The organism is Ruegeria sp. BG8 (assembly GCF_056538325.1).
Map to the genome: position 1 here is coordinate 171973 of NZ_JBQFSZ010000003.1, position 223196 is coordinate 395168.

The window sequence follows — 223196 nt, forward strand, 5'->3', positions numbered from 1 at the left end:
CGGCGCTATCTCGGGTCGTGCCCTTTATGATGGCGCCATTGACCTTGCCGAAGCTTTGGAAGCAATCAAGCGCCCCTGATACCGGGGCGCTTCGTCTGGGAGGTTACTTCATCTTCCAGCGATTTTTCAGAGGCTTGCCATCTTTGTACAATTCGAACTCTTTTTCGCCGGTCTGTACAACCGCCAGCAGCCTGACCCACTGCCCCAGTCTTCGCACCATTGATCGCCTTCGACATACCATTTGGCGTCATATTTTGACCCCCCATAGTTGCCGGCAATTTTTCCCTTTTTGCGTCCGGTGCTGTACGCCTGCGCCCAAGGGGTTTTACCATCGGTATTCGAGATACCCGAAAGGGTTGATCCCGGGAACGTGGCCAAAAGCTCTTTCTGCGTCATGAAATCTTGCGCCTGCGCATCAGAGCTAAATGTCAGCACCAAAGCTAAAGCTGCGGAAACAGATAGGAAACTAGGGCGTATAGTCATAAAAAATCCTCCCAATAGATGTTAGAAATGCCGCAAGTCTAACACATGCAGGCTTATACCCAAAACCTGCGGAGGACTTAGCGCGCCAGCCTAAGGAAGAACCGGCGCGCCACAAGGATTACTGAGCGGCGGCAGCGGTCAGTTTCGCCAATGCGCCGCGCATCTTTTCGATAACCGGTGCTTTTTCGACCTCGTCAAAGTCATCCATGGTTTCTTTTGGGTCTTCATAGATCAACCAGACCTGACCATCGGCATCCTCATAGGCTTGCACCTTGAGCGGCAGGAACAAGCCTGCTCGCGGGTCTATCTGCATGGCAGGCGTGCCAAGCTTTGGGTTGCCAAAGATCAGCACCTGGTTGGGCGGAATCGGTGTACCCACCTTTTCAGCGCCTGCCGCATGATCGATGCGTGCAAAGACGGTTGCTCCGGCATTGCCGACCGCGGCCTCCAGCGCATCCAGCACCTCAGGCACTGATTTTTCAGTTTTTACTTTGATGATGTCGTCGGCCATGGCGGACAGGGTGCCTCCCAGAGTTAGGATTGAAGCAAGCAAAAGATGTCGCATATCATTATTCCTTTTCATGAATTTCACCCTTAATTTCCATAGCTTCACGTGACATCACAATCACAAGTCTGGCATCGGCGGGGCGTTGCCGGTAAAGGTGCGCTGAACAAAGGACTTCTTATGCTGAAAACGCGCATTATCCCCTGTCTGGACGTCGCTGATGGCCGCGTCGTCAAAGGTGTGAATTTCGTTGGCCTGCGCGATGCAGGCGACCCGGTGGAATCAGCCAAGGCCTATGACGCGGCTGGCGCGGACGAAATCTGTTTTCTGGACATCCATGCCACCCATGAAAACCGTGGGACGATGTTTGACGTGGTCCAACGCACGGCTGAGCAATGCTTTGTTCCTTTGACCGTCGGTGGTGGCGTGCGCACCAAAGACGACGTACGCGCCCTGTTGTTGGCGGGGGCGGATAAGGTCAGTTTCAATTCTGCCGCAGTAGCCAACCCCGACGTCATCGCAGAAGCCGCTGACCAATTCGGCAGTCAATGCATCGTATGTGCCATTGACGCAAAAACAGTCAGTCCCGGCAAGTGGGAGATCTTTACCCACGGAGGGCGCAAACCAACCGGAATTGACGCGGTAGAGTTTGCGAAGACCGTGGTCGCAAAAGGCGCAGGTGAAATCCTGCTGACGTCAATGGATCGAGACGGCACAAAGGCCGGGTTCAACCTGCCACTGACTCGCGCAATCTCGGACGCGGTTGCCGTGCCGGTCATTGCATCAGGTGGCGTTGGCAATCTGGACCATCTTGTCGAAGGGGTAACCGAGGGCGGCGCAAGCGCTGTGCTTGCCGCTTCGATCTTCCATTTTGGTGAGTACACGATCCGCGAAGCCAAGGAACACATGGCTGCCGCGGGCATCCCGATGAGGCTGACATGAGCATTTTGCACGAACTGGCCGCAACAATCGAAGGGCGCAAAGGGGCCGATCCCGACAGCAGTTGGACAGCAAAGCTGCTGGCGAAAGGTCCAGAGAAATGCGCCGAGAAATTCGGTGAAGAAGCCATCGAAGCCATCATCGAGGCCGCGAAAGGCGATCAGGCAAAGCTAACATCCGAGGCGGCCGACGTGCTCTACCATCTGCTTGTGATGCTGGCCGCACGGAACGTTACGCTAGACGAAGTGCTGGATGAGTTGGCCCGTCGACAAGGGATCAGTGGGATCGACGAAAAAGCCGCGCGTCCAAAGGCGTGACGGCATGCACTTCCTCGCCTAGTCTGACCAGGTTAGATGGACGATCCAAAGGCTGTGACATGATCAGAGCATTACTGCTTGGGCTGGCATTGATCGCTTTGTGCGCGTGCGCCGCCGCGCCGTCCTCAAACGGGGATGAGGTTCAGCGACTAGAGGCCGAGATCCTCAGCCTCGGCCCGGGCGTTGATCCTACTGAAGCCCGTCGTGCAGCCCAAATTGCCTACGCCTATACCGCGCAATTGGTTGAGGAATATGAAATCACGGATCCTCCACTGATACACAATGCGAAGGTCAACAAAGGCCTGCGCCCACGTGGGCTGTGTTGGCATTGGGCCGAAGATATTGAGCGACGTTTGGATCAGGAAAACTTCGAGACATTGGACCTGCACCGCGCAATCGCGAATGCCGACAACCCATTTCGCATCGACCACAGCACCGCTCTTATCAGCCGCAAAGGCGATACAATGTACGACGGAATTGTACTCGACCCCTGGCGATACGGTGGGGTTCTGTACTGGGCCCCGCTGGCTGAGGACACACGTTACGAATGGGTTCCCCGAGAAATCGTTTTGGAAAAACGACGGCTGGAACAGTATGGCGAACTTAAGCCTTACGTCGCAAACTAAGCCTACAGTTTGGACGAAATTACACCGGTCGCAAAACCACCCATACGCAATTCACCGAACAGGCGCTGATATTCGATCTTTGGACAGCGGTTCATAACCACATCCACGCCACGTGCGCTGGCAGCGGCTGCGGCCTCTTGATGTTCAACCCCGATCTGCATCCAAATCGTGCGCAACTGGGGCAACTCGGCCAACGCCTCGTCTACGATAGGCGGCACCGTTTCAGAGCGGCGGAAGATATCAACCATGTCGACAGGCTCGGAAATCTCGGACAGCGACGCGCGCACCTGTTCACCAAATAACTCTTTGCCCGCGTGACCCGGATTTATCGGAATGACCTTGTAGCCCTTTAACGACAGGTAGCGCGCCACGTAATAGCTAGGGCGGACTGGGTTCATCGAAACGCCCACGACGGCCACAGTTTTCGTGCGTCGCAGGATGTCTTTCAAAAATGCATCAGTGTAGTCGGCCATGTCGCCACCCTATGCGCAGGACGCAAAAGAAAAAAGCGCCCAGGTAAAAACCCGGGCGCAAGGTGTTGGAACGAGGGACAGTGAAATGACCCGCGGCAGTTCCGTTCCGCGGTCACTGTGACATTTAAGCACGAGATCAGAGAAAAAAAGAGGGGGTGCGCGTTTTTGTGATGACAGATCACGAAAAGCGGAAAACGGCCTATTTTTCGTAGAGCACGACGGGCCAATTGGCCTCGGCCATGCGGATGTATCCGGCCGTATCGCGCTGCCATCTTTTTTCGATTTCCGGTGAATGCGTCAGGTACAAACGCCCATCGATGACCTGCCACAGATTCGGATCAGTACTGACCAGCTTGCCTTGCGCCATGGCAAAGGCGCAGTACCCACCGAATTGCGGAGCGTATGCACGGGGGTTCATTTCGAACGCATCCCGGTTTTCAGCCGAAGCAAAGTGCCACTCTGCCCCTTTCCAAACAACGGAATACTCTGGAAGTCCACGAACAGGCGTACCGCTGTTGAAATAAGAAACCGCATCGTAACCCGCCATAGCTGCGCCATCCGTCTTGTAAAAGACAGGCAAGTCCTGCGCGAACGCAGCAGGAGCAAGTACAGCGGCGGTCAGTGCGCCAAGAAGAAAGCGTCGGTTCATCATCATCGCATCGTGTTTAAGAAATCAGCCTAACAAGATGCAATTTATTTACACATCTGAAACTCGCATTAACGCGGATGTGATCGCTCGTGCGTGAATAAAGCAGCGTTAGTCGAAAATATCTTCGATCGCATCCCAAGCTTCATCCAGGACACGCGAGAACATACCCTTTTTCTTCTTTTTGTTTTTGTACCCTTTCGAGGGTTTGAATGATTCACGCTTGGGTTTGGAATCGTTCAGTTTCCGCTTGGGCACCATCTTTAGATCATGCAGAGGTGCTCCGCAGCTGGAGCAGCTGAGTTCATGTCGCTGTTTTCCTTTCAGAACCAGCGCAGCTCGGGTACCGCAATAGCAGCACGTGGCGATTTTCGAAGGCGTGGAAATGGCGCTCTCCTGTTTATCTGTGTCGTGAAGCATATAATGCGATTGCGGCAGCATTTGAGACGTTCAGCGATCCAAATCCGCCCGATGCGTCGATTTTCACCAATTGATCGACTGTCTCTTTGGTTTTTTGCCGCAAACCAGGGCCCTCGGCCCCCAATACCAACGCAACAGGATGATCCAGCTTGCCATCCAGAGCTGTTTCAATTGTCTGTTCCGCCTCGCCATCCAGCCCCAAAACCAGAAAGCCCATATCCTGCAGCGCGACAATCGCGTCCGCCAAGTTTCTGACGCGCAGGTAAGGCTGACGTTCCAGTGCGCCACTGGCCGTCTTGGCCAACGCCCCGGTTTCCGGTGCCGAATGATGCCGGGTTCCAATAACTGCACTGGCCCCCAAAACCTCGGCCGAGCGTAGAATCGCACCCACGTTATGCGGATCGGTAACCCTGTCCAGTAGAATGACCCGAGGATGCGCACGGCCGATACAGTTCTCGGCCAGCCCTCCCCAATCCAAAGGTTTGACTTCCAGTGCGGCCCCCTGATGAACCGAGCCCGGATCAATCGGGGCCGTGAATTTGCGCGGGTCCACCATCTCGGGACTGATTGCCGCGAATTCAATGGCTTCGGCAAGTTTGTCTTGCGCGTTTCGCGTCACAATAAGGCGCAGTTTCTTGCGGTTTGGGTTCATCAGCGCATCGCGCACGGCATGCAATCCAAACAACCAAACAGTTTCAGCCGAGGCCGCCTTGCGTGCCTGTTCCTTTTCAACGACCCACTTGGGTTTCTTCATTTCTTGGGCCTCCGGGCCGGGAATTCGGTTTCCTGCGTCAAAGCGGTATTTTCCTGTTGACGCTCCTTTAAGGCGCTAGTAATCACGCCTCCACGTCAGGTGCAACGCCTGACAGTGGGCGACAGGCCGCAAGGTGTGGCAGGGGACTGTAACTCCCTCGCGGAGACGCACGCCTGGTTCGATTCCAGGGTCGCCCACCACTTTTACAAGCTTCCCAGAGATTTGGACTAAAGCTCGGGCCTTGAATGCTATGGTGGTTCCCTACAGCAAGGGCCCTTAGTCAATCTGCGTTGTCCTCTTACAAAACACTAGCTTCGAAACGAGCTTTCCGAATCTAAGGAGCGGCCAAGGAGTGTCCCCGCAGACCGTTCTAAGGATGGGTTCGGGTTAGCTGCAGAGAGAACGCCTTGTCTTTGGACCACCGCGGCTAATTGTCGACTCGTATTGGCTAAAGCCTTCATTGACGTGCGTGCTCGACACTCGAAAAGAAAGACAGAGCGCCACTAAGCGAAGGAGGTGTTCCCGACCCAAAGGTCTGGAACACCCACTCATCTGCCGACACTCAAGCCGCCGCAGAGCTTTGCGCCGTGACGCGCTCGAACCACTCGATTACGGCATCCAGCTCGGGCACTACCTCTTCTGCGGCGCCGTCTGTGAAGGCTTGGAACTTCTCTATGTTCAAGCCGTTTACTCCGACCAGAACCGGTATGTCCTGCGCCAGCGCCTCGGCGATCACGGGGCGGAAGCCACGCCCATCGGCCTCATGTTTGCCAAACTTATTGACGATCAAAAGCTGCGGTGCATCCTCCAGCGAAGCGGTCACATGTCCCACGGCTTGTTCCAAAGCGGCCGGGTCCAGCCGACAGCCGCGGGACTGGGTTCCAAGAGACTGAGAAATACGTATGGTATCGCCCTCGGGCAGAACGCGGACATCCATGTCGCATTTGCTGCTGTCAGCGCATTCAGTGTTCGTCTGCACCACACCGGCCAATCGCGCGCCGGATTTCAGAAGATGTTCGGCAGCAGCGCTGAGTAGACGATCCGTCGCTCCGCGGTCGGTGGTGGTGACATAGGCCAGGTGCATTCAGAGACCCTCGTAATGTTAGTGTGACAAACCAGATAGCACGCATGCCCCCAATCGGCCACTCCTGCACGGTAAAACACGTGCGGCAGACCAATCAAAGCTGCGTGCAAGACGAACAAAACGGTGAATACCAAGCTGAAGCCGAGGCCTTCCCAGGCGCGAGAGCGACGGAAAGGATGCGCCTGTTCGGGAGCGCCTGGACAATAGGGATTGAGTCGCAAACACCGGCCCTGATCGTCTCGGAACGTGGTGCAATCAGCTTAGGTCACAAGGACGATGTCGTATTCGGCCACGTCACGAGGCGGGGCGGCACAACCGCCCCTACCCCTGATTATAGCCCCAAAGCTTTGCGGCGTTCTTCGGCAAAGCCCTGAACCATTCGGTCTGCGATTAGCGCCAGTATCGCCATCGCGGCACCGGCGGAAATTCCAAGCCCGACATCCGCCTGACCTAACGCGAGATAAATCGACTGGCCCAGACCGGTCGTCCCGATCAGCGCCGCGATCACAAGCATCGCAAAGGCGTAAAGGATGGTCTGGTTCAACCCCAGCAAGATGGTCGGCGCGGCATAGGGCGCGCGCACGTCCCGCATGATTTGCCATTCGGTCGCGCCACTGGAAATAGCGGCCTCCATCATTTCTTCTGGTGTGTTTACCAGCCCGTGACGAGTGTACCGGATCATCGGCACAACCGCGTAGGCACAGATTGCAAGAAAGGCCGAGAATTCGCCGATCTGAAACACCATCAAAACCGGGATCAGAAAGACGAACAGCGGTATCGTCTGCAGCATATCGCAAATCGGTCGAACGACACTCCACACTGGCGACCAGACTGCACTGGCCAAACCGATCAAGCCGCCGACAATGGCACAGGCGAACACCGCAGCACCGCTGAGGTAGAGCGACAACAGCGCCCTCTCCCACAGGCCCGAAACAAGAATGGTGCAGAGCAGCCCAACGGACAAAGCAGCAAGACGCCACCCTCCGGCAACATAGCTGAGGGCAGCGGTAGCGGTCAGGACGAAAGGCCACGGAAGGTTGGAAATGCCAGTTTCCAACATGCCGATCAGGATTAACACAACCAACCCGCCGGTCAGGTGCCCGCGCCATGCCATCAGACCAGCAATAACAGCTCCGGCTGCGAACAGGCCGTAGCTCATTCCTGCTGTCCATTGGAAACCCCAGGTGAACGGCAGAACGGCCTGATCCAGCCCAATACGCAGCGGCAAAAGCACGTAGAAAAGCGCATTGTTCTTGAACGCATCTAACCAAGAACCGTTAGCTTGTGTGAAAGCCGTCAAGCCGCTGTCTATGGCTTCGGCCATCGGGTCGAGCACGGTCAGTTCCGAGGGGTTCGGCAACCAAGCCCAAAAGGCGGCAGTGAACAACACAGCAAAGCCCAACATGGCCCACACAACGCGTCGATCATGGCGTTTGCGCTCGGTCGCAAGGGTTCCGCTCATACGGTCTATGACGACCGCAAACACAACAATGACCAACCCAGCCATCAGGGATTCACCAAACTGCGCCTTGCGCATGGTGAGCAGAACTTCCCACCCGATATCGTTAAAACCACCGATGACAGCGGCGATGATAACCATCGACAGAGCGGCCATAAGGCACTGGTTCACACCGATCATGATCTGTGTCGCGGCCGCGGGGATTTCCACCTGAAACAATTGCTGAAACCGAGTGCCGCCGGACATGATCGCGGCCTCTTTGATCTCGGGCTCAACCCGCTCGAGCCCAAGCATCACGTTGCGAGCCATTGGCGGGGCAGCATAGATGGCCGAGGCGATCAGACCTACCACCGGACCAAAGCCAAACAACAACAGCAGTGGTGTCAGATAGGCGAAAGTTGGCACTGTCTGCATGACGTCCAACACCGCCTGAACGAACGACTTCACCCGAGGGATTTCATTGGCGAGGATGCCGATCGCCCCGCCGACCACCAGCGCCACGGGGACCGAAACGGCCACAAGCGCCAGCGTATTCATGCTTTCGGCCCAATACCCTGAGGCCAGTACAAAGCTCAGGCCCAAGAAACCCAACGCCGCCATCGGCAGACCACCAAGGTACCAGCCCAGCGCGGTCACCAATCCAATCAGGATTGGCCATGGTGTGTTCGCCAAAACGAAATTGGCTGCGTCCATCGGATAAGCCATCAGATCGGAAAACAGCCGCATGACCGGTTTGATGCCGTTCAGAAACCAATCCAGGAACACCCCAACCCATTGGGTTGCTGGTAATTCCCATGCAGTCGGCCATTTGACCAACCAAGGCGCGATACCCTCCAGCACCAAGCAAACTGCACCGACAACAACCGTGATCAACGCGGCCTTTGCGCCAACAGTTAAACGCACCTGTTGTGCGGGAATATCGGTAAGCGCAGTCATGTCTCGTCTACCTGCAACGCGGCGGCCAAGTCTGACGGATGAACGGTGCCAACGATATTGCCCGCCTCATCGCGCACCGGCACGGGCTCATAAAGCTCCATGCAATGCGCCAAGGCGGCGTCCAGCGTCATCGAGGTCGTCAGACCCGGATCGTCCGGGCCGCGCTCGGCCTCGTCGCGCATGACCGAAGCAACCTTGGCATGCTGACCCTTGGCCACGTCTTTCGAAAACTCTCGCACGTAATCATCCACGGGGCGCAGCACGATGTCCGTGGGCGTGCCGATTTGAACGATCTTGCCATCACGCATGATCGCGATTCGGTCAGCCAGCTTCAACGCTTCCTGAATGTCGTGCGTTATGAATACGATGGATTTCTTGAGCGTCGCCTGAATACGCAGAAATTCGTCCTGTAGCTGGCGGCGGATGAGTGGATCTAGCGCCGAGAACGGCTCGTCCAGAAACCAGATATCCGGGTTCACAGCCAAGGACCGTGCAATCCCGACACGCTGCCTTTGACCACCTGACAACTGGCGGGGAAAACTATCCTCGCGGCCTTCCAGGCCCACCAGTGAAATGACCTCTTGCGCACGTGCCAAGCGCTCGGTCTTGCCGACGCCTTGCACGCGCAGCGGATAAGCCACGTTTTCCGCCACGGTCATGTGGGGAAACAGACCGAAATGCTGGAACACCATGCCCAGCTTTTTCCGGCGCAGGTCCGTCAAAACCTTTTTTGACGCACCCATTACGTTTTCACCGTCGACGCGAATTTCACCGCCCGTCCCAGGCAAAAGCTGAGATATGCATCGTATCAAGGTGGACTTGCCCGAACCGGACAACCCCATAATGACGAACAGCTCGCCTTCTTTGACTTCGAAATTGGCATCCTGCACGGCGGGGATAAACCCGTTTTCCCGCAGATCAGCAGCTGCTTTGTCCGCATCATTCCCTGACCGAGACAGCGCGTCGGTCAGGGCCTTTTCAGCACCGGGGCCAAAGACCTGCCAGAGGTTCTGGCAGGCAATGGCTGGCGTTTTAGCGTCAGTCACTTAGGCAGGCTCACTGGGTTGCAGCGTCAACAACCGGGCGCCACTTACCTTCGTTTTCGGCCATCCATGCCGCGACGACCTCTTCGACTTTACCACCGTCAACGTCGATGGCCCCCATCATTGGCTGCTGATCCTCGACCGCCAATTGGTAGTTGCTGAGGATTTCAAAGGCCGCCGGCCATTTGTCTTCCATACCGCTCCAGCTGGCTTTGAAGATGCGCGAAGGTGAGAAATCGCAGTCATTCACCGCGTTGGGGTTCGGGCCCCACGCCGGATCGTTGAAGCACGCCTCTTCGCCGACTGGCAGGTCAACGAACTGCACGTCATAGGCCGACATGGCCCAATGTGGCTGCCAGAAGGTGATCAGCAACGGCGACTTGCGCTCGGTCGACGCGCGGAGTTCGGCGATCAATGCGCCCTCAGATCCTGCAGGAACCGCTTTGAACGGAAGTTCCAGACCGGTCATACGATCGGCACCCGGAGTACCCCAATCGGCGGGATAATCTACCAGACGTCCACCCGGCAGTGTTTCTGCCGTGGCAAAGACCTGCGCGCATTCTTTCAGGGCTTCCCATGCAGGCAGGCCCGGGCACAGTTCAGCCACATGGGCCGGGTATGCAATGCCTTCCTTGGCGTCCAGACCCAGATCTCCGATCTCAACGACCGTGCCCTCTTCGACTTTCTTTGCGTACTCGTCTGACACGTTCGACGACCAGATTTCCAACGTCGCATCAATGTCACCGTCGGCCAACGCCTGGAACTGGTTCATCATGCCTGCGGTCACATACTCCACGTTGTATCCCGCGGCTTTCAGCATTTCGCCTGCGACATGCGTCGTTACGTGCTGACCGGTCCATTCGTTGACGGCCAGTTTGATCGGCTCATCCACTGCACCCATGTCAGCAGCGTAGGCGGAACCAGCAACTGTCATTGCCAAAAGGCTTACACTCAGTTTTTTCATCGACATTCTCCCTGTCTTCTTTGTTATTGGCGCCTCGGCATCGCGAAGCGTTTGTCTCACGACAATACCATGTCGCAACATGCACAAAATAGGCTGAAAAAGGAAAGCGGTCTGTGTGATCCAAAGCGGATTAATTCGCCCGCACACGCCCCGTTTGTCCCTATCCGCCTTTATGCGCAGATCCCCTTGACCTTTCTTGTCTTCACATTGTTTTGGGTCAGGTTATTGATTGACGAGTCAATCACAAACCCGAATTGCCTGTTTTGTCGAGTATTTTTTTCGAAGTGGCACAGATTTTTTCTTGAACTCGCAAACGCGGACATCACGCAGAGCCCTTGCCACCAGCACATCGAAAAGCAACGTTAGGCGCGAAGGAGCCCGCACATGCATCATTTTGACGAGATTTTCGCAATTTCCGCCAAACGTCACGGTGGACCAGATGCGCTGGAGGAAAAACTCAGCAAGCCCAAGTCCATCAAAGAGTTGGAGGAAATGCCCGAAGACCGTTGGCTGTCCGTGCTGACAAAGTGCATTTTCCAGGCTGGCTTCAACTGGCGGGTCATCGAAAACAAATGGGATGGATTCGAGACCGCCTTTGACGGCTTTGATGTTGGGCGATGCGCTTTTATGGACGATGAAAAGTTCGACTCGCTTTTGCAGGACACCCGCATCGTTCGAAACGGCACAAAAATCGCGACTGTACGCGATAACGCTGCCTTCCTTCTGGAACTGCGCGAGGAAGGTGGGGCAGGAAAAGTTCTGGGCGGTTGGCCATCCAGCGATTACATCGGCCTCTTGGCGATGTTGGGTAAGCGCGGCTCGCGTCTGGGCGGTGCATCTGCGCAATATGCTATGCGTTTTGCAGGTCGGGACAGCTTTATTCTATCGCAGGATGTGACGGCGCGTCTGGTCGCTGAAGGTGTGATCGACAAAGCGGCAACTTCCAAGAAAGCGATGACCGCAGTCCAATCCGCTTTTAACACTTGGATGGACCAATCCGGGCGGTCCCTGACTGAAATCAGTCGCGTTTTGGCGATGAGTGTCTGAAAACGGGTTGCAGAGGCGGAAACACGCATTAGGCTTTGATCATGTTGCGACTGTTTTTGATGGCGTGTCTTGTCTTTCTTTTCGCATGCGGTCGCCCGTTGACCGAGCAAGAGATTGCGTTTGCCAGTGCCATTCAAGGTGACACTCTGGACGTCAGCAATGTTCGCCTTGTCGAAGGCGCGCCTGTTGCGCCGATCACCTTTTATCGTCAGAATCGTCCGCGCCTTGCATGCCGCGAGCGTATTCTGCCCCCACCAAAAGAAGGACCGGTCACTGCCAAACCAGCGGCGGTCGCATTGTTCAACAAGGTCTATTTCACAAAGGACTGGTACCTTGAGGACTATATGTCCGACTTCCCCGAGGAAATGAACCTGATTGCAGCTATGCTGCTTGCGCATGAGTTGACCCATGTCTGGCAATGGCAAAATCGCAAGACGACGGGATACCACCCGCTGCGGGCCGCGGCTGAACATGGCGGCAGCAAGGACCCTTACCTTTTTGATTTAAGCACTTCGCCGGACTTTCTCTCTTACGGGTTCGAGCAACAGGGCGCGATCGTCGAAGAATATGTGTGCTGCCGGGCGCTGGACCCTGCTGCTCCCAGGACACAGCGCCTGCACGACATGCTGGGCGCGCATTTCGACCTTTCGCCACTGCCCGGTGAGCGCCGGGAACGGGCAGTGGTCATCCCATGGGCTGATGCCGAGATTGACGGGATTTGTAGTTAGTCCTCAGCGGTTTTGCAGCGTTTCAAGATACGCAACAAGATCAACGATAGGCTGGCTGGTCAGGATCGGCTGCCCCTCGGGCGTTTTCATCGAGGTATCCTGTCCGTCGAAGTAAGGTCCGTAGACAGGCATCGGGCTGCCATGACTTACCAGCGGGTCACGACCATCTATTCGCGCGACCACGCGCGCGGTCGGAAAAACCCCTTCTTCATTTGCAAGCTGTGTCAGATCCGATGGCTGAACAACAAGCACTCCGGCCATTGGTCCGCCACCCTTTGCATCAAGCCCATGACATGTCGCACAGTAGTGCTGAAATAACTCCGCCCCCATTTGCACGTCCTGCGCGGCAGCCTGGCTAGCCAAGCTCATCATCCCTATCGAAACTGCGCCAATTATCGGCCTGATCATCGCATCCTCCTGTCAAGATTGACGTTTGCAGGCTTGCCCGATGACGCCCTTGGCGCAATGATCCAGATCAACGAAGCGGGAGGATACGGGCAATGACACATTATGCAGCCATCATGCTGGCCGCCGGGATCGGTGTTCCCATACTTGCTGCTCTGAATGCCGCATTGGGTAAGCTCATTGGTTCTCCGACCACGGCTGCGGTGGTTTTGTTTGCGATCGCTTTCGCGTCCTCGGCTGCCGTGATGGTGCTTTTTCCGGGCCTGACCGCCTTGTCCAAAGTGACCGAGGTGCCCAAACACCTTTTACTCGGGGGCGTTCTGATCGCTTTCTATGTTTTATCGATCACACATGTTGCCCCGCATTTCGGTGTCGGGAATGCCGTGTTCTTTGTCCTGATCGGACAGTTAATTAGCGCGGCGGCCATTGACCATTTCGGCCTGTTTGGCGCTCAGGTCACGCCGCTGACATGGTTACGCGCAAGTGGTATCGCGGTGATGGCCGCCGGCGTCGCTATTACGCAACTGGCCTGAGGATCCCGCCTTCCAGTCGCAACTTTCGGTCCATGCGCGCCGCCAGATCCATGTTGTGCGTGGCGATAAGCGCCGATAGCCCCTCGTCCCGAACCAAGGCCATCAAGGCGTCAAACACCTGATCCGATGTTTCGGGATCCAGATTGCCCGTCGGTTCATCAGCCAACAGAATGCGCGGCGCATTGGCCAGGGCCCGGCAAAACGCAACCCGCTGCTGTTCACCACCGGACAACGCTGCCGGGCGGTGCGCCGCTCGCTCGGCGACGCCAACACGGTCCAACAGGGTCATTGCCCTCTCAACCGCTGCGTTCTCGGACACACCGTTCGCAAGTTGCGGCAAGGTGATGTTTTCCAGCGCGGTGAATTCCGGCAGCAAGTGATGGAACTGGTAGACAAAGCCCACATCCTGCCGTCGCAATGTGGTTCGCGTCCGGTCCCCTTTGCCAGATACGTTTTGCCCCGCAATTTCGACCACACCGGCATCCGGGGTGTCCAACAGGCCCGCAATATGCAGCAAGGTTGACTTTCCGGCACCCGAAGGCGCAACCAGAGCCACCGCCTCGCCTGAGCGCAGTTCAAGATCGACACCGCGCAGCACCTGTACCTCACCCGGCGTGCCTTTGAGATAGCTTTTGGTCAGGCCCGCAAGCCGCATGGTTACATCACTCATAGCGCAGCGCCTCAACCGGGTTCAGCCGCGCCGCGCGACGGGCCGGAAAATAGGTGACGAAGAAAGACAAACCCAACGACAGCCCGACGGCCTTGAGGACATCCGTCAGATGCAGCTCGGCCGGCAACGCATAGATGCCGCGAATAGACGGATCCCAAACACCTCCGCCCATCACGAAATTCACAAAGGAAAAGATCGGGTCGATATACAACGCAAAAAGACAACCCAACACGACGCCCATCGCAGTTCCTATGATGCCAGTAAACGCGCCGCATATGAAAAACACCCGCAGAACCGACCCCTCGCTTAAGCCAATCGTTCGCAGAATTCCGATGTCGCGCCCCTTGTTCTTTACCAGCATGATCAGGCCGGACACGATGTTCATCGCGGCAATCAGAACAAGGATAGACAGGATGATGAACATCACATTGTCCTCAACCTCAAGCGCGCGCAGGAACCCGCCCGACGCATCCTGCCACGTCCAAATCTGACTGCGCTCACCTGCGGCCTCGAGGATAGGGATCAGGATCGGCGTCAGATCCTCGGGTTGATCAACCATCACCTCAATCTCGTCCGCAACGCCTTCGCGGTTGAAAAAGCTTTGTGCCCGCTCAAAGGGCATGTAGACGCGGGTTCGGTCAATGTCATACCGCCCTGCGGAAAAGATATAGACGACGCGGTAGGCGTTCACGCGCGGGGATGTCCCAAGCGGTGTCTTAACACCGTTGGGCGAGGTTAGCTTGACTGTATCCCCAACCGTCGCCCCGATACTACGGGCAACACCGGAGCCAATGGCGATCGCGTCCTCTTCGTTCAGGAAAAAGGCCAGATCGCCTACGGCCTGCTCGCTGCCTGCAATGCCCGGTAGATCCAGAAGATCGTCGGGTTCAATCCCAAAAACCTCAACACCATTGCTGCGATCGCCATTGGTGATCAGAACCTGCCCTTTCACCAAAGGTGCCGCGCGTTGCACACCGGGAACCTGCGCAATGCGCTCGGCCATTTCAGTATAGTCATCAATGGTGCGGTCTACGCGACCCTGCGCATCAAACTCACCCGCCGAATAAACCGTGACATGCGCGTTTGCCCCTAGGATGGTCCCGACAAACTCGGCCCGAAACCCCGAGCGCACGGCCAGCGTTGCGATCAGGGCAAATACGGCAAGCGTAATCCCGATCAGAGAAATCCACGTCATCACACTGACACCGCCTTCGGCGCGACGGGCGCGCAGATACCGCCAGGCGATTTTCCATTCGAAGGGTGCGAAAGGCGGGGGTGTCGTGGCCATGCCTGCTCCGGTTTTTTGTTGGCGCGACCCTCACGACATTTCGCCGGATGGTCAAGCCGCTTGTCAAACTGATAGGATGGCGTTCCGCAAAACCGTGCTCTTTGATCTGAAATTCGGCGGGGCCTAGCTTCCCAGTGGTGGACGAATCACCAGCACGAGCAATTAGCGGCCACTCGGGCTATGAGTGACTTTAAATCTCAATAATATACCAGAGGTTGTGATTGCGTTCACAGACATGCGCCTACTGTTTCAACACTGTAGTCAATGTGAGCATGGCGAGTCCGACTGAATTCAAAATGCAACATATGTAACGCAACTTTATTTCGCTTTTTGCTTATTTTTGGAAACTTTGTCACCCTGATCGTGGGGGATTAAATGGTTAGAGCGGGAGTCGCTCATGAGTGTTCGAATTGAAACTAAAGACACGGGTGCAATTTCAACCCGGCAAGCCTCTACAGAACTGGATTGTGAGACAGCAGCTTTGCTGCGGGCGGCCATTCGTCCGTTATTTGCAAGCGCAGCCAGTTGGAACAACCTGACAGCCATCCTGGAAGACAAAGGTTATCACCTGGCGTTCCGACAAGGGCGGCTTTGCGTGACGGACATGTCGACCGGTGAACGCATCTGCGGGCTAAGGTTTCTGGGGCTTGAATTCAGAGATCTGGTAAAGCGCATGGGTCGTCCGATCGTCGTCGCCCGAGACAGCGAGACAGGTGATCTTCTGTCTGCCCGACCAACGGTTAGCGGCGCTTAGAAACGACGCCAGAACTGCACGGATCGTCGCGTCGTTTTCCAAAGGCTGTGGCGCGCCGCAGCTTTTATGCCGTGGCATGACCCCATTTTCAGCAAGCGTTCCAGAACCAGCGCTGCAGGCATATGCCCACGGTGGTAGAACCGGACGAAATCGTCCTGTGTCAGATTCCGGGCGGCGTTGAAACCTGCATAGTATTTCAACCAAACACGCGCGTAATCCTGCGCGGTTATGTCGTCATTATCGCTGGCACCGCGCCCCCAAAACATCGAAATCGGGTCATCCGTACGCTCACCCTCATACCCTTCGGTGATGAGCCGGAGCATCAGGTCATAGTCTGCGGCGACGCGAAACTGTGTATCGTGCCCCCCTAACGCATCGAAGACATCGTGCCGCAGCAATACCGAATTGTGACAAAACGGCATGCGTTGCAGGATAGCTGTCAGCGACATGCGTTTTTCGCGGCTTTCCGTACCATCCTTGAACCGGCGCAATGTCGACCCAAAAAGGAAATCGGGTCGTGTCGCGGTTAGCCTGTCTGCCAGTCCATTGAGGATATCATCAGAAGCCAGTGAATCGTCTGAGTTCAGAAACAACAGATACTGACCGCCTGACGATGCCGCCCCCTTGTTCATCGCGTCATAGAGGTTCGTGTCGGGTTCACTAATTACGCGAGTTCGCGGGGCGTCGGCGGTCACCTCGTGCAAAAAGTCCAGAGTGCCGTCCGTCGAGGCCCCATCTTGTATAATGTGCTCAGCGCGATCACAGCCTTGGCGTGCCATACACGCGACCACCTCGCGAAAGCTGTCCTGCCGTCCTTGGGACAGCAGGTTATGTGTCGCCGTAATAACCGAGATCAGCGGCGTGTCAGTGTCAGCCGATCTGCTCATAGATCTCGGCGATCTTCGTCACGGCGGCCTCGGGGCTCAACTCTTCGCTTTCGCCGGTGCGGCGGCAGGTCAGTTCGACCACACCGTTCTTCAGGCCGCGCGGGCCAACAGTGATGCGCCACGGCAGACCGATCAGGTCCATGGTCGCGAATTTGCCCCCGGCCCGTTCGTTGCGGTCATCATAAAGCGGTTCCAGCCCCAAGGCAGTCAGCGCGCCATAAAGCTTGTCACAGGCTGCGTCCGCCTCTTCATCACCTTGCTTGAGGTTGACGATCCCGCAGTGGAACGGCGTCACGCCCTCGGGCCAGATGATGCCCTTGTCATCGTGGCTGGCCTCAATGATCGCGCCGATCAGGCGGCTGACGCCGATCCCGTGGCTGCCCATGTGAACAGGCGTCGGTTTGCCATCGGGGCCTTGAACGGTTGCGCCCATCGCCTCGGAATACTTGGTGCCAAAGTAGAAGATTTGCCCCACTTCGATCCCGCGCGCCACCCGGCGACGGTCTTCGGGCACCTGATTGAACAGCGCCTCGTCATGGGTTTCATCCGTGCGCGCGTATTTTGAGGTGAACTCCTCCAGAATGGCCTGACATTGTGCGCGGTCATCATAGTCGATCTGACGATCGCCAAAGGTCAGATCGGTGACGGCGCTGTCATAGAAGACTTCAGATTCACCGGTTTCGGCCAAGACCAGAAACTCATGCGTGTCGTCGCCACCGATGGGGCCGGAATCGGCGCGCATCGGGATAGCCTGCAGGCCCATACGTTCGTAAGTGCGCAGGTAGCTGACCAGATGGCGGTTATAGGCGTGCAGCGCGTCCTCTTTGGTCAGGTCGAAATTGTAGCCGTCCTTCATGTAGAATTCACGCCCCCGCATCACGCCGAAACGCGGGCGGATTTCATCGCGGAATTTCCACTGGATTTGGTAAAGGGTCAGCGGCAGATCTTTATAGCTGTTCACATGGCCGCGGAAGATATCCGTCACCAGTTCCTCGGCTGTGGGCGTATACAGCATGTCCCGCCCGTGACGGTCCTGCATCCGCAGCATTTCCTGACCGTAATCGTCATAGCGCCCGGATTCGCGCCACAGGTCCGCCGATTGCAGGATCGGCATCTGAATGGCGATGTGACCGGCCCGCGCCTGTTCTTCATGCACGATGTTTTCCAGCTTGCGCAGCACTTTGAACCCCAGCGGCAGCCAGGAATAAATCCCGGCGGATGCTTGCTTGATCATCCCCGCGCGCAGCATCAGCCGGTGGCTGACGATCTGAGCCTCGGAGGGGTTTTCCTTGAGAACGGGCAGAAAGTAACGGCTGAGGCGCATATTGTAACCTTAAAGGTGAAAGTTCACTCGAAAGGTGATTATGCCAAAGCCCCGCCGGGGGCAATCGGGCATTGGCGTTTTTGCGACCTCGGGTCAGTCGGATTTTTGATTGACCCGCCGATCAGGGTTTTCAAATGTGACAGAAATGTAAAACCCAAGAGGCACCGATGCAGACCATTCAGGAACCCGCCCGCCAGATTCCCGTCATCCATCAGACAGACGTTCTGGTCGTCGGCTCTGGCCCCGCCGGGCTGGCCGCCGCGTTGGCAGCCGCGCGTGCCGGGGCCGAGGTGTCGCTGGTCGACCGGTTCGGCTGCATGGGCGGCAACATCACCGCCGTCGGGGTTGAAGGCTTCGCTTGGTATCGCCACGAACAAACGGTCGAGGCCGGCGGGATCGGCATGGAGTTCGAAACCCGCGCCAAGGACATGGGCGCAGCCGTGCCGGAAAGCCAGTCGCTGAGTTATGAGTTGGACAGCGAGGGGTTCAAACTGGTGGCCGACAAGCTGGTGCAAGAGGCGGGCGTGCATCCGATGCTGCACCGTCAGTTCGTGGCCCCCATTATGGACGGCGACCGGATCACCGGCATCATCACCGAATCCAAAGCCGGGCGCGAGGCGATTTTGGCCCGCGTGGTGATCGACGCCACCGGCGACGCCGACGTGGCCCATCGCGCGGGCGCCCCCACTCACAAGACCGCGCGCGAGGATATGATGGCCGCCTCGGTCATGTTCCATTTGGCCGGTGTCGACAAGCGCGCCTTCATGGAGGGCGTCAAGGCCGATCCGCAGACCTACAAGGACTGGGGCGGCGGCGGTGAATGGAACATCGAGACCTCGGGCAAAGAGGACGACATGTTCTCGCCATTTGTGCACAAACCGTTCCAGCAGGCGATTGATGCGGGCCTGATCCCGGCGCATCTGAACACCATCGCGGGCACCTGGGGCGCGATGCACGACACGGGTGAGCTGACCTATATGAACCTCATCCATCTGGCCGAAATCGACGGCACTGACCCTGACAGCCTGACAAAGGGCGAGATCGAGGGCCGCCGTCAGTCGATGCTGGCCATCGAGGCGTTGCGCCGCTTCATGCCCGGTTGCGAAAACGCGCGGCTACGGAATTTCGGTATGACCATCGGCATTCGCGACACCCGCAAGATCGACGCGGTGTACAACATGACCGAAGACGACGCCCGCCATCAGGGCCGGTTCGAGGATACGATCGGCATCTACCCCGAATTCATAGACGGCTATGGCATTCTGATCCTGCCCACGACCGGGCGGTATATGCAAATCCCCTATCGCTCGATGCTGCCCAAGGGGATCAAGGGGTTGCTGGTTGCGGGCCGCTCGCACGGGTCCGACAAGGTGGCCCATGCGGCCACGCGCAACATGGCCTGCTGCGCAGTCATGGGTCAGGGCGCAGGCATCGCCGCCGCGCTGTCGCTGAAAAGCAACCAAGAGGTGCATGAGTTGAACCTCGCACCCGTTCACAAGGAATTGGATCGGCAGGGTGTGAGGATTCACTGATGCAGCAAATCCCTAGTATAGACGTCTCGCCGCTGTGTGATCGCGATCATCCCGACTATGACCTGACCGTCCGGCACGTCATGGACGCCTGCACTGGGATCGGGTTTCTGTCGATCACAGGAACGGGCATTCCGCCGGAAACGGTCGATCAGGTGCGCAGCTGTGTACGGGCAATCTTTGACATCGAAGAAAGCGCCAAATGGGATCAGGCCATTACCCGCGAGAACTATCGCGGGTTCATTCCCATGGGATTCTTCACGCCCAATGACGGCTCGGGCAAGGCCGACAAATACGAGGGCTACAAGCTGCATCGCGAAACCGCGCCTGACGCCTCCATCCGCGCAGACTGCCCGCTTTACGGTCCGAATATCTGGCCGCGCGAGGTGCCCGAGGCAGCGCAGACGATCCTTGCCTATTGGGCGCAACTGGATCGGGTGGCCGATCTGCTGCTGGGCGCGCTTGAGGTCGGCCTCAACCTGGCCCCGAAAACGCTGCGCGATGCCTTCCGTGATCCGATGACCAACATGACCCTGCTGCATTATCCGCCGCAGGCCCCGGATGAGGGCGGCTATGGCATCCATCCGCACAAAGATACCGACGCGCTGACCATCATCGCGCCCGATCCCGTCGGTGGGCTTGAGGTTCAGACCCGCGATGGCGGTTGGATCACCCCGGATTGCCCACTAGGCGGATTCGTCGTCAATATCGGCGACATGCTGGAGCTGTGGTCAGGCGGTCGCCTGAAATCCACCCCGCACCGGGTGGTCAACCGCTCGGGCCGCGAGCGGTACTCGTTCCCCTATTTCGCCGTTCCGCGCCATGACGTCGTGGTCGCGCCTTTGCTGGACCTCCTGCCCGGCTTTGACCGCCCGCCCGTGCATTGCGGCCACTGGTCCGCCGAGATTTGGCGCACCAACTGGCCGGACGAGCACGCCGACGCAGCCACCCCGGAACTGGGAACGCTGAGCGATTAAGACCCGGCAATTCCCCTGACCATGAACCGCTTGCATCATAAGGCCGCATGCGCCAAGAACATGTGCAAGTACCGATCAAATGGGGACAGGCATGGCTTTGCCGGTGAAGGATCAACTCAGATACTGGGGCATCGCCGCGGCGATATTTGTGCTGTTGCTATGGGCACTTGGCGATGTTTTGCTCCCGTTTGTGATCGGCGGCGCAATCGCCTATTTCCTTGATCCAATCGCAGATCGCCTCGAAAACCTTGGCCTGTCACGTATGGCAGCGACGGGAATAATTACCGTGGTCGGCGTGCTGGGTTTTGTCCTGATGATTCTGATGGTGGTTCCGGCCCTGATCACACAGTTGGTCGATCTGGTCGATTTCATGCCTAGCCTTATTAAGCAACTGCGCGGGTTCATCGAACAGCAATTCCCATCTCTGTTGGATCGCGAATCCAGTTCGCACCAGTTTCTTGTGTCACTGGGCGAGACCCTGCAATCCAAAACAGGGGATGTCCTACAATCCGTTGCGGCGTCGTTGGGATCGGCTATCAATGTTGTAGTCCTGATGGTCATCGTGCCTGTCGTCGCCGTCTACCTGTTGCTTGACTGGGACCGCATGATCGCCCGCATTGGTGAGCTGCTGCCACGGGATCACGCCCCAACGATCAAGCGTCTGGCCGGTGAGATAGACGCAGTTCTGGCCTCGTTCGTGCGCGGTATGGGGACTGTGTGCCTCATCCTTGGAACCTACTATGCCGTGGCGTTGATGGTGGTGGGCCTGCAGTTCGGGTTGATCGTTGGCTTCATCGCAGGTCTTGTGACCTTTATCCCCTATCTGGGGGCTTTGATCGGCGGCACGCTGGCTATCGGTTTGGCGCTATTTCAGTTCTGGGGTGACTGGGCGCATGTCGGGCTGGTCGCGGGTATCTTTGCCCTGGGCCAAGTGACCGAAGGCAACTTCCTGACCCCCAAACTGGTTGGCAACTCGGTCGGCCTGCATCCGGTTTGGCTGCTGCTTGCCCTGTCCGTTTTTGGGGCGCTGTTTGGTTTCGTCGGGATGCTGATCGCCGTTCCGGTTGCCGCTGCACTGGGCGTTCTGGCACGGTTTGCGACGTCCATCTATCTGGACAGTCGGCTTTATACCGGCCTTGAAGGTGTGCAGCAGGACGACGACTAAATGGCACTTCAGCTCAGCTTTGATCTTCCGGCGAAAACTGCGCTGGGGCGCGAAGATTTTTTCGTGTCTCCCGCGAACGCTCTGGCCGTGGCGATGATCTCGGCCACCTCTTGGCCGGGGAACAAACTGGTTCTCAGCGGCCCTGCGGGGTCAGGTAAAACGCATCTGGCGCATGTTTGGGCGGCAGAAACAGGCGGGCGCATCATTCGGGCGGCAGAGCTGAAACACGATGACGTCCCGGCCTTGTCGCAGACACACGTCGCCGTTGAAGACGTGCCGATGATAGCGAACGACATCGAGCAACAGACCACCCTGTTCCACCTGCACAATCTGGTACTGGCCGAAGGCAATTCCCTGTTGATGACCGGGCGCTTGGCACCGAAATTTTGGGACCTGCCCTTGCCCGACCTTCAGAGCCGGATCGAGGGCGCGCACCATGTGGCGCTGGACCCGCCGGATGACGCGCTGCTGGGCGCTGTTTTGGCCAAGCTTTTCGTGGATCGTCAACTGTACCCGGGCCCGGACGTCATTGCCTATCTGGTCAAACACATGGACCGTCGCTTTGAAACGGCTGCGTCCGTTGTGGCGCAGCTGGACCAGCTCGCACTGTCGGAAAAACGTGACATCACCCGTGCGCTGGCCGTGCGGGTCCTGAACTCGGCACTGAACGAGACCCAATCAGGGAATTGACCCAACCTCAGCGATTTCGCATTCTGCCCTCGGAATATCTGGAAAAGACATGGATCAGACCGTCGACATCGACATCCCCGATTGGGGACCCTTCGGAAAGCCCTTGTTCGACAACCCCGAAGTGCGCGCCCTGTCGCGCGTTGGCGTTGTTGATGTCGGATCAAACTCGGTTCGGATGGTGATCTTTGACGGGGCAGCGCGATCCCCGGCTTATTTCTACAACGAAAAAGTCATGTGCGAGTTGGGTGCCGGCCTTTCTGAAACCAGACGGCTGAACCCACGCGGTCGCTTGCGCGCGCTGGCGGCACTGCGCCGTTTCGCTCAGTTGGCTGACGATCTTGGGCTGCCCGGCCTGCATGTCGTGGCAACGGCCGCGGTGCGTGAGGCCGAAGACGGCCCCGATTTCTGTGACGAGGTGCTTACCGAAACCGGCTTGACGGTCTCGGTCATCGATGGCGGAGAAGAAGCCCGACTATCTGCGCAGGGGGTCTTGCTGGGCTGGCCCGGTGCCTATGGTCTGATTTGCGATATTGGTGGTTCGTCGATGGAATTGGCCGAGATCGGCGGGGGCGAGGTTGGACGACGCCTGACTTCGGCCTTGGGCCCTCTCAAACTGCGCGACATCAAAGGCGGTCGCCGTGCGCGGAAGGCTCATATCAAAGCCACAATGGAAGACCTGCGCGACCAGTTGGGGCCGCAAAGGGATCGTTTGTTCCTTGTCGGCGGCAGCTGGCGCGCGTTTGCGCGTCTGGACATGCTGCGCAGGGGATATCCGCTGAACGTGCTGCATGAATACCGCATGACGACCAAGCAGGTGCATCAAACCATCAAGTTCATCGAAAAAGGCGACCCCGAAAAGCTGCGCAGTCAGGCCGGTGTTTCCGGATCGCGTATGGCGCTGATCCCTCATGCCATGGACGTGCTGGCCCGGTTGGTCCGCACGTTCAAGCCCAAAGACATCGCGATCTCAAGCTATGGCATTCGCGAAGGCCTGCTATACGAGCAAATGCCGCAAGCCTTGCGCGACCGGGATCCATTGATCGAAGCCAGCCGGTTTTCCGAGGCCAAGGACGCCAGACTGCCTGGCTTTGGCAAACATCTGTTCGAATTCGTGATGCCGTTGTTTAAATCCGCTCCGCCTGCCCGCGTGCGATTGATCAAGGCCGCCTGCTTATTGCACGACGTCAGTTGGCGCGCGCATCCCGATTACCGCGCCGAGACTTGTTTTGATTACGTCACCCGCGCCAATCTTGGTGGTTTAAAACATTCCGAGCGGGTATTTATCGGGCTGGCTTTGCAGCATCGCTATCGCAACAAACGCGAAGACAATCGCTTTGCTCCGCTATACGAACTGCTGGACGAGAAAGACCAAAAGCAGGCCGAGATTCTGGGCAAAGCGATGCGGTTTGGCGCCATGCTTTGGATGCAGCGCGACGCAAAAATGGGCAGCTTGCGCTACTTTCCCAAAAAGCATCAGTTGGAACTGATCCTGCCCCAATCAGCGAGCCTTCTTTTCAGCGAAGTGGCCGAAGCGCGGCTGAACTCGTTGGCAGGCGCTTTGAAATCGGACACGCGTGTCATCTCGAAGGGATGAACTCAGATATCGGTTAACCCTTCCGGAACCTCTTCCGGCAATTTGGGCTTGGGTTCCGGGTTCTCAGGCTTCTTTCGAATGATGATGTCGCCATTCGGCAGGATTTCGGGGGCCTCATAGGCACTCCAATCCTGAACTTCTTCAACCAACTCGGCCAAAGCTGGTCCCATTTCTTCGAAAAACGACATCATCGCCGGGCCGAACTCATCCGCCAACCCAAGCAAATCACCCAAAGCAGGCTCCATCTCTTGGCGGAGCCCTTCGAAAAACAGCTCAAACCCCTGCTCCATCAGAGATGGGGGCGTTTCCTCCTCTGCCTTTGCTGGCAGAGCCGCGGTCGCTGCGAAAGCACAGATCAAAAGGACTTGTTTCATAAAACTGAATATAAGCCGCGCGCGCTTCCGATGAAAGGTCACAGGTCGATATCCAACGTAACCGGGAAATGATCCGAGGCTGTCAGAAGGGCCTGATGCACCTCTTTTTGTTGAAAACAAGCCGGATCGTGAAACGGATGCCAAATCCGCCATTGCGGCTGATTTTCGCGCAAATTTTCAGTTACCATGATGTAATCCAGCAAGGCTTCGAGATGTCCGCCTTCCTTGGGTCGCGCAAATCGGGCCGTCGAAGGGGCCTTGCTGCTGTTTTCGCCATATGCCGTCACGGCATGTGGATCAAACAACCCGGCCTGCAGTAATATTTCGACGGACGAACGGCCAAACAGGTTTTCAAACTCATCCAGACCCGGCCCGTCATTCAGGTCACCCAGCAAAACAACCTGATCTCCGTCTGCAATGTGTGTTTTGACGCGACGTGCAAGCCAGATCGCTTGCGCAAGCTGCTTGCGGCGGTTGGCAATTGAGATGCGAATTGCTTCGTCCCGGCTTTCCGCACCATGCGGGGCTTTGGACTTGAGGTGCGCGCCAATCAAACGAAACTCGGCCCCGTTTCGTGTTTTGACGGCCAACTCCATCGGGGGTTTCGAGAACACTACGCGATCCTCAGTCGCATCGATATCCAGATCAATCCGGAACGTACCATCAAACCGTGGTGCGTGGGCGCTTTCGGTATCCCGGCCTTTTGGATCATGCCGTACTGACAAAACTTGCGGGTCGTAAATCAACGCCAGTTCCTGGTGCGTGTCGTTTGCAAAGCCCATAACCGCATGGCTGGTGCGCAGATCGAAGGTTTCAACAAAACGTTGCAAAGCACGGATGGTGTTCTGGGATTTGCCGGTATTTGGGGCCTCGACGATCAACATTGCATCTGCGTCAACAACCGAAAGCACTTTGGCGATCGCTTCGGCCTGCTGCGCCTTGGTCACGTCATGCCGTCCGGACCAGCTATCGTCAAAAATCAGATTGTCCTTGCGGTCAAAGAGATTGGCAAACCATTCGATATTGTAGGTCGCCAGCCGCACCGTCCTTAGACCTGTGCGCCGTTTATTTCATCCCACGCGCGATTTATGTCGATCATTTTTTTCTCGGCCAATCGGATTGCTTCTTCGGGCACGCCACGCGCCATCATCGCATCCGGGTGGGTTTCACGAACAAGTTGGCGCCATACCTTGCGGATGTCTGGCAAGGGCATGTCCCGCGGGACCCCCAAAACGGTATAGGGATCATTTGGGGCATCTGGTACGAACCGCGCGCGCAACGCCAGAAACTGAGCTTCGGTTTGGCCGAAAATCCGGCTTACCTCTTCCAAAAACTCGTTTTCGTTGGGGTGATAAAACCCATCGGCCATTGCGATGTGAAAAAGACCCTCCATAAGATCGCAAAGGGTTGTGCTGTCTTCGGCAAACATGCGCGCAATCTTGCGGGCGTATTCCTGGTATCCGGCGACATCGGTGCGAGCCATGTCAAAAACCCGCGCAGCACCTGCTTCGTCTTCCCGCGCGATCTGAAATACATCCCGAAATGCGGTCACTTCGTCCCGGGTGACCTGACCGTCGGCCTTTGCCATCTTTGCGCCCAGCGCAACAACGGCAATCGCGAACGCGACCGAGCGTTCCGGCGGGGTGCGCAGTTTTTCAAAAACAGCTGTCAGGCTTTCGCCTTGGGCCAGCGCACTCAGCGCGTCTGATATTCGGGTCCAGATCGACATATCAGCACCTTAGCGCCCTATATTGCCCATGTCAGGTCCAACCAATCAGTCAACGGGTAGAATTTTCTGCATCAGCACAAGATCCAGCCTTTGACCCCACTTGAAACCCACTTCGGGCATGCATCCGACTTGTTCAAAACCAAGCGCCAGATGAAAATCGACAGCGCCAGGGTTCGCAGACGAAATCCCGGCGACCAAGACATGAATACCCTCGGCCCGCGCGGCATCCTCCAGAGCCGCCATCAAAGCCCGACCCGTTCCTTTGCGATGCACCTCAGGCGACAACTGGATCGAATGCTCGCGGCATTGCGCGTAGCCCGGACCCGAACGGAACGGTCCGTATGTCGCAAAGCCTGCTACGAGATTGTCCTGTTCCGCTACAATAAACGCGGGACCGCGTGTTTTGATATCATGGGCGATATCTTCAACGCTCCGTTCAACTGTCGTGAACGTGCCAAGAGTATCACGGATAAAGGCGTTTGTTATTGCTGCGATTTCGATGGCATCAGCAACACGCGCCGGACGGATGTTCATTCCAACACGCGTGGGCCATGTGGTGTTTCAAACTCGGCCCGCAGTGCCGCCGGACCGGTATCAAAGACCACCAGATCCAGATCACCTAGCAACTGTGCCAGTTGCAACGCCTCGGGGTGGAAAACCACCAAACGGCTCAGACGACACCCGCTGTCCTGAAGCATCCTTGCCGGGTGCAGATCACCATGCCATTGAATCAAAGCGGGAAACAGGTTGTCGAACGGCAAACGCCCATTCGGGGGAACCGCCATCTGCCACCGCAATGCCCCACGCGCAAGGTCTATCGGCTGCCCCACCCCATCGGGAAAAACGGACAGAGAGTCCTGGATATCGGGAACGCTGCAAATCCAGTTGCTTAACCGTGGTGGCCCCTCGAACCGATCAAGGTCGAACCATCGGGTTTTTTCCGGATTGGGGGCCTGCGGGTCAATGGCAATGGCCTCCAGGTACAGGCCATCCCGTAATCCCAGCAGGCGATTATAAGTGCCGAACTTTTCGTGCTTGCCCCCATCTTGCAACCGAACGCCCAAGGCCTGTTCGATATGAGCTGCCGCGTCCTCAAGGGTTTCGCCTGCGACGGCCAAGTGATCCAGCAACATGTGCGCTCTCCAACGAATTGCGACCAGACCTTTGCTGGTCTGGTCGCATGTTTTCGCCAAAGGCACCGGATAACAAGTGCTTTTCGCCAGAAAGTCGGGTCAGCCGTTTGCTTCGCCAATCAGTCTCAGAATATCCTGCGCGGCTTCGGGGATGTTCGTGCCCGGCCCAAAGATGGCTTTGACGCCGTGGTCATACAGGAACTGGTAGTCCTGTTGGGGGATCACACCACCGCAGATGACGATGATATCCTCGGCCCCGGCTTTCTTGAGCTCTTCCACCAACTGCGGAGCAAGCGTCTTGTGACCAGCCGCCTGGGAAGAGATACCGACCACATGCACGTCATTGTCCACAGCATCCTGCGCAGCCTCAGCAGGGGTCTGGAACAATGGGCCTACATCCACGTCAAAGCCGATATCGGCAAAGGCCGTGGCAATCACTTTGGCACCCCGGTCGTGACCGTCCTGCCCCATCTTGACCACCAGCAGACGCGGGCGGCGGCCCTCGGCTTCGGCGAAGTCTTCGATGGATTTCTGGATTGCGGCGAAGCCTTCGTCGCCTTCATAGGCCGCGCCATAGACACCGGCCAGCGTCTTTACTTCGGCGCGGTGACGGCCGAATTCTTTCTCCATAGCCATGCTGATCTCTCCTACGGATGCACGGGCGCGGGCGGCCTCAACGGCGGCGGCCAGCAGGTTTCCGCCCTCTTGGACGGTCTTGGTCAGCGCGTCCAGCGCCTTTTGACACGCGGCATCGTCACGGGTTGAGCGGATACGCTCCAACCGCGCGACCTGTGCTTCGCGCACCGCCACGTTGTCGACGTCCAGAATGTCGATCGGGTCTTCCTGTTCCTTGCGGTACTTGTTGACGCCGACGATCACTTCGTCGCCCCGGTCGATCATGGCCTGACGGCGCGCGGCGCTTTCTTCGATGCGTAGCTTGGGCATGCCCGAGGCCACTGCCTTGGTCATGCCACCCATTTCCTCGACCTCTTCCATCAGGGCCCAGGCTTTTTCGACCAGCTCGTTGGTCAAGCTTTCGATGTAGTAAGAGCCTGCCAGCGGATCGACCACATCGGTTACGCCAGTCTCTTCCTGCAGCACCAGCTGCGTGTTCCGCGCGATGCGGGCCGAGAAATCGGTGGGCAGCGCGATCGCCTCATCCAACGCGTTGGTGTGCAGCGACTGGGTGCCGCCCAGAACCGCGCTCATCGCCTCATAGGCGGTGCGGATCACGTTGTTATAAGGGTCTTGTTCCTGCAGGCTTACGCCCGAGGTCTGGCAGTGCGTCCGCAGCATCTTAGACCGCTCAGATTTAGCGCCAAAATCGGTCATTACGCGGTGCCACAACGTACGAGCAGCGCGCAGCTTGGCGATCTCCATGAAGAAGTTCATACCGATGGCAAAGAAGAAGGACAGACGGCCTGCGAACTTGTCCACGTCCATCCCGGCCTGCGTCGCAGCGCGCACATATTCACGGCCATCGGCCAGCGTATAGGCCAGCTCCTGCACCAGGTTCGCCCCGGCCTCTTGCATGTGATAGCCCGAGATCGAGATCGAGTTGAACTTGGGCATCTCATTCGAAGTGTATTCGATGATGTCGGCAATGATCTTCATCGACGGTTCAGGCGGGTAGATATAGGTGTTACGCACCATGAACTCTTTCAGAATGTCGTTCTGAATGGTACCGGACAGGACGGATTTGTCATGCCCCTGCTCTTCACCCGCTACGATGAAATTCGCCAGGATCGGGATCACCGCGCCGTTCATTGTCATCGAGACCGAGACCTTATCCAACGGGATGCCGTCGAACAGGATTTTCATATCCTCTACACTGTCGATGGCCACACCGGCCTTGCCCACGTCACCCACGACGCGTGGGTGGTCGCTGTCGTAGCCCCGGTGCGTGGCGAGATCGAAGGCCACTGACACGCCCTGCTGACCGGCCGCCAGATTGCGACGATAAAAGGCGTTCGATTCCTCGGCGGTCGAAAAACCCGCATATTGCCGGATCGTCCAGGGACGGCCCGCATACATGGTGGCCTTTACACCGCGTGTGAACGGTCCGAAGCCGGGCATCGAACCCATATGCGGCAGGCTTGCGGTGTCCTCTGCTGTATAGAGCGGTTTGACGTCGATGCCTTCCAGCGTCTCTTTGGTCAGATCGTCCAACGGCCTTCCGCGCAGCTCTTTTTCCGCCAGCGCCTGCCAGTCCTTCGTGTTGGTCATTTCGATTTCCTCTCGTCAATTCGGATCGCGACCGGTGCTGACCGTCGCGTTAAGTTGATGCGCTGAGCCCACCCAACAGGGCCAAAGCGCGAAATTTTGAGCATTCCGGGCAATTCGCCGGTCGCATTCGTTTGAACAGGGGCTATATTCGATTGAACAGGAGGCCCCATGACACGCACGCTTGCCTTTGTTTTTTCGGCACTATTCCCGTTGGCCGTTTTGGCTGCTGACGGGTCCGCACCTGCGGATGATGAATTCGTACGTCCCGTTGGCGACAGCGAGCTGGACGAATTCCTATGGGTCAACCGGCCCATAATCGTCTTTGCGGATACGCCAGCGGATCCGCGGTTCCAGCAGCAGATCGATATGCTGACGGAAGGCGAAGACGCCATGCGCGACCGCGACGTCGTTGTGCTGACGGATACTGATCCATCGGCCCGATCCCCGATCCGGGCGCAGTTGCGCCCGCGCGGGTTCCAGATGGTTTTCGTCGACAAGGATGGTGTCGTGAAACTGCGCAAGCCCAGCCCTTGGAGCGTGCGCGAGATTGGACGTTCGATCGACAAGACCCCCCTGCGCGAACGCGAAATTCGCGAACGGCGCGAGGGCGGGTAACCGCCCCGGCCATACCCGCTGCCCCCGACCGAAGCCGAGAGCGCCAAGTGATATGACCACCGAGCGGTCATGATCATTCAAATTCCATGATCACGTCATCAACCGCCAGGCTGTCGCCAGCGCCGGCATTGATCTTGGACACCTTGCCCTTCTTTTCGGCGCGCAGGATGTTTTCCATCTTCATCGCCTCAATGGTGCAAAGCGCCTGACCTTCCTGCACTTCTTGCCCGACTTCGACGTCGATCTTCACGACCAGACCGGGCATTGGGCACAGCAGCATCTTGGACGTATCAGGCGGCAGCTTTTCAGGCATCAACCGGGCCAGTTCGGCCTGGCGTGGCGTGCGCACATGTACCTTCAGGTCCGCCCCCCGATTGCGGATGCGGAACCCGCCGGACACTTTGCCAACTTTCAGCACAAGCGGGCTGCCATCGACATCAAGAACCGCCAATTGATCACCAGGCGTCCACTCAGAGGTGACGCGCATCGCGGTATCGTCTGAGAATGTCACTGTTGACCCATCACGGTCCGCATCAATCGCAACGGCGAATTCCTGCCCTTGCAGCGTCACAACCCAGTCTGAACCCACTTTGCGTTCGTGATTATCCATCCGGCCAGACACGCGCGTGCGGCGAATTTCAGCCACACGATGCATGGCCGCGCAAGAGGCCGCGATCCGGCGCAGGTCCGCCTCAGGCAATTCGACCCCTTCAAAACCGTCAGGGTATTCCTCGGCAATAAAGGCGGTGGTCATGTCGCCGCTGATAAATTTCGGATGATCCATCACCGCAGACAGGAAAGGCAGGTTGTGCCCGATGCCCTCGACCTCAAAGCTGTCCAGCGCCACGCGCATCGCTTCGATCGCCTGATCACGCGTCGGAGCCCAAGTACACAGCTTGGCGATCATCGGGTCGTAATACATGCTGATCTCGCCACCTTCATAGACGCCGGTATCATTACGGACCGCTGTCTCGCCTGTGGGTGCATCCCCCTGCCACTTACCGTTCACCAGCATTGGCCCCGCAGCCGTTTCCGCCGGAGGACGGTAACGTGTCAAGCGGCCAATCGACGGCAGAAATCCACGATACGGGTCTTCGGCATAAAGGCGGTTTTCAATCGCCCAGCCGGTCAGTGTTACATCATCCTGCGTGATCGTCAGTTTCTCACCCGCGGCCACGCGGATCATCTGTTCCACAAGATCCACGCCGGTGATCAACTCGGTTACAGGGTGTTCCACCTGCAGGCGTGTATTCATCTCAAGGAAGTAAAAGTTCTTTTCCCCATCAACGATGAATTCAACGGTCCCGGCGCTGGCATAGTTCACGGCCTTGGCCAAAGCGACGGCCTGTTCGCCCATTGCTTTGCGTGTCTCGGGGTCAAGGAAAGGCGACGGAGCTTCTTCCACGACCTTCTGGTTCCGGCGCTGGATCGAACATTCCCGCTCGCCCAGATAGATGCCATTCCCGTGGCTGTCGCACAGAACCTGAATTTCGATGTGACGCGGTTGGGTCACGAATTTCTCGATGAAGATCCGGTCATCCCCGAACGAGTTCGCAGCCTCATTCTTGGATGACTGAAAGCCTTCACGCGCTTCGTCGTCATTCCATGCGATCCGCATACCCTTGCCGCCGCCCCCGGCGCTGGCTTTGATCATGACGGGATAGCCGATATCATTCGAGATCTTCACGGCCTCGTCCGCATCCTCGATCAGACCCATGTATCCAGGCACGGTCGAAACCCCCGCATCCTGCGCGATCTTCTTCGAGGTGATCTTGTCACCCATGCTTTCAATCGCGCCGACCGGCGGGCCAACAAAGGCGACGCCTTCGGCATCCAGGGCTTCGGCAAATTTCGAGTTTTCAGACAGGAAGCCATAGCCAGGGTGCACGGCCTGCGCGCCGCTTTGGCGAATGGCGTCCATTACCTTGTCGATCACGATATAGGATTGGTTGGCAGGCGGCGGGCCGATATGCACCGCTTCATCCGCCATCGACACATGCAATGCGTTCTTGTCGGCGTCCGAGTAAATGGCAACAGTGCCGATACCCATTTTTCGGGCCGTTTTGATAACGCGGCAGGCGATCTCACCCCGGTTGGCGATCAGGATCTTGCTAAACATGGAACGTCCTTTGTCTTGGTGTTCTGGAAACGCAAAACGCCGCCGCGGGGCGATGACCCCACGACGGCGTTTTGCGCGATGACGGTCGGAGCGACAAACGCTCCGGGTATCTTGTTACCTACAGTTGTTCTGCGTCTTGCAATACAGGACGTTGCCCGCTGCACCGACGACGGCGCCAAACAACGGGTCGGCACTGACGACCGCAGCGCCGACTGCACCGGCCCCACCGCCAAGCAGCGCCTGTTCGCCTGTCGTATCACCGCACGCGGCAAGGCCCGCACAGGTCGCCATTGCAAGAACGAGTTTCGAGAATCGCATGTTTTCTGCCCCTTCAGGTTTTTTGATGCATTCGGGGGCAAATGCCGATTTTCGCGGCTGCTATTCAATAACAAGCGGCTAATATTGCTGTTTTGCGCAGTTTTATGCCGCTTTACCCTCGCCTTTAGGGCAAAGAAAAGCGCGGGCAGGGTTTTGTGAGAAACACAAACCTGCCCGCGTAAGGAAGGGGTACGGAATAGTAGGTGCATGTGCGACGCAGGCAAAGTAGAGCCGCACGGCCCATTCAACATGCACGGAGTGGTTGCAACTTCAAAACGGGATTCTGGCCTACGAATTATTCCGGCTGGATTCTGCCCATTCAGCGCAAGGTCGCGCAAATATGCGCCGATGCGGATCCGTGCATATTCACGTACCAACCCCTCAGAATCTGTCACGTTGTCGTTACAAACCTCGCGACCATTCACGGATGTTGCAGGTGCGGCATCACGTTTTGCACACGCGATATCGAATGGAAAAAACACTGAGTTCATAAGGTTAACCGATCGGTTCACCTTCGTGTGATTTCGCGGCGATTTTTTCGCAATTTTTCTTGAGCGATCGACGTCCCAAAGTCCCAATTTCGTGATTTCCCACAAAACCTCGTGCGTGGAAGTTTGCGCGTGCACACTCGCACACAAGGAAACATCCAAATGATTACAATGAGAAAAACGGCATCTCTGCTCGCTGCCACTGCGCTTAGTGTGACAGGCACGCTTGCTTATGCCCAGGATGCAGACACACAGTCCGAGCTGGAGAACCTGCGTCTCCGGATCGAAGCTCTGGAGTCTCAGGGACCAGGTTCCACCCCCGGCGAGTTCAGGATCGGCAACACGACCCTGGACGTCTACGGCTATATCAAAGCTGACTTTTTCTATGACTTTGACTTCGAGCAAGGCGACACCGCCTTCGTGAACGTTGTTGGTGAGCCTGATAATGCCACCAGCGGTACTTTCGGTACGACCGTTCGTCAGTCGCGGATCGGCTTGCTGACCAATACGCCCAGCGCCATCGGCGATCTTGGCGCACAATTGGAAGTCGACCTGTTCGCCAGCAACGGCACTGCCGAACTGCGTCTGCGTCACGCGAACATCCGGATCGGCGATCAGTGGCTGATCGGTCAGTTCTGGACGAACTTCCAGCCGCTGGACACTTACCCGACCTCGGTCGAATTTAACGGTCCGGTTGGTATCGCCTTCGCCCGTGTTCCGCAGGTCCGTTACACCAACGCGTTCTCGCCGAATGCTGAATTCGCTGTATCGATCGAACAAAACGTCAGCGCTTCGAACTCGGACGATCCGGTTCTGACCGCGTCTGCTGAATACAACGACGGCAAGTACGTTGCCCGCGGCGCTGTTCTCTACGGTAAAGCGGAAGACGGTGGTGTTGAGGTTGACCAGACCGGTCTGACCCTGTCCGGCTCGGCGCGTCTGTGGGAAGGTGGCCTGTTCCAGGTTAACTACGTTACCGGTGAGGCCCTTGGCCCCTGGCTGATTGGTGTCGGCGACGCGATTGTTGGCGGCGAAGCCAACGACGTTGACGGTTTCACCGTTGAATTGCGTCAGGATATCGGACCCAAGTGGAACGTCGGTATCGCCTACGGTTACGAAGACTACGACCTGCCGACCTCGACCGGCACGCTGGCCTTCACCGAGCTTGAGACGATCCACGTCAACGCGTTCTACCAGGCAACCGAAACGCTGACGCTCAGCGCCGAATACATCTACGGCGAGCGGAACGACGTGATCTCGGGGCAAGACTTCGACGCAAGCCGTGTTCAGCTTGCGGCTCAGTTGAACTTCTGATCGCATATCACGACCCTGTCCCCCACGGGGCAGGGCTTTACTTGGGCTGAACCCAAAACTGCGATATGCAATCGCCCTATCCACGTTCAGCGTACACCATCGAAGATGTCAGGGAATGACGCCTTCGCGACATCCAAATCAATCACCAGCAACGCATCGTAACTTGCCGGATCAAACGGATCCTCGGCAGCAACGACCTCGCGTCCGAACAGCCAGCTCAGACGACCCGCGTCGAGATTTCCGCGCTCAAAGGGCTGATCCCCAAAATGGTTCCACAGCGCCTCCATGAAGGCGGTGTCTGCACGACGGTCGGCAGGTTTGCGATCACGAAAACGCTCTCGGGTGGTCAGCGGTGTAACCCCCTTGGGATTTGCCCGGCGGATGGTAAACTGAAAGTCTGTACCGGCCAGACGGCCCGGAAAACCACGATGCTTTAACATGGCAATCCCTCGCCCGTGTCGACGCATCCCGAGTAAAACAAATCACATCCGATGAAGGATGAGGTCATATCGCGTACCTCCAAAGCCGCATTTCTGAACTGAAACGCTCTGCCTGTCTGAAAACCGGGTTTCATTGTCAGAGCCCCTCCCAGATACACTGCGATTGTTCCAACCGGTAGGCTTCGAAGAACTGTGTTGCGTCGGGTGCGGATCGCCCGAATTCTATCGGACGATCAGACAGCGATATGACAACCCTGGCAGGGTTCAGCTCGTATTCCGCGACATACGCAACGGCCAAGGTTTGACACAGGTGCTCCATGTCTATCGAGGCGACATCGTACCCGATGCGTCCGACGTCAGATCCGATCTTTGGCGCGATGAAACGAAAACGCACCCATAGCTCACCCGGGTTATTGTCCAGCAAGACATCCGTGAGATGAACGGGCTGACCAGAGGGGACAGGCAATAGGTTTTCAGCCTGGGGAAAAGCAGCAGTGGACAGCGCCAGCAGCGACAGAATAAAGGCGCAATCCCGGACCCACCTAGGGTGAGCTCCTCTCTCCGGGATTGCGCGCGCTTGGCTTTTGGCCCGCGCTTTTCTATCTCTGATAAGAGCACTCATTTACCAGCTTTACCCTCAAAGTCAAATTTGCCCTGGGAAAAAAACCAACCTATTCGCCGTTGCAGGGCGAGCTTTGAAAACCCAGCCCTGCCCGCGCGTTAGAGCGGAATGTTGTCGTGCTTTTTCCACGGGTTTTTCAGCTGCTTGTTCCGCAAGCTGGCGAATGCCCTCGACACGCGCCGACGCGTCGACTGCGGCATGATCACCTCGTCGATGAACCCGCGCTCGGCGGCGACAAAGGGGTTGGCAAAACGGTCTTCGTAGTCCTGCGTATGTTGGGCAATCTTTTCTGCGTCGCCAAGATCTGCGCGGTGGATGATCTCGGTCGCACCTTTTGCGCCCATAACGGCGATCTCAGCCGTTGGCCACGCATAGTTGAAGTCGCCCCGCAAATGCTTTGACGCCATAACGTCATAGGCACCACCATACGCTTTACGGGTAATAACGGTGACTTTTGGAACCGTCGCTTCGCCGTATGCAAACAGCAGCTTGGCGCCGTGTTTGATAACACCGCCATATTCCTGCGACGTCCCCGGCAAAAAGCCCGGCACATCGACCAGCGTCAGGATCGGGATTTCAAAACAGTCGCAAAAGCGCACGAACCGCGCAGCTTTGCGTGAGCTGTCAATGTCCAGACACCCAGCCAGAACCATCGGCTGGTTGGCGACGATACCCACCGTCTGCCCCTCAAGCCGGACAAAACCGGTGATGATGTTTTTGGCGTAGTCTTCCTGGATCTCGTAAAAATCGCCCTCGTCCGCGATCTTCGTGATCAGCTCTTTCATATCATAGGGGGTATTCGGATTGTCGGGGATCAGCGTGTCCAGCGAGGTTTCGACACGGTCGGGTTCATCGAAGAACGGGCGCACGGGCGGCTTTTCACGGTTGTTCAGCGGCAGGAAATCCACGAGGCGGCGGACCTCGGCCAGCGCCTCAACGTCATTTTCAAAGGCGCCATCTGCAACCGACGATTTCTTGGTATGAGTTGATGCACCCCCCAGTTCTTCGGCGGTTACAACCTCGTTGGTGACAGTCTTCACCACGTCGGGTCCGGTTACGAACATGTATGAGGTGTCTTTGACCATGAAGATAAAGTCTGTCATTGCCGGGCTATACACAGCCCCACCAGCGCACGGCCCCATAATCACACTGATCTGTGGCACCACACCCGAAGCCATGATATTGCGCTGGAAAACTTCGGCATACCCGGCCAGAGATGCGACGCCTTCCTGAATGCGCGCGCCGCCCGAGTCGTTGATTCCAATCACAGGCGCGCCGTTCTGAATTGCCATATCCATGATCTTACAGATTTTCTGCGCATGCGTTTCGGACAGTGATCCACCAAAAACCGTAAAGTCCTGACTGAACACATAGACCATCCGACCATTGATCGTACCCCAACCGGTGACAACACCGTCGCCAGCAGGCTTCTGATTTTCCATACCAAAATCAGTGCAGCGATGGCTGACAAACATGTCGAACTCTTCAAAGCTGTCTTCGTCCAACAACAGCTCAATCCGCTCGCGGGCTGTCAGCTTACCGCGCCCATGCTGTGCGTCGATCCGCTTTTGTCCACCACCCAAACGGGCGTTATTGCGGCGTCCTTCAAGCTCGGTCAGGATGTCTTTCATGGCGATGATCCCCTATTGAATTTTGCGGGACCCTATACGCATATGGCTCAACGCCAAAGCAACTTTCGGCAAATTTGCAAATCTTTGGCAACATTTGTTTGGAAAACTGTAAATTTGCTAAGTATCGATTTTTGCCATCCATATGGATGGCAATTGCTGGAACGACGCTTATACATGTGAACCATGCAGTTCAGTTCCTCTTCGGCGCATCGTACGCCTCCCAAAATTGGCACCCTTGTTTTGCTGTCGGGGCTCTCTGCGCTCAGCCTGAACCTGTTCCTACCCAGCCTGCCCAACATGACTTTGTACTTCGAGGTCGAATACAAGGTTATGCAACTTTCTGTCGCTTTGTACCTGCTGGTTAGCGCCATTCTACAGATTTTAATCGGACCACTCGCCGACAACATGGGCCGCAGGCCAGTGCTGCTGTGGGGGCTTACGCTGTTCCTGATAGCAACGATCGGCTGCATCTATGCGCCCAACGCCGAAGCGTTTCTTCTTTTCAGGATGTGTCAGGCTTGCGTCGTGACAGGGATGGTCCTTAGCCGGGCCGCCGTGCGCGACCTGTTCGATCAGGACCAGGCGGCCTCGATGATCGGCTATGTCACGATGGGCATGGCAGTCGTCCCCATGATCGGCCCTGCCATTGGCGGCATTCTCGAGGAAAGCTTCGGCTGGAAAGCGAATTTCTGGCTGCCTTTTGCCTTGGGTGTGCTGACTTTAGCCCTGACCTACTCGGACTTTGGTGAGACATCATCCAAAAGCGGCAAAACTCTGCTTCAACAGTTCCGCGAGTACCCTGAGCTGCTTAGCTCTCCGCGCTTTTGGGGATACTCGCTGTCTTCAGCGCTTTCTTCTGGTGCCTTCTTTGCATATTTGGGTGGCGCACCCTTCATCGGCACAGAGCTTTTCGGCCTGAGCGCTGCAGAGGTTGGAATTTATTTCGGCGCCCCCGCCGTCGGCTATTTCCTTGGTAACTTCATCAGTGGTCGGTACTCGGTCCGCTTCGGCGTCAACCGCATGGTGTTTTGGGGCTGCGTGATGAACGCAACAGGTGTCCTGCTGTCCTCACTGTTTTTCCTGACAGGCTTCGGGACTGCCTTAAGCTTTTTTGGGTTCATGACCTTCGTCGGAATTGGCAACGGCATGACCATTCCAAACGCGACCTCTGGGGCCCTGTCTGTCCGTCCGCACCTGGCCGCAACCGCTTCCGGTTTGAGCGGAGCGATAATGTTGGGCGGCGGCGCGGGGCTCAGCGCGCTGGCTGGCAACCTGCTGACACACGACACCGGGGCAATGCCGCTATTATGGCTCATGCTGACGACCGCCCTGCTTGCGATCCTCGCCATCACCTCGGTGATCCGCCGCGAAAGACAATTGGGCCTGTAAGACTCTTGCGTCAGGCGGTTTGCAAAGCTAGCTTGCCCCACCCGAATAATTGCAAAGGCCCGACATGGCGACCCAAAAGCTCTATGCTGGCGCGAAACTGCGTGAAATGCGGACACGGCTGACGCTGACCCAGAAAGAATTCGCTGCAAAGTTAGGGGTTTCCCTGCCCTACCTTAACCAGATGGAGAATAACAACCGTCCGATTTCAACAACGGTTGTCTTGGCCCTGGCGCAAGAATTCGGCATGGACGTGACCGAGCTTAGTACCGGTGACAGCGAACGCCTTGTGTCCGATATGCGCGAGGCATTTGCCGATCCGATTTTCGACGACGCAATTCCCCCGCTGGCCGATCTGCGCCTGACAGCCTCGAACGCACCCGCACTGGCGCGGGCATTCATCGCTTTGCACAGAACCTATCGCCAAACCCATGAACGGCTTGCCTCCTTGGACGAAGCGCTGGGGCGCGAAGACGCCCAGATACAAGCCAGCCCGTGGGAAGAGGTGCGGGACTTCTTCCACTACTGCGACAACTACATTGACGCCGTCGATCGCGCCGCAGAACGTTTTGCAAACCGCGCGCAGGAAAAAGGCGGTATCCGGGCCGCGGCGATCGACAACTTGGGAGAACAGGACATCCGGGTTCAACTGGCCGACATTGCCGAAACCCGGAAGTATGATGATGAAAGCAAAACGCTGCTGCTATCCTCGCGCAGCGCACCGCCAACACAGGTGTTCCAACTGCTGCTGCAAGTCGCCCTTCTCAATCAGGACAAGCTGCTTGAGGCGACACTGGATTTCGCGAAATTCCAAACCGAAGAGGCCCGGGCAATCGCCAAGATCGGATTGGCTAATTATTTCGCCGGCGCATCCCTGATGCCGTATGGTGCGTTTCTCGCAGCAGCGCAGGACTGCCGCCATGATCTTGAGCTGCTCAGCAACCGTTTCGGTGCCTCGATCGAGCAGGTCGCGCACCGCTTATCCACCCTTCAACGCCCGGGCGCCAAGGGTATACCGTTCTTTTTTGTACGAGTGGATCAGGCAGGCACCATCACAAAACGCCACTCGGCAACGCGACTTCAATTTGCCCGTTTCGGTGGCGCTTGCCCCTTGTGGAACGTGCACCGCGCCTTCGAAACGCCGGGTCACTTTCTGAGGCAGTTGGCAGAAACGCCTGACGGTGTGCAATACATCTCTCTTGCACGGGATGTTTCGAAATCAGGTGGGTCCTTCGGCGCGCCAGTACGCCGCTATGCCATAGCCCTGGGATGCGAAGTCCGTCACGCCGAGGCGCTTGTCTACGCCGACAACCTCGACATCAACAACGCCAGCGCCTACGAACCCATCGGAATTTCTTGCCGAATTTGCGAACGGCAAAATTGCCACCAACGCTCTGTCCCGCCTTTAGAAAGACGCCTGGCCATCGACGCCCATATCCGCGGGACCCTGCCCTACGAAGTGACCTGATCTTCGCCTGGCTAAAAAATATCCCGGGGGAGTCGCGGCTTGCCGCGACGGGGGCAGAGCCCCCGCCTGTAACTTACGCTTTGGACAAAATCGACCAGATCTGATCCTTGAGCGCCGCACGCTTCTTACGCAGATCAACCTCGGCCAACTCCTCCATCGGCTCGACATTGGTTTCGGCGCGGTGCACGACGCGGTTGATCTCGTGATACTCATCCGCCAGACGCGCAAAATGCGCGTCCGATTGCTTGAGCTGGCTCATCAGTTCAACCTTGTCCGGGAATTCTTCGGCCAGTTCATGCGGGGTGTGGGACATTCCTGTTCGCTCCTTAAATTGGTCGTTACGATTCAGGTCTAAAGATGTTTCGCACACCCCGCTTTGACGCGGATCAAATTAACGCTGTGCCGTCGCCCATTGCGGATGCACCCAGGGCTGATCATTCGCTTTTGGCAACGGGTCTTTGCCCAACACGCTATCGGACACCTTCTCGCCCACCATGATCGACGGCGCGTTGAGGTTGCCATTGGTGATCTGTGGAAAAACCGAACTGTCTGCAACGCGCAGGCCTGTCACTCCGATCACCCGACCTTCGGGGTCAACCACAGCATTTTGGTCATCCGCCCGGCCCATTCGGCAGGTTCCGCAAGGGTGATAAGCGCTCTCGGCATGTTCGGCGACAAAGGCATCCAGTTCTTCATCTGTCTGCACATCAGCGCCGGGCTGGATTTCTTTCCCTGCAAAGGGTTTGAACGCGTCCTGGCCAAAGATTTCGCGCGTCAGGCGAATGCAAGTGCGGAAGTCTTCCCAGTCTTCCTCGTGGCTCATGTAGTTGAACCGGATCACGGGCGCATCTTCGGGTCGGGCCGACCGCAAGGTCACCGCTCCACGCGACGGGGACCGCATCGGCCCCACATGCGCCTGAAACCCGTGCCCTTCGGGCGCAACCTGCCCATCATAGCGTACCGCGATCGGAAGGAAGTGGTACTGAATGTCCGGATATTCCACTCCGGGCTTCGATCGGATGAAAGCCGCGCTTTCGAACTGGTTCGAAGTCCCAAGCCCGGTCTTGGTGAACAGCCACTGCGCACCGATCAACCCTTTGCTGATCAGGTTCCAGTGTTTGTACAGTGTGATCGGCTGCAAGGACGCCTGCTGGATGTACAGTTCAAGGTGATCCTGCAGGTTTGCGCCCACTCCCGGTCGGTCCGCGACCACATCTATTCCGTGCTCGGCCAGATGAGCGGCTGGACCAATTCCGGACAGCATCAATAACTTGGGAGAGTTGATGGACGAAGCTGCAAGAATAACCTCGCGGCGAGCACGGATGACTTCCGTGGTTCCGCCCCGGATAAGCTCAACGCCCCTTGCGTGACCGTCTTCCATCACAACGCGTGTCGCGAGGCCGCGCACCAATTCGCAGTTTTCACGCTTGAGCGCGGGTCGCAGATACGCGTTTGCCGCCGACCAGCGCCGCCCTTGCCAGACGGTCTGCTCCATCGGCCCAAAGCCTTCCTGCTTTTCGCCGTTGTAGTCGCCCGTGACTTCGTATCCCGCCTGCCGGCCCGCATCGACAAAGGCCTGAAACAGAGGGTTCGTACGCGGCCCGCGCGAGACATGCAGCGGCCCATCTGTTCCACGCCATGTGGCATCTCCACCGTGGCCGCCGTCGTGCCATGTCTCCATCCGCTTATAGTAGGGCAGAACATCGGCATACGACCAACCGTCGGCCCCCATCTCGGCCCAGGTGTCAAAGTCACGCGCGTGACCCCGCACATAGACCATCCCATTGATCGAAGACGAACCGCCAATCACTTTGCCCCGCGGGCAAGCCAGACGGCGGTTGTTCATATGCGGCTCGGGTTCGGATTGGTAACCCCAGTCGTATCGCGCCATGTTCATCGGATAACTCAGCGCGGCGGGCATCTGGATAAAGGGGCCAGCATCCGTGCCACCATGTTCAATCACCAGAACCGAGGCCCCTGCCTCGCTAAGTCTGTATGCCATCGCGCAGCCTGCGGAACCTGCGCCGACGATGACGAAATCTGCTTCCATTTAAGGCACTCCATTGCCCATGGCCCCGGCTTTCCGCTGAAAGACACAAATGAGACCGAAGGGGTATTGCTAATTCTTGAGTTACTCTCCGCGTGGAAAGCGCTGGCTTTCCTCGACGATGTTCAGGTCCATGTGGTTGCGCATGTACCGTTCAGACGCTTTTTGCAGCGGCTGATAATCCCACGGGTAATACCCGCCCTGCCGCAAAGCTTCGTAGACGACCCAACGACGGGCCTGACTGGCCCGCACATCCGCGTCGAAGGCATCCAGATCCCAACGCGCCTCAGACTTGGCACGCAGGGTTTGCAAGGTCCCCGCGTGTTCCGGCCGCCCGGCGAGATTGGTCAATTCATGTGGATCGGCCTCCAGATCGAAGAGCTGATCCGGGTCCAGCGCACAGCGGTTGTATTTCCACTTGCCATAACGCAAAGAAACCAACGGCGCATAGGACGCCTCGGCCGCGTATTCCATCGCGACTGGCGCGGTCCGTTCTGTACCATTTGCCAAAGGCACAAGGTCTTGGCCATCGGTCCATGGCGCAATCTCGGCCATGTCGACGCCCGCCAAAGCCCCTAGCGTTGGCGTCACATCGACAGTCGAAACCGGGGTATCTATGCGCCCCGCCGGAAGATCAGGTGACGAAATCATCAGCGGCACCCGCGACGAGCCTTCGAAGAAGGTCATCTTGAACCACAGACCACGTTCACCCAGCATGTCGCCGTGATCCGAGACAAACAGGATAGTCGCCTCTTGGCGGGTTGTCTCAAGCACTTCGAGAATTTCGCCTATCTTGTCGTCCAGATACGAGATATTCGCAAAATAGGCGCGGCGCGACCGTCGAATGTCATCTTCCGAGATGTCAAAGCTACGCCAGTCGTTTGCGTCGAAAATACGTTGTGAGTGAGGGTCCTGATTGTCGTACCCGATGTCTGAAACGGCAGGCAGCAGATGTTCGCAATCTTCGTAGAGGTCCCAGTACTTCCGCCGCGCGACATACGGGTCGTGTGGGTGGGTGAAACTGACCGTCACGCACCAGGGGCGCTCGTCCTTGCCGCGGGCCAGATCATAAAGTTTGGCTTTGGCGTTATAGGCAACTTCGTCGTCATACTCCATCTGGTTAGAGATTTCGGCGATCCCCGCACCTGTGACAGAGCCCATATTGTGATACCACCAGTCAATCCGCTCACCGGGCTTACGATAGTCCGGTGTCCAGCCGAAATCGGCTGGATAGATATCGGTGGTCAGGCGGTCCTCGAACCCATGTAACTGATCCGGGCCCACAAAGTGCATTTTGCCAGACAGGCATGTGTAATAGCCCGCGCGCCGCAGATGATGCGCGTATGTCGGGATATCACTGCGAAACTCAGCGGCGTTGTCGTAGACGCCTGTGCGCGACGGCAGTTGACCGGACATAAAGCTGGCACGCCCCGGTGCACAAAGGGGTGATGCCGTATAGGCATGGGCGAAACGCGTCGAACGCGCGGCTAACTTCTTGAGGTTCGGCGCATGAAGCCAATCCGCGGGACCGTCCGGAAAGAGGGTCCCGTTGAGTTGATCCACCATCAGGATCAAAATATTGGGTTGTGTCATTTTTCTGCCTCGAGGAACGTACCAAGCACCCGCATCGCGTGGTTAACAGCCAGCTGCGGCTCTTCCGGGGCGCTGAGGGCGGCGCGGATATACAAACCGTCAATCAGGGCGACCATATCCTCGGCCGCTTCTACGGGGTCCGACAGCAACGGGCGCAAAGCGTGGATGAGGTTCGACCTAATACGCGCCTGATAAACCTGCCAAAGACGCAGCGCCTCTTCATTCGTTTGCGCCAATACGTAGAAAGTCATCCATGAAGAAATGACGTCTGGCGTAAAACAGGATGGCGCGAAACAGGACCGTATGATGGCCTGTGCCCGCTCGTCCGGCGCAGCGGACCGGAGTGCAAGCCGAACTTCGTCACTGAAATCCGAAAGGATACGTCGCATCGCCGCCAGAAAAATCTGGTCCTTACCGCCAAAGTAGTGATGCGCCAGCGCGCTGGACATGCCAGCACGTTTGGCTATCTGACTTACAGTCACGTCAAGGGATTTTTTCGACCCGAGTTCGGCAATCGTCGCCTTGACAATCGCATCCCGGCGGATCGGCTCCATTCCCAGTTTTGGCATTCTTGCACCCTCACCCGCGGTTTACGAAAAAACGCTAGGAGGTTTTTATTGATCCGTCAATCAACAACGAATTTCACAACAGACAAAGGTTCAAAGTTTGGGTGCGATACTGGGCGTGGTCAGGCTGCTTCGGTTCAGCACGGCCTCGCGCCATGCGATAAAGCTGACCGCAGACAGAATCAGGGTACCGCCTGCGACCACCCAGATGTCGACGCTTTCATGAAAGACCAAAGCGCCCATCAACGTGGCCCAAATCAGCTGCAAGAAGGTCACGGGCTGCGTCACAGCCACCGGAGCAGCCTGCAGGGCAAGCGTCATGAAGTAGTGGCCCAACGTCGCAAAGCTTGCCACCAGAAACAGAACGCCCAGCTCATAGAGGCTTGGAGATGTCCAGACAGCGACTGCGAACGGAACAAGGGCGATAGTTACCCAAATCGACATGTGCGCCACCACAACTGATGGCGGCAGATCTCGGACCAGCATCTTGGCCAGCAGATACGAGGCCCCTAGCATCAGGGATGTCACCAGCATGCTCAGGTGACCCATCGAGACTTCGCGAAATCCGGGGCGCAGAATGATCGCGACCCCGATCAACGCCACGCCAATGGCCGCAATACGCCGGAACGCCAGCTTTTCACCCAGAAACAGTACGGCCCCGAGCGTAACATACACGGGGGTCATGTAGTTCATGGCCGTCACCTCGGCCAACGGGATTTGGGTCATCGAGAAAAACCACATCATCACGGCGACGGCGTGAACAATGCCCCGCACCCCGAACAGCGCCAGGTGATGACGGGTCATATGAGTTGCAAGGATCAGTTTTAATGCGGGCAGCAGAAAAACCAAACCGAAGACGAACCGCAAAAACGCAGCTTGAATGGGGTTCATGCTTGACCCCAATGACTTGACCAGCGCCGTCATCACCACAAAGGAAATCCCAGCGGAGAACATCCAGAACATCCCCGCGATGGGGCGAGAAGAAGCGGCTAAACTTGTCATGTTAACGGTTCAACACCGAATGTCAGTCGGGGACAACCCCTCACATCATCACAAGCTTTGCTGCGATAGCCAGCATCACAAATCCAATCAGTACATCCAGTACCTGCCACGCACGCGGCCTTGCAAATACTGGTGACAGCACCCCGGCGCCGTATCCCAGCGAAAAAAAGAAAACAAAGCTGGCTGTCATCGCTCCTAAAGCAAAGAACAACCGGTCTTCGTATTGGGCAGATATAGACCCGATCAGAACCACCGTATCCAAATAAACGTGCGGGTTCAGCCATGTAAAAGCCAACGCGGTCAGCAATACGGACTTCAGACTGGCGCCCTTGCTTTCACCGACCTCCAAGGCCGATCCACCGCGCCAGGCGGATTGAAGGCTTCGGATGCCATACCACGTCAGAAAAAGAGCCCCGCCATACCGCATAACGATTTCGAACCACGGCAAAGCTTTCGCCAGAGTACCAAATCCCGCCACGCCCGCAGCAATCAGGATCGCGTCAGATACAGCACATGTCAGGCAAAGGGGAAATACGTGCTCGCGCCGCAAACCCTGCCTCAGGACAAAGGCGTTCTGGGCCCCAATCGCAAGGATCAGGCTAAAACCCAACGCAAAACCAGCGAAAAGCGACGCAGACATGAAACCTCCTACAGTTGGACGCGTTGACTACGACCATCGGGCACCGCTATCAAATTAAAGATCTTCACTCTGAATTAGTTTCCCTAATGCTGCTGGATCCCAACCATCTATCTGCGCTCACCGCAATTCTACGACACGGCAGCTTTGAGACTGCCGCGATTGATCTATCGGTGACGCCTTCTGCAATTTCCCAACGGATCAAAGCCTTAGAGGACCGTGTTGGAGCGACTTTGATCAATCGTGGCGTACCGTGCACTGCCACCCCGATGGGCCTTCGTATTGCGCAACATGCGGAGGATATCGGCCTGCTCGAAGCCAAACTGGCGCGCGAGTTGACGCTTGACCGCAAATCTGGCCCGGCCCGCATTCGGATCGCGGTTCCTGCGGACAGCCTCGCGACCTGGTTCATTAATGCCATGGCGCAAGTAGATGATATGCTGTTTGATCTTGTCATCGACGATCAGGACTATTCCGCCGATTGGCTGCGCCGAGGAGAAGTCAGCGCCGCCGTGACCGTAGGGGGCCAAACAGTCTCGGGATGTGACGCGATTGCGTTGGGCGCGTTCAGGTATCTGGCGACCGCAAGCCCGGAGTTCATGCAAAAATGGTTCAAGGACGGCGTCAACGAAAACAGTCTTAGCAATGCCCCCTGCTTAACCTTCAACCGTAAGGACGGCCTGCAAAAGGCTTGGATTACACAACAAACGGGGCGCAAGCTTTCGCCACCTTCGCACTTCCTTGCGTCGTCACATGGCTTTGTCGATGCTGCAGAGGTTGGCTTGGGATGGGGAATGAATCCCGAACAATTGGTGGATGCGGCCGTAGCCGAAGGAAGGCTGTCCGTGTTAGTGCCCGATGCCCCCTACGATGTGCCGTTGACATGGCAGGTCAGCCGCATATTGGCGCCCGCCCTTGGTTCACTGACAAAAGCTGTAAAAGACAGCGCGAAACAGTCCTTGCGGGCTTGCGACGGTTAGGTTTGAACCGTCTTGGCAGATTGGGGCACGACAACGCGATAGCAGGTAATCGCGGCGTAAAAGCTGACAAGAACGATGAAGACGATCGCCCAGGCGACCTCTTGCGTATGCGCGATAGCGGCAAGCATCACTGAAAGAACAACACCGGTGACACGGCAGATACTTTTGACTGCCGCTGCACCCTTTACGCGCTGATCCTTGGGCGCGACGTCAAGGAAATACAATCTGCGCGCGCTGTTAATGCCGGTCACCGCCACGGTTACCACAAACAGGGCAATAGCGTGCAAGTGAACGTCATGATCCAAGTGCAGAAAATGAAATGTCAAAAGCGTTGTACCCGTCACTGCGGCCATCAAGGTCCCCGTCACCATCACAGCGCGATGGGACTTCATGTTGACCAACTGCCATAACGGCGCTGAGACAAGATACCCCGACGCAGAGGACACGATCATCGCCGTCAGACCCTTGGCGGAAGAATGATGCGCCTCGGCCGCGATCAGGGCAAAGAACGGAACCGACAGTGACACGACAACCAAAGGAAACCGCATCACCATGTAGTGACGGAACCAAGCCTGTTTGAACATCGATGTTATATCGGTGAAATTTTCCTTGAACTTTCGTTTCTTAGCAGACGTTCCTATCGCATCTGAGGCTTCGTCACGCGTAATTTCAGACATCGCCAAAATTGACAGGCCAGACAGAATGAAAAACGTCACCGAAACGCCAATCACCGCCGAGTGACGAGAGAATGGCGGGTTCTCTTTGGTGATTTCATGCACCAAAAGAGCCAAGCCAATTGCCCCTAATCCACCGACACCCAGTTGCAGGTAACGCATGATCATCCGTGACTTGGATTGGACATGATCCCCCAAGAGGTCTGTGTACAGAAGCTCTTGCACTTCTTCGATCAAACCAATCGCAAAGAACATCGCCACAAAAGCCACTGCAATCAAAGGAACAATACCTGTTGTTCCCATGGCTAATGCCACCAACAGACACATCCCGATGGCGATCTCGGTCAGCGCAATACCGCGTTTCTTTCGTTTTTGCGCTGAAAGCGGGCGCGCCAGAAAAACATCGGAAATCATGCTGCCGGCCATACGCACCGATACCAGCGCCCCGGCAACAAACATCGGCAATTCAAGGGAAACGGCAAGAAATGGCAGAACGATCGACGGGCTTCCAAGTGTCCAAGCAACCTGAGACAAGATACCCTGCCCGGCCAAAACAGGAAAATTCCGTTTTTCAGAAGCTTCTGCAGCGTTCTTCAGGCCCTGTTTCTGATCAAGTTCCGTCACAGATCGCTAAACCTCCGGAATGATCTGGGCATTGCCAAGACCTTAACGAGTCAGGATTGAGCGGCCAAGTGCCAGTGATCCCGAACGGTCTGAACCTGTTGCTGTCGCAGCCTTGAATGTCTGCACGGCGGACAAAAAAACCCGGCCAATAGGCCGGGTTTTGCAATTGCGCTATTGGCTCAGTTTAAAGCTGCGCCATAACCTCATCGGATGCTTCGAAATTAGTTGTAACGCGCTGAACGTCATCGTCGTCTTCCAGAGCATCCACCAGCTTCATCAGCTTTTGCATATCTTCCAGTCCCAATTCGGTCGTGGTCGTGGGTTTCCAGACCAGTTTGGTCGACTCGGTTTCACCCAGCGCTGCTTCCAGTGCGTTTGAAACGTCGTTCAGGTCAGTATCCGCACACCAGATGATATGGCCATCTTCCGAGCTTTCGACATCTTCTGCGCCGGCCTCGATAGCCGCTTCAAAGATGGTATCAGCATCGCCTGCCGAAGCGGGATAAACCACCTCGCCCTTGCGATCGAACATGAACCCGACCGAGCCGGTTTCACCCAAATTGCCGCCATTCTTGGAAAAGGTCGACCGCACGGTCGAGGCCGTCCGGTTGCGGTTGTCGGTCATCGTCTCAACGATCACGGCCACACCATTGGGGCCGTAGCCCTCGTACCGGATTTCTTCGTATTCGTCGCCTTCACCTGCAACCGACTTCTTGATCGCGCGATCAATCACATCTTTGGGAACCGAGTTCGACTTGGCTTCTTTTACGGCCAGACGCAGGCGCGGGTTCTTGTCGGGATCGGGGTCGCCCATCTTGGCAGCGACTGTGATCTCTTTCGACAGTTTGGAAAACAATTTGGACCGCGCGGCGTCCTGACGTCCCTTGCGGTGCTGGATATTGGCCCATTTGGAGTGGCCTGCCATGGTGCGTCCTCGTCATCGTGATTGCGTGTTCGGCGCTCATATAGACGTTTGCAGGGGGCATGATCAAGAGAGCCGCTTGCCCGAAAGCCGTTCGCAGGTATGGTGGCGGCATGACGACCGATCAAATCATTCTTTTTGTCCTTTTCGCTACAGTCTTTGGAATGCTTCTTTGGGGCCGTTTCAGATACGACCTTGTCGCGTTTTCCGCCCTGCTGATCGGGGTCGTTCTGGGAGTGGTGCCAGTTGACGATGCCTTTGCGGGTTTCGGTCATCCAGCAACGATCATCGTCGCATTGGTACTGGTCGTATCCGCGGGTCTGGTCCGTTCCGGCGCGGTGTTTCTGATCACACGCTCGCTTGTGGATGCGTCCCGCGGACTTGGCGCCCATATCGCGCTGATGGGTGGGATCGGTGCGGTTCTGTCTGCTTTCATGAACAACGTTGCAGCGCTGGCGCTGCTCATGCCTGTGGACATACAGACCGCGCGCAAAGCGGGTCGGTCGGTGGGGCTGAGCCTGATGCCGCTAAGCTTTGCCACCATTCTTGGCGGGATGGTGACGCTGATCGGGACGCCGCCCAATATCATCATCGCCTCGATCCGGGCAGAAACACTGGGTGAACCGTTTCGCATGTTCGATTTTGCCCCCGTTGGCGGGGTTGCCGCGCTTGCCGGTCTGGCTTTTGTCGCACTGGTCGGGTGGCGTTTGATCCCCAACCGTGGACCCCAGACCGAAACGTCTGAGGCGTTGGCGGCATACATAGCGGAACTCACGATACCACCCGAATCCGCGCAGATCGGAAAACGGGTGGGCGAGCTGTACGAAGACGCCGAAAAATCCGACGTCGCCATCATCGGCCTGATCCGGGACGGGAAGCGGCGTTATGGCAGATCTGCCCATGCCACGCTGAAACAAGGAGACGCCCTGGTTCTTGAAGCCCGCCCCGAAGCGCTGGATGAATTCCGCGCCGCACTGAACCTGGATTTTTCGGACACCCGGCGTCAGGAACTGCTGACTGCCGAGGGCGACGGGCTTGAAGTGATCGAGGTGGTCGCCACGGAAAACGCGCGCATTACCGGGCGCACAGCTCAGGGTTTGGGCCTTGCGTGGCGGCAAAGCACGGTTCTAATGGGCATCTCTCGTCAGGGCCGCAGCATCACCGAGCAGGTTCGTAAGACCGAGGTTGAAGCCGGTGATATTCTTCTACTGCTGTGCCCGCGCGACCGAAGCGTCGATGTGACCGAATGGTTGGGATGCCTTCCCCTCGCGCAGCGGGGGCTTAACGTTACGGCGAATGACAAGGCCGGATTGGCCATTGGTCTGTTCGCCGCTGCCGTACTCGCCGCCAGTATCGGGCTGATATACCTGCCCATCGCGCTGGGATTGGTCGTGGTCGCCTATGTGCTGACCAAGATCATGCCGATCACCGATATCTACAACCATATTGAGTGGCCTGTGGTGGTTCTGCTCGGATCGATGATCCCATTGGGGAGCGCGCTGGAAAACTCTGGTGGGACCGAGCTGATTGCGAACGGCCTGATCCACCTCACGAACGGAATGCCCGCCTGGGCCATTCTCACGGTCTTGATGGTGGTGACCATGACGTTGTCGGATGTGCTGAACAACACGGCGACCGCGATTGTGGCGGCACCCGTTGGGATACAGATGGCGCGCAGTCTGGACGTTTCGCCAGATCCTTTCCTCATGACCGTTGCCGTTGCCGCCTCGGCCGCTTTTCTGACCCCGATAGGGCACAAGAATAATACACTGGTTCTTGGACCCGGCGGCTATCGGTTCGGCGATTACTGGCGCATGGGATTGCCGCTTGAAATCCTGATCGTCGCGGTCTCGGTCCCTGCCATTCTTGTGTTCTGGCCGCTGTGATGTGAAAACCCATCTCATGAAACGATTTCTGATTTTGCAACTACGCCCCGAGACCGACGCCTCGGATGCCGAATACGCATCAATCCTGCACAAAACCGGCCTGACACCCGACCGAACGCTCCGTATCCGGCTGGACTGCGAAGAGCTGCCGGATGGCCTGGATGTCAGGGACTACGCCGGAGTGATCGTTGGTGGCGGTCCGGGCTGTGTCAGCGATGACCCTGCTACCAAATCGGCCATAGATACCCGGGTCGAGGCAGCAATCATGGGCCTGATGCCCCAGATCACAGCCCACGATCACCCATTCATGGGCTGCTGCTACGGATTGGGTATTCTGGCGGCACATCTGGGCGGCAACGTCAGCAAGGAACGGTACAGCGAACCGGTTGGACCATCGACCTGCCACCTGACCGACGCGGGGCGACAAGACCCCCTGACCGCAGGCTTGGAACCAGCGTTCGACGCCTTGGTCGGCCACAAAGAGGCCGTTCAGGCGCTGCCCGAGGGCTGTACCCACCTGTTGTCATCAGACCCCTGCCCGTTTCAGATGGTCCGGTGGGGTCAGAATGTTTACGCCACGCAATTCCATCCCGAAGCCGATGCGCGCGACTTTGAAGAGCGTATCAATATCTATAAACACCACGGCTATTTCCCGCCCGAGGACGCCCAAAGGCTGATCGACATCTGTCATGCCGCGAATGTCACGCAACCCGCCATAATCCTTCGCCGATTTGCAGAACGTTACGCGTGACCCAACGGCGCTGTTGCCTGATCGGTCGCCCCTCGCTTAGGTTGGCTTCAACGACTTTGGGAGGAGTTGTTCTTGGATTTTCTCATAAATGTCGGCCTGCCCCTGTCGCTAGCCATCATCATGCTGTCTTTGGGTGTCGGGCTTGAGGCTGCCGACTTTCGCCGTGTCCTCAGCCGAAAGTACCCTTTTGCCATTGGTGCGATCAGTCAGGTTTTACTGATCCCCCTGGCCGCGTTCACGACGGTTAAACTGTTTGGCCTGCCCCCCGAGATCGCCGTCGGCGTCATGCTGCTGAGCTTTTGTCCCGGAGGTGTCACAAGCAATATCCTTGCCAAATTCGCTAAGGGCGACGTCGCTCTGTCTGTCAGCCTGACCGCCGTGATCAGCTTGCTGTCTATCGTTACTGTGCCCATCCTCGCCGCGTGGTCCATTGCTCACTTTATGGGAGAAACCGCACCCAAAGTGTCGATCGGCTCACTGGCCACGGCTCTGTTTCTCATCACCACCCTACCTGTTGCCATAGGGGTCAGCCTGCGCCATTTCGCACGTGACTTTGCCCTTAGGATAGATGCGCCTTTATCCAAACTGGCGGCGATCCTATTTGTGCTTATCGTGCTGGCCGCGTTGGCTGGAAACTGGCAGTTCTTCATTCAGAACCTCAGCTCCATCGGCACGGCCTTGGTGCTGCTGAACATCGCGCTTTTGCTGATAGGTCTGGGCCTTTCACGCTTTGCCAATCTGTCATGGAACGAAGCTAAGACCGTCTCGATTGAAACAGGTATCCAGAACTCGGCACTTGGTATTACGCTGGCCGCGTTGATTACGGGCACGACCACCGGGTTCAGCCCATTGGCGGTGCCCGCAGCGGTGTACGGGATCACGATGTATGTGGTTGCCACGCCGTTTATCCTTTGGTTCCGCAGCCGCTGAAAGGACCCTTGATGACCAAGAACACAGCAGATGCAATCGTTGTCGGGGCCGGACTGGCGGGTCTGGCCGCGGCCGCCGAACTGGGTGATCGCGGTAAGAAAGTGATCGTGCTGGATCAGGAACCGCAGCACTTTCTGGGTGGTCAGGCGTTCTGGAGCCTTGGCGGCTTGTTCATGGTCGACACACCCGAACAACGCCGAATGGGTATTCGCGACAGCCACGAACTGGCGCTGCGTGATTGGATGGGCAGCGCGCAATTTGACCGGGATGAGGACACATGGCCGCGCAAATGGGCCGAAGCCTATGTCGAGTTCGCTGCAGGAGAAATGCGCCCGTGGCTGCACGAAATGGGCCTGCGCTGGTTCCCAATCGTCGGTTGGGCCGAGCGTGGCGGATCTTACGCCGATGGCCACGGCAACTCAGTCCCACGGTTTCATATCACATGGGGCACCGGCCCCGGTGTTCTGGAACATTTCATTCGCCGCGTCCGTGAACACATATCGTCCGGCTTGATTGAGATAAAGTTCCGCCATCAGGTCAGCCACATCATCATGCAGAATGGCTGCGCCAAAGGTGTTTCCGGCGAGGTTCTGGCTGACGACACTGCAGCGCACGGTGCCAAGACCAACCGCGATGAGGTGGGCGAGTTTGAAGTCTACGCCCCGTCGGTCATTGTGACCTCGGGGGGGATTGGCGGTAATTTCGAAATGGTGCGAAAGAACTGGCCGCGTGATCGTCTGGGTGAACCGCCCAAGGACATGGTCGCAGGTGTACCCTTTCATGTGGATGGCCGCATGATTGCGATCAGCGAAAAGGCGGGCGGGCATGTGATCAACGGCGACCGGATGTGGCACTACACCGAAGGTGTCAGAAACTGGAACCCGATCTGGCCATCGCATGGCATCCGCGTTTTACCCGGGCCAAGCTCGATGTGGTTTGATGCGCGCGGCAATCGCCTAAAGCCGCCATGCCTGCCCGGCTTTGATACACTGGGAACCTTGCGGGAAATCCTGAAGACCGGACATGAATACAGTTGGTTCGTGCTGACCCAAAAGGTGATCAAAAAGGAATTCGCCCTGTCGGGTTCCGAACAAAACCCCGATATGACCGAAGGCGGCTGGCGCGAAGTCTTGCTGCAACGGATATTGACCGGCTCTAAGGCCACAGCACCGGTTGAAGCCTTCAAAGAGCATGGCGAAGATTTCATTGTCGCCAATACCTTAACCGAGCTGGTCAGTGGCATGAACCAGCTTGGCGGTGGGCTAATTGACGAAGCACATCTGCGCGCCCAGATCGAGGCACGGGATTCTCAGGTCGACAATCCCTTTACAAAAGATGCCCAGATGGCTGCCATTCTGGCCGCTCGAAACTACCGAGGGGACAGGCTGATCCGTACGGCAAAGCCGCACAAGTTCCTCGATCGCGCCAATGGTCCTCTGATCGCGGTCAAGCTGCATGTGCTGACCCGAAAAACACTTGGCGGTCTGCAAACCAATCTGGACAGCCAGATGATTGGCGCCGAGGGCACAGTTGTTCCGGGCCTGTTCGCCGCCGGTGAGGTCGCGGGCTTCGGCGGCGGTGGATATCATGGATACAATGCGCTGGAAGGCACATTTCTAGGCGGCTGCATCTTTTCCGGGCGCAATGCCGGTCGATCTCGGGCCGTTGCCTGATTACTGCGCGCGAATAAACTTTAGAACCGGCTCGCCTGCGGCATCAAGCATCACAAGGCTGTCGCCGGCAACCGCATAGCTGGCGACCTTTTGCAAGGCGGCAAAGAACTGATCCTCAACCTCTTCCAGCTCGGGCGGGCACGCCATGAGTGTGGCGGCCATGTTGTCGGGAAACTCAAGTTTTCCATTGTCCACCTTGGCCTGACCGGAAAAACGATTGCAACCGCCGGACCCACCGAATGCTCCGCCTTGTTCAAAGGATATCTGGGGTGGGCGTTTCGAGTTCAGCACCTCTGAATTGATACCGATAGCCGTCCATGTCGTGTTTTCCAGCGACGGGGTATCTTGGCTGCCGCCCACCTGTACCAAAACCAAGTCTGTCGAATTGCCAGCCCCGTTGGTCAGAACCGGGTGGACGGTGTCAGTGGTAAAGAGCAACTGATTACCGCGATAGATCGCACCTCGAACGGCATAAGTCAGCCCGTCCCGGATCAGGGCATCATCATAGGTCAACTCAAATTCGGCCGGTACACTATTCAACGCGTAGCGTTTGGCCGACAATGTGATTGCTGGCGCATCTGCCAGGGAAATATCCTGCAGCTCAACCAAAAGCGTTGCATCCGGTGGCACCGCAATGCGTTCGCGGTAGGTAGCCGTGCCCGAGACGGAACCCGCATGACTTTCCGTGCCAATCAATGCCATCAGAACGGCACCCAATACGATCGCTTGTCCAAGTTTGGGAAAAGGCATGTTCCCGTCCTTTCGCATATGTCTTTGGTCAAAAGATTGTTATTGGATCATCGTTTACAAGACCGCAGGTCAGGGATGAGCGATTACGCGCCGCTCTTACAGCGGCCAGATCAGCGGGATCAACAGCGACGCCAGCAAGCCGACAGTCAAGTTTAACGGCACCCCGACCTTGAGAAAATCGGTAAAACGATACCCGCCCGGACCATACACCATCATGTTCGTCTGGTACCCGATCGGTGTTGCAAATGACGCCGATGCGGCAACCATCACCGCCACGACCAATGCACGCGGATCAATACCCACCGCTTGCGCAAGGCCGATGGCAATTGGTGTCACGACAACGGCAACAGCGTTGTTGGAAACCAGTTCAGTCAAGACGGATGTCAGCAGATAGACCGCCCACACGATGAGGAAAGGCGGCAGCATTCCAAGCGCCGGTGCGACGGCCTCAACGATCAATGAAACGGCACCGGACTTATCCAGAGCGGCCCCAATAGCCAGCATCGCAAAGATCAGCGCAAGCAATCGGCCTTCGACAAACGAAAACGCCTCGTCAGCGTCAATGCATCGGGTGATCAGAACCACCGCAACCGCAATGATGGACAGCAGCAGGATAGGTGCGACGCCCAGCGCGGCCAAAGCAACAATACCCACCAATGACCCAATGGCGATCGGAGCATGGCTGCGGCGAAACGCGCGGGCCGACGGCTGCGTGACATCCACCATCTCCATATCAGCGGCCAAGCGCTGAATATCGCCCGGCGCGCCCTCTAGCAGCAGCGTATCCCCTACGCGAACGACCAGTTCATCCAATTGCCGCCCGATATTCTGGTTTCTGCGGTGTACCGCCAAAACGTACACACCGTACCGACGGCGCAGGCGCATTGCGCCCAGTGTTCGGCCAACCATGCGGCATCCCGGCGTAATCAGAACCTCAACCGTCTTGGTTTCGACGGCCGATACCTGATCGACGCGTTTCAATTCCTTGTTGCTTTGCAAGCTAAGCAATTCGGTCATCTCGGTCCGCAAAACGACCCGATCCCCCAGTCGCAGTTCAACACCTTTGAGGTTGCGCCGCAGTGATTCATCGCCCCGGATCACGTCGATCAACCGCACGCCCGGGCGTTTGAACAACTGCACACCCGTGACCTCACGCCCTATCAGGTTGCTTTCCGGAGGGATAACGGCCTCGGTAAAGAACTTCATCTTGGATCGATCAGACAGCAGGGATGCCATGCTATCTCGCTCGGGCAACAGACGCGGCGCGATAAAGCGCAGGTAGAACATCCCGTAGATGACCAGCGCGATGCCCAGCGGAGTCACTTCGAAAATCGTGAACGGTTTCATCCCCTGCGCCCGGGCCACACCATCGACCAGCAGGTTCGTCGATGTTCCGATCAACGTAAGCGTGCCCCCCAGAATGGCTGCATAGCTAAGCGGGATCAGCAGTTTTGAGGCTGGTACGTTCAGGGTACGCGCAATCTGAACAAAGACCGGGATCATGACCACGACCACAGGAGTATTGGATACGACCGCCGAGGCCAACAACACGAACCCCATCAGCAATCCGATCGCAACGCGTGGGTTCACCTGAGCCTGCTTTTGCGCTGTCGCCGTAAACGAGTCCAGCGCACCCGTTCGCACAAGCGCCCCCATAATGATGAACATCGCCGCGATCGTCCAAGGCGCGGGGTTTGATAAAACCGCAAGCGCGCTTTGATAGGGTAAAATGCCTGTCACCAACATGACGGCCACGCCACCAATGGCGACAACCTCGGTCGGGTAGACCTCGCGCAGGAACATGATGAACATGCCTGCGACGACCATCAGCGCCAGTATCGCGCTGCCCGTTTCTGTCAGTTGAAGGAATTGCATTCTTGGTATTCTGTCCGAACCCTGGCTTGGCAAACGCGCCCGTCACGCAGTTTCACGCATTGCGCAGGCCAGAGCAAGCCTTACTGCGGTCCTGACTGCAGCAGACGCCCACCAATGCGTACCATTTGCACAGATTTTGCCTGCCCGTTCTGGTCGTCGGTTTCGACGAACACCCCGCTTAGGGTGGCTTCGCCATTAGCGGGGGTGAATCGAGACTTTGGCATTCCAGTGATAAACCGGCGCATCGGCTCGACCTTATCCATCCCAATGACCGAGTCATAATCGCCGCACATTCCGGCGTCCGTCAGGTAAGCCGTTCCACCCGGCAGGATTTGCGCGTCAGCCGTTGGCACATGGGTATGCGTCCCCACAACCAGACTTGCGCGTTTGTCGCAATAATGGCCCATAGCCATCTTTTCCGACGTCGCCTCGCAATGCATATCGACAATGATCGCCTGCGCCTGGCCACCACGGGGATGCGATTTCAGGATAGGCTCGATAGCAGAGAACGGGTCGTCAAAGGGTCGTTTCATAAAGACCTGTCCCAACACCTGCACCACCAGCACTTTGCGACCACCGGGCGCGGTGTATAGACGGTGCCCCCGCCCCGGCGCACCCTTGGCAAAATTCACCGGCCGCACGATGCGCGGCTCAGATTCGATGAATTGCAGCATATCCTTCTGATCAAACGCATGATCGCCAAGGGTCAGACAATCCGCCCCTGCATCCAGCAACAGCTTTGCATGATCTTCCGACAGGCCCATCCCGTTCGAGGCATTCTCACCATTGATCACGACGAAATCCAACCGCCACTCATCCCGAAGGCGTGGCAGATGCTGTTGAACGGCCGCGCGTCCGCTGCGGCCCATGACGTCACCTAGAAACAGTATCCTCATACAAACCGTCCTAAGTGTGGCAATAGGTAAGCACAAGTGGTTAAACTGACACCATAAAGTGCAAAACCGCATTGGACAGGAGAAGTTTATGACCCGTTTCTTTATTCCCGCCCTTCTTTTGACTCCTCTGGCGGCCTGTGATCCAGCCCCGGATCAATCCGCCGAGCTGGCTAACCCTGCCGCTACGTTCTGCATCGAAAGCGGGGGAACCTACGAAATAACGGATGGGGCTGACGGGCAAACAGGCGCCTGCACCCTGCCCGATGGGCGCGAAGTGGACGCGTGGGAGTACTTCCGGGAAAATCACACCGGCTAAGCAGGTTCAGAAGGTCAGCACCCGACTTTCCGTGATGACAATGTCCAAGGGTTGATCGGTTGGCTCAAGCGGCAGTTCTTCTGCCTCTTGCGCGTCAAACGCGAACCCGATTGCCAAGGTCGGGCGTTTTGCGCGCAAGCCCTCAAGCGTACGGTCATAAAAGCCGCCGCCATAGCCCAGCCGCCCCCCATGCGCATCGAATGCAACCAGCGGTACGATCAGGATTTCAGGGTCAAAATAGTCGTCGACCTCGGGCACTTTTGCCCCGAATGGCCCGTCTTTCAGCGCCCCTTCGGGCGTCCAGCGCGAAAATCTCAACGGTTGCCCGGCGGCTTGTATGACCGGCACGCCCACCGCGCCATAAGCCGAAGCCTCGGCCATGGCCGGTAGCGGGTCAATTTCTGTGCGGATGGGCATATAGCCCGACAACGGCACCCCGCGATGACCAGCAAGAACTTCGGACAGACGCCCTGCAGCCCCCGGCGGGCGCGCGTTGAACGCATCCTTGCGTCGCGCAAACGCCTCTTTTCGGGCGGCGGCTTTGATTTCGGTCAGGTCGATCACAGTAACACCACGCTGGCGAGCCCAAGAAAGATGAAGAACCCCATGACATCCGTTGTTGTCGTCACGAAAGTTCCCGAAGCCAGCGCAGGGTCTACACCCAAGCGGTCCAGCACGACCGGTACTACCGTACCTGCAAAGCCGGCGATCACCATATTCACGACCAAGGCCGACCCGATCACGACACCCAATAGGGGCGAGTCGAACCACATCATCCCCACCGTCCCCAGCACGACTGCAAAACACAGGCCATTCAATACCCCGACCAAAAGCTCTCGCCGGATAACACGCATCACGTTCGACCCAGTCAGGTCGCGCGTCGCCAGGGCACGCACTGCCACCGTCAGCGACTGCGTGCCTGCATTCCCGCCCATTGAGGCCACGATTGGCATCAGAATGGCCAGCGCTACCAGCTGATCAATCGCCGCTTCGAACTGAGAAATCACAAGTGACGCACAAATCGCCGTGCACAAATTGACTGCAAGCCACGGCAATCGCCGTCTGCTGGTTGCAGCCACCGAATCCGAGATTGAGCTTTCGTCGCTAACCCCGGCAAGGCGCAGGATATCTTCCTCATGCTCTTCATCCAGAACCACCATGGCATCGTCGATCGTAATGACGCCGACCAAACGCCCGTCTTCGTCAACGACTGGGGCGGAGATCAGGTGGTATTGGTTAAAGGCGTAAGCCACGTCCTCTTCATCCTGATCGACCGGGATGGTGTGAAATTCATCCTCGGCAATGTCATGCAGGGGGATTTCACGCCGCGTCGCCATCAGTTTGCCCAAAGTGACCTGCGCCCTTGGTTTCAGACGCGGGTCCACCAGCACAACATGGTAAAACTGCTCTGGCAGGTCGTCATTGGCCCGCATAAAGTCGATGGCCTGCCCCACGGTCCAGTGTTCAGGGGCCATGACCACTTCGCGTTGCATAAGGCGCCCGGCCGAGTTTTCGGGGTATGACAGCGCCTGCTCTGCCGCGATCCGTTCAGAGTCTTCCAGTACATCCAGAATAGCCTCTTGCTGAGGCTCTTCCAGATCTTCCAGCAGGTCGACGACGTCATCGCTTTCCATGTCGCGTACGGCTTCTGCCAGAACGTCAGGGCGAAGAACGTTGATAACCTCTTCCCGGACGGCTTCGTCCAGTTCGGACAGGATATCGCCGTCAAATTCCTTATCGTACAGCCGGATCAGGCGCGCGCGATCATAAGGGTTTATCTGCTCAAGAAGGTCCGCGATATCAGCCGCATGAAGCGGCTCCATCAACTCAACCAGCTTTTCGCGATCATCTACATCAACGGCATAGAGAATGGCCGCTACGGTCTTGCGGTCCAACGCATAAACGTCGTCGTCGCTGGTTGCCTCGTTTACGGGTTCATCAAAACCTGTCGTCATTTCTGCCCCCGTACGTATCGGTCATTGACCCCTAATTAGAAGAAGCAGCTACAGGAAAACAATGACAATGCGCCGATTTACCGACAACTTTCCCACCCTTATGCTGTTTCGCAGTCCCATACAGGCGGAGATGAATGAAAATGGCGCAAAAAACGCTGCTGAAAGGGCGCGTCCTGAGTTTTACCGGCTCACCATTCGAAGGTGAGCCCACCGACGCCGTCAAAATCAGCGAAGCGGTCTTGATAGAAAACGGGCGCATTTCAGCGGTTGCCGATGCGAACACTCTGCAGGTGGCTAACCCAGACGCCCGAGTGATCGACCATCGTGACCAAATTATTATGGCCGGGTTCGTGGATGCCCATGTGCATTACCCACAGACCGCCATGATCGCCAGTTGGGGCAAACGCCTGATTGACTGGCTGAACACCTATACTTTTCCCGAAGAGATGAAGTTTGGCGATCCGGCATATGCGGCTGAGATCGCCAACCGCTATCTGGACCTGACTGCCGCGCATGGGACAACAACAATGTGCAGTTTCTGCACAATCCACCCTGAAAGCGTAGACGCCTTTTTTACCGCGGCTCAGAAACGGAACCAACGCGTGGTCGCGGGTAAAACCTGTATGGACCGCAACGCCCCCGAAGGCCTTCGCGATACGCCCAAAACTGCCTATGACCAGTCTGAAGCCTTATTGGAAAAATGGCATGGTGTGGATCGGTTGACATACGCCATCACACCGCGATTTTCGCCGACTTCGACGCCCGAGCAACTGGAAGCGATGGGCGCTCTTTGGGCCGAGCATCCGCATTGCCTGATGCAAACGCATCTGAGCGAGCAGACCGACGAAATCGCCTGGGTCCGCGAGCTATTCCCCGAGGCACGCGATTACCTGGACACTTACGAAAAATTCGGCCTGCTGGGGTCGCACGGCGTTTACGGTCACGTTATTCACCTGGAAGCCCGCGAGCGTGACCGTTTGCGCGAAATGGATGCTGCGCTGATCCACTGCCCGACATCGAATACGTTCATCGGTTCGGGCCTGTTTGACATGACCGGACTGATGCGAGATGGCCACCGGGTTGGGCTGGCCACTGACACAGGTGGCGGCTCCAGCTTTTCTATGCTGCACACGATGGCATCGGCTTATGAGATCGGTCAGCTCCGCGGGGCGCCCTTACACGCAGCGCAACTGCTTTGGCTGGGAACGGTTGGCTCTGCACGGTCGCTGCGACTGGATGATCAGATCGGCAATGTGGCGCCGGGGATGGAGGCGGATCTTGTCGTGCTCAACCTCGCATCGACCCCCGCCATTGCCCAACGTGAGGCCTGTGCAAATGATCTGTGGGAAGCCATCTTCCCCACCATCATGATGGGCGACGACCGGGCGATCGCAGAGGTTTGGATCGCCGGTCAGCGGGCAAACGTTTAAGACCGCAAGGCCTGCGCCAGTCGGTTCTGCCGTTCGATCACGCGGGGCAGATCCAGAGTTGTGATTTGCCCGTCCCGTACGATCTGACGGCCTTCGACAAACAAGTGTTTCACTGTCATCGGACCAGCGAGCAGCAAGGCCGCGGGATCCCAACTGCCTGCACTTTCGATGCAACGCGTGTCCCAGATTGCGATATCCGCGCGTTTCCCGGGTGCCAGACGGCCACAATCAGGGCGGTTCAGTACATCCGCCCCACCCCGCGTTGCTATCTCAAGCGCTTCGCGCGATGACATGGCGTCCGCTCCGTTGGCTACGCGTTGCAACAACATGGACTGACGCGCCTCGAGGATCAGGCTGCCGTTGTCGTTGCTGGCCGAACCGTCTGCACCGATCCCAACCCGCACACCCTGATCCCGCATCGCCCGTACCGGAGCAATTCCCGACCCCAGACGACAATTCGAGCATGGGCAATGCGCCACCCCGGTTTTCGTTCGGGCGAACATGTCGATTTCGGAACTGTCCAGCTTAACACAATGGGCATGCCAGACATCTGAGCCGGTCCAACCCAGCTCTTCCGCATATTGCCCGGGGCGACATCCGAACTGGGCTTGGGAATAGGCAATATCCTCTTCGTTTTCAGCGAGATGGGTGTGCAGCATTACCCGTTTGTCGCGCGCCAGAACCGCAGTATCCCGCATCAGGTCGCGGCTTACGGAAAACGGCGAACAAGGTGCCAACCCCACCCGACACATCGCACCGTCAGACGGATCATGGAACGCATCAACAACGCGTATCATATCTTCCAAGATCGCAGCTTCGGCTTCTACCAGCGTGTCGGGCGGTAGCCCTCCGTCGCTTTCCCCGATGCTCATGGCACCACGCGTGGGATGAAATCGCATCCCGATATCAGCCGCAGCGGCAATCGTGTCGTCCAGACGAGCGCCATTTGGGTACAGGTACAGATGATCTGAACTCAGCGTACAGCCCGATAACGCCAGCTCGGCCAGCCCAATTTGGGCCGAGACATACATTTCTTCGGGGCCAAAACGGGACCAGATCGGGTAAAGCGTTTTGAGCCATCCGAACAGCAATGCATCCTGCCCGCCCGGAACCGCGCGTGTCAGGGTTTGATACAAATGGTGGTGCGTGTTCACGAGACCGGGGGTGATGACACAGCCCGCTGCATCGTGAATTTCGGCGTCCACTGACAGGTCATGGCCGATCTGCTCGATCTGGCCCCCTCGAATCCAGATATCAGCACCCGCCAATTCCCGACGATCATCGTCCATCGTCAGGACAGTATCGGCGTTTTTTATCAGGATATCTTGCATCTCGCCCTCCTTGCACAGACCCGTTTCATGCATGGAGCGCGGTAGCTGGCGGAAAACGGGCTCAAGAACCAGCCGGGGTAAACCTAGCCGACCGGCAAACACCCGACAACAGGATTCAGTAGTTTCGCAGGATATCCAATGCGGCTGCGTGCAGGTCGGCGTTTGCCGCGGCAAGTGCGCGCCCACCATTATGTGCAGGCCCGCCTTGCCAATCCGTGACCACGCCACCTGCCGCTTCGATCACGGCAATGGGCGCCTGAATATCGTAGGCGTTCAAGCCGGACTCGATCACTAGATCGACCTGCCCAGCGGCCAACAACGCATAGGCATAACAATCCATTCCGTATCGCGTCAGGCGCGTTTGGCGGGACACTGCCTCAAACCCGGCGCGGTCGTCAGGGGTTCCCACCTCGGGGAAAGTGGTGAACAGAATCGATTCGCTCAGGGATGTGGTCGCGCGCGTCCTAAGCGTCGTCTTTCCTGTCGGGCCCGTTACCTCAGATATGTCGGCGGAGCCTATGAAACGCTCACCGATGTAAGGCTGGTCAATGACCCCCATCACCGGTCCGTCGGATGTGCTGAGCGCGATCAACACGCCCCAAGTCGGCGTTCCACTAATAAAGCCTCGGGTGCCGTCAATCGGATCAAGAACCCAGGTACGACCGCTGCGCCCTTCGACCGAGCCGAACTCTTCTCCCAGAATACCGTCGTCTGGCCGGTGCTCGGCCAACACAGCACGCATTGCCTTTTCGGCCGCGCGATCAGCGACGGTCACAGGGTCAAACCCCTCTGACAGTTTGTTCGTCGTTTCCAAATTGGACTGTCTGAAAAATGGCAAAATGGCCTGACGCGCCGCGTCGGCCATTTCTTCGGCTACATTCCGGTCACTGAGCGTAGTCTTTTGCATGCGCTACCCGTGGGGTTCGCAGGCTTCAGAGTCAACCCGCTAAATCAGGCAACGTCGCTCAGAACACGCGCCAGTTCAAACAGGCGGCGGCGTTGGTTTTCGGGAATCGCGTAGTAGGACCGAACAAGGTCCAAGGCTTCTTTGTCCCCCATAAGATCGGCGGGAACAGACTTTTTGCCTGCGCTTTCTTTTTCGGCCTCTTCCAGACCCTCAAAGAAAAAGCTGACGGGTACATCCAAAGCTTCGGCGATATCCCACAGTCGAGACGCGCTGATACGGTTGGCACCGGTTTCATATTTTTGGATTTGTTGAAACTTAATACCAACCTGCTGCGCCAACTGCTGCTGGGTCATCCCAATCAGCCAGCGGCGATGCCGTACGCGTTTGCCCACGTGGACATCGACGTGATGGGTCATCGGTATTCTCCTCTACTACACACAACGACAAGGGCGCACGGCGCGAATCACGACCGCATCACGAGCGAACAGCCTTTAAACACTCCCGAATTCGGAACATGCCCCCAAATCAGCACCATAGCGCAATATTGCTCTTTTTTGTTAATTTTTCAAGCGGGTTGAATCAGCCTGCCAAAACATTGGCTTTAAGTTGTGTTTCCGATCACAACACTACTTAAGCATATTATTATGTTTTAACGCATTCGGGCCCACTGTTTCTTGTGCTGCCGGGTAAACAATTGACAATCTGCGGTCAACGCGAACCTATGCTTCCAACCAAGGAGCAACAGTATGCAGGCCTTTCGACTAGAAGCGACAGGAACACCTCCCAGACTGTGCCAGATAGCGGTTCCTGAGCCGGGTTCCGGTCAGGTGCGGGTCGCGATCAAGGCTTGCGGTTTGAATTTTGCCGACCTGCTTATGCAGAAAGGCACCTATCAGGATACACCCACTACGCCCTTTACGCAGGGCATGGAGATTGCCGGGGTCGTGGATAAGGTCGGTATCGATGTCTCGGGCCTGAAAGCAGGTGATCGCGTCGCTGTTTATTCCGGCCAAGGTGGGTTGGCCGAGTACGGTGTCTTTGATGCAGATCGCACCATCGCCATACCCGATTCGATGAGTTTCGAAGACGCCGCGGCAATACAGATCGCATACGGCACCAGCCACATTGCCCTTGATCACCGCGCGCGTCTGCAATCGGGTGAAACCCTCTTGGTAACCGGTGCTGCAGGTGGCGTGGGTCTGACCGCCGTCGAAATTGGTAAATTGATGGGGGCCACAGTCATCGCGCAGGCGCGCGGGGCGGAAAAACTGAAAGTGGCGCAGCAGGCAGGTGCGGATCACCTGATCGATGCCAGCGAAGACCTGCGAAGCCGCGTTAAGGAACTCGGCGGCGCAGATGTGGTCTATGACGCAATCGGCGGAGATATTTTCAAAGCCGCCTTTCGCGCGACCAATCCCGAAGGCCGCCTATTGCCAATTGGATTTGCAGGCGGCGACGTTCCGCAAATCCCTGCCAACCATCTGCTGGTCAAAAACCTGACCGTAATCGGTTTATACATTGGCGGGTATCTGACCTTCCGGCCTCAGATCGTAAGAAAGAGCTTTGAAACCCTGTTCAAGTGGCACGGCGAAGGCCGCATCAAACCTCATATCAGCAACGTGCTGCCATTGGCCGAAGCGGAGAAAGGTCTGCAAATGCTCAGAGATCGAACAGCGACCGGGAAGGTCGTCATTTCAATCTGAGCAGATTTACCCGACAACCGCTTTTAACTGAGTGCCACCCAACATACGGAAGTTCTGCCGCACCAGCGCTGCCAGAGCGTCGACAACATCGTCACGCCCCGACTCACCGCCGTACAAATTAATCATATGCGCGGGCAGTTCAGGCAGCGTACCCCCATCGTCAATCTGCTCCAGATGGGCCGCTTCGGTGCCATCCAGCACCGCGTGCACCGCGAGATCAGCGCTGACGGTCGCCTCGATCGTGCGATCATTCTCAGTTTCGACCGACAACTCCCACGGGATTTCAGCTTCGTCCAACGCCGCAATAACCTGAGGCCGGAATAGACATCTTCGTCCCAAAGCCAAAGGAATCGGACGTTTGCGCCAAGCTGTCCCACCAGGGGCACCGATCCAGCGCAGCGGCAATTCAGCAATCGTTTCGGCCCCTTCGCCGACGGTCGCTTCGGTCGTGAGTATCAGATCGCATTCGCCACGCTTGAACATTTCCTTCAATTGCAACGAGTAAGAAGACACAAGTTGCACACGCACCCGCGGGAATTCGACATTGAAACGCTGCAATACACGTGGAATGGCCGGGTAGACGATGTCATGAGGGACACCCAGAACAACCTCGCCTTCAAAGGCTTGATCCGTGAGTTTTGAGATAATCTCGTCGTTCAAAGCGATCATACGTCTGGCATATGCCAAAAGCTGCTCGCCCGAGGCGGTCAAGGCAATTGTCCTGCCGCTACGATCCAGCAGTTCCAGCCCCAACAGCTCCTCCAATCGCTTCAGCTGCATCGAAACGGCCGATTGCGTTAGATGCAAAAATCCGGCTGCGCGTGTCACGCCGCCATGATCTGCTACCGCCACGAAAGAGCGCAAAGTCGTAATGTCGAGATTTCGCATCTTCACGATTCCTTATGCATCACTTCAAAAACATTCATTTTCAAAATGTGTCATAGCAGTCCATATAAATCAAGGAAGTTGATGAGATGGAGCTAAATCATCTCTTTTTCACGAAAGGACATAAATTATGACCCAAATAGCAATAACATCTTCCCGCAAGCTGCGCCGCAGATTTTCAATAAGCACCGTCTGGCAGGTGTTATCGTTGCGGCGTCAACGCCGCAGTTTGGTCCGCTTGGATGATCGCGCTTTGCAGGATATCGGTGTAACGCGCGCTGAGGCCGAGGCTGAAGCCGCACGATCCGTCTGGGATGCGCCGGAATTCTGGCAAAAATGAATCTAACCTGCATCTTTTTTCAATGAATGGCGGCCCATACCCCAAGGTCGCCATTTTTGTTGCGTGTTTTAGCCAGTTTCCGACGTTAAACCCTTGAAACGCAGCCCGCACTTGCCGATATTTGCGGGGAACGTGCACTGATTTCAGGGCGCGAGAAAAACATGCGAAGGGAGACCCTTTAATGGCACAATTTGACACGATCCGGACGGCGGCCGGCGCGCGCGCTGCCCAGATTGACGAGGGCCTGCGCGCCCACATGAACAAAGTTTACGGCACGATGTCCGTCGGCATGCTGATTACATTTGCAGCGGCCTGGGCGATTTCGGGCCTTGCAACGACGACGGACCCATCCGCCGCAGCCGCACAGCTGAGCGCGGATAAATATCTGACGTCCTTTGGGTACACGTTGTTTGCGTCACCCCTGAAATGGGTCATAATGTTCGCCCCCCTCGCCTTTGTTTTTGGCTTTGGCGCTGCGATCAACCGTCTTTCCGCCGCTGGCGCGCAAACGGTCTTCTACCTGTTTGCTGCAGTTATGGGCGTGTCGATTAGCTGGATTTTCCTGGTCTTCACCGGCCAGTCGATCATTCAGGTATTCCTGATCACAGCCATCGCATTCGCCGGTCTGTCGCTTTACGGCTACACCACCAAAAAGGACCTGTCCGCGATGGGCACTTTCCTTATCATGGGTGTGATTGGCCTGATCGTGGCTTCGATCGTCAACATCTTCATTGCGTCTTCGGCCGTGGCATTTGCAATCTCCGTAATCGGCGTGCTGATCTTTGCTGGTCTGACCGCGTATGACACGCAGAACATCAAAACCACCTACCTCCAGATGGCCCACTCGGGCGATCAGGAATGGCTGGGTAAAGCGGCGATCATGGGTGCTCTGAGCCTGTATCTGGACTTTATCAACATGTTCATGTTCCTGCTGCAACTGTTCGGCAACCGGGAATAAGACCGGTTTCATACAGCTGAAAAGGCGGGTCCATGTGACCCGCCTTTTCTTTTTAGGCACTCATCGTGGTCAACAAAACCTGGGCACAAAAAAAATCCCCGCCTTTCCGGCGGGGATTTTTCTAACTTCAGTAAAGCTGCGCTTAGCTACAGTTCAGTGGAACCGCAAAACCCGAGCTACGCTGGGATGACCCTTTGCGGAACACATCTCCTGCAGGCAGGCATCCTGTGAACTGCTCAGTATTGGCGCCAAAGGCGGAACCGATGCTGTTGTCTACCTTTGTGCTGTTGTTTTCGGTGCGCAGAACGCCATACAGCGTGCCGTTTACACTGACAGTGCTCAGGTACATGTTCATATCCGACCCGGTCAGAACCACCGAGTTCAAATCGTTGCGCCCGCCATTGTCGATTGCAGCCCGCGCAAGCTTCTCGGGATCAGTCTCGGCGCTTGTCACTGGGATGGCTGGTAGTACGGCCAGCTCAGCCGGTACATTTGTCGCGTCCGGAAGGAAGGCGACGGCACCCGGAACATCTGAAATAGTCCGAGGCTCACCATCGATGCCTGTAAACCCGACACCTTGGCGATTCAGTGGATCTTCACAAGCCGCAAGGGCCAGAACGGTAGCTGTGGATAACAAGATTTTTTTCATGACGGCCAACATTTTGGAACGGTTAGCTGAAGCGTAGATGCAAGGTGGTTTAAAAAGCAACCCGCTGTCGAAACGAATAGGCTGAAGGCTGATGCGTCGTTGCAACGGCCCGATTTGCAGACGGGCCGTTTTGCTGACCGAAATCATCGCCAAAGGTACTAAAATTCCATGCAAAAAGGGCCCCGAAAACACGAGACCCTTTCCAAATTTCCAGTCGGATGGCAGATTACTTAATCTTGCCTTCTTTGTACTCGACATGCTTCCGAGCGACCGGGTCGTATTTACGAACGGTCATTTTCTCGGTCATGGTCCGCGCGTTTTTCTTGGTCACGTAGAAGTGGCCCGTGCCCGCGGTCGAGTTCAGACGGATCTTGATTGTCGTCGGCTTCGCCATGGTTATCTCCTGCGTCCGGAAAGGCAGGGGCCTTTCGGTTGAATTCCTATGAGCGTGCGCTTTTACCCGGTCGCGCAGCCGAGTCAACCGGAATCGGCGTATATCGCACACAATTCCACGACACCGGCTTTCAGAATAACCCGGTCAATTTGGAGACTTCACGGTTCCGTGATATGGTCTGCGGACTGGACAAGAGAAAGAAGCCCCAAACGGGCCCTACATACGAGGCTTATTTCGCAGGCAAAACACGTGAGCGGCGCGATTTTATCGTACCATTTGTTTTGGGGGCTATCATGACCGAATGGGAAATTCAGGCCGAAGAACTGGCGAACTGCAACTGCAACTTTGGGTGTCCGTGCCAGTTCAGCGTATTACCGACGCATGGCAACTGCGAAGCCGTCGTTGTTTATGACATTCAAAGCGGACATTACGGAGATACCGACCTTGCCGGTGTGAAAGCGGCGGGCGTGTACTATTGGCCCGGCCCGATTCACGAAGGCAATGGCCAAATGCAGTTGATCATAGATGCGTCAGCGTCAGCCGATCAAAGGGCCGCCCTTCAGGCAATCATGACGGGCGAAGACACCGATGAAATGGCGACCTTCTGGTTCGTCTACAGCGCGATGGCACCGACCAAGCACGAGACGCTGTTCCTGCCCATTGACCTGAATTGGTCACGTGAGGACAGGACGGGGTTCGCAAAAATCAATGGCGTTTTCGACCTTGAGGTTCAACCCATCCCCCACATCGTATCCGGGCAACCGCACCGGGCTTCGATTCAGCTACCGAACGGGTTCGAGTACCGTCACGCTGAAGCGGCATCCGGTACCACCAGAACGACCGGTGGCGAAATCAGCCTGAGTTTCGACGCAACCCACGCGCATCTCGCACATCTCAACATCTCTGGTCATGGTGTTTTGGGCGCATAGCCCGGTGCAATCATGAGTTTTAGCACAGACCCTTTCCCAATGGGGGCCGTTGACCGTCTGCTTCGGCGTGACGGGCGTATTGTCCTGTTTTGCGTCTTCCTGATTGTGATCGGGGCTGCGTGGTACACGATCGCGGGCGTGGGCATGAATATGTCCGCGCTCGACATGACCCGGATGGCCAGACCGGTCGGGGAACCCATGCAGATGCCGGGCGGTGTCGAATGGACCGCGTCCTATGTCGTTCTGATTTTCCTGATGTGGTGGGTGATGATGATCGCCATGATGACGCCGAGCGCGGCACCGACGGTTCTTTTGTATTCCGCGCTAAAGCGCATTGGGCCCGACAAGGCGGTGGCCGCACAGCTCAGCCTGTTGTTTTTGTGCGGTTACCTTGTGACGTGGGCGGCGTTCAGTGCGCTTGCCACCGGGGCGCAGTGGGGTTTGGAATGGGTCGGCCTGTCGGACGGGCCGATGATGACGATCCGGTCCAAGGCATTTGCCGGCTCGGTTCTGTTGATGGCTGGTCTGTACCAATTATCCAGCTTGAAATCAGCGTGCCTTCGCCACTGCCGGAGCCCGGCCCAGTTTTTGGCCGATCACAACAGGCCTGGCAAATATGGGGCGTTCCGCACTGGCGCGTTGCATGGCGCGTATTGCCTGGGGTGCTGCTGGGCATTGATGCTGTTGCTGTTCGTCGGCGGCGTGATGAACCTGTACTGGATTGTCGGCATTGCGGTTTACGTCGCCTTGGAAAAGCTATTGCCGCGCGCGGTCTGGATTGCACCGCTGACCGGCATCGCATTGATCGGTTTTGGCGTTTGGCTGATTGCAGCCCCTTGGATGGTCGCTGGCTAAGGCGATCCTTGGATCTCAAGCAGCGGCCGCATAGAGGTTCAGATTTTCTTTTAACCAAAGGAGGGTCCCATGCCCATTTTCATAACCTATGCGTCTTATTCACAGGACGGTGTCAAAGGTATGCTCAAGAAACCTTCGGACCGGACAGCGCCGGTAAAGGCCCTATTGAAAAAGGTGGGAGGGAAGCTGTTGGCCTTTTACCTGACCACGGGCGAAAACGACGTCGTCGTCATCAGTGAAGCTCCGGATGGCACTGACGCTGTGGCCGTCGGCATGGCGGTTGCGGCCTCGGGCGCAGTTACACGGATCGAGACTGTGCGCGCGTGGACCGCGAAGGACTTTGTCGCCATCACCAAAAAGGCCGCGAAGCTGAGCGGCGCCTACACGCCGCCCGGAAAATAACTTGGAGTACACGCGCGGAGGGCCTGTAAGCCGGATCTTGTTCCGGGGTTGCCCCCTTCGATGACCATTCCTCTAGGCCGTGCATTGCTGCGCGGCTCAAGCTGCCAACCCGGTCCCTCTGGGCCAAGACAGGCTTAGCGGCGGTATCGGCTGACGCCGACCTGCCCGCGCGGGGACCCTATTTGGCATTGCTCCCGGTGGGGCTTGCCGTGCCGCCACTGTTGCCAGCGGCGCGGTGGGCTCTTACCCCACCGTTTCACCCTTACCTTTGACCGAAATCTCAGGCGGTCTGATTTCTGTGGCGCTTTCCGTCGGGTTGCCCCGCCCGGGCGTTACCCGGCACCGTTGTCTTGTGGAGTCCGGACTTTCCTCTCGGGCCATGGCCCCAGCGGCCATCCGGCCCTCCGCGCGTGGCGTGGTTAGGCTGTGCGTCCTGCGGCGTCAAGTCTGGATTGCGATTGAAAGGGGCCAGCCCCTTCTTGGCCTTCGGCCAATTCAACCCCGGGATATTTTTGGCCAGATGAAGTACGGATCAGCCGCGCGCAGTGGCTGGCTGAAGCACCTCCAAGTCGGCGCTCGTCAGCGGGCCGGTCGCCCATGGACGATATCTGAGCCGCACTGTGGACAGAAGCGTTTGATCATCCGTTTGCGCCGTGAACCCTGCAGCGTGCGCAAGTGTTTGGAATGTTTGCGTATCCGCGGTTTGCGATCCCGCATCAGTTCCACGGCTGGCAGCTAGGTATTGGGCTTCGAGGCGCTGCCAGTCAAACCGGGGGCCTGGGTCAATTTTGCGGCCCGGGGCCATGTCGGAATGGCCGATGACGCCCTTTGGTTCAATCTCCCATCGCTGCATCAGCGCGGAAAGTAAGTTTTCCAACGCGGCCATCTGGGGTTCGGAAAACGGGTGTGTACCGGCATTGTCCAGCTCGACCCCAATCGAACGAGAATTTATGTCGCTTTGTCCGCACCACTCCCCTGCTCCGGCGTGCCAGGCGCGATCATCTTCGCGCACCAATTGCCACAACGTTCCGTCACGCCCGATCAGGAAATGCGCCGACACCTCGAAGGCGGGATCGCAAAGCCGATCAAGTGCAGCGCGCGCACTGTCCATCGCGGTATAGTGCAGAACGATCAGAGACGGTTTTAATCCGCCCCGTCGCTCACCAAAGTTTGGAGATGGATGCCAAATTGGCTGTATATCAGTTGTTGACGGCACTGCGGAACGGGCTTGGGTCCCAGCTGCAGGCATAGCCGTCCCCATCAGGATCCAGACCCTTGCGATCCCTTTGCGGACCACCGTTGGAAAGGAACTCGATCTGCGCCTGATCGGCCGAAGGGAAACGCGCGCAGTTGCGCTGTGCTTTGGCCTGCAGGTTGAAACCCGCGCGGCTGTAAAGTTGCGTTCCCACCGGGTTGGACGTGCTGAGCGCGTACTGAACGATGTTCGGCTGGCCATCTGAACCCCGCTGAGGGACTGCCGTTGGCGCAACGACTTCGTAGGTCTGACGGTTTTGTTCGATCAGCGCCGCATCTGTTTCGATGGTGCGTCGGTCGGATACGGCTGCGAAATCCTGTTCATCCGAAATGGAGCTGTTGCTGGGGATCGGCGCAGCGGTCGTCGCGGGCGCGCCAATTGGCTCTTGTACCGGAACGCTGGAACTTGACGTACCCGCCAAAGCGGCTGCGGTTGCAGAGGCCAGATCGGCGTTGTCGCCCGTTGGGGGAAGCGCCGCACCCGGCGCACCCAATTGCTGTTCGGACACGTCTACTGGGCCAAGCAGCGGATTTCCTGTAAGTCCCTGACCGGACAATTCCGCCTCGCGCTGCGCCTGATAGGACGGTGTATTAAAACCCGTACCCTGAATAGGCGCCACCGTGTTGCAGGCGGCCATAAACCCGATTGCGGGGATTACAAGCGTAAAGCGCATCCAGCTGCTCCGTCAGTTGTTGTCTTGCCTACCGTGAGGCTTACCACCATTTCCCCGGCTTGGCCACAAATCCGGCGGCGTTTTCCAACGCGTAAGCTGTGTTGAGCAGATCGCCCTCTTCCCAAGGGCGGCCAATCAACTGCAGGCCCAATGGCAAGCCCTGTGCATCAAGCCCTGCCGGCACCGAGATGCCCGGCAAACCGGCGAGGTTCACCGTTACAGTGAAGACGTCGTTCAGGTACATTTGCACCGGGTCGGCCTCGGTCATTTCACCCAGACCGAAGGACGCAGACGGCGTCGCCGGGGTCAGAATCGCGTCTACACCTGCCGCAAAGACATCCTCGAAGTCCTTCTTGATCAGGGTACGGACTTTACGCGCGCGGTTATAATAGGCGTCGTAGAAACCCGCAGACAGCACATAAGTGCCGATCATGACACGCCGCTGGACTTCATGGCCGAAGCCTTCGGCGCGGGTTTTCTCATACATCTCGGTGATGCCATCGCCCTGCGCCAGTTGTGCGCGGCGGCCGTAACGAACACCGTCATAGCGGGCTAGGTTCGAGGATGCCTCGGCCGGGGCAATCACGTAATAGGCCGGCAGCGCGTATTTGGTGTGCGGCAGGGAAATGTCGACGATTTCGGCACCTGCGTCTTTCAGCATATCCGCGCCGTCAGCCCAAAGCTTTTCGATTTCGGCGGGCATGCCATCCATACGGTATTCCTTCGGGATACCGATCTTTTTACCCTTGATGTCGCCGGTCAGCATCGCCTCGAAGTTGGGCACCGCCAGTTCCGTGCTGGTCGAATCCTTGGGGTCATGACCACACATGGTTTCCAGCATGATCGCCGCGTCGCGCACGTTCTTGGTCATCGGACCGGCCTGATCCAGCGAGGACGCAAAGGCCACAATGCCCCAGCGCGAGCAGCGACCGTATGTAGGCTTAATGCCAGTAATGCCCACAAAGGCGGCAGGCTGGCGGATCGAACCGCCGGTATCGGTGCCGGTTGCGGCCAGACACAGGTCAGCCGCCACAGCCGAGGCCGACCCGCCCGACGAACCACCCGGTGTCAGTTGCGCATCGTCATTGCCACGCCGCCACGGGCTGACAGCGTTGCCGTAAGTCGAGGTTTCGTTGGACGACCCCATGGCGAATTCGTCCATGTTCAGCTTGCCCAGCATCACCGCACCCGCATCAGCCAATTGCTGCGAGACGGTGGATTCGTATTCAGGTTTGAAACCTTCCAGAATCTTGGATGCAGCCTGCGAGGGCACACCCTTGGTGCAAAACAGATCCTTGATGCCAATCGGCAGGCCGCACATGGAAGGCGCGTCGCCCTCTTTGATCCGCTCATCCGCTGCCTTGGCGCGTTCCAGCGCGATCTCGGGCGTTTTGTGGACAAAAGCGTTCAGCGCGTCGGCCTCATCAATTGCCTTGAGGCAGGACTCGGTCAGCTCGACCGAGGTCACATCACCCTTGCGCAGCGCATCGCGGGCCTCGGCCAGCCCCAGTTTGTTCAGATCGCTCATGTCTTACTCCACCACTTTGGGGACTGCGAAAAAGCCTTCGCGGGCGTCGGGGGCGTTGGCCAGAACCTTGTCCTGCTGGTTTCCGTCGGTGACCACATCCTCACGACGTTTCAGGTGCATCGGCTCGACCGAGACCATCGGCTCGACGCCTTCGACATCCACTTCGTTCAGTTGTTCGATGAACCCAAGGATGGTGTTGAACTCGGACGCCAGCGCGGGCAGCGCGTCATCCTCGACCTTGATCCGGGCCAGTTTGGCCACCTTGGCGGCGGTGCTTTGGTCAATCGACATCGGAAAACCTCATATACGTTATGGGGCATTTACCCGTCTGGGCACCGGGTCGCAAGAGCGCCGACCGGTTGTTGAACAAGCCTGCCCATTAGCCCCGCTTCGTCGCCATTCAAAAATGCATAGGGCATATGCAAAAAAGTAAACTAATTAGTTCATTTTTGATATTGAAAAATTAAACTGAACAGTTCATTTCATGATACACGGCACAGCCTTAAACCGGAGAAAACCAATGAAAACGTTCATGACAGCCTTTGTTTTGGCCACAACAGTTCTTGCAGCTCAGGCGCAGGCCTTTGGCCCAACCATGGACAACCTGATCCCCGACATGACTTTCCCTGAACCCGCCCCCGAGCCGGTTTCTCAAGACAAAGCGAAGTTGGGCAATTAACGATCCACTTCGTCCGGGTCGGGTCCCCCCCTCACCCGACCCGGAAATTGTGCAATTGCTTGCTGCGCTTAGCATTCCGACTCGTTACCATGGCATTCAGGAAGCATTCCGCCACACCAGTTACCAGACGGAGCAGAGAATGAGCGCGCGCAAGCAAGCAGTATTAAACGCGATAGATGCGGCCAACGCCGAAGATCCAACCTTGGAAGATGGCCAACCCGCCGCGCTGCTTTACGGTCAGCGCATGACCGCCGAGCTTGAGCGGCTGTTTCCCGACGCATCAGACCCGCTGCAAATTGCGGCGCGCGGTCAGCATGTGGAACGCTGGAAGCTGGCACGCGATGAATACCCCGAAGGCCGCGCCGGTTATCTTGCCTGGCGCAAAGCGCAGGGTGTGCACCATGCCGAGACTGTCGCGGGCTTTATGGAACTTGCGGAATATGGGGCCGAAGACGTCGAGGCCGTCGGGCGGATGCTGCGCAAACAAGGTATCAAACGCGATGATGAGGTGCAGGCGCTGGAAGATGTCATCTGCTTTGTGTTTCTCAAATGGTATTTCGCACCATTCGCCGCCAAGCACTCGCCCGAGAAAATCCAGAGCATTGTCGAAAAAACCGCGCGCAAGATGTCAGCCGAGGGTCGCGCGCGGGTATTGAAAGAGTTCGACCTGCCGGAAGACCTTGCAAGCGCGTTTCAGGCCTGAGACCTGAGCGCCATGTGCCGTCGGTAAACCTCGATCATCCAACCCAGCATCACTGCGTTCAGGATGTGCCACATGAAGTGCGTTCCAATTGGAAAATGACCGCATGTCGGGGCATCCAAAGCGCGAAACGTGATCGAGGCGATCAGAATCACGGCACCTATGGCCAGCCCTCTGGCCGTGTCGGGCACCCGGCGTCGCAACAAAAACGCATAAATCAGGATCAGTAGCGGCACCGGCGCATAAGCAGCAGATCCCCCAAGCCCCGGCACAAACTGAAAAACCGGTATCGTGGCGGCGGCGTAAGGCATGAACAATACTGTTCCGACCCCGGCCATAATGGGTTTCATACCCCAAACATCACGATTTATCGCAAAGATATAGACCAGAATATACATCAGTATCGGGACAACATCTGCCATCGCCGACCACACTTGGGCATGGGTGTGGAACAAGAAGCTACCAATGCCAATAGCAGCAAGGATCGCAACCAAGGCATGCGCTAATGGCATCCCCTGCCCGCGCACACGCCGCCACATGATCAACGCAGCAATCAGAAACGCTACGTTTGTCACGGCGTTTATCGGCTCGGCCCAATAGGCGGGCGATAAACGCTCGCAATAGCCATCAATTTCCCGAAACCAATCCATGAACTTTTACATAAGCGATGCTAGGGTAAAGCCAACAGACCGGTGAGGAGGAATTTTCATGAAAATCATATGGCTGGGCCACGGCAGCTTTCGCGTCGAAACCGAAGGTCAGGTTCTGCTGATCGACCCTTGGCTAACGGGAAACCCGGTGCTGCCCGAAGATCAGCATGACGCTGCGCTGGACGGTGCGACACATATCCTTCTTACGCATACGCATTTCGACCATGTGGCCGACGTTGTTTCACTTGCCAAACATCTGAAAATCCCTGTGGTCGGCCAGTATGACCTGATGGGTTACTGGAGCGAATCTGAGGGATTGGAGACTGTCGGTTTCAACAAGGGCGGCACGGTGAACCTGAACGGTGTCAAAGTGTCGATGGTGCCGGCCTCGCACAGTTCGACCTTTTCCACCCCCGACGGCCTGCGCACGGGCGGAAGCGAGGTCGGGTTCATGATCGCTGGCGACGGGCACATGCTGTATGTTTCAGGCGACACGGACATTATGGCGGATATGGACTGGATGGGGGATTACTATAAACCCGACATCGGCATCCTGTCGGCCGGTGGCCATTTCACAATGGATATGAAGGGCGCGGCATACGCGGCCAAGCGGTATTTCAATTTCAAAACCGTTATCCCCTGCCACTACAAGACATTCCCGATCCTCGAACAATCCGCCCAGGCTCTGATCGACGCACTGCCCGGGGTGGAGGTGATCGAACCGCAGGTGATGCAGGCGATCAAACTATAGGAAGCGGATGAGCAACGGGATCGTTCCATCACCCGAATTGGTCGCCGTTGTTCGGCGGTGGAACGATGCCGTGCGCTTCAAGGACCGTGCGGCTCTGGTCAATATGCTGTCCGCATCCGAGCATCTGCGCTATCAGGGATCGGCGGAAAACGAAGAGTGGTCCGGGCAGGTTTTCCGGCGAGGCTTTGCGGAACATACCAAAGAAATTCCCGACTATGATTGGGACGAACACTCGCTGGAGGCGTTCGAATGCGGCAACGTAGGCTGGGCCCACTGCACAGCCACCTTGCGCTTTGCGTCGAACGGGAATTCAGCGTTTCATCGGTTTACCTTTGTTCTGAATCTTGAGGATGGGATTTGGAAATTCGTGCAGATGCACGTATCCAACCCGACTTCGAACATGGAAAAAATCGGTGTCGAGCATACCGCGCTAAACGCCCTGATCGACGCTGCGCGACAGGAATTCCAACAAGATCAGGAAGAGGGCACCGCTTCGGTGATGTTCACCGACATTGCGGAATCCTCGGCGATCACCCGGCAAATAGGAGATCGCAAATGGATCGAGGTCATTTCCCAACATTTCGATTTGGCTACACATCTAATCACCAACCATCGCGGGCGGCTGGTCAAATCTCTAGGCGACGGCACGATGTCGATTTTTTCTGCGCCGCAAGATGCGCTGCGAGCCGCGATCGCACTGCAAAGCAAAAACGCCGAAACCAGTTCAGGGATTCCGTTGGGACTCAGGGTTGGCATTCATACCGGCGACGTCATTCAGCGGGACGAGGACTTTTTCGGGTCGGTCGTCAACAAAGCAGCCCGCGTCACAGATATCAGTGGGCCGAATGAAATCCACGTCACTGACGTTACCCGCCTGCTTGTGGGAGCTGAAGAAGGGTTGCGTTTCAGTTCCCCATCATCCGTCTCGCTGAAAGGGTTTGGAGGGCACCAGACCGTTTATCGTTTGGATTGGGTCGGGACCTAATCCACGAACGCATTCAAGTCCCGTTCCTTTTTTCCGCAAAGAACGCGCGCAGCAGGGCCTCACATTCCTTGGCGGCTATGCCGTCGAACACCTCAGGTTTATGGTGGGACTGGGGGTGCGAAAACACCCGCGCACCATGGGCAACACCGCCGGATTTCGGGTCAGCCGCACCATAGTAAACGCGCCGTATTCGCGCAGCCGACAAGGCAGCCGCGCACATCGCGCACGGCTCGAGCGTGACGTACAGATCATGGTTCGGCAGGCGTTCTGACCCCGCTTCGGCGCATGCTGCGCGCAGGGCCAGAATTTCGGCATGCGCGGTGGGGTCGTTCAATTCGCGCGTGCGGTTACCGTCGGCTGCGACGACTCGACCATCCGCCACGATGACGGCCCCGACTGGCACCTCGCCGCGATCCGCTGCTTCGCGCGCCTGCTCCAACGCGATATTCATATACGACTTGAACTCCATGCCTCTGACTGCATCAGAAACCTGTCTTTCGCAAGGCGGCGGGATGCGCTATGGGCTGCGGATGACCAAAACCCCTCCTCCCGGCGACCGGATCGCCAAAGTGCTTGCGCGCGCAGGCATCGCCTCTCGCCGAGAGGCCGAACGCATGATCGAAGCAGGTCGTGTGACCGTCAATGGCAAGCCCATCGACAGCCCGGCTTTAAACGTGACCGCAAAAGACAAGATCACCGTTGACGGCAAACCCGTGTCTGAACCCGAACCCTCGCGCTTGTGGCTCTATCACAAACCGCCGGGGCTGGTGACGACGACCCGCGACGAAAAAGGCCGCGCGACGATCTTTGACAATTTGCCTGAGGACATGCCCCGCGTCATGAGCGTTGGGCGACTGGACCTGAATTCAGAAGGGTTGCTGCTGCTCACCAATGACGGCGGCATCAAGCGCAAGCTGGAACTGCCCTCTACCGGATGGCTGCGCAAATACCGCGTGCGCGTGAACGGACGCCCCAAAGACGAGGATTTTGCACCCCTGCGCAAAGGCTTGGTGATCGAAGGCGAGCGTTTCTTGCCTATGGATGTCTCATTGGACCGCCAGCAAGGCGCAAACGCGTGGCTGACCATTGGGTTGCGCGAAGGCAAAAACCGCGAAATTCGTCGGGCGATGGAAGATATCGGTTATGCTGTTAACCGTTTGCTGCGCGTATCTTACGGGCCGTTTCAGCTGGGAAATCTAAAGCAGGGTGAGGTCGAAGAAATCCGCCGTCGTGTCATGCGCGACCAACTGGGTCTGGACGCCGCGACAGAGGCTACACCCAAGCGCGGCGCTCGCCCCCAAAGAAAACGGCCCCCGATCGGCAAGAAATCTCGCAAGTGACGTGGGTTAAGCAACCTTCCCCCTAGCGCCGGACGCCCTCATGCCCTAAATTTTCCGTGAAGAAAGTCTTTGGGAGGCGTGATGTCCGGGACTGGTGTACAAAAACTGGCCTATGCGGCCCTTCTGGTGCTGCTTTTTGGCGTGTGCACCGGGTTGTTGGGGGGCCTGTAGGCGCATGGCCAAACGCTTTGGCGGGAAATACAGCCCACAGGGGAACGGCGAACCAACGGATCACCCAAAGCGCGGGCAGTTCGATGGCGCGCGCGTGGAACCAGCGGGCGCACGCGCAAACCTTCTGTTTGCGCCCGCCATCCCTTTGGTTTTCCTCTCGCTGAACGACGGCGCCATTGGAATGACAATTGGCCTTGTCGCGGCCGGGTTGCTAACCGCTGCTGCTTTTTTATTGCGCGAAGGCTTGCGGGCCGAGGCGGCTTATAACGCGCGCCGCACTGCCCGCCGCCCCGCATTTCCCAGAAAAATATTCGCAAGCGCTCTGACCGGATTAGGTGCGGCACTGGCATCATACCGAACCGAATATGTCGGGGCTGCCTCTGCCACCGAAGTCAGTCTTATTGCGCCCATTTTGTTCGGTGCGGCTGCAACGGTCCTGCATTCCCTATCCTTCGGCTTGGATCCGCTAAAGGACAAAGGGATGGAAGGTATCGACACCTTTCAACAAGACCGCGTCGCCCGCGTGGTTGACGACGCCGAAGCGCATCTTAGGGACATGACAGACGCGATCAAACGCGCAGGCGACCGCACGATCGAAGCCCGCGTCGAACGCTTTCAAGACACCGCCCGCGAACTGTTTCGAACGGTCGAAGAAGATCCGCGCGATCTGGCGGGTGCGCGCAAGTACCTGACGGTCTATTTGCAGGGCGCGCGGGATGCGACGGTCAAGTTCGCAGACGTTTATGCACGAACACGGGATGTGCAGGCGCTGTCAGACTATTCGGCTTTGCTGGATGATCTGGAGCAGAATTTCGCGGCCCGCACCCGCAAAATGCTTTTGGATGACCGCAGTGATCTGACGGTTGAAATTGATGTGCTGCGTGAACGATTGCAGCGCGAAGGCGTCCGGTTGGACTGACCGGTTTTTTAGAAAGGATTTCCCCATGTCCGACGAAGTCAAGAACAAGGCGGTTGAGGCCGAAACACTCGTTCAGGAAGTGACGGCCGTAACGCTGCCGGAACCCACAGCCGAAGTCGTTTCGCTTGAGGAAGCCGATGAACCGGTTGGCGCCGAAATACGTAAGCGCATGGCCGAGATCGACATGGGCAATACCAACTCAATCGTGTCATTTGGGTCTTCTGCCCAGGCAGAGCTGCAGGAAATCAGCCAGGCCATGCTGGCGGACGTACGCAACAAGGATGTTGGTCCTGCCGGGGACAGCCTAAGGAACATCGTGACGACAATCCGTGGTTTTTCAGTCAGTGAACTGGACGTACGCCGCGAACGCAGCTGGTGGGAAAAACTACTTGGCAAAGCAGCCCCTTTCGCCAAATTCACAGCGCAATACGAAGAAGTTCAGGGCCAGATTGACCGCATAACGGATGACTTGCTGGCGCATGAACATACGCTTTTGAAAGACATCAAGTCGCTTGATGTCCTGTATGATAAAACGCTCGGCTTTTATGACGAACTGGCGCTTTACATTGCGGCGGGCGAAGAGAAACTGACGGAATTGGACAGCCATGACATTCCGGAAAAAGAAGCCGACGTTCAGGCAGCCCCCGAAGATCAACAAGTCATGAAAGCCCAAGAGCTGCGCGATTTGCGTGCAGCCCGCGACGATCTGGAACGCCGGGTGCATGACCTGAAACTGACGCGGCAGGTGACCATGCAATCCCTGCCCTCGATCCGTCTGGTTCAGGAAAACGACAAGTCTTTGGTGACCAAGATCAACTCGACCCTCGTCAACACGGTTCCCTTGTGGGAAACGCAGTTGGCGCAGGCCGTCACGATCCAACGCAGCGCCGAGGCGGCGTCAGCGGTTCGCGAAGCCAATGACCTGACAAATGAACTCCTGACGTCGAACGCTGCGAACCTGCGCGAGTCGAACAAGATGATCCGCGAAGAAATGGAACGCGGCGTATTCGACATAGAAGCCGTCAAACAGGCGAACGCCGATCTGATCGGCACAATCAATGAGAGCCTAGCCATAGCAGATGAAGGTAAAGCCAAGCGCGCAGCCGCCGAGGTGGAATTGCAGAAAATGGAAGCTGAGCTTCGCGACACGCTGGCAGCAGCCAAGGCACGTAAGGACGGTATCGGCGACAATGCCGGAACAGCAGTTCCGGGCTGACACTGTGAAGGCTTGGCGGATTTCAAAATTTGCGTTTCTCGGTGTCGCGCTTTTGGCCTTGGCCAATTGCGACGACGCCTTGACGTCCTCTGTCGTACCCGAACCCCGGCCCGCGCAACCGGTGCCGGCACCGAATGCTTATGTTCAGCCCTCTGCGGCCAGTCAGGATCTGGCGCGTTTCTACGAACGGGTCGAACGCGACCTTGTTACGAGGGGCTTGCTGAGGACCGATGGCGGCGGGCCTGATACCCCCTATGACGCGAGCGATCTGGAACGCAATTTCGAGGCCATCGCGTTTTACAGCGAATACCCTGACCACGCCGTAACAGCCACGTCTTTTGAAACCGAAGGGCAGCTCAGCCGATGGGCCGTGCCCATTCGCGTACAGACCGAGTTTGCCCCAACTGTTTCGCCCCAGATGCGCGAACAGGATGCGGCCGAGGTTGAGGCGTTTACCGCAAGGCTCTCCAGACTGACCGATCACCCGATTTCTGTCGTCAGTCGAAAGGCCAACTTTCACGTCGTCTTTGCCGGGAAAGACGATAGCTCTTATGTCGTATCGCGGATCAAAATGCTTGTTCCGGGGATCAGCCAACCGTCGCTTGACCTCATTGCCAACCCGCGCGCAAATATCGACTGTTTTGTCATCGCGTCCCCAACAAACAAATCGCCCAACCAGTTTGTCCGGGCGGTAATTCTGATCCGGGCGGAATTGTCAGAATTGCTGCGGCGCAGTTGCATTCATGAAGAGATGGCGCAGGGACTGGGCCTTTCGAACGACAGTGGTGCAGCCCGCCCGTCGATCTTTAATGATGACGACGAATTTGCCTTGCTGACCAGCCATGATGAGAAACTGCTGGAGATGCTGTATGACCCGCGCCTGCAACCCGGAGTGACGGTTGAAGACGCCCGCCCTGTTGTACGTATTATTGCTCGTGAATTGATGGGCCAGTCCCTCTGAGCCCGCAGAAAGGAGACCCCAATGGGTATTTTTGATTTTCTGACCGGAGAATTTATTGATGTCATCCACTGGGTCGACGACACCCGTGACACGATGGTTTGGCGCTTTGAACGCGAAGGTCATGCGATCAAATACGGAGCCAAGCTGACCGTCCGCGAAGGTCAATCGGCCGTGTTCGTGCATGAAGGGCAGTTAGCGGATGTATTTACGCCCGGTCTTTACATGCTTGAGACCAACAACATGCCGATCCTGACAACATTGCAGCATTGGGATCACGGTTTTCAGTCACCGTTCAAATCCGAGATTTATTTCGTCAATACGACCCGGTTCAATGACCTGAAATGGGGGACGAAGAACCCGATCATGTTGCGCGACCCTGAGTTTGGGCCCACGCGCATTCGGGCATTCGGCACCTATACAATCCGGGTCAAGGATCCCGCGAAGTTCATGATCGAGATTGTCGGCACCGATGGTGAATTCACCATGGACGAGATCAGCTTCCAGATCCGCAACATCATTGTGCAGGAATTCAGCCGAGTCATCGCTGGATCCGGTATTCCCGTTCTGGACATGGCCGCCAACACCGCTGATCTGGGCAAGCTGATCGCGGCCGAAGTATCCCCGGTTCTGGACGGTTATGGGCTGGAAATGCCCGAGTTCTATATCGAGAACATTTCCCTGCCGCCCGCCGTCGAAGCGGCACTGGACAAACGGACGTCGATGGGTCTAGCCGGAGATTTGGGCAAATTCACACAATATTCAGCCGCCGAGGCGATGACTGCGGCTGCCAACAATCCGGGCCAAGGCGGTGGTATGGGCGCTGGTCTTGGCATGGGTATGGGAATGGCGATGGCGCAACAAATGTCGAACATGGCAGCGGGTCAACCCAGCGGCCCTTGGGGCAGTTCCGCCCTCGCTGCCCCGCAACCATCCGCGCATGCGGCACCGCCGCCCCCTCCGCCCGTTGAGCATGTGTGGCATATCGCTGTGGATGGCCAGACAAGCGGTCCGTTTTCAAAGGCCAAAATGGGCCGCATGGCCACGGAGGGTCAAATCACGCGAGACACCCATGTTTGGACAGCGGGCCAGGATGGTTGGAAAAAAGCGGGCGACGTGCAGGAACTGGCGCAGCTATTCACGATATTGCCGCCACCACCGCCAGGGGCGTGATCAGCGCCTCGGGCCGACCACCGCGCGTGCCCTTTCAGGGCGGCTCATTTTCAGTTTTGCATCTCAGGTCTCAAGCTATAGATGACACAGCTTTCCGAATCCGATCAGGCCGAACACCGCTTTCCCTGTGAGCAATGCGGGGCCGATTATCGGTTCAACCCCGGGGATGGCGCCCTGACCTGCGATCACTGCGGTCATTCAGAGTCGATTGGCGCTGGTCCTTGGGGCGGTGCAAGCCTCAAGGAACTGGATTTTGACGCGGCCGTTGCCGACCGCCTGCCTGATAGCGAGATTGAGGAAACGCGCGTTCTGTCTTGCCCGAACTGCGCCGCCCAGGTGGAATTTGATCCCGACACCCACGCAGCGGAATGCCCATTTTGTGCGACGCCGGTGGTGACGGATACAGGCGTAAATCGCCACATCAAACCACGCGGCGTATTGCCTTTTGCACTGGACGAACGATCTGCGCACAAAGCGATGGAAAGCTGGCTGGGCCGGCTGTGGTTTGCCCCAAATGGCTTGAAGGAATACGCGCGCAAAGGGCGCAAGATGCAGGGCATCTACGTCCCTTATTGGACCTTTGATGCTGATACAAAATCCTCATATCGCGGTGAACGGGGCACTGTTTACTACGAAACCCGAACCGTGATGCGGGATGGCAAACGGGTGCAGCAACGGGTGGCCAAAGTCCGGTGGTCGCCAAAGTCAGGTCGCGTGGCCCGCTTTTTCGATGATGTGCTCGTGCTTGCCTCGCAGTCTCTGCCAAAGAAATACACCGATGCATTACAACCTTGGGATCTGCCTGCACTTGAGCCTTACCAACCTGAATATCTGGCGGGTTTTCGCGCCGAAGCTTACACCGTCAAACTGCAGGAAGGGTATACCGAGGCCCGAGGGCATATGGCCCGCGTCATTGAGCGGGACGTTCGCTTTGACATCGGCGGCGATCGTCAACGTATCCACGCGGTCGATACAGACGTACGAAATGTGACGTTCAAACACATCCTTCTGCCGATCTGGATGGCGGCTTACAAGTATCGTGGGCAGACCTATAGGTTCGTTGTGAACGGCCGAACGGGTCAGGTTCAGGGCGAACGTCCCTGGTCGGCTATCAAAATAACGATCGCGGTGGTGCTGGGACTTTTGGTCGCCGCCGGGGTTGGGTATGTGATGGCGACCGGGCAATAATGATACCGCAAACAATTTCACTGCTTTAGCGCTTGAACATCCCTGCGTCACTCGTCATCCTGCGCCACGTCGACGCCATGGGGGGCTAGTGTGGCATTATCCGATTTGAACAAGTTGCTGATTGGTCGCCATTCCTGCCGTGCGTTTCTTGCTGATCCTGTGCCGCGAGATCTGATCGAGCAAATGCTGACAAGCGCATCGCGCGTCCCCAGTTGGTGCAACGCACAACCTTGGCATGTCACGATTACCAGCGGCGACGAAACCGATGCATTTCGCGCGGCGATGCAAAATGAGGCGATGACTGGTGCACATGCGCCCGACTTACCTTTTCCAACGTCCTATTCGGGCGTCTACCGCGATCGCCGTCGTGAGTGTGGCTGGGCCCTGTACGAAGCTGTCGGTGTTGAACGCGGTGACCGCGCCGCCTCTGCCAAACAAATGATGGAGAACTTTTCCCTGTTTGGCGCACCGCATTGCGCAATCGTGTCCAGCCCGGCTGAACTTGGTCCCTATGGCGCGTTGGATTGCGGAGGGTTCGTGACGGCTTTTACCCTAGCGGCGCAAGCATTGGGAGTTGCGACGATCCCGCAAGCGGCCTTGGCAAGCTACAGCCCGTTCCTGCATCGATATTTCGACATTCCCGATGACCGCCTGATCCTATGTGCGATCTCGTTCGGATATGCGGATACGGATCACCCGGCGAACGGGTTTCGCACCAAGCGCGATGCGCCAGATGCATTCGTCGACTGGATCGGCTGAAAACGGACGGAGCAGAGTTTGAGAGCAGTTGTCCAAAGAGTCTCACACGCGCAGGTCTCGGTCGATGGCGCGGTTGTTGGGCGCACCGGCCCCGGATTGGTGGTTCTGGTGTGCGCTATGGGTGAAGATGACGAAACGGCTGCTGAACAGCTTGCCGCCAAAATTGCCAAGCTGCGGATTTTCAAGGACGACGCGGGCAAAATGAACCGTTCCGTTCTGGACATACAAGGCAGCGCGCTGGTGATCAGCCAGTTCACGTTGGCGGCCGACACCTCACGCGGGAACAGACCCGGCTTTTCCGAGGCCGCGCCTCCGGCGGTTGGCAAACACTTATACGAACACTTCGCCCAAACCCTGAGCGCTTTGGGCGTGCCCGTCGAAACGGGTCAATTCGGGGCCGATATGGCCGTAGAGTTGCTCAACGACGGGCCGGTCACAATCTGGATGGAAAGTTGATGGATCAAAAACAAAAGGCAATTCGTATCTGGCAAGCCGGAGTCGACGCAGTCGGCGGGCACGCGGCAACCAAAGGCGCACTGCAAGGTATTGAGGCACCCGATCAAATTCTGGCGGTCGGCAAGCCTGCCGCCGCAATGGCGCGCGCAGCACTGGAACGATTTGGCCCCGTACCGACACTGGTGGTGACCAAGGATGACCACGGGCGCGACCTGCCAGATCACGTCCAACTGATTGAAGCATCCCACCCGGTGCCGGATCAACGTAGCCTCATGGGTGGGCAAGCCCTGCGAGAAACGGTTGAAGCGATGGGGTCGACATCGCATTTGCTGCTGCTGGTCTCGGGCGGCGCGTCTTCGCTGGCCGAAGATCTTATGGGGGATAAAACGCTCTCAGACCTCGAAGCACTTAACAAAAGGTTGTTGGCCGAAGGGTTGGACATCACTGCAATGAACGCTGAACGTCGTAAGATTTCACGTATCAAGGGCGGTGGGTTGCTAAGCCACTTCCGGGGGCGCAAGGCCAGCGTACTGGCGATCTCGGACGTACCCGGTGACGATCTGAATGTTGTCGGCTCAGGTATAGGTGCGTTGCCACTGGCCCATGACTTTGAAGCTTCGGCGCAGATTGTGGCATCCAATGCACACGCACGCGCGGCAGCGGCTGACCAGGCCGCGAGCGAAGGCGAGACCGTGCTTGCGGATGAGGAAAGCTTGCACGACGACTACAGAAACGTAGCGGTCGCTGTAGGACAGCGCCTGCGCGACATGCCCAAGGGCGTTATGGTCTTTGGCGGTGAACCAACGGTGATCCTGCCGGAAAACCCCGGACGCGGCGGGCGCAATCAAGCTTTGGCACTTGCTCTGGCGCGCGAGATTGCGGGGATGGAAGGTATCACAGTCGTCGTCGGGGGCACCGATGGAACCGATGGCCCGACACAAGCCGCCGGTGGTATCGTAGACGGGTCCACTTGGGGGGATGGGGCAGATGAGGCGCTGAAAAACGCTGATAGCGGCAGCTATCTGGACCGCAAAGGTGCTTTGCTGGTGACGGGCCCCACAGGGACCAACGTGATGGACCTGCTTGTCGTAATTCGCGACTGATTTGACGATTTTCCCCTGACCCTGAAATCAAAAGCTCCAGAGACTACGGTTATGACTCGCCAGCCCAACGCATTGTCTGACATCGAAGACCTGCCCGATATGGGCATCGTCATGCCAGACGGGTGCCGTTTGTCGGCGCGGGTTTGGCGACCGGTGGACGCCGATGAGAACCCTGTCCCCGCTATTCTTGAGTTCCTGCCCTACCGCAAGCGCGACAACACCGCGACCCGAGATGCGCTGACCCATCCTTGGTTCGCCAAACGCGGTTACGCCTGTATTCGCGTCGACATGCGCGGCAATGGCGACAGCGAAGGCCTGATGGAGGATGAATACACCCAACAGGAACTGGATGATGCAGTGGCCACCATCGCTTGGCTGGCCCGGCAACCATGGTGCACCGGTCACGTCGGGATGATGGGCATCAGCTGGGGCGGCTTCAATTCTCTGCAAGTCGCCGCAATGCAGCCCGAGGCGTTAAAGGCCATCATCACCTTATGCTCGACAGCCGATCGATATGCGGACGACATCCACTACAAAGGTGGGTGTCTTCTGAATGAAAACCTGGGCTGGGGCGCGACCATGTGGTCGTACTCTTCACGCGCGCCAGACCCTGCCCTGCGGTCGGATTGGCGTGATTTGTGGCTCGAAAGGCTGGAAAATGAGCCCTTCCTTCCTTCAGTTTGGCTGCGCCACCAGACCCGCGATGCATATTGGCGGCACGGTTCGGTTTGCGAAGATTTCAGTGCGATCCGCGCCGCGACACTTGCCATTGGCGGTTGGGGTGATGCCTACAAGAACACAGTGCCGCTGTTGGTCGAACAGCTGGACGCGCCGGCTAAGGGCATTGTGGGGCCATGGGTTCATAAATACCCGCATTTTGCGGTTCCAGAACCAAGGATCGGGTTCTTGCAGGAAGCCTTGCGCTGGTGGGATCACTGGTTGAAAGGTCTGGACACCGGAGTGGACAGAGATCCGGACTACCGCGCCTATCTGATGGACGGGGTGCGCCCCTATCGCTGGTATAGCGAACGCTCGGGCCGCTGGCTTGCCGAAGACACCGGGGCGACGGCTCATCTGCCCGTTCAAACGTTGTCCATGTCAAACGCAGGCCTTGGTGAGACAGGCGGGCTGGATCAACGCATCGCGTCCCCTCAGACATGCGGTATGGAAGGTGGCGAGTATTGCGCAATCTGGTTGGGCCCGGACATGCCCGGCGATCAACGGACAGACGATGCCCTATCGGCATGCTTTGACACCGAACCGCTGAAACAAGATATTGATATCGTCGGGGCGCCGCGCCTTCGCTTGCGCGTGGCGTCCAGCCGACCGCAGGCCCAAATCGCGGTCCGTCTGAATCATGTGCATCCGGATGGGGCCTCAACGCGCGTGACTTACGGTGTGTTGAACCTTTCTCATCGCGACAGCCATGCGACCCCCTCTCCGATGGAGCCCGGAACGCCCTATGACGTGACGCTGGATCTGGATCACATTGCCTATCGCGTACCCAAAGGGCATCGCTTTCGGGTTGCGGTTTCCAGTGCCTATTGGCCCCTGATCTGGCCATCGCCAGAGACGACTGAGCTGCACTTGACCGGTGGCGAGATTGACATCCCAACGCGTCCGACATCCGAGGATGAATGGGTGTTTCAACCGCCCGAATCCGAGACACCCCGCGACGTCTCGGTCCTGCGCGATAGTAAGAACACGCGGCGGGTGGAAACGGACATGAATTCCGGTGAGACACACCTGATCATCGAAGACGATTTTGGTCTGGTGACCGATAATCACCACGGCTTGACGCATGGCAGCACAGCGTTCGAACGTTGGTCCATCCATCCAGACGACCCGCTATCTGCACGCGGGCAGTGTTCGTGGACGCAAGAGATGAGCCGCGACAACATCAACCTGCGAACAGAGACAAGCTGCGAGATGTGGTCTGACGCGGAAAACTTTTACCTTAGCGCTGAAATAAAGGCGTATGAGGGCAGCGAAATGGTCTTCTCGAAACAACAGGAGGATACCATCCCGCGCAATCACATGTGAGGCCCGAACCCCTTCGGATGCCACATTTGCGCTTGCCCGGCGCGACGAAATACGCCTAACTTGACTAATGCGTCAATAAAAAGCCCGACAAGGGCTGAAATCCAATCAACTGGGAGATCCTTGGATGAACGAACAACTCACTCACATGGCCAAACAGGTTACAGCTGGCAAGCTGACCCGCCGCGAATTCATGGGGAAAGCGGCAGCCTTGGGTGTCGCAGCGGCAACGGCCAGCACCATCTTTGCCGATGCAGCACGCGCGGCCGGACCCAAAAAAGGCGGCGACCTGAAGCTGGGTCTGCAGGGCGGCGAATCCACCAACTCGCTGGACCCGGCAACCTATGCAAGCTCGGTTCCATTTGCCAACGGCAAGCAGTTCGGGGACACACTGATCGAAGTAGCACCTGATGGCTCGATCGAACCGCGCGTGGCGGAAAGTGTCGAAGGCAGCGCGGATGCTAAGGTCTGGACCTTCAAACTGCGCCAGGGCGTGGAATTCCACAACGGCAAGACCATGACCAGCGAAGACGTGCTGAAAACCATGGAGCGCCACTCGAACGAAGACTCCAAGTCCGGTGCCTTGGGCATCATGAAGGGCATCGAGTCGATGAAGGCCGATGGCGAGTATTTCCAGGTCACGCTGTCCGAGGCAAATGCCGACCTGCCCTATCTGCTGGCCGACTATCACCTGATCATTCAGCCTGATGGCGGTATGGACAACCCGGCTGCCGGTATCGGCACTGGCCCCTACCAGCTTGAGGTAGATGAGCCGGGCGTGCGCCACGTGTTCAAGAAATTCGCCAACCACTGGAACAGCGATTTCGGTAATTTCGACAGTGTTGAGGTCGTCGTGATCAACGACGCAACTGCACGTACCGCCGCGCTGCAATCGGGTCAGGTCCACGCGATCAACCGCGTTGAGCCCAAGGTTGCTGCACTGCTGGGCCGGGCGCCCAACCTGACCGTGCATTCGACCGCTGGTCGCGGGCACTATGTGTTCATCATGCATTGCGACACCGCTCCGTTCGACAATAACGAACTGCGCACCGCGCTGAAATACGCGATCAACCGTCAGGAACTGGTCGACAAGGTTCTGCGTGGCTATGGCTCGATCGGGAACGACATGCCGATCAACGCGGCCTACCCGCTGTTCGACGGCTCGATCCCGCAGCGTGAGTTCAGCGTCGAAAAAGCGGCCGAGCATTACAAGAAGTCCGGGCATGATGGCTCACCCATCATTCTGCGCGTGGCCGATGGTGCCTTCCCCGGTGCCGTGGATGCCGCCGCTCTGTTCCAGCAAACCGCCGCTCAGGCTGGTATCCCGCTGGAAATCAAGCGTGAGCCCAACGACGGTTACTGGTCCGAGGTCTGGAACGTGCAGCCCTTCTGCGCATCCTATTGGGGTGGCCGTCCGGTGCAGGATCAGATGTACTCGACCGCGTATCTGTCCAGCGCCGACTGGAACGACACACGCTTCAAGGTTCCGGCCTTTGATGAGATGCTGTTCCAGGCCCGCGCCGAGCTGGATACTGACAAACGCAAAGACATCTACAGCCAGATGGGCCAGATGGTCCGCAACGAAGGCGGCCTGATCTGCCCGATGTTCAACGACTTTGTCGAAGGCGTCAGCAATCAGCTGGAAGGTTGGGAAACCGACCCGACCCAAGAGCTGATGAACGGCCAGATGTCGCGTAAGATGTGGTTCGCCTGATAGGGACCACGGATCATGCATCCTATTGTCAAATTGGTTTCCCAGCGCGTTGCGCTGGGACTCCTGTTGCTGCTCGGCGCTTCGGCTCTGATTTTTGGTCTGACCGAAGCCCTTCCCGGAGACGCCGCGCAAGCCGTCCTGGGGCAGTCCGCAACCCCTGAGGCACTGGCAAACCTACGCGAGGAAATGGGCCTTAACCGCCCTGCCCTGACCCGCTATTTCGAATGGCTTGGGGGCATTTTGCAAGGCGATCTGGGACAATCGCTGACCAACAAATTGGATATCGCGGAAAGCATCGGCAAGCGTCTGGGCAACACCTTGTTCCTGGCCTGCGCTGCTGCAATCGTATCTGTCCCGCTTGCTATCTTCCTGGGCCTTCTGGCCGTCCGGTACCGCAATCGCTGGCCGGATAAACTGATTTCTGCGATCACCCTGACCACGGTTTCGATACCAGAATTCCTGATCGGTTACGTGGTGATCTATTTCGTTTCGGTGAAACTGGGATGGTTCTCATCGCTGGCAATGATCAACGACTCGATGTCGTTTGGCGAAAAACTGAACGCAATCGCCCTTCCGGCCTTCGTGCTGACGCTGGTGGTTCTGGCGCAGATGATGCGCATGACTCGCGCCGCGATCCTGAACCTGATGCAATCAGCTTACATCGAGACGGCTGAGCTAAAGGGCCTGTCGAACTTTCAGGTCATCGCGCGTCATGCCTTCCCCAACGCGATCTCGCCCATCGTCAACGTCGTGATGCTGAACCTGGCCTATCTGGTCGTGGGTGTCGTCGTTGTTGAAGTGGTGTTCGTCTATCCGGGCATGGGCCAGTATCTGGTCGACTCGGTGACAAAACGCGACGTGCCGGTTGTTCTGGCCTGCGGCGTTGTCTTTGCCGCCGTCTATATCGGGCTGAACATGGTGGCCGACATCGTCTCGATCCTTGCCAACCCAAGACTGAGGCATCCGAAATGATGAAGAATATCCCTATTTCGGCGATGATCGGTCTGTTTTTCACCGGGCTGTATTTCTTCGTGGCCTTTGCCGCCCCGCTGATCGCCCCCTATGGCATGGCCGAAGTGGTCGGCGATGTGTGGGAGCCTTCCAGCGCGGAGCATCTTCTGGGCACCGACAATATCGGACGCGATCTGCTGACGCGCATGATCTATGGCGGGCGCACCACGATCTTTATCGCCGCCGCCGCCACGATCCTCAGCTTTCTGACGGGTACGTCACTGGGTTTGCTCGCCGCTGTTTTGGGCGGATGGGCCGATCAGGCGCTGAGCCGGACCGTGGACCTGATCATGTCGATCCCCACATTGATCCTTGCGCTGGTGATCCTTGCGATCGTTCCTGTCACCGTTCCGATCCTCATCCTGGTCATGGGCTTGCTGGACGCAACACGCCCGTATCGCCTGTCGCGGTCGGTTGCTGTGGACATCAACGTCATGGACTATGTCGAGGCAGCAAAACTGCGCGGCGAAGGGCGCGCTTGGGTCATCTTCCGGGAAATCCTGCCGAACGCCTTGTCGCCCTTGGTGGCCGAGTTCGGACTGCGGTTCATCTTCATGGTTCTGTTCATCTCGACCCTGTCCTTCCTGGGCCTTGGCGTGCAGCCTCCGCTGGCCGACTGGGGTGGGATCGTGAAGGAAAACAAGGACGGCATCGTCTATGGTATCGGCGCGGCGCTATATCCCGCCGTCGCTATCGCGACGCTGGCCATCTCGGTCAACCTTGTGGCTGACTGGGTTCTGAACCGTACAACTTCGCTGAAAGGAGGCCGGGGATGAGCGACGATACCCTTCTCAAGGTCCGTGGCCTAAAGATTGGCGCGACCGTCTATCCGCCGGGCGAAAAGCCCCATGACATCGAAATCGTACACGGGGTCGATTTCGACCTGGAACGCGGCAAGGTTCTGGGTCTGATCGGCGAATCCGGCGCGGGTAAATCGACAATCGGCCTCGCCTCGATGGCGTATGGCCGGGGTGGCGTGGAACTCACCGGGGGTGAGGTCTGGGTCAACGGGCGCGATATCCTGAAATCGTCGCCCGGCGATATTCGCAATCTGCGCGGGGGTGAGGTGGCATATGTCTCTCAATCTGCGGCAGCGTCCTTTAACCCGGCCAAGAAGATCATGGATCAAGTGGTCGAAGCAGCGGTCGAGCACAAAAAGTTCTCACGCAAAGAGGCTGAATCGCGCGCGCGAGAACTGTTCGCCAAACTGGGCTTACCCGATCCGAACAATATCGGTGACAGGTATCCGCACCAGGTTTCGGGTGGTCAGCTACAGCGTTGTATGACGGCGCTGGCACTCTGCCCTGAACCCGATCTGGTTGTGTTCGACGAACCAACGACTGCGCTGGATGTAACCACCCAGATTGACGTTCTGATGGCTATTAAGGAAGCCATTCGCGACACTGGCGTTGCTGCTTTGTATATCACCCATGACCTTGCGGTCGTGGCGCAGGTCAGCGACGACATCATGGTGCTGCGAATGGGGGACACCGTCGAGTATGGCACCACCGACCAGATCATCAACAACCCACAGGAAGAGTATACGCAGGCGTTGGTTTCGGTCCGCTCTATCGAGCACGAGGAAAAGCAACCGACCTCGGAACCCGTTCTGACCGTTGATGGAATTACAGCCCGCTATAAGGGCCTGAACTTTGACGTCCTGCACAACGTCAATGTCGAGGTTCACCCCGGTCAGACACTTGCCGTTGTGGGTGAATCCGGCTCGGGCAAGTCGACGCTGGCCCGTGTCATCACAGGCCTGCTGCCACCGCGCGATGGCGAGATCACGTTCAACGGGCGCAAGCTGTCCCCCGACCTCAAGGGGCGGTCACGCGAAGATCTGCGCGAGTTGCAGATGATTTACCAGATGGCGGATGTGGCGATGAATCCCCGTCAGACCGTCGGTACGATCATTGGCCGACCATTGGAGTTTTACTTCAACATGCGCGGCGCGGAAAAGCGTAAGCGGGTCGTCGAATTGCTGGATGAGATCGAACTTGGTGAACAGTTCATTGATCGCTATCCGGCCGAATTGTCGGGTGGTCAAAAGCAACGTGTCTGCATCGCCCGATCGCTGGCTGCAAAACCCAAGATGATCATCTGCGACGAGGTGACTTCGGCGTTGGATCCGCTGGTGGCAGACGGCATCCTGAAACTGTTGCTGGACCTTCAGAAGATCGAGGATGTGGCCTACCTGTTTATCACCCACGATCTGGCAACGGTACGTGCGATCAGTGACAGTATTGCCGTGATGTATCAGGGACGCGTTGCGCGTTATGGCTCGAAAAGCCATGTTCTGACGCCACCGTTCGACGACTATACCGATCTGCTGCTCAGCTCGGTGCCCGAAATGCATCTGGGCTGGCTGGAAGAGGTTGTCGCCAACCGCAAGATGGAAAGTGCGGGGAACTGACCCTTTGATGACAGTTCTATGAAGTTTCGAAATCCCGGCACATTCGTGTCGGGATTTTGCTATTGGGGGCGCGAACAGGCGGCCTTAAACCACGACGTCCAATAGGCTCGCCCAAAATACCCGCAAAAGGTTAAGACATGGACCGCAAACTGCTTTTGATAATTCTCGACGGCGTCCCGTGGCGCAATTTCCGACGTCTTTTTGGAAACCTCGAAGGTTGGGTCGACAGCGGAGAAACCCGGGTTTGGAAGCTACGGTCGGTCCTGCCATCGACTTCTGCCAGCTGCTACGCCTCGATCCATACCGGCGTTTCCCCGCAAGAGCACGGGTGCACCGGCAACGGCAACGTATTCCGCCTGAGCCACAAGGACGTGTTCAGTCAGGTTCGCGAGGCAGGAGGCATCACCGGGGCGGTCACCCACAGCTATTGGTCGCAGTTTTTCAATCGCCATCCCTTCGACTACGTGCGCGACGTGGAATATGACGAGCCGGAAAGCGCCACGATCAATCATGGTCGCTTCCACTCGATGACAGGGTACAACAAGACAAACCAGATGACGCCGTCGGACGTAGATCTGTACGCAACGTTGACCAATTTGTGCCTGCGGTTTGGTCTGGATTACGGCATCCTTCACACATGCACGCTGGACAGTATGGGTCACCGTTTTTTCCACGATTGTCAGGAAATGGACCATGCCTGTTTCGTCGCTGACGAGATGCTGGCCCCCTTCATCCCTCGTTGGCGGCAACTGGGTTACGAGGTCATCGTGACGGCAGATCACGGGCAGGATGAACGCGGCCATCATGGTGGACGCAGCCCGTTACAGCAGGAAACCGCGCTGTATTACTTTGGTGACGCAACCGGCCCCGAAGCTGATGATGTGATTGACCAGTTACAACTGGCGCCAACGATCCTGAACCGCATGGGGGCGCCGCTGGCGGAGACGATGAAAGCCGAACCGTTCCTGTCGTGACTTAGTCGTACGGCCAGATTTGCTGGCCTAGTGCTTCGATCGCCACAACGATGCGCTCAAAACTGTCTGCGGCGCGTTTGACCGAGCTTCGCGCCCGCAGGTAGCCGTGCACCAACCCCTGTTCGTTGATGCAATACGCCTTGCCCCCCGCCTCGGTGATCCGAGCGCAATAAACCGGCCCGTCATCCCGCAGAGGATCGCAATCCGCCGTAACTACTGCGGTGGGCGGCAGGTCTGCGAAATCTGTATCATCCAGCGGGGCATATGTTGGATCACGCTCAGGTGCAGAACCTCCGCACCGAACTTGTTCATAGAACACGATGTCTTCCAACGTCAGCAGCGGCGCATGGGCGTGCTCGACATACGAACCTTGGGTCCGGTCACCGCCCAAGCCCGGGTAAACAAGCACTTGCCCAAGAATCTGCGTCAGGCGACCACGTGCATAGTGCGAAACGGCCGCCGCCAAGTTGCCCCCTGCACTGTCTCCAGCCAGGACGAGCGGATCCCCAAACTCAGCCGCGATCCAGTTGGTGGCCGCCCAAGCGTCTTGAAACTGGACCGGAAAGACGTGTTCAGGACACAAACGGTAATCGACAGCAACAACCCGATACCCGGTTTGCGCGCAGATCTCGGCACACACGTCATCGTGGCTTTCGAGACCACCAACGACAAAGCCGCCTCCGTGGAAATAGACAACGGTTCGGGTCGGCACGCCGGCGTTGTAAATGCGGACAGGCACGCCGTCGGCCTGCCTGTCTTCTGTTTCAACGCCTTCGGGGCGTGGTTGGCGAAAATCGTCACACATCGCATCGTAAACACGACGCTGATCCTCGATCGACATCTCGACCGCGTCATCGGGATAGCTTTCCGCCGTACGTCTTATGAACGCCCAGGTTTCTTCATCAATCAGACGCTCATAATCCATGTTCCCTCCAGGTCAGGCAGCCCACTCCCACGGCCGGGTGAATGATCCCAGCACTTTGGCAACATCGTCCTCGGATGCGCCGTTCGCGTCAAGCTGTGCGACGAGACCGCGCTTTTTGTCATCCATGACCGAGACAACGCGCGCATCCACGCCAGCCTTTTCCAGAGCGCCATTGTAAACGCGCGTAATAGCCTGTTTGCGCAGTTCCGGCTTAAAGACCTTGCCAACCGCAGTCTTGGGCAGTTCGTCCAGAATCGTCATGTGTTTGGGCTGCGCCGCGCGCTCGTGCACATGCACGTCGCAATATTCCATCAGCTCCTTCTCGGTCACTGACGCGCCGTCGACCAGCTCAACAAAGGCACAAGGTACCTCGCCTGAATAGGCGTCGGGTTGCCCGATTGCCCCGGCGAAAGCGACGGCATCATGGCCCAGCAACGCTTCTTCGATTTCGGCGGGATCGATGTTGTGACCGCCACGGATAATCAGGTCCTTGGCGCGACCAGTGATCCACAGATACCCGTCCTCATCAAACCGCCCCAAGTCGCCCGTGCGCAGGTATTTGTCGTAGTGATAGAGGTCCACGTTCTTGTCGGCCTCGGTATAAGTATTGCCTGCATAAACACCGGGGTTCGAGATACAAATCTCGCCGATCTCATCGGTCGCGCATTCTGTGGGGCCATCAGGCCCGGCCTGCAGGATTTTCACATCCGTATACGGAAAAGGAATTCCGATCGAGCCGATCTTCTTTTCGCCGTCCACGGGGTTGCAAGACACAAGGCAGGTGGCCTCGGTCAGCCCGTACCCCTCGACGATGGTCACGCCGGTTGCTTCTTCAAACCGGCGGAACAACTCAACCGGCAACGGGGCCGAACCTGAAAAGGCCGTTTTCACGCTTGAGATATCTGCATCCACCGGGCGCTGCATTTTGGCGGCAATGGCCGTGGGAACGGTGATGATAAAGGTGACTTTCCACCGTTCGATCAGCTTCCAGAAATTGTCGAACACACCGTCACCGCGATAGCCCTGCGGAGTGGGGAACACCACATGCGCCCCCGAAGACACCGCAGCCATCATGATCACATGCACCGCGAACACATGGAACATCGGCAGCGGGCACATCACGACATCCTCTTCCGAGAACAGCAGAGTGTCACCCAGCCAGCCGTTGTATATCAGCCCCGAATACTTGTGCTGTGCCACTTTGGGCATCCCTGTCGTACCACCCGTATGGAAATAGCACGCAACGCGGTCTTCCTTTGAGTCCTCGAACGTCAGCGTAGTGGGCTGCTTTGCCAGTTCTACGTTGAAGTTCTTATAGTCCGCATGCGCCAAATGCTCTTTGTTGCCCATCTTGGGGCGCAGCAAAGGTACAAGCCACGACTTCGGCGGTGTGAGGTAGCTGTTAAGGTCAATTTCAAGGATCGTGTTGACCTTGGGTGCGTGGCGAACCGCTTCTTCGACCTTTTGCGCGACATCCGTTTTCGGGAAGGATTTCAGCGTCACCACAACCTGTGCGCCGGTTTCACGCAGGATGGCCGAGATCTGCTCTGGCTCCAGCAGCGGGTTGATCGGGTTGACGATACCGGCCACCGCGCCGCCCATCATTGTGATCAGCGTCTCATTGCAGTTGGGCAGGATATAGGCGACCACATCCTTTTCCCCCACACCCAAGGACCGAAACAGGTTCGCGGCCTGATTTACCTTGCCCAAAAGCTGGGACCAGGTCAGCGTTTCGGCCTTGTCCGTCGGACCTGAAAAAATCTGAAAGCTGATCGCATTACTGTTTGGAAATTTGCCTGCTGTACGCGACAGCAACTGGTGGAACGTGACCGGGACATCCCGGTCTTCCCACGACATCTCCTGCTCCATTCTCGCCTTGTCTTCCAATCCCACAAACGCCATGTGGCTCCTCCCTGATCGGCTCCCGTGTCATGCACGGGTTATTTTTGTCCCTCCAATGCAGGATGAAAGCAAAACCGCGCATGTGCAAGCGACGGCTTAGCCAAGAATGCAGCAATTTTGTAGGATTACGCAGCGGCGCGAAATCACTTGCCCATACGTCAAGCTATTCGGCGGCAACACCGTCGGTGAACTGCAGACGCGCCAGACGGGCATACAACCCGTCTTGCGATACAAGATCGTCATGGGTGCCCTGCGCTACAATCCGTCCGGCATCCATAACAACGATCCGGTCCGCCTTTTTCACCGTGGCCAATCGGTGCGCAACAATCAGGGTCGTGCGGCCAGCACGCATCTGGTCTACGGCACCCTGCACTGCCCTCTCGCTTTCTGCATCCAGGGCCGAGGTGGCCTCGTCCAGCAACAAAACCGGCGCGTCGCGCAAGATGGCGCGCGCAATGGCAATGCGTTGCTTTTGGCCACCCGACAGCATGACCCCACGTTCCCCCACAAAGCTGTCATACCCATCCGGCAGCGCGGAGATGAAATCATGCGCAGCGGCAGCCCGGGCGGCGGCTTCGACTTCGGCGTCTGTCGCGTCCAGTCGGCCAAAACGGATGTTTTCCCGCGCAGAAGCTGCAAAAATTGTCGGGTCCTGCGGGACCAGAGCCATGTGCTGGCGGAACGTGGCGCGGTCAAGGTCGCGCAGATCAATGCCATCCAGACTGACGTGCCCCGCATCAGGATCATAGAACCGCTGGATCATTTGAATGACGGTCGTTTTCCCAGCCCCCGATGGCCCGACAAAAGCAACCGTTTCCCCCGGGCTGACTGTCAATGACAGCTGATCCAACGCCACAATATCCGGACGCGACGGGTAGTGAAACGTGACCTCGTCAAACCGGATTTCACCGCGCACAGGCGCAGGCAGCGCCTTTGCCGCGGTGGGATCGTTGACCGTATCTTCCGCGTTCAGCAGCTCGACCAGGCGTTCCGTTGCGCCTGCCGCGCGTTGAAGCTCGCTCCAGATTTCAGAAAGGGCCGCGACCGAACCTGCCATGATGATCGAGTAAATAACAAACTGGATCAGGACGCCTTCGGTCATTACCCCGTTTCGGACGTCATTGGCGCCCATCCAAAGCACACCAACGATCCCCGAGAACACCAGAAAAATTACGATGACTGTCAGAACTGCCCGCGTCTGAATCCGGCGCAACGAGACAACGTAAGATGTTTCGGTCATCTCGCCGAATTGGTGACGGCTGGCCTGTTCATGCGTAAACGCCTGAACGGTTTGCACGGCGCCCAGCGCCTCACCCGCGTTACCGGAGGACGCAGCGATCCAATCCTGATTCTCGCGGCTGATTGCGCGCAGACGCCGCCCAAGCACCAGAATGGGGACAACGACCAACGGGATCAGCAACAGGACCATTGCCGTCAACTTGGCCGAGGTTAGCAACATCAGGACCAGACCGCCCAGGAACATCAACATGTTTCGCAGCGCGATAGAAACCGACGAGCCCAGAACCGACTGGATCAGAGTCGTATCCGTGGTGATCCGGCTAAGGACTTCACCGGTCATGATACGTTCATAGAATTCCGGGCTCATACCGATAACACGGTCGAACACGGCTTTGCGAATGTCAGCGACAACCCGTTCGCCCAAACGAGTCACAAGCGCATATCGGATGCCGGTCCCCACGGCCAAAACCGCAGCAATGCCCAGCGCTGCCAAAAAGTACCAATCCAGCAACTCACCGTCTTCGATCCGAAAATTATCAACAACGCGACGCACCGCCAGCGGCAAAGTCAATGTCATGCTGGCGGTCAGGATCAGGGCTAACGTCGCCCCTATCATCAGCAGACGATAGGGTTTCATGAACGGCCAAAGTGACGACAGAACACCAATCTTCCGCGACCTTGCGCGTTCCTCGGTGGCACCGGGCGCGGGCTTTCCTGTTGGACGGGCTGGGGCGGTGTCTGCCATGGATGGCCTTTGCATCGTCTGAATACCTAAGTCACAGCTTCTTGCAGCTAGCGACAGGCAGGGTCAAGCGAGACTGCGAAATCAAACGCCCCTGATGGGCCTTTTGACGCATATTCTCGGGCTGACTTGGAGCGGGCGGCGGGAATCGAACCCGCTTCATCAGCTTGGAAGGCTGAGGTAATAGCCAGTATACGACGCCCGCTCAGCGGAGGTCGGTTTAAGCGATGCACCAGACGCCGTCAAGCGCCGTTCGGTGCGGGCTTTCAATTTCCTCGCGAATTTTCTCTCTGGTGTCTCGTGCGCCAGAAAGGTGATCTCTATTGCGCGGAATTGGTCAGCCAAGTGCAGCCGTCGAAGGCTGCAGAAATGCGGATGACATTGTCGATTTTTAGGGCCGCTGGCTTTGAATAACCAATGAGTCCTGCAGGATAGGTTGTTGCGGCAGTCAAAGCATCCTGCAGTGAAACACCGACCTGTTGTGTCAGAACACCAATAGCCGTGGTCAGGTCAAGATCGGCGCCCGCCAGCGTACCATCTTCCAGCGTTAACCGGCCGTCAGTGCGCGTAATCCGTCGGCCCTCCAGTTCGAATTCGGTCAGGTCTGTGCCAGCCACGGCCATTGCATCACTAACAAGAAAAATCTTCGACGGCCCTGACTTGGCCGCCAAGGCGGCTTGCATGGTTGCAGGATGCACATGGATACCGTCGGCTATCAAGCCAGCAGATAGCCCACCGTTTGCAAGGGTCGCACCAACCAGGCCAGGTTCTCGATTGCCCAATTGGCTCATGGCGTTGAACAAATGCGTCGCGCACCGTGCGCCAGCAGCTGCATAGCGTTGGCATGTTGCAAAATCGGCGTCTGTATGGCCCAGCGAAATCAATACACCCGCATCGGACAATTGCTTGACCTGCGCCTCGGACACAGATTCCGGCGCGATCGTAACCTTCAGGCATGGCAGTTGCTGGGCGGCTTTGACCAATATCGAAAGGTCCGCGTCGGTCATTGGGCGGATCAGGTTTGCGTCATGCGCCCCTTTACGTGCAACAGACAGGTGCGGCCCCTCAAGATGAAGCCCCGCGACACCCTGAACACCCTCACGCACCGCTTGAATGGCCGCTGCAATAGCGGCAGTCGTTTTTTCGGCAGTGTCCGTAATAAGCGTTGGCAGCAAGGCCCCGACGCCCAATCGACGATGCGCCCCCACTATTCGCCCAATGGTTTCGACGGACGGATCATCATTGAACATCACCCCGTCGCCGCCGTTAACCTGCAAATCTACAAAAGCAGGGCTTAGGATATCCCCCTGAAGATCAACGATATCGCCCGTCGAAGGGGCCTCTGATTCCGGCAAGATCTGCCCCACCTGCCCGTCTGTAAAGACCAGCGCATGATCATGGATCAACCGTGTGCCATCAAAGATTGGGCCGTTTCGAAAGGTCAGATTCAGCGTTGTCATACCGTCTCGGTCACTTTCTTGAGGTGGCGTGGCGTGTCGGGATCAATTCCCCGCAGGCCGGCAACGGACTCGACCATACTGTAAAACGATGTGATCGTTATGATGGGGTCGGTGATCCAATGCCCTGTCCGAACCACCGGCAGGGGCTCGGCGCGTGCGACTTTGTCTGTTGTCGCGAAGACCAAGGCGCCTTTATCCGCCAAGGCGTCGGCAGACTGCGCGGTTGAGTGCTCGGCCGCGTCTGCTGCTGCGAAAACAATCGTTGGAAAGCCTTCGTCGACGATGGAAACCGGCCCGTGCAGAACCTCGGCCGCGGAATAGCTTTCCGCGTGAATTTGGCAGGTTTCCTTAATTTTCAAAGCAGCCTCACCCGATATCGCAAAGGACGGCCCGCGCCCCAATGTGAATAGCGACCGTCCGGTAATGGCAGATGCGGCGGAGGACCAATCGCATAAGGCGGCCTGTTCCAATTGCCCCGGCAGCGCTTGGATCGCGTTGATCAAATCGGCGTCCCCCTTGACCTCGGCCAATAGCCAAAGCCCCGCCACCAAAGAGGTCACAAAGGTTTTGGTTGCTGCAACGCTAAGCTCCGGCCCCGCATGCAAAGGCAGCACCGCATTGGCAACATCGGCCAACCGTGAGTTTCCGTTGTTGGTGATTGCCAAAGTAATTGCGCCCGAGGCTCGCAGGGATCGTGTCAATCCGACGATATCCGGGCTTTGCCCGGACTGAGAGACTGAGACACAAACAGCGCCCTTGGCATTCAATTCCGCACCGTAAATTGAGCTGACCGAAGGCCCGACAGATGCCACCGGCAACCCTAGCAAAAGCTCACTTGCGTATTTCAGATAAGTGCACGCATGGTCCGAAGATCCCCGCGCCACCGAGATAAGGAACCGCGGATCGGCATCCCGAACCAGCCCTGCCGCATGCTGAACATTGGCAGTGCCTTCGCTCAGCAGCCTTTCGACCGCGTCAGGTATTTCCAAAATTTCCTGACGCATCTTGGATGAGTGTTCGGGCATCGGGTTCGGATCCTTCCGATTACAGGCGCAGTTCGGCGACAAAGTCATAGGCGTCACCGCGATAGAGAGAGCGCGTCAATTCAGCGACCCGCCCGGTTTTGAGAAATGAAATACGTTCGATATTCAGCCCTGCAGCACCTTCGGGCACCCCCAAAAGCTGCGCTTCGCGTGCCGCGAGGTTAAGGGCTGATATCTTTTGAACCGCTCTAACCGGGCGGTGACCCAACGCATCCAAAACCTCGTACAAAGAGGTCGTCACTTCGATCGGGTTGGGTAGAATATCCAGCGGCAACGCCGCCTTTTCTAAGGCCAACGGACGACCATTGGCCTCGCGCAAGCGATAGATTCGAGCGATCTGCTCCCCCTCGCCAAGGTTCAGCGAGGAAACCTCCTGCTCTGTCGGGGCAAAGACGCCCCGCTCCAGCCATTTTGACGTGGTCTGCATTCCACGGGTCGACATGTCCTCTGTAAAAGAGGTCAGATGCGTCAGAGATTGCTCAACACGCGGTATCCGCTCGCGGATAAAAGAGCCGGAACCCTGTCGTTGCTCAATGACCCCTTCCTGCACCAGTTCCTGAATCGCTTTACGCACGGTGACACGGGACAGGTCCGTAATCTCAACCAGTTCACGTTCGGACGGCAGAGAGGAGTTTGGCGCCAGCACGCCCGTATCAATACCTTCTTGCAACCTGCGGCGCAGTTGTACGTATCGAGGCCCATTTTCGGGCGAAAGCCAGAGGTCTGCGCGCAGGAAATCAGCGATGCTCATCACGAACCTCCTTCGCCAAGGCCAACGCTCCGCTCATTGGTTCACCCAGCGGGGGGTGTACGGAGGATTGCATTTCCGCTGGCAGGTACGAGGCATAGCAAGGAGCAATCCCGCCTGTCAGGCATAAGGACTGACCAACCCGCCAACCCAATAGCTTTGACATTTCGGCAATGTGATCCGCGCCCGCGCGCAGAATTTTGATCGCAACCACATCCCCTGCATCTGCAGCCGCGGTGACGTCGGGGGCGATGGTACCAAACTGATTAGGGGTTGCTTTGCCCGCAAAGTCGACAATGCCAGCCGTCCCCCCGAAACGTTCCAGAATGTCCCGCGTCAGCTTTGTATGCGCGTGAATTTTGTCGGCAGCATTCAAAGTTTCAGCCATCGCCAGACGCCCAACCCACTGGGCTGAGGCCTCGTCACCCAAAACGGGCCCCCATCCACCGGCAAAGCGCATCACACCGTTAACCTGCATCGCCAAAAAGGACCCAGTACCGCAATGCGCAACAATGCCATCGCTATCACCGAGGGCACCGCGCAATGCGGCAGGCCGGTCATCCTCAATCCGCGCCTTAGCAAGCCCCAAAGCTGAACGCAGACGCGATGCCAAGGTCTCATCTGTCAAACCCGCCAAACCGACAAAGGCGGGATATTGAACCAGTTCTTCGACAGTCTTGTTCAGCGTTTCCGCCACCTTGGCTATACCGGCCCTTATGTGACGCACACCACCCTCAAAGTCGGTTGAGACATTGGCCGCGCCAGTCTCTGCGGAATACAAAATACCGCCGACCTCGCAGGCCACCCGGCATCGCGTTCCCCCACCATCCACGGCTAAAATGGCACTGTCTCGAGACTCAGTCATGACAATACCATTATAATACCTTTTTACTTCTGGGAAGTCTAAAACATACCAATATCGCCCAATCTGGCTAAGAAAGTTGAAAAAACTCTCAAAAATATTGATATCAAAGAAAACCGTAGACAAGTGGTATTACATAGGTATTGTAAGGGGAACTAATGGGGGATTCTCTTGACGCTGCCGTCGACTGAACAACTGCATGAAGATGCCTGCCATCTGAAACGAAGCGATATGGTTCGCTCGGCGCAGGCGCTTGCCGCAGGCCAGATTGCCGCCGCGCAAGCGGTGAACACAGCCCTCGACAAAATTGCGCAGGGCGCAATGGCCATGGCTCAGACCCTACAGGCGGACGGCGTATTGCATTATGTCGCCGCCGGGTCCTCGGGGCTGATGGCGGCCGCAGATGCACTTGAGCTGGGCGGCACGTTTTCCATATCCCCGCAACACATCCGCATTCACATGGCGGGCGGCATGCCAACCGGCGTTGAGATGCCGGGCAACGCGGAGGACGCGGATGCCGGATTACAAGACAGCCTGGGTTCGTTGACGAGCAAAGACACCGTGATCGCAGTCTCAGCCAGCGGTTCAACGCCTTACACGATGGCCGCGCTAGAGATCGCAAAGACCCGCGGTGCAACAGTGGTCGCGATCGCCAACAACGAAGGCAGCCCGTTGTTGCGCGGGGCCGACATTGCAATACTGCTCCCTACCCCGCCCGAGCTGATTTCGGGTTCAACCCGGATGGGTTCAGGAACGGCGCAAAAGATCGCGCTAAACATGCTGTCCACGCTGATGGCGCTGGAGTTGGGCCATGTGCACGGTGGAATGATGGTCAACGTGCGCGCCGACAATGACAAGCTGCGCGCTCGGGCCGCCGGGATCGTTGCGCGCATTGCCGGCGTGGATGAACACACAGCGCGAAACGCACTGAACGAAGCAAATGGCGAAGTAAAACCCGCAGTTTTGATAGCGACGCAGGGCCTTTCGCTCACCAATGCCACCGCGCGCCTGCGGGAAACCGATGGACGACTGGACGCCGCCTTGGCGCAAGAAAAATAACTGCTAACCAACTGGGAGAAACAAGAATGACAAACAAGAGTCTGAAACTGGCATTACTGGGCACGACCCTGATGGCCTCAGCTGCCTATGCCGAGGACGTTACACTAACCATCGAAAGCTGGCGCAACGATGACCTGACCCTGTGGCAGGACAAGATCATTCCGGCATTCGAGGCCGCCAACCCCGGCATCAAAGTTCAGTTCACCCCATCCGCCCCGGCTGAATACAACGCTGTCCTGAACTCGAAGCTGGATGCAGGCTCTGCCGGAGATCTGATCACATGCCGTCCTTTCGACGCATCTCTGGCACTGTATGAGGCCGGACACCTGACCGATTTGTCCGGCGTAGAAGCCATGAGCAATTTCTCGGACGTCGCAAAATCAGCTTGGCAAACCGACGATGGCGCGGTCAGCTTCTGCGTTCCTATGGCCTCGGTCATCCACGGATTCATCTATAACAAGGATGCGTTCAACGAGTTGGGCATCGAAGTACCCACTACCGAAGCCGAGTTCTTTGCTGCACTCGACAAGATCAAAGAAGACGGCACCTATATCCCATTGGCCATGGGCACCAACGACCAGTGGGAAGCCGCAACAATGGGCTACAACAACATCGGCCCGAACTACTGGAAAGGTGAAGAAGGTCGTCAGGCCCTGATCAAGGGCGAGCAGAAGCTGACCGATGAGGCATGGACCGCACCCTACGCCACGCTGGCCCGCTGGGGCGAATATATGGGCGACGGGTACGAGGCACAGACTTATCCCGACAGCCAGAATATCTTTACACTGGGTCGCGCTGCCGTTTATCCGGCCGGATCATGGGAAATCTCAGGCTTCAACGCGCAGGCGGACTTCGAGATGGGTGCGTTCAAGCCGCCAGTCCAGAATGCGGGCGACACTTGTTACATCTCGGACCACACTGATATTGGCATCGGCATGAACGCCGCCACCGAGAACCCCGAAGCGGCTGAGACGTTCCTGTCTTGGGTCGCAAGCCCCGAGTTTGCGGAAATCTTCGGCAACGCCCTGCCCGGCTTCTTCCCGCTGTCCAGCACCCCGGTCGAGCTGCAGGATCCGCTGGCCAAAGAAATCGTCGGCTGGCGGGATGAGTGTGAATCGACCATCCGTTCGACCTATCAGATTCTGTCGCGTGGCACCCCGAACCTTGAGAATGAGACCTGGGGCGCATCTGTTGCCGCCATCAAAGGCGCCAAATCGCCCGAGGAACTGGGCGCTGAACTGCAAGAGGGCCTGGCCTCCTGGTACGCTCCGCACCAGTAAATTGACCACCTACCCGGGCGGAAACGCCCGCCCGGGTACACCCGACACCCCTTTGAAAGCTGACCCATGAACCGCCCCCGCTTCCGCTGGCATATCGTCGTGTTTCTGGCCCCCGCTGTGCTGGTCTATACGGCAGTGATGATCTTCCCGCTGTTCAACACGCTGCGGCTGGCGCTCTATTCCGAGGTGGACCAAAGCCGTGTGTTCGTGGGCTTGCAGAACTTTCAAACCCTGTTTTTCGACCCCATCTGGTCTGAGCAGTTCTGGAACGCTTTGGGCAACAATTTCTGGTTCTTCCTGATCCACATGCTGGTGCAGAACCCCATCGGGATCGCGTTGGCGGCGCTGCTTAGCCACCCGCGCCTTCGGTTCTCGGCCCTGTATCGGTCAGCGATATTCATCCCAACGATCCTCAGCTTTGTGATCGTTGGTTTTGCATGGAAGCTGATCCTGTCACCCATCTGGGGCATCGCGCCGTCGATGCTGGACGCCGTGGGTCTGAAATCCCTGTTCGCGCCGTGGCTGGGCAAAGAGGAATACGCGCTCACCACGCTGGCGCTGATTTCGGTCTGGCAATTCGTCGGCATCCCGATGATGCTGATCTATGCCGCCTTGCTGACCATCCCCGAGGAAATTCTTGAGGCCGGAGAGATTGACGGCATCACCGGCGCCTCGGCCTTTTGGAAGATCAAGCTGCCGCTGATCCTGCCCTCAATCGGAATCATCTCGATCCTGACCTTCGTGGGCAACTTCAACGCATTCGACCTGATCTATGCCGCCCAAGGCGCGCTGGCAGGGCCGGATTTCTCGACCGATATCCTGGGGACGTTCATGTATCGCACCTTCTTTGGCTTCCAGCTGCAACTGGGTGATCCGCATATGGGTTCGGCCATCGCGGGGGCCATGTTCGCGATCATCCTTGTGGGCGTTTGTATTTACCTCTTCGGCATCCAGACCCGGATGCGTCGGTATCAGATGTGAGAGTCCAGCGATGAACAAAGCACGCCATAACCCGCTGAATACCGCCGCAATGCACGGGGCGCTGATCCTTTACACGCTGATCGCCCTGTTCCCGGTTTTTGTGATCCTGATCAACAGCTTCAAATCCCGCCGCGCGATCTTTCGCGAACCGCTGGCGCTGCCGAATGCCGACAGTTTTTCTATGATCGGATATGAGACGGTGATGAAGCAGGGGGATTTCTTCCTTTATTTCCAGAATTCGATGATCGTCACGGTGGCGTCGCTGTTCTTTATCCTGCTGTTCGGGGCCATGGCGGCCTATGCGCTGTCGGAATATCAGTTCAAGGGCAACCTGCTGATGGGGCTGTATCTGGCGCTGGGGATCATGATCCCGATCCGCATCGGCACAGTGGCGATCCTTGAGATGATGGTGGCCACCGGGCTGGTGAACACGCTTTGGGCGCTGATACTGGTCTACACCGCGCAAGGGCTGCCGCTGGCGGTGTTCATCCTGTCTGAGTTCATGCGGCAGGTCAGTGACGATCTGAAAAACGCGGGCCGCATCGACGGGCTGTCGGAATACACGATCTTTTTCCGGCTGGTGCTGCCTCTGGTCCGGCCCGCTATGGCAACCGTGGCGGTGTTCAACATGATCCCGATATGGAATGATCTGTGGTTCCCGCTGATCCTCGCCCCGGCTGAGGAAACCAAGACGCTCACGCTGGGCAGTCAGGTCTTTATCGGGCAATTCGTCACCGACTGGAACGCGGTTCTGTCGGCGCTGTCGATGGCAATCCTGCCGGTGCTGGTGCTGTATGTCATCTTCTCACGCCAGCTGATCCGCGGCATTACATCCGGAGCTGTCAAATGACAAAAGTTCTGATCGCTGGCCTTGGTAATATGGGCCTCAGCCACGCGCTGGCCCATCACCACCACCCCGACGCGCAGATTGTGGGGCTGGTGAACCGGTCCGGTCGTGTGGATCACCCCGAGCTGGGCCAATATCCCGCCTATTCGGATTTCCAGATCGCACTGGCTGAAACCAAACCCGATCTGGTGGTCGTCGCCACCTATTCCGACAGCCACGCCGATTTCGCCTGCGCGGCCATGGAGGCTGGCGCGCATGTGTTTGTCGAAAAACCGCTGGCCACCAACGTGGCTGACGCGCGACGTGTCGTTGAAACCGCCACCCGCCTGAACCGCAAGCTGGTCGTGGGCTATATCTTGCGCCACCACCCCTCGTGGATGCGCCTGATCGCCGAGGCACGCGATCTGGGCGGGCCATACGTGTTCCGCCTGAACCTGAACCAGCAATCCTCGGGCGCGGAGTGGGAGACGCATAAGGCGCTGATGCAGACCACGTCTCCGATCGTAGATTGCGGCGTGCACTATGTGGACGTCATGTGCCAGATCACCGATGCGCAGCCCGTCCGCGTGCATGGCATGGGCCTGCGCCTGTCCGACGAAATCGCCAAGGACATGTACAATTACGGCCAGTTTCAGGTCATTTTCGAGGACGGCTCGGTCGGCTGGTATGAGGCCGGATGGGGCCCGATGATGTCCGAAACCGCGTTTTTTGTGAAAGACATCGTCTCGCCCAATGGCTCGGTCTCGATCACCGATGGCAACAAGGGCGCGTCGGCGGATATCGACGGCCATACCAAGGTTGGTGGTCTACTGATCCACACTCCGGGCGGTGACCGTACGGTTGAGATGCCCGATGAGCCCGGCCATCAGGAACTGTGCGACGCCGAGCAAGCCTACATGCTGCGCGCCATCGCAGAGGACATCGACCTGACGCGCCACATGACTGACGCCGTCCAATCCCTTGCCATTTGTCTGGCCGCCGATGAAAGCATCCGCACCGGCCAGCCCGTTTCTCTGCAGGAATCCGCATCATGACCGCTCTGACCCTGACCAATGTGAATAAATCCTTTGGCGAGGTGCATGTCCTGAAAGACATTACGCTTGAGGTGGAAGAAGGTGAGTTTGTCGTCTTCGTCGGCCCCTCGGGCTGTGGCAAATCCACCCTGCTGCGCGTTATCGCGGGGTTAGAGGATGCGTCCTCGGGCGAGATCAATATTGACGGTCAGACCGTCAATCTGGTGCCGCCGTCCAAACGTGGCATCGCGATGGTTTTTCAAAGCTATGCGCTCTACCCCCATCTGAACGTGCGCGGGAACATGACGCTGGCGCTGAAACAGGAAAAGCAATCCAAAGCGGTGATCGAAGAACGCGTCGCCACGGCCAGCCGGATGCTGAACCTTGAAGACTATTTGGATCGCTACCCGTCCGAGCTGTCCGGCGGTCAGCGCCAGCGTGTCGCCATCGGGCGCGCCATCGTGCGCGAACCGAAGCTGTTCCTGTTTGACGAGCCGCTTTCGAACCTTGATGCGGCACTGCGGATGAACACGCGGCTTGAGATCGCAAACCTGCACAGGGCGCTCGATGCCTCGATGATCTATGTCACCCACGACCAGACCGAGGCGATGACACTGGCCGATAAGATCGTCGTTCTGCGCGATGGGCGGGTGGAACAGATCGGCACCCCGATGGAGCTGTATAACAACCCCACCAACCAGTTTGTTGCGGGGTTTCTGGGTGCGCCGTCGATGAACTTCTTACCCGAAAGCCTTCTTGATCAGGGCGCGAACACAATTGGCATTCGACCAGAAGACCTGTTTCTGTCGGATGACGGCCCCCTGGCCGCGCGTGTCAGCCATGTCGAGAAGCTGGGCGGAGATACCAACGTTATTGCAACGGTGCAGGATCACTCGGTGACGGCGCGGTTGTTTGGGCAACATGCGATAGCCGAAGGACAGGACCTGCGCCTTGGGTTTGCGCCCGAAAAGGCGTATAGGTTCAACGCTGATGGGCAGCGGCTGCGTTAACGTCTTCACAACGATGTGATCAGACTGCTTACCCGGCTCAAAGACCCCGACTGCCCTGCATAGGCAGGGTTAAGCGCAATTTGGTGCATCAAAAATTAATCTATTCTCCAAAGAACAATCAGCGACTTTAATGGCGCTGTTAAATACCTGTCACAAAGACTCCCTACATCGCGTTCATCAACTTTCTTTTCATAGCCAGGAGCCATCCATGAAAGACGTCGACAACACCACACTTTCCGCTGACGACTGGGACGAGCTGCATTTCCCGCGTCCCGAAGAAAACGACTTTGACCGCGTAGTTGAAAGCGCTCTTTCCCGCCGTGGCTTCCTGAGCGGTGTGCTGGCCTTTGGTTCCGGCGCTGCAGTGATGGGCGCGGGCCTGCTGAACTCGACCTCGGCGCAAGCCGCTGAAGCGTCGCGCTTTGCATTCAAGCCGATCCCGGCTCAGACCGATGGCACCGTTCATGTGCCTGAAGGCTACGAGTGGAAGGTCATGATGCGCTGGGGTGATCCGCTGTTCTCGGACGCCGACGGTTATGACGTCGCTGATGGTGGTCCTGTCGATAAATCCGACCGTATCTTTGGCGAGAACACCGATGGCATGGAAACATTCTCGTTCCAGGGCCACGAGCTGATCGCCATCAACCACGAGTATCCGAACCGCAAGATCAACCTGCCCGCGTCGCAGGAAGGTGTTCCCGCCAGCGCCGGTGACGTCTTGAAGTTTCAAAACATTCAAGGTGTAACGGTCATGGAAATCGCCGAAGGCCCCGACGGCTGGTCTGTGGTTAAAGACAGCCCGTTCAACCGCCGTATCCACCACAACACACCGATGAAAATCGTTGGTCCGGCAGCAGGCCATGACCTGCTGAAAACCGCCGCTGACCCAACCGGTACGTCTTCGCTGGGTACCATGAACAACTGTGGCGCTGGTAAAACGCCTTGGGGCACGTATCTGACCTGCGAAGAAAACTTCAACGGCTATTTCGGATCGTCTGACGAAAACGCAACCTACGAACAGGCCGTCGCAGACGGGTTCGCACGCTACGGCGTCAAAGCCGAAAGCTGGAACGGCTATGAGCTGTTCGATCCGCGTTTCGACACATCGAAAAACCCCAACGAGCCGCACCGTGCGGGCTGGATCGTTGAGATTGACCCGACTAAGCCTGACAGCACCCCTGTCAAACATACCGGCTTGGGACGTTTCAAGCATGAGAATGCCGAAGTCACACTGGCAGCGGACGGTCGTGTCGTCGTTTACATGGGCGACGATGAACGGGGCGAGTATCTGTACAAGTTCGTCTCGAACGGAACCTACCAACCGGGTGGCGAGACCGAGAGCCTGCTGAATGACGGCACATTGTTTGTGGCCAAGTTCAACGATGACGCAACTGGCGAGTGGCTGCCGCTGACGCCGGAAACAACGGGCATGGAAGATGCGGAAATCCGTATTTTCACGCGTATGGCTGCATCAAAGGCTGGCGGCACCACGATGGACCGTCCGGAATGGGTGGCCTCAAGCCCTGTCGCTGTCGAAGCGTATTGCTGCCTGACCAACAACAAGAACCGCGGTGTTAAGCCCAATGCAGGTGGTGACGATACGTCGGTCAACGCACCCAACCCGCGTGAGGTCAATAAGTATGGCCAGATCGTGCGCTGGCGCCCTGCCAATGACGACCACGCAGCCGAAGGTTTCGATTGGGACCTGTACGTGATGGCGGGCAACCCGACTGTTCATTCGGACGCCCGCGCAGGCTCGGCAAACGTGAACGAGGGCAACCTGTTCAACTCGCCCGACGGCATGGTGATCGATTCAACCGGCTTGGTTTGGATCCAGACCGATGGTGACGATGGAAACGAAGAAGACTTCGCCGGCAACGGTAACAACCAGATGCTGGTTGGCGACCCCACCACCGGCGAGATCGTTCGTTTCATGACTGGTCCGAATGGCTGTGAGGTTACAGGTTTGGCGTGGTCCACAGACCTGCGCACCATGTTTGTCGGCATTCAGCATCCCGGCAGCAACTGGCCGGATGGCGGCACGCCGCGATCGGCCGTGATTGCCATCAAACGCGCTGATAACGGCCTCGTTGGCTAACAACACAAATGAAACGCCCTCGGAACAGCTGTTTCGGGGGCGTTTTTCTATTCAGATATCCTCGCCCACTGGTGCCAAGGGCCCGCCCGGAGCCAACAGGTGTCTTTCCGACAACCAAGGGTTCAGCCCCAATGCCTCGCGCAACGTCTCGCGCGCCTCTTGAACACGTTTCAGCCCCAGCAAGGTAAGGGCCCGACCACTGATTGCGGCAACGTGGTTCGGCGACAGCTCAATCGCCTTTTCCAGATCAGGCAAGGCCGCCTGAAAATCCTGTTGCAGGTAATAGGCAAAGGCGCGTTGGTTATACCCTTCGGCGTAAGACGGGCAGTACTCGATCAGCTTGTTGAAATCTTCGATCGCCCCCAAAAGATCCCACTGGCTACGACGCGTCATCCCGCGATCCAACACGGCCTGCGCGCTGTCATCGGGTGCATCCGTCCAGAGTTCCCATAATTGGTTAGACAACTCACGCGCGGCCTGTTCGTTTGCCGCTTGCTGAATCCGTTCGATCACGCCGCTTACGTCGGCACTGTGATCTGGCGCGGCAGGGCATTCTTCGGCCTGTACGGCTGTGGAAAAGGCAAGAAGAATGGCAGAGAAGACGATCTGTTTCATCGTCCAATGGTGACATCAGACAGAGCTTCGTCAACCCACCCGAGGTCAGTTCTTCTTGAGTGTCCATGAATCCAGCGGATCGCGCTTACCCTCGGCGACCTGTCAATAAGCATCCAAGGTCTTGGGACAGCAGCGTAATAAGATACACGGTAAATACGGTCTGCGGCTGGCTTTCCCTGCTTGAATTTCGCCAGATGAATTGAGGCGACAGCCCCATTGATCAAACATTTTCAAAGAATTCAGCAAGGTCGTGGCTTGACCCTTAGGCTGGAAAAGACCAGCGTCCCCCCCATGTTTCCGATCCGAGATCATAACCCTTCGGGGCGCACACCTTTTGTCGTCTACGTATTGATGGCAGCCAATATCGTGATCTTTCTGAGCTATGTCGGCGATATGGGCAATGAACGCATTATCAGTCAGTTGTATTCCAACTATGCGGTTATCCCCGCGCGCATTACCGAAGGGTTTTCATACGATACGCTTTTTACATCGATGTTCCTGCATGGGGGTTGGATGCATCTGGTGGGGAATATGCTGTTTCTATGGATTTTTGGCGACAATATGGAAGATGAGATGGGCCACGTCGGGTTCCTGCTTTTCTACATCTTGTCTGGGCTCGGCGCAGGTTTGATCCATGTCGTCACAGCACCAGCCTCGCTTGTGCCAACAATCGGCGCGTCTGGTGCAATCGCTGGCGTCATGGGCGGCTATCTGTTGATGTTCCCCAAAGCGCGCGTGGATATCCTACTAATCATCGTGGTTTATTTTCGCATCTTCACGATACCGGCGTTTATCATGCTAGGCGTTTGGTTGGGGATGCAGTTCCTAGGCAGCTTGTCCAGCAATCCCGACGAGGGTGGGGTCGCATATTGGGCCCATACCGGAGGCTTTTTGGTCGGTCTGGTGCTGTCTATCCCCTTATGGATTAGACGCGGCGGTATTCGATACTGGAACCGAACAGACGGCCACCCCCCGCACCCGGAACATCACTATAAGTTTTCACAATCCCGCATTCCGCGGATACCCCGGCGGTAATTCACCACCGCTCAGCCGCGTTACGTCTTCTGCAGCGACCTGCACCATAACCCCCAATGCGTCCAAGCGCGCCGCGTTAAATCGAACGGTAGGGCCTGAAACCGAGATTCCCGCGCAAGGCTCTGCGCGATCGTCAAAGATTGCAGCACCGATGCAGGACATCCCCTCGTATCGTTCTTCGCAATCATGCGACCACCCCCGCGCGCGGGTCTGCTCAATATCGTCCTCCAACCCTTTGCCCGGCAATTGGGTGTGTTTTGTAAACACGGTCGGTCCCGAATTCCCCAACGCCTTTGTCAAAGCACCCTCAGACATGGCAGCGAGTATGGCTTTGCCTGTGCCAGACGCATACATCGGTGTCCGCGCACCGGGCGGAAAGAAAGCCCTGATCGGGTTGGCCGTTTCCACCTGACCCACAAAGACCACTTCCGCACCATCCGGAACCGCCAGATTTGCCGTTTCGCCGCTGTCCTGCATCAGCCGTCTAAGGATTGGACGCCCGATTTCTATCACACTGTTTCGGCGCAGGAACGATGCGCCCGTCCGATAGGCCTCGACCCCGATTATCCATTCCTGCCGGTCGTCATCAAAAACGACAAACCCGTGCTTCTGTAATGTCATCAGAATGCGATGCGTCGTTGCAGTTGGCACGCCGACCTCGCGCGCGAGGTCGCTAAGAGCCGCCCTCTCGAGTTGCGCGACAGAGGTCAAAACGCCCAACGCCCTGTCCAGCGACTGCATCGTGCCGGCCGAGCTTTCCTTGAACAACGACTTTGGCCTGCCCCGAGGCCTTTTTTGCTTTTCCATTTCCGCGACCTTTCAGAGTCCTGACATTTTTTTCGGTCGATTTTCCGCCGCTCAAAACTGAAAAACGAAAAACCATTCAAAGTTAATTGGTTACATATTTTACCATTAAAATGAAAATATTTTTCAAGAAAATTGCACAACAGCCAACAATTCTTGAAACTGACCTCCAAAGCGGAGGAATAAGTAATGTCCAGCCAAAACCCGGTTTTCATTCCCGGTCCCACCAACATCCCCGACCGCCTGCGGTTGGCGATGCAGGTCCAGACCCAAGACCACCGTGCGCCTGATTTCGTCGAAACATTTGCGCCTGTTCTGGAAGACACCAAAAAGGTTTTTGGCAGCAAAACTGGCCAGGTCATTACCTTTCCTTCCAGCGGCACCGGAGGGTGGGAGGCTGCGATCACCAACACGCTCAGCCCCGGCGATAAGGTTCTGGTCGCGCGATACGGGGTATTCAGTCACCGATGGATCGACCTTTGCGAAAGGCATGGGCTTGAAGTTCAGGTGATCGATTGCCGATGGGGCAGCGGCGCACCTGCTGAACAGTTTCAGGCCGTTTTGTCCGCAGACAAACGACATGACATTCGAGCGGTTCTGGTGACGCATAACGAAACGGCGACCGGGGTACGATCGGATATCGATGCCGTAAGGGATGCTATAGATGGGGCAAACCATCCAGCGATGTTGTTTGTGGATTGCGTCAGCTCCCTTGCATCCATGCCTTTTGAATTTGACAGATGGGGCGTCGATGTTGCGGTATCGGGTTCGCAAAAAGGCTTCATGCTGGCGACGGGCATGGCCATCTTGTGCGTCAGTTCAAAAGCGCTGGACGCTGCTACGTCGGCAAAATTGCCCCGCACCTATTTTGACTTCAAGGACATGATGGCCGCCAACGCGTCGGGCGGTTTCCCCTACACGCCGCCGCTGCAGCTAATCTATGGCATGCGCGAAAGCCTGAAGATACTGTTCGAGGAAGGGTTGGAGAACGTTTATGCCCGCCATTATCGACTGGCCGAAGGCGTTCGGCGCGCGGTCAATACGTGGGGGCTGAAGCTGGTTGCGGATGGTCCGGATCTTTATTCGGATACAGTCAGTGCGATCTATGTCCCCGACGGGTATGACAGCAACGCCCTGACCGACCACGCCTTCAATGCCTATGGCGTATCTTTCGGCATTGGCTTGGGCCAATTGAACGGCAAGGCATTTCGGATCGGTCACCTTGGTAGCCTTACGGATGTGATGGTCTTGTCCGGCCTCAGCGCCATCGAGATGGCGATGGTCGATCTGAACTATCCCATTGATCTGGGCCGTGGTGTGGCCGCCGCCCAGAACTTCTATCGCACAGGCGCGCCCGGTCGCCATCAAGCGGCTGCCTAAGGAGTATGACTATGCTTGATCACATACCCGCAGCGGACTTGTCGGTTCAGGATGTGTACGCGGCTCATGCGCGGATCAAACCTTATATTCGGCGCACGCCTGTTTTGACGTCCGACCACCTCAACGGCTTATGCGGCGCACAGTTGTTCTTTAAGTGTGAAAACTTGCAGGAAGCCGGGGCGTTCAAAGTACGCGGTGCCTGCAACGCCGTTTTCGGGCTGGATGATAGAAAGGCGGCCAAGGGTGTGTGCACTCATTCCAGTGGCAACCACGCGCTGTCCCTGTCTTATGCCGCAGGTCGCCGGGGTATTCCTTGCAACGTCGTCATGCCGCACTCAGCACCCAAAGCCAAAAAGGCTGCGGTACGCAGGTATGGCGGCACGATTACCGAATGTGATCCTTCGACCTCATCACGCGAAGCAACCTTTGCTAAGGTTCAAGCGCAAACTGGCGGCGAATTCATCCATCCATATAACGATCCACGTGTCATTGCCGGACAGGCCACCTGCTCGGCTGAATTGCTGGAACAAACCGGAGGCGTGGATGCGGTCATCGCGCCAATCGGTGGAGGCGGCATGATATCGGGAACATGCCTGACCGTATCGAATCTAGCCCCCGAGACAGCGATTTATGCAGCCGAGCCCGCGCAAGCCGATGACGCGTACCGGTCTTTCAAAGCGGGTCATACTATTGTTGACGATGCACCAAAAACGATCGCTGACGGGTTACTGGTACCCTTGAAGGAAAACACATGGCACTTTGTTTCCAGAAACGTGACGGACATTTTTACCGCTTCCGAGGAGGAAATCGTCGCCGCTATGAAACTGACATGGAAGCACCTGCGCGTGGTGATCGAGCCCTCGTCGGCGGTGCCTCTGGCGACCATTCTGAAGAACCCTGAGGTGTTTCAAGGCAAACGTATCGGGGTGATCATCACAGGTGGCAATGTCGATTTGGACCGCCTGCCTTGGCTAACGTAATAAGGGAGAGTGACATGAACAAACCTGTGAACCTCGATAGTCTCGAGGTCGGCTTTGACATTCCAGCCTCGATCGGAATGGACGAAGCAGACATTCAGACGCCATGCCTGATCCTTGATCTGGATGCGCTGGAGCGGAACATAAAAAAGATGGGGGCTTACGCAAAAGAGCATGGGATGCGTCACCGCGTGCATGGCAAAATGCACAAATCGGTAGATGTCGCCAAATTGCAGGAAAGACTGGGCGGCGCTGTCGGTGTCTGTTGCCAAAAGGTGTCCGAGGCCGAGGTATTTGCCCGCGGTGGCATCAAAGACATCCTCGTATCTAATCAGGTACGCGATCCTTTGAAAATCGACCGTTTGGCCCGGCTGCCGAAACTGGGCGCGCGAACAATTGTCTGCGTGGATGATGTGGGCAACGTCGCCGACCTTTCAGAAGCCGCGGTGCGACACGGAACCGAATTGGAGGTTTTGGTCGAAATCGACTGTGGTGCCGGACGATGCGGCGTTTCAACGACTGAAGCTGTCATCGACATAGCCAAGGCTGTTCAGGCCGCCACGAACCTTAAATTCACGGGCCTACAAGCGTATCAAGGCGCTATGCAGCATCTCGACACCTATGCCGAGCGCGAGGACAAACTGGAAAAAGCAATCGCTATGGTCAAGGACGCTGTCGCAGGACTAAAGGCCGAGGGGATCACGTGCGAGCTGGTTTCGGGCGGCGGCACAGGGTCCTATTACTTTGAAAGTAATTCCGGCGTTTATAACGAGTTACAGTGCGGGTCTTACGCTTTCATGGATGCCGACTATGGGCGCATTCTGGATAAAGATGGTCAGCGCATCGATCGGGGCGAATGGGAAAACGCGCTTTTCATCCTGACCATTATCATGAGCCACACCAAGGCCGACAAAGCCATCTGCGACGCCGGGCTCAAGGTACAATCTGTCGATAGCGGCCTGCCTGTTATCTTTGGGCGCGATGATATCGAATACCTGAAATGCACGGACGAGCACGGCGTGATTGACGACCCGAATGGCGTATTGAAGATCAACGACAAACTGCGTTTGGTGCCGGGGCATTGTGATCCCACCTGCAACGTCCACGACTGGTATGTGGGTGTGCGCGGCGGCAAGGTCGAAACACTATGGCCCGTGTCAGCCCGTGGAAAGGCGTTCTAAACGATGGGGGATGCGATGACGACAGACGACAGCCTGCTGGTCGTGAACGAAGATCTGTGCGAAAAATTGGTTGACCGCAAGCAGGCTTTCGACGCCGTGCAAGCCGTATTCGCGGCAATGGCCACCGGAGGTGCGCGAAACTTCCCCGTCGTACGCGAGGCGCTGGGGCACGCGGACGCGCTCTATGGTTTCAAGTCTGGTTTTGACCGCGATGGTCAGGTTCTGGGCGTCAAGTCCGGCGGCTACTGGCCGGGGAACGTGAAACTAGGTCTGACCAATCACCAGTCGACCGTTTTCCTTTTTGACCCAGACACCGGGCGCCTGAAGGCCCTGGTCGCCGGAAATTACTTGACTGCCGTACGCACCGCAGCCTCTTCGGCTGTGTCGATTGCCCATCTGGCCCGCAAAGATGCCAAGGTTCTGGGTCTGGTCGGAGCCGGGCATCAATCGACGTTTCAACTGCGGGCCGCAGCAGAACAACGCGCCTTTGAAAAAGTTGTGGCTTGGAACCCCAGCCCGGACAAGCTGCCCCGCCTTGCCGCTGTTGCTGAAGAGATCGGATTGCCAATCCAGGCCGTCAGTCCGAAAGAACTGTGCGCCCAATCGGACGTAATTGTCACGATCACCTCAGCCCATGAGGCATTGCTGCAGAAGGATTGGATCAAACCGGGTACGCATCTGGCTTGCATGGGCACCGACACCAAGGGCAAACAGGAAGTGGATCCTGCACTGGTTGCTGCGGCCACGGTTTTCACCGATGAGGTCGCACAATCGGTGACAATCGGTGAAGCGCAGCATGCCGTAAGCTCAGGTGCTTTGTCACAAGATGACATCCACCCTATCGGCGCGGTCATAAACAAAACTCATCCGGGACGCACATCCGAAGATCAGATCACTTTGTTCGACGGAACCGGAGTGGGCCTGCAGGACCTCGCCGTTGCTTCGGTCGCGGCCCGGTTGGCCGAAAAAGCTGGGCTTGCGCAGCGCGCGTATCTTTAAAAAGAAAAAGCGCGCCTCAATCTGGGGCGCGCTCGGTCAGTTTATTCAAGCTTGGGTCAGCCCCGGATCACTTTGGAGAACTGATCAAAAATCGGCTCGTTCGAGCAGATGACTTCACCGTCTTCCAAGATACTGCCTTCTGAATTCAACGCCTGAACCAAACCACCCGCTTCTTTCACGATGATGATGCCTGCGGCCACGTCCCACGCATTCAGACGACGCTCCCAATACCCCTCGTAGCGTCCGGCTGCCACATAGGCCAGATCCAGCGCGGCAGAACCCCAGCGGCGCACACCCGCACAAACCGGCATAATCCGCGCGAGGTCTTGCAGAGTTGCAGGCAGGTCCGAGCGGCCACCGAATGGAAGACCTGTGGCAAAGATCGACTCGATCATGCGGTGACGGCCAGACACACGAATACGGGTGTCGTTCATCCACGCGCCTTCACCTTTTTCGGCAAAGAACATCTCGTCCTTGGCGGCATCATAGATCACGCCGGCAACGATCTTGCCCTTGTGTTCCAGCGCAATCGAAATCGCCCAATGCGGCAGGCCATGTAAGAAATTGGTCGTACCGTCCAACGGGTCAACGATCCAGCGGCGCGTCGGATCTTCGCCCGCAATTGTGCCGCCCTCTTCGGCCAGCCAACCGTAGGTCGGGCGTGCACCCAGCAGCTCTTCTTTCAGGATCGCCTCGGCCGCGATATCTGCCTTCGAGACAAAGTCGCCCGCACCCTTCATCGACACCTGAAGGTTCTCGACTTCACGAAAATCCTTGACCAAAGAACGCCCCGCCTTGCGCGCGGCTTTGATCATGATGTTGAGGTTTGCACTGCCAACCATTGTCTAAAGGCTCCTGTCCGGTCAAACCGCGCGTATACTGATGCAATGCGCCCTTGCCAAGAGGCTTGATGCGCATAGCAGACCCGCGTTTTGCGCCTATTGCGCCTGAAGCTTGCGCGCCTCGGTCCCAGCCAGTTGGATCAACTCTTGCACATAGGGTTTTTCAAGGTCCTCAGTGCGTACTGCCGCGTAAAGACGACGGGTAATTCCGTCTTTGGTCAACGGACGGGTTACATAGTCCGAGTTGTATTTGACCTCACGCACGACCCAATCCGGAAGGACAGAAATTCCTCTGTTCGACGCGACAAGCAACAAGATCACGGCCGTCAGCTCCACCTGCCTTATGGCTGCAGGTTCGACCCTTGCAGGGATCAGCAGCTGGCTGAACACGTCCAGACGGGTACGCTCGACCGGGTAGGTTATCAGGGTCTGACCACGGAAATCTTCTGCCTCAATGAACTCCTTTTGGGCCAAAGGATGGGCTGATGCAGCGACGAACACAGCGTCGTAGTCGAAAAGCTCGATGAATTCTACACCGGGCAAGTCTTCGGGGTCAGAGGAGACGACCAGATCAACCTCTTCCTTTTGCAGCGCGGGCAAAGCGTCAAAGGCCAGACCGGGACGGATATCGACATCCACATCGCCCCACGACTTGCGGAACGCTTCGAGCACAGGGAACAACCATTCAAAACAGGCGTGGCACTCGATGGCGATGTGCATCCGACCCGTGCGCCCCTCGCGCAGCGAGGTGAATTCGTGTTGCGTCGCCTCTACCTGCGGCAGGATCTGTTCAGCCAGTCGCAAAAGGCGCAGCCCGGCGGCCGACAGTTTCATCGGTTTTGAGCGTCGCAGGAACAGTTCGACCCCGGCCTGATCTTCCAATCCTTTGATCTGATGACTCAGCGCGGATTGAGTGATGTTCAACTGGTCCGCCGCCCGCGCCAACCCGCCACATTCATGGATTGCCTTGATGGTGCGCAGATGTCTGAATTCAATATGCATTCCAATGTCACTCATGTTGTTCTTGAGGAATATGAGTTTGTCTCACATACAGCAAACTGGCACAAGGGTCAGGTAAAGCACAGTTGAGGCCGTTATGACCAAGCCAGAGATTTCATTTGAGTTCTTCCCCCCGCAGACGCTAGAGGCTTCGTTCCGCTTGTGGGATACGGTCCAAACGCTTGCTCCGCTGGACCCCCGTTTTGTGTCGGTTACCTACGGTGCCGGTGGCACGACCCGAGAGCTGACACGCGACGCAGTGGCCACGCTGCATAAGTCATCCGGTTTGCCGGTCGCCGCCCATCTGACATGCGTTGATGCGACACGCGCCGAAACACTGGAAATCGCAGATACGTTCGCAAAGGCTGGGGTTCGTGACATCGTGGCCCTTCGCGGTGACCCACCCAAGGGTCAGGACCGTTTTGTTCCTCATCCCGATGGTTTCACAAGTTCGGTTGAATTGATTTCCGCACTGGCTGAGACCGGGAAATTCAACATTCGGGTCGGCGCATACCCCGACATCCATCCCGAAGCACAGTGCGCACGCACGGATGTCGACTGGCTGAAGGCCAAACTGGATGCCGGTGCAGATGAAGCCTTGACCCAGTTCTTTTTCGAGGCCGAGACGTTCTTCCGTTTCCGCGATGCCTGCGCGAAAGCCGGGATAGACAAGCCCATCGTCCCCGGCATCTTGCCGATCGAGAACTGGAAGGGGGCGCGTAACTTCGCCAAACGCTGCGGCACGCGTATTCCAACTTGGGTTGAACAGGCGTTCGAAAAAGCGGTGCGGGATGATCGCGAAGATCTGTTGGCAACTGCGCTTTGCACCGAACTCTGCTCTGACTTGATCGAAGGCGGTGTGGACAAGCTGCACTTTTACACACTGAATCGGCCCGAGCTGACACGGGATGTTTGCTTTGCGCTTGGGATTACACCGAAAACCGAGTTGCAGAACGTCGCCTGATCAAAAGGTCGGTTTGACCGCCGCGAGGCCGCAATCAAAGCCCAGACAACAGAACAATCGCCGGATCAAATCGGCGATTGTTTTCCTTTTTTGGTCAAAAAACTGCCTTATTTGACAAAATTCCACCCATTCAGACACTGGGATCAGTTGTTGTTTAGTGAGTGATTTGGGTATGGAACCTCTTGATAAAATCAAGGCGCGCGTGGACGCTCTGACCGCGCTTGGTCTGGATCAAAGCGCGAATTCGGATGATATCAGAAACGCTTGGCGCGAGATTGCCTTCAACGCCCACCCCGACCGCGCCGACAATGACTGCGATAGCTTTGTTCGCGCAAAGGACGCATATGACCTGCTGCGGCAGGAAGGGTTGACCGTCAAAGGCGCCATGCCCGGCAAACCTAAACGCCCAAAGCTGCGCAAACGTGTCATCAAGCTGAAAGACACTGATATCGAGGCCTGCCGTGCCCTGTTGGACCGTGCCCTTGGGCATACGCCGGATCTGGCGCAGACGTCGCAGTCAGACCGTTCGGCCAGCCCAGAGGTGGATTCGGATCATATTCCGACAGCTATTGGATGTTTCGGTCGCAACCTGACCTATTTCGTGTCGTCCCCAGTTTGCGAAGGGGCCAATCGGGTCGCGTTGCCAACGTCGATTTTGGCGGGCGTACGCAAAACCGAAACCGAAGTTCTCAGCTTTCAGTCAAAAAATGCAGGCGCGGGTGAGGTGATTGTGCCAGAGGCCATCATGGCCCGGAAATTCCCCGGTGCCAAAAGTGTCCGCATCCGGTTCGAAGCCGATCAAGAGCTACAGAACGATTTCGAATTGGCCAGCTGAAGGCTTTGCATAAAAAAACCCGGCTAAGTACAGCCGGGTTTTGTCTTAAAGGTCCGGAATTAGTTGGTGATCGGACCTTTCGAGGTAAACTTTGGGATCACTGCGGTCGATGCTTTTGCAGGCTCGATGCCCGGCCAGTTGCCTTCGGCCAGATTGATGTTGCCCGGGATGTCTTCTTCGAAGAAACCAACAACAACGTCTGTGATGTTCAGATACAGCTTGTCGTCAACGATGCGCCACAGGTTGGGGTTCGCTGGAACCTTACCGCCGCGCGAAACGCCATAGGCGCAGTGGCCGTCATACTGAGGCGCATAGTAGGCAGGGTTTTCCAGAAACTTGTCTCGGTTTGCAGCGCTCGAAAACGCCCAGGTCGCACCGTTATATTCAGCGGTGTAATCCGCCTTTCCGCGGACACCTTTGGGCTGGGCCTTACCAACAGGCGATTGGTCCAGATCGCGATAAGCGACAACATCATAGCCAGACACAGCAAATCCGGTGCCATCTACATACTGGTCCCCAGCAAAAGCAGGAACTGCAAAGGCCAGCGTTGCTGCAACAGTCAAGGCAAAGCGTTTCATATGGTTAATCCTCTTGATCCTCAGAGTTGAAAGGGTCGCCCGTCGTGCGGGGCTGATCAGAGGATAGGTGATTCCTGTGCTTTGGGCAGTCCCGCTCGCGGCGCTGTGACGTCGAATGAAGAAACGTGAGGCTAATCCCCCCGTTTGTTACAAAATGAACGGTACAACCGGGGTTGGACTCTGGGCTTTGCAATATTAGCTGTTGTCCCGGACGGACAATTCACCCGAACTTTGCTGAGAAAGGCAAGAAATGAGCGAGCAATCGACATATACGCCCCCTGCGGTCTGGACGTGGGACAGCCAGAATGGCGGGCAATTCGCCAATATCAATCGCCCTATCGCTGGCGCGACCCACGACAAGGATTTGCCGGTCGGGCGTCATCCAATGCAGTTGTATTCGCTGGCAACGCCAAACGGTGTGAAAGTCACGGTCATGCTTGAAGAGTTGTTGGCGTTGGGTCACGAAGGAGCTGAATACAACGCATGGCTGATCAATATTGGTGAGGGGGATCAATTCAGCTCGGGCTTTGTTGGCGCCAACCCAAACTCGAAAATCCCGGCCTTGTGGGACCGGTCAGGCGACGACCCTGTCCGCGTGTTTGAAAGCGCCTCGATCCTGTTTCATCTGGCTGAGAAGTTTGATGCGTTCCTGCCAAAATCTGGTCCCGAGCGGACTGAGGTGATGAACTGGGTCTTCTGGCAGATGGGCAGCGCGCCCTATCTTGGCGGTGGGTTTGGCCACTTCTACGCTTATGCGCCCGAAAAGTGGGAATACCCGATCAACAGGTTCACGATGGAAACCAAGCGTCAGTTGGATGTGTTGGATCGCGAACTGGCCGACAAGACCTATATCGCGGGTGAGGACTATACCATTGCCGACATGGCAATCTGGCCGTGGTATGGCCAACTGGTGTTGGGTCGCCTTTATAGCGCGGCTGAGTTCCTGGACGTTGAATCTTACAAAAACGTCATGCGGTGGGCTAAGGCAATCGACGCACGCCCTGCTGTTCAGCGTGGCCGTATGGTCAACCGCTCTTTTGGTGAGAAGCACACACAATTGCATGAACGCCATGACGCGGGCGATTTTGACACCCGGACGCAGGACAAACTGGAGGCTGCAGCGGAATGATCTCGGCAGGCTCCACAGCTAAGTCTGTGGGGCCCGCTTAGCGCAGCAGGGGTGGATTGTCCGGATCGCTACCGGGTGCAACGCGAGCAGTTTCCCGAACTTCGGGCTGAGGTAACTCAAACCGCAACCCAACCTTTGCCAAGGCCGCCGCGGCGGCATCATGTGCGGCAAAAAAACCGACATCCATTGCCCCTGCTTCGATCCCGGAAAACGTCAGTGCTTCTGAGGCGGCTTTTGCAAGGGCGGCCTCGGCCCCGTCGACCGTTCCTACAAAACCCAAAAGATGCCCACTGCCCCCTTCGGCTGTTCGTGTACTGACAAGGTAGGCAGATTGCGCCAAGCCGATGGCCGTTGCCAGCTTGGCATCCAGCGCCTTCAGCAATTCCTCGGGCAAACCGACCGGCGGCAAAAACTCTGACAATTGTTGCTGCACTTCTTCTGGGGCGTGCTGAAGGGTCTCGGCCAGCCAATTCAACGCCTCAGATGGAACAAGCATCGACGAAGGTGCCACCTCTAGGTTCAGGCCCAGACCAATGCCCTGCCCCGCCAACATGTTTGAAAGAACGCGTCCGGACAAAGCCACATATGGCACAGGCCGATCGGCGAACTTTGCCAGCCGGTCCTCACGATCAAAGGCCAGTACAAAACGCCCATCCGCTACATCGAACAGTTCGGGGGAAATGTTTTCATCGCGGGCTTCTTCGGTCAGCAACAGAAACAGCTCACTATCTGCCAGCCTTTCGAAAAACCTTAGCCGTGCAGCGTCATCCTGCGGGCTGGCCGCCATCTCGGCATATGCGGTGTCCAGCGCTGTCGCGTCAGTCATTCAGAACCTCTTGTACCCGCGCGCGCAAAACCGGAAGGAGCTCAGCCTCGAACCACGGGTTTTTCTTCATCCATGCCGTATTGCGCCATGACGGATGAGGCAAGGCAAAGACCCGCGGCGCATGGTCCCGCCAATTTCGAACAGTCTCTGTGACAGAGCCACGCGACTTGAGGTGATATTTGTGGGCATGCCCTCCGACCAGCACCGTCAACGGGACGGCACCCAGTGTTTGCATGACCTTATCGTGCCAAGTTTGGCCACAAATCAGCGGCGGCGGCAAATCTGCCTTACGGGCATCGTAGCCGGGAAAGCAAAACGCCATGGGCACAATTGAAACACGCGCGCGATCGTAAAAGACCGTTTCATCCACGCCCAGCCAATCCCGCAACCGATCACCTGACGGGTCAGTAAACGGCCGGCCCGAGGCATGGACTTTCGCACCTGGCGCCTGCCCCGCAATTAAAAGAGGCGTATTTTTGCGAAACCAAACCACAGGGCGCGGCTCGTGCGCTGTTTCGGTGGCCGCAAACCTGTCGGCGCAAATGCGGCACGCCGCGATGTCTTTCTCGAGCGTATTCATGAGATCGCAAGGTTTCCTGACGCAAGCTGGTTGACGATCACAATCAAAGATAGTCAACGCGAACACGCGCGCCAACAGATGGAAAAGTCACATTGCCAACAGTGAGATAGGGAATGCATTGATCATCTGCTGCACTTTTCGACATAATGCAGCCAATATACACCGCTCGGGAATACGCCCTCTCATGCGGTGCAACAATAAAACAGTAGCAACAGGCCCTGAATGCTGGAATTCGAGAACGTCAGTAAGTCTTTCTGGACCGGGACTCGCCGTAAGGTGATCCTGGACAGTGTCTCGTTCCGGGTTGAGCTGGGTAAATCCGTGGGAATTCTCGCACCCAATGGGACTGGAAAAACCACGCTTATCAATATGATGGCAGGTCTTGAGAAACCCGATGAAGGGGTGATCAGAAAATCCTGCAGGGTTTCCTTTCCGATGGGTTTCACAGGCGGTGTCTCAAACAAAGTGTCGGCGTTGGAAAACGCGCGATACATCGCAAAGATTTACGGCATGGACCCCGACTATGTCGAAGCCTACTGCAAGTGGTTGTGCAATTTGGGGGAATACTTTGATCAGCCCATGGCAACCTATTCCTCCGGGATGCGGGCACGGTTTACTTTTGCGCTGATGCTGGCTTTGGACTTCGACATGTATCTGATTGATGAGGGGATGCCCGCCACAACCGATGCCGAGTTCAACAGAAAAGCCGGTGACATCCTTCAGGAAAGACTGCGAACAACCACCCTGGTGATCGTGTCGCACAGCCCGTCGGTTTTGGAAAAGTTCGCGCGTCAGGCCGCCGTGCTTGTAGATGGCCAGCTACACATGTTTGATACCTTGGAAGAGGCAAAGCAACTATATGACTACCAAACCCAAGGCTAGCATCTACAACTTGCGTCGAAAGCGCAAAGGCGCGGGCTCTGCTGGGGACCGCGCGGATGCCATCTCGCGCATCCGCAAGGCAACGCAATCCCCGGCGGCAGCCAACGAACCGCAGGCCAATACCGAGATCGAAGACATCAAACGCGAAGGTTTGACCGGCAGGCAGCTGCGCGTTGCCCGGCGACTGGCGCAGAAAAACGGCCTCGATGCGACCTCTGATTACGACGCGGTCCGTTTGTTGCGGCAAAAAGGGATCGACCCGTTCGAGCGCGCCAACCTGCTGGACCTAGCAGCCGAGAAAAAGCGCGTGGAAGAGGAAGCAAAGGACAAAGTGACAATACAGCTGCCTCAGGCATTTGCAGAAGCACCGCAGAACCTGCCCGGTCCGGAAATGTCTCCGGCAGAGCGGCGCGCGTTTGAGATCGGCGAGATGCAGCGCGACATTGCGCGTCGACGCAGGCGAAAGCTGCTTGCGCTTTTTGCCAGACTTGCGGCGTTCGTCATGCTGCCGACATTGATCGTCGGAGTTTACTTTTATCGCTACGCAACGCCGATGTACGCCAGCGACTCGGCGTTTTCCATTCTTCAAGCGGATGGCGGGGGCGCGTCTTTTGGTGGTTTCCTTGCAGGGACACAGTACGCCACGGCGCAGGATTCTGTTGCGACACAAGAGTTTCTGGAATCCAAGGATGCCCTGATCCGTCTTAATCAGGACATGGGTTTCGCCGAGATCTTCAAGCAGGATTGGATCGACCCGATCCAACGCTTGTCACCAGATGCGAGCCTTGAGGAAACTTATAAGCTTTACAAACGGATGGTCGTCATCGGCTATGATCCGAGTGACGGTATTATCCGCATGGAAGTGTCTGCACCTGACCCGGAACTGGCCGTCGGATTATCAAACCGTCTGTTGTCCTATGCGGAACAAACGATCAACGGTCTGACTGAATTGAAGCGCGAAGATCAGATGCGCGATGCCGTCGCCAGCTTTGAAATGGCGCAGGAAGCCCGTCGGCAAGCCCAAGAAGACCTGATCGAACTGCAATTGCAAGGCGCCCTTCTGGACCCGGAAAACGTGCTGGCGGGCCTGCGTGCTCGCATCAATAACATCGAGCTTCAGATGCAGGATAAAGAGCTGCAATTGGCTGCTTTGCTGGACAACTTGCGCCCAAACCAGGCCAAGGTCGATGGTGTTCGCGCCGATATTCAGCGCCTGGAAGTCGTGCTGGATGAACTAAATGCCGAGATGCTGGATGCCTCTGCTGGCGAGAATTCGCTGGCGCGGCTGAGCCTGCGTATCCAGACAGCCCAAGCTGATTTGGTCGCCCGCGATGCAATGTTGCAAACCGCAATGGAGCAAATGGAGACCACCCGGACAGAAGCCAACAGAAAAGTGCGCTATCTGACTGTTTCAGTGAACCCTGTGCCAAGTCAGGATCCGACCTATCCGCGTAAATTCGAAAATACGATTTTGGCATTCCTGTTGTTTGCTGGTATCTACCTGTTGATCTCGCTTACCGCGTCGGTCCTTCGTGAACAGGTATCCTCGTAAGACAACATGAAACATGTAAAAATCTCCGATCTCACGGTCGGCAATGATCTGCCTCTGACGATCATCGCCGGCCCCTGCCAGCTTGAAACGGCCGATCATGCCCAAATGATCGCAGGCAAAATGAAAGAGGCCTGTGACGCAGTGGGCGCGCAATACGTATTCAAAGCCTCCTACGACAAGGCGAACCGAACATCACTGTCTGGCAAAAGGGGAATGGGGATTGATGCCGGGCTGAAGGTTCTGGACGATATCCGCAAAACGATGGGCATTCCCGTTCTGACGGATGTTCACACCGAAGCGCAATGTGCCGTGGCAGCCGCGGCGGTGGACGTGCTGCAAATCCCGGCTTTCCTGTGTCGGCAAACCGACATGCTGCTGGCCGCGGGTAATACGGGTGCGGTCATCAACGTCAAAAAGGGACAGTTCCTTGCGCCATGGGAAATGCCCAATATTGTCGCGAAAATCGAAAGCACCGGAAACCAGAACATCCTGCTGACCGAACGCGGCACATCCTTTGGCTATAACACGCTGGTCGCGGATATGCGGTCGTTGCCACAGATGGCACAGACAGGCTATCCGGTTGTCATGGATGCAACGCATTCGGTGCAACAGCCCGGTGGTCAGGGAGGCTCGTCCGGGGGGCAGCGCGAGTTCGCACCTGTCATGGCACGCGCCGCGGTAGCAATTGGCACAGCAGCCCTCTTCATCGAAACGCATCAAGACCCGGATAACGCTCCATCTGACGGGCCAAACATGATCCACCTCGATCAAATGCCTAAACTCATTGATACCTTGATGCGGTTTGATACGCTTGCCAAAGAGAACCCGATTCAGATTTAACGATTGAGATTTGTGATGACCAAACCCTTGCCTGAGGTGACACCAAACACCTGGAGCTTTCTGCGAGACCCCATGATCAAACCCACGGGTTTTCGCGAATACGATGCACGCTGGAAGTACCCCGAAGAGATCAATCTACCGGGCATGACAGCGCTTGGGCTGGGTTTGGGCACGCAAATGCGTAGGCGCGGGATCGCCCCGATCATCGCCGTGGGCAACGATTATCGCGACTATTCTCTGGCCATCAAGAACGCACTGATCCTGGGTCTGATGCAAGCTGGCATTCAGGTTAAGGATATCGGCCCGGCACTTAGCCCCATGGCCTATTTCGCCCAGTTCCATCTGGATGTCCCGGCGGTGGCAATGGTGACTGCCAGTCACAATCCCAACGGGTGGACCGGGGTCAAGATGGGGTTTGATCGCCCACTGACCCACGGCCCCGATGAAATGTCCGAATTGCGCGACATTGTCCTGAACGGGGAAGGACGCGCGCATGAAGGCGGCTCTTATGAGTTCGTTGATGGCGTCAAGGAAGCCTATATCGAAGATCTGGTTGGCGATTTCAAAATGTCCCGCCCGCTGAAAGTGGTGTGCGCAACCGGAAACGGTACGGCCTCGGCCTTTGCGCCTGAAGTGTTCGAGCGTATGGGGGTCGAAGTTGTGCCCAGCCACAACCAACTCGACTATACGTTTCCGCATTACAACCCCAACCCCGAAGCCATGGAAATGCTGCACGACATGGCCGACAGCGTAAAATCCAGCGGTGCCGATCTGGCCCTTGGCTTTGACGGTGACGGCGACCGATGCGGTGTTGTCGATGATGAGGGAGAAGAGATTTTCGCAGACAAAGTCGGCGTCATAATGGCCCGTGATCTGGCGAAACTATATCCCAATACAACATTCGTGGCGGATGTGAAATCGACCGGTTTGTTTGCCAGCGACCCCGAGTTGCAGGCCCACGGGGTCAAGGCAGATTATTGGAAGACCGGGCACAGCCACATGAAACGCCGCGTCAAGGAAATCAACGCCTTGGCCGGGTTCGAGAAATCGGGCCATTACTTTCTGGCTGAACCGATTGGCCGCGGCTATGACTGCGGGATGCGTGTGGCCGTGGAAATCTGCAAGCTGATGGATCGCAACCCGGATCAAAGCATGTCGGATTTACGAAAGGCGCTACCGAAAACATGGTCGACACCGACGATGTCTCCCTACGCTGCGGATACCGAAAAATACGACATCCTCGAACGGTTGGTCGAAAAACTGGTGGCCAAGTCAGAGGCCGGAGAAACCTTTGCCGGCCGCGCGATCAAAGAAGTGGTCACCGTTAACGGTGCTCGGGTCATTCTGGATAACGGCAGCTGGGGTCTGGTTCGCGCGTCTTCGAATACGCCCAACCTTGTTGTCGTCTGCGAAAGCAGCGAGAGCGAAGAGGAAATGCGCGCGATTTTCGCTGATATCGACGCTGTTATCCGCACTGAGCCCGGCGTCGGCGATTACGACCAAACAATCTGAATTGAAGGGGCGGTTAGCCGCCCCGCTCAATTCCCGCCAAGCAGTTTCAGCAGACCTTTCTTGGCCTCTTCCTCAAGCTTGTTCTTCAAGGCATCTTCCAGGGTTTCACTGTCCGTTACAGCGGTGCCCAGCTCATCACCGACCTTTTCAAGCACCTTTTGCTTTGCATCGTCTTCGAGCTCCTTAATTTTGCCTTCTGCGGCAGCCTCGATCACTTTGCTTAAGTCTGGCTTGATCGACGGATTGGCCCAAGGGCCCACGATTCGCACTGGGACAGACAGGCCCTGCCCGGAATTTGCCCGCAGGGCCGTCGGGGTAAACAGGTAATCAATGTCACGGGCACCGATGCCTACCCGCCCCGCGCCATCGGCGCGGAAATTGTCCAGAGACATAAGTAAGTCATCATTCCTGAGCACGCCCTGATCAATCGTGTAACTGGCGGCAAGGCTGTTGAATACCGTCGTGCCGCCAGACGCCGTGTTGCGCCCCATCAAACGGTCCAGGTCAAAACCACCTATTACACCTGACCCAACATCGATACGCCCCTTGCCGCTGAGCGAGCGCATGATCTGATCCTCTGTCTGACCAACCCCCAGAAACTCAAACGACCCGGTTCCAGTGCCCGAAAGCCTATCGACGTCAGCAAGCGTCGACAGCGCCTGCTTGATGTCAATTCCATCAGCCGTCAGATTACCGCCAACGGACAGGCCATTGCGATTATTGGCAACCACTTGCCCGGTGAGTTGCCCGGAAAACAAAGTGGCGGGATTCATCTGCAGGACCGCACGAGACCGGTCCAGTTTCAGCGTCAGATCACTTGGCCCTAAGGTCAGACCGGGAACAGCAATGGACTTTGCTTTCAGGCGAATATTGCCGTTTGCTAAAGCCAAGGCTGAGGCATCGATTGGCTCGGTTGACCAGCCTGCGTTGGTGTCTGCAGGTGTAGCGGATCCGCTTCCGCTCGCCCCTGTGGCCGCGTTGTACCGCGACAAATCCAGATCGCCGCCGTCCAAGCGCGCTGTAATCTGTGGCGGATCAGAGATGAGTATATCCGCCTCTCCTGTGATCCGGTTGTGGTCCAGCTTCGCGTCCATATCGCGCATCGCGATACGACCGTCTTGCGTATAGGTCATGTGTCCCGCGACATCCGCCTTGCGGCCCAACCCCAATGGTACGCCCACCCCTGCCTGACCGAAGGCGGCCAGCATTCGCTCGGTGTCGCTGGTCTGCACATCCAACTGGCCATCCATCTCGCCTGCCAGATTTACACGACCGCCAAACGCCACCTCGCCCCCTGGCGCAACCAACTTGATCTCGATCGGTGTGACGGCGCCTGTTGCATAGGCGGGCAGGTCTGGAATTTTCAGATCAACATCCACCTGTCCCCCGGGCACGCCCATTTGCGCGTCCAGTACAAGCGGCGCGCTCGGGTCAGGCCAACTGGCTGATAAATCAACATCCGAGAAATCAAACTTGACCGCGCCGTTTTCAACATAAACCAACCGAGCATTCGTCAATTGCAACCGGTCCAGCGTCACCGTTCCTGACGGAGAAGACGTGGATGCAGTATTGCTCGTCCCGCTCGACGTCGCCGGGGCCACTGTGTCGAATTCCCAGTTTCCGCGCCCATCTGATAGCTCAAGCCGCAGGGTCGGGTTGTCCGCGATGATCCGTTGGATACGCAGATCGCCCGACATGAGCGCAGCCGCGTCGACCCCCACCGCCAGATTCTCTGCACTCAGCATGGGTTGCGATCCGGCCCAAGGCGCGTTTCCAAAGGTAACCGCCCCTGTCTCCATCCCGAGAACCGGCCAAAAGGACAGGCGCACATCGCCCGACAGGTTCAGATCCCGCCCGGTTTGCGATTTCACTTGCTCGGCCAGAATTGTCGCCAGCTTGTCACCCGGCATCAGCAGTAAAGCACCGACCATCAGCCCGATGACGACCACGAATAGGAAAAGAATGCGCAAAAGCCATTTCATTTTTTCTGCTCTCCGCCTTTTGGCATGCGTTTAAATGATCATTCAAAGCTTCGACCGCGTTTGCAAGGGGAAGCGTTCCCGATTATATGCCCCGCCATGACAACAAACCCGCCGAACCTCCGCCCCGACCTGGCACCTGCAGCCCGGATCACTGATACGCCCCGCGCGAACCAGCCAACTATTGGCATGGTATCCTTGGGATGCCCAAAGGCTTTGGTGGACAGCGAACGCATCCTGACCCGCCTGCGTGCAGAAGGGTACGGGATTTCGCCCGATTATTCAGGTGCAGATGCCGTGATCGTGAATACCTGCGGGTTTCTGGACAGCGCCAAGGCCGAGTCGCTGGACGCCATCGGCGAAGCCCTTGTTGAAAACGGCAAGGTCATCGTCACAGGTTGTCTTGGCGCAGAGCCCGAGTACATCCGCGAACACCATCCCCGCATCATGGCCGTTACCGGGCCCCATCAGTACGAACAGGTTTTGGATGCGGTTCACAAGGCGGTTCCGCCTGACCCTGACCCGTTTGTAGATCTTTTGCCCGCCGCCAGCGTGCAGCTTACCCCACGACACTACAGTTACCTCAAGATTTCAGAGGGCTGTAACCACAAGTGCAAGTTCTGCATCATCCCCGATATGCGTGGCAAGTTGGCCAGTCGCCCAGCCCATGCGGTGCTGCGCGAGGCAGAAAAGCTGGTCGACAACGGTGTGCGAGAACTGCTGGTGATTTCCCAGGATACCTCGGCCTATGGGTTAGACCGAAAATATGACGTGAACCCGTGGAAAGATCGCGAGGTACGCAGCCATATCACCGATCTGGCCCGAGAATTGGGGCAGTTGGATGCTTGGGTGCGCCTGCATTATGTCTATCCCTACCCACATGTACGCGATCTGATCCCTTTGATGGCAGATGCCGGTTGCAATGTGCTGCCCTACTTGGACATCCCATTTCAACACGCCCACCCGGACGTTCTGCGGCGCATGGCCCGTCCGGCCGCCGCGGCAAAAACTTTGGACGAAATCGCAGCTTGGCGGGCGATCTGCCCTGACATCACGCTGCGTTCTACTTTTATCGTTGGATACCCGGGCGAAACCGAAGCTGAATTCCAGACCCTTCTGGATTGGATGGACGAGGCGCAGTTGGATCGGGTTGGGTGTTTCCAGTATGAAAATGTGGACGGGGCGCGCTCGAACGATTTGCCGGACCACGTTCCTGCCGATGTCAAACAAGACCGCTGGAATCGGTTCATGGAGAAAGCACAGGCGATTTCCGAGGCCAAACTGGAAGCCAAAGTCGGTAATGTCGTCGAAGTGATCGTGGACGAAATCGATGACGAAGCCGCCACCTGCCGAACCAAGTCAGATGCGCCGGAAATAGACGGAAACCTTTTCATTGACGAAGGTTTTCAAGATCTTAAGCCTGGTGACATTGTTTCGGTCGAAGTCGACGAGGCTGGTGAATACGATCTTTGGGGCAAGCGCACATAGGCCCCAATCACCCGAAATAGTCCAAGCGTGAGTCAAGTTTATTGGCGAAAGCGCATCTTTGTACCAAGATTAGACGGGAACCAAACTCGCATGAAGGAGGGTTACCATGACTGATCTACGTTCTTTCGCGCTGAAATGCGCGGCCGCGGTTCTTGTCGCTCAGCTTTTCGCAGTGCCCGCCACTGCAGATGTCATTAAGTCCAGCTCAGGACACGTTAAGGTGGTTGGGGTCCATTCATTTGGCATCCCGCACAAGGCCAAACCTCATGTGCGCAAACACTATATCGCGCCCAAAGTTCACAAGGTTGCACCTAAAGACCATGAGCCGGGCTTCAAAGCCAAACCTGACCACGTTGAACCCGTGAAGTTCAAAAAGAAGTACCACTCAAAATTCAAAGGGTACCCAAAGTACAAAGGCTATTCAAAGTACAAGGGTTACTCAAAGTACAAAGGGTACTCGAAATACAAGGGCTTCAAGAAAAGCCATCACGGGTTTTCTTCGCCGAAACGACGCAGCTTCAAGCACCATAGATCTCATCGCGGATTTGTAAAATTCAAGATCAAGTAATCCGCTCAGATCAAAGCGATCAGACCAAAAACCCATGCTACACCAGCAGAAATCGCCGTCAGCGCAACAGCCGCGCTGGCGGCGTCTTTTGCTTGCCCGGCAAGAACATTGTGTTCCGTCGAGGTGTGATCGACCGCGCGTTCGATCGCCGTATTGAACAGCTCGGCCACCAGCACCAGAATACCCAAGACGATGATCAGCACCCGCAGGCTACCCGGCAGTGGAAGGATCAGTGCCAAAGCGACCGAAACGAGGTTGGCCCAGCCCCAAACGCGAAAAGAGTATTCGTCGCGCCATGTCGCAGCCAGCCCTTGCCAGCTCCAAACTGTACGATCCTTTAGGCGGGTCAGAAAATTTCGCATGGTCCCTCTGCGCAACGCTAGAGCAGACAGAAACCCGATCCGGGTTCGACAGGCAAGAAAAAACCGCCCAAAGGGCGGTGGATCGATGGATGCGGGTGGCCTGAAACCGGCCACCCGCGGATAATTTATTCTACGACGACGGGATTACAGACCGTCTGCCCAGCTTCTGTCGTGGCCAGTACTGTACCATCCGGACAGCTCGGGTTGCCGACCTTGTCATATTCCGGAGTAATGAAAACAGGAGTCGGCTCTTCCTGCTGAGAGCACGCACCAAGAACAAGAGCGATTGCACCAACGGCGGCAAATTTGAGTTTCATGTCCGTCTTTCCTTTATTAATTTTCTGATATTGCCCAGAAATTCGGGGCTAGTCTCAAAATACGACTTCGACGGCAGCAATGCAATAAAGCTGATCACAAAAACGTGAGAAAAGCGGACCCTTGCTCTCTTATTGAATTTCGACCGCCACCTAGAGTTTCCGTGGCAATGCCCTAGACTCAGCAAAAGACACAAGCCAAGCACGGAGTAGCCAAATGTCTGACGCCCCAATTATCGCGCAAAAAGCCCCCTACCCAGTCGAAGTGACCGAGGGCAAAAGCTACTTCTGGTGTGCATGCGGCCAGTCGAAACGACAGCCATTTTGTGACGGTTCGCACAAGGGCACCGACATTGAACCTGTCAAATACACAGCGGACGCCAGCAAAAAAGTGTTCTTCTGCGGATGCAAACACAGCACCAAGTCGCCGCTTTGCGACGGATCACATTCCAAGCTGTGATCAGACCTTCAACGCATTCAGCAAGTCTGCGTTTGCACAAAATTCCGGAGCGGCTTCAGACTGTGCTTGCCGCTCTGCCAACCATTCCATGCATTGACCGCTGCATTTAGCCGCGCGGCAGCGTGTGACCAATTCAGCGTATTGGTCGGCATCCAGCCGCCCGTCTGCCATAGCCTCTGTCAACGACAGATTCATGCATTTGGCGACTGACCGGGTCAGCCAAAAATGCTTTTCAACGTCCCCAAGAATATCTCGCACGATCAACCATCCTGCAATTGTTGTTTTCTAAGCGCTGCGAACCGCTTTTGGTTGGGACAGGTATGCGGTGTACATTCGACAATTTCGTTTTTCTCTAACCAATCCGGGCATTTGGCCGCCCAAGCACAGCCTTGGCATGACGTAACCATTTTGGCCCAGTCTTGGTGACTTAGCCGGCCCTTTCGATAAGCGGCCACGACATCAGTGCCCGTGGCTTGCCCCATACGCAGCACCAGCCGCAGATGGGTCATGAGTTGCCCAAGCCTTTGCATTACGAGTCAGTGCCCGGGATCAGTGTCGCGAACAAATCCTTGTTACGACAATATTCCGGAGTGCTTTTGGACACCGCACCTTGGTCCAGAAGACCCTGACAATGGGTGGGGTTCGAACATCCCGTACAGCGCAGCACAGCGTCGGTAATCTGATCAATTGATACGTCGCCGCGGATTGCCGCTTCTTCCAGGTCTACTCCTACCCGCGTGGCCATTTGGTCGACCAGGCCCGCGTGTATCTTCAACGTTCCTTGGCTGGGCATTCGGCATCCTTTCCCTGACACGTTTTCGGAAAGGATAGAGGATGGCGCACCTAAAGCCTTTGACTCAGGTCAAGCCTTGGCACCGATGTGATCCAGATAAGCCCTTGTGGCATCCTGAACACGGCGAAACCTGTCTCCGCCCAGTTTCTTGCCGCCGTACCAACGCGTTACGATAACAAGGTGATCTGACAGTTCGGCACGTTCCAGCATACGCAGAATGACCATTCCGGCCCCTGCCTCTCCGTCATCTGCCTTTAACCCACCGGTCGGTAACATTGCCCCCCAAGTGTTGTGCGTTGCCTTGGCGTAGCTTTTGTCGCTTTTCAGCTCTTGCAGCACTTTGTCTACATCCTCTCGGGACGAAACAGGTGCTCCCGAGACCGCATATTTCGAGCCGCGATCGGTTAAGATGACACCAAGTTGCTTGAGCGTGCTCATTGCGTCAGTCCAAGTTGTCGCGATGTTTCGATGACAACTTCAACACGTTTCGCGTTGGGTGGATGCGTGCTTAGAAAGCTGTCTTCGGGGTCAGGCAAGCGGTCGAAATATTTGGCCCCGATCAGAGGGTTATAGCCCGCTCTGTATGTGATGACAGTTCCCAGTTGATCGGCCTCAAGCTCAAAATCACGAATGTAGACCTGCGCACCGACACGAGCGCCGAGTTTCTGCGCCTCTTCGACCGCGGCGCCGTCAGCACCGCCTAAACGGGCCAGTTCGCCAAAAATTTTCGCGCTTTCGCTTGCGTTCACCGATTGGCGGGGAATGTGCCGCAGAATGTGATGCGCGGCTTCGTGCCCCATGACAAAGGCCAGTTCGTCATCGTTCTGCGCCGATTCGATCAAAGCCCGGGTGAAGATAATAACGGGTTGATCATTGTCATCCAGCGTCTGAAAAGCATTTGCCTGCGCCTTGGGGTTCAGATCGACCAAAATCGTGAAGTCGCAATTCCTGACCTCTGACCGCCGCACACATTCAGCGCGCGCCTGCTGTCCCACTTTGCGGCTTATCTCACGGAAGGCTTCGGCCTGAACCTGAAAATCGCCCGTCCCCTCCTGCCAATCAGACACGGTTTGAACGCGCAGGGTACCAGCATCACAAGCCGCCAGCATCAGGAACAGCAAAAGATAAATCAGACGGTGCATGGATTATCCTTAGGCAATGGTCATGCCGTTTTCATGACCATAGCGCGGTCCAATTGGGACTACCACAGGGTGAATACATCAGAACGGGTTGCAATGCTGTGAATCGCCCTGCACTCTGTTCACATGTTTTCGATTGAGCATGAATTCGACTCGACGATCATTACTCTGGTGGATGAGGGCACAAAGCCTTTGCAAGAGGACGTGGTCATCAACAATTTCGCCGAGTGCGTGACGCTGGAACAATATGACCCGCGTACCGATACAACCCAGAAAATTACCCTGTCGCCAGAGCAGGTCCGGGATTTGGCCGCAGCACTGGATCTGCCAGAAGGCGTGTACCAAATTCACGAAACGCCGGACTAGGGCTGGTAAACGAACAGCTTGTTTCGGGACGTGTGGCCCCGCCTGAGTTCCAATGAAGACGCCGGAACGCCCAGCGCCGTCGCAAGAACCTGCTGCACCGCGTTGTTTGCACGTCCATTTTCCGGTTGCGCCGTGACATGGATGCGAATGACCTCGTCTTTGACAAAAATCCGGTCAGCGGCCGCTTTTGGCGTGACTTTCACCTCGAAAACGGCCCCCGGTCGCGCAAGATCACTCAGGTCGGGATAGTTTCTTAGCTTTGGCTTGGCCATCCATGCCCCCTTTTCACCAATCACTCTTGCACGGTCCGGCATAGGATGGAATTGATCCCATCAGTCCAGCCGTTTGCCCTTGAATCCTGCCAGACGCTCAACCAGATACAGATTGCCCATGTAAAGGAAATTAACATATGTCCTTAAAGAACCCGGCCGCCCTTGAGTTTCTGCAAACGCGCCGGTCGCGCCCCGCGAAAACGTTGATTGCCCCAGCGCCAACCCGCGACGAATTAATTCCGTTGCTGACTGCGGCCGCACGCAGCCCGGATCACGGCAAGTTGGAGCCTTGGCGCTTTATCGTTTTGGAGTCTGGCGCGATGCCGCGTTTGTCGTCTTTGACGCAAGAGTGTGGCGAGCGGCTGGGTAAAACACAGGACGATATTGATAAAGCCCGCAGCCAGTTTGACAAAGGCCAATTGGCAGTTGCGGTAGTCGAGGTTCAAAAACCCTCGCCAAAAATTCCTGCAGTAGAACAGACATACTCTGCCGGTGCAGTCTGCCTTGGCCTTTTGAACGCGGCACTGGCATCTGGCTGGGGTGCAAACTGGCTTTCCGGCTGGCAGAGCCATGACCGCGCCTTCTGTCAAAGCGCCTTTGGGCTTGAGGAAAACGAGCGTATCGCAGGCCTAATCCACATCGCGACAGAGGGCACGAGCCCGCCAGAGCGCCCTCGCCCCGATGTCGCCGCGATCACAGAATGGGTTTCCGAATGATCATCCTGAACGCCTTTTTCGCCGCGTTAGGTCAGATCGGCGACCCAAGGTTCAGGGCCGTTCTGCTGCGTGGCGTAGGTCTGACAATTGCCTTGCTGATCGCGGCATGTGCGGTGGCGATCTGGCTGATCAACCGAATGGCTGGCAACGAAATCTCGCTGCCGTTTGTTGGTGCGGTGCCTTGGTTGAATGACGTGCTGAACTACTCGGGCATTTTCGTTGTCTTGATACTGCCCGTATTTTTGATGATGCCGGTCGCCTCGGCGATCATTTCGATGTTTCTGGAAGACGTCGCGCAAGCTGTTGAAGACAAGCATTATCCCAGCTTACCCCGTGTGCCCGGAATTCCCTTCAGCGAGAGTCTGCGTGACGCGCTTGGGTTCTTAGGGGTTTTGATCACGGCGAACCTATTGGCCCTGATCCTTTACGCGATATTCACGCCCTTGGCTCCGTTCATCTTCTGGGCGATGAACGGTTTTCTTTTGGGTCGGGAATATTTCACGCTCGCCGCAATGCGACGCATCGGGCGTGATGGCGCGCGAAAACTACGCGCCAAGCACACCGCTACCATTTGGCTGGCCGGGACGTTGATGGCAATTCCACTGTCTGTCCCGCTTGTGAACCTGGTGATCCCGATCATCGGCGCAGCCACATTCACGCACATCTACCATAAGCTGTCGCTGCAAACGCCAAGTTAATCAGCCGCGTGGTTCCAACTGATTGAGCCAATCGAAATCACGCACAGAAATCACGCCGGATAGGATAATCCCAGCGATAACGGCCCATAAGACCACTGAGATTCCGGTGGTAATCCACATTTTCTTTTTCATGTGGTGCACTTCCGGGGCCCCGGCATGGGTTCCCGGAACGATCTCTCCCAAATCACCCTGCGTCTTGATGCGGATCGGTAACACGACCAACAACGTCATGAACCAGATGACGGCAAACAGAACCAGTGCAGCAGTGATCGTCATAGCAGCCTCGCTTACGGTAACTTAAACCTGTTCTAGCTCGACCAGGCAGCCGTTAAAGTCTTTTGGGTGAAGAAACAAAACCGGCTTGCCATGCGCGCCGATCTTGGGCTCGCCCGACCCCAGCACACGGGCACCGGTTTCTTTCAGATGGTCGCGCGCAGCGATGATGTCATCCACCTCATAACAGACATGGTGAATTCCGCCCGCGGGGTTCTTTTCCAGAAATCCGTTGATTGGGCTGTCGTCGCCCAGCGGATACAGCAGTTCAATCTTGGTGTTGGGTAGTTCGATGAACACCACGGTGACGCCGTGATCGGGTTCATCCTGAGGCGCGCCGACCTTGGCCCCAAGGGCGTTGCGGTATTGCTCGGATGCGGCCTCAAGATTGGGCACCGCGATGGCAACATGGTTCAGACGACCAATCATAGAACGTTCCTCCATTCTGCGTTGCGGCGTTTATGGGCGGAGATCGGGAAAAGAACAAGTGCGCCAAATTGCCGTTAACGTCGTGTTAGCCAGAAGTTCCTAGCGTGAGGCATCTGCTGAATAGGAGTTCTGCCATGGACGATTCGAGCCCCTTCGCCTCTCCCGCGCAGCCAACGGCAACGCGGCCGCTGCTGGGACAAACGATTTTGGTTGTCGAAGACAGCCGTTATGCCTGTGATGCCATTCGGCTGATGTGTCTGCACTCTGGCGCACGCATTCGGCGCGCGGATTGCCTTAGATCTGCTCGGCGCCACCTGCAGATCTATCGCCCATCGGTGATTTTGGTCGATATGGGGTTACCTGACGGGTCCGGTGCGGACCTGATCGCGGAACTGTCAGATGCCTCACCGCGGATCGGGGCCATTCTGGGCATGTCAGGCGACGACTATAGGCAAAAAGACGCCATGCACGCTGGTGCAGATGGGTTTCTCTCCAAACCTCTGAAGTCGCTTTCTTATTTTCAAAGATCAATCCTGGACAGGCTTCCCGAAGACCGCCGCCCCAACAGCCTACACGCTGTTCGGGATGAGGTGATCCACCCAGACCCGATGGCCTATCAAGACGACATGGCCCACATCGCGGATATTCTGGCAGGTCCTAACGACCATAAATCACTGGACTACGCGGCGCAGTTCCTTAGGGGCGTTGCGCGGGATGCTGATGACATCATTCTGGCAGACGCTGCTGGTAAACTGGCAGCCTCGCGTGCGAATGGTACACCCATTACCGCTCTTGCCGCGCAGGTGGCCGGCATTGTCCAGGCCAGGCTGGATCAACGCGAGGCCATCTGACATGGCGACCGCTTATTTCGTGACCGCCACGTTGCTGAGCGTGTGGATATACCGTCAGACACGCTCAACGGCGCGCGAAATCAGAACAGCGCGTTCGAAATTGGCCGACCCTTTGCGGCAAAGCGGGCAAATTCAGGACTAGCAGAACGAAAAAACCCGCTGCGAGTTGCGCAGCGGGTTCAACATCAATCCTGCGGGATGATCCGTAGACCCAGCTCCATCAGCTGGTCTGAGGTCGGGTCAGACGGCGCGTCCATCATCAGGTCTTCGGCGCGCTGGTTCATCGGGAACATCATGACCTCTCGGATGTTGGCCTCGTCGGCCAGCAGCATCACGATCCGGTCGATCCCCGCAGCGCAACCACCGTGCGGCGGCGCGCCATAATGGAAGGCATTGAAAAGCGCACCAAAGCGCGACTTCACTTCGTCTTCGCCATAGCCTGCCAATTCAAAGGCTTTCAACATGATCTCGGGCTTGTGGTTCCGGATCGCACCGGACACCAGTTCATACCCGTTACAGGCCAAATCGTACTGATAGCCGCGCACGTCCAGAGGGTTGCCGTTCAGCGCCTCCATCCCGCCTTGCGGCATCGAGAACGGGTTGTGTTCAAAATCGATCGCGCCGGTTTCTTCGTCCTGCTCATAGATCGGGAAGTCTACGATCCAGGCAAAGGCAAAGCGGTCCTTCTCGGTCAGATTCAATTCCTCGCCGATCACGTCACGCGCTTTACCAGCAACCTTTTCGAAGGCTTTCGGCTTGCCGCCCAGGAAGAACGCCGCGTCGCCAACCCCCAAACCAAGCTGCTGACGGATCGCCTCAGTCCGCTCAGGTCCGATGTTTTTGGCCAGCGGGCCAGCGGCCTCCATCCCCTCGCCCTGATCGCGCCAGAAGATATAACCCATGCCGGGCAGACCCTCTTTCTGCGCGAATGCGTTCATGCGGTCGCAGAACTTACGGCTGCCACCACTCGGCGCTGGGATGGCGCGGATTTCGGTGCCCTCCTGCTCCAACAGCTTTGCGAAAATCGCAAAGCCGGACCCGCGGAAGTGGTCGGAGACCACTTGCATTTTAATAGGGTTCCGCAGGTCGGGCTTGTCGCTGCCGTACCACAGGGCCGCGTCCTTGTAGGATATCTGCGGCCATTCCTGATCCACTTTGCGGCCACCACCGAACTCTTCGAACACGCCGGTCAGAACGGGCTGGATCGTGTCGAACACGTCCTGCTGTTCCACAAACGACATCTCAAGGTCCAACTGGTAGAAATCGGTGGGCGAACGGTCGGCACGCGGGTCTTCGTCACGGAAACACGGCGCGATCTGGAAATACTTGTCAAAGCCCGACACCATGATCAGCTGTTTGAACTGCTGCGGGGCCTGCGGCAGAGCATAGAACTTGCCCGGATGCAGGCGCGAGGGCACCAGAAAGTCACGCGCGCCTTCGGGAGAGGACGCCGTGATGATCGGCGTCTGATATTCGCGGAAGCCCTGATCCCACATGCGGCGGCGCATCGAGGCAACAACGTCCGAGCGCAGGGTCATGTTCTGCTGCATCGCCTCGCGGCGCAGGTCCAGATAGCGATAGCGCAGGCGGGTTTCCTCAGGGTATTCCTGATCGCCAAAGACCATCAGCGGCAGCTCTTCGGCGGCACCTAGAACCTCAAGCTCACGTACGTAAACCTCGACCTCGCCAGTCGGCAGTTTCGGGTTCACCAGCTCAGGGTCACGTGCTTTGACGGAGCCGTCGATACGGATACACCACTCAGACCGCACCTTTTCCAACTCGGCAAAGGCCGCGCTGTCTCCGTCGCACAGCACTTGCGTCACGCCGAAATGGTCGCGCAGGTCGATGAACAGCACGCCGCCGTGGTCGCGGACCCGATGCACCCAGCCGGACAGGCGGACGGTTTCACCGACATTGGCGGCGTTCAGAGCGGCGCAGGTGTGGCTGCGATAGGCGTGCATGGATCATATCCCTTCGGGCGCAGAATTCGTCGCGCCGATACACCCCTTTGGGCCACGAAAGTCAAGGCGGGTATCCCGTTCAAAACGGCCTTTGCACGTTGCCAGAGTAGAAATAGATCCCCAGACCAGCGGCAAAGATGATGTTGCCCGCAATCGCATGCAGTAAAACTGCGTAGAAAAACGACCCTCGTCTGCGATAGGCCCACGCAAACAACAACCCGCCACCAAAGGTCATGATGGCGACGATCCAGCTCCAATACATCAGATGCGCCAATGAAAATACGCTCGCATTGAGCAGGTAAGCCGCTCGACCGTCAGGCAAAATGGAGGCGTAGCGGCGGAAAAACAGGGACCGAAACAACAGCTCCTGCGGCAATGCTGACACAAGCGGGTAGAGCGTCCAGATGACAATCAGAAACTCTGGTCGGTTGCGCAAAAGGAAAAAAGCAGCCCCAGGCCGCGCGATCATCACAAGCGCCGTACAAAATAACGTCATCACGACTGCAAAGATCGCGACCTCGACCCATGACCAATTGCGCCAGTTGTACCGAAGCTCAGCCCATGCAAATCCCGGCGTATGATGTAGCAAGACCATCCCAAGCCCGGTGAATGCAAACAGCGACGAGAACATCCAGCTTGGCGGAAAGAAAACAGCGATCAGGATCGGCGCGACGATGAAAAACAACGCGAATTCGACCCGCAACCGCGTCTGCTGCGGTGCGCTTAGTGCCCAATCATGTCGATTGCTTACTATGTTACCAACTCCACTGGGATCAGGCCGCGTAGGGAATTCCCCACAAAAACCCTTTCTGCATTTCCTAGGTCGGTCAAGGACAGGACGGCTTCGGTAACTTCTTTATTATCAAGCAGCTCTTGGCGCAGAACCCCCGGTAGCAGGCCGCAGGATAGATCGGGCGTCAGCAATGCTCCATCACCCATGTCCAAGAAAATGTTGGTAATCGTTCCCTCACATAGGTGGTCATATTCATTGAGGAACAACAGTTCCTGCACACTGTCCTGCATGTTGGCGCGGGCTGTGTCGTAAATCTCGCGTTGCGTGGTTTTGTGGCGCAGCCAGATGTCTGAAGATTCCAGACGCTGCTTGGCAATCGCCAGACTCCAATGCGGCGCGTTTTCAGCAAGCGGCCCTGTTGTCACAGCAAACTGGCCTGCGACCGACATAGTCAGCCGACAACGCAATGGTTCACTACCCGCTGCTGTCTCAAGTGTGCTCGCCGCCCTTTCAGTATCAAAGGGCAAGCCCAGCGCAACTGCCGTGCGCTCCATGCGCGCCAGATGCAGTGCGCGGCGCACAAAACCCTGCCCCGGCCGAAAAGCCAAAGTTTCGATCAGGCGGAAGTCAGGGTCATTTGGCGGGCGAAGCGCGCTTTCCATAAGGCTTCCTCATACTCTGACGGGGCGGTACTGTCCCATACTACCCCACCCCCGACATTGAGAGTGGCTTTACCAGCCTCAACCATCAGCGTGCGGATCGCCACGTTGAACTCGGACCGTCCATCCGGCGCGGCCCAGCCAATCGCACCGCAATAGATATCGCGTGGCCAAGGTTCCAGATCGGCCAGAATTTCCATCGCGCGGATCTTCGGCGCACCGGTAATTGAACCGCAAGGAAAAAGGGCTGATAGAATATCGGACAATTCGGCCCCCAAATGCAGCTGGGCCTGCACCAACGAGACCATCTGATGCACGGTGGCGTATGTCTCAACCTTGAAAAGCTCTGGCACTTTGACCGAACCCGGCAGAGCGACGCGGCTTATGTCGTTGCGCAACAGGTCGACGATCATCAGGTTTTCAGCCCGGTTTTTAGCGTCGCTTGAAAGGAATTCGCGGCGGCGTGTGTCCTCAGCGATATCTTCACTGCGGGGTTGGGTGCCCTTCATCGGTCGCGTTTCGATGACGCGATCGGCGTCCGTACGAAAGAACAATTCCGGAGATCGGCTGAGCAGGTCGGGTAAACCATTCTGCTGAACAAAAGCGCCATGACCTACGGGCTGACCGGCAGCAAGCTTTGCGTAAAGGCCAGCACTGTCGCCTTCTACGTCGAGGTCAATGGGAAAGGTCAGGTTGGCCTGGTAGATGTCACCTGCCCCTATGGCATCGTGCACCTGCCGAAAGGCGCGCGCATATCGCGCCTCGTCCCAGCGTGGTGCAAAACTTGTCACACCACCACTGGGTTCGGGTAGGTCACTAAGACCCGGCGCATTGTAGACACCGAAACACAACAAAGGCAGGCGGCGGTCCAAGGGCATTCTGTGTGCCAAGCGAGGCTCGAGGGCATAGCCCAACTCATAACTGGCATAACCTGCCAGCCATGCCCCATCGGCGCGCGCCATGTCCAGCGCCGCCAGCGCATGGGGCACATCCTCCGCACGATCTGCGCGGATCACTTTGGCTGGCCGGTCGAAACAGGTGCCCGGGCCGGCCGGACCCTGATCAAAACGAATACGCAATTGCATCCCCATTTGCCGTGCTGCGCGGTATAGAGATTACGGCGGTAAGTGGAAGAGGGGAAAGCGGCAATTTCATCCCTGTTTCCGATACCTCTTGAACCTTTTTGCGCGGTCCCTATAACGCAGGACAATTTGGGCGCTCGGGGGTGCCCTGACTCGCGAACAATCAAAGGAACGTGGCCATGCCGAGAAGAACCGACATCCAGTCGATCATGATCATCGGGGCGGGCCCCATTGTTATCGGTCAGGCGTGTGAGTTCGACTATTCCGGTGCCCAAGCATGTAAGGCGCTGCGCGAGGAAGGCTACCGGGTCATTCTGGTGAACTCGAACCCCGCAACCATCATGACTGACCCCGGATTGGCAGACGCCACTTATATCGAGCCGATCACCCCCGAAGTCGTCGCCAAGATCATCGAGAAAGAGCGCCCCGATGCCCTGCTGCCCACGATGGGCGGGCAAACCGGTCTGAACACCTCGCTGGCGCTGGAAGAAATGGGCGTGCTGGACAAGTTTAATGTCGAGATGATCGGCGCCAAACGTGACGCCATCGAGATGGCCGAAGACCGCGCCCTGTTCCGCGAGGCGATGGACCGGCTGGGCATCGAAAACCCAAAGGCCGAGATTGTGACCGCGCCCAAGGGTGAGGACGGTAAGAAAGACCTCGACGCGGGTGTCGCGTTGGCTCTGGACACGCTTGAAACCGTGGGGCTGCCCGCCATCATTCGCCCTGCCTTTACGCTGGGCGGTACTGGCGGCGGCGTGGCGTATAACCGCGAGGATTATATCCATATTTGCCGTTCGGGCATGGACGCTTCGCCCGTTGGCCAGATCCTGATCGACGAAAGCCTGCTGGGCTGGAAAGAATACGAGATGGAGGTGGTGCGCGACACTGCCGATAACGCCATCATCGTCTGCTCTATCGAGAACGTTGATCCAATGGGCGTGCATACGGGTGACTCGATCACCGTGGCACCTGCCCTGACGCTGACCGACAAAGAATACCAGATCATGCGCAACCACTCGATTGCCGTGCTGCGCGAGATCGGGGTTGAGACTGGCGGGTCGAACGTGCAGTGGGCGATCAACCCGGTTGATGGCCGCATGGTCGTGATCGAGATGAACCCGCGCGTGTCGCGATCCTCGGCGCTGGCGTCCAAGGCGACGGGCTTCCCGATTGCGAAAATCGCCGCGAAACTGGCCGTGGGCTACACGCTGGATGAGCTGGACAACGACATCACCAAGGTCACGCCTGCGTCCTTCGAGCCAACCATCGACTATGTGGTCACCAAGATCCCGAAATTCGCGTTCGAAAAATTCCCGGGCTCGGAACCCTACCTGACCACCGCGATGAAATCGGTGGGTGAGGCCATGTCCATCGGCCGCACGATCCACGAATCGATGCAAAAGGCACTGGCCTCGATGGAATCGGGCCTGACCGGTTTTGATGAGATCGAAATCCCCGGCCTGAACGCGGGTGTTTGGGATGAGGCCGACGACAAGGCCGCTGTCATCAAGGCGATCAGCCAGCAGACGCCCGACCGTCTGCGCACGATTGCACAGGCGATGCGTCACGGCCTGACCGATGACGAGATCTTCGGCGTTACCAAGTTCGACCCGTGGTTCCTGGCTCGCATCCGCGAGATCATCGAGGCCGAGCGTCAGGTCCGCAAAGACGGCCTACCCGTCACCGAGGGCGGCATCCGCAAGCTGAAAATGCTGGGCTTCACCGATGCGCGTCTGGGCAATCTGACTGGTCGCGACGAAGACAACGTTCGCCGCGCCCGCCGCAATCTGGGCGTGAATGCCGTCTTCAAACGCATCGACACCTGCGCCGCCGAATTCGAGGCGCAAACGCCCTATATGTACTCGACCTATGAAGCGCCCATGATGGGCGAGGTTGAGTGCGAGGCGCGGCCGAGCGACCGCAAGAAGGTCGTCATCCTTGGCGGCGGCCCAAACCGGATCGGTCAGGGGATCGAGTTTGATTATTGCTGCTGCCACGCCTGTTTCGCGCTGACCGAGGCGGGTTATGAAACCATCATGGTCAACTGCAACCCCGAGACGGTTTCGACAGACTATGACACCTCGGACCGTCTGTATTTCGAGCCGCTGACCTTTGAACACGTCATGGAAATCCTGACGAAAGAGCAGGAAAATGGCACGCTGCACGGTGTGATCGTTCAGTTCGGCGGTCAGACTCCGCTGAAACTGGCCAACGCGCTTGAGGCCGAAGGCATTCCGATCCTCGGCACCACGCCGGACGCGATTGACTTGGCCGAAGACCGTGAACGTTTTCAGGCGCTGGTCAACGAACTGGGCCTGAAACAGCCCAAGAACGGCATCGCCGCAACCGATGAGCAGGCGCTGGAGATTGCCGAAGAGATCGGCTTCCCGCTGGTCATCCGCCCCTCTTACGTTCTGGGCGGTCGCGCCATGGAAATCGTGCGCGATATGGAGCAGCTGAAACGCTATATCAACGAGGCCGTCGTGGTCTCGGGCGACAGCCCTGTGCTGCTCGACAGCTATCTGGCCGGTGCGGTTGAATTGGACGTGGATGCCCTGTGCGATGGCACCGACGTGCATGTGGCAGGCATCATGCAGCATATCGAAGAGGCGGGTGTACACTCGGGCGACTCAGCCTGTTCACTGCCGCCCTACTCGCTGTCCAAGGACATCATCGAACAGATCAAAGAGCAGGCATTCAAACTGGCCAAGGCGCTGAACGTTGTCGGCCTGATGAACGTGCAGTTCGCGATCAAGGATGATGAGATCTACCTGATCGAAGTGAACCCCCGCGCCTCGCGCACTGTGCCGTTCGTGGCCAAAGCCACCGACAGTGCGATTGCGTCCATCGCGGCGCGTGTGATGGCGGGCGAGAAACTCTCGGCCTTCCCGATGCGCCCCGCATACAAAGAAGGTCAGGACACCAAGATCGCCGACCAGATGACGCTGGCCGACCCTGATATGCCTTGGTTCTCGGTGAAAGAGGCGGTGCTGCCCTTCGCCCGCTTCCCCGGCGTCGATACCATTCTGGGTCCGGAAATGCGCTCGACCGGCGAGGTTATGGGCTGGGACCGCGACTTCCCGCGCGCCTTCCTCAAGGCGCAGATGGGGGCCGGTATGGTGCTGCCGTCTGAGGGCCGCGCGTTCATCTCGATCAAAGACGCCGACAAAACACCAGCTATGCTTGAGGCGGCTCAGGTCTTGACCGGGCAAGGTTTCTCGCTGGTTGCCACGCGGGGTACTCAGTCTTGGCTGGCAGATCAGGGCGTCGCGTGCGACGTGGTGAACAAGGTTTACGAAGGTCGTCCAGACGTGGCCGATATGCTCAAAGACGGTCAGGTGCAGTTGGTGATGAATACCACCGAAGGCGCACAGGCTGTCGAGGATAGCAAAGCCATCCGTTCGATCGCGCTCTACGACAAAATCCCCTACTTCACGACTGCCGCAGCAAGCCATGCCGCTGCTCTGGCCATCAAGGCCCAAGCGGAAGGCGACGTCGAGGTGAAATCGCTGCAGGGTTAGGACGAAAGCCCAGCCAAAACTCGCGCATGTGATGACCAGAAATAAACGCGTTGTTGACCATAGGTCGGCAACGCGCCCATTCTGGATGTGTCGAGCAAAAGGAAAAACCCATGCGAGTGTTACTGGCCCTTGCGGCAACGCTAAGCCTTGCGGCTTGCGACGTGCCGTTCATACCATTGATCTGATCATTCACGCAGAATCTGGTTACGCTTCTGCAGTCTGAACGTGCGTCGTTCCTCGCGAGCGAAGAAAACCATGTAAAATACGGGTGCCGCGACCATTGTCAGGATCGTGGCAAATGCCAATCCGCCCATGATCGTAACGGCCATCGACTTAAAGAAGGCGTCGGTCAACAGGGGTGCCATCCCCAATATCGTCGTGATAGCCGCCAGCATCACGGGCCGTAGACGCGAGACTGATGCTTCGATGATCGACTCGCGCAGCCCTTTACCGGTTTCCCGCACCAAATCAATCTCTTCGACCAGAACGATGCCGTTCTTGATCAACATCCCGGACAAGCTGAGCAGCCCAAGCAGCGCGGTAAAGGTGAACGGCAGTCCCGTACCCAAAAGGCCGATGACGACACCGTTCACGGACATCGGCACCAACAACCATATGATAATCGGCTGACGGATCGCGTTGAAAATCAGAACAGAGATCAGCACCATGATCAGCAGGCTCAGCGGCAACTGGCGACCAAGGCTTTCGTTTGCTTCGGCCGCATTTTCGAACTCTCCGCCCCACTCCATGCGGTAACCTGCGGGCAAATCCATCTCTTCAATGGCCGAGCGAACCTCGGAATGGACCTGAGCCGCAGTGAAACCTGCAGGGATATCAGCACCAACCGTGATTGTCAGAACCCGATCACGGCGATGCACCAGCGTGTTGAGCGCTTTGTATTCAAACCCGTCGACCATCTGCTCGATCGGTACAAACCGCTCTGATTGATCCGAGAACACGACTTGGTCAACGATTGAATATGCACCATCAGCAGGACGTCGCAGGATTATTGGGATCAGCCTGTCCCTCTCGCGGAACACGCCGCCGGTGATACCATCGGTCGAGAATTGCAGCGTGGCAGCGATATCCTCACGGCTGACCCCGGCAGTCTGCGCGCGTTCAGTCGCGTAGATCGGTTGCACCGCCAGTTCCTTTTCACGCCAGTTGTGATGGACGTGCAATGCGTTTTCAGACGCCTGCCGCATGCGCTGAACCGCCTCTTCAGCCAACAGACGCAACACGACCGGATCGCTGCCCGAGAATCGAACCTGTATGGGGTCGCCACCACCGGGGCCAAAAACCATCCGCCGGGTGCGGAACTCACCCTCAGGGAATTGGGCGGAACCGAACTGCTCTAGTTCGGCCCTCAGCGGTGGAATGTCGTCCAGTGTTTCCGTTCGGATGATGAGGTGCCCATAACTGGGGTTCGGCTTTTCAGCCTCGTAGGTCAAAAGGAAACGGGTTGCGCCCTGCCCGACAAACGTTGCAACGGACACGACGTCATCCCGCTGGGTCAGCCAGTCTTCGAACACTGCCAAATCCTCTGCGGTACGCGAGATCGGCGTACCCTGAGGCAGTTTGTAGTGCACAAGGAACAAAGGTGTATTCGAGTCCGGGAAGAACTGTTGTTTGACCAGACCAAAACCAACAAAACAAGCGGCAGTCACGCTGAACAGCGCCGCGATAACCAGCCAACGGAATTGCAACGCCCTGCGCAAGATTCGGCCGTAGATGCGGAACATGATGCCGCTATACGCATCAACCTCACCCGCCTTGCCCTGTTTGAAGAAATAGTGACCCAGCATGGGCGTCGCTGTCAGCGCCAGCACCCAGCTGAGCAACAGAGAAATAGCGATCACGGCAAACAACGAGAACAGGAATTCCCCAGAGGCATCCGGACTTAACCCGATACCCGCAAAAGCCATGATCCCGATGATCGTTGCGCCCAACAACGGGATCTGGGTTTTCGATGCCGCCTCTTCCGCAGCATCGCGCGAGGTTTTTCCGCGCAGCATGGCGATTTGCATACCCTCAGCAACCACGATCGCATTGTCGACCAGCATCCCCATTGCGATGATCAAGGCACCGAGTGATATCCGCTCCATCTCGATTGAGAAAATCGCCATGAACAACAGCGTTCCGACCACGGTCAACAACAGAGTTGTTCCAACGACGACAGCGGCGCGCCAGCCCATGAACACGGCCAGCACGGCAACAACAATCGTGACCGACAAGGCGAGATTCATCAGAAAGTCGTTCGAGGCTTGTTCGACAACAACATGCTGCTGGTAAATGGGCAGTATCTCGACGCCATAGGGAATATGCGCATCCAGTTCAGCGAACTTCTCGTCAGCGCGTTTTCCGACCTCGACGATATTCTCAGTCGACAAACCGGCAATCCCCAGCGTGAAAGCCTCGGTCCCGTTAAAGCGGATCATGACATCGGGGTCCGATTGACGGCCGCGAAACACGTCGGACATGTCGAAAAGGTTGATAACCTGACCTTGTGAGCCCACCGAGAGCCCAGCGATGGCAGAGACAGAATCCGAGCCTTCGGCGGTCAGAACAGTCGTTCGGTCATTCGCAGAGCGTAGCGAGCCCGAAGAATTCACGGAATCCGCATTTGCGATGGCGTCATTGATCGCCTGCAGCGGCACATTCTGGTTCACCGAAATAGCAAGGTCCGGTTCAACAAAAATGGCTTCTTGCGGCAGCCCCATGACTTCAACGTCTGCCACACCTTCAACCGTAAGCAATTCGCGCCGCAAAAAGGTCGAAAGCTCATGCTTTTCGGCATCCGAGTACCCCTCGGCCGTGACAGCATAAAATAAGCCGAACACATCACCGAACCCATCATTCACAAGCGGCTGTCCAACGCCCGGCGGCAATGCGCGGGCCGCGTCGCGGACTTTGGCACGCAACTTCGTCCAAACTTCGGGCAGTTCCGATCCATCATAGGTCGACTTGATCTCGACCTCGATCAGCGACGAACCCGGCTGGTTCACCGAAGTGATCGTCTTGACCTCACCCATCTGCTGAATGGCGGATTCAAGCGGTTCGGACACTTCAAGCGCAACCTGCTCGGCGGTGGCACCGGGATATTGGGTGGCAATAATAGCGTTCTTGATTGTAAACGCCGGGTCTTCCAAACGGCCCAAAGACAAAAAGCCCCATATGCCGCCCAAAAGAGCAATAAGGATGATCAGCCAAGTGTAAATGGGGCGATCAATGGATGCGCGCGCTATGCTCATCTGTTCGTCCCTCAGTTCGCGAAGCCAGCAAACCGGCGCACCGTCTGACCGTCGGTCAGAGCACCACCGCCCGCGACAACGATTTCGTCACCGCTATTCAGACCGCTCAGAACGCGTACATCCCCAGACTCGGTCGGCTCAATGGTAACGGGGACAAGTTGGATCGTACCGATATCCGCGCCACGTGGGGTGAACACCATCACCCCAAGGTTCCCCTCTGCATCTGCGACGATCGCCGTGGCCGGGACAACAATGCCTGTCCGCTGGTCCTGAACTTTGACATTCACCGTGACAGAAGACCCCGGCAGAATTTGCAGCCCTTCCGGGGGCGTCAGCCCGAACTGGATGCGAAAGGTTTGGCCGACACTTGAGGATTCGGCGTCAAACTCCCGAATTTCAAGGGGAAATACCTCATCACTTACGGGGAACTTTGCTGTGATCGTAATGTCATCTTGTTGCCCGGACCGCTGAAACAGAATTTCGGGAACGTCGACAACAATCCGCAATTCCGACATGTCGTGAATACGCACAATGGGCGTTCCAGCCGCAACAGTGGTGAAGGATTCAACCGCGCGACTGGACACCAGCGCATCAAACGGGGCAGTCAATGTCGCTTGCTCCAGATCATACTGCGCGTCCCGCACGGCGATATCTGCCAATTGCGCCGCGGTTTCTGCATCATCTACCGCAACCTGGCTGGCTGCCGTTCCGCGAAGCCGGGACAAGCGGGCCAACGTGCGATCAGCCTGATCCTTTTGCAAGACTGCGCGGTCAAAACGGCGTTGAAACGGCTCTTGGTCCAACTTCGCGATCAGTTCGCCTTTGGGAATAACAAAACCCTCGGTCACCGGCATTCCAACGATCTGACCGGCCACCTGAAAAGCAAGGTCCACCGTTTGGCGCGCCGCCACCCGACCAAAGAACTGCCGCGAAAAGCCTGGTGCGGTTTCCTGAACCACCATCAGCTTGACGGGTTTCACTGCTTCTTCGGCGATGGGCGCGGTGGCGAAAAGGGCGAATGCGACACTCAGTACAGAGAACAATTTCATTTCTTCAATCCCTCGGGAATTCCCGTTTTCAATATGTTTTCCCGGATTTTCCGGGCCAATCGTGCAAATTCAGCCGTTTCGTTCACGTTCAAGCCGGACGCGCGTTGAAACAATGCCCCTGCTTCAGCCAACAGCATCTGCCGCATCCGTTGCCCCTTCTCCGTCAGAACCAGCAACCATGCGCGCCGATCATTCGGGTCGCGTTGGCGTGTCAGGTAGCCGGCTTTTTCCAGCGCGTCTGAGGTTGAAGTTATGTTCGATGGGACCGTCAGCATGTCCGTGGCCAAGACGCCCATCCTCTTGGGCTGATCCAGCTTGATCACCATATGGCATTCCTGATGGCTCAGCTCGACCTCGATGGTGTCAAAGCTTTCTTCCAGCTTCCAATAAAGGGCATACACCCCCATCATGGCTTGCATCTCGGGGCTGAGGCGGCTGATCAGTGCGCTGTCGTCATGAGGCATTAGGCGAATCCAGTCTGAAACGTTCGCTTTCACTTACTTCATAAAATGAACTATTCAAGAAATGAAGCTCATTTGTCGACAAGTTTGCCATTCCCTTAGGTCAATCTACCTTGAACTAACGCGCCGTTAACTGCATTTTGGGCAAATCCAAAAACCCAGGGTTTCAGATGTACACGCCAGCTATCACCGGCACCGGTGTTTTCACGCCAGAAAATGTCATTACCAATGCTGAACTTGTCGAAGCGTTCAATTCCTATGCGGACAAAGTCAACGCTGAAAACGCAGATGCGATTGCCGCTGGTGAAATGGAACCTCTGCAGCACTCGTCCGAGGAATTCATCGTCAAGGCATCCGGGATCGAAAACCGCTATGTGATGGACAAATCCGGGGTCCTGAATCCCGACGTGATGCACCCGCTATTGCGGCAACGCAACGACGATGAACCGGGCATCATGACCGAAATGGCGGTGGATGCCTGCCAAAAAGCCCTGCGGCAGGCCGGGCGCAACGCGGAAGACGTGGATCTGGTTATCTGTGCGGCTTCGAACCACGAACGCGCCTATCCCGCGGTTGCTATTGAAATTCAGCAGGCACTGGGGATCAACGGGTTCGGGTTTGACATGAATGTCGCGTGTTCCTCGGCCACATTCGGCATTCAGGCCGCCGCCGACATGATCCGGTCAGGGTCAGTGAAATCCGCGCTAGTGGTCAACCCCGAGATATGCTCGGGGCATCTGGAATGGCGCGACCGGGACTGTCACTTTATTTTCGGTGATGTAGCGACCGCGACACTGGTTGAGCGGATCGAAGACGCCACCGGTCCGCATTTCGAGATCATCTCGACCCGCTGTGCGACGTCATTCTCGAACAACATCCGCAATAATAACGGCTTCTTGCGCCGCTCGCGTCCAGATGGAGTGGTTGACCGTCGTGATATGCAGTTCATGCAAAACGGGCGGAAGGTATTCAAAGAAGTGCTGCCGATGGTCAGCAAACACATCGCGGACCACATGGAATCCGAGGGCGTCGAAAGCACCGATCTCAAACGCCTTTGGTTGCATCAGGCAAATAAAACGATGAACGACTTCATCGGCAAAAAAGTTCTTGGGCGTGAACCCGTTGAGGGTGAGCAACCCAATATTCTGCAAGACTACGCGAACACATCATCGGCTGGTTCGATTATCGCGTTTTCCAAGTACTCTGACGATCTGACGGACGGCGATGTCGGCCTGATCTGCTCCTTCGGAGCTGGGTATTCGGTAGGTTCGGTGATTGTAAAGCGGTGTGGGTAGCCCTACCGTCAAGCCGGGCGAAAACCAATCCAGTCCCCTTCGCGCCCCTCTTTTCGGATCGAGTACCAGCGACCAGGCGCCGACTGGCACCATTCGGTCACAACCGGATCAAGCCTGCGGGTCATACTAGCGATAACCTGACCAGTGGTTAAGTTGACTTGGTCAAGCTTGGTATTTGGGAAGATCGCTTCAAGCCGTTCTCCAAATGCAGAGAGACGTTTACGATTGCGAATATCGGCCGTTGGAAAAGCAGTGCTGATCTGAAAACTATCTAAGATCAATTCATGCTCCGGTGGCGCTCCCCGTATTCCAGGTTCGAACAAAGGTCTGCCCAACTCCTCACGCGCACACTCCAATGCCATGCTAGAATAGCGCGGCCTTGGCCACTTCCATGGCGTGTACCCCAGCAAAATCTGCAACTGTCCTTTGACAGGCAGGATAAACCGATCTTGTGTGGACTTGATCTGCGACGGGTCGGTGATACCGTCCACCAGCCAAAACATGTCGCTTGATCCATCCATCACGGCCTTGGCCCACGACTCCAGCTTGAAACATTTGTTCACCAAAGGCTGCACCAAAAGCGCATCAGGGAAACAGTCTGCAGCAGTATTCAAGACGTAATCTGCTGTTTGCGGTGTCACGCGATCCAGATACGCCCGCAAATAGGTGGTGTTGCCTGACAAGTCCGTATTGTGATCGGCATTGGAGTTCCTTTCAGGTGGCACTGCCCCGCACACCGTTACCCCGAAAAGCCTGCAAAACTGCGTTACCGTGATCGAACCATCATAGCGCGGCCCAATGTCGACTTCTAGAATGGGCTCTGCTTGCACAGCGTCGTCACCGGGTTTCACACCAATCTGCACACTTAGATGGCCGCCACGGTAACGCACATAGACTTCACGATCATCATGAGTTTGGCCATAGAACTGGCTTGGGCAGGAGCCGCCTCCGGTAAGGGATGCTAGATCCAGGTTCAAAGGATCGGGTAAAGAAGGGGTATGTAAAGATAACACTGCGTCTCCATCCACCGCTAAAGGACGGCGATTCAGTCAAGCGTTTCGTTAACTTACGCTTTCTTCTTCCAGATGCAGCTTCATCTCGATCAGCACCTGCTGCAGCAGGCTGGTTTCCTTTAACAAACGCTTGGCCTCGTTCACGGTGATGATGCCGTCTTCGATGGCGGCCTGATATTCTGTCATCAACATCGCAAAACGCTGGCTCAATGCGATGACGTCCGAATTCACCCCACCGGTGCGCGGCACATCGCTGTTTCGTCCGTCATAGGACAGCGTGATGTTCTTCAGATCCGCCAGTGCTGAGGTTACGTGCGGAAAGTTGGACACCGCTTCAAGCCGGGCCACGGCGTCAACGGGCATGAAGCGATCGGCATGCTCGGCATTGTCCGAGTAATATCGACCCAAAGTTGCCTTGGATTTACCCGTGATTTCACATGCGGATTCGATCCCGACATCCTTGACCAACGCTTCTGTATGCTTTTTCAGATAGGCCCCGATATCAGCCATGATTCTTACCCCTGCTACCTGCGTCCCCACGTCACCTGCCCCTTTGGGGGAATGGGAAAGGAAATTTCCCATACTCCAGTCATAATTGAAATGCCATAAATTGACTATCCCTCAGATATGCAGGGGTTTTGTGAGTGAGTGGCGGCGTTTTTAGCCGATTGTGAGTGATCGCGGGGCGTTTTTCTGGCCCCGCACGGTTCAGGCCGCATGTTGGCCGACGACGTCGCTGTTGTTGACGTGGGGGTATCCATCCCCAATGAGCTTACGCTCGACCCTTACAACGACAACGGCGGCGTCGCATCTATTGCAGGTTTTGATCCCTTGCCCATGCCCTTCAGTCGAATTAGACCCGGGCCCATGGCAAAGCTTTACTTCAACTATTCGACAATGAACGCGGGCAAATCGACCGTGTTGCTGCAAGCGTCGCACAATTACCGCGAGCGCGGGATGGACACGTATCTTATGACCGCACGACTGGATGGCCGCGCAGGTGTGGGAAAGATAGCTTCGCGTATCGGCATATCAGCCGAAGCGGATACATTCGCCGCCGAAGACGATGTTTTTGCCATGATCGAAGCGCGGCTTGCACAGGGGAAAGTCGCCTGCATCTTTGTCGATGAGGCCCAGTTTTTGACCGATGATCAGGTGTGGCAACTGGCGCGCGTCGTCGACGATCTGAAGGTGCCTGTTCTTGCATATGGACTGCGCGTGGACTTTCAGGGGCGCCTGTTCCCGGGCTCTGCCGCCCTATTGGCCCTGGCGGACGAGATGCGCGAAGTTCGCACCATCTGCGAATGCGGGCGCAAGGCGACCATGGTCATCCGTCAGGACGAAAACGGAAATACGATCACCGAAGGCGCGCAGGTTCAGATCGGCGGGAACGAGACCTATGTCTCGCTCTGCCGCAAACATTGGCGCGAGGCTGTCGGTTCTTAAACCGGGTTGGGCAAATCGCGGCCCGCGATATGAGCCGCGACATTGTCGAGCGCCATGTATCCCATATCGGTGCGAACCTCTTCAGTTGCAGTTCCCAGATGCGGGCATAAAGTCACGTTTTCCATCTCGATCAGCGCTTGCGGCACCTTTGGTTCGAATTCGTAAACATCCAGACCCGCACCAGCAATTTGCCCGGTCTGAAGGGCCGAGATCAGCGCTGCCTCATCCACGACTTCGCCCCGTGCGATATTCACCAGAAGGCCATTCGGATTCATCGCCTCCAGCACCTGCGCGTTGATCAGGTGTTGTGTTTCGGCTCCACCCGGAACAGCCAGCACCAGAAAATCAACCGAGGCCGCCAAAGCGGACAGTTCCGGCACAAACTCAGCCGGGAAATCCAACTCTTTCTCGCTGCGCGACTGGTAAGATATCTGCATCGAAAAGCCAAAGTGGCAGCGCCGGGCAATGGCTTGCCCAATACGCCCCATGCCGACAATCCCCACCCGTTTGCCGGTGACATGGTGCCCCAGCATTTGCGCGGGGTGCCAGCCGTGCCAGTCACCTGCACGCACAATGCGTTCCCCTTCGCCGACGCGCCTTGCGGTCGTCAGCAGCAACGTCATGGCGATATCCGCCGTGGCGGCGGTGACAGCCCCCGGCGTATTGGTCACCGCAACACCCGCAGCCCGTGCGGCGTCCACATCAATATGGTTGTAACCAACACCGAAATTGGCAAGCAGCTTGCAGCGCGGATCGGGTACCTTTGCAAACACTTCTTTGGAAAAGAGGTCACCCAAGGTCGGCATAACCACATCAAAATCCGTCAAAGCACGCAGCATTTCTTCCTGCGTCAGAGGCGAAGTTTCGCTGCGGATTTCAACGTCGAATTCCGCGCGTGCGCGTTCCAGGACTGCCTCAGTCATTGGACGGGTAATCAGTAGTTTCATTTAGTGCATCCTTCCACCGATCGGGACCTCTCCGTCCGGTCCGATCAGAACAATTTCGCCATTCTCATCCGGCAAGCCCAACACCAGAACCTCGGACATGAACTTACCGATTTGGCGTGGGGGGAAATTCACGACAGCCATCACTTGTTTTCCGACAAGGGACGCCGGGTCGTAATGCGCCGTCACTTGGGCCGAGGTCTTGCGTTCGCCGATCTCATCCCCGAAATCTATCCACATCTTGATCGCGGGTTTGCGCGCCTCGGGGTAGGGTTCGGCGCGGATCACCTCACCGACACGAATATCAACCTTGAGAAAATCGTCGAAAGTAATCTCACTCACGGGACAGCTCCTTGGATCGGTCGGTGGCGGCTTTAACAGCACGTTGCAGCAGGTCCGGGAACCCTTCTTCCGCGTGCATCAACACCTCAAGCGCCGCCTGTGTTGTGCCATTGGGCGAGGTCACATTGATACGCAACTGCGCGGGGTCTTCGTCGGCCGCCATCGCCAGAGCCCCCGCCCCTGCCACGGTGGACTTAGCCAATTTCATCGCCAGATCGTCCGGCAGGCCCTGTGCCTGCCCCGCCGCGGCCAGCGTTTCAATCAGGTGAAACACATAGGCCGGGCCTGATCCGCTGAGGCCGGTAACAGCGTCCATCTGCGCTTCGTCCTCTAGCCGGACAGTCTCACCCACTGCAGACAAGAGGCTTTCGGCCAAGGTCAGGTCGGCGTCCGAGGCCTTTGCATTGCCGATAATTGCAGTGATTCCCTGCCGTATTGCTGCGGGCGTGTTCGGCATGGCGCGAATTATGGGTGTCCCTTCACCCAAGACACGTTCAAAGGTCGCGATGGATGTTCCGGCTGCGACGGAAACAAAAAGGCTTGTTCCACCGCCCAGCGCCGTAATTGCAGGAAGCGCCTGACCCATCATTTGCGGCTTAACCGCGACCAGCACAACCGCTGGTGCTTCCGGCAGCGGGGTATTGATGTTTACGCCTTGCGCCTTCAGCCAGTCAGATGGAAAGGGATCAATCACCCAAACAGATGAAGCGGGCAGGCCGTGATCCAACCAACCCGCCAGCATGGCCGATCCCATCTTGCCGCATCCCAGAAGAACCAGCCCCTGTTCGGCGACACGTGACATATCCATAAATTGCCCCTCCCCTCGCTAGGCTTGGGGCAAAGCTTTACGCGCGGCCGTAAGCCTCTGCAATGGCGACTTGCATCGCTTCTTCGGGGTCACGGTTGCCCCATGTCACCAGTTGGATCGCCGGGTAGTACCGCTCGGCGCTGAGGACTGCCGCTGTGATCATCGTATCAATTTGTTCAGGGCTGGCTGTTTGGCCGCCAGCCAAAACCAGACCATACCGGTAAACCATCAACTTCTGGTTCGGCCAGTAGGTAAACGCCCCGGCCCAGCATTGATCGTTCATCTTGTTCAAAAGCTCATAGAGCTCGGTCTCACGCTCAGACGGCGGCTCCATTTCAAATGAGCACACCATGCGGAGTGTTTCGTCATAGTTCGACCAGGCCAAAGTGATCGAATATGTCCGCCACTGTCCTTCGACGGCCATGGCGATCTGATCATCGCCGATCCGGTCGAAATCCCAGTCGTGATGCTCAGCCAAGTGTTCAACAATATCGATCGGATGAAGGTCTTCTTCGAGAAACTGTTCGGATAGGGCCATAATGCCACCTCACTTATCTCTAGCATTTCGGGGCTGGCAGCGCCCCAGCGCTAGTTGCCTGCTCTACAAGCCGGGCTTCCCCCTTAGGCCTGTACTAAATATGGTGCGCCGCGAGGCGCGCTCTGACAACCCTAATTCTTGGGGATAACAGCAATAAGTTGTGGACAGTCGGCAACGGCGATCAAAATATTGGCGCCCGGTGCAGCTTTGCCTTGATTAAATCCAAAGTGGCGGCAAGATGCACAACACCGCACAAATCGACGACGATTTGCGCGGTGCATGTCTTTTGTTTCGAATCTGGAAATTGCTGTTATTTGTCCAGCTTGGCTTCCAATGCGGCAATCCGTTCTTCCAACGCCGCGTTTTCTTCGCGCGCTTTCTGCGCCATAGACCGAACGGCATCGAATTCTTCGCGCGTCACGAAATCGCGGTCGGCGAGCCAGCGGTCGATCATCGACTTCATCGCGTTTTCTGCCTCATCCCGCGCGCCCTGCGCCACGCCCATGGCATTGGTCATCAATTGGGAAACATCATCCAGGATCTTGTTGCGGGTTTGCATGGCTTTACTCCGATATCGCGGTTGGTCTCTATATGGGGAATGATCGCGGCAGGCTCAAGGTTGACTTGTCCTGCAAACCCCGGGCAATGAGACGCACATGAAGGCTGTTCTGAATTTCCCCGACCTATCGCCCGAGTTGTTTTCGATCTCAGTGTTCGGGATGGAATTCGCACTGCGTTGGTATGCTTTGGCCTATATCGCTGGCATTCTTATCGCATGGCGGCTTGGGGTGATGGCCTTGAAGCACCCCGCGTTATGGCCTGATAAGACCCCGCCCCTTACGTCTCAACAATTAGAGGACCTGATCACTTGGATCATTCTGGGGGTTATTTTAGGCGGCCGGCTCGGATTCGTTTTGTTCTATCAACCCGGTTACTACCTCGCCAATCCAGCCGAGATCCTGAAAGTCTGGCAAGGCGGTATGGCCTTCCATGGTGGGCTGCTTGGGGTTGTGGTTGCGTCTTATCTGTTTGCGCGACGCCATCAGATCCCCGTTTTGTCGCTTGCCGATCTGATTGCACATACCGTGCCGCCGGGCCTTTTGCTTGGGCGTTTGGCTAACTTCATCAATGCAGAGCTCTGGGGCAGACCCAGCGAAATGCCATGGGCCGTAATATTCCCCGGCCCGGCAGCACAGGATTGCCCCGGTGTTTTGGCCGGGATGTGCGCGCGGCACCCCTCGCAACTATATGAGGCCGTGCTCGAAGGTTTGGTGTTGGGCGCTGTGCTGCTGTGGCTGGCCTATCGCCGCCGGGCCTTCCAAAAGCCCGGTTTGATCATGGGCGTTTTCATGGCCGGGTACGGCGCCTCGCGCTTTCTGGTCGAGTTTTTCCGGCAACCAGACGCTCAGTTCATTTCCCCTGGAAATCCGCTGGGTCTGGCGTGGCAAATAGGCGGGTATGGGCTGACAATGGGACAATTGTTGTCACTGCCCATGATCGCCCTGGGCCTTTGGTTTGCGTTACGCGCAAGGGCAAAAGGATGAGCCTGTCAGATCAGTTGCGCAGGCGGATCGCGCAGGATGGCCCAATAAGTATCGCCGATTACATGACCGAATGCCTGCTGCATCCGGTCCACGGGTATTACACGACGCAGGACCCATTGGGCGCAAAGGGCGATTTCACGACAGCACCCGAGATCAGCCAGATGTTTGGTGAACTGATCGGCTTAAGCCTTGCGCAAAGCTGGGTAGATCAAGGTCGACCAGACCGGATCATCCTGGCCGAGTTAGGACCGGGCCGAGGAACGTTGATGGCGGATGCCTTACGCGCGACACGCGGCGTGCCGGGCTTTCACACCGCCGCTGAAGTCGCGTTGTTAGAGGCATCGCCTGAGTTGCGCGCGGTGCAATCCCAATCATTGGAAGGGTACGCGCCCCAATGGATAGATCAGATCACTGAATTACCAGACGCGCCGCTTTTTCTAATTGCGAACGAGTTCTTTGACGCCCTGCCCATTCGTCAATTCTCGCGGGACGCGGACGGGTGGCGAGAACGATTGATCGGATTACAGGACGACACGCTCACCTATGGGCTGGGTCCGCAGACTGCCCAAGTCGCGCTCAATGATCGGCTGGAGGACACGCAGGACGGGGATCTGGTGGAACTGTGTGCGCCCGCGATACCTATCATCACCGTGATTGCTGGCAAAATCGCGTCAAAGGGCGGAGCCGCTTTGATTATAGATTACGGTGACTGGCATTCTCTGGGCGACACGTTCCAGGCCATGAAAGACCACGAAAGCACGGACCCATTATTATCCCCCGGTCAGGCCGACTTAACGGCCCATGTGGATTTTGAACCGCTGGCGTCAGCCACTCAGGCCGCCGGGTGCAGACATTCCCGGCTGACACCGCAAGGAGTGTTTCTGGAGCGCCTCGGAATCACGGCGCGCGCGCAAGCGCTGTCGCAGAAACTCGGCGGGTCCGAGCTGGAAGAGTTGATTGCTGCACATCGACGGTTGACGCATCCGGATGAAATGGGAAACCTGTTCAAAGTGCTGGGCCTCTACCCGTCCTACGCTTCACCTCCACCGGGACTTGAACCATGACGCTGGAAATTCTCACATCAGACATGCTGTCCCCCGTTCGTCACGGCTTTTTCAGCCGGCACGGCGGCGCGTCATCCGGAATTTTTTCAGGCCTCAACTGTGGTTTGGGGTCATCGGATCAAACCGAGGTGGTCGCAATCAACCGCGGCCGCGTTGCACAGGCAATGGATGTCACCCCAGACTCACTGATCGGGGTTCATCAGGTCCATTCACCAACTGTCATAGCCGTTGATTCTCCGTTGAACGGCGACAAGCCGAGGGCAGATGCCGTAGTTACTGCAACGCCGGGATTGGCGTTGACGATCCTGACTGCGGATTGCCAGCCTGTTTTATTCGCCGATACAAATGCAAATGTCATAGGCGCAGCTCATGCCGGATGGCGCGGGGCTTTGGACGGTGTTCTGGATGCCACGCTGGACGCGATGGAGGGCCTTGGCGCCAAGCGTGAGAACACCGTTGCCGTGATCGGCCCAACGATATCGCAACGCGCTTATGAGGTCGGTCCCGAATTTCTGGACGACTTCGTGGCAGAATCGCCGGACAACCTGCAGTTCTTTGCGAACGGCCAGGGAGACAGGCTGCAATTCGACTTGCCAGCATACGGTCTGCACCGCTTGCGCCGGGCTGGAATCGGCCAGGCTGAGTGGACCCGACACTGCACATATTCTGACCCGGACCGATTCTATTCCTACCGCCGGTCCACTCACGCCAAAGAGGCGGACTATGGTCGCCTGATTTCCGCAATCAAATTATGAAGATAGGCTGAATTGTGGCGGTTTCGCCGCTTTTTCGCCACATTCTTTGTGTCTACCTGAGTCGTAACAAATTGAGTTTTATTGTCCGCTCTCAGGTGCTTATCTGCAAATGCTCCAGCAGTGCGCGACAACATGAAGAAAGAGGAGCTGCCAACCTTCATTTTGTCCTGAATTGATCCCGGATCAGCCTTATCGCTGCCTCAATATGGCGTCAGATTGGCATTCCAGAGGGAAAAGGGGCTTCGAACCCCAGCAGAGCAGGACCAAATCATGAAGGTAAAATCTCGCTTTCTAAGCGCCGTTATCGCGGCGACCAAAGACAAGGAACTGGAGATGCCGTGGAAGCGCGTTTCCAGTGACTCGGTCAGAGTTGCCCGCCGCTTGGCGGGTCGGGGCTGATCGACATGCCCAGGGTTCCAAGCTGCCGGTTCCCCGGGTCAAGACGCGCATCAGAGGGGTGCTCCGGTCTGGTGCGTGACCTGCCGCTGGTATTTGGCGCGGACAGGGTTTGGGGCGTTGTGTACGCTGGCAATTTCCGCCTGCGTTTTAGTGAGTTTGTCTGGGGGGTCAGAATGTTGACCAAAGGTGTGCGGAATTCCATCACGTTGCGACGTCGTATCGACGATCGCCCTGAGGTCGCCCTTTCATTCAAAACAAAGAAAAAGACCGGTCAGACGGGCCTGTACGGAGGGCTCATCCTGTCTGCGCGGACTATAGAGGGGACGGAATAACAATGCCTATTCCACATTCGCTATCGCGAGCGGCCAGAAACGCCGTAGACACATCAACAATGCTGCGCGACGCGCAGAGAGGGACGGAAAAGCCCAAAGCGCAACTGCGGCGCTATGAAGTGAGTGCGCTATTGCCAAATGGCGACATCTCTCAGACCCGGCACATTGCTCCGGCGCTTCCGATGTTCGAAGACGCCTTTTGCGCATTCACACGCGGCTCGCTTGTCGAGACTGAAACGGGGCCGTTGGCGATCGAAGACTTGCTGCCTGGTGACACCGTTCTGACCCAGGATGGCTCTTCCCAAACCGTACTGTGGAAGGGTTCAGTGACTTTGGTTCCGGGACGTGAGGACTCGCGCGGTCGCACCCGCCCTCTGACGCGCATTATGCCCGACACTTTTGGCATGCAAAAGCCGATGTCTGGCGTCATCGTAGGCCCCGCCGCGCGTCTCGTCGGCACACCCGCGCATTTGCGCCACCTGCATGGAAACGAAACCGTACTGACGCCCGTGCACGAATTTCAAGACGGAATGAGCGTGATCGAAACCCTTCCCCCTACCCCGGTTGAGCTGTTTCACATCTGCCTGAAACGCCATTCGGTGATCAAGGTCGACGGGCTACAGTTCGAAACCTACCACCCCGGCGTCAACGCGGTTCGCATGATCAGCCACTCATTGCGGTCGATCTACCTGAACCTTTTTGCACATGCCGATTCGCTGAATGACTTTGGTCCGTTGCTGATGCCGCGCGCCGGAGACGGTGAGGTGGACGCCATTACAGCTTAAATTTTCATCAGTGCTGCAAAGTGGGGGCTTTATGCAGATTATTTTTGGCTGGCTACTATTCGTAGTCGTTACCGCGATTTTACCGCCGTGCTGTTCAGCACATAAACGGATGCGTTTTACGCCATCCGGCTCATGCGTTCTTCCAGGACATCAAAGGGCACGCCGGGCTCGTCTTTAGCACCGCGAATAACAAGCGATGTCTTGACGCTGGCCACGTTCGGCGTGGTCAGCAACTCACCTGTTAGGAATTGCTGAAAACTGCTGAGGTCGGGTGCAACGCACTTGAGGATAAAATCCACTTCGCCATTCAGCATGTGGCATTCGCGAACCAGTGGCCAGTCGCGACAACGTTCTTCAAAGGCACTAAGTTCGGCCTCGGCCTGACTTTCCAGTCCCACGCTGGCAAAAACCTGAACTTCGAATCCCAATTCGCGCGCATTTACTTCGGCGTGGTAACCACGTATCAGCCCGGATTCTTCCAACGTGCGGACGCGCCGCAAACAGGGTGGAGCAGAAATACCAACACGTTTTGCCAGTTCGACATTGGTCATGCGACCGTCCGCCTGCAGTTCCGCCAGAATTTTGCGGTCAATCTCATCCAGCCGTGTCGCGACCATAAAATGCTCCTGATTTTTCGGTTGTTATATCAGCAGGCGGAAGATGCGCAATAATGTTTCGCGCTTGCGCAATATTCTTTATCTCAAGCTTCTTTTATCAACGATATTCACCAGACACATGACGGGTTCTCGGCAGGAAGGGGCTTTAAGCACCCGAACGGGGTCGCTATATCCAGTCGCCAAGGGGCCGCAGGCCCACATCAGGCAGATCGAGTTGGGGGTACCATGGCCGAAACACGTCACACGAAGGTTCTGATCATTGGATCGGGACCGGCCGGATACACTGCGGGCGTCTACGCCAGCCGGGCAATGCTGGAACCGATTCTGGTGCAGGGAATCGAACCCGGCGGTCAGTTGACCACCACGACCGAGGTCGAGAACTGGCCAGGTGACACCGAGGTTCAGGGCCCGGACCTGATGGTCCGGATGCAAGACCACGCCAAAGCGATGGGTTGCGAGGTTATCGGCGACATCATCAGCGATTTGGATCTGTCGAAACGCCCGTTCACCGCGAAAGGCGACAGTGGCACGGTCTATACTGCTGATGCGGTCATTCTGGCCACCGGCGCCCGTGCGAAATGGCTGGGTCTGCCTTCGGAGGACAAGTTCAAGGGCTTTGGCGTCTCAGCCTGTGCCACTTGCGACGGGTTCTTTTATCGCGGGCAGGAAATCGTCGTGATCGGGGGCGGCAACACCGCCGTGGAAGAGGCGCTGTTCCTCACCAACTTTGCCAGCAAGGTGACACTGATTCACCGTCGTGACGAGCTGCGGGCCGAAAAGATCCTGCAAGATCGTCTGATGAAAAACGAAAAAATTGAGCCGCTGTGGTTCCATGAGCTGGACGAAGTCATTGGCACAGATGCCCCGCTTGGCGTCGAAGGTGTGCGGGTCAAGAATGTGAAAACCGGCGAGATTTCGGAAATTCCGTGTAAGGGCGTTTTCGTTGCTATTGGTCACGCACCAGCAAACGAGTTGGTCAAGGACACGCTAGAGACGCATATGGGTGGCTACGTTGTGACCAAGCCCGGCTCGACCGAAACCTCGGTTCCCGGTGTTTTCGCGGCAGGAGACCTGACGGACCATATCTACCGACAGGCCGTCACCAGCGCCGGGATGGGCTGTATGGCCGCACTGGACGCCGAGCGCTTCCTGGCTGAGCAGGACTAACGCCATGTTGGAATTCTCCGGCCCGGTCTGGAGAATTCTGTTTCAATCACAAGTGATCGCTCCTTTGGCCCCCGCGCGGGCGCCACAGGGGCGTTTTCACCATTCCGGACAGTTCGCCCTTTATGCATCCCTCAGCGCTGAGGGTGCCGGGATCGCCATCCGCCGGTATGTGTCTTCCGACGACCCACCACGCGTCTTGCTGTCACTCATGATTACAGGTGCGCAACTGGTTGATCTGCGCGGTCTCAGCCAAGCCTCGATCATATGGCAAGACCTTCGAACCGAACGCACGCCCTCCCCCACATGGGGGTTTTCGGACAAGGCGCGTGCCGATGGGGCCGATGGTGTGATCTATAGCTCGCGCACACGTCCCGATCTAAGTCACGTCGCTTTGTTCTCGAATTCACCAAAGCTTATGCGGACGTTAGGCGACGCACGACCATGGGCTCCAGTTTATAGAACCTTGGCTTGACCCTTGGCTGGCCGCATACCAGACTCGGGCCGCGTGCAAACCGATCACAGGTGAACTGAGTGAACAGCGTTTTATGGCAAGGCGGGTGGACGACCCGACTGAGGATCGGCAGTGGGCTGATCCTGTTTGCTTTTGCGTTCTTTCATTTCGTCAATATTGGCTTGGGCCTGTTTCACACCGACTACCTGCACGGGATGCAAGACGGTCGCCACGCCGTCACGCGGCATGATATCGGCAGCGTAATCCTGTATTTGGCGTTGTTTGTGCATTTCGGGCTGGCCCTGTATTCGATCAGTCAGCGCCGAACGATGCGGATGCCCTTTAGCATGGCGTTGCAAGTGGTTTTGGGCCTGTTGATCCCCTTGCAATTGATCGCGCACATCGTCCACACGCGATATGCGCACGAGGTTTTCGACGTCAATGACGAGATGGGCTATATCATCGCCCTGATGTGGCCCAGCAGCGCAATCTGGACGCAAAGCCTGCTGTTACTGGTTGTGTGGATACACAGCTGTATTGGCCTGCATATGTGGCTGCGCTTGACGGATTGGTGGTCGCGAACGGCACCTTATCTTGTGGGGCTTGCGGTGTTCGTGCCCTCATTCGCGTTGGCCGGATTGCTGACCGAAGGGCGGCGTATCTGGGCCGACTTCGGCGACCCATTTTTGCGCGAACAGTATTTTGAGTATTACAACTGGCCCTCACCGGAAGAGTTTCAGGCACTGTTTAGTGTCCGAGAAAATGCCTTGATGGCATTCTGGATCGCGCTGGGCACTGCGCTCGCTGTGTTTGCTGTTCGCAAACTATGGCGACGTCGGCACTCTGTCCGGGTCAAGTATGTCGAAGGCCCCGAAGTCATCGCTGAAAAAGGCATGACGTTGCTTGAGATTTCGCAGGCTAACGGCATCCCCCACACGGCGCTTTGCGGGGGTAAGGGGCGTTGTACCACCTGTCGCGTGATCGTCGAGGACGGCGCAGCCCAGCTGCCAGCGCCAAGCGATGTCGAAGCCCGAAGCCTTGCCGCTGTCAGCGCGCCAAAGGGTGCGCGGCTCGCCTGCCAAATCCGCCCGACCGAACCGATTACGGCCTTTCGGATGTTCCGCCCCGGTGGCGGACGCAGCCGCGCGCATGCCAGTCAGGGTCAGGAACGTCAGCTGGCCGTTCTGTTTCTGGATATGCGCGGCTTTACCTCGCGCACCACTGGCCAGCTGCCTTACGATATCGTCTTTCTGTTGAACCGGTTCTTTGATGCAATCGTGCCGCCAATTACTGCAGAGCACGGCGTGGTCGACAAATACATGGGCGACGGCCTTCTGGCGGTTTTCGAAACGGCCGACAGTGCAAGCTCGGCCAAGGCAGGTTTGAAGGCAGCCGCCGAGGTCAGCCTTGCGCTCGAGTATTTCAACAAACAGATCCAAGCCGAAGGCAGCCCACCGATCCGCATTGGCATGGGGTTGCATCTAGGGGATCTGGTCTTGGGTGAAATCGGCGCCGCAGGCACAGCAACCCGCACTATTATCGGTGATGCCGTCAACGTAGCCAGCCGCCTGGAAGCGGAAACCAAAGGTCTGGGCGTCGAGCTGCTGGTGTCAGAAGATCTTTTGCAGGCCGCCGGCTTTGGTGGAGGCCAAAATGGCCTACAGTCTTTTCGGTTGCGCGGTGTGACCAAAACGATTCCCGCCTTACCGGTTGTACGGGCCGCGACCTTGTCCCTTGAACCCGCATTACAGGAACACTCAGCCTAAATCTGCCCCTTTTGCCACCAGTCAAAAGGACCTTGGTTGTGAATTACGCTCAATACCGGAAAATCCTTCCAATCCGGGGAAAAACCGCGCATATCGTCCTTTGTTTCATGAATGTATATGGACTTCACCTTCTGGTCGGGGCAAATGCCCCCTAAACGCCCCTGAATCACTGTTAAAACAACCCTTCGCAAGAGTATTCCGATGACGATGTTAAGTAATCTGGCTCCGATCCCTGAACTGTATGTTTCGTATGAATCGGCCCAGAAACTGAAAGTAGAAGCTGCCGACCTGACCAGCTGGGACCTGAGCCCGCGTCAGATTTGCGACCTGGAGCTGCTGATGAATGGCGGTTTCAATCCGCTCAAAGGGTTCCTGACCGAGGCCGATTATGACAACGTCGTCGACAACATGCGTCTTGCCGACGGCACGCTGTGGCCGATGCCGATTACGCTGGACGTCAGCGAGGACTTTGCCGCCGGTATCGAACTGGGTCAGGACATCGCCCTGCGCGACCAGGAAGGCGTCATCCTTGGCACCATGACCGTGACCGACCGCTGGACCCCGGACAAAGCGCGCGAGGCTGAAAAGGTCTTTGGTGCAGATGACGATGCCCACCCGGCCGTGAACTATCTGCACAACGTGGCAGGCAAGGTTTATCTGGGTGGTCCCGTTGTCGGTATTCAACAGCCCGTCCACTATGATTTCCGCGCGCGCCGCGACACCCCGAATGAGCTGCGCGCCTTCTTCCGCAAGCTGGGCTGGCGCCGTATTGTTGCGTTCCAGACCCGCAACCCGCTGCACCGTGCGCACCAGGAACTGACCTTCCGCGCCGCGAAAGAGGCGCAGGCAAACCTGCTGATCCACCCGGTTGTCGGCATGACAAAACCGGGCGACGTCGACCATTTCACCCGTGTGCGCTGCTATGAGGCCGTGCTGGACAAGTACCCGGCCTCGACCACCTCGATGTCACTGCTGAACCTGGCGATGCGTATGGCTGGCCCGCGCGAGGCGGTTTGGCATGGCCTGATCCGCGCCAACCATGGCTGCACTCACTTCATCGTGGGCCGTGACCACGCAGGCCCCGGCAAGAACAGCCAGGGTGAGGATTTTTACGGCCCCTACGATGCGCAGGACCTGTTCCGCAAATTCCAGGACGAGATCGGCATCGAAATGGTCGATTTCAAACACATGGTCTATGTGCAGGAACGCGCCCAGTACGAGCCGAATGACGAGATCGAAGACAAGGACAATGTCACGATCCTGAACATCTCGGGCACAGAACTGCGCCGCCGTCTGGCCGAAGGTCTGGAAATCCCCGAATGGTTCAGCTTCCCCGAGGTTGTGGCCGAGCTGCGCAAAACCAAACCGCCGCGCAGCCAGCAGGGCTTTACCGTCTTCTTCACCGGTTTCTCGGGCTCGGGAAAATCCACCATCGCCAACGCGCTTATGGTCAAGCTGATGGAGATGGGCGGTCGTCCCGTAACCTTGCTGGATGGCGACATTGTTCGTAAGAACCTGTCGTCTGAGCTGGGCTTCTCGAAAGAGCACCGCGATCTGAACATCCGCCGCATCGGTTACGTGGCCAGCGAGATCACCAAGAACGGCGGTATCGCCATCTGTGCACCGATCGCGCCTTATGCGACAACCCGCCGGGCCGTGCGCGAAGAGATCGAACAGTTTGGTGCCTTCTGCGAGGTTCACGTCGCCACCAGCATCGAGGAATGCGAACGCCGCGACCGCAAGGGCCTGTACAAGCTCGCCCGTGAAGGCAAGATCAAGGAATTCACCGGCATCTCGGACCCTTATGACGTGCCGCAGAACCCTGAGCTGAGCGTCGAGACCGAGAATGTCGATGTCGACAACTGCGCCCATCAGGTGCTGCTCAAGCTCGAGAGCATGGGCCTGATCGCAGCGTCCTAAGCACTGACAAATTAATAAAAGGCCCCCGCCTGACGGGGGCTTTTTTTGTACCTAAAGCTCCGCGCGGATAGCCGCGACCGCGCGGCTTTCAAAGTCGCCAAACTCTGCCGCTTTTGGTTGGATCGCCTGAATTTTCGGTAGACGCGCCGCGAAATCCTCGGACGACGCTGCCTGAATGGCGCGCTGAATGTCAGTTGCGGACTCGCAGAGGATCATACCGGACACGTCAAAGAAATCGCCGATATTAGGGCAGCCCCAATAAATCGGCACCGTTGAACACAAGATCGCATCGGTCAGCTTTTCCGAGAAATAGTTCTTCTCTCGCACATTCTCGATCACGACCGAGTACCGGTATGGGGCCAAACCGTCGGATTTCTGATCAAACGGCGTGTACCCGCGGCCCATAATATCCACGTCCGCGCCGACCTCGCGCACCCAGTCTATGACCGAATGCCTGAGCTGGTGCCCGACAAGATCGCGCTTGGCCGAGGCTATGAGAGAACAGGACCTGGTCTTTTCCACCGAAAGGTCTTTCCATTCGGGCACCATGGTAACGCCATAGGGTAAAAATACTGCGTTTGGAATGACTTGCAGCAGGACGTCATGGAACGTCAGGACCCGGAAAAACCGCCGCCACGTCCAGCGCAGCATCCGGTCATGTTTGGCATGGATGGCCGAAGGCTCGCCCATCATAAGTGAAATCTGCGCGCGCGTCCCGCGACGCAATCGCAGATGCACTGTCGAGTTTGGATACATGATCAGGTGATCCGTCGGCTCAAGATCGCCTATCGTCTTTCCGACCAGACGATCCGGGCAACCCTCGGGCCAGATCAGGTCAGCCAAAGGGACCAAAGCCAGTTTCGGTCCCAACCGGTGACCATAAGGCAGGATGGCAATCGCGGGTTCGGACATCAGATCCCCTCCGGCAGATCGACTTGACCGCGCATCAGTACGTGACCGCGTCCGGCGACCTTGATGCCGGTCATTGCCTCTATCGGACCGACCCGCGTGACGGTTGCCTGTCCCGGGCGGCCCATATCGTGCCCTTGTTCGGCAATAAACCTGTCTTTGGGCATCAAGCCATGCTTCCACAAATAAGCCGCCATCGCCCCGGTGGCGGATCCGGTGAACGGGTCCTCGGGCGGGCTGGGTGGCGCCAACAAAAGGCGAGAAAACGTATCGCCCGCCTCGGTTGCGCCCTTTAGCGTTACAAGAAACGGCTCGGCCATGTCTGAGCCGGAAAACCCTGCTTTGGCCGCGACTTCACGCAATGGTCCTTCGACCAGTTTAGCCGCCCTTAACGCTTCGTGGTCTCGCAGCACGGTGATACAAAACGGCAAACCCGTAGACACAAACTGAGGCGGGGAAATGATGGTGTCCTCAGGCAGATCAATCGTCGCGGCGACCAGATCGACGGGCACTTGCGCACCGAATTGGGGTGCGACCTGAGTCATCTCGATCTCATCCCCGTTCAGGCAAATCTCGACGATCCCCGCCCCTGTCTCAAGCGTCAGCGCGTCGCCCTCAAACAATCCACGCGACCGCATGGCCGCAACGGTGGCTATAGTTGGATGTCCGGCAAAGGGAATTTCGCGGCTGGCCAGAAAATAGCGCACGCGGATGTCGGCAATGTCTGAGGGTCCGGTAAATGTGCATTCGACCAAAGACGTCTCTTGCACATAGGCCATGCAGGTCGCATCTGAGACACCCGCTGCATCGTGCACAACCGCGCATCCATTTCCGCCAAATGCGCGGTCGGTAAATGCGTCTACCCAGTCAAAGTCAAACCAACTCATTCCTCGTGCCCTCTGCCCTTGACCATTGCAGAGCATATCTCGCCCGGCAGGCGGCAGATGTCACGAGGAAAACGTAAGTTGAGGCAGTGTCAGTGCACGGCCACCGGCGAGAAATCATGCTCGCGCGCAAGGTTGAAGGCCAGCTTGCGATCGGCGACCAACGCCAGCTGCTGTCCGTCAGAATCGTGTACCGCATAGATCTGATCCAGATCGCCCGCCTGTTCGCGAACTTCCCGAGGCAGATCAGCGACTTCGACCGTTTTCACATAGACGATACGGTCGCCTTCAGCGTTCAGTTCAATCGGTGTATTCATTGCTCTTACCCCTTTCTTATGTTGATCGTTTGTACCACGGTTTCCGGCACGGCTCGGGTCAGATCTACGTGTAGCAGACCGTTTTCCATGATCGCTTCGCCCACCTCGACCCCGTCGGCCAGCACGAACATGCGCTGGAATTGACGCGCCGCGATGCCGCGATGCAGGAATATGCGCCCCTCGCTGTCGTCACGTTGACGGCCCCGGATCACCAATTGGCGGTCCTCGATAGTTATCGACAGGTCCTCTTCCGCGAACCCGGCCACGGCCAAGGTGATGCGATAGGAAAAATCCGAGGTCTGTTCGATATTATAGGGCGGATACCCTTCATTTCCGGCCTTTGCAGACCGTTCCAGAAGGCGTTCCAACTGCTCGAACCCCAAAAGATGCGGGTATGAGCCCAGAGTAAGTTTAGACACGTATATCGTCCTTTATTGTCAAAGCGACGTGTGATGCGGCCCCGTTCTGGCAACCGCGTATGATAGAATATGGGAATATGACCGGATGTCCACAAGGTCTGGCAGGATAAAGCCAGACACACTATCTTGTGTGTTAAGCACCACAATAACCCCGAGTCGTCCATGAATGCGCCCACCGATCTTTCGATGAAAACTGATGAAGTTCTGCGGGTTGAACTTGAGGTTTTCCGCCGTCAGCACCGTGATCTGGACGAGGCGATCGAAGCCCTGCAGGCAACCGGAACCTCGGATCAACTCACGATCAAACGGCTGAAAAAGCAAAAACTGCGGCTGAAAGACATTATCCGGCTGATCGAAGACCGTCTGACGCCGGATATCATCGCCTAGCGCATTGCCACATAAGCGGATTTAGCTATAGTGCGCGCTCTTTCGGCAGGCAGGGACGCAAGCGAATGAGCGACGTGAAAGTGGGGATCATCATGGGCAGCCAATCTGACTGGCCCACGATGAAAGAAGCTGCGGATATTCTGGATGAATTGGGCGTACCTTATGAAAAGCGCATCGTGTCTGCGCACCGCACGCCGGACCGGTTGTGGGAATACGGTAAGACGGCCGTTTCACGCGGTTTGGACGTGATTATTGCCGGTGCCGGAGGGGCCGCGCATTTGCCCGGCATGATGGCGTCGAAAACGCGTGTGCCTGTCATCGGTGTCCCCGTCCAGACACGCGCCCTGTCCGGTGTCGATTCTCTTTATTCTATCGTGCAAATGCCCAAGGGTTTCCCGGTGGCCACGATGGCGATAGGTGCCGCTGGCGGGGCAAATGCGGGTCTTATGGCGGCCGGTATCCTGGCGCTTCAGGACGATGATCTTGCTCAGCGACTTGAAGCATGGCGCGATGCGCTGTCTGCCTCAATCCCTGAAGAGCCGCAAGGATGAGCCGTATCGGGATAATCGGCACGGGTCACATCGCAGCCCCCATTGCGCGCCACCTTGCGGCCAAAGGACACACGATCACCGTAACAGAACGAAATGCCGATGTATCAAGCGCGTTGAAGGCTGAAGTAGGTGTGGCTGTCACGGACCCTCAAGGCGTCATAGACGCGTCCGAGATCGTGTTTCTGTGCCTGCGCCCACATGTTGCGGCCGAGGTACTGGCCCCATTGACCTTTCGTGCAGACCAAAAGATCGTCTCGGTGATGGCCGCCGTTTCAGCATCGCAACTGGCGCAGCTATGCGCGCCCGCATCGGATTTTGTCCAAACGATCCCTCTGGGCTTTTTACAGCAGGGCGGATGCCCGATGGCCGCCTTTGGCAATGACACCTTGCTGGCGGATTTGTTGGCACCCGAAAACCCGGTCATCAAGGTCGCTGACGAAGCAGCGCTGAACGCGCATTTCGCAATCTGTGCTATGGTTCCTGGAATTCTTGACCTGATGGCAACCGGTGCCGGTTGGCTGGCCGAACAGACCGGAGATGCGGATGGTGCAGAGTTTTACACAACTCAGCTATTGGCTGGTTTCTTGGCGAGCATGGAAACTGGTACTGCGGGACGATTGGCGGAAGAACGTGACGCGCTTGCAACCGATGGCACGCTTAGCCTGCAAATGACGCAAGGCCTGCAGACGGGACACGCGCATGACGCGCTGAAGGCTGCGTTGACAGCCATCGGAAAACGGTTGGAGACGGAAGAATGACCGACAGACTCGCGCCGGGCGCAACGATTGGAATTCTTGGCGGCGGGCAGCTGGGCCGAATGCTGTCTGTTGCTGCAGCTCGGCTTGGTTTCGCGACACACATTTACGAGCCGGGTGCCAATCCCCCCGCTGGTCATGTGGCCCATCATGTGACCACTGCGGCATATGACGATCAGAAAGCGCTCGAAGCGTTTGCGCAGTCGGTTGACGTGATCACCTATGAGTTCGAAAACATTCCGACCGAAGCGCTGGATCTGCTTGAGGCCCATTGCCCGATCCGTCCGGGCCGCGAAGCACTGCGCGTCAGTCAGGACCGGCTGACAGAAAAGACGTTTCTGCAGGGCCTTGGCCTGCAGACCGCTCCGTTTGCCGATATCACTGATCTGGACGGCCTGAATGCGGCGATTGACCAAATTGGCGCACCTGCAATTCTGAAAACCCGTCGATTTGGATATGATGGTAAAGGTCAGGCACGTCTGCGCACCGCTGACGACGCCGAGACCGCTCTGGCCGACATGGCAGGGGCACCTGCGATCCTTGAGGGCTTTATAGATTTCAGCCACGAGGTTTCAATCATCGCCACCCGAGGGCTGGACGGTCAGGTCGCCTGCTTTGACCCCGGTGAAAACGTGCACCGGGATGGTATCCTGCACACAACCACAGTCCCTGCCCGCCTGCGTCCAGCACAACGCACCGACGCTGTTTTGCTGGCGGCTAATATCCTGAACGCTCTGGACTATGTCGGCGTTATGGGGGTTGAGCTTTTCGTGACGCCAGACGGCCTCATCGTGAACGAGATCGCCCCACGCGTTCATAACTCGGGTCACTGGACCCAGAACGGGTGTGCTGTGGATCAGTTTGAACAGCACATTCGCGCTGTAGCCGGTTGGCCGCTTGGGGATGGGCAACGGCATTCCGACGTGGTGATGGAAAACCTGATCGGCGAAGATATGGACCGCGTTCCTGCACTGGCCGAAGAAGGCGACGTGGCCTTACATCTGTATGGCAAGGCCGAGGTTAAGGCGGGCCGCAAGATGGGCCACTTCAATCGGATTTCGCGGTAATTCAGCCAACAAACCGGGCAGCAATATCACCCGACATATAACTGACCCGTCCTGCGGAAAGCGTGGCGGCGACGCGGCAGGTATGCTTGTCCAATATTACGAGATCGGCGCGCTTGCCGGGTGTAAGTGTGCCGCGGTCTTGCAACCCCAGCACCTGCGCAGGGCCTTCGGACACCAACCGCCAAGCCCCCTCAAAATCAAGCAGCCCCGACTTGGCCAACATCAAAGCCGCCCGCCGTGGGCTGGGATAGTGGTAGTCCGATGCCAAAGCATCACACAAACCCATCGCAATAAGGTCCAGCGCGCTGGCGTTTCCTTTGTGCGAACCACCTCTGACCACGTTCGGCGACCCGAGGATAATATGATCACCCCCTGCACGGGCAGCTTCGGCAGCTTCGATTGTCTCAGGGAACTCAGCGATCCGCGCTCCGCGGTCTCGCCAGACAGAGCGCGTTTCGGCCCTCGCGTCGTCGTGGCTACCCAAACGCACTCCTTGCGCAGCCAGAGTTGCGCATAAATCATCCAATGCCACAGGCACCTCTGCGCCACGCGCATGCATCGTCAGTAGCATGTCAAAATGCACGTCCGGGTTACGACCGGCCTTGAGCGCCTGCCCGGTCAAACGCGGCGGCTTGCGCCCCTCGGACAAACGGTCATGCGGAAGATGGTCGTTGAACACGACGTAAGGCACCTGCCACGCAGCAATACGTTCCGGCAAAGCGTCATAGTCGTCCAGCATGTGCGTCTCAAACCGCAACTGCGGCATCAGGTCGGTCACAACGCGGTCTCTGACCGAGGCTATGGCCTGGAACACCTGCTCAGCAAATTCCGGCCCGCGCGCACCGCCTTCCCAGCTATGAAACTGCGCAAGGACTGCGGTGGTGATCCCGTTTGCGGCCAGTTCTGCCTCAACTGAAAGGATCCCTTCATCCATCTGTTTCATTGCGCCACGTCGCGGGGCAATGTGGCGCTCGAACCCGTCGCCGTGCAGGTCAATTATTCCCGGCAAAACGAGGTATCCGGAAAGGTCGACTTTGCGCGCAGTTGGGTTGGTCTGGATGACACCTTCGGCCATCGTCAGCTCTGCTGACAGCAGACCATGTCCCGGCAACAAGACTTCTGCACCGGTTAGGGTGAGGTTCAGTGCCGTCATTCTGAACGCTCCGATTCAGGTTCCGAACAATCACGTCCGATGCAAATCTCGTCAATTACGTCCATCACACCGTCCAGCCAGGTAATCTGTGGATCAAACTGGCCAAACTCGATGAAATGCAGAGCCTGCGCCATGACGCGCGGGTTGTTCATCATAAACGTGTGCGTCACGGGCAAGACAATATGGTCACTCATCCCATCAACCTTTGTCGTCTCAACCGAAACCTTGCCGTCATCCGGCCCATCGATCAGCGAAGAGAACAAAGGGTTTAACGAGTTTTCACCGGCGATCACGCCCAGCTCGAAATCCGCGGGTGGCAGTTTCCGTGGCAGCCCCTCAGGCCCGGTTCCCAGCATCAGACCTGCAGGCCCGTGCAGCAAGCCGAACACTTCGTAGTCGCCTAATTCGTCCACAAGTTGGCTGCCTTGATTTGGCGGCCCAAGCATCACGACCCGGCCAAGGTTTTCGTGATCGTGGTCCTGCAACCAATACCGCAACAGGATACCGCCCATTGAATGCGCGACCACATTTACAGTATCTGTCCCGCACTGGGCAAAGGCCTCAGGCAGCGTCTGGTTCGCAAGATCCTGAATAGGCAGGTCGGTCGACGGATAACCCGGACGCACAACTGTGTACCCGTGGGCTTTGAACAGTTGCTCCATCACCGTGAAAGATGCCTCTGTCCTGGCGAGGCCATGCAACAGCACAACGCACTTCGCCTGCGCGAAGGTCGGGACCAGGAACAATATCAGGGCGAACAGGTATCTCATAGCGGCCAGATAAGCGCAAACCCGCTGCGATAAAACCCCTAGCGCGGCGTCAGGCGTAACGCTGCCAATGCGATGCCGCCCAGAACCATCGCCGCACCGAACACCAAACGTAACCCCGCAGTTTCACCCAGTAGGATGACCCCGCCTACGATGGCGATGATCGGGACGCTTAGCTGCACCACCGCTGCGGTCGTTGGCGCAAGCTGTGGCAGCACACGATACCACAACGCGTAGCCCAACCCTGAGGTGACGCCGCCAGACATTGCCGCCAGTGCATAGCCAGCAAAGGTCATGTTCCAATCGATGCCAACCGCAAGCAAAGCCAATGCGGTGACAGGTAAGGCGACCACGAAATTAGCGGCCGTCCCAGACAGCGCATCGGGTTCAGACCGTCCAACCAGCGAATAGATGGCCCAACCGATCCCGGCCGCAGTCATCAGGACAGCGCCGATTGGGCTCACCTGCACTTCTCCGGATGGCCAAAGCACCCAGGCAAGTCCAGCCAAAGCGAGGGCCGCCCCTGCGATTTGACGCGCGCTCGGGGTTGCGCCGATTACAGAGGTGACGGTGAACATGGTGATCTGCACGACCCCAAACAGGATCAATGCGCCCAATCCCGCGTCCAGCGTCAGATAGGCGATCGAGAAACCGATCATATACAAAGACAAGGACCCTGCCCCGGCGATCCGGCGTTTGTCCAACAAAGGCAGCGATCCGCCCTTCATTCGAACCAACAACGCCAGTACGACGGCCCCGGCCAATACACGTATGACAGCAAATCCAGCAGGGTCACTGGCACCACTGTCGATGGCCAGACGGTTCAGGATCGAATTCGCCGCAAAGGCGCACATGGTGAGGGCAGAGAGCAGAAACAGACGCATAACAACGGCATAGCGGGTTCGACGTGTTTTGCACACTCACATTCTGGGGGGATTAAAACGAAACGGGGCCGCCCGAAGGCGACCCCATCCATTAGCACAAGGGCTAAGGCAGCTTACATCATGCCGCCCATGCCGCCCATGTCGGGCATACCGCCGCCAGCAGGTGCATCTTTCTGCGGCTTGTCTGCGACCATCGCTTCGGTGGTGATCAGCAGGCCAGCAACCGATGCTGCATCTTCCAGAGCAGTACGGACAACTTTGGCAGGGTCGATCACACCGAATGCGAACATGTCACCATATTCTTCGGTCTGAGCGTTGAAACCAAAGGCTGCGTCAGCGGATTCGCGTACTTTGCCAGCAACGACGGCACCGTCGACACCCGCGTTTTCAGCGATCTGGCGCAGAGGCGCCTCGATTGCCTTGCGAACGATGTTGACGCCAGCGTTCTGGTCGGCGTTTGCACCTTCCACAGTATCCAGCGCTTTGCCGGCCTGAACCAGAGCAACACCGCCGCCCACAACAACGCCTTCTTGTACAGCAGCGCGGGTCGCGTTCAGAGCATCGTCCACACGGTCCTTACGCTCTTTCACTTCAACTTCGGTCATGCCGCCGACGCGGATCACGGCAACACCGCCTGCCAGTTTGGCAACGCGCTCTTGCAGCTTCTCACGGTCGTAATCCGACGATGTTTCTTCGATCTGAGTTCGGATCTGAGCAACACGTGCTTCGATCTCGGCTTTCTCGCCAGCACCGTCGACGATGGTGGTTTCGTCTTTGGTGATTTCGATTTTCTTAGCGGTGCCCAGCATGTCCATGGTGACGGACTCGAGCTTCATGCCCAGATCTTCGCTGATGACCTGACCGCCGGTCAGGATCGCGATGTCCTGCAGCATGGCTTTGCGGCGATCACCGAAGCCCGGTGCTTTGACAGCCGCAATTTTCAGGCCGCCGCGCAGTTTGTTGACAACCAGAGTCGCCAGCGCTTCGCCTTCAACGTCTTCCGCGATGATCAGCAGCGGCTTTTGCGACTGGATCACCTGCTCGAGCAGCGGAACCATCGGCTGCAGCGAGGACAGTTTCTTTTCGTGCAACAGGATCATGCAGTCGTCGAGCTCTGCGATCATCTTGTCTGCGTTGGTGACGAAGTAAGGCGACAGGTAGCCACGGTCGAACTGCATACCTTCGACAACATCGGTCTCGGTTTCCAGACCTTTGTTTTCTTCGACGGTGATAACGCCTTCGTTGCCAACCTTCTGCATCGCGTCTGCGATTTGCTGGCCGATTTCGGCTTCGCCGTTGGCCGAGATGGTGCCAACCTGAGCAACTTCGGCCGAGTCTTTGACTTCGCGCGAAGCAGCTTTGATGCCTTCAACAACCTTGGCGGTCGCCAGGTCGATACCGCGCTTCAGGTCCATCGGGTTCAGGCCAGCAGCAACCTGCTTCAGACCTTCGCGAACGATGGCTTGTGCCAGAACGGTTGCGGTGGTGGTGCCGTCGCCGGCTTCGTCATTGGTGCGGCTGGCGACTTCTTTCACCATCTGCGCGCCCATGTTTTCGAACTTGTCTTCCAGTTCGACTTCTTTGGCAACCGATACACCGTCTTTGGTGATGCGCGGTGCGCCAAAGGATTTGTCTAGCACCACGTTGCGGCCTTTGGGGCCCAGGGTCACTTTTACCGCGTCGGCCAGGATGTTCACACCTGCCAGCATGCGGTTACGGGCATCGGTGTCAAACTTGACGTCCTTAGCAGCCATGTCGTTTCTCCTTGAGAAATAAGTTGTAAATGAAGATCAGAGTGAAGCGCGCGGGCTTACTCGATGATCCCCATGATGTCGCTTTCTTTCATCATCAGCAGCTCTTCGCCGTCGACCTGAACCTCAGTGCCCGACCATTTGCCGAACAGGATCTTGTCGCCAGCTTTGACCGCCATTGCGATCAGCTCGCCGCTGTCCTTGCGTGCGCCTTCGCCGGTTGCGACGACTTCGCCTTCGCTGGGCTTTTCTTTTGCGCTGTCAGGAATGATCAGGCCGCCTGCGGTTTTCTCTTCGCTTTCTGTACGGCGAACCAGCACACGGTCATGAAGCGGTTTCAATGCCATCTTTGCAGCTCCTTGGGCTCAAAGTTTGTTAATCCTCCCCTCGCCAAACGGCGGGGCGTTAGCACTCATGCTTGCCGAGTGATAACGACGCATAGCTAGGGAGTCTAAAACCCCGAGTCAACAAGCTGCGCCGGATTTTTTCGCCAATACCTCAATCAGGCTGATCCCAGCTATAGGCCCAGTGCTTCAAGCCCTCTTGGCCCGCTTCCGTCAGCGCGTAGATGCCTGTCTCTACTTTAGCAAACCAACCATAATGGTTTTCGCGCATCAGCCGGGTTGCATGGGGGACACCAGTCGCCTTTGAGACATCGGCTCCCTTGGTTGCACCGCTTTCAGCTAGATAAGCCGCGCATTTCAATGCATCCTGCCTGTACGCCGTGACGATCCCATGCCGGGTGGCGCCTCCCGCGTTTGGATCCCCTTCAAGCCGATCAAACTCGCGCAGTAACCGGGCGGATTTGGCCTGGTTCTTGCGCGGTGCATATGGTCCCGGATCACATTGCACCTCAACCGCGCCGTCCCGTTCGCGCACTGTAATCAGGCCCAAACCCAGCCTTCGGCACATCGCCAGATTATCTTTCAAAGCGCGACGTGCCGTACGCCCTTTGGGTTTTAGAACGCCTATATAGACCTGATCCGTCACCCGAAGCCGTGTGATCGCCTGATGGAACAGCGCCAGCGAAAAGCGCAATTTCAACTCAACGATAACCGGTTCTTCACCCTCTCGAACGGCCACGACATCTGCCGCTCCAACCTCACCTTTAACGGTATACCCCTGACGCTCGAATAAGGCCTTAATTGGCGGGTAAAGATCCTGCTCACGCTTCATTCGGCCATGCTAGGCAATTTGATGTGGAATGCCAGACACAGATCAACGTGTCCTACAGGTAACGTGCTTGAACAGGGGTCTTGGCCAAGGCAAGGTCGCGACACATATATATGTCACTTACTGAGTTAACCGGGATGGCCCTCATGCGTTTCTTGTCTTTCGCCTTGTTCTTGTTACTGCCGCTCACTGCCCACGCGGCATGCCAAGGCCGAGACCTCCGACCCGATTTGAGCCCCGAAATGCGCGCAGAGATTGACAGGGCTGTGGCCAACGTCCCTTTTTCAGAAGGCAACCATTGGATCGCGACCAATGGCAACACGACGCTGCATTTGATAGGGACGCTGCACACCAACGATCCTCGCATGGATGCCGTTCTGGATGGTCTGGCTCCGACGCTGTCCAATGCCGATGCGTTCTATTTCGAAGTGACGCAAGACAAGATGGATTCGTTTGAGCAGCAGTTGGCCCAGGATCTTAGCCCGGTTTTAATCACGTCCGGCCCGACATTGATTGACCTGATGTCCGAAGAAGATTGGGCAACGCTGTCCGTCGGACTGGCCGATCGTGGCATTCCAACCTGGATGGCCGCAAAGATGCGCCCGTGGTTTCTGAGCATGATGCTTGGCGTACCGCCCTGCATGACGCAAGACGACACCGCGAGCTACGGCATGGACGCGCGCCTGACCGACCTAGCGACCGAGCACAACATCCCTCAGTATTCATTGGAAGAAATCGATGAACTGATGGCAATGTTTGACCACCATCCGTTGGAAAAGCAGGTGCAGTCTCTTGTAAGAATGGCCTCCGCCTTTGAAAGCAGTGAAGATCAGCTGGCGACAATGTTGAACGCCTATCTTGAGGAAAAGCACGGCGAGATCATTCAATTCGCGCGCCTGCAAGGGCTTGAGACATCGGGCCTGACGCAAGAGGTGTTCGACGAAGAATGGGGCGGGTTCGAGGAACAACTTTTGGTCGAACGCAACAACAACTGGATGAAGCACATTCTGGGGCTTGAAGACCAAACTGCTGTCATCGCAGTCGGAGCGGGCCATCTGGCCGGTGAACATGGCTTGTTGAACCAGTTACAGCAGGCAGGATACACGCTGGAACGCGCGCCTTTCTAAGCCGAAATACACCCTTCGTCGCAGTTTACGCAGGGGCGGGTGACAAGCGTGTCCGAGCGCCCTATAAGGCGCGCAAATTTACCATCCTCAGGACGCTGATATGACAACCCTCGTATTTGGACATAAATCCCCCGACACCGATTCCACCGGCTCTCCGATCCTGTGGTCGTGGTACCTGAACGAAGTCAAAGGCGAACAGGCCGAGCCTGTTCTGCTGGGCGAACCCAACACCGAGGCCGCGTTCATGCTTCAACGCTGGGACTTGCCTAAACCGCGTATCATTGACGACGTAGATGCGGATGCACCGGTTGTCATCGTCGACACCAACAATCCGGCGGAATTGCCCGCCAGCGTCAACAGCGCCGACATCCGCGCCATCATTGACCACCACAAACTGGTCGGTGGTCTGGAAACCAAAGGCCCAATCGACATCACCGTGCGTCCACTGGCCTGCACCGCGACGATCATGGTTGACCTGATGGGCGACGACGCCGCCAAAATGCCTGACGCCGTCAAGGGCGCAGCGCTGACCTGCATCCTGTCGGACACGCTGGAATTCCGCTCACCCACCACAACCGCGCATGACCGTGCAGTGGCCGAGAAACTGGCAGCCGAATTGGGTCTCGACGTCTCAAGCTATGCCTCCGACATGTTCGCGGCAAAGTCGGATGTTTCGTCCTTCTCGGACGCAGAACTGATCCGCATGGACAGCAAGGAATACGAAGTCGACGGCACCAAGTTCCGCGTCTCGGTTCTGGAAACCACTGCTCCGGGCGTTGTGCTGGACCGCAAAGCGAGTCTGGCCGAGTCGATGGTCGGTGTCGCGGAAGAAGACGGCGTAGATCAGGTTCTTCTGTTCGTAGTCGACATCCTGAACGAAGAAGCCACTTTGCTGGTTCCAAATGATCTGGTCAAAGGCGTTGCAGAGAAAAGCTTCGGCGCGTCTGTCGATGGCGACGCAGTAGTCTTGCCAGGCATCATGAGCCGCAAAAAGCAGATCATACCCAACCTCAAGGTTTGATAGAAACAGAGGGCGCCCTGCGGGGCGCCTTTTTTTTTGCGAGGCTCTGCCTCGCGCTCCGGGATATTTTTAGCCAGATGAATAGAGGATCCCTTGCTTCATCTGGCCCCAAATATCCTGGGGGAGTCGCCCGGAACGGGCGGCGGGGGCAAAGCCCCCTACTGGCCAAACGGGTCAGGCTCTGCCATAGGCTTACGCATTCATTCAGCCGTGCCAACAGGGGCCTATCATGACGCAGATCATCCACACATTGTCCGAAGTCTCTGGCCATTACAAAGCGCTCTTCGTCGACCTGTGGGGCTGCGTGCATAACGGTATCACCGCTTACCCAGAGGCAGTGGCTGCGCTGCAGGAGTATCGGGCTGCGGGTGGTATTGTTGTTCTGGTGACCAACTCTCCGAAACCACGTGCAGGTGTGGCGCATCAACTTGAACAATTCAACGTGCCCGCGGATGCTTATGACACAATTGCCACCAGCGGCGACTCCGCCCGGTCTGCCATGTTTCGCGGTGCGGTGGGTGAGAAAGTCTATTTCATGGGGGAATGGGAACGTGATGCCGGGTTCTTTGAGCCACTAAAGCTCCTGCACCACCCTATCCATATTGAACGCGTTCCCTTGGATCAGGCCGAAGGTATCGTTTGTTGCGGCCCATTTGATCCAATGGCTGATCCTTCCGTCAACCGCGCAGATTTCCTGTACGCCAAGCAGAAGGGAATGAAGTTGCTGTGCGCCAATCCTGACATCGTTGTCGACCGCGGCGAGATACGAGAATGGTGTGCCGGTGCTCTGGCCAAGCTTTATACAGAAATGGGGGGCGAGAGTCTGTATTTCGGCAAGCCACACCCTCCCATCTACGATTTGGCACGACGCAGGTTGCAGGAATTGGGTCAGGATATCCCGGACGGCGATATCTTGGTGATCGGTGACGGCCCTCATACGGATATTCTGGGGGGTATGGGCGAAGGGATTGATTCCCTTTTCATTTCCGGAGGGCTGGCCGCGGCCGAGACCAAAACGTCGCACCATCCGCACCACGAATCCCTAACTGATTATATTGCAAGGGAAAATATCAATCCAACCTATACGATTGGCAAACTACGCTAGTCAAAAAAGTCTTGATTTTCTGCATCTGCAAAGTAATAAAGTTGCTCAACACGGGCAACTGTAGTTCTTTTGTTGCCCCTTGAAATTAAGTGAGGGCGACATGTTGGACAACCTTCCACGCGGAACGATCTGCATTGAAGACATCGAAATGGGCATGACCCGCCACCTGCGCAAAGTGGTTACGGACGAAGATATCGAGATGTTCGCGCAGGTATCAACAGATCGAAATCCGGTGCATTTGGATGACGACTATGCTCGCGACACGATTTTCCAAGGTCGCATCGCGCACGGCATGCTGACGGCCGGGCTGATTTCGGCTGTGATCGGTGAACAGCTGCCCGGCCACGGCACAGTGTATATGGGACAATCGCTAAAGTTTCTCGCCCCTGTTCGCCCTGGCGACATGGTCTATGCCGAGGTCAAGGTTGTGGATATCGACTTTGCCAAGCGCCGCGTGAAACTTGATTGCCATTGCGCCGTCGACGGCAAAAAGGTTTTGGTTGGCGAAGCTATGGTGCTGGCACCGTCTCGCAAATTCGACTGACCTGCCGGGCGCTTATGCTGAGTCTGCTTGAAGTCTGGAACGCGCCAGCCAGTCACAGGATTGATACATAAAAGCGGCATGGTTCGACCACTTTGGTTATCCGGGCCGAAAAGCTCATGAGCCGCTTTAACACCTACATTCTCTGCACCACCCCACGTAGTGGCAGTACAATGCTGTGCCGGATGCTGACCGACACTGGTGTGGCGGGCCGACCGAAATCGTATTTTCACGACCCTTCTGTATTTGCGTGGCTACAGTACCTGGGGCTCGAAAATGCACAATTCGATAGTCAAAGATTTGCTGTGGCCGCAGCCTTTTCAGAGGCCAAGAAACTTGGGCAAGGAAACAGTGATTTTTTTGGCCTGCGTCTTCAGGGTCGCAGTCTGAAATACCTTCTGAGCCAACTCGCTATATTGCACCCTGAAGAAAGAAACGATCTGCACCGCATCGAAACCGCTTTTGGGGCGACGCGTTTTTTGTATCTGACACGCGAGAACACGCTGGATCAGGCGATCTCATTTGTTAAGGCCAAGCAATCCGGTCTATGGCACAAAAGGAGTGACGGAACCGAGCTTGAGCGGTTGGCTCCTGCCGCGGAACCTGTGTACGATGCTGCCGCAATCTCTGCCCATATGAGCGAATTTGAAGGTTTGAACCGCGACTGGCAGAGTTGGTTTGCACAGCAAAACATCACTCCGGTGCCCCTGACATATGAGCAATTGGCCAAAGACCCTCGGGGTGTTTTAAAGACTGTCTTGGATGCGCTTAATCAGGACGCGTCCGTCATCAAAAACGTATCCGTGTCCACGGCGAGGCTATCCGATTCCGTGAACCAGGAATGGGCTGCCCGTTTCCGGTTTGAACACCCGACGCTTTGATCGTGCAAACAGGCGCTTGAACCTGTCTCGCAGTCCCGCTAGGCAGACGCTATGCGGATCATCCGGGATTTTCAGTTCATCGAACCTCAGGACCGAGGCGCCAGCGTCGCGATCGGGAATTTTGACGGCGTTCACATTGGTCACCGGTCGGTGATCGAGCTCGCGCGGAATGCAGCCCCCGATGCGCCATTGGGCGTGATGACGTTCGAGCCTCATCCGCGAGAATACTTCGCGCCGGACACCCCTCCTTTTCGCCTGATGCGCGGCAATGCCCGCGCGCATCGCCTTGAAAAACTGGGTGTGCAGAAACTTTATGAACTGCCCTTCAACGCGGCGCTTGCCGGATTGAGCCCCGAGGATTTTGCACACAACGTGATCTGTGCCGGTCTTGGGCTTTCGCATGTGGTTGTCGGGGCTGATTTCTGCTTTGGCAAAGGCCGCGCCGGGACAGCGAGCGATCTGGTCAAGTTCGGAGAAGAGATGGGATTTGGGGTAACGATCGCCCCCCTGATGCAGCGGGCAGAAAACGTCGTCTCTTCGACTGCGATCCGCACGGCATTGACCGAGGGCCGCCCGCGTGACGCTGCAACAATGCTTGGGCACTGGCACCGGATCGAAGGAGAGGTCATCGGCGGTGAACAACGCGGCCGTGAACTGGGCTTTCCGACAGCGAACATGTCAATCGAAGGCCTCCACCCACCAAGATTCGGGGTCTATGCGGTGTTGGTCGACGTGTTGGACGGCCCACACAGGGGCAGCTACCACGGCGCGGCCTCTGTTGGCACAAGGCCGATGTTCAATGGCGAAATCCCCAATATCGAAACGTTCCTGTTCGACTTTTCCGGTGACCTCTATGGCGCGACACTGTCAGTCGGGTTGGTCGATTATCTGCGACCCGAGCTGACATTTGATGGGTTGGACGCATTGATCGCCCAGATGGATGCTGACTGCGAAAAAGCCCGGTCCATTCTGGCTGCGCTATGACCAAAGATCCGATTGACCGCAGCGGGCTATCCGACCGGTTCTGGGAACGCAAACCGCTGACCAAGATGAACCAGCATGAGTGGGAAGCGTTGTGCGACGGCTGCGGCAAGTGCTGCCTGAACAAACTTGAGGACGAAGACACAGGCGAAGTCGCCCTGACCTGCGTTGCCTGCCGCCTGCTGGATGACGAGAGCTGCCGCTGCACCCAATACGACATCCGCCACCAATTCGTGCCGGAATGCATCGTGATGAAGCCCGACAATATCGACCAGCATGCTTATTGGCTGCCTCAGACCTGCGCCTATCGGCTGCTGTGGGAGGGAAAGCCACTTTACGACTGGCATCCATTGATATCAGGTACACCGGACAGCGTGCATGCCGCTGGGGTATCGGTACAGGGGCGCACTGTGTCCGAATTCGAAACCCCCATCGAAGAGTGGGAAGACTATATCATCGAGGAGCCCAACTGATGTACTTCGCCTCTGATAATTCCGGCCCGGTCCACCCACAGGTCATGGCAGCTTTGAATGCGGCCAATGAGGGCTATCAGATGGCCTATGGGGCCGATACGCTGATGAACGAAGTGCGCGACCGCATTCGTGGGATATTCGAGGCACCGGGGGCTGCGGTGTACCTGGTCGCGACCGGAACAGCGGCGAATTCACTGGCGTTGGCCACATTGGCAAACCCCTGGGACACTGTGTTTTGTTCGCCAGTGGCACATATCCACGAAGATGAGTGCAACGCGCCCGAATTCTACACAGGTGCGAAACTGACACTGGTGCCGGGTTCTGACAAAATGACCGCCGATGCGTTGCGCCAGTCCATTCTGGGTGAGGAAACGCGGGGCGTACACGGCCCGCAACGCGGGCCCGTATCCATCACACAAGTCACCGAGCGTGGTTCCGTCTATACACTGACCGAATTGCAAGAGCTGTGCGGCGTGGCCAAGGAATATGGCTTGCCCGTGCATCTGGACGGCGCACGTTTCACCAATGCTCTGGTCGCCCTGAATTGCACTCCGGCTGAGATGACGTGGAAATCGGGCGTGGATGCCGTAAGCTTTGGCGGCACCAAAAACGGGCTTATGGGCGTCGAGGCCGTCGTGTTCTTTGACGAGACCAAAGCCTGGGAATTCGAGCTGCGCCGCAAACGAGGCGCGCATCTGTTTTCCAAGCATCGCTATCTGTCAGCCCAGATGGCCGCCTATTTGCAAGATGATCTGTGGTTGACAATGGCACGACAGGCGAACGCCAACTGCGCGCGCTTGACGGATGGTTTGCGGGTCAAGGGGGCCTCGTTCCTGCACGAGCCGCAGGCGAATATGATCTTTGCCCAGTTCTCTCGTGCGCGCCACAAACAGCTACACGCCGCCGGGGCGATCTATCATCTTTGGGGCGGCGAGCTTGAGGGCGACGACGACGGCGAAATACTGGCCTGCCGACTGGTCTGTGACTGGTCTATCAGCGCAGGGGATATAGACCGGTTCCTCGACTTGCTTTGATAAGCTGTGCCCGGCCAAGGTCTGGCCGGGCACGACTATCCGTTTGGAAACAGACGGTCCAAGCGTGCTTGTAACTTATCCCTTCATTTCGGCCAGATGCCGGTCCAGATCGTCCAAACGATCCTGTCCCCAAAACCGCTGACCGTCTTCGGTGATGTAAAACGGTGCACCAAACGCCCCAGCGTCAACTGCTTCTTCCAAATTCGCCGCATAGGTGTCTGCCCCATCCAGCAAACCGCTGTCAGCCAGGTTCGGGTCAAACCCCGCTTTGCTGAGACAGTCGCGAATAACATCATCCTGCGCGATATCCTTTTCCTCGGCCCAGCAGGCGCGCAGAAGGGAATGGACCAGCTGTCCGACGTCCCCCGACCCATCTTTGGCCGCTGCGATCACGGCATAAGAGGACGGCGCCATATTGGTCGGCCAATGCGCCGGCTTCATGTTGAAGTCGATCCCAAGGTTCTTGGACTGCCGCTGCAGTTCTTGCGCCCGGTATTCGATGCGGGAAATGTGCCGATCCTTAGGGGGCGTGCCGCCGGTACGTCCGAACAGGGCCATGATATCCAGCGGTTTGTAGTTGATCGTCGCGCCGTGTTTCGCCGCCACCTCCTCAAGCCGGGTCCCGGCCAGATAGGTAAAGGGCGAGATCGTCGCAAAATAGTAGTCAATTGTGGCCATGTTCACTTTCTCCGCTGCAAAATCTTTGCGAGACGGTAAGGCCATGCTAAGCGGTGTCAACATCACGAATCTGTCACAATAGCCTTTGCTGCCCGGGGACCTCAGCCGATGCCGACACTTCACGAACCCAAGCTTATTGCTGGGAACGCAAACCTACCGCTTGCCGAATCTATTTCTCGCCGGATGAGCCTGTATCGCGGTGTCGACCAGGGCTTGGTCGACGCGCGGGTCGAACGGTTCAATGACGGTGAGATTTTCGTCGAGGTTTTCGAGAATGTGCGTGGCGAGGATATGTTCATCGTCCAACCAACCTCGAACCCGGCAAATGACAACCTTATGGAATTGCTGATCATTGCGGACGCGCTGCGCCGGTCGTCCGCCCAGCGGATCACTGCCGTGATCCCCTATTTCGGTTATGCCCGCCAGGATCGCCGGACCAAAGCCCGCACACCCATCAGCGCCAAGCTGGTCGCCAACATGCTGACCGGGGCCGGGATCGAACGTGTCCTGACCATGGACCTGCATGCAGCACAGATTCAGGGCTTTTTCGACATTCCGGTGGACAACCTCTATGCCTCGCCCATTTTCGCACTGGATGTGAAAAACCAGTTCAAAGATCAGATGGATGAGATCATGGTGGTCTCTCCCGACGTGGGCGGTGTGGCGCGCGCGCGCGAGCTGGCCAAGCGGATCGAAGCGCCGCTGTCGATCGTGGATAAACGTCGCGAAAAAGCCGGTGAAGTGGCCGAAATGACGGTGATCGGGGATGTCAAAGACAAGATTTGCCTGATCGTCGACGACATGTGCGACACGGCCGGAACGCTTTGCAAAGCGGCGCAGGTGCTGCTGGATAACGGTGCGAAAGAGGTTCATTCCTACATCACCCACGGCGTCATGAGCGGCCCTGCGGTCGAACGCGTGACCAATTCGGTGATGAAGTCGCTGGTTCTGACCGACACGATCCAGCCCACCAAAGAGGTCGCGAAGGCCAAAAACATCCGGATCGTGCCGACCGCACCGATCTTTACGCAGGCGATCCTGAACATTTGGAACGGTACCAGCGTGTCCTCACTGTTTGAGGATAAGACCCTGACGCCGATCTACGAGTCCATGTACCACATGGACTGATACGAACGGGCGGCATCCTGTGCCGCCCTTTTCTTTTGCAACTCCCCTTCAAAGCAGGACGCTTCTGTGACACCCGAAAAACGCATCGTTCTTTCCAGCGACCACGCAGCGATAGAGCTGCGCCAAGCCGTAGCTGAGCACATCACAGCGCAAGGCTGGGATGTGGTGGATATCGGCCCCAAGACGCCTGAGAGCACGCATTACCCCATTCATGGCAAAGCCGCGGCTGAGGCTGTCGCGACGGGGGATTGTCAGCTTGGCATCGTCCTTTGCGGCACCGGTCAAGGCATCATGATGGCCGCGAACAAAGTACCCGGAATACGGTGCGGTGTATGCTCGGATGCTTTTTCGGCGCGTATGATCCGCCAGCACAACAACGCGAACATGCTTTCTATTGGCGCGCGTGTTGTCGGTGAGGGTCAGGCATTGGATATCGTTGACGCATTCCTGAGTGCTGATTTCGAAGGCGGACGGCACGCAACGCGCGTGGACATGATCGAGCCAGAGATCGACTGATCAGCCCTTTAAGAAATATTCCAGTCATCCTCGTGTGGTACGTCGCCAATAGCGGTCCAGGCCACTCGTATTCGTGCGACGCGCGTGTCTGACCATGTGCGGAAAACTGCTTCGAAACCTTGTGGTGTGATGTTCTCGGCTTTTACCTCGGCTCTCAGGGCCGAGGTGGTATCGACATCCCAAAGGGATATTCCAACCTGAACCACAGGCGTAGAGCGAAACGGTTGATTAAAAACGACAGCGGTGCGCCTTTCCCGCGCGCCATTGCCTGTCCACATGTCGCCTCCATCTGTGAACTCGGAGAACAGAACAGTCTCACCTTGGTCGATGCCAATCGGATGGGTTCGAAACGTCTTCATCTTTGTTGTCTTTTGCTATCAATCTCGAACACTTAATCTGAGACTTTGATGAAATCACGACAAAAAAACGGCCCCGCACTACGAGGCCGTTTCTAATGTTTCTTTTGCAACAAGCCTTTACAGGCTCATATGCGTCCCAAGCGCTTCCATGTCGGCCAGCAGTTTGGCTGCATCGTCAACGATGGTCTGATCTTCACCAGCCTTCGCAGCCTCATGCGAGGCGCGGGCTTCTGCGATCAGGTCATCCAGATGCGACCGGGTCACTTCGCTAACCGGAATGGCCTTTTCGGCCAGAACCGACATGCTGTCGCCGTTGATCTGGGCAAACCCGCCGGTGACCAGGTATTCGCTGGCTCCTGCGGGTGCCTCAACCTTTAGCAGACCGGGGCGCAGCGTGGTGATGGTGGGGGCATGATCGGGCATCGCCGTCATGTCCCCGTCCGCGCCGGGAATCTGGACCGCGGTGGCCTCAAGCGAAGCAAGGCTCCGCTCGGGGCTGACGAGGTCGAATTGCATCGTGTTTGCCATCAGGGATACTCCTTAGGCGGCTTCTGCGGCCATCTTTTCCGCTTTGGCGATCACTTCGTCGATGCCGCCAACCATCAGGAAGGCCGCTTCGGGCAGGTGATCGTATTCGCCAGCCACAACGGCCTTGAACGACGAGATGGTGACATCCAGAGGAACCTGAACGCCCGGCGAACCGGTGAAAACCTCGGCCACGTCGAACGGCTGCGACAGGAAGCGTTCGATCTTACGGGCACGGGCCACGGTCAGTTTATCTTCTTCCGACAGTTCGTCCATGCCGAGGATGGCGATGATGTCCTGCAGCGACTTGTAGCGCTGGAGGATCTGCTGAACGTCGGTTGCAACCGCGTAGTGCTCTTCACCAACGATGGCCGGGTCCAGCAGACGCGACGACGAGTCGAGCGGGTCAACAGCCGGGTAGATACCCTTTTCCGAGATCGCACGGTTCAGAACCGTGGTTGCGTCCAAGTGAGCAAACGATGTTGCCGGCGCGGGGTCGGTAAGGTCGTCCGCAGGCACGTAGATCGCCTGCACCGAGGTGATCGAGCCCGACTTGGTCGAGGTGATGCGTTCCTGCAGCGCGCCCATGTCGGTCGCCAGTGTCGGCTGGTAGCCCACGGCTGACGGAATACGACCCAGCAGAGCCGAAACCTCGGAACCCGCCTGCGTAAAGCGGAAGATGTTGTCGACGAAAAACAGAACGTCGGTACCGGACTGGTCGCGGAACTGCTCGGCCAGGGTCAGACCGGTCAGAGCAACACGCGCACGCGCTCCCGGAGGTTCGTTCATCTGACCGTAAACCAGGGCCACCTGCGATTCCGACAGGTTGTCGGGTTTGATCACGTTCGATTCGATCATCTCGTGGTACAGGTCATTCCCTTCACGGGTCCGTTCACCAACACCCGCAAACACGGAAAAGCCCGAGTGCACTTTTGCGATGTTGTTGATCAGTTCCATGATGAGAACGGTTTTACCAACGCCCGCACCGCCGAAGAGGCCAATTTTACCGCCTTTGGCGTAGGGGGCCAGCAGGTCCACAACCTTGATGCCGGTCACCAGGATTTCCGACTCGGTCGACTGTTCGTCGAACTCGGGTGCGGGCTGGTGGATCGCGCGGGTTTCAGTTGCAGCAACGTCGCCTTTTTCGTCGATCGGTTCGCCGACCACGTTCAGGATTCGGCCCAGGGTGGCGTTACCAACCGGAACCGAGATCGGTGCGCCGGTGTCGGTCACGGCTTCGCCGCGGACCAGACCTTCGGTCGCGTCCATCGCGATGGTACGGACGGTGTTTTCACCCAGGTGCTGAGCAACTTCCAACACCAGGCGCTTGCCGTTGTTGGTGGTTTCCAGCGCGTTCAGAATTTCAGGCAGTGCATCATCGAACTGCACGTCAACGACGGCCCCGATGATTTGTGTGACTTTGCCTTTTGCATTCGCCATGTTTCGTCTCCGGTATGTCTCTACAGCGCTTCGGCGCCGGAAATAATTTCAATCAGCTCGTTGGTGATCACGGCCTGACGCGAGCGGTTGAACTGGATCGTCAGCTTGTCGATCATCTCACCCGCGTTGCGTGTCGCGTTGTCCATTGCGGACATCCGTGCACCCTGTTCAGACGCTCCGTTTTCGAGCAGAGCCGAGAAGATCGCGGTCGCGACCCCCTTGGGCAGCAGGTCGGCCAGAATGGCCTCTTCGCTGGGCTCATAGTCGAAAATGGCACCGCTGTCGTCACCCTCGGTTTCCTCGAAAGAGGCCGGGATGATCTGCTGTGCCGTCGGGATCTGGGTCACAACGTTGACGAACTTCGAGTAGAAGATCGTGGCAACATCGAACTCAGCCCCATCAAAGCGAGACAGGATGTCCTTGGCGATGTCCTGCGCGTTGGTGTACCCAATGCGCTTGACCTCGCTCAGGTCGATATGTCCAACGAACAGATCGGCAAAGTCGCGTTTAAGAGCGTCACGCCCCTTCTTGCCGACGGTCAGAACCTTGACCGTCTTGCCTTTGCCGCGTAGCTCTTCCGCTTTTTGGCGGGCCAGCTTGGCGATGTTCGAGTTGAAGCCGCCGCACAGGCCGCGTTCAGCTGTCATTACAACCAGCAGATGGACATCATCACTGCCCGTACCACGGAGCAGCTTGGGGGCACTGTCGCTGCCCCCGACCGACGCCGCCAGCCCCGCCATCACGGCATTGAACCGCTCGGCATAAGGGCGCGAGGCTTCGGCAGATTCCTGGGCGCGGCGCAGTTTTGCAGCCGCGACCATCTGCATGGCCTTGGTGATCTTGCGGGTCGATTTGACCGACTCGATCCTGTTTTTAAGGTCCTTCAGACTAGGCATCGGAACCCCCTATCAAGCGAAGGTCGCGGCGTATTCGTCGATCGCTGCCTTGATCTTGTCGGACGCGTCACCTTTGACCTTGGGATCTTCGTCGGTGATCCACTTTAGCAGGTCAGCATGCTTTCCGCGCAGGTGCGCCAGCAGACCGGCCTCATAGCGGCCAACGTCAGACACTTCGATCTTGTCGAGATAGCCGTTGGTGCCAGCGAAGATGACGCAGACGATTTCCGCGTTGGTCAGCGGCGAGTACTGCGGCTGCTTCATCAGCTCGGTCAAACGCGCACCACGGTTCAGCAGCTGCTGGGTCGCGGCGTCGAGGTCGGAACCGAACTGCGCAAACGCAGCCATTTCGCGGTACTGAGCCAGTTCCAGTTTCACCGGACCAGCAACCGACTTCATCGCGTCAGTCTGAGCCGACGAGCCCACACGCGAAACCGACAGACCGGTGTTCACAGCAGGACGGATGCCCTGATAGAACAGTTCGGTTTCCAGGAAGATCTGACCGTCGGTGATCGAGATCACGTTGGTCGGAATAAACGCCGAAACGTCACCACCCTGAGTTTCGATAACCGGCAGAGCGGTCAGCGAGCCTGCACCGAAATCTTCGTTCAGCTTCGCCGAACGCTCCAGCAGGCGCGAGTGGAGGTAGAAAACGTCACCAGGATAGGCTTCGCGTCCGGGCGGACGACGCAGCAGCAGGGACATCTGACGATACGAAACAGCCTGCTTCGACAGGTCATCATAGATGATCAGCGCGTGGCGGCCGTTGTCTCGGAAGTATTCGGCCATCGCAGTCGCCGAGTACGGCGCCAGGAACTGCATCGGCGCCGGGTCGGACGCGGTCGCGGCCACAACGATCGAGTATTCAATCGCGCCGGACTCTTCCAGTTTCTTCACCAGCTGCGCAACGGTCGAACGCTTCTGACCAACAGCCACGTAGATGCAGTACAGTTTCTTCGACTCGTCATCGCCTGCAGCGTCGTTGTAGACTTTCTGGTTCAGGATGGTGTCCAGAGCAACGGCGGTTTTACCGGTCTGACGGTCACCAATGATCAGCTCACGCTGGCCACGGCCGATCGGGATCATCGCGTCAACCGATTTCAGGCCGGTTGCCATCGGCTCGTGCACCGATTTACGCGGGATGATGCCAGGGGCTTTGACGTCTGCAACGCCACGTTTTGAGGCGTTGATCGGGCCCTTGCCATCCAGCGGGTTGCCCAGACCGTCGACAACGCGGCCCAGCAGTTCGTCACCGATTGGCACGTCCACGATCGAGTTGGTGCGCTTAACAGTGTCACCTTCTTTGATGTCACGGTCGGAGCCGAAGATAACGACACCGACGTTGTCGCTTTCCAGGTTCAGGGCCATACCCATGATGCCACCGGGGAATTCGACCATTTCACCCGCTTGCACGTTGTCCAGACCGTATACACGGGCAATCCCGTCACCGACGCTCAGCACGCGGCCGATCTCGGCCACTTCGGCTTCCTGACCAAAATTCTTGATCTGGTCCTTCAGGATTGCAGAAATCTCTGCAGCTTGGATTCCCATTTATCCGACCTCTTTCATTGCATTCTGTAGGGAGTTCAGCTTCGAACGGATCGAGCTATCGATCATTTTCGAGCCCACTTTAACGACAAGACCGCCGATGAGGCTTTCATCCACGGTCGCATTGATTGTCACGGTCTTGCCCACACGCTCAGACAGCGTCTTGGACAGTTTATCCATCTGTGTCTTGGTCAGCGCCTTTGCTGACGCGACTTCGGCGGTTACTTCGCCACGCTCTTCGGCCAGCATGTCACGCAGCACCTGCACCAGTTGCGGTACAACGAACAGGCGGCGTTTCTGTGCCATCAGACCCAGCGTGTTACGCAGGATCGGGTTCAGACCCATCTTGTCAGCTACTGCGGTGATTGCGCCCTCTTGCTCAGCGCGCGAAACCAAAGGTGATGCGATTAGGTCGCGCAGTTCGGCACTTTCGCCCAATGCTGCTGCCAGATCGTTGATACCGGTTTCCAGACCTGCGAGGTCTTTATTCTCTTTCGCGATCTCGAAGATCGCCGTGGCATAGCGCTCGGCTATGCCTGTGGAAATCGAAGCTGGTTCGGACACGTCCACCCTTCCGATATTTGAGGCCCCGATTTCGGGTAGCGGCCGCTACCTAGGGGCGTGAGGAAACCCCGTCCTTAGAGGGCGGGGATCAAAATCACCGGGGATGTAGCAGAGGTGTTCCAACCAAGCAATACGCTATAGCGGTAACAGTATTATCCACAAAATGTTTAATTACAACGCGTTAGCCGGGGTGCGACCCTTTTATCCGGTTAGGGCAGCTGAAAAATGTTACGAAAGTGTAGGTTTTTACGATTCCTGTGGCCCATTTCCTGCGATTTCACGATTTGGGTATGCCCAAAATCAAGGCAATCGCGCTATGCAGGTTTCAACAAACCATCCAAAGCCTGAATTGGCCTGCGCACTGCGTCTTTGGTCACGGTTCCACTGGGTGGGCGGATGTGCTTGGTCACTTCGACCATCAACACACCTCCAGCCATTACCGTCGGAATGCGTTGGCCGGTCTTTTCGATCAAGTTCCCCGATTTCAGCCAGAACCGCCGGAACGAAGGTGGCAGGTAAAGCGCCGAGCAGTGGCTTTCGGGGTTAAAATGGTGGGACTTGAGCTGATGTTCCAACTGCGACGTAGAATACGGTCTTCCGAACCCAAATGGTGTTCTATCGGATCGTGACCACAGCCCTGCCCGGTTGGGCACAATAAAGAACGCTTTCCCACCCGGCCCCAAGACACGCCAGCATTCATCCAAAAGCTCGTTTGGGCGCTGGGATGTCTCAAGCCCATGCATGACCACCAGCTTGTCTACGTGCCCTGTCTCAATCGGCCACAGCGTTTCTTCGGTCAGAACTGAAACGTTTGGCATCCCGGCAGGCCACGGCATGACCCCTTGCGGGCCCGGCATCAATCCTATGACACGACGCGCATCCGCCAGATACGGGCGCAGAAGCGGAACAGCGAAACCGAATCCCACAACCGTCTGGCCTTTGGCCTCTGGCCATTGCTCGATCAACCGACCGCGAATAGCTGCTTGCGCAGCACGGCCCAGCGTGCTGCGATAGTAGAAATTCCTCAGATCCTGCACATCAAGATGCATTGCGTACACCCGGTTAATCGGCTTAGCTGCACGCAGTCTAGCAACGAAAGGGCAAAAGGCCATGCCTCTTGAGATGGTCACCATCCCTTGCCTCAGCGACAATTACGCCTTTCTGGCGCATGACGCCGCGAGCGGCGATACCGCTTTGATCGACGCGCCAGAGGCCGCGCCCATAGTGGCAGAGTTGGAAAAAAGTGGATGGAAGCTTAGCCACGTGTTGCTGACGCACCACCATTTCGATCACGTCGACGGTTTGCCCGGCATACTGGAACGGTATTCGGCCAAAGTGATTGGTGCAGCAGCTGACGCCCATCGCTTGCCGCCCTTGGACCAGCAAGTAGCTGAGGGCGATGTTCTGGAAATCGGCGGCGAACCGGTCGAAGTGCTGGACGTCTCGGGCCATACCGTCGGCCATATTGCTTTTTACATGCCGCAGAGCGCTGTTGTCTTCACCGCGGATAGCTTGATGGCGCTGGGATGTGGTCGTTTGTTTGAAGGTACGGCCCCTCAAATGTGGGAATCACTGAGCAAACTGGCCGCCCTGCCTGATGAAACGGTGGTGTGTTCTGGTCACGAATACACTCAATCAAATGCCAAATTCGCCCTGACAGTCGACCCAGACAACGTCGCGTTGCAGAATCGAGCCGCTGATATTGACCGCGCGCGCGCAGCCGGAGAGCCCACGGTTCCATCAACACTGGCGCTCGAAAAGGCAACAAATCCGTTTCTGCGAGCCGAAGATCCGGCGATTCAGGCCCATCTGGGTATGGAAAATTCCGACGCTGCGTCAGTTTTCGCGGAAGTGCGATCTAGAAAAGACCGTTTTTAATGCCTATTTCGCGAACTTCACGGTCACGGTCACAACAAATGTGACTGTCAAGTGAAAGAAAACCCTTGAAGCCGGGCCATGATCAACCAAACTCTAATAGTATGAGGACATGGTTGGGATGGGGATCCGGCCTACAGCCCGCGCCCCTTCCGACCCAAGATAGAGGAGCACCCGCGTGCCTTCATTCTCGAGCACATTAGAACAAGCCATTCACGCGGCCCTGGCGGCTGCGAACGAACGGCGACACGAATTCGCAACGCTGGAGCATCTTCTCCTGGCGCTGTTGGAGGAGCCTGACGCCATCCGCGTCATGAAAGCCTGCAGCGTTGATCTGGAAGAGCTGCGCAGCACTTTGATCGAGTTTATCGACGAAGATCTCTCTAATCTCGTCACCGATATTGACGGATCCGAGGCGGTTCCGACGGCCGCGTTCCAACGTGTTATTCAACGCGCTGCAATCCACGTTCAAAGTTCGGGACGTACCGAAGTTACCGGTGCCAATGTTCTGGTCGCCATTTTCGCCGAACGCGAAAGCAACGCGGCCTATTTCCTGCAAGAACAGGACATGACGCGCTATGACGCGGTCAACTTCATTGCGCACGGCGTCGCGAAGGACCCCGCTTATGGTGAAAACCGCTCGGTTTCCGGCGCAGATCAGGTTGAAGACGAAGTTCAGGCCGGCGCTGGCGAGGGTGAGCAAAAAGAAAGCGCTCTGGGCAAATACTGCATCGACCTGAACGCCAAGTCCCGCGCGGGCGACGTTGACCCGCTGATCGGCCGCAGCGATGAGGTTGAGCGCTGCATTCAGGTGCTCTGCCGTCGCCGCAAGAATAACCCACTGCTGGTGGGTGATCCGGGTGTTGGCAAAACCGCAATAGCCGAAGGTCTGGCCCATAAGATCGTGGCCGGCGAGGCCCCCGATGTTCTGTCCGAAACCACCATCTATTCATTGGACATGGGCGCGCTGCTGGCGGGCACCCGCTATCGCGGTGATTTCGAGGAACGGCTGAAAGCGGTCGTCACTGAATTGGAAGAACACCCCGATGCCGTTCTGTTCATCGATGAGATTCACACCGTAATCGGTGCCGGTGCCACTTCCGGCGGCGCAATGGACGCGTCGAACTTGCTGAAACCTGCCCTGCAGGGCGGCAAGCTGCGCACTATGGGCTCGACCACATATAAAGAGTTCCGTCAGCACTTTGAAAAGGACCGCGCGCTGAGCCGCCGGTTCCAGAAAATCGACGTGAATGAGCCTTCGGTCGAAGACAGCGTGAAAATCCTGCGTGGTCTGAAGCCCTATTTCGAGAAACACCACGAGATAAAATACACTGCGGATGCAATCAAAACCGCCGTGGAGCTTTCGGCGCGGTATATCAATGACCGTAAACTGCCGGACAAGGCGATCGACGTGATTGACGAGGCTGGCGCGGCTCAACATCTGGTTGCTGAAAGCAAGCGTCGCAAGACCATCGGTGTTAAAGAGATCGAAGCCGTAGTAGCGAAGATTGCGCGCATTCCACCGAAAAACGTCACCAAGGATGATGCCGAAGTTCTGAAAGATCTGGAAGCGTCGCTGAAGCGGGTTGTGTTCGGTCAGGACGATGCAATCGTTGCCCTGTCCAGCGCGATCAAACTGGCCCGTGCCGGTTTGCGCGAGCCTGAGAAGCCAATCGGGAACTACCTGTTCGCTGGTCCGACTGGTGTAGGTAAGACCGAAGTGGCAAAACAACTGGCTGATACGCTGGGCGTGGAACTTCTGCGTTTTGACATGTCCGAGTACATGGAGAAGCATGCCGTCAGTCGCCTGATCGGTGCCCCTCCGGGTTATGTCGGGTTTGATCAGGGCGGTCTTTTGACAGACGGCGTGGATCAGCATCCGCACTGCGTGCTGCTGCTGGACGAGATCGAGAAAGCGCATCCCGACGTGTTCAACATCCTGTTGCAGGTGATGGACCACGGCGAGTTGACGGACCACAACGGACGCACAGTCAACTTCCGTAATGTGGTGCTGATCATGACCTCGAACGCAGGTGCGCAAGAGCAGGCGAAAGCCGCGATTGGCTTTGGACGTGATCGTCGCGAAGGCGAAGACACGGCTGCAATCGAACGCACCTTCACGCCTGAGTTCCGCAACCGTCTGGACGCGGTGATCTCGTTCGCGCCGCTGCCAAAAGAGGTCATTCTGCAGGTTGTCGAAAAGTTCGTGCTGCAGCTTGAAGCCCAATTGCTGGATCGGAACGTCACGATTGATCTGACACCCAAAGCAGCCGAGTGGCTTGCCGACGAAGGGTATGACGACAAAATGGGTGCGCGCCCACTGGGTCGCGTTATCCAGGAACACATCAAGAAACCTCTGGCCGAGGAATTGCTGTTCGGCAAACTCGCGAAGGGTGGTGTGGTCCGCGTATCGGTCAAGAAGGGTGAACTGAACCTGGAAATTCTGGGCCCTGACCAGCCTCGGATACCGGGTGACAAACCTCCGCTTTTGACAGCAGACTAAGTGCGGGCTGCATTGACAGCCATTCTATCGCTCGTTGCCGCCCAAGCAGCGAGCGATATCTCTTTGCAGCACCCCGTTGACTGCACGCTTAACCAGACCTGTTTTATTCAGAACTACGTTGATCAGGACACTACGCAGGGCGTGAGCGACTTTCGTTGTGGGCCGCTCAGCTATGATGGGCACAAAGGTACGGACTTTGCGCTGCGGTCATTGGCGGACATGGCATCGGGCGTAGACGTTTTGGCCGCAGCACCGGGTATTGTACGCGGAGTGCGTGATGGAATGGCTGATCGCCGTTACGACCCGGAACAAGCCGCATCAATTGCGAACCGCGAATGCGGGAACGGTGTCGTCATTGCGCACGAGGACGGCTGGGAGACTCAGTACTGCCACCTAAAAAATGGCTCTTTGCAGGTGAAGCAAGGCCAGCGCGTGGAGGCCGGTACAGTTATCGGTCAGGTTGGGCTTAGCGGCCTGACCCAGTTTCCGCATCTGCATTTGTCCGTGCGCAAAGACGGTCGTGTTGTTGATCCTTTTACGCCAGATGATGCGGCACAATGCGCGCCTTCGGAGTCCACCTTGTGGGATAACGTACCGGATTATGTCCCGGGTGCCTTGGTCTCTGTCGGATTTTCGGATGTCGTGCCCGAATATGATGATGTTCTGGCGGGCACAGCACAATCCAACGCACTATCACCGCAAGCCCCTGCCCTGGTATTGTTCGGCCATGCTTTCGGAGTTCAGGACGGCGATATAATGCGCCTTGTGGTGAACGGACCCGAAGGGGTGCTGACAACTCATGACGCGGTATTTGACCGAACCCAAGCCCGCGTTTTTCGTGCCGCCGGACGTCGTCGCCAATCAGAGCCCTGGCCGGTCGGAACATATACCGGAGTGATCTCGCTGTTGCGCCAAGGTACGGAAATCAGCCGCATGACAACGACCCTGACTGTGCGCTGAGCTTATCTCTCTGTCAGTTTCAGTTCGATCCGGCGGTTCTGCGCACGTGCTTCGGGTGTGTCTGCCGGGTTCACAGGTTGAAACTCACCAAACCCGTTCGCAGCAAGTCGGTTGGGCGGTATGCCCAATGCCTCGACCATATACAGGACAACTGACAATGCTCTGCCTTGGCTCAGTTCCCAGTTGTCACGATAGCGACCAGTCCCTGCCAAAGGCACATTGTCAGTATGGCCATCAACCCGGATAACCCAATTCAGCCCAGCCGGGATCTCGGCCGCCACGCTCCGCAGGATGTTGGCCACCTTTGCCACTTCAAGCTGTCCCTCAGGTGACAAAATCGCAGAGCCCGTGTCAAAAAGGACCTCAGAGGAAAACACGAAACGGTCCCCTTCGATCCGGACACCTTCCTGATCTCCCAAAACGTCGCGCAAACGACCAAAGAATTCGGACCGATATCGCTGCAGGTCTTCCGCCTGAGCGGTCAGCTCCTCGTTCTGGCCCGACAATGCTTCGGCTTCGGCTTCCAAACGTGCGCGTTCAGCCTCTTCCAAAAGGCGTCGTCGGCGCTCTTCCGACGCAGCCCGCGCCAGTGCCGCGTTGAGGTCCTGACCCAGCGTCTGGATACGGATATCTGCAGCGGCATTGCGCTCTTCATAGTCATCCAACAGCGCCTGCAACCCGCCCAACTGTTCACGCAGCGCCGACATTTGTTGGTTCAACAATGCCGTCTGACGCTGCGCTTTTTCGGAAATCGCCTGCTCCGCCGAAATCGCATCTCTGGCAACCGCAAGCAAATCCGCGCGCTCCTGAGCAAGTGTGCGTTGTTCATCAGCCTCGGATTGCGCCTGAAGCTGTGCAGCCAACGCGGCCTCGAGCTGTGCTTGAAGTTCTTCGGTGTTCAGTTCACCAAATTGGCGTTCCAATTCCGCCTGCGCAGCGCGTGCTGCGGCCAACAAGGTCAATGTGTCTTCTGCCTCTTGGCGTTGAGCCTCAAGCGCAAGCGTCATAGCCGTCAGCTCTGCATCCGCGTCCTGCAGTCGATTACGCAGATTTTCGGCTGCTGCGGCTTCAGCCAGACGCGCGGCTTCTTCTGCAGAAAGCTGCGCTTCGAGGTCCGAGATCAACGCTGCCTGATCCGTGCCACTTTGTTCCAGATCAGCTACAAGCGCTTCCAGCGCCTCGCGTCGAGCGGCTGCCAACCGGGCAGCCTCAGCCTGAGCGTCAATCTCAGCACGGCTTTGTGCAAGTGCCAGATTCAACGCCTCTTGTTCACTCAGCAGGTTTTCGCGCTCCGACTCCAGCGATGCGATCGCACCGCGCGACCGTTCCTGATCGGCAAGTAAAGCGGCAACCTGGTCTTCAAAATCCGTCAGTCGGATTTGCGCGTCTACCAATTCGCTCTCTACCTGAGACAAAGTTGAGTTCAGCGCGCCAAGCCGGGCTTCGAGGCGACTGTTTTCGCGCTCTTCCAAGCCCAAAGCCCCAGCAAGTGCGGCGACTTCGTCAGACAATGCTGTCAGTTCGTCTTCCTGGCCCGATATCGTCTCGCGCAGTACGAACTGCACCACCATGAAGATGGTCAGAACGAAGGTCAAAACCATCAAAAGCCCTGTGATCGCATCCACAAAGCCGGGCCATACTGAGCCCTGAAACCGCTGACCTGTGCGCCTGGACAGGGCCATAGGTTATTCTCCGTCCAGGCTGGTGCGCACAGCGCTCCGTGGCAGTGCGAGTGCTTTGGCAAGCAGCTCAAAGTCCTTGCGTTGCTCGTTCAGGGCTTCTTGGCGGCCAGCTGACATCTCTTCGAGAAGGCGCAGCAGTTGGACGTCCATCGACCGCAAGCGCATTCGGCTTTCGGCGTCTATGCCTTCACCTGTGCCCTGCTCGCGCATGTGATCCAGCAACGCATCCTGACCCAGAGCCACGCGCTCCAACGCCGCTGTCACCCCTTCGGTCTCAGACTGGCGCATATTCATTTCACCAATCGAGCTGACCAACTGCCCTAGCCTTGCAGATACGGCAGCACGGTCGGCCTCTTGCGCTTCGAACAAGTCCTGAAGCGCGTTCATCTGCTCTGACATCGCGTCCAAAACCGGGGTGAGCACTGCTATTTCCGCACCACCCTCATCACTCGACGCAAATCCGACCCGCGTAATTGATGACAGCCATTCTTCCAGTTCACGATAAAAACGGCTTTGCCCATGACCTGCAAACAGCTCAAGCAAGCCTACGATAAGGGATCCGGCAAGACCCAGCAAAGACGATCCAAAGGCCACGCCCATACCTTGCAGCTGTGCCTCAAGCCCAACCATAAGACGGTTGAAAACGGCCAGCCCCTCTTCGCCCTCCTGAGGGTTCAGGCTGCGGATCGTATCGACGATCGCGGGCACGGTGGTTGCAAGACCAAAAAACGTTCCCAACAAGCCCAGATAAATCAGAACGTTGGTGATATATCGCGTGATCTCACGCTCTTCTTCGACCCGTTCTGCAACCGAGTCGAGAATTGACCGGGTCGAACTTGAGCTGATCTGCGACCGTGCACCGCGCTCGCGCAGCAAAGACGCAAGCGGTGCAAGCAGTTGGGGTGTCCGGGCATCTTCGCGCACAACGCCGCCAACAAAGGCCTCAATCCATCGCACGGACCCGATCAGTTGAGTCACCTGATAGAAACACGCCAGGACACCGATGAAAAACACCAGCAGAATGAAACCGTTCAGATAGGGGTTCGCGTAGAAAACCGGCAATACGTATGGCAGCGCCATGAAAACGCCAAAGCCCGCCAGACCTATCGCAACCAACATCGTTACGATCTGACGAATGGGTTGCGAGAAATGTGGTCTCGCGCCCTGATGTGCCTGCGCCATGCGCGTTATTCCCGATTTCTATCTGCTCTGAGATGAATCTAGCGAAAATCCGCCGGTTACGCCAAGGGTTTATGCGGTTAAGCTGCGGACCCGTTGCGCCAACCACTCAAGATCAGGGTCTCGCAAGCCAATCTCGGCCAGATGTTCAGCCGTATTATAGAGATATTCCGTGTTAGGACCCCGCCCTCCGACCGCATGGGCGATGATTTGGGCCTGTTCTTCCAACGGCATACCACCACAATACTGAACATGATCCTTCTCGATCACATATGTGACAGCAGTGACCGGTTCGCCATTGTCCAATTGAACATCCAGCATCTTTTCAACATAGGCAGACGAAATCAGCTCACGCTCACGCAATTCTTGCAACGTCCGGTCTTCGTGTCCGGCCTCGACAGCCAGGGCCAAGCCCTTGCAATGTGCATCGCCTTGCTCATCCAGCGCCAGAACAAGGCCGGGATGGTCTTCGGTGCCGCGGTGGTGGATCGAACTCATGCAAAACGAGCGGGCATATCCGTGCAGGGTGGCGCGTTCGCTGCGGGCCACGGGGAAGCCGGGGTTCCACAGCAGTGACCCATATCCGAAAACCCACATCGTCATAACTCTGGTCCTTGCCCGTTTGGGCCTATAAACATCAAATTCAAGGCGGGAAAAAGGGCCAACTGCCATGCGCGGTCTGATACGAGTAGTCATTGTCATAACTGTGATCTGGAGTGCCTACTGGTTTATCGCCGGCTTCGGGCTGCGGAATGCGATCACAACGTGGTTCGACCAACAGCAGGAACAGGGATGGCAGGCCGATTTCGCAGAGGTCGCGACTGCCGGGTATCCATTCAGCCACGTGACGCGTCTGAGCAGCCCCGCACTGGCCGACCCGGTGAACGGGACAGCCTGGAGCGCGGACTGGATCGAATTCCAAAGCCCTGCAATTTGGCCCGGTCGACAGGTCCTGCGCTTTGCCGACACGCCGCAGCGTCTTTCGTATTACGATCAAACTTCGACCATTCAGGCGCGCGATTTGCAGGCGGAATTGCAGTTGCAACCCGGCGTCGCGTTGGTGTTGGAAAAAATGGCCCTGACTGCGGGGCTTTGGTCGGTGGCCGATGATACCGAAGCTTTGGCGGGTGGCGATACGCTCGCCTTGGTCATGGAACAAACCGACACGCCCGAAACGTATATGATCAGCGCCCGGATTGACGCGTTTATGCCCGGAGATGCCCTGCGCGAGTTGATGCGATCCGCCACCACGCTGCCTCAGGCTTTTGAGACGCTGGAACTCGACATGCGGACCACGTTCGACAAACCTTGGGACCGCACCGCACTCGAGGAAAGCCGACCACAACCGGTGAATATCGACCTGCGTCTTGCCGAGATGAAGTGGGGCGCACTGCGCCTGTTTGCCGCCGGAGAGCTGGATGTTGACGCGCAAGGCGTCCCTACCGGAGAGATCGCGATCAAAGCCGAAAACTGGCGCGACATGATCGCTATGGCCAATGCTGCCGGTGCCTTGCCCGATCAGGCCGTTGATCCTGTGACTAGGGCGTTGAACTTCATGGCCGGGCTTGGTGGTAACCCCAACGCCCTTGATTTACAGCTGAATTTCCGTGACGGGTTCGTGGCCCTTGGGCCGCTGCCCTTGGGTCCTGCACCACGCCTGATCCTGCGTTAACGGCAGTAAGGACCGCGACGGTGTCGCGCCGTATCCAGATGGAAATGGTCGCGATGGTACCTATCCGAATTTGGCCCCAAGACGGTTCCGAACGGACCACAGGCCCCGCGCCAAACCTTGATCAACTGTTTTTGAGACGGGTTTTTGCGCCAGCCTTTCAACACCGTGACCAATTCGCCATCAGCCATCTTGAACCCTGAAATATCAATCGCACGCCCCTTACCATGCTCGGAAATTCGGGCACCTTTGCGGTTGTTTCTGGTACGGCACGCGTAATGTGCCGCCACCTGCAATTCGACGACAGGTCCACGCCGTTTGAACGTCGGCTTAACCGTTTTGTCGACCCACTTGTTCAGTGCGATAGCCGTGCCGCAATCCATTGTGGACGGCCGACTAAGAGCGACACCAGAAACCGAGGTGATCTGAACGGCATCCTTTATGCCGCACGCGTTGATCTTGCCCGGAACTCTGCCCACTGCTTTGCCCTGGATGTCGATATCGCCGCAGACCGAGCCTTTACGCAGTTTGCGCTTTTTGAAAAGGGCTTTCTGTTCAACCTCTTCTGGCCTTTTATACGGCATCAGCGAGGTGTCCGGCCCTAGCAATGGCAAATCCGCCGGGCGCGCAGCCACTGCCAATAACTGAGGAGATACGGGTCGGGAAACGGGGCGCACCTTTGCCGGATCAGGTGCGACGAAGGCCACAGCCGCAGTGCTGGCAGGGCGCGCAACCGGGATCAGGGATTGCTCCAACGGGGTGGCGCCAACCTGAATGGCGCTGAGCGCCATGGTCCCGATCAACAATACCCGCCATCCAAATGTCATGCGCCCGTCTTTCCGCGCCCGAAGTCCGGCGCATCTGTGTCTTGTCCCGCGTCAATAATACCGCGTCGGATTGCACGTGTTCTTGTGAAATAATCGAACAAATGGTCGCCATCACCGGTGCGTATTGCACGCTGCAATGCAAAGAGTTCTTCGGTGAAGCGCCCGAGAATTTCCAGCGTGGCATCCTTATTGGTCAGGAAAACATCGCGCCACATCGTCGGGTCCGAGGCCGCGATGCGCGTGAAATCGCGAAATCCGGCGGCCGAATATTTGATGACTTCGCTGTCGGTGACCCGTCGCAAGTCATCCGCCACTCCGACCATCGTATAGGCGATCAGGTGCGGCGCGTGAGAGGTGACAGCCAAAACCAGATCATGGTGGTCCGCATCCATCTCATCAACGTAAGACCCCATCCCCTCCCACAGGGCGCGCAACCTTGCAACGGCGTCAGGGTCCGATCCTTCCACCGGCACAATCAGATTCCAGCGGTTATCAAACAGCTCGGCAAAGCCGGACTCGGGCCCTGAATGCTCGGTCCCGGCCAGTGGGTGCGCTGGGATGAAATGCACACCATCCGGGATATGCGGTGAGACGGATTCGATCACATGCCTTTTGACGGAACCAACATCGCTTACGGTCGCACCCGGTTTCAACGCCGGAGCGATTTCGGACGCGACTGCGCCCATCACGCCGACAGGGACGCACAGGACGACAAGGTCCGCGCCTTCCACGGCATCCAAAATGTTGTCGCAAATGCGGTCACACAGCCCAATGCGGCGGGCTGTATCGCGGGTCGCCTGTGAACGCGCATAGCCCGTCACCTCGCCAGCCAAGTCGCCACGTTTCATAGCCCAGTACATGGACGAGGCGATCAGACCCAGCCCGATCAGAGCGACGCGATCATATACCTGGGTCATGCTGCGCCCTCTTTGAACGCCGATATAGCTGTAACGACCCTGCGACAAGCGTCCTCGTCACCGACAGTGATCCGCAAAGCGTTCGGCAAATTGTATCCCGCAACGCGACGCACGATCAGACCCTGCGACTTGAGATATTCGTCACAGGATTCAGCCTCGGTCTGGTCCGTGAACCGGGCGAGGATAAAATTCGTACTGGATGCATCCGAAGGTACGCCAATTTTTTCCAACTCTGCTGACAGCCAAACCCGCAGACGCGCGTTTTCGTTGTGGCAGAAGGTCAAATAATCCTCATCCTTGATCGCGGCCTCGGCAGCTGCCAAGGCCGTCAGCGAAAGGTTGAAAGGCTGGCGTACACGGTTGAGCACATCAATGATCGACTGCGCCGCGTACCCCCATCCAACGCGCATACCGCCCAGACCATAAATCTTGGAAAACGTCCGCGTCATGATGACATTCTCGAAACGGTCCACCAACGAAGCACCACCGTCAAAATCGGCGACAAACTCGGTATAGGCACCATCCACGACCATCAGGCAGGTTTGTGGCAACGCCTCGGCCAATCGCACCAACTCTGCCTCGGCGATCATGGTGGACGTCGGGTTGCCCGGATTGGTTACAAAAACGATCCGCGTCCGCTCTGTCACGGCAGAAAGGATGTTGTCCACATCCACCTGACGGTCTTTTTCGGGCACCATCACGGGGGTCGCCCCGGCCATGCGCGCGATGATGGGATACATCGAGAACCCGTGTTCAGTATGGATGACCTCATCCCCCGGCCCGGCATAGGCCTGTGCCACGAACTGCAGCACTTCGTCACTGCCCACACCGCAGATGATCTGTGCAGGGTTCAACCCGTGGCAGACGCCGATCGCTTCGCGCAGACTAGCGTGGTCTGTGCTTGGATAACGGTGCAAGGTCGCCGCGCTGTCGCGCACAGCTTCGATTGCCTTCGGACTGGGACCAAACGGGTTTTCATTCGAGCTGAGCTTGATCACATGCTCGACCCCGGCGACCTTTGACTGGCCGCCCTGATAAAGCGCGATGTCCATGATGCCGGGTTGAGGGGTGATCTTCGTCATAAGAGGCTCCGTGTATTGGAGCCCCTCATACCTGTCTCAACGCGTTGAGAAAAGCGGCAATTCCGTCACGCCGCTTTGAAGCGGGCGGTCGCCGGGTCCGCGCTGTAGAATGGAGCGAACTCTGCCGTCCGCCGCGACAGATCATTGACGCTGTCAATTATGAACTGCACCGTTTCATCGCTCATCAGGTAGGAAAAGTTCAACCGTACCCAACCGGGCTTTTTCATTTCCTCGCCAGCATCAAGCGCTGCATGCAACGCGTCCGAGGCCGCACGATCAATCCCCAGCAAACGGTGCGCATAGGGCCCCGCACATGCGCAGCCACCACGCGCCTGAATGCCGTAGATATCGCTCAGCATTCGGGTGAACAGTTGTTGGTGCACCGGCGAACCCTGGGCATCGTGCACCAGGAACGAGAAGATCGGCAGACGATGCCGGTTCTCGGCGCCCAGCAGGGTCAGGTTCGGGTTACCGGCCCAACCCGCCAACGCCATGCGATTATGGCGCACCTCACGTCTGGCAATCTCATCAGTGCCAACAACATCCTTAACGATAAAGGCCAGTGCGGCACGGATATCGCCAATGACATTTGGCGTCCCTGCTTCTTCGCGTGCCGACAGGTCGTGGCTGTAATCATGCCGCCACGGCGATACAAAACTCACGGTCCCGCCACCAGGCCAACTGGGGCATTCCCGTTGAACGGCCCCTTTGCGGACAACCAGCACACCGGACGCACCCGGACCACCCGGAAACTTGTGCGGGGACACCACGATCGCATCTTTGCGCGCATCATCAGGACCCAAGTCCATCGGCAGGTATGGACCACCACCGGCATAGTCCCAGACGGCCATCGCCCCATAGTCTTTCAGCAGCCGTGTAACCGGGTCGGGGTCTGTGACAATACCGGTCACATTGGACGCCGCCGAAAAGGATCCGATGATCAAGTCAGCCGCCGCATGATCCACCAGCATCCGCTCGAGCACCACGAGGTCGACGCCACCCTCAGGAGATTCTGGGATTTCAATGACACGCGCCTTGCTTTCGCGCCATGGCAGGATGTTCGAGTGATGCTCATACGGACCTATCAAGACAACCGGCCGGTCTGCCTCGTTTACACCCATAAGGCTGACCAGCCGATTGAGACCCGCAGTGGCACCGGACCCGGTGAATATCACCGCATCCTCTTCCTTGGCTCCAACGATACGGGCGATTTCTGCGCGGGCTTCGCGGCGCAGATGGGTCATGTAAGACCCGCAATAAGAGGCTTCGGTGTGGCTGTTTGCATAAAACGGCAACACATGCGTCGCCACAAAATCCTCGACCTGCCGCAACGCGCGGCCCGAAGCAACGTAATCCGCGTAAACCAACGGAACGTCCCCATGCAAACCCGGGATTCGCACATTCTCTCCGATCAGCCCATCACGCAGAGCGGACACGACTGCCGGGGTCTGGATGTCAGAGCGAAATTTGGACAAGGTCATGGCAAGGCTCCCTTATTGCTCTTCAAATATGACCCCTCTAATTTGGGAAAACTTCACCATAATTTTTCTTTTTTCCGACAATTATGTGTCATATGATTTCATATGAGCGAAAAAATAGATCAATTTGACCAACAGATTTTGCGCGAACTTCAGAAAGACGCGACCCTGTCTCAGCGTGAGTTGGCGAATCGGGTTGGGTTGTCTCAAAACGCGTGCTGGCGGCGGCTAAAAGCGCTGAATGAAACAGGTGTGATTACCGGGTCCACTGCACAAATTGCGCGTGAAAAACTGGGCTTAAGTCTTGTGGTATTTGTAATGCTGCGCACCCGACACCACTCTGCCGAGTGGTTGCAGGCGTTTCGCAGCCACGTCCTGACCATTCCCGAAGTGATAGATTTCCACCGGATTGGCGGGGATTACGACTATCAGTTAAAGGTCGTGACCGCGGACATGGCGTCTTACGATAAGGTCTATCAGCGCCTGATCGAAAAAGTAGAACTGGACAGTGTCACGTCCTATTTCGCGATGGAAGCGATCGCCGAGGGGCGACCGCTACCGATTTGAAGTGGTCATTCATAGATAGTGAGGCGAAGATCGCCATCTCCGGTCACGTAGCCGCCCACCGAATAGCCCTTGCGCCCTTGCCCCACCTTTGCATACGAGCTTTTGCCGGGGACAACGGGTGTTAATGCCCACCCGGTTCGGTTGGCTACGATACGAGCCAATCTGTTGATATCCCCAACAGAGGGGGCCGGTCTTTCTTTCCCGTATCGACGGACGGTTGTACCGCAAGACTTTCCCGGCGTTCCACTGGCAAGAAACAGCATACCCGGCGCCAGATCGGGTTTATTTGCGTCAAAGCCCGCCCGTACTCGGCCTGCGTCAAATGCGGGCGCATTCACAATGCATCCCTGTTCGAAACTGTTGATGACGCTTGCAAGAACCGGGTCCGTTGAAAGCTGGCTGCTTGGGTTAAGCGATGTTGACGAAGAAGAGCACGCCGCGACCAACAGCGTCAGACCAACACTGAATTTTGTTAAAACACATCGGCGCTTGGTGGCCCCCGAAATCAAGTTCTGAAATGCACGCAAAGTATTTGATCCTGTTGAGTTTGAATTGCCCGCTTTTCGTAAATGCCGATCATGTTTGAAATTGGGCGCGCAATACAAAAAAAACCGCGCCTGAACGGCGCGGTTTCTGAAATTCGTAAGGATGAGCGAAGATTAGTTCTTCGCGTAGAATTCGACGACCAGGTTCGGCTCCATCATGACAGGGTAAGGCACATCGCTCAGGCCCGGTGCGCGAACGAAAGTCGCAGTCATTTTCGAATGGTCGGCGTCGATGTAGTCAGGCACATCACGCTCGGCCAGCGCGACAGCTTCCAGAACAACAGCCAGCTGCTTGGACTTGTCACGCACTTCGATCACGTCGCCTTCTTTGACACGGTAGGACGGGATGTTGACGCGCTTACCGTTTACCTTGACATGGCCGTGGTTCACGAACTGACGCGCAGCAAACACGGTCGGTACGAACTTGGCACGGTAAACAACAGCGTCCAGACGACGCTCCAGCAGACCGATCAGGTTTTCACCGGTGTCGCCTTTGACACGCTCGGCTTCGGCGTAGATGCGGCGGAACTGCTTCTCGGTCAGGTCGCCGTAGTAGCCTTTCAGCTTCTGCTTGGCGCGCAGCTGCAGACCGAAGTCCGACAGTTTACCCTTGCGGCGCTGACCGTGCTGGCCGGGGCCGTATTCACGACGGTTGATCGGGGATTTCGGACGGCCCCAGATGTTTTCGCCCATCCGGCGGTCGATTTTGTACTTGGCAGACGTGCGTTTGGTCACGGCTGATCTCCTTCGATTTGGTCGAGGCCCTGTAAGGCCACTATGAAGGGCGTTGTCCTCTTGAGGTTTCCCCCATGACAGGCATCCCCTTGCGGGGGCCACCAACACCAATGAAGCCGCGCTTATATCTGCAGTCAGGGAAGAGTCAACACGTCAGGCCCAATGCCTTTTCGTTTTTTCGCAGGCCCAGAGCCTTCAGTCCATCAACGGGCCGGAATTCGCAGCTGGTAGACGCGGAACCGCGTGAATGTCAGGATCCATGTTGGGACGCGCGGGAAACGCAATCACGGTATCCGGAGCGCGTTCGACTTCGTCGCTGCCAGTCTGAATTTCTACAACTTCGTCGACCCAGAATTCCTGTTCACGTGCAGGACAGGCACCTTCAAACACCAAAACCGGTTCAGTTCGTTCAGACGCCGAATACAAAAGAGCCGAAAACTGCTGCGCTCCGTTCGTCAGAATCACAACGCCATGCGCGTCTGAAGCCAATTCTTGCTGATTTAAGAAATCGTCAACCGTGTTGGAGGATGGCCTTGCACCCAGGTCACCTTGCGTATCGAAGGCGATTGCTCGTCCCCGCCATGACCACGCGGCCCCGACATTCAGGAAAGACAATGGCGCGTTTTCAAGCCCGTCCAGCTCTGTTTGCGCCCAAGATATGGCTATGCAACCGTTGTGCCCGGTTCTCATTATTACCGCCCGTACTTTTAAACACGTCACTGCTCACTTATGCGTTCTTATCAGCGGAAATTTTGTCAGAAAAGAGACGTTAACATTACGTTCATAAAAATGTTGCTAAAGAGATTCAGATTTCGTCGTCTGGCGGAAGATTTTCCCGCCAGAACGCACTCTTTTTAATCAAACTGGCAACGCAGTTTTAGCCACACTTGGAATGCCCGCAACTGCGGCAGGTCATACAGCCTTCGATCATCGCCATATCGAACTGTCCACAAGATGGGCAGGCTTTGCCGCGCGGTGCATCCATGTTCACCACCTGCGCTTGCGGATCCGATTTCAGGCCCATGCCCTCGCCTTCCAAAAAGCCGATATTGATCAGATGCTGTTCGATGACACCACCGATGGCGGCAAGGATTGAGGGGATGTATTTCCCTTTGACCCACGCACCGCCGCGCGGGTCAAATACGGCTTTCAATTCTTCGACCACAAAGGAAACGTCCCCACCGCGACGGAAGACGGCCGAGATCATACGCGTCAGCGCCAGCGTCCAGGCGTAATGCTCCATGTTCTTCGAGTTGATGAACACCTCAAACGGGCGACGGCGGCCACCAATGACAATATCGTTGATGGTCAGGTAGATCGCATGTTCGCTGTCAGGCCATTTCAGCTTGTAGGTCGACCCCTCCAGCGATTGAGGCCGGTCCAGAGGTTCAGACATGTAAACGACTTCACCCCCGTCGACTTCATGCGGTGCATCCACACTTTCACCCGGCGCTTTGTCGTCGCTTTCCGAAACGGTCAGCACCGATCCGGTGACATCGTTGGGGCGGTACGTCGTGCATCCTTTGCAACCCTGATCCCAAGCCTGCATGTAAACGTCTTTGAATGCATCAAAGCTGATATCCTCGGGGCAATTGATCGTCTTTGAGATCGAGCTGTCGATCCACTTTTGCGCTGCTGCCTGCATCTTGACGTGATCGGCTGGCGACAATGTTTGCGCGTTGACGAAATAGTCTGGCAGCTCTTTGTCGCCAAACTTGTCGCGCCACATCTGTACCGCATAGTCGACGACCTCTTCTTCGGTGCGTGACCCGTCTTTCTGCAGAACCTTGCGCGTGTAGGCATAGGCAAAGACCGGTTCGATCCCGGACGATACATTGCCCGCATACAGTGAAATCGTCCCGGTCGGCGCGATCGACGTCAGCAAAGCGTTCCGAATACCATGTTCCCGGATCGCATCCCGCACATCTTCGTCCATCTGCAGCATCGTGCCGCTTGCCAGATATTTCTCGGCATCGAATAAGGGGAATGCGCCCTTTTCCTTCGCCAAGTCGACCGACGCCAGATACGCGGCGCGGGCGATCGCGTGCAACCAGCGTTCGGTCTGACGCGCCGCCTCGTCTGACCCATAGCGCAGACCCAACATCAACAGCGCGTCGGCCAGACCGGTCACGCCCAACCCGATGCGGCGTTTGTCTTGCGCCTCGGCCTCTTGCTCTACCAACGGGAATTTCGAAGTATCCACCACGTTGTCCATCATGCGCACAGCGGTGGCGACAAGTTCCTGCAATGCCTCTTCATTCAGGTGTGCCGCCTGCTCGAAGGGTTGGGCTACCAGGCGGGCCAGGTTCACCGAGCCCAACAAGCACGCCCCATAGGGCGGCAACGGCTGCTCACCGCAAGGGTTGGTCGCCGCGATGGTTTCCACATAGCTAAGGTTGTTTGCCTGGTTGATCCGATCAATGAAGATCACGCCCGGCTCGGCGTAGTCATAGGTGGCCTGCATGATCTTGTTCCAAAGATCACGAGCCTGAACGGTGTGATAAATCTTACCGTCGAACACCAACTCCCAAGGGCCATCGGCTTTGACTGCCTCCATGAACGGGTCGGTCACCAGAACCGACATGTTAAACATGCGCAGACGTGCCGGATCGGACTTAGCGGTGATGAACTGTTCGATATCCGGATGATCGCAGCGCATCGTCGCCATCATCGCCCCGCGGCGCGAACCCGCAGACATGATCGTCCGGCACATTGCGTCCCACACGTCCATAAAACTCAGCGGGCCTGAAGCATCCGCGGCAACCCCTTTTACATCCGCGCCACGCGGGCGGATGGTCGAGAAATCGTATCCGATCCCCCCACCCTGTTGCATGGTCAGCGCGGCCTCTTTCAGCATGTCGAAAATGCCGCCCATGCTGTCGGGCACAGTGCCCATCACAAAACAGTTGAACAGCGTGACCTGCCGCGCGGTGCCAGCACCCGCGGTGATACGTCCGGCAGGAAGGTATTTGAAATCTTCCAACGCCTCATAAAACTTATCTTCCCAATGAGCCGGGTCCTTTTCCACCCGCGCCAGATCGCGGGCGATACGTCGCCAACTGTCCTCGACGGTCTGGTCGATGGGCGTGCCATCCGCCTGTTTAAAGCGGTATTTCATGTCCCAGATCTGCTCGGCGATGGGGGCGGCAAAGCGGCTCATTGGTGATTCCCTGTGCTGAAAGAGGTATCCAGACTACCCTAAATCACAACTAAACCACAACACCTTGATGACAAGCCGCAGAAGACTACAATATAAAGACTGACCTCGGGACGACTCTGTGGGAAAACTGTGGATAAGTACGTAAACCTCATAAAACTGTCGGTTGGATCCGAAAGCGTCGATACGCTGATGGCTTGGCAGGACAGCCGCAGACCGCTTTATGAGGACGGCTGCCCGCGCCACGTCACCCGGATGTGGCCCAAGCGCGAGGCCGAGATTCTAAACGGCGGATCAATCTATTGGGTGATCAAGGGCGTGATCCAGTGTCGCCAAAAGGTGCTGCGACTGGATGAAGTGCGCGGTGAAGACGGTATCCGACGCTGCGCAATCGTACTGGACCCCGAGGTGCACCGTACGCAAAACGCGCTGAAACGCCCGTTTCAGGGGTGGCGCTATCTGAAACCCGAAGATACGCCTGCCGATCTGCCCAAAGGGCGCGAGCAGGACGACGCCCTGCCCGATGATCTGAACCGTGCGCTGGCAGAGATCGGTGTGCTTTAACGCAGCCGGTCCAGAAATTCTGACAGAACCGCCTTTTCCCCCGCGTCGCATTTGGCCACGCGGCTGCGCCACAGCGTCGCTTGCGATTTCAGGATAAGCCCGTCCAACAAAATCTTCAGGTGATTTGCGCGCAAAGTCTCACCGGTCGAGGTGATATCAGCGATTGCCTCGGCGGTTTCATTCATCACCGTGCCTTCGGTCGCACCCTGACTGTCGACCAAAGTGTAGTCCGCGACACCCGCATCCGTGAGGAACTCACGCACCAATCTGTGGTACTTGGTGGCGATCCGCAGCCGGTGCCCGTGGGCCTTGCGAAATCCTGCCGCTGCCGCGTCCAAATCGTCCAACGTATCAACGTCGACCCAACAAGCAGGTGTCGCGATGATCAGGTCAGCCTTGCCGAAACCCAGCGGCGCGATTTCTTCCACCTGCTGTTCCCACCGCGGCAGCTTTTCATGCACCAGATCAACTCCGGTTACGCCCAAATGGATACGCCCCGCGGCCAGTTCACGCGGGATTTCCCCTGCCGACAGCAGGATCAACGAGACGCCTTCAATCCCGTCGACCTTACCTGCGTATTCGCGATCAGATCCGCTGCGCGACAGGGTGATGCCGCGCTTTTCGAACCAGGAAAAGGTCTTGTCCATCAACCGACCCTTCGAGGGCACGCCCAGTTTCAAGCTCATTGCGCGGCCTCCTCCATCTCAAGCATCAGGTCGGGGCGGATTACGCCCCCAATGGCTGGGATTTCAGCCCCGCCTCCCAACTGCCGCGTCAGCGCGTCATAGCGCCCACCGGTCGCGATGGGTGGCAGATCCGGACGACCCTCGGCGTAAAAGCCGAAGACGAAGCCGTCGTAATATTCCATCGAGGTCCGGCCATAAGACGCCTCGAAATCGAGCGCCTCAACATCCACCCCACGTGCCTGCATTGCCGCAACACGCGCCTCAAGGCGATCCAGAGCGGGGCTAATCTGCGGTAGGTCAACCGCCACGTCGCGCAATTGCTCTAGCGCGAAAGGCATGGTTTCGCGCACGGCCAACAGGGAATCCAACCCACCCATTTCGGTCTCGGAAATTACGCCCGCGTCGCGGTCCAATCTCAAAGCTTCAATCCGGTCTTCGATTTCGGACACCGTTCGCTTGCCAATCATCGGGGCGCTTATGTTCAACGGCGTATCTGCATCCAGCAAGGCGGCGCGGCTTTCAGGGTCCGGTTTACGCCCGCCAAAGCGGTCCAGCAGAATACGGAACCGACGCGGCCGCCACAGATGCCGCATCAAAGCCGCCTTGCGACGATCCGTTGTCCGCAAACCTTGAACCGCTGCGGTCAGGATGCCGATGTCCCCTGTCGCGGCCCGCAGAGGCAGCCCGCGCAACTGCAAGGCGATCAGTGAAAACACTTCGGCATCAGCACCGGCCGGATCTTCACGATCGAAAACCTCGTAACCGACCTGCACATATTCGTTGGACCGGTCCGGGTCATGTTCCTGACGGCGAAACACCTCACCCGAGTATGTATAGCGCGCAGGCTCGGCGCCTTCCGACATATGCATTTGCACGACAGGCAGGGTAAAATCCGGGCGCAACATCTGCTCGCCGCGCAGTGCGTCCGACGTCACATACGCACGTCCACGGATGTCTTCTCCGTAAAGATCCAGCAGCGTTTCAGCCGGTTGCAGCAAAGGCGGATCCACAACTTGCGCACCTGCGGCCTCGAACCGGACACGCATCATCGCAGCGCGGGCCTGTATCTGGGAACGGTTGGGCATAGGTCAGTCCTGACTGTCCAGAATTTCGCGTACTTTGGCGACCAGATCGCCCCGAGGCACTTCGAACTGGCTGGGGCGTTCTTTCCATTCCTCAAGCGTGGCGCTTTCGGCGATCTTGGCGCCAAGGATCAGGTCCTTGATCTGCACGATGCCATTGGCCTTTTCATCGCCACCTTCGATCACCGCGATAGGCGAGTTCCGCTTGTCCGCGTATTTTAGCTGATTGCCAAAGTTCTTGGGGTTGCCCAGATAAACCTCGGCCCGGATGCCGGCATTGCGCAGCTCGGCCACCATCGCCTGATAATCAGCCATGCGGTCACGATCCATGACGGTCACAACCACGGGGCCCGTGGCCTGCGCCGCGATCCGACCTTTTTCACGCAGGGCGGCCAGCAGGCGATCGACGCCAATGGACACGCCGGTCGCGGGCACTTCCTGCCCGGTAAAGCGCTTGACCAGATCGTCGTAGCGACCCCCGCCCGAGACCGACCCGAACTGCCGCTTGCGGCCTTTCTCATCGAATATCTCAAAGGTCAGTTCAGCCTCATAAACCGGTCCGGTGTAGTAGCCGAGACCGCGCACGACCGAAGGATCAATCTCGATCCGGTCCGAACCGTAGCCGCCTGCATCAAGCAGAGCGCCGATCTGTTCCAACTCGGCGATCCCGTCCGCACCGATCTTGCTGTCGCCGACGGCCGCGCGCAGGTTGGCCAGCGTTCCGCCGGTGTCCGCAGCCTTCGAGGTTAGGAAGGCAATCACCGGCTCGGCCTGATCATCGCTGAGGCCAACACCGTCGATAAATGCGCCCGAGGCATCCAAACGGCCCTTGGTCAGCAGCTCACGCACCCCGGCCTCGCCCACCTTGTCGAACTTGTCGATGGTGCGCAGAACGTTGTCGCGGGCGGCGGCGTCTTCGCCCAGCCCCATCGCTTCAAGCACACCGTTCAGAACCTTGCGGTTGTTCACGCGCACCAAATAGTCGCCGCGCGGAATGCCGACAGTCTCCAGTGTGTCCGACAGCATCGCGCAGATCTCGGCATCCGCAGCCATCGACGCCGTGCCCACCGTATCCGCATCGCATTGATAGAATTGACGATACCGCCCCGGCCCCGGCTTTTCGTTCCGCCAGACCGGACCCATCGCGTAGCGGCGATAGGGCGTCGGCAGATCATTGCGATGCTGCGCGTAGACTCGTGCCAAAGGCGCGGTCAGGTCATAGCGCAGGGCCATCCAATCACCGTTGCCGCCTTCGTCAAACTCCTGCCACGCAAACACACCTTCGTTCGGGCGGTCCACATCAGGAAGGAACTTGCCCAGCGCCTCGACGGTCTCAACCGCGCTGCTCTCCAAAGCGTCGAACCCATACCGATGATACACGCCCGCAATCGTCCGCAGCATCTCGGTGCGCTGCGTGACTTCCTCGCCGAAATAGTCGCGGAACCCTTTTGGCATTACGGCCTTGGGGCGGGGCTGTTTCTTGGGCTTGGCCATGTGGGGCGTCCTTCGCGGTCATCTTCCGCGCGCGGTCTATCCCATGGCCCGCATCGGGGCAAGGCGCGCTTTGACTGGTCACGGGCTGCCCGTGCCGCTATGACCACGCCTAAAGGAGATCGCCATGCAGCTTCTGGAAGAACAGATCGCCCATTTGACCCGAACGGTGGAAGAGCTGAACTCGGTCGTCACGACGCAACAATCCGAGATCGACCGCCTGACCCGGCGTGTCGAGATGCTGTTGCAGCGCGAGGCCGAACGGGCGCAGGAAGGGTCCGGCGGGGTCGTCTTCGGCGACGAGCGCCCACCGCATTACTGAACACTTATAAACCCAGCGTCGATTTCACCGCGTCGTCGACAACACCACCCAACAGAGCATCCTTATCCGCAGCGCACCCTTCGGACAGGGCCGTGATAAAGGCTTCATGCAGTCCGGCTTTTTCCTCGTCAGTCGTCGCGTGATCTTCGATATTGATTTGACGATTGTAGAGCGACAGCGCCGTCATCTTTTCAACAACGGCCACGACAAAGGCTTCGTCTCCGTCTGCCTCTTCGGCGATTGAGGCGCAGGTGTAGTGCATGACGGGCAATGCATCCTGCACCATCTGTTCGGCGACCTCATCGGCCAATCCGAAGCCGGGCAGGATCAAAGACAGGCCGGTCGCGGCGGTTTGCAACGTTTTTCTCATCGCATTCATTTCCAGTTATGTCCGATAATGGCACCAGCGATGCCGCCAATGGCGGCTCCTCTGCCGTCGCCGATCAATGCACCTACGCCCGCTCCGATCAGCGCGCCTTCGATGGTTTGTTTCTTTTTCTTCTTGTCGTCCGCCAACCCAGCGGTGGCGGATACTGCTATCAGCGACGCGACGACCAAAGCCTTCACACCAATAGACCCAATGGACATGAATGTGCCCTCCTGCAAACATAACAAACTGTATTCTCAGGCCCCCAGCCTAGCGCCACAGGAACCTTGGGGCAACAAAGGGTGACGGCATCAGATTTCCTCGACCGACAGGACGCCGTCCAGCGATTTGATTGCACCCTTGATCTGAGGATTGATGGGGAAGCTTTGCCCCAAATCCATCTCAACATCGCCGGGCAAGCCGGGATCAAGCAATAATAGCTGGACAGGACCCCGGGCTGCGTTTTTGGCAGCGGTGGCGGCATCCTCCAGAACCTTGGCAACGGTCGGCAGAGCCTGCGCGCCATCTACAAAAATGCGCAAACCGGTTGCACCCGCTTCGGCAACGACTGAATCAACCGGCCCAACAGATCGCGCCAGCAGCTTGAGCTGATCGGACTCCATCGTCGCCTCGGCTGACAGAACGACCTGCGCGCCGGTCTCCAGAAAGTCGCGGGATTTCTCCAACGTTTCCGAAAACAGTGTCACTTCGTAGGCCCCTGATGGGTCTGAGAGTTGCGCGAACGCAAACCGATTGCCCTTGGCCGATTTCCTTTCCTGCCGTCCTGCAACGACACCCGCCATTTTCGCGATAAACGGCCCCGAGCGCGCCTTTTCCGTTACCTCATCCAGCGTAAGAACCTGCTTGCGTTTCAGCGCGGGCATGTAGTCGTCCAGAGGGTGACCCGAGAGGTAGAAACCAATGGCCTTGAACTCTTCGCTAAGGCGTTCTGCTGGCAGCCAGTCCGGCGTGGGTGACAGGCGAGGTTCCGGCAAGTCGTCGCCCGCCTCGCCAAACAGCGACACCTGGTTCGAGTTTTTCTGTTCGTGGATCGCCGCCGAATACTGCATCAGCGGGTCGAGGCTTTCGAACACGCGGCGGCGGTTCTTGTCGAGCTGATCGAACGCGCCTGCGCGGGCCAACATTTCCAGCGGGCGTTTTCCGACCTTTTTCAAATCGACCCGCCGGGCAAAGTCGAACAGGTTGACAAAAGGTTTGTCGGCCCGCCCCTCAATCACGAGGTTCATCGCCTCGACGCCTACATTCTTCAGCGCGCCCAGCGCATAGACCAGCTCTCCATTCACCACGTCGAAGGTCGATTGTGACCGGTTCACGCAAGGCGGCACATAGGGCAGTTCCAGCCCCTTGCGGACTTCTTCAAAATATATGGCCAGCTTGTCAGTCAGGTGGATATCGCAGTTCATGACACCCGCCATGAACTCGACCGGGTGGTTCGCCTTTAGCCAGCCGGTCTGATAGCTGACCACCGCATAGGCTGCCGCGTGGGATTTGTTGAAGCCGTAGTTGGCGAACTTGTCCAACAGGTTCCAAACCTCGGTCGCCTTCGCCTCATCCACGTTGTTCTCGGCGGCACCTTTGAGGAACTTTGGACGCTCGGCATCCATCGCCTCTTGAATTTTCTTACCCATCGCGCGGCGCAGCAGGTCCGCGCCCCCAAGGCTGTAACCCGCCATTTCCTGCG

Annotated in this window: 235 protein-coding genes, 2 tRNA genes and 1 other RNA gene (2 of these 238 only partly in view); 110 read left to right on the plus strand and 128 right to left on the minus strand. The window is 57.2% G+C overall.

Going from position 1 to position 223196, the window contains the following annotated elements:
* Window positions 1–79, plus strand: the 3' portion of a protein-coding gene (hisA, locus tag ACR0DG_RS08330) for a 1-(5-phosphoribosyl)-5-[(5-phosphoribosylamino)methylideneamino]imidazole-4-carboxamide isomerase (RefSeq protein WP_480696148.1). Its footprint begins 647 nt before the window's first position; 79 of the gene's 726 nt are visible here — the last part of the coding sequence; its start codon lies beyond the left edge, outside the window; the stop codon is at window positions 77–79.
* A 47-nt stretch (window positions 80–126) separates the two neighbouring features.
* On the opposite strand, the gene ACR0DG_RS08335 is transcribed toward hisA, so the two are convergent.
* Window positions 127–483, minus strand: coding sequence for a hypothetical protein (locus ACR0DG_RS08335; RefSeq protein WP_480696149.1), 357 nt, complete (start codon window positions 481–483; stop codon window positions 127–129).
* A gap of 118 nt (window positions 484–601) precedes the next feature.
* Window positions 602–1048, minus strand: a complete 447-nt coding sequence (locus tag ACR0DG_RS08340; protein WP_480696151.1) for a DUF302 domain-containing protein — start codon at window positions 1046–1048, stop codon at window positions 602–604.
* 120 nt (window positions 1049–1168) lie between these two features.
* On the opposite strand from ACR0DG_RS08340, the gene hisF reads away from it, so the two are divergent.
* The 3 genes from hisF to ACR0DG_RS08355 are packed head-to-tail and all read left to right on the plus strand — an operon-like array spanning window position 1169 to window position 2870.
* The gene (gene hisF, locus ACR0DG_RS08345; protein ID WP_480696153.1) at window positions 1169–1930 is read left to right on the plus strand and encodes an imidazole glycerol phosphate synthase subunit HisF; all 762 of its coding nucleotides are present in this window, start codon (window positions 1169–1171) and stop codon (window positions 1928–1930) included.
* Window positions 1927–2244: a phosphoribosyl-ATP diphosphatase gene (locus ACR0DG_RS08350; RefSeq protein ID WP_480696155.1), complete on the plus strand. Its 318-nt coding sequence runs from the start codon at window positions 1927–1929 to the stop codon at window positions 2242–2244. Before hisF ends, ACR0DG_RS08350 begins: the two co-directional genes overlap by 4 nt.
* Window positions 2245–2303: 59 nt before the next feature.
* The gene (locus tag ACR0DG_RS08355; protein WP_480696157.1) at window positions 2304–2870 is read left to right on the plus strand and encodes a hypothetical protein; all 567 of its coding nucleotides are present in this window, start codon (window positions 2304–2306) and stop codon (window positions 2868–2870) included.
* Between the two features lie 2 nt (window positions 2871–2872).
* Here ACR0DG_RS08355 and ACR0DG_RS08360 read toward each other — a convergent pair whose 3' ends face one another.
* The 4 genes from ACR0DG_RS08360 to rlmB form a co-directional block, all read right to left on the minus strand.
* Window positions 2873–3343 carry a CoA-binding protein gene (locus ACR0DG_RS08360; protein WP_480696159.1) on the minus strand — a complete coding sequence of 157 codons (471 nt, stop codon included), beginning with the start codon at window positions 3341–3343 and terminating at the stop codon, window positions 2873–2875.
* Window positions 3344–3542: 199 nt separating this feature from the next.
* Entirely contained in the window at window positions 3543–3992 is a 450-nt protein-coding gene (locus ACR0DG_RS08365) for a YHS domain-containing (seleno)protein (RefSeq protein ID WP_480696161.1), read from the minus strand.
* 108 nt (window positions 3993–4100) lie between these two features.
* Complete coding sequence (locus ACR0DG_RS08370) at window positions 4101–4409, minus strand: hypothetical protein (protein ID WP_480696163.1); 309 nt, start codon at window positions 4407–4409, stop codon at window positions 4101–4103.
* A complete protein-coding gene (gene rlmB / locus ACR0DG_RS08375) occupies window positions 4390–5163 on the minus strand; it encodes a 23S rRNA (guanosine(2251)-2'-O)-methyltransferase RlmB (RefSeq protein ID WP_480696165.1) in 774 nt (257 codons plus the stop codon). Before rlmB ends, ACR0DG_RS08370 begins: the two co-directional genes overlap by 20 nt.
* Window positions 5164–5279: 116 nt before the next feature.
* Here rlmB and ACR0DG_RS08380 point away from each other — a divergent pair.
* Window positions 5280–5363 (plus strand) — tRNA-Tyr (locus ACR0DG_RS08380).
* A gap of 362 nt (window positions 5364–5725) precedes the next feature.
* Here the strand turns inward: ACR0DG_RS08380 and ACR0DG_RS08385 are convergent.
* From ACR0DG_RS08385 to ACR0DG_RS08400, 4 genes are all read right to left on the minus strand, one after another.
* Window positions 5726–6247, minus strand: coding sequence for a DUF2478 domain-containing protein (locus ACR0DG_RS08385; RefSeq protein ID WP_480696167.1), 522 nt, complete (start codon window positions 6245–6247; stop codon window positions 5726–5728).
* A 331-nt stretch (window positions 6248–6578) separates the two neighbouring features.
* Complete coding sequence (locus ACR0DG_RS08390; RefSeq protein ID WP_480696169.1) at window positions 6579–8642, minus strand: ABC transporter permease; 2064 nt, start codon at window positions 8640–8642, stop codon at window positions 6579–6581.
* Complete coding sequence (locus ACR0DG_RS08395) at window positions 8639–9688, minus strand: quaternary amine ABC transporter ATP-binding protein (protein WP_480696171.1); 1050 nt, start codon at window positions 9686–9688, stop codon at window positions 8639–8641. The genes ACR0DG_RS08390 and ACR0DG_RS08395 overlap by 4 nt, the downstream gene beginning before the upstream one ends.
* Before the next feature lie 10 nt (window positions 9689–9698).
* Window positions 9699–10649, minus strand: a complete 951-nt coding sequence (locus tag ACR0DG_RS08400) for an ABC transporter substrate-binding protein (protein ID WP_480696173.1) — start codon at window positions 10647–10649, stop codon at window positions 9699–9701.
* 384 nt (window positions 10650–11033) lie between these two features.
* Between ACR0DG_RS08400 and ACR0DG_RS08405 the strand changes: the two genes are divergently transcribed.
* Complete coding sequence (locus ACR0DG_RS08405; protein WP_480696175.1) at window positions 11034–11696, plus strand: DNA-3-methyladenine glycosylase I; 663 nt, start codon at window positions 11034–11036, stop codon at window positions 11694–11696.
* 41 nt (window positions 11697–11737) lie between these two features.
* Window positions 11738–12424: a hypothetical protein gene (locus ACR0DG_RS08410; RefSeq protein WP_480696177.1), complete on the plus strand. Its 687-nt coding sequence runs from the start codon at window positions 11738–11740 to the stop codon at window positions 12422–12424.
* 3 nt (window positions 12425–12427) lie between these two features.
* Here ACR0DG_RS08410 and ACR0DG_RS08415 read toward each other — a convergent pair whose 3' ends face one another.
* Window positions 12428–12832, minus strand: coding sequence for a c-type cytochrome (locus tag ACR0DG_RS08415; protein ID WP_480696179.1), 405 nt, complete (start codon window positions 12830–12832; stop codon window positions 12428–12430).
* 92 nt (window positions 12833–12924) lie between these two features.
* Between ACR0DG_RS08415 and ACR0DG_RS08420 the strand changes: the two genes are divergently transcribed.
* Complete coding sequence (locus ACR0DG_RS08420; protein ID WP_480696181.1) at window positions 12925–13362, plus strand: DMT family transporter; 438 nt, start codon at window positions 12925–12927, stop codon at window positions 13360–13362.
* Here ACR0DG_RS08420 and ACR0DG_RS08425 read toward each other — a convergent pair.
* Both ACR0DG_RS08425 and ACR0DG_RS08430 read right to left on the minus strand, forming a co-directional pair.
* A complete protein-coding gene (locus ACR0DG_RS08425; RefSeq protein ID WP_480696183.1) occupies window positions 13346–14032 on the minus strand; it encodes an ABC transporter ATP-binding protein in 687 nt (228 codons plus the stop codon). The genes ACR0DG_RS08420 and ACR0DG_RS08425 overlap by 17 nt on opposite strands.
* Window positions 14025–15320 carry a lipoprotein-releasing ABC transporter permease subunit gene (locus ACR0DG_RS08430; protein WP_480696185.1) on the minus strand — a complete coding sequence of 432 codons (1296 nt, stop codon included), beginning with the start codon at window positions 15318–15320 and terminating at the stop codon, window positions 14025–14027. The genes ACR0DG_RS08425 and ACR0DG_RS08430 overlap by 8 nt, the downstream gene beginning before the upstream one ends.
* A 397-nt stretch (window positions 15321–15717) precedes the next feature.
* Here ACR0DG_RS08430 and ACR0DG_RS08435 point away from each other — a divergent pair, with 397 nt between their 5' ends.
* Window positions 15718–16074: a hypothetical protein gene (locus ACR0DG_RS08435; RefSeq protein ID WP_480696187.1), complete on the plus strand. Its 357-nt coding sequence runs from the start codon at window positions 15718–15720 to the stop codon at window positions 16072–16074.
* Here ACR0DG_RS08435 and ACR0DG_RS08440 read toward each other — a convergent pair.
* Window positions 16071–16961: a glycosyltransferase gene (locus ACR0DG_RS08440; RefSeq protein WP_480696189.1), complete on the minus strand. Its 891-nt coding sequence runs from the start codon at window positions 16959–16961 to the stop codon at window positions 16071–16073. The two genes, ACR0DG_RS08435 and ACR0DG_RS08440, sit on opposite strands and share 4 nt — an antisense overlap.
* Window positions 16945–18285, minus strand: a complete 1341-nt coding sequence (proS, locus tag ACR0DG_RS08445; RefSeq protein WP_480696191.1) for a proline--tRNA ligase — start codon at window positions 18283–18285, stop codon at window positions 16945–16947. Before proS ends, ACR0DG_RS08440 begins: the two co-directional genes overlap by 17 nt.
* Before the next feature lie 167 nt (window positions 18286–18452).
* On the opposite strand from proS, the gene ACR0DG_RS08450 reads away from it, so the two are divergent.
* The 5 genes from ACR0DG_RS08450 to ACR0DG_RS08470 all read left to right on the plus strand — a co-directional run bounded on the left by ACR0DG_RS08450 (window position 18453) and on the right by ACR0DG_RS08470 (window position 24240).
* The gene (locus ACR0DG_RS08450) at window positions 18453–19817 is read left to right on the plus strand and encodes an FAD-dependent oxidoreductase (RefSeq protein ID WP_480696193.1); all 1365 of its coding nucleotides are present in this window, start codon (window positions 18453–18455) and stop codon (window positions 19815–19817) included.
* On the plus strand, window positions 19817–20791 hold the full coding sequence (locus tag ACR0DG_RS08455) for an isopenicillin N synthase family dioxygenase (RefSeq protein ID WP_480696194.1): 975 nt from the start codon (window positions 19817–19819) through the stop codon (window positions 20789–20791). The genes ACR0DG_RS08450 and ACR0DG_RS08455 overlap by 1 nt, the downstream gene beginning before the upstream one ends.
* Before the next feature lie 91 nt (window positions 20792–20882).
* Entirely contained in the window at window positions 20883–21956 is a 1074-nt protein-coding gene (locus ACR0DG_RS08460; protein WP_480696196.1) for an AI-2E family transporter, read from the plus strand.
* The gene (locus ACR0DG_RS08465; RefSeq protein WP_480696198.1) at window positions 21957–22646 is read left to right on the plus strand and encodes a P-loop NTPase family protein; all 690 of its coding nucleotides are present in this window, start codon (window positions 21957–21959) and stop codon (window positions 22644–22646) included.
* Between the two features lie 49 nt (window positions 22647–22695).
* Window positions 22696–24240, plus strand: coding sequence for a Ppx/GppA family phosphatase (locus ACR0DG_RS08470; protein WP_480696200.1), 1545 nt, complete (start codon window positions 22696–22698; stop codon window positions 24238–24240).
* Between the two features lie 2 nt (window positions 24241–24242).
* Here the strand turns inward: ACR0DG_RS08470 and ACR0DG_RS08475 are convergent, their stop codons facing one another.
* The 6 genes from ACR0DG_RS08475 to scpA all read right to left on the minus strand — a co-directional run bounded on the left by ACR0DG_RS08475 (window position 24243) and on the right by scpA (window position 29702).
* On the minus strand, window positions 24243–24614 hold the full coding sequence (locus ACR0DG_RS08475; RefSeq protein ID WP_480696202.1) for a hypothetical protein: 372 nt from the start codon (window positions 24612–24614) through the stop codon (window positions 24243–24245).
* A gap of 38 nt (window positions 24615–24652) precedes the next feature.
* Window positions 24653–25657, minus strand: a complete 1005-nt coding sequence (locus ACR0DG_RS08480; RefSeq protein ID WP_480696204.1) for an endonuclease/exonuclease/phosphatase family protein — start codon at window positions 25655–25657, stop codon at window positions 24653–24655.
* Between the two features lie 5 nt (window positions 25658–25662).
* Window positions 25663–26343 (minus strand): TerB family tellurite resistance protein, encoded by a 681-nt coding sequence (locus tag ACR0DG_RS08485; RefSeq protein ID WP_480696205.1) that lies wholly within the window; start codon window positions 26341–26343, stop codon window positions 25663–25665.
* A 45-nt stretch (window positions 26344–26388) separates the two neighbouring features.
* The gene (locus ACR0DG_RS08490) at window positions 26389–26877 is read right to left on the minus strand and encodes an N-acetyltransferase family protein (protein ID WP_480696207.1); all 489 of its coding nucleotides are present in this window, start codon (window positions 26875–26877) and stop codon (window positions 26389–26391) included.
* Window positions 26874–27476, minus strand: coding sequence for a VOC family protein (locus tag ACR0DG_RS08495; protein ID WP_480696209.1), 603 nt, complete (start codon window positions 27474–27476; stop codon window positions 26874–26876). The genes ACR0DG_RS08490 and ACR0DG_RS08495 overlap by 4 nt, the downstream gene beginning before the upstream one ends.
* Window positions 27477–27575: 99 nt before the next feature.
* Window positions 27576–29702, minus strand: coding sequence for a methylmalonyl-CoA mutase (scpA, locus tag ACR0DG_RS08500; protein WP_480696211.1), 2127 nt, complete (start codon window positions 29700–29702; stop codon window positions 27576–27578).
* Window positions 29703–29870: 168 nt separating this feature from the next.
* Here scpA and ACR0DG_RS08505 point away from each other — a divergent pair, with 168 nt between their 5' ends.
* Complete coding sequence (locus ACR0DG_RS08505; RefSeq protein WP_480696213.1) at window positions 29871–30317, plus strand: DUF4174 domain-containing protein; 447 nt, start codon at window positions 29871–29873, stop codon at window positions 30315–30317.
* A 73-nt stretch (window positions 30318–30390) separates the two neighbouring features.
* Here ACR0DG_RS08505 and ACR0DG_RS08510 read toward each other — a convergent pair whose 3' ends face one another.
* Together ACR0DG_RS08510 and ACR0DG_RS08515 are read right to left on the minus strand one after the other, a co-directional pair.
* On the minus strand, window positions 30391–32436 hold the full coding sequence (locus ACR0DG_RS08510) for an acetyl-CoA carboxylase biotin carboxylase subunit (protein ID WP_480696215.1): 2046 nt from the start codon (window positions 32434–32436) through the stop codon (window positions 30391–30393).
* Between the two features lie 114 nt (window positions 32437–32550).
* Window positions 32551–32754 (minus strand): hypothetical protein, encoded by a 204-nt coding sequence (locus ACR0DG_RS08515; RefSeq protein WP_480696217.1) that lies wholly within the window; start codon window positions 32752–32754, stop codon window positions 32551–32553.
* 650 nt (window positions 32755–33404) lie between these two features.
* Here ACR0DG_RS08515 and ACR0DG_RS08520 point away from each other — a divergent pair.
* Entirely contained in the window at window positions 33405–34556 is a 1152-nt protein-coding gene (locus ACR0DG_RS08520) for a DcaP family trimeric outer membrane transporter (RefSeq protein ID WP_480696219.1), read from the plus strand.
* Between the two features lie 86 nt (window positions 34557–34642).
* Here ACR0DG_RS08520 and ACR0DG_RS08525 read toward each other — a convergent pair whose 3' ends face one another.
* From ACR0DG_RS08525 to ACR0DG_RS08535, 3 genes are all read right to left on the minus strand, one after another.
* Window positions 34643–34996 carry a hypothetical protein gene (locus ACR0DG_RS08525; protein ID WP_480696221.1) on the minus strand — a complete coding sequence of 118 codons (354 nt, stop codon included), beginning with the start codon at window positions 34994–34996 and terminating at the stop codon, window positions 34643–34645.
* A 136-nt stretch (window positions 34997–35132) separates the two neighbouring features.
* Complete coding sequence (locus tag ACR0DG_RS08530; RefSeq protein WP_480696223.1) at window positions 35133–35618, minus strand: DUF6497 family protein; 486 nt, start codon at window positions 35616–35618, stop codon at window positions 35133–35135.
* 98 nt (window positions 35619–35716) lie between these two features.
* Window positions 35717–37249 carry an acyl-CoA carboxylase subunit beta gene (locus ACR0DG_RS08535; RefSeq protein WP_480696225.1) on the minus strand — a complete coding sequence of 511 codons (1533 nt, stop codon included), beginning with the start codon at window positions 37247–37249 and terminating at the stop codon, window positions 35717–35719.
* Between the two features lie 183 nt (window positions 37250–37432).
* Between ACR0DG_RS08535 and ACR0DG_RS08540 the strand changes: the two genes are divergently transcribed.
* Window positions 37433–38638: a multidrug effflux MFS transporter gene (locus tag ACR0DG_RS08540; RefSeq protein WP_480696227.1), complete on the plus strand. Its 1206-nt coding sequence runs from the start codon at window positions 37433–37435 to the stop codon at window positions 38636–38638.
* Between the two features lie 64 nt (window positions 38639–38702).
* Complete coding sequence (locus tag ACR0DG_RS08545) at window positions 38703–40103, plus strand: helix-turn-helix domain-containing protein (RefSeq protein ID WP_480696229.1); 1401 nt, start codon at window positions 38703–38705, stop codon at window positions 40101–40103.
* A 73-nt stretch (window positions 40104–40176) separates the two neighbouring features.
* On the opposite strand, the gene ACR0DG_RS08550 is transcribed toward ACR0DG_RS08545, so the two are convergent.
* From ACR0DG_RS08550 to lysE, 6 genes are all read right to left on the minus strand, one after another.
* Window positions 40177–40416, minus strand: a complete 240-nt coding sequence (locus ACR0DG_RS08550; protein WP_480696231.1) for an HP1242/YdcH family protein — start codon at window positions 40414–40416, stop codon at window positions 40177–40179.
* A gap of 78 nt (window positions 40417–40494) precedes the next feature.
* The gene (betA, locus tag ACR0DG_RS08555; RefSeq protein ID WP_480696233.1) at window positions 40495–42153 is read right to left on the minus strand and encodes a choline dehydrogenase; all 1659 of its coding nucleotides are present in this window, start codon (window positions 42151–42153) and stop codon (window positions 40495–40497) included.
* 81 nt (window positions 42154–42234) lie between these two features.
* Window positions 42235–43743, minus strand: coding sequence for a choline-sulfatase (gene betC, locus ACR0DG_RS08560; RefSeq protein ID WP_480696235.1), 1509 nt, complete (start codon window positions 43741–43743; stop codon window positions 42235–42237).
* Window positions 43740–44312 (minus strand): choline-binding transcriptional repressor BetI, encoded by a 573-nt coding sequence (betI, locus tag ACR0DG_RS08565; protein WP_480696237.1) that lies wholly within the window; start codon window positions 44310–44312, stop codon window positions 43740–43742. Before betI ends, betC begins: the two co-directional genes overlap by 4 nt.
* Window positions 44313–44402: 90 nt before the next feature.
* The gene (locus ACR0DG_RS08570; protein ID WP_480696238.1) at window positions 44403–45311 is read right to left on the minus strand and encodes a DMT family transporter; all 909 of its coding nucleotides are present in this window, start codon (window positions 45309–45311) and stop codon (window positions 44403–44405) included.
* A 40-nt stretch (window positions 45312–45351) separates the two neighbouring features.
* On the minus strand, window positions 45352–45951 hold the full coding sequence (gene lysE / locus ACR0DG_RS08575; RefSeq protein ID WP_480696240.1) for an L-lysine exporter: 600 nt from the start codon (window positions 45949–45951) through the stop codon (window positions 45352–45354).
* Between the two features lie 86 nt (window positions 45952–46037).
* Between lysE and ACR0DG_RS08580 the strand changes: the two genes are divergently transcribed.
* Complete coding sequence (locus ACR0DG_RS08580) at window positions 46038–46928, plus strand: LysR family transcriptional regulator ArgP (protein ID WP_480696242.1); 891 nt, start codon at window positions 46038–46040, stop codon at window positions 46926–46928.
* On the opposite strand, the gene ACR0DG_RS08585 is transcribed toward ACR0DG_RS08580, so the two are convergent.
* Together ACR0DG_RS08585 and ACR0DG_RS08590 are read right to left on the minus strand one after the other, a co-directional pair.
* Window positions 46925–48226, minus strand: a complete 1302-nt coding sequence (locus ACR0DG_RS08585) for an MFS transporter (protein ID WP_480696244.1) — start codon at window positions 48224–48226, stop codon at window positions 46925–46927. The genes ACR0DG_RS08580 and ACR0DG_RS08585 overlap by 4 nt on opposite strands.
* A 184-nt stretch (window positions 48227–48410) precedes the next feature.
* The gene (locus ACR0DG_RS08590) at window positions 48411–49151 is read right to left on the minus strand and encodes a YebC/PmpR family DNA-binding transcriptional regulator (RefSeq protein ID WP_480696246.1); all 741 of its coding nucleotides are present in this window, start codon (window positions 49149–49151) and stop codon (window positions 48411–48413) included.
* Between the two features lie 110 nt (window positions 49152–49261).
* Here ACR0DG_RS08590 and ACR0DG_RS08595 point away from each other — a divergent pair, with 110 nt between their 5' ends.
* The 4 genes from ACR0DG_RS08595 (at window position 49262) to ACR0DG_RS08610 (ending at window position 54388) form a co-directional block, all read left to right on the plus strand.
* A complete protein-coding gene (locus ACR0DG_RS08595; RefSeq protein ID WP_480696248.1) occupies window positions 49262–51034 on the plus strand; it encodes an SLC13 family permease in 1773 nt (590 codons plus the stop codon).
* Window positions 51035–51050: 16 nt separating this feature from the next.
* A complete protein-coding gene (locus ACR0DG_RS08600; protein WP_480696250.1) occupies window positions 51051–51785 on the plus strand; it encodes a glutamine amidotransferase in 735 nt (244 codons plus the stop codon).
* A 72-nt stretch (window positions 51786–51857) separates the two neighbouring features.
* Entirely contained in the window at window positions 51858–52715 is an 858-nt protein-coding gene (locus ACR0DG_RS08605) for a bile acid:sodium symporter family protein (protein WP_480696252.1), read from the plus strand.
* Between the two features lie 11 nt (window positions 52716–52726).
* Window positions 52727–54388 (plus strand): FAD-binding dehydrogenase, encoded by a 1662-nt coding sequence (locus tag ACR0DG_RS08610; RefSeq protein WP_480696254.1) that lies wholly within the window; start codon window positions 52727–52729, stop codon window positions 54386–54388.
* Here the strand turns inward: ACR0DG_RS08610 and ACR0DG_RS08615 are convergent, their stop codons facing one another.
* From ACR0DG_RS08615 to ACR0DG_RS08625, 3 genes are all read right to left on the minus strand, one after another.
* The gene (locus tag ACR0DG_RS08615) at window positions 54389–55138 is read right to left on the minus strand and encodes a YbaY family lipoprotein (protein ID WP_480696256.1); all 750 of its coding nucleotides are present in this window, start codon (window positions 55136–55138) and stop codon (window positions 54389–54391) included.
* A 96-nt stretch (window positions 55139–55234) separates the two neighbouring features.
* The gene (locus tag ACR0DG_RS08620; RefSeq protein WP_480696258.1) at window positions 55235–57013 is read right to left on the minus strand and encodes an SLC13 family permease; all 1779 of its coding nucleotides are present in this window, start codon (window positions 57011–57013) and stop codon (window positions 55235–55237) included.
* A gap of 80 nt (window positions 57014–57093) precedes the next feature.
* Entirely contained in the window at window positions 57094–57909 is an 816-nt protein-coding gene (locus tag ACR0DG_RS08625) for a TIGR00282 family metallophosphoesterase (RefSeq protein WP_480696260.1), read from the minus strand.
* Window positions 57910–57997: 88 nt separating this feature from the next.
* On the opposite strand from ACR0DG_RS08625, the gene ACR0DG_RS08630 reads away from it, so the two are divergent.
* Window positions 57998–58225 (plus strand): putative hemolysin, encoded by a 228-nt coding sequence (locus ACR0DG_RS08630; RefSeq protein ID WP_480696262.1) that lies wholly within the window; start codon window positions 57998–58000, stop codon window positions 58223–58225.
* A gap of 6 nt (window positions 58226–58231) precedes the next feature.
* Here ACR0DG_RS08630 and ACR0DG_RS08635 read toward each other — a convergent pair whose 3' ends face one another.
* Window positions 58232–58789, minus strand: a complete 558-nt coding sequence (locus tag ACR0DG_RS08635) for a 5-formyltetrahydrofolate cyclo-ligase (RefSeq protein ID WP_480696264.1) — start codon at window positions 58787–58789, stop codon at window positions 58232–58234.
* The gene (gene mgtE, locus ACR0DG_RS08640; RefSeq protein ID WP_480696266.1) at window positions 58786–60180 is read right to left on the minus strand and encodes a magnesium transporter; all 1395 of its coding nucleotides are present in this window, start codon (window positions 60178–60180) and stop codon (window positions 58786–58788) included. Before mgtE ends, ACR0DG_RS08635 begins: the two co-directional genes overlap by 4 nt.
* Before the next feature lie 140 nt (window positions 60181–60320).
* On the opposite strand from mgtE, the gene guaD reads away from it, so the two are divergent.
* Complete coding sequence (gene guaD / locus ACR0DG_RS08645; protein ID WP_480696617.1) at window positions 60321–61610, plus strand: guanine deaminase; 1290 nt, start codon at window positions 60321–60323, stop codon at window positions 61608–61610.
* On the opposite strand, the gene ACR0DG_RS08650 is transcribed toward guaD, so the two are convergent.
* The 3 genes from ACR0DG_RS08650 to ACR0DG_RS08660 form a co-directional block, all read right to left on the minus strand.
* Entirely contained in the window at window positions 61607–62941 is a 1335-nt protein-coding gene (locus ACR0DG_RS08650; protein ID WP_480696268.1) for an 8-oxoguanine deaminase, read from the minus strand. The two genes, guaD and ACR0DG_RS08650, sit on opposite strands and share 4 nt — an antisense overlap.
* Window positions 62942–63056: 115 nt before the next feature.
* The gene (hisN, locus tag ACR0DG_RS08655) at window positions 63057–63848 is read right to left on the minus strand and encodes a histidinol-phosphatase (RefSeq protein WP_480696270.1); all 792 of its coding nucleotides are present in this window, start codon (window positions 63846–63848) and stop codon (window positions 63057–63059) included.
* 44 nt (window positions 63849–63892) lie between these two features.
* Entirely contained in the window at window positions 63893–64264 is a 372-nt protein-coding gene (locus ACR0DG_RS08660; protein ID WP_170384559.1) for a helix-turn-helix domain-containing protein, read from the minus strand.
* 330 nt (window positions 64265–64594) lie between these two features.
* Here ACR0DG_RS08660 and ACR0DG_RS08665 point away from each other — a divergent pair, with 330 nt between their 5' ends.
* Window positions 64595–65551, plus strand: coding sequence for an NADPH:quinone oxidoreductase family protein (locus tag ACR0DG_RS08665; protein WP_480696272.1), 957 nt, complete (start codon window positions 64595–64597; stop codon window positions 65549–65551).
* Between the two features lie 6 nt (window positions 65552–65557).
* On the opposite strand, the gene ACR0DG_RS08670 is transcribed toward ACR0DG_RS08665, so the two are convergent.
* Window positions 65558–66439: a LysR family transcriptional regulator gene (locus tag ACR0DG_RS08670; protein ID WP_480696274.1), complete on the minus strand. Its 882-nt coding sequence runs from the start codon at window positions 66437–66439 to the stop codon at window positions 65558–65560.
* A gap of 127 nt (window positions 66440–66566) precedes the next feature.
* Between ACR0DG_RS08670 and ACR0DG_RS08675 the strand changes: the two genes are divergently transcribed.
* On the plus strand, window positions 66567–66776 hold the full coding sequence (locus ACR0DG_RS08675) for a DUF1127 domain-containing protein (RefSeq protein WP_480696276.1): 210 nt from the start codon (window positions 66567–66569) through the stop codon (window positions 66774–66776).
* 181 nt (window positions 66777–66957) lie between these two features.
* Window positions 66958–67734 carry a Bax inhibitor-1/YccA family protein gene (locus tag ACR0DG_RS08680; RefSeq protein WP_480696278.1) on the plus strand — a complete coding sequence of 259 codons (777 nt, stop codon included), beginning with the start codon at window positions 66958–66960 and terminating at the stop codon, window positions 67732–67734.
* A 142-nt stretch (window positions 67735–67876) separates the two neighbouring features.
* On the opposite strand, the gene ACR0DG_RS08685 is transcribed toward ACR0DG_RS08680, so the two are convergent.
* Window positions 67877–68371, minus strand: a complete 495-nt coding sequence (locus ACR0DG_RS08685) for a hypothetical protein (protein ID WP_480707110.1) — start codon at window positions 68369–68371, stop codon at window positions 67877–67879.
* 238 nt (window positions 68372–68609) lie between these two features.
* Window positions 68610–68777, minus strand: coding sequence for a 50S ribosomal protein L33 (gene rpmG, locus ACR0DG_RS08690; RefSeq protein WP_005630270.1), 168 nt, complete (start codon window positions 68775–68777; stop codon window positions 68610–68612).
* 293 nt (window positions 68778–69070) lie between these two features.
* Between rpmG and ACR0DG_RS08695 the strand changes: the two genes are divergently transcribed.
* The 3 genes from ACR0DG_RS08695 (at window position 69071) to ACR0DG_RS08705 (ending at window position 70963) form a co-directional block, all read left to right on the plus strand.
* Window positions 69071–69706 carry a DUF1326 domain-containing protein gene (locus ACR0DG_RS08695; RefSeq protein WP_480696282.1) on the plus strand — a complete coding sequence of 212 codons (636 nt, stop codon included), beginning with the start codon at window positions 69071–69073 and terminating at the stop codon, window positions 69704–69706.
* 12 nt (window positions 69707–69718) lie between these two features.
* A complete protein-coding gene (locus tag ACR0DG_RS08700; protein WP_480696284.1) occupies window positions 69719–70561 on the plus strand; it encodes a DUF2182 domain-containing protein in 843 nt (280 codons plus the stop codon).
* A gap of 69 nt (window positions 70562–70630) precedes the next feature.
* Window positions 70631–70963: a GYD domain-containing protein gene (locus ACR0DG_RS08705; protein ID WP_480696286.1), complete on the plus strand. Its 333-nt coding sequence runs from the start codon at window positions 70631–70633 to the stop codon at window positions 70961–70963.
* 10 nt (window positions 70964–70973) lie between these two features.
* Here ACR0DG_RS08705 and rnpB read toward each other — a convergent pair.
* From rnpB to gatC, 5 genes are all read right to left on the minus strand, one after another.
* Window positions 70974–71371: RNase P RNA component class A (gene rnpB, locus ACR0DG_RS08710), an RNA gene on the minus strand.
* A gap of 124 nt (window positions 71372–71495) precedes the next feature.
* Window positions 71496–72212 (minus strand): N-acetylmuramoyl-L-alanine amidase, encoded by a 717-nt coding sequence (locus ACR0DG_RS08715; RefSeq protein WP_480696288.1) that lies wholly within the window; start codon window positions 72210–72212, stop codon window positions 71496–71498.
* Window positions 72163–72891: a hypothetical protein gene (locus tag ACR0DG_RS08720; protein ID WP_480696290.1), complete on the minus strand. Its 729-nt coding sequence runs from the start codon at window positions 72889–72891 to the stop codon at window positions 72163–72165. The genes ACR0DG_RS08715 and ACR0DG_RS08720 overlap by 50 nt, the downstream gene beginning before the upstream one ends.
* Before the next feature lie 40 nt (window positions 72892–72931).
* Complete coding sequence (gene gatA, locus ACR0DG_RS08725; RefSeq protein ID WP_480696292.1) at window positions 72932–74419, minus strand: Asp-tRNA(Asn)/Glu-tRNA(Gln) amidotransferase subunit GatA; 1488 nt, start codon at window positions 74417–74419, stop codon at window positions 72932–72934.
* A 3-nt stretch (window positions 74420–74422) separates the two neighbouring features.
* Complete coding sequence (gatC, locus tag ACR0DG_RS08730) at window positions 74423–74710, minus strand: Asp-tRNA(Asn)/Glu-tRNA(Gln) amidotransferase subunit GatC (RefSeq protein ID WP_480696294.1); 288 nt, start codon at window positions 74708–74710, stop codon at window positions 74423–74425.
* A 229-nt stretch (window positions 74711–74939) separates the two neighbouring features.
* Here gatC and ACR0DG_RS08735 point away from each other — a divergent pair, with 229 nt between their 5' ends.
* On the plus strand, window positions 74940–75098 hold the full coding sequence (locus ACR0DG_RS08735; protein WP_480696296.1) for a hypothetical protein: 159 nt from the start codon (window positions 74940–74942) through the stop codon (window positions 75096–75098).
* Window positions 75099–75237: 139 nt separating this feature from the next.
* Window positions 75238–75801 (plus strand): DUF4202 domain-containing protein, encoded by a 564-nt coding sequence (locus ACR0DG_RS08740; RefSeq protein ID WP_480696298.1) that lies wholly within the window; start codon window positions 75238–75240, stop codon window positions 75799–75801.
* Here the strand turns inward: ACR0DG_RS08740 and ACR0DG_RS08745 are convergent.
* On the minus strand, window positions 75792–76448 hold the full coding sequence (locus ACR0DG_RS08745) for a ceramidase domain-containing protein (RefSeq protein WP_480696300.1): 657 nt from the start codon (window positions 76446–76448) through the stop codon (window positions 75792–75794). The two genes, ACR0DG_RS08740 and ACR0DG_RS08745, sit on opposite strands and share 10 nt — an antisense overlap.
* Window positions 76449–76506: 58 nt before the next feature.
* On the opposite strand from ACR0DG_RS08745, the gene ACR0DG_RS08750 reads away from it, so the two are divergent.
* Together ACR0DG_RS08750 and ACR0DG_RS08755 are read left to right on the plus strand one after the other, a co-directional pair.
* Window positions 76507–77199 (plus strand): metal-dependent hydrolase, encoded by a 693-nt coding sequence (locus tag ACR0DG_RS08750; protein ID WP_480696302.1) that lies wholly within the window; start codon window positions 76507–76509, stop codon window positions 77197–77199.
* Window positions 77200–77206: 7 nt separating this feature from the next.
* A complete protein-coding gene (locus ACR0DG_RS08755) occupies window positions 77207–78184 on the plus strand; it encodes an adenylate/guanylate cyclase domain-containing protein (RefSeq protein ID WP_480696304.1) in 978 nt (325 codons plus the stop codon).
* 13 nt (window positions 78185–78197) lie between these two features.
* On the opposite strand, the gene ACR0DG_RS08760 is transcribed toward ACR0DG_RS08755, so the two are convergent.
* Window positions 78198–78653 (minus strand): nucleoside deaminase, encoded by a 456-nt coding sequence (locus ACR0DG_RS08760; protein WP_480696306.1) that lies wholly within the window; start codon window positions 78651–78653, stop codon window positions 78198–78200.
* Between ACR0DG_RS08760 and ACR0DG_RS08765 the strand changes: the two genes are divergently transcribed.
* From ACR0DG_RS08765 to ACR0DG_RS08835, 15 genes are all read left to right on the plus strand, one after another.
* Window positions 78652–79524, plus strand: a complete 873-nt coding sequence (locus tag ACR0DG_RS08765) for a pseudouridine synthase (protein ID WP_480696308.1) — start codon at window positions 78652–78654, stop codon at window positions 79522–79524. The genes ACR0DG_RS08760 and ACR0DG_RS08765 overlap by 2 nt on opposite strands.
* Window positions 79525–79699: 175 nt before the next feature.
* A complete protein-coding gene (locus tag ACR0DG_RS08770; RefSeq protein ID WP_480696310.1) occupies window positions 79700–80614 on the plus strand; it encodes a 5-bromo-4-chloroindolyl phosphate hydrolysis family protein in 915 nt (304 codons plus the stop codon).
* 25 nt (window positions 80615–80639) lie between these two features.
* Entirely contained in the window at window positions 80640–81830 is a 1191-nt protein-coding gene (locus ACR0DG_RS08775) for a toxic anion resistance protein (RefSeq protein WP_480696312.1), read from the plus strand.
* Window positions 81805–82791 carry a DUF2927 domain-containing protein gene (locus tag ACR0DG_RS08780; protein ID WP_480696314.1) on the plus strand — a complete coding sequence of 329 codons (987 nt, stop codon included), beginning with the start codon at window positions 81805–81807 and terminating at the stop codon, window positions 82789–82791. Before ACR0DG_RS08775 ends, ACR0DG_RS08780 begins: the two co-directional genes overlap by 26 nt.
* A 21-nt stretch (window positions 82792–82812) precedes the next feature.
* Entirely contained in the window at window positions 82813–83961 is a 1149-nt protein-coding gene (locus tag ACR0DG_RS08785) for an SPFH domain-containing protein (protein ID WP_480696316.1), read from the plus strand.
* Window positions 83962–84042: 81 nt separating this feature from the next.
* The gene (locus ACR0DG_RS08790; protein ID WP_480696318.1) at window positions 84043–85149 is read left to right on the plus strand and encodes a TFIIB-type zinc ribbon-containing protein; all 1107 of its coding nucleotides are present in this window, start codon (window positions 84043–84045) and stop codon (window positions 85147–85149) included.
* A gap of 90 nt (window positions 85150–85239) precedes the next feature.
* Window positions 85240–85908 carry a nitroreductase gene (locus tag ACR0DG_RS08795; RefSeq protein ID WP_480696320.1) on the plus strand — a complete coding sequence of 223 codons (669 nt, stop codon included), beginning with the start codon at window positions 85240–85242 and terminating at the stop codon, window positions 85906–85908.
* An 18-nt stretch (window positions 85909–85926) separates the two neighbouring features.
* The gene (dtd, locus tag ACR0DG_RS08800) at window positions 85927–86364 is read left to right on the plus strand and encodes a D-aminoacyl-tRNA deacylase (RefSeq protein WP_480696322.1); all 438 of its coding nucleotides are present in this window, start codon (window positions 85927–85929) and stop codon (window positions 86362–86364) included.
* Window positions 86364–87467, plus strand: coding sequence for a DUF4147 domain-containing protein (locus ACR0DG_RS08805; RefSeq protein WP_480696324.1), 1104 nt, complete (start codon window positions 86364–86366; stop codon window positions 87465–87467). Before dtd ends, ACR0DG_RS08805 begins: the two co-directional genes overlap by 1 nt.
* A gap of 51 nt (window positions 87468–87518) precedes the next feature.
* A complete protein-coding gene (locus ACR0DG_RS08810) occupies window positions 87519–89510 on the plus strand; it encodes a CocE/NonD family hydrolase (RefSeq protein ID WP_480696326.1) in 1992 nt (663 codons plus the stop codon).
* A 124-nt stretch (window positions 89511–89634) separates the two neighbouring features.
* Window positions 89635–91221 carry an ABC transporter substrate-binding protein gene (locus ACR0DG_RS08815; protein ID WP_480696328.1) on the plus strand — a complete coding sequence of 529 codons (1587 nt, stop codon included), beginning with the start codon at window positions 89635–89637 and terminating at the stop codon, window positions 91219–91221.
* Between the two features lie 15 nt (window positions 91222–91236).
* Window positions 91237–92193: an ABC transporter permease gene (locus ACR0DG_RS08820; protein ID WP_480696330.1), complete on the plus strand. Its 957-nt coding sequence runs from the start codon at window positions 91237–91239 to the stop codon at window positions 92191–92193.
* The gene (locus ACR0DG_RS08825) at window positions 92193–93008 is read left to right on the plus strand and encodes an ABC transporter permease (protein WP_480696619.1); all 816 of its coding nucleotides are present in this window, start codon (window positions 92193–92195) and stop codon (window positions 93006–93008) included. Before ACR0DG_RS08820 ends, ACR0DG_RS08825 begins: the two co-directional genes overlap by 1 nt.
* Window positions 93005–94645: an ABC transporter ATP-binding protein gene (locus ACR0DG_RS08830; protein ID WP_480696332.1), complete on the plus strand. Its 1641-nt coding sequence runs from the start codon at window positions 93005–93007 to the stop codon at window positions 94643–94645. The genes ACR0DG_RS08825 and ACR0DG_RS08830 overlap by 4 nt, the downstream gene beginning before the upstream one ends.
* A gap of 137 nt (window positions 94646–94782) precedes the next feature.
* Complete coding sequence (locus tag ACR0DG_RS08835; RefSeq protein WP_480696334.1) at window positions 94783–95619, plus strand: alkaline phosphatase family protein; 837 nt, start codon at window positions 94783–94785, stop codon at window positions 95617–95619.
* 1 nt (window position 95620) lies between these two features.
* Here ACR0DG_RS08835 and ACR0DG_RS08840 read toward each other — a convergent pair whose 3' ends face one another.
* The 8 genes from ACR0DG_RS08840 to ACR0DG_RS08875 form a co-directional block, all read right to left on the minus strand.
* The gene (locus ACR0DG_RS08840) at window positions 95621–96544 is read right to left on the minus strand and encodes an alpha/beta hydrolase (protein ID WP_480696336.1); all 924 of its coding nucleotides are present in this window, start codon (window positions 96542–96544) and stop codon (window positions 95621–95623) included.
* 12 nt (window positions 96545–96556) lie between these two features.
* Complete coding sequence (locus ACR0DG_RS08845) at window positions 96557–98446, minus strand: acyl-CoA synthetase (RefSeq protein WP_480696338.1); 1890 nt, start codon at window positions 98444–98446, stop codon at window positions 96557–96559.
* A 163-nt stretch (window positions 98447–98609) separates the two neighbouring features.
* A complete protein-coding gene (locus tag ACR0DG_RS08850; RefSeq protein ID WP_480696340.1) occupies window positions 98610–100430 on the minus strand; it encodes an ABC transporter transmembrane domain-containing protein in 1821 nt (606 codons plus the stop codon).
* 127 nt (window positions 100431–100557) lie between these two features.
* Window positions 100558–100632, minus strand: a tRNA-Gly gene (locus ACR0DG_RS08855).
* A gap of 115 nt (window positions 100633–100747) precedes the next feature.
* Window positions 100748–101887, minus strand: a complete 1140-nt coding sequence (gene nagA / locus ACR0DG_RS08860; protein ID WP_480696342.1) for an N-acetylglucosamine-6-phosphate deacetylase — start codon at window positions 101885–101887, stop codon at window positions 100748–100750.
* Window positions 101884–102912, minus strand: a complete 1029-nt coding sequence (locus ACR0DG_RS08865) for an SIS domain-containing protein (protein WP_480696344.1) — start codon at window positions 102910–102912, stop codon at window positions 101884–101886. Before ACR0DG_RS08865 ends, nagA begins: the two co-directional genes overlap by 4 nt.
* Window positions 102913–102931: 19 nt before the next feature.
* Entirely contained in the window at window positions 102932–103681 is a 750-nt protein-coding gene (locus ACR0DG_RS08870) for a GntR family transcriptional regulator (RefSeq protein WP_480696346.1), read from the minus strand.
* Window positions 103668–104543, minus strand: a complete 876-nt coding sequence (locus tag ACR0DG_RS08875; protein ID WP_480696348.1) for a glucosamine kinase nucleotide-binding domain-containing protein — start codon at window positions 104541–104543, stop codon at window positions 103668–103670. Before ACR0DG_RS08875 ends, ACR0DG_RS08870 begins: the two co-directional genes overlap by 14 nt.
* Before the next feature lie 168 nt (window positions 104544–104711).
* On the opposite strand from ACR0DG_RS08875, the gene ACR0DG_RS08880 reads away from it, so the two are divergent.
* From ACR0DG_RS08880 to ACR0DG_RS08910, 7 genes are all read left to right on the plus strand, one after another.
* Window positions 104712–105599, plus strand: a complete 888-nt coding sequence (locus ACR0DG_RS08880; RefSeq protein WP_480696349.1) for an N-acetylmuramic acid 6-phosphate etherase — start codon at window positions 104712–104714, stop codon at window positions 105597–105599.
* 26 nt (window positions 105600–105625) lie between these two features.
* Window positions 105626–106879 (plus strand): ABC transporter substrate-binding protein, encoded by a 1254-nt coding sequence (locus tag ACR0DG_RS08885; RefSeq protein ID WP_480696351.1) that lies wholly within the window; start codon window positions 105626–105628, stop codon window positions 106877–106879.
* 66 nt (window positions 106880–106945) lie between these two features.
* Window positions 106946–107860 (plus strand): carbohydrate ABC transporter permease, encoded by a 915-nt coding sequence (locus ACR0DG_RS08890; protein ID WP_480650183.1) that lies wholly within the window; start codon window positions 106946–106948, stop codon window positions 107858–107860.
* Window positions 107861–107870: 10 nt separating this feature from the next.
* Window positions 107871–108710, plus strand: a complete 840-nt coding sequence (locus tag ACR0DG_RS08895; protein WP_170753275.1) for a carbohydrate ABC transporter permease — start codon at window positions 107871–107873, stop codon at window positions 108708–108710.
* Window positions 108707–109741 (plus strand): Gfo/Idh/MocA family protein, encoded by a 1035-nt coding sequence (locus ACR0DG_RS08900; protein ID WP_480696354.1) that lies wholly within the window; start codon window positions 108707–108709, stop codon window positions 109739–109741. Before ACR0DG_RS08895 ends, ACR0DG_RS08900 begins: the two co-directional genes overlap by 4 nt.
* Window positions 109738–110730 carry an ABC transporter ATP-binding protein gene (locus ACR0DG_RS08905; protein ID WP_480696356.1) on the plus strand — a complete coding sequence of 331 codons (993 nt, stop codon included), beginning with the start codon at window positions 109738–109740 and terminating at the stop codon, window positions 110728–110730. The genes ACR0DG_RS08900 and ACR0DG_RS08905 overlap by 4 nt, the downstream gene beginning before the upstream one ends.
* 208 nt (window positions 110731–110938) lie before the next feature.
* Window positions 110939–112828 (plus strand): PhoX family protein, encoded by a 1890-nt coding sequence (locus ACR0DG_RS08910; RefSeq protein WP_480696358.1) that lies wholly within the window; start codon window positions 110939–110941, stop codon window positions 112826–112828.
* Window positions 112829–112879: 51 nt separating this feature from the next.
* Here ACR0DG_RS08910 and ACR0DG_RS08915 read toward each other — a convergent pair whose 3' ends face one another.
* Entirely contained in the window at window positions 112880–113443 is a 564-nt protein-coding gene (locus tag ACR0DG_RS08915; RefSeq protein WP_480696360.1) for a tetratricopeptide repeat protein, read from the minus strand.
* A gap of 291 nt (window positions 113444–113734) precedes the next feature.
* Between ACR0DG_RS08915 and ACR0DG_RS08920 the strand changes: the two genes are divergently transcribed.
* The gene (locus tag ACR0DG_RS08920; RefSeq protein WP_480696362.1) at window positions 113735–114478 is read left to right on the plus strand and encodes a rhomboid family intramembrane serine protease; all 744 of its coding nucleotides are present in this window, start codon (window positions 113735–113737) and stop codon (window positions 114476–114478) included.
* On the opposite strand, the gene ACR0DG_RS08925 is transcribed toward ACR0DG_RS08920, so the two are convergent.
* Entirely contained in the window at window positions 114443–115285 is an 843-nt protein-coding gene (locus ACR0DG_RS08925; RefSeq protein ID WP_480696364.1) for an IclR family transcriptional regulator, read from the minus strand. The two genes, ACR0DG_RS08920 and ACR0DG_RS08925, sit on opposite strands and share 36 nt — an antisense overlap.
* A gap of 186 nt (window positions 115286–115471) precedes the next feature.
* Here ACR0DG_RS08925 and bhcA point away from each other — a divergent pair, with 186 nt between their 5' ends.
* The 4 genes from bhcA to bhcD are packed head-to-tail and all read left to right on the plus strand — an operon-like array spanning window position 115472 to window position 119819.
* Window positions 115472–116662, plus strand: coding sequence for an L-aspartate--glyoxylate aminotransferase BhcA (gene bhcA, locus ACR0DG_RS08930; RefSeq protein WP_480696366.1), 1191 nt, complete (start codon window positions 115472–115474; stop codon window positions 116660–116662).
* A gap of 11 nt (window positions 116663–116673) precedes the next feature.
* A complete protein-coding gene (gene bhcB / locus ACR0DG_RS08935) occupies window positions 116674–117642 on the plus strand; it encodes a beta-hydroxyaspartate dehydratase BhcB (protein ID WP_480696368.1) in 969 nt (322 codons plus the stop codon).
* Window positions 117643–117656: 14 nt separating this feature from the next.
* Window positions 117657–118820, plus strand: a complete 1164-nt coding sequence (gene bhcC / locus ACR0DG_RS08940) for a 3-hydroxy-D-aspartate aldolase BhcC (protein ID WP_480696370.1) — start codon at window positions 117657–117659, stop codon at window positions 118818–118820.
* Between the two features lie 15 nt (window positions 118821–118835).
* A complete protein-coding gene (gene bhcD, locus ACR0DG_RS08945) occupies window positions 118836–119819 on the plus strand; it encodes an iminosuccinate reductase BhcD (RefSeq protein ID WP_480696372.1) in 984 nt (327 codons plus the stop codon).
* Window positions 119820–119875: 56 nt separating this feature from the next.
* Here bhcD and ACR0DG_RS08950 read toward each other — a convergent pair whose 3' ends face one another.
* On the minus strand, window positions 119876–120661 hold the full coding sequence (locus tag ACR0DG_RS08950; RefSeq protein ID WP_480696374.1) for an inositol monophosphatase family protein: 786 nt from the start codon (window positions 120659–120661) through the stop codon (window positions 119876–119878).
* A 96-nt stretch (window positions 120662–120757) separates the two neighbouring features.
* Window positions 120758–121663 carry a LysR family transcriptional regulator gene (locus ACR0DG_RS08955; RefSeq protein WP_480696621.1) on the minus strand — a complete coding sequence of 302 codons (906 nt, stop codon included), beginning with the start codon at window positions 121661–121663 and terminating at the stop codon, window positions 120758–120760.
* A 94-nt stretch (window positions 121664–121757) separates the two neighbouring features.
* On the opposite strand from ACR0DG_RS08955, the gene metF reads away from it, so the two are divergent.
* On the plus strand, window positions 121758–122624 hold the full coding sequence (gene metF, locus ACR0DG_RS08960) for a methylenetetrahydrofolate reductase [NAD(P)H] (protein ID WP_480696376.1): 867 nt from the start codon (window positions 121758–121760) through the stop codon (window positions 122622–122624).
* A 172-nt stretch (window positions 122625–122796) separates the two neighbouring features.
* On the plus strand, window positions 122797–123459 hold the full coding sequence (locus tag ACR0DG_RS08965) for a J domain-containing protein (protein WP_480696378.1): 663 nt from the start codon (window positions 122797–122799) through the stop codon (window positions 123457–123459).
* Window positions 123460–123518: 59 nt separating this feature from the next.
* Here ACR0DG_RS08965 and ACR0DG_RS08970 read toward each other — a convergent pair whose 3' ends face one another.
* Window positions 123519–124037, minus strand: coding sequence for a YHS domain-containing (seleno)protein (locus ACR0DG_RS08970; protein WP_480696380.1), 519 nt, complete (start codon window positions 124035–124037; stop codon window positions 123519–123521).
* Between the two features lie 250 nt (window positions 124038–124287).
* Between ACR0DG_RS08970 and yghU the strand changes: the two genes are divergently transcribed.
* On the plus strand, window positions 124288–125166 hold the full coding sequence (gene yghU / locus ACR0DG_RS08975; RefSeq protein ID WP_480696382.1) for a glutathione-dependent disulfide-bond oxidoreductase: 879 nt from the start codon (window positions 124288–124290) through the stop codon (window positions 125164–125166).
* 37 nt (window positions 125167–125203) lie between these two features.
* Here yghU and ACR0DG_RS08980 read toward each other — a convergent pair whose 3' ends face one another.
* Complete coding sequence (locus tag ACR0DG_RS08980; protein ID WP_480696384.1) at window positions 125204–125992, minus strand: SseB family protein; 789 nt, start codon at window positions 125990–125992, stop codon at window positions 125204–125206.
* Window positions 125985–126572 carry a uracil-DNA glycosylase family protein gene (locus ACR0DG_RS08985; RefSeq protein WP_480696386.1) on the minus strand — a complete coding sequence of 196 codons (588 nt, stop codon included), beginning with the start codon at window positions 126570–126572 and terminating at the stop codon, window positions 125985–125987. The genes ACR0DG_RS08980 and ACR0DG_RS08985 overlap by 8 nt, the downstream gene beginning before the upstream one ends.
* A 222-nt stretch (window positions 126573–126794) precedes the next feature.
* Here ACR0DG_RS08985 and ACR0DG_RS08990 point away from each other — a divergent pair, with 222 nt between their 5' ends.
* From ACR0DG_RS08990 to ACR0DG_RS09005, 4 genes are read left to right on the plus strand one after another with little or no spacing between them, the layout of a single operon-like run.
* Window positions 126795–127454 carry an ABC transporter ATP-binding protein gene (locus ACR0DG_RS08990; RefSeq protein WP_480696388.1) on the plus strand — a complete coding sequence of 220 codons (660 nt, stop codon included), beginning with the start codon at window positions 126795–126797 and terminating at the stop codon, window positions 127452–127454.
* Complete coding sequence (locus tag ACR0DG_RS08995; protein ID WP_480696390.1) at window positions 127432–129006, plus strand: KpsE/RkpR family capsule polysaccharide export protein; 1575 nt, start codon at window positions 127432–127434, stop codon at window positions 129004–129006. Before ACR0DG_RS08990 ends, ACR0DG_RS08995 begins: the two co-directional genes overlap by 23 nt.
* A gap of 6 nt (window positions 129007–129012) precedes the next feature.
* Window positions 129013–129846 (plus strand): 3-deoxy-8-phosphooctulonate synthase, encoded by an 834-nt coding sequence (gene kdsA, locus ACR0DG_RS09000; RefSeq protein ID WP_480696392.1) that lies wholly within the window; start codon window positions 129013–129015, stop codon window positions 129844–129846.
* Window positions 129847–129861: 15 nt separating this feature from the next.
* Window positions 129862–131358, plus strand: coding sequence for a phosphomannomutase/phosphoglucomutase (locus tag ACR0DG_RS09005; protein WP_480696394.1), 1497 nt, complete (start codon window positions 129862–129864; stop codon window positions 131356–131358).
* Window positions 131359–131384: 26 nt separating this feature from the next.
* Here the strand turns inward: ACR0DG_RS09005 and ACR0DG_RS09010 are convergent, their stop codons facing one another.
* Window positions 131385–133340, minus strand: a complete 1956-nt coding sequence (locus tag ACR0DG_RS09010; protein ID WP_480696396.1) for an AsmA family protein — start codon at window positions 133338–133340, stop codon at window positions 131385–131387.
* 96 nt (window positions 133341–133436) lie between these two features.
* On the opposite strand from ACR0DG_RS09010, the gene rimO reads away from it, so the two are divergent.
* Together rimO and ACR0DG_RS09020 are read left to right on the plus strand one after the other, a co-directional pair.
* Window positions 133437–134825, plus strand: coding sequence for a 30S ribosomal protein S12 methylthiotransferase RimO (rimO, locus tag ACR0DG_RS09015; protein ID WP_480696397.1), 1389 nt, complete (start codon window positions 133437–133439; stop codon window positions 134823–134825).
* Window positions 134826–134931: 106 nt separating this feature from the next.
* Window positions 134932–135393 (plus strand): hypothetical protein, encoded by a 462-nt coding sequence (locus ACR0DG_RS09020; protein ID WP_480696399.1) that lies wholly within the window; start codon window positions 134932–134934, stop codon window positions 135391–135393.
* Window positions 135394–135398: 5 nt separating this feature from the next.
* On the opposite strand, the gene ACR0DG_RS09025 is transcribed toward ACR0DG_RS09020, so the two are convergent.
* Entirely contained in the window at window positions 135399–135755 is a 357-nt protein-coding gene (locus ACR0DG_RS09025) for a diacylglycerol kinase (RefSeq protein WP_480696401.1), read from the minus strand.
* 125 nt (window positions 135756–135880) lie between these two features.
* Window positions 135881–136072: a hypothetical protein gene (locus tag ACR0DG_RS09030; RefSeq protein ID WP_480696403.1), complete on the minus strand. Its 192-nt coding sequence runs from the start codon at window positions 136070–136072 to the stop codon at window positions 135881–135883.
* Between the two features lie 214 nt (window positions 136073–136286).
* Here ACR0DG_RS09030 and ACR0DG_RS09035 point away from each other — a divergent pair, with 214 nt between their 5' ends.
* A complete protein-coding gene (locus ACR0DG_RS09035) occupies window positions 136287–136529 on the plus strand; it encodes a CDGSH iron-sulfur domain-containing protein (RefSeq protein ID WP_480696405.1) in 243 nt (80 codons plus the stop codon).
* On the opposite strand, the gene ACR0DG_RS09040 is transcribed toward ACR0DG_RS09035, so the two are convergent.
* From ACR0DG_RS09040 to ACR0DG_RS09060, 5 genes are all read right to left on the minus strand, one after another.
* Window positions 136530–136787 (minus strand): DUF6455 family protein, encoded by a 258-nt coding sequence (locus ACR0DG_RS09040; RefSeq protein ID WP_480696407.1) that lies wholly within the window; start codon window positions 136785–136787, stop codon window positions 136530–136532.
* Between the two features lie 2 nt (window positions 136788–136789).
* Window positions 136790–137059: a DUF6455 family protein gene (locus ACR0DG_RS09045; protein WP_480696409.1), complete on the minus strand. Its 270-nt coding sequence runs from the start codon at window positions 137057–137059 to the stop codon at window positions 136790–136792.
* Window positions 137059–137322: a DUF6455 family protein gene (locus ACR0DG_RS09050; protein WP_480696411.1), complete on the minus strand. Its 264-nt coding sequence runs from the start codon at window positions 137320–137322 to the stop codon at window positions 137059–137061. The genes ACR0DG_RS09045 and ACR0DG_RS09050 overlap by 1 nt, the downstream gene beginning before the upstream one ends.
* 69 nt (window positions 137323–137391) lie before the next feature.
* A complete protein-coding gene (locus ACR0DG_RS09055) occupies window positions 137392–137760 on the minus strand; it encodes a YigZ family protein (protein ID WP_480696413.1) in 369 nt (122 codons plus the stop codon).
* Window positions 137757–138464, minus strand: coding sequence for a M48 family metallopeptidase (locus ACR0DG_RS09060; RefSeq protein ID WP_480696415.1), 708 nt, complete (start codon window positions 138462–138464; stop codon window positions 137757–137759). The genes ACR0DG_RS09055 and ACR0DG_RS09060 overlap by 4 nt, the downstream gene beginning before the upstream one ends.
* A 123-nt stretch (window positions 138465–138587) precedes the next feature.
* Here ACR0DG_RS09060 and ACR0DG_RS09065 point away from each other — a divergent pair, with 123 nt between their 5' ends.
* A complete protein-coding gene (locus ACR0DG_RS09065) occupies window positions 138588–138827 on the plus strand; it encodes a hypothetical protein (protein ID WP_480696417.1) in 240 nt (79 codons plus the stop codon).
* On the opposite strand, the gene ACR0DG_RS09070 is transcribed toward ACR0DG_RS09065, so the two are convergent.
* The gene (locus ACR0DG_RS09070; protein ID WP_480696418.1) at window positions 138824–139099 is read right to left on the minus strand and encodes a DUF167 domain-containing protein; all 276 of its coding nucleotides are present in this window, start codon (window positions 139097–139099) and stop codon (window positions 138824–138826) included. The two genes, ACR0DG_RS09065 and ACR0DG_RS09070, sit on opposite strands and share 4 nt — an antisense overlap.
* Before the next feature lie 137 nt (window positions 139100–139236).
* On the opposite strand from ACR0DG_RS09070, the gene ACR0DG_RS09075 reads away from it, so the two are divergent.
* Complete coding sequence (locus ACR0DG_RS09075; RefSeq protein ID WP_480696420.1) at window positions 139237–139815, plus strand: nitroreductase family protein; 579 nt, start codon at window positions 139237–139239, stop codon at window positions 139813–139815.
* Window positions 139812–140513, plus strand: coding sequence for an EI24 domain-containing protein (locus ACR0DG_RS09080; protein ID WP_480696422.1), 702 nt, complete (start codon window positions 139812–139814; stop codon window positions 140511–140513). Before ACR0DG_RS09075 ends, ACR0DG_RS09080 begins: the two co-directional genes overlap by 4 nt.
* On the opposite strand, the gene ACR0DG_RS09085 is transcribed toward ACR0DG_RS09080, so the two are convergent.
* Both ACR0DG_RS09085 and mce read right to left on the minus strand, forming a co-directional pair.
* Window positions 140514–140789, minus strand: coding sequence for a DUF1467 family protein (locus ACR0DG_RS09085; RefSeq protein ID WP_480696423.1), 276 nt, complete (start codon window positions 140787–140789; stop codon window positions 140514–140516).
* A 21-nt stretch (window positions 140790–140810) separates the two neighbouring features.
* Window positions 140811–141215, minus strand: coding sequence for a methylmalonyl-CoA epimerase (gene mce / locus ACR0DG_RS09090; RefSeq protein WP_480696425.1), 405 nt, complete (start codon window positions 141213–141215; stop codon window positions 140811–140813).
* Window positions 141216–141349: 134 nt separating this feature from the next.
* Between mce and ACR0DG_RS09095 the strand changes: the two genes are divergently transcribed.
* Window positions 141350–142066, plus strand: coding sequence for a response regulator (locus ACR0DG_RS09095; protein WP_480696427.1), 717 nt, complete (start codon window positions 141350–141352; stop codon window positions 142064–142066).
* 1 nt (window position 142067) lies between these two features.
* Window positions 142068–142208 carry a hypothetical protein gene (locus ACR0DG_RS09100; protein WP_480707113.1) on the plus strand — a complete coding sequence of 47 codons (141 nt, stop codon included), beginning with the start codon at window positions 142068–142070 and terminating at the stop codon, window positions 142206–142208.
* Window positions 142209–142251: 43 nt separating this feature from the next.
* Here ACR0DG_RS09100 and aspS read toward each other — a convergent pair whose 3' ends face one another.
* From aspS to ACR0DG_RS09120, 4 genes are all read right to left on the minus strand, one after another.
* Window positions 142252–144027, minus strand: a complete 1776-nt coding sequence (gene aspS, locus ACR0DG_RS09105) for an aspartate--tRNA ligase (protein WP_480696429.1) — start codon at window positions 144025–144027, stop codon at window positions 142252–142254.
* A 79-nt stretch (window positions 144028–144106) separates the two neighbouring features.
* Window positions 144107–144730, minus strand: coding sequence for a CPBP family intramembrane glutamic endopeptidase (locus ACR0DG_RS09110; RefSeq protein ID WP_480696431.1), 624 nt, complete (start codon window positions 144728–144730; stop codon window positions 144107–144109).
* A 47-nt stretch (window positions 144731–144777) separates the two neighbouring features.
* On the minus strand, window positions 144778–145422 hold the full coding sequence (locus ACR0DG_RS09115) for an aminotransferase class IV family protein (protein WP_480696432.1): 645 nt from the start codon (window positions 145420–145422) through the stop codon (window positions 144778–144780).
* Window positions 145377–146504 carry an aminodeoxychorismate synthase component I gene (locus tag ACR0DG_RS09120; protein WP_480696434.1) on the minus strand — a complete coding sequence of 376 codons (1128 nt, stop codon included), beginning with the start codon at window positions 146502–146504 and terminating at the stop codon, window positions 145377–145379. Before ACR0DG_RS09120 ends, ACR0DG_RS09115 begins: the two co-directional genes overlap by 46 nt.
* A gap of 176 nt (window positions 146505–146680) precedes the next feature.
* Here ACR0DG_RS09120 and carB point away from each other — a divergent pair, with 176 nt between their 5' ends.
* Window positions 146681–150025: a carbamoyl-phosphate synthase large subunit gene (carB, locus tag ACR0DG_RS09125; protein WP_480696436.1), complete on the plus strand. Its 3345-nt coding sequence runs from the start codon at window positions 146681–146683 to the stop codon at window positions 150023–150025.
* A 185-nt stretch (window positions 150026–150210) separates the two neighbouring features.
* On the opposite strand, the gene ACR0DG_RS09130 is transcribed toward carB, so the two are convergent.
* The 3 genes from ACR0DG_RS09130 to ACR0DG_RS09140 are packed head-to-tail and all read right to left on the minus strand — an operon-like array spanning window position 150211 to window position 154789.
* Window positions 150211–153276: an efflux RND transporter permease subunit gene (locus ACR0DG_RS09130; RefSeq protein ID WP_480696438.1), complete on the minus strand. Its 3066-nt coding sequence runs from the start codon at window positions 153274–153276 to the stop codon at window positions 150211–150213.
* A gap of 11 nt (window positions 153277–153287) precedes the next feature.
* Window positions 153288–154325: an efflux RND transporter periplasmic adaptor subunit gene (locus tag ACR0DG_RS09135; RefSeq protein ID WP_480696440.1), complete on the minus strand. Its 1038-nt coding sequence runs from the start codon at window positions 154323–154325 to the stop codon at window positions 153288–153290.
* Window positions 154322–154789, minus strand: a complete 468-nt coding sequence (locus ACR0DG_RS09140; protein WP_480696442.1) for a MarR family winged helix-turn-helix transcriptional regulator — start codon at window positions 154787–154789, stop codon at window positions 154322–154324. The genes ACR0DG_RS09135 and ACR0DG_RS09140 overlap by 4 nt, the downstream gene beginning before the upstream one ends.
* A gap of 167 nt (window positions 154790–154956) precedes the next feature.
* On the opposite strand from ACR0DG_RS09140, the gene ACR0DG_RS09145 reads away from it, so the two are divergent.
* Window positions 154957–156081 carry a beta-ketoacyl-ACP synthase III gene (locus ACR0DG_RS09145; RefSeq protein WP_480696444.1) on the plus strand — a complete coding sequence of 375 codons (1125 nt, stop codon included), beginning with the start codon at window positions 154957–154959 and terminating at the stop codon, window positions 156079–156081.
* An 8-nt stretch (window positions 156082–156089) separates the two neighbouring features.
* Here ACR0DG_RS09145 and ACR0DG_RS09150 read toward each other — a convergent pair whose 3' ends face one another.
* Both ACR0DG_RS09150 and ACR0DG_RS09155 read right to left on the minus strand, forming a co-directional pair.
* The gene (locus tag ACR0DG_RS09150) at window positions 156090–157109 is read right to left on the minus strand and encodes a hypothetical protein (protein ID WP_480707115.1); all 1020 of its coding nucleotides are present in this window, start codon (window positions 157107–157109) and stop codon (window positions 156090–156092) included.
* 33 nt (window positions 157110–157142) lie between these two features.
* The gene (locus ACR0DG_RS09155; RefSeq protein ID WP_480696448.1) at window positions 157143–157604 is read right to left on the minus strand and encodes a hypothetical protein; all 462 of its coding nucleotides are present in this window, start codon (window positions 157602–157604) and stop codon (window positions 157143–157145) included.
* Between the two features lie 357 nt (window positions 157605–157961).
* Between ACR0DG_RS09155 and ACR0DG_RS09160 the strand changes: the two genes are divergently transcribed.
* On the plus strand, window positions 157962–158540 hold the full coding sequence (locus tag ACR0DG_RS09160; protein WP_480696623.1) for a thymidine kinase: 579 nt from the start codon (window positions 157962–157964) through the stop codon (window positions 158538–158540).
* On the opposite strand, the gene ACR0DG_RS09165 is transcribed toward ACR0DG_RS09160, so the two are convergent.
* The 5 genes from ACR0DG_RS09165 to ACR0DG_RS09185 all read right to left on the minus strand — a co-directional run bounded on the left by ACR0DG_RS09165 (window position 158537) and on the right by ACR0DG_RS09185 (window position 161731).
* Window positions 158537–159487 carry a 2-hydroxyacid dehydrogenase gene (locus ACR0DG_RS09165; RefSeq protein ID WP_480696450.1) on the minus strand — a complete coding sequence of 317 codons (951 nt, stop codon included), beginning with the start codon at window positions 159485–159487 and terminating at the stop codon, window positions 158537–158539. The genes ACR0DG_RS09160 and ACR0DG_RS09165 overlap by 4 nt on opposite strands.
* Window positions 159488–159826 carry a tRNA-binding protein gene (locus tag ACR0DG_RS09170; protein WP_480696451.1) on the minus strand — a complete coding sequence of 113 codons (339 nt, stop codon included), beginning with the start codon at window positions 159824–159826 and terminating at the stop codon, window positions 159488–159490.
* A complete protein-coding gene (gene proC, locus ACR0DG_RS09175) occupies window positions 159819–160634 on the minus strand; it encodes a pyrroline-5-carboxylate reductase (protein ID WP_480696453.1) in 816 nt (271 codons plus the stop codon). The genes ACR0DG_RS09170 and proC overlap by 8 nt, the downstream gene beginning before the upstream one ends.
* Window positions 160635–160671: 37 nt before the next feature.
* A complete protein-coding gene (locus ACR0DG_RS09180; protein WP_480696455.1) occupies window positions 160672–161172 on the minus strand; it encodes a type III secretion system chaperone family protein in 501 nt (166 codons plus the stop codon).
* Between the two features lie 310 nt (window positions 161173–161482).
* Complete coding sequence (locus ACR0DG_RS09185) at window positions 161483–161731, minus strand: accessory factor UbiK family protein (RefSeq protein ID WP_480696457.1); 249 nt, start codon at window positions 161729–161731, stop codon at window positions 161483–161485.
* A 97-nt stretch (window positions 161732–161828) separates the two neighbouring features.
* On the opposite strand from ACR0DG_RS09185, the gene lgt reads away from it, so the two are divergent.
* From lgt to ACR0DG_RS09210, 5 genes are all read left to right on the plus strand, one after another.
* Window positions 161829–162716, plus strand: a complete 888-nt coding sequence (gene lgt, locus ACR0DG_RS09190; protein ID WP_480696459.1) for a prolipoprotein diacylglyceryl transferase — start codon at window positions 161829–161831, stop codon at window positions 162714–162716.
* Window positions 162713–163780, plus strand: coding sequence for a class I SAM-dependent methyltransferase (locus ACR0DG_RS09195; RefSeq protein ID WP_480696461.1), 1068 nt, complete (start codon window positions 162713–162715; stop codon window positions 163778–163780). The genes lgt and ACR0DG_RS09195 overlap by 4 nt, the downstream gene beginning before the upstream one ends.
* The gene (gene pgeF / locus ACR0DG_RS09200) at window positions 163777–164535 is read left to right on the plus strand and encodes a peptidoglycan editing factor PgeF (RefSeq protein ID WP_480696463.1); all 759 of its coding nucleotides are present in this window, start codon (window positions 163777–163779) and stop codon (window positions 164533–164535) included. Before ACR0DG_RS09195 ends, pgeF begins: the two co-directional genes overlap by 4 nt.
* A 270-nt stretch (window positions 164536–164805) precedes the next feature.
* Window positions 164806–164934: a hypothetical protein gene (locus ACR0DG_RS09205; protein ID WP_480696465.1), complete on the plus strand. Its 129-nt coding sequence runs from the start codon at window positions 164806–164808 to the stop codon at window positions 164932–164934.
* Window positions 164935–165268: 334 nt separating this feature from the next.
* Window positions 165269–166051 (plus strand): Hint domain-containing protein, encoded by a 783-nt coding sequence (locus ACR0DG_RS09210; RefSeq protein ID WP_480696467.1) that lies wholly within the window; start codon window positions 165269–165271, stop codon window positions 166049–166051.
* A 116-nt stretch (window positions 166052–166167) separates the two neighbouring features.
* Here ACR0DG_RS09210 and ACR0DG_RS09215 read toward each other — a convergent pair whose 3' ends face one another.
* Window positions 166168–166668, minus strand: a complete 501-nt coding sequence (locus ACR0DG_RS09215; RefSeq protein WP_480696468.1) for an Lrp/AsnC family transcriptional regulator — start codon at window positions 166666–166668, stop codon at window positions 166168–166170.
* 225 nt (window positions 166669–166893) lie between these two features.
* Here ACR0DG_RS09215 and trxB point away from each other — a divergent pair, with 225 nt between their 5' ends.
* From trxB to ACR0DG_RS09235, 4 genes are all read left to right on the plus strand, one after another.
* A complete protein-coding gene (trxB, locus tag ACR0DG_RS09220) occupies window positions 166894–167835 on the plus strand; it encodes a thioredoxin-disulfide reductase (RefSeq protein ID WP_480696470.1) in 942 nt (313 codons plus the stop codon).
* Between the two features lie 4 nt (window positions 167836–167839).
* On the plus strand, window positions 167840–168307 hold the full coding sequence (locus ACR0DG_RS09225; protein ID WP_480696472.1) for an RES family NAD+ phosphorylase: 468 nt from the start codon (window positions 167840–167842) through the stop codon (window positions 168305–168307).
* A 59-nt stretch (window positions 168308–168366) separates the two neighbouring features.
* On the plus strand, window positions 168367–170052 hold the full coding sequence (locus ACR0DG_RS09230; protein ID WP_480696474.1) for an adenylate/guanylate cyclase domain-containing protein: 1686 nt from the start codon (window positions 168367–168369) through the stop codon (window positions 170050–170052).
* A gap of 201 nt (window positions 170053–170253) precedes the next feature.
* Window positions 170254–171972 (plus strand): bifunctional sulfate adenylyltransferase/adenylylsulfate kinase, encoded by a 1719-nt coding sequence (locus ACR0DG_RS09235; protein WP_480696476.1) that lies wholly within the window; start codon window positions 170254–170256, stop codon window positions 171970–171972.
* Window positions 171973–172023: 51 nt separating this feature from the next.
* Here ACR0DG_RS09235 and ACR0DG_RS09240 read toward each other — a convergent pair whose 3' ends face one another.
* The 4 genes from ACR0DG_RS09240 to ACR0DG_RS09255 form a co-directional block, all read right to left on the minus strand.
* Window positions 172024–172884 (minus strand): hypothetical protein, encoded by an 861-nt coding sequence (locus tag ACR0DG_RS09240; protein WP_480696478.1) that lies wholly within the window; start codon window positions 172882–172884, stop codon window positions 172024–172026.
* Window positions 172884–173768 (minus strand): PhzF family phenazine biosynthesis protein, encoded by an 885-nt coding sequence (locus tag ACR0DG_RS09245; RefSeq protein ID WP_480696480.1) that lies wholly within the window; start codon window positions 173766–173768, stop codon window positions 172884–172886. Before ACR0DG_RS09245 ends, ACR0DG_RS09240 begins: the two co-directional genes overlap by 1 nt.
* A gap of 89 nt (window positions 173769–173857) precedes the next feature.
* Entirely contained in the window at window positions 173858–174082 is a 225-nt protein-coding gene (locus ACR0DG_RS09250) for a DUF1150 family protein (protein ID WP_480696482.1), read from the minus strand.
* Between the two features lie 5 nt (window positions 174083–174087).
* Window positions 174088–174501, minus strand: a complete 414-nt coding sequence (locus ACR0DG_RS09255; RefSeq protein WP_058275530.1) for an Hsp20 family protein — start codon at window positions 174499–174501, stop codon at window positions 174088–174090.
* Between the two features lie 162 nt (window positions 174502–174663).
* On the opposite strand from ACR0DG_RS09255, the gene ACR0DG_RS09260 reads away from it, so the two are divergent.
* From ACR0DG_RS09260 to ACR0DG_RS09275, 4 genes are all read left to right on the plus strand, one after another.
* The gene (locus ACR0DG_RS09260; protein WP_037308505.1) at window positions 174664–174888 is read left to right on the plus strand and encodes a YdcH family protein; all 225 of its coding nucleotides are present in this window, start codon (window positions 174664–174666) and stop codon (window positions 174886–174888) included.
* A gap of 65 nt (window positions 174889–174953) precedes the next feature.
* Complete coding sequence (gene purE / locus ACR0DG_RS09265; protein ID WP_480696484.1) at window positions 174954–175439, plus strand: 5-(carboxyamino)imidazole ribonucleotide mutase; 486 nt, start codon at window positions 174954–174956, stop codon at window positions 175437–175439.
* The gene (locus ACR0DG_RS09270; protein ID WP_480696486.1) at window positions 175436–176197 is read left to right on the plus strand and encodes an NAD(P)-binding domain-containing protein; all 762 of its coding nucleotides are present in this window, start codon (window positions 175436–175438) and stop codon (window positions 176195–176197) included. The genes purE and ACR0DG_RS09270 overlap by 4 nt, the downstream gene beginning before the upstream one ends.
* Complete coding sequence (locus tag ACR0DG_RS09275; RefSeq protein WP_480696488.1) at window positions 176194–177261, plus strand: 5-(carboxyamino)imidazole ribonucleotide synthase; 1068 nt, start codon at window positions 176194–176196, stop codon at window positions 177259–177261. The genes ACR0DG_RS09270 and ACR0DG_RS09275 overlap by 4 nt, the downstream gene beginning before the upstream one ends.
* A 1-nt stretch (window position 177262) precedes the next feature.
* On the opposite strand, the gene ACR0DG_RS09280 is transcribed toward ACR0DG_RS09275, so the two are convergent.
* The 6 genes from ACR0DG_RS09280 to ACR0DG_RS09305 form a co-directional block, all read right to left on the minus strand.
* Window positions 177263–178414 (minus strand): alpha-D-ribose 1-methylphosphonate 5-triphosphate diphosphatase, encoded by a 1152-nt coding sequence (locus tag ACR0DG_RS09280; protein WP_480696490.1) that lies wholly within the window; start codon window positions 178412–178414, stop codon window positions 177263–177265.
* Window positions 178411–179184, minus strand: coding sequence for an alpha/beta hydrolase (locus ACR0DG_RS09285; protein ID WP_480696492.1), 774 nt, complete (start codon window positions 179182–179184; stop codon window positions 178411–178413). The genes ACR0DG_RS09280 and ACR0DG_RS09285 overlap by 4 nt, the downstream gene beginning before the upstream one ends.
* 38 nt (window positions 179185–179222) lie before the next feature.
* The gene (locus ACR0DG_RS09290; RefSeq protein WP_480696494.1) at window positions 179223–180065 is read right to left on the minus strand and encodes a DMT family transporter; all 843 of its coding nucleotides are present in this window, start codon (window positions 180063–180065) and stop codon (window positions 179223–179225) included.
* 113 nt (window positions 180066–180178) lie between these two features.
* Window positions 180179–181819, minus strand: coding sequence for a chaperonin GroEL (gene groL, locus ACR0DG_RS09295; protein ID WP_480696496.1), 1641 nt, complete (start codon window positions 181817–181819; stop codon window positions 180179–180181).
* Between the two features lie 56 nt (window positions 181820–181875).
* On the minus strand, window positions 181876–182163 hold the full coding sequence (groES, locus tag ACR0DG_RS09300; protein WP_170352338.1) for a co-chaperone GroES: 288 nt from the start codon (window positions 182161–182163) through the stop codon (window positions 181876–181878).
* A gap of 151 nt (window positions 182164–182314) precedes the next feature.
* Entirely contained in the window at window positions 182315–182992 is a 678-nt protein-coding gene (locus ACR0DG_RS09305) for a DUF2161 domain-containing phosphodiesterase (protein WP_480696498.1), read from the minus strand.
* Between the two features lie 239 nt (window positions 182993–183231).
* Here ACR0DG_RS09305 and ACR0DG_RS09310 point away from each other — a divergent pair, with 239 nt between their 5' ends.
* From ACR0DG_RS09310 to ACR0DG_RS09345, 8 genes are all read left to right on the plus strand, one after another.
* Window positions 183232–184116 (plus strand): TraB/GumN family protein, encoded by an 885-nt coding sequence (locus tag ACR0DG_RS09310; protein WP_480696500.1) that lies wholly within the window; start codon window positions 183232–183234, stop codon window positions 184114–184116.
* A 100-nt stretch (window positions 184117–184216) separates the two neighbouring features.
* The gene (locus ACR0DG_RS09315; RefSeq protein WP_480696502.1) at window positions 184217–185137 is read left to right on the plus strand and encodes a manganese-dependent inorganic pyrophosphatase; all 921 of its coding nucleotides are present in this window, start codon (window positions 184217–184219) and stop codon (window positions 185135–185137) included.
* Between the two features lie 229 nt (window positions 185138–185366).
* Window positions 185367–186242: a TIGR01459 family HAD-type hydrolase gene (locus ACR0DG_RS09320; protein ID WP_480696504.1), complete on the plus strand. Its 876-nt coding sequence runs from the start codon at window positions 185367–185369 to the stop codon at window positions 186240–186242.
* Between the two features lie 100 nt (window positions 186243–186342).
* Entirely contained in the window at window positions 186343–186786 is a 444-nt protein-coding gene (locus ACR0DG_RS09325; RefSeq protein ID WP_480696506.1) for a MaoC family dehydratase, read from the plus strand.
* 116 nt (window positions 186787–186902) lie between these two features.
* Entirely contained in the window at window positions 186903–187664 is a 762-nt protein-coding gene (locus ACR0DG_RS09330; protein ID WP_480696508.1) for a Stf0 family sulfotransferase, read from the plus strand.
* A gap of 51 nt (window positions 187665–187715) precedes the next feature.
* Window positions 187716–188648 carry a bifunctional riboflavin kinase/FAD synthetase gene (locus ACR0DG_RS09335; RefSeq protein WP_480696510.1) on the plus strand — a complete coding sequence of 311 codons (933 nt, stop codon included), beginning with the start codon at window positions 187716–187718 and terminating at the stop codon, window positions 188646–188648.
* A complete protein-coding gene (locus ACR0DG_RS09340; protein WP_480696512.1) occupies window positions 188645–189118 on the plus strand; it encodes a YcgN family cysteine cluster protein in 474 nt (157 codons plus the stop codon). The genes ACR0DG_RS09335 and ACR0DG_RS09340 overlap by 4 nt, the downstream gene beginning before the upstream one ends.
* A complete protein-coding gene (locus ACR0DG_RS09345) occupies window positions 189118–190152 on the plus strand; it encodes a threonine aldolase family protein (RefSeq protein ID WP_480696514.1) in 1035 nt (344 codons plus the stop codon). Before ACR0DG_RS09340 ends, ACR0DG_RS09345 begins: the two co-directional genes overlap by 1 nt.
* 75 nt (window positions 190153–190227) lie before the next feature.
* Here ACR0DG_RS09345 and ACR0DG_RS09350 read toward each other — a convergent pair whose 3' ends face one another.
* Window positions 190228–190830, minus strand: a complete 603-nt coding sequence (locus ACR0DG_RS09350) for a DsbA family protein (protein ID WP_480696516.1) — start codon at window positions 190828–190830, stop codon at window positions 190228–190230.
* 108 nt (window positions 190831–190938) lie between these two features.
* Between ACR0DG_RS09350 and ACR0DG_RS09355 the strand changes: the two genes are divergently transcribed.
* Window positions 190939–191958 carry a ribose-phosphate pyrophosphokinase gene (locus tag ACR0DG_RS09355; protein ID WP_480696517.1) on the plus strand — a complete coding sequence of 340 codons (1020 nt, stop codon included), beginning with the start codon at window positions 190939–190941 and terminating at the stop codon, window positions 191956–191958.
* A gap of 66 nt (window positions 191959–192024) precedes the next feature.
* Window positions 192025–192474, plus strand: coding sequence for a ribose 5-phosphate isomerase B (gene rpiB / locus ACR0DG_RS09360; RefSeq protein ID WP_480696518.1), 450 nt, complete (start codon window positions 192025–192027; stop codon window positions 192472–192474).
* 8 nt (window positions 192475–192482) lie between these two features.
* On the opposite strand, the gene ACR0DG_RS09365 is transcribed toward rpiB, so the two are convergent.
* The 7 genes from ACR0DG_RS09365 to ACR0DG_RS09395 all read right to left on the minus strand — a co-directional run bounded on the left by ACR0DG_RS09365 (window position 192483) and on the right by ACR0DG_RS09395 (window position 198855).
* Window positions 192483–192833, minus strand: coding sequence for an H-type lectin domain-containing protein (locus ACR0DG_RS09365; RefSeq protein WP_480696519.1), 351 nt, complete (start codon window positions 192831–192833; stop codon window positions 192483–192485).
* Window positions 192834–192950: 117 nt separating this feature from the next.
* The gene (locus ACR0DG_RS09370; RefSeq protein WP_480696521.1) at window positions 192951–193361 is read right to left on the minus strand and encodes a F0F1 ATP synthase subunit epsilon; all 411 of its coding nucleotides are present in this window, start codon (window positions 193359–193361) and stop codon (window positions 192951–192953) included.
* Window positions 193362–193373: 12 nt separating this feature from the next.
* Window positions 193374–194798, minus strand: a complete 1425-nt coding sequence (gene atpD, locus ACR0DG_RS09375; protein ID WP_480696522.1) for a F0F1 ATP synthase subunit beta — start codon at window positions 194796–194798, stop codon at window positions 193374–193376.
* A 20-nt stretch (window positions 194799–194818) separates the two neighbouring features.
* Complete coding sequence (locus tag ACR0DG_RS09380; RefSeq protein ID WP_480696524.1) at window positions 194819–195694, minus strand: F0F1 ATP synthase subunit gamma; 876 nt, start codon at window positions 195692–195694, stop codon at window positions 194819–194821.
* A 12-nt stretch (window positions 195695–195706) separates the two neighbouring features.
* The gene (atpA, locus tag ACR0DG_RS09385; RefSeq protein ID WP_480696526.1) at window positions 195707–197245 is read right to left on the minus strand and encodes a F0F1 ATP synthase subunit alpha; all 1539 of its coding nucleotides are present in this window, start codon (window positions 197243–197245) and stop codon (window positions 195707–195709) included.
* Window positions 197246–197806: a F0F1 ATP synthase subunit delta gene (locus ACR0DG_RS09390; protein ID WP_480696528.1), complete on the minus strand. Its 561-nt coding sequence runs from the start codon at window positions 197804–197806 to the stop codon at window positions 197246–197248. It abuts the gene before it with no gap.
* 314 nt (window positions 197807–198120) lie between these two features.
* Window positions 198121–198855 carry a methyltransferase domain-containing protein gene (locus tag ACR0DG_RS09395; protein ID WP_480696530.1) on the minus strand — a complete coding sequence of 245 codons (735 nt, stop codon included), beginning with the start codon at window positions 198853–198855 and terminating at the stop codon, window positions 198121–198123.
* Between the two features lie 61 nt (window positions 198856–198916).
* Here ACR0DG_RS09395 and gloB point away from each other — a divergent pair, with 61 nt between their 5' ends.
* The 3 genes from gloB to ACR0DG_RS09410 all read left to right on the plus strand — a co-directional run bounded on the left by gloB (window position 198917) and on the right by ACR0DG_RS09410 (window position 203144).
* The gene (gene gloB / locus ACR0DG_RS09400; RefSeq protein ID WP_480696532.1) at window positions 198917–199684 is read left to right on the plus strand and encodes a hydroxyacylglutathione hydrolase; all 768 of its coding nucleotides are present in this window, start codon (window positions 198917–198919) and stop codon (window positions 199682–199684) included.
* Window positions 199685–199859: 175 nt separating this feature from the next.
* Complete coding sequence (gene clpA / locus ACR0DG_RS09405; RefSeq protein ID WP_480696534.1) at window positions 199860–202184, plus strand: ATP-dependent Clp protease ATP-binding subunit ClpA; 2325 nt, start codon at window positions 199860–199862, stop codon at window positions 202182–202184.
* Window positions 202185–202196: 12 nt separating this feature from the next.
* Window positions 202197–203144, plus strand: a complete 948-nt coding sequence (locus ACR0DG_RS09410; protein WP_480707117.1) for a M23 family metallopeptidase — start codon at window positions 202197–202199, stop codon at window positions 203142–203144.
* 2 nt (window positions 203145–203146) lie between these two features.
* Here ACR0DG_RS09410 and ACR0DG_RS09415 read toward each other — a convergent pair whose 3' ends face one another.
* From ACR0DG_RS09415 to ACR0DG_RS09425, 3 genes are all read right to left on the minus strand, one after another.
* Complete coding sequence (locus ACR0DG_RS09415; protein WP_480696538.1) at window positions 203147–204826, minus strand: peptidoglycan -binding protein; 1680 nt, start codon at window positions 204824–204826, stop codon at window positions 203147–203149.
* 3 nt (window positions 204827–204829) lie between these two features.
* Entirely contained in the window at window positions 204830–206008 is a 1179-nt protein-coding gene (locus tag ACR0DG_RS09420; protein ID WP_480696540.1) for a biopolymer transporter ExbB, read from the minus strand.
* 69 nt (window positions 206009–206077) lie between these two features.
* Window positions 206078–206608, minus strand: a complete 531-nt coding sequence (locus ACR0DG_RS09425) for a gamma-glutamylcyclotransferase (protein ID WP_480696542.1) — start codon at window positions 206606–206608, stop codon at window positions 206078–206080.
* A 67-nt stretch (window positions 206609–206675) separates the two neighbouring features.
* Between ACR0DG_RS09425 and ACR0DG_RS09430 the strand changes: the two genes are divergently transcribed.
* Complete coding sequence (locus ACR0DG_RS09430; protein ID WP_480696544.1) at window positions 206676–207677, plus strand: DUF2125 domain-containing protein; 1002 nt, start codon at window positions 206676–206678, stop codon at window positions 207675–207677.
* Here ACR0DG_RS09430 and ACR0DG_RS09435 read toward each other — a convergent pair.
* From ACR0DG_RS09435 to ACR0DG_RS09450, 4 genes are all read right to left on the minus strand, one after another.
* On the minus strand, window positions 207674–208501 hold the full coding sequence (locus ACR0DG_RS09435) for an extensin-like domain-containing protein (RefSeq protein ID WP_480696546.1): 828 nt from the start codon (window positions 208499–208501) through the stop codon (window positions 207674–207676). The genes ACR0DG_RS09430 and ACR0DG_RS09435 overlap by 4 nt on opposite strands.
* Window positions 208498–209418 (minus strand): prephenate/arogenate dehydrogenase family protein, encoded by a 921-nt coding sequence (locus ACR0DG_RS09440; RefSeq protein ID WP_480696547.1) that lies wholly within the window; start codon window positions 209416–209418, stop codon window positions 208498–208500. The genes ACR0DG_RS09435 and ACR0DG_RS09440 overlap by 4 nt, the downstream gene beginning before the upstream one ends.
* Window positions 209415–210500, minus strand: coding sequence for a histidinol-phosphate transaminase (hisC, locus tag ACR0DG_RS09445; RefSeq protein ID WP_480696549.1), 1086 nt, complete (start codon window positions 210498–210500; stop codon window positions 209415–209417). Before hisC ends, ACR0DG_RS09440 begins: the two co-directional genes overlap by 4 nt.
* A 65-nt stretch (window positions 210501–210565) precedes the next feature.
* Window positions 210566–211981, minus strand: coding sequence for an aminotransferase class V-fold PLP-dependent enzyme (locus ACR0DG_RS09450; protein WP_480696551.1), 1416 nt, complete (start codon window positions 211979–211981; stop codon window positions 210566–210568).
* A 102-nt stretch (window positions 211982–212083) separates the two neighbouring features.
* Here ACR0DG_RS09450 and ACR0DG_RS09455 point away from each other — a divergent pair, with 102 nt between their 5' ends.
* Window positions 212084–212545 (plus strand): Lrp/AsnC family transcriptional regulator, encoded by a 462-nt coding sequence (locus ACR0DG_RS09455; protein WP_480696552.1) that lies wholly within the window; start codon window positions 212084–212086, stop codon window positions 212543–212545.
* Between the two features lie 5 nt (window positions 212546–212550).
* Here the strand turns inward: ACR0DG_RS09455 and ACR0DG_RS09460 are convergent, their stop codons facing one another.
* The 4 genes from ACR0DG_RS09460 to ACR0DG_RS09475 all read right to left on the minus strand — a co-directional run bounded on the left by ACR0DG_RS09460 (window position 212551) and on the right by ACR0DG_RS09475 (window position 216985).
* A complete protein-coding gene (locus ACR0DG_RS09460) occupies window positions 212551–212883 on the minus strand; it encodes a hypothetical protein (protein ID WP_480696554.1) in 333 nt (110 codons plus the stop codon).
* A gap of 321 nt (window positions 212884–213204) precedes the next feature.
* On the minus strand, window positions 213205–213825 hold the full coding sequence (rpsD, locus tag ACR0DG_RS09465) for a 30S ribosomal protein S4 (RefSeq protein ID WP_170325974.1): 621 nt from the start codon (window positions 213823–213825) through the stop codon (window positions 213205–213207).
* A gap of 195 nt (window positions 213826–214020) precedes the next feature.
* Entirely contained in the window at window positions 214021–214515 is a 495-nt protein-coding gene (locus ACR0DG_RS09470) for a hypothetical protein (RefSeq protein ID WP_480696556.1), read from the minus strand.
* 187 nt (window positions 214516–214702) lie between these two features.
* The gene (locus ACR0DG_RS09475) at window positions 214703–216985 is read right to left on the minus strand and encodes an adenosylcobalamin-dependent ribonucleoside-diphosphate reductase (RefSeq protein ID WP_480696558.1); all 2283 of its coding nucleotides are present in this window, start codon (window positions 216983–216985) and stop codon (window positions 214703–214705) included.
* A 129-nt stretch (window positions 216986–217114) separates the two neighbouring features.
* Between ACR0DG_RS09475 and ACR0DG_RS09480 the strand changes: the two genes are divergently transcribed.
* Window positions 217115–217546, plus strand: coding sequence for a DUF1489 family protein (locus ACR0DG_RS09480; protein WP_480696560.1), 432 nt, complete (start codon window positions 217115–217117; stop codon window positions 217544–217546).
* Here the strand turns inward: ACR0DG_RS09480 and hisG are convergent.
* From hisG to hisS, 3 genes are read right to left on the minus strand one after another with little or no spacing between them, the layout of a single operon-like run.
* A complete protein-coding gene (hisG, locus tag ACR0DG_RS09485) occupies window positions 217543–218232 on the minus strand; it encodes an ATP phosphoribosyltransferase (protein ID WP_480696562.1) in 690 nt (229 codons plus the stop codon). The two genes, ACR0DG_RS09480 and hisG, sit on opposite strands and share 4 nt — an antisense overlap.
* Complete coding sequence (locus ACR0DG_RS09490) at window positions 218229–219317, minus strand: ATP phosphoribosyltransferase regulatory subunit (RefSeq protein WP_480696564.1); 1089 nt, start codon at window positions 219315–219317, stop codon at window positions 218229–218231. Before ACR0DG_RS09490 ends, hisG begins: the two co-directional genes overlap by 4 nt.
* 3 nt (window positions 219318–219320) lie before the next feature.
* Entirely contained in the window at window positions 219321–220808 is a 1488-nt protein-coding gene (gene hisS / locus ACR0DG_RS09495; RefSeq protein WP_480696566.1) for a histidine--tRNA ligase, read from the minus strand.
* A 124-nt stretch (window positions 220809–220932) separates the two neighbouring features.
* Between hisS and ACR0DG_RS09500 the strand changes: the two genes are divergently transcribed.
* Window positions 220933–221127: a SlyX family protein gene (locus tag ACR0DG_RS09500; protein ID WP_480696568.1), complete on the plus strand. Its 195-nt coding sequence runs from the start codon at window positions 220933–220935 to the stop codon at window positions 221125–221127.
* A gap of 4 nt (window positions 221128–221131) precedes the next feature.
* Here the strand turns inward: ACR0DG_RS09500 and ACR0DG_RS09505 are convergent, their stop codons facing one another.
* The 3 genes from ACR0DG_RS09505 to dnaE form a co-directional block, all read right to left on the minus strand.
* Complete coding sequence (locus ACR0DG_RS09505; protein ID WP_480696570.1) at window positions 221132–221497, minus strand: hypothetical protein; 366 nt, start codon at window positions 221495–221497, stop codon at window positions 221132–221134.
* Between the two features lie 5 nt (window positions 221498–221502).
* Complete coding sequence (locus ACR0DG_RS09510) at window positions 221503–221715, minus strand: YMGG-like glycine zipper-containing protein (protein WP_480696572.1); 213 nt, start codon at window positions 221713–221715, stop codon at window positions 221503–221505.
* A gap of 90 nt (window positions 221716–221805) precedes the next feature.
* Window positions 221806–223196: the final stretch of a DNA polymerase III subunit alpha gene (gene dnaE, locus ACR0DG_RS09515; protein ID WP_480696574.1), read on the minus strand. It continues 2110 nt past the right edge of the window; 1391 of the gene's 3501 nt are visible here — the last part of the coding sequence; the start codon falls outside the window, past its right edge — the gene reads right to left on this strand; its stop codon occupies window positions 221806–221808.

Bases quoted from the DNA above. Each gene is read 5' to 3' on its own strand.
- groL (WP_480696496.1), bottom strand. From the start codon at position 181,819: ATGGCTGCTAAGGACGTCAAGTTTGACACCGATGCCCGTAACCGCATG.
- ACR0DG_RS08865 (WP_480696344.1), bottom strand. From the start codon at position 102,912: ATGCCCGAACACTCATCCAAGATGCGTCAGGAAATTTTGGAAATACCT.
- ACR0DG_RS09065 (WP_480696417.1), top strand. From the start codon at position 138,588: ATGTTTTCGATTGAGCATGAATTCGACTCGACGATCATTACTCTGGTG.
- ACR0DG_RS08820 (WP_480696330.1), top strand. From the start codon at position 91,237: ATGCATCCTATTGTCAAATTGGTTTCCCAGCGCGTTGCGCTGGGACTC.
- gloB (WP_480696532.1), top strand. From the start codon at position 198,917: ATGCCTCTTGAGATGGTCACCATCCCTTGCCTCAGCGACAATTACGCC.
- bhcA (WP_480696366.1), top strand. From the start codon at position 115,472: ATGTCCAGCCAAAACCCGGTTTTCATTCCCGGTCCCACCAACATCCCC.
- hisG (WP_480696562.1), bottom strand. From the start codon at position 218,232: ATGAGCTTGAAACTGGGCGTGCCCTCGAAGGGTCGGTTGATGGACAAG.
- ACR0DG_RS08485 (WP_480696205.1), bottom strand. From the start codon at position 26,343: ATGTCGATCTGGACCCGAATATCAGACGCGCTGAGTGCGCTGGCCCAA.
- lysE (WP_480696240.1), bottom strand. From the start codon at position 45,951: ATGTCTGCGTCGCTTTTCGCTGGTTTTGCGTTGGGTTTTAGCCTGATC.
- ACR0DG_RS09330 (WP_480696508.1), top strand. From the start codon at position 186,903: ATGAGCCGCTTTAACACCTACATTCTCTGCACCACCCCACGTAGTGGC.
- ACR0DG_RS08540 (WP_480696227.1), top strand. From the start codon at position 37,433: ATGCAGTTCAGTTCCTCTTCGGCGCATCGTACGCCTCCCAAAATTGGC.
- ACR0DG_RS08660 (WP_170384559.1), bottom strand. From the start codon at position 64,264: ATGACCCATCACGTCGATGTCCACGTGGGCAAACGCGTACGGCATCGC.
- ACR0DG_RS08990 (WP_480696388.1), top strand. From the start codon at position 126,795: ATGCTGGAATTCGAGAACGTCAGTAAGTCTTTCTGGACCGGGACTCGC.
- ACR0DG_RS08365 (WP_480696161.1), bottom strand. From the start codon at position 3,992: ATGAACCGACGCTTTCTTCTTGGCGCACTGACCGCCGCTGTACTTGCT.
- ACR0DG_RS09415 (WP_480696538.1), bottom strand. From the start codon at position 204,826: ATGGCCCTGTCCAGGCGCACAGGTCAGCGGTTTCAGGGCTCAGTATGG.
- ACR0DG_RS08650 (WP_480696268.1), bottom strand. From the start codon at position 62,941: ATGCAAGATATCCTGATAAAAAACGCCGATACTGTCCTGACGATGGAC.
- ACR0DG_RS08785 (WP_480696316.1), top strand. From the start codon at position 82,813: ATGGGTATTTTTGATTTTCTGACCGGAGAATTTATTGATGTCATCCAC.
- ACR0DG_RS08535 (WP_480696225.1), bottom strand. From the start codon at position 37,249: ATGAAAGACATCCTGACCGAGCTTGAAGGACGCCGCAATAACGCCCGT.
- ACR0DG_RS09135 (WP_480696440.1), bottom strand. From the start codon at position 154,325: ATGAAATTGTTCTCTGTACTGAGTGTCGCATTCGCCCTTTTCGCCACC.
- ACR0DG_RS08460 (WP_480696196.1), top strand. From the start codon at position 20,883: ATGGCTTTGCCGGTGAAGGATCAACTCAGATACTGGGGCATCGCCGCG.
- ACR0DG_RS08370 (WP_480696163.1), bottom strand. From the start codon at position 4,409: ATGCTTCACGACACAGATAAACAGGAGAGCGCCATTTCCACGCCTTCG.
- metF (WP_480696376.1), top strand. From the start codon at position 121,758: ATGACCAAGCCAGAGATTTCATTTGAGTTCTTCCCCCCGCAGACGCTA.
- guaD (WP_480696617.1), top strand. From the start codon at position 60,321: ATGGCGCAAAAAACGCTGCTGAAAGGGCGCGTCCTGAGTTTTACCGGC.
- ACR0DG_RS09490 (WP_480696564.1), bottom strand. From the start codon at position 219,317: ATGCCCAACCGTTCCCAGATACAGGCCCGCGCTGCGATGATGCGTGTC.
- ACR0DG_RS08910 (WP_480696358.1), top strand. From the start codon at position 110,939: ATGAAAGACGTCGACAACACCACACTTTCCGCTGACGACTGGGACGAG.
- ACR0DG_RS08925 (WP_480696364.1), bottom strand. From the start codon at position 115,285: ATGGAAAAGCAAAAAAGGCCTCGGGGCAGGCCAAAGTCGTTGTTCAAG.
- ACR0DG_RS08610 (WP_480696254.1), top strand. From the start codon at position 52,727: ATGACCAAGAACACAGCAGATGCAATCGTTGTCGGGGCCGGACTGGCG.
- rlmB (WP_480696165.1), bottom strand. From the start codon at position 5,163: ATGAAGAAACCCAAGTGGGTCGTTGAAAAGGAACAGGCACGCAAGGCG.
- ACR0DG_RS09315 (WP_480696502.1), top strand. From the start codon at position 184,217: ATGACAACCCTCGTATTTGGACATAAATCCCCCGACACCGATTCCACC.
- ACR0DG_RS08920 (WP_480696362.1), top strand. From the start codon at position 113,735: ATGTTTCCGATCCGAGATCATAACCCTTCGGGGCGCACACCTTTTGTC.
- ACR0DG_RS09005 (WP_480696394.1), top strand. From the start codon at position 129,862: ATGACCAAACCCTTGCCTGAGGTGACACCAAACACCTGGAGCTTTCTG.
- ACR0DG_RS09025 (WP_480696401.1), bottom strand. From the start codon at position 135,755: ATGCGAAATTTTCTGACCCGCCTAAAGGATCGTACAGTTTGGAGCTGG.
- ACR0DG_RS08385 (WP_480696167.1), bottom strand. From the start codon at position 6,247: ATGCACCTGGCCTATGTCACCACCACCGACCGCGGAGCGACGGATCGT.
- ACR0DG_RS08695 (WP_480696282.1), top strand. From the start codon at position 69,071: ATGACCGAATGGGAAATTCAGGCCGAAGAACTGGCGAACTGCAACTGC.
- groES (WP_170352338.1), bottom strand. From the start codon at position 182,163: ATGGCATTGAAACCGCTTCATGACCGTGTGCTGGTTCGCCGTACAGAA.
- ACR0DG_RS08410 (WP_480696177.1), top strand. From the start codon at position 11,738: ATGTTGCGACTGTTTTTGATGGCGTGTCTTGTCTTTCTTTTCGCATGC.
- ACR0DG_RS08965 (WP_480696378.1), top strand. From the start codon at position 122,797: ATGGAACCTCTTGATAAAATCAAGGCGCGCGTGGACGCTCTGACCGCG.
- ACR0DG_RS09290 (WP_480696494.1), bottom strand. From the start codon at position 180,065: ATGCGTCTGTTTCTGCTCTCTGCCCTCACCATGTGCGCCTTTGCGGCG.
- hisN (WP_480696270.1), bottom strand. From the start codon at position 63,848: ATGCAAAAGACTACGCTCAGTGACCGGAATGTAGCCGAAGAAATGGCC.
- ACR0DG_RS09115 (WP_480696432.1), bottom strand. From the start codon at position 145,422: ATGGAAAGCGCGCTTCGCCCGCCAAATGACCCTGACTTCCGCCTGATC.
- ACR0DG_RS08825 (WP_480696619.1), top strand. From the start codon at position 92,193: ATGAAGAATATCCCTATTTCGGCGATGATCGGTCTGTTTTTCACCGGG.
- ACR0DG_RS08525 (WP_480696221.1), bottom strand. From the start codon at position 34,996: ATGTTAAAGCATCGTGGTTTTCCGGGCCGTCTGGCCGGTACAGACTTT.
- purE (WP_480696484.1), top strand. From the start codon at position 174,954: ATGAGCGACGTGAAAGTGGGGATCATCATGGGCAGCCAATCTGACTGG.
- ACR0DG_RS08625 (WP_480696260.1), bottom strand. From the start codon at position 57,909: ATGAGGATACTGTTTCTAGGTGACGTCATGGGCCGCAGCGGACGCGCG.
- ACR0DG_RS08840 (WP_480696336.1), bottom strand. From the start codon at position 96,544: ATGGATTATGAGCGTCTGATTGATGAAGAAACCTGGGCGTTCATAAGA.
- rpmG (WP_005630270.1), bottom strand. From the start codon at position 68,777: ATGGCGAAGCCGACGACAATCAAGATCCGTCTGAACTCGACCGCGGGC.
- ACR0DG_RS09435 (WP_480696546.1), bottom strand. From the start codon at position 208,501: ATGACATTTGGATGGCGGGTATTGTTGATCGGGACCATGGCGCTCAGC.
- ACR0DG_RS08755 (WP_480696304.1), top strand. From the start codon at position 77,207: ATGAGCAACGGGATCGTTCCATCACCCGAATTGGTCGCCGTTGTTCGG.
- ACR0DG_RS08440 (WP_480696189.1), bottom strand. From the start codon at position 16,961: ATGAGCAGATCGGCTGACACTGACACGCCGCTGATCTCGGTTATTACG.
- ACR0DG_RS09145 (WP_480696444.1), top strand. From the start codon at position 154,957: ATGTACACGCCAGCTATCACCGGCACCGGTGTTTTCACGCCAGAAAAT.
- ACR0DG_RS08805 (WP_480696324.1), top strand. From the start codon at position 86,364: ATGGATCAAAAACAAAAGGCAATTCGTATCTGGCAAGCCGGAGTCGAC.
- ACR0DG_RS08995 (WP_480696390.1), top strand. From the start codon at position 127,432: ATGACTACCAAACCCAAGGCTAGCATCTACAACTTGCGTCGAAAGCGC.
- ACR0DG_RS09425 (WP_480696542.1), bottom strand. From the start codon at position 206,608: ATGACGATGTGGGTTTTCGGATATGGGTCACTGCTGTGGAACCCCGGC.
- ACR0DG_RS08505 (WP_480696213.1), top strand. From the start codon at position 29,871: ATGACACGCACGCTTGCCTTTGTTTTTTCGGCACTATTCCCGTTGGCC.
- ACR0DG_RS09510 (WP_480696572.1), bottom strand. From the start codon at position 221,715: ATGTCCATTGGGTCTATTGGTGTGAAGGCTTTGGTCGTCGCGTCGCTG.
- ACR0DG_RS09050 (WP_480696411.1), bottom strand. From the start codon at position 137,322: ATGCCCAGCCAAGGAACGTTGAAGATACACGCGGGCCTGGTCGACCAA.
- ACR0DG_RS08815 (WP_480696328.1), top strand. From the start codon at position 89,635: ATGAACGAACAACTCACTCACATGGCCAAACAGGTTACAGCTGGCAAG.
- ACR0DG_RS08615 (WP_480696256.1), bottom strand. From the start codon at position 55,138: ATGCCTTTTCCCAAACTTGGACAAGCGATCGTATTGGGTGCCGTTCTG.
- ACR0DG_RS08915 (WP_480696360.1), bottom strand. From the start codon at position 113,443: ATGAAACAGATCGTCTTCTCTGCCATTCTTCTTGCCTTTTCCACAGCC.
- ACR0DG_RS08465 (WP_480696198.1), top strand. From the start codon at position 21,957: ATGGCACTTCAGCTCAGCTTTGATCTTCCGGCGAAAACTGCGCTGGGG.
- scpA (WP_480696211.1), bottom strand. From the start codon at position 29,702: ATGACCAACACGAAGGACTGGCAGGCGCTGGCGGAAAAAGAGCTGCGC.
- ACR0DG_RS08760 (WP_480696306.1), bottom strand. From the start codon at position 78,653: ATGGAGTTCAAGTCGTATATGAATATCGCGTTGGAGCAGGCGCGCGAA.
- nagA (WP_480696342.1), bottom strand. From the start codon at position 101,887: ATGACAACGCTGAATCTGACCTTTCGAAACGGCCCAATCTTTGATGGC.
- ACR0DG_RS09185 (WP_480696457.1), bottom strand. From the start codon at position 161,731: ATGCAAACCCGCAACAAGATCCTGGATGATGTTTCCCAATTGATGACC.
- ACR0DG_RS09035 (WP_480696405.1), top strand. From the start codon at position 136,287: ATGTCTGACGCCCCAATTATCGCGCAAAAAGCCCCCTACCCAGTCGAA.
- ACR0DG_RS09195 (WP_480696461.1), top strand. From the start codon at position 162,713: ATGAGCCTGTCAGATCAGTTGCGCAGGCGGATCGCGCAGGATGGCCCA.
- ACR0DG_RS08405 (WP_480696175.1), top strand. From the start codon at position 11,034: ATGCATCATTTTGACGAGATTTTCGCAATTTCCGCCAAACGTCACGGT.
- ACR0DG_RS08665 (WP_480696272.1), top strand. From the start codon at position 64,595: ATGCAGGCCTTTCGACTAGAAGCGACAGGAACACCTCCCAGACTGTGC.
- ACR0DG_RS08670 (WP_480696274.1), bottom strand. From the start codon at position 66,439: ATGCGAAATCTCGACATTACGACTTTGCGCTCTTTCGTGGCGGTAGCA.
- ACR0DG_RS08470 (WP_480696200.1), top strand. From the start codon at position 22,696: ATGGATCAGACCGTCGACATCGACATCCCCGATTGGGGACCCTTCGGA.
- ACR0DG_RS09470 (WP_480696556.1), bottom strand. From the start codon at position 214,515: ATGAGAACCGGGCACAACGGTTGCATAGCCATATCTTGGGCGCAAACA.
- ACR0DG_RS08895 (WP_170753275.1), top strand. From the start codon at position 107,871: ATGAACAAAGCACGCCATAACCCGCTGAATACCGCCGCAATGCACGGG.
- pgeF (WP_480696463.1), top strand. From the start codon at position 163,777: ATGACGCTGGAAATTCTCACATCAGACATGCTGTCCCCCGTTCGTCAC.
- ACR0DG_RS08810 (WP_480696326.1), top strand. From the start codon at position 87,519: ATGACTCGCCAGCCCAACGCATTGTCTGACATCGAAGACCTGCCCGAT.
- ACR0DG_RS08770 (WP_480696310.1), top strand. From the start codon at position 79,700: ATGGCCAAACGCTTTGGCGGGAAATACAGCCCACAGGGGAACGGCGAA.
- ACR0DG_RS08340 (WP_480696151.1), bottom strand. From the start codon at position 1,048: ATGCGACATCTTTTGCTTGCTTCAATCCTAACTCTGGGAGGCACCCTG.
- ACR0DG_RS09475 (WP_480696558.1), bottom strand. From the start codon at position 216,985: ATGAGCCGCTTTGCCGCCCCCATCGCCGAGCAGATCTGGGACATGAAA.
- betC (WP_480696235.1), bottom strand. From the start codon at position 43,743: ATGACACAACCCAATATTTTGATCCTGATGGTGGATCAACTCAACGGG.
- ACR0DG_RS08885 (WP_480696351.1), top strand. From the start codon at position 105,626: ATGACAAACAAGAGTCTGAAACTGGCATTACTGGGCACGACCCTGATG.
- ACR0DG_RS08955 (WP_480696621.1), bottom strand. From the start codon at position 121,663: ATGCATATTGAATTCAGACATCTGCGCACCATCAAGGCAATCCATGAA.
- ACR0DG_RS09060 (WP_480696415.1), bottom strand. From the start codon at position 138,464: ATGCACCGTCTGATTTATCTTTTGCTGTTCCTGATGCTGGCGGCTTGT.
- ACR0DG_RS09430 (WP_480696544.1), top strand. From the start codon at position 206,676: ATGCGCGGTCTGATACGAGTAGTCATTGTCATAACTGTGATCTGGAGT.
- ACR0DG_RS08985 (WP_480696386.1), bottom strand. From the start codon at position 126,572: ATGAATACGCTCGAGAAAGACATCGCGGCGTGCCGCATTTGCGCCGAC.
- proS (WP_480696191.1), bottom strand. From the start codon at position 18,285: ATGCGCCTCAGCCGTTACTTTCTGCCCGTTCTCAAGGAAAACCCCTCC.
- bhcC (WP_480696370.1), top strand. From the start codon at position 117,657: ATGAACAAACCTGTGAACCTCGATAGTCTCGAGGTCGGCTTTGACATT.
- ACR0DG_RS08745 (WP_480696300.1), bottom strand. From the start codon at position 76,448: ATGGATTGGTTTCGGGAAATTGATGGCTATTGCGAGCGTTTATCGCCC.
- ACR0DG_RS08850 (WP_480696340.1), bottom strand. From the start codon at position 100,430: ATGGCAGACACCGCCCCAGCCCGTCCAACAGGAAAGCCCGCGCCCGGT.
- ACR0DG_RS09235 (WP_480696476.1), top strand. From the start codon at position 170,254: ATGACGATGTTAAGTAATCTGGCTCCGATCCCTGAACTGTATGTTTCG.
- yghU (WP_480696382.1), top strand. From the start codon at position 124,288: ATGAGCGAGCAATCGACATATACGCCCCCTGCGGTCTGGACGTGGGAC.
- ACR0DG_RS09070 (WP_480696418.1), bottom strand. From the start codon at position 139,099: ATGGCCAAGCCAAAGCTAAGAAACTATCCCGACCTGAGTGATCTTGCG.
- ACR0DG_RS08720 (WP_480696290.1), bottom strand. From the start codon at position 72,891: ATGCGCTTTACGCTTGTAATCCCCGCAATCGGGTTTATGGCCGCCTGC.
- ACR0DG_RS08740 (WP_480696298.1), top strand. From the start codon at position 75,238: ATGAGCGCGCGCAAGCAAGCAGTATTAAACGCGATAGATGCGGCCAAC.
- ACR0DG_RS08490 (WP_480696207.1), bottom strand. From the start codon at position 26,877: ATGAACATCCGTCCGGCGCGTGTTGCTGATGCCATCGAAATCGCAGCA.
- ACR0DG_RS09365 (WP_480696519.1), bottom strand. From the start codon at position 192,833: ATGAAGACGTTTCGAACCCATCCGATTGGCATCGACCAAGGTGAGACT.
- ACR0DG_RS08355 (WP_480696157.1), top strand. From the start codon at position 2,304: ATGATCAGAGCATTACTGCTTGGGCTGGCATTGATCGCTTTGTGCGCG.
- ACR0DG_RS09130 (WP_480696438.1), bottom strand. From the start codon at position 153,276: ATGAGCATAGCGCGCGCATCCATTGATCGCCCCATTTACACTTGGCTG.
- betA (WP_480696233.1), bottom strand. From the start codon at position 42,153: ATGGAAGCAGATTTCGTCATCGTCGGCGCAGGTTCCGCAGGCTGCGCG.
- ACR0DG_RS08905 (WP_480696356.1), top strand. From the start codon at position 109,738: ATGACCGCTCTGACCCTGACCAATGTGAATAAATCCTTTGGCGAGGTG.
- ACR0DG_RS09215 (WP_480696468.1), bottom strand. From the start codon at position 166,668: ATGGTCGCGACACGGCTGGATGAGATTGACCGCAAAATTCTGGCGGAA.
- ACR0DG_RS09020 (WP_480696399.1), top strand. From the start codon at position 134,932: ATGACTGATCTACGTTCTTTCGCGCTGAAATGCGCGGCCGCGGTTCTT.
- hisF (WP_480696153.1), top strand. From the start codon at position 1,169: ATGCTGAAAACGCGCATTATCCCCTGTCTGGACGTCGCTGATGGCCGC.
- ACR0DG_RS09335 (WP_480696510.1), top strand. From the start codon at position 187,716: ATGCGGATCATCCGGGATTTTCAGTTCATCGAACCTCAGGACCGAGGC.
- ACR0DG_RS08510 (WP_480696215.1), bottom strand. From the start codon at position 32,436: ATGTTTAGCAAGATCCTGATCGCCAACCGGGGTGAGATCGCCTGCCGC.
- ACR0DG_RS09505 (WP_480696570.1), bottom strand. From the start codon at position 221,497: ATGAGAAAAACGTTGCAAACCGCCGCGACCGGCCTGTCTTTGATCCTG.
- bhcB (WP_480696368.1), top strand. From the start codon at position 116,674: ATGCTTGATCACATACCCGCAGCGGACTTGTCGGTTCAGGATGTGTAC.
- ACR0DG_RS08780 (WP_480696314.1), top strand. From the start codon at position 81,805: ATGCCGGAACAGCAGTTCCGGGCTGACACTGTGAAGGCTTGGCGGATT.
- ACR0DG_RS08620 (WP_480696258.1), bottom strand. From the start codon at position 57,013: ATGCAATTCCTTCAACTGACAGAAACGGGCAGCGCGATACTGGCGCTG.
- ACR0DG_RS08425 (WP_480696183.1), bottom strand. From the start codon at position 14,032: ATGAGTGATGTAACCATGCGGCTTGCGGGCCTGACCAAAAGCTATCTC.
- hisS (WP_480696566.1), bottom strand. From the start codon at position 220,808: ATGGCCAAGCCCAAGAAACAGCCCCGCCCCAAGGCCGTAATGCCAAAA.
- aspS (WP_480696429.1), bottom strand. From the start codon at position 144,027: ATGCACGCCTATCGCAGCCACACCTGCGCCGCTCTGAACGCCGCCAAT.
- ACR0DG_RS08775 (WP_480696312.1), top strand. From the start codon at position 80,640: ATGTCCGACGAAGTCAAGAACAAGGCGGTTGAGGCCGAAACACTCGTT.
- ACR0DG_RS09100 (WP_480707113.1), top strand. From the start codon at position 142,068: ATGGCGACCGCTTATTTCGTGACCGCCACGTTGCTGAGCGTGTGGATA.
- ACR0DG_RS08350 (WP_480696155.1), top strand. From the start codon at position 1,927: ATGAGCATTTTGCACGAACTGGCCGCAACAATCGAAGGGCGCAAAGGG.
- ACR0DG_RS08675 (WP_480696276.1), top strand. From the start codon at position 66,567: ATGACCCAAATAGCAATAACATCTTCCCGCAAGCTGCGCCGCAGATTT.
- ACR0DG_RS09045 (WP_480696409.1), bottom strand. From the start codon at position 137,059: ATGCAAAGGCTTGGGCAACTCATGACCCATCTGCGGCTGGTGCTGCGT.
- atpD (WP_480696522.1), bottom strand. From the start codon at position 194,798: ATGGCGAATGCAAAAGGCAAAGTCACACAAATCATCGGGGCCGTCGTT.
- ACR0DG_RS09155 (WP_480696448.1), bottom strand. From the start codon at position 157,604: ATGGCTGATATCGGGGCCTATCTGAAAAAGCATACAGAAGCGTTGGTC.
- ACR0DG_RS09080 (WP_480696422.1), top strand. From the start codon at position 139,812: ATGATCATCCTGAACGCCTTTTTCGCCGCGTTAGGTCAGATCGGCGAC.
- ACR0DG_RS09165 (WP_480696450.1), bottom strand. From the start codon at position 159,487: ATGAAACTACTGATTACCCGTCCAATGACTGAGGCAGTCCTGGAACGC.
- ACR0DG_RS09120 (WP_480696434.1), bottom strand. From the start codon at position 146,504: ATGCAATTGCGTATTCGTTTTGATCAGGGTCCGGCCGGCCCGGGCACC.
- ACR0DG_RS09010 (WP_480696396.1), bottom strand. From the start codon at position 133,340: ATGAAATGGCTTTTGCGCATTCTTTTCCTATTCGTGGTCGTCATCGGG.
- betI (WP_480696237.1), bottom strand. From the start codon at position 44,312: ATGCCAAAACTGGGAATGGAGCCGATCCGCCGGGATGCGATTGTCAAG.
- kdsA (WP_480696392.1), top strand. From the start codon at position 129,013: ATGAAACATGTAAAAATCTCCGATCTCACGGTCGGCAATGATCTGCCT.
- ACR0DG_RS08390 (WP_480696169.1), bottom strand. From the start codon at position 8,642: ATGACTGCGCTTACCGATATTCCCGCACAACAGGTGCGTTTAACTGTT.
- mgtE (WP_480696266.1), bottom strand. From the start codon at position 60,180: ATGACGACAGGTTTTGATGAACCCGTAAACGAGGCAACCAGCGACGAC.
- ACR0DG_RS09275 (WP_480696488.1), top strand. From the start codon at position 176,194: ATGACCGACAGACTCGCGCCGGGCGCAACGATTGGAATTCTTGGCGGC.
- ACR0DG_RS09075 (WP_480696420.1), top strand. From the start codon at position 139,237: ATGTCCTTAAAGAACCCGGCCGCCCTTGAGTTTCTGCAAACGCGCCGG.
- ACR0DG_RS09055 (WP_480696413.1), bottom strand. From the start codon at position 137,760: ATGAGCACGCTCAAGCAACTTGGTGTCATCTTAACCGATCGCGGCTCG.
- ACR0DG_RS08890 (WP_480650183.1), top strand. From the start codon at position 106,946: ATGAACCGCCCCCGCTTCCGCTGGCATATCGTCGTGTTTCTGGCCCCC.
- ACR0DG_RS08700 (WP_480696284.1), top strand. From the start codon at position 69,719: ATGAGTTTTAGCACAGACCCTTTCCCAATGGGGGCCGTTGACCGTCTG.
- ACR0DG_RS08435 (WP_480696187.1), top strand. From the start codon at position 15,718: ATGAGTGTTCGAATTGAAACTAAAGACACGGGTGCAATTTCAACCCGG.
- atpA (WP_480696526.1), bottom strand. From the start codon at position 197,245: ATGGGAATCCAAGCTGCAGAGATTTCTGCAATCCTGAAGGACCAGATC.
- ACR0DG_RS08630 (WP_480696262.1), top strand. From the start codon at position 57,998: ATGACCCGTTTCTTTATTCCCGCCCTTCTTTTGACTCCTCTGGCGGCC.
- ACR0DG_RS09320 (WP_480696504.1), top strand. From the start codon at position 185,367: ATGACGCAGATCATCCACACATTGTCCGAAGTCTCTGGCCATTACAAA.
- ACR0DG_RS09440 (WP_480696547.1), bottom strand. From the start codon at position 209,418: ATGACCCAGGTATATGATCGCGTCGCTCTGATCGGGCTGGGTCTGATC.
- ACR0DG_RS09250 (WP_480696482.1), bottom strand. From the start codon at position 174,082: ATGAATACACCGATTGAACTGAACGCTGAAGGCGACCGTATCGTCTAT.
- ACR0DG_RS09420 (WP_480696540.1), bottom strand. From the start codon at position 206,008: ATGGCGCAGGCACATCAGGGCGCGAGACCACATTTCTCGCAACCCATT.
- gatA (WP_480696292.1), bottom strand. From the start codon at position 74,419: ATGAGCGATCTGAACAAACTGGGGCTGGCCGAGGCCCGCGATGCGCTG.
- ACR0DG_RS08970 (WP_480696380.1), bottom strand. From the start codon at position 124,037: ATGAAACGCTTTGCCTTGACTGTTGCAGCAACGCTGGCCTTTGCAGTT.
- ACR0DG_RS08875 (WP_480696348.1), bottom strand. From the start codon at position 104,543: ATGACTGAGTCTCGAGACAGTGCCATTTTAGCCGTGGATGGTGGGGGA.
- ACR0DG_RS09210 (WP_480696467.1), top strand. From the start codon at position 165,269: ATGCCTATTCCACATTCGCTATCGCGAGCGGCCAGAAACGCCGTAGAC.
- ACR0DG_RS08845 (WP_480696338.1), bottom strand. From the start codon at position 98,446: ATGGCGTTTGTGGGATTGGAAGACAAGGCGAGAATGGAGCAGGAGATG.
- ACR0DG_RS08580 (WP_480696242.1), top strand. From the start codon at position 46,038: ATGCTGCTGGATCCCAACCATCTATCTGCGCTCACCGCAATTCTACGA.
- ACR0DG_RS09325 (WP_480696506.1), top strand. From the start codon at position 186,343: ATGTTGGACAACCTTCCACGCGGAACGATCTGCATTGAAGACATCGAA.
- ACR0DG_RS09245 (WP_480696480.1), bottom strand. From the start codon at position 173,768: ATGAGTTGGTTTGACTTTGACTGGGTAGACGCATTTACCGACCGCGCA.
- ACR0DG_RS08870 (WP_480696346.1), bottom strand. From the start codon at position 103,681: ATGAGCATCGCTGATTTCCTGCGCGCAGACCTCTGGCTTTCGCCCGAA.
- ACR0DG_RS09140 (WP_480696442.1), bottom strand. From the start codon at position 154,789: ATGCCTCATGACGACAGCGCACTGATCAGCCGCCTCAGCCCCGAGATG.
- mce (WP_480696425.1), bottom strand. From the start codon at position 141,215: ATGATTGGTCGTCTGAACCATGTTGCCATCGCGGTGCCCAATCTTGAG.
- ACR0DG_RS09450 (WP_480696551.1), bottom strand. From the start codon at position 211,981: ATGACCTTGTCCAAATTTCGCTCTGACATCCAGACCCCGGCAGTCGTG.
- ACR0DG_RS08680 (WP_480696278.1), top strand. From the start codon at position 66,958: ATGGCACAATTTGACACGATCCGGACGGCGGCCGGCGCGCGCGCTGCC.
- hisC (WP_480696549.1), bottom strand. From the start codon at position 210,500: ATGACGAAGATCACCCCTCAACCCGGCATCATGGACATCGCGCTTTAT.
- ACR0DG_RS08715 (WP_480696288.1), bottom strand. From the start codon at position 72,212: ATGCCTGCAGCTGGGACCCAAGCCCGTTCCGCAGTGCCGTCAACAACT.
- ACR0DG_RS08590 (WP_480696246.1), bottom strand. From the start codon at position 49,151: ATGGCAGGCCACTCCAAATGGGCCAATATCCAGCACCGCAAGGGACGT.
- ACR0DG_RS09285 (WP_480696492.1), bottom strand. From the start codon at position 179,184: ATGAGATACCTGTTCGCCCTGATATTGTTCCTGGTCCCGACCTTCGCG.
- ACR0DG_RS08765 (WP_480696308.1), top strand. From the start codon at position 78,652: ATGCCTCTGACTGCATCAGAAACCTGTCTTTCGCAAGGCGGCGGGATG.
- ACR0DG_RS08450 (WP_480696193.1), top strand. From the start codon at position 18,453: ATGCAGACCATTCAGGAACCCGCCCGCCAGATTCCCGTCATCCATCAG.
- ACR0DG_RS08570 (WP_480696238.1), bottom strand. From the start codon at position 45,311: ATGACAAGTTTAGCCGCTTCTTCTCGCCCCATCGCGGGGATGTTCTGG.
- ACR0DG_RS09380 (WP_480696524.1), bottom strand. From the start codon at position 195,694: ATGCCTAGTCTGAAGGACCTTAAAAACAGGATCGAGTCGGTCAAATCG.
- bhcD (WP_480696372.1), top strand. From the start codon at position 118,836: ATGACGACAGACGACAGCCTGCTGGTCGTGAACGAAGATCTGTGCGAA.
- ACR0DG_RS09280 (WP_480696490.1), bottom strand. From the start codon at position 178,414: ATGACGGCACTGAACCTCACCCTAACCGGTGCAGAAGTCTTGTTGCCG.
- ACR0DG_RS08530 (WP_480696223.1), bottom strand. From the start codon at position 35,618: ATGAGTGCTCTTATCAGAGATAGAAAAGCGCGGGCCAAAAGCCAAGCG.
- ACR0DG_RS09305 (WP_480696498.1), bottom strand. From the start codon at position 182,992: ATGAAGCGTGAGCAGGATCTTTACCCGCCAATTAAGGCCTTATTCGAG.
- ACR0DG_RS08750 (WP_480696302.1), top strand. From the start codon at position 76,507: ATGAAAATCATATGGCTGGGCCACGGCAGCTTTCGCGTCGAAACCGAA.
- gatC (WP_480696294.1), bottom strand. From the start codon at position 74,710: ATGTCGATTGACCAAAGCACCGCCGCCAAGGTGGCCAAACTGGCCCGG.
- ACR0DG_RS09180 (WP_480696455.1), bottom strand. From the start codon at position 161,172: ATGGCCCTATCCGAACAGTTTCTCGAAGAAGACCTTCATCCGATCGAT.
- ACR0DG_RS08595 (WP_480696248.1), top strand. From the start codon at position 49,262: ATGACGACCGATCAAATCATTCTTTTTGTCCTTTTCGCTACAGTCTTT.
- ACR0DG_RS08980 (WP_480696384.1), bottom strand. From the start codon at position 125,992: ATGACTGACGCGACAGCGCTGGACACCGCATATGCCGAGATGGCGGCC.
- ACR0DG_RS09205 (WP_480696465.1), top strand. From the start codon at position 164,806: ATGAAGGTAAAATCTCGCTTTCTAAGCGCCGTTATCGCGGCGACCAAA.
- ACR0DG_RS09160 (WP_480696623.1), top strand. From the start codon at position 157,962: ATGGCAAAGCTTTACTTCAACTATTCGACAATGAACGCGGGCAAATCG.
- ACR0DG_RS08900 (WP_480696354.1), top strand. From the start codon at position 108,707: ATGACAAAAGTTCTGATCGCTGGCCTTGGTAATATGGGCCTCAGCCAC.
- ACR0DG_RS08495 (WP_480696209.1), bottom strand. From the start codon at position 27,476: ATGTTGCTGGATCACTTGGCCGTCGCAGGCGAAACCCTTGAGGACGCG.
- ACR0DG_RS09225 (WP_480696472.1), top strand. From the start codon at position 167,840: ATGTTGGAATTCTCCGGCCCGGTCTGGAGAATTCTGTTTCAATCACAA.
- ACR0DG_RS09500 (WP_480696568.1), top strand. From the start codon at position 220,933: ATGCAGCTTCTGGAAGAACAGATCGCCCATTTGACCCGAACGGTGGAA.
- ACR0DG_RS08830 (WP_480696332.1), top strand. From the start codon at position 93,005: ATGAGCGACGATACCCTTCTCAAGGTCCGTGGCCTAAAGATTGGCGCG.
- ACR0DG_RS09345 (WP_480696514.1), top strand. From the start codon at position 189,118: ATGTACTTCGCCTCTGATAATTCCGGCCCGGTCCACCCACAGGTCATG.
- ACR0DG_RS09310 (WP_480696500.1), top strand. From the start codon at position 183,232: ATGCGCGCAGAGATTGACAGGGCTGTGGCCAACGTCCCTTTTTCAGAA.
- ACR0DG_RS09355 (WP_480696517.1), top strand. From the start codon at position 190,939: ATGCCGACACTTCACGAACCCAAGCTTATTGCTGGGAACGCAAACCTA.
- ACR0DG_RS08475 (WP_480696202.1), bottom strand. From the start codon at position 24,614: ATGAAACAAGTCCTTTTGATCTGTGCTTTCGCAGCGACCGCGGCTCTG.
- ACR0DG_RS09030 (WP_480696403.1), bottom strand. From the start codon at position 136,072: ATGAAACTCAAATTTGCCGCCGTTGGTGCAATCGCTCTTGTTCTTGGT.
- lgt (WP_480696459.1), top strand. From the start codon at position 161,829: ATGAAGGCTGTTCTGAATTTCCCCGACCTATCGCCCGAGTTGTTTTCG.
- ACR0DG_RS08515 (WP_480696217.1), bottom strand. From the start codon at position 32,754: ATGCGATTCTCGAAACTCGTTCTTGCAATGGCGACCTGTGCGGGCCTT.
- ACR0DG_RS08415 (WP_480696179.1), bottom strand. From the start codon at position 12,832: ATGATCAGGCCGATAATTGGCGCAGTTTCGATAGGGATGATGAGCTTG.
- ACR0DG_RS09240 (WP_480696478.1), bottom strand. From the start codon at position 172,884: ATGTCCGAACCCGCGATTGCCATCCTGCCTTATGGTCACCGGTTGGGA.
- ACR0DG_RS08335 (WP_480696149.1), bottom strand. From the start codon at position 483: ATGACTATACGCCCTAGTTTCCTATCTGTTTCCGCAGCTTTAGCTTTG.
- ACR0DG_RS08950 (WP_480696374.1), bottom strand. From the start codon at position 120,661: ATGGTTGGCAGTGCAAACCTCAACATCATGATCAAAGCCGCGCGCAAG.
- ACR0DG_RS09095 (WP_480696427.1), top strand. From the start codon at position 141,350: ATGGACGATTCGAGCCCCTTCGCCTCTCCCGCGCAGCCAACGGCAACG.
- ACR0DG_RS08520 (WP_480696219.1), top strand. From the start codon at position 33,405: ATGATTACAATGAGAAAAACGGCATCTCTGCTCGCTGCCACTGCGCTT.
- ACR0DG_RS08455 (WP_480696194.1), top strand. From the start codon at position 19,817: ATGCAGCAAATCCCTAGTATAGACGTCTCGCCGCTGTGTGATCGCGAT.
- ACR0DG_RS08550 (WP_480696231.1), bottom strand. From the start codon at position 40,416: ATGTCCCACACCCCGCATGAACTGGCCGAAGAATTCCCGGACAAGGTT.
- ACR0DG_RS09455 (WP_480696552.1), top strand. From the start codon at position 212,084: ATGAGCGAAAAAATAGATCAATTTGACCAACAGATTTTGCGCGAACTT.
- ACR0DG_RS08735 (WP_480696296.1), top strand. From the start codon at position 74,940: ATGAAAACGTTCATGACAGCCTTTGTTTTGGCCACAACAGTTCTTGCA.
- rimO (WP_480696397.1), top strand. From the start codon at position 133,437: ATGACAACAAACCCGCCGAACCTCCGCCCCGACCTGGCACCTGCAGCC.
- ACR0DG_RS09270 (WP_480696486.1), top strand. From the start codon at position 175,436: ATGAGCCGTATCGGGATAATCGGCACGGGTCACATCGCAGCCCCCATT.
- ACR0DG_RS08705 (WP_480696286.1), top strand. From the start codon at position 70,631: ATGCCCATTTTCATAACCTATGCGTCTTATTCACAGGACGGTGTCAAA.
- proC (WP_480696453.1), bottom strand. From the start codon at position 160,634: ATGGATATGTCACGTGTCGCCGAACAGGGGCTGGTTCTTCTGGGATGC.
- ACR0DG_RS09370 (WP_480696521.1), bottom strand. From the start codon at position 193,361: ATGGCAAACACGATGCAATTCGACCTCGTCAGCCCCGAGCGGAGCCTT.
- ACR0DG_RS08400 (WP_480696173.1), bottom strand. From the start codon at position 10,649: ATGAAAAAACTGAGTGTAAGCCTTTTGGCAATGACAGTTGCTGGTTCC.
- ACR0DG_RS08420 (WP_480696181.1), top strand. From the start codon at position 12,925: ATGACACATTATGCAGCCATCATGCTGGCCGCCGGGATCGGTGTTCCC.
- ACR0DG_RS09395 (WP_480696530.1), bottom strand. From the start codon at position 198,855: ATGCATCTTGATGTGCAGGATCTGAGGAATTTCTACTATCGCAGCACG.
- ACR0DG_RS09350 (WP_480696516.1), bottom strand. From the start codon at position 190,830: ATGGCCACAATTGACTACTATTTTGCGACGATCTCGCCCTTTACCTAT.
- ACR0DG_RS09260 (WP_037308505.1), top strand. From the start codon at position 174,664: ATGAATGCGCCCACCGATCTTTCGATGAAAACTGATGAAGTTCTGCGG.
- ACR0DG_RS09340 (WP_480696512.1), top strand. From the start codon at position 188,645: ATGACCAAAGATCCGATTGACCGCAGCGGGCTATCCGACCGGTTCTGG.
- trxB (WP_480696470.1), top strand. From the start codon at position 166,894: ATGGCCGAAACACGTCACACGAAGGTTCTGATCATTGGATCGGGACCG.
- ACR0DG_RS08600 (WP_480696250.1), top strand. From the start codon at position 51,051: ATGAAACGATTTCTGATTTTGCAACTACGCCCCGAGACCGACGCCTCG.
- ACR0DG_RS09085 (WP_480696423.1), bottom strand. From the start codon at position 140,789: ATGACGATCACTGCTGCACTGGTTCTGTTTGCCGTCATCTGGTTCATG.
- ACR0DG_RS08430 (WP_480696185.1), bottom strand. From the start codon at position 15,320: ATGGCCACGACACCCCCGCCTTTCGCACCCTTCGAATGGAAAATCGCC.
- ACR0DG_RS08835 (WP_480696334.1), top strand. From the start codon at position 94,783: ATGGACCGCAAACTGCTTTTGATAATTCTCGACGGCGTCCCGTGGCGC.
- ACR0DG_RS08790 (WP_480696318.1), top strand. From the start codon at position 84,043: ATGACACAGCTTTCCGAATCCGATCAGGCCGAACACCGCTTTCCCTGT.
- ACR0DG_RS08360 (WP_480696159.1), bottom strand. From the start codon at position 3,343: ATGGCCGACTACACTGATGCATTTTTGAAAGACATCCTGCGACGCACG.
- ACR0DG_RS08545 (WP_480696229.1), top strand. From the start codon at position 38,703: ATGGCGACCCAAAAGCTCTATGCTGGCGCGAAACTGCGTGAAATGCGG.
- carB (WP_480696436.1), top strand. From the start codon at position 146,681: ATGCCGAGAAGAACCGACATCCAGTCGATCATGATCATCGGGGCGGGC.